The following is a 181,262-nucleotide window of genomic DNA, read 5'->3' as shown; positions in this document are numbered from 1 at the left end:
ACCGCGTCGCTCCACCGTCTCAACGTGTGCGACGAGACCCCGCGCTCCACGCGCCAGGCAGTCTTTCCTCCGTGCACAATCGCGTGGTACTCATAAACAAACTCGCGAATCTCTGCCGCCGTGAACCCTGGGCTGATTGACATTTCTCTGCTTCCTGCTGATCGTGAACTGACTCACAACCAGCTTGACGCAGAGGGGAATGGGTCAAGAACAGCCGGTTTCACGGCTTCTGGACACAAATTTCCGCAGTTCTGAACGACGCCACCGAGGCTCCGCAGGATCCGCGGCCAGCGGGCTCAATCGTCATAGTGGAAGCGTGCCTGCAGGATCACCAAGTCATTACCGATCACCCGGTTGACGAGGCTGTGCTCCTGGTTTATCCGTCGCGACCAGACATCGCTGGCACGATGTTTGAACCGTTCAAGCTGACCGCGACCGTCTGCGGGATTGCGCATCGCGTCATCGATGAGGACGTTGACGCGTTTGAGAAGTCGACGGTCGTTGACTTGCCACCATTGGCAGTCGTCCCACCCGGCTGGGTCAAAGACCAGCCTCACGACCGGTCGAGATCGCGGGCTGCATAGTCGCCGCGCTCGGAGCGTTCCATCGCATCGGACAGACGACGCGCGTTCGCTGGGGTGGAGAACAAATGCAGGGTCGTCTGCCAGGCTTCGTAGTCCTCTTCTGAGATGAGAACTCCGTTTCCGGCCTTGGAAGTGATGGTGACAGCACAGTGATCGTCGTTGACTTGACCCAGAAGAGGGAACAGCGATTTACGGGGGTCGCTTGCTGTAATCGTGGTCATCGTGGCTCCTCGGGATCAAGTAGGCACTTGTACGAGAAGCAGTACCGCAATGACTAGACATTAGACCTTACGTCTGGGCACGCGCCCAGCGATCGGAGACCTCGCGTTCGAACACTTTACTGCCGGGGTCGAGCACCTCACGCGGGGCCCGATAATCCCGGAGCGGGGAAAGTCGTTCGCGAGTGCGGCGGCATCCCTTCAAAGAGCCTGCACCGACGTTCACGCACGATTGCGCTCGCTTCTGATATATGTTTGAGTAGTCAACAAATCATCAACGAAGCTGAATCGGAAGTAGTGAAATGACCCTGAGTGACGTGAGCCTGACCCCCACCCGCGACGACAAGTTCTCCTTCGGCCTCTGGACCGTCGGTTACAACGGCAGCGACCCGTTCGGCGGCCCGACCAGGCCCAAGCTCGATGTCGTCGACGCCGTCACCAACCTGGCCGAGCTCGGCGCCTACGGCCTCACCTTTCACGATGATGACCTGTTCGACTTCGGTTCAACGGATGCCGCCCGCCAGCAGCAGATCGACCGCCTCAAGCAGGCACTCGCCGACACCGGCCTGGTCGTGCCGATGGTCACCACCAACCTGTTCAGCGCCCCCGTCTTCAAGGACGGCGGATTCACCTCGAACGACCGCGCCGTGCGCCGGTTCGCGCTCCGCAAGGTGCTGCGCAACATCGACCTCGCCGCCGAGCTCGGCGCCCAGACCTTCGTCATGTGGGGCGGCCGCGAGGGCGCCGAGTATGACGCGGCCAAGGACATCCGTTCGGCGCTGGAGCGTTACCGCGAGGCCGTGAACCTGCTCGGTGACTATGTCACCGACAAGGGCTACGACATCCGCTTCGCCATTGAGCCAAAGCCCAACGAACCCCGCGGCGATATTCTGCTGCCGACCGTCGGCCACGCGATGGCCTTCATTGAAACGCTTGAGCGGCCCGAAATGGTCGGCGTAAACCCCGAAGTCGGGCACGAGCAGATGGCCGGGCTCAACTTCGCTGCCGGCATCGCGCAGGCGCTGTACCAGGGCAAGCTGTTCCACATCGACCTGAACGGTCAACGCGGCATCAAGTACGACCAGGACCTGGTCTTCGGCCACGGCGACCTGCAGAACGCGTTCGCGCTGGTCGACCTGCTCGAAAACGGTGGCCCGAATGGCGGCCAGACCTACACCGGGCCCCGCCACTTCGACTACAAGCCTTCACGCACAGAAGATGTCGCCGGTGTGTGGACCTCGGCCGCGGCCAACATGCGCACCTACCTGCTGCTCAAGCAGCGCGCCGCCGCCTTCCGCGCCGACCCCGAGGTGCAGGCGGCCCTCGCCGCGTCGAAGGTACCCGACCTGGCGAACAACACCCTGGCCGCCGGCGAAAGCTACAACGACCTCCTCGCCGACCGCGGCTCCTACGAAGACTTCGACACCGACGCGTATTTCGGCGGCAAGGGCTTTGGCTTCGTGCACCTGCAGCAGCTCGCCCTCGAGCATCTGCTCGGCGCCCGCTAGCCCCTGCCCCTGCCCCTGCCCGGCGGGGGCTAATTCAGGGGGTCGGCCGCCATTGCCACTATGTGCCCCGTAAAATCGGGGTCGGGTGCCAACCAGCGTCCCCGGTTTCCTGATTTAGCCACCCACCACCGCGCATAACTCCTGCAAATTATCTGCCGCCCGCACCGACACCCACGTCTTTACGCCAAAGTCACTGGGCGGCCGCACAGATTGCAGGAGTTATGCGCACCTGACCTACGAACGGACATGTCATGACACTGGTTGCCGGAGTCGATTCGTCGACACAGAGTTGCAAGGTCGTCATTCGTGACGCCGACACCGGAGCGCTGGTGCGGTCCGGTCGGGCCAGCCACCCAGAAGGCACCGAGGTCGACCCCGCCGCCTGGTGGGACGCCCTCCAGGAGGCCGTCGCTGACGCCGGCGGCCTCGACGACGTCGCCGCCATCTCGATCGGGGCGCAGCAGCACGGCATGGTCGTGCTCGACGTCGACGGCGAAGTCATTCGGCCGGCGCTGCTCTGGAATGACACCCGCAGCGCCCCGGCCGCCCTCGACCTGCTGCGCGAAGTAGGCGCCGCCGAGTACGCCGCCCGCACCGGAGTCGTTCCGGTCGCGTCCTTCACCGCGACCAAACTCCGCTGGCTGCAGGACGCCGAACCGGCCAACGCGGCCCGGGTCGCCGCCGTAGCCCTGCCGCACGACTGGCTCACCTGGCGTCTGCGCGGCTTCGGCCCGGCCGCGACCTCCGTCGTCGCCGATGGCCCGGCCGCCGAAAATCCCCTCGGCCCCGTGTTGACCGAGCTCACCACCGACCGTTCCGACGCGAGCGGCACAGCGTATTGGTCACCGAGCACCGGCGACTACGACCTTGACCTGTTCGAACTCGCCCTCGGCCACGCCGCCGTGCTCCCCCGCGTGCTCGGCGCCGACGAACAGGCCGGCGTCACCGCGCGACTGGGCGGCAGCAACCACGCCTGGCTCCCAGCCGGCATCGTGGTCGCCGCGGGTGCCGGCGACAATGCGGGTGCCGCCCTCGGCCTCGGCGCGAGCGCCGGCGACGTCATCGTCTCGATCGGCACGAGCGGCACCGTGTTCGCCGTCACCGATCAGCCCACGACGGATGCCTCCGGCTCCGTCGCCGGGTTCGCCTCGGCTTCCGCAGACTTCCTGCCCCTGGTCGCGACCCTCAATGCCGCCCGCGTTCTCGACTCGATCGCAGCGCTGCTCGGCGTCGACTACGACGAGTTGGGGCGCCTCGCCCTAGAAGCCGAGCCGGGAGCACAAGGCCTCGTGCTGCAGCCGTACTTCGCCGGGGAACGCACGCCGAACCTGCCGGAGGCGACGGCATCCGTTTTCGGAATGACTCTCGCGTCGACGACCCGGCCGAACCTGGCACGCGCCGCGATCGAGGGCATGTTGTGCGGACTGGCCGACGGCCTCGACGCCGTGCAGGCACTGGGCGTGAGCGTCGGGCGCATTCTACTGATCGGCGGAGCGGCGCAGAACCCGGCCGTGCGCGCCATCGCCGCCCAGGTGTTCGCGGCTCCGGTCGTGGTACCGGCGCCGGGCGAATACGTCGCTGACGGCGGGGCAGTGCAGGCGGCCTGGGCTCTGACCGGCACCCGTCCGACCTGGGCTGCGGCCATTGCGGCCGAGCCGGCGCCCGATTTTTGCCCGGTCATCCGCGCCCAGTACGCGGCGCACTCCTGACCCCGTTTGCGACCCTAGAGAAGGATTTAATCATGTCCCCCGCACGCACTCTCGCGCCCCAACAAGTCTGCCGAATCGTCGTGCTGGACGTGGCCACTGGCGAGAGCATCCTCGTGCTCGAGACCGACGAACGACTGTATGAGGCTCCGAACTGGACGGCGGCTGGGGAATTGATCCTGAACGGCGACGGACTACTCTGGCGGCTGCTGCCGGTGCCGGGGGCACGACCGGTTCGGTTAGAGATCCAGGGCATTCCCGAGCTCAACAACGATCACGTGCTGGCTCCGGACGGCGAGACGATCTACCTCTCCGCCAACGACCGGCACATCTACTCCGCACCGCTGGCCGGCGGGACCGCCACGCGGATTACTCCGAATACCGGCACGGCGATGCATTTTCTGCACGGTGTCAGTCCCGACGGATCGACCCTCGCCTACATCCGCCTTGAGCCCGAAGATGAGAGCAACTCCGGCGCCGTGCACACGATCGGCGCCGACGGCAGCAATGACACCGCGCTTACCGACGGGTCCGCCCATGCCGATGGCTCCGAGTACTCGCCCGACGGGCAGCGGATCTACTTCAACACCGAACAGTTCAGCGAGGCGCCCGGCCATGCACAAATCGCGCGCATGCATCCCGACGGCAGCAACGTTGAACAGCTCACCGTCGACGAGCGCGTGAACTGGTTTCCGCATCTTTCGCCCGACGGCACCTGCGCCTACTTCCTCAGCTTCCCGAACGGCACCACGGGGCATCCCGCGGATCTGTTGGTGGACATCCGCTTCGTGCGCGGAGACGACTGGACCCGTGCCGTCACGGTTGCCTCCGTGTTCGGCGGCCAGGGCACTGTCAATGTGAACGGCTGGGCACCCGATAGTGCTCGGTTCGCTTACGTGGAATACCCGATCAGCTGATCCCCTTCTGCGGAACCAGAAGATTGTCGATCTGGGTCACCGACAGCACGTGCAGGATCACCATCATCGCAGCGCCGAGCACACCAGCCCGATCCATAGCCCGCGACTGCACGATGCGCAGCTGGGCGGTCGACAGGGGCAGGGAGCGCGAGTATACGATTTCGCGAATTCCGGCCAGCAGATGTTCGCCCGCTTCGGCCATGCCACCGCCGATCACGATGACCGATGGATTCAGCAGGTTCACACAGGTTGCCAGCACCGTTCCGATGTCTCGCCCGGCCTGGCGCACCGCGGCGAGCGCCACAACATTGCCAGCCCGGGCCAGCGCCACAACGTCGCGAACGCTTGTGGCCTCCAGACCCTGCTCGCGCAGGGAGGCAGCGATCGCCGGGCCACCGACGATGGCCTCCAGGCAGCCAGTATTCCCGCAACGGCATATAACGTGGTCCGCATGGGGAACGCGCACGTGGCCCAGGTCTCCCGCGGCGCCAACCGCGCCTCGCTGTAGCTGCCCACCCCCGATGATTCCGGCGCCGATTCCGGTAGCCACCTTGACAAAGAGGAGATTGTCATCGTCCGGCCACTCCGTGGCCTGCTCCCCAAGTGCCATGATATTGACGTCGTTGTCCACGAGCACGGGCACGGTAAAGACGCGTTGCACGTACCCGGGTACGTCGAACCCGTCCCAACCCGGCATGATCGGCGGGTTGCTGGGCAGTCCGGACAGATGTTCAACCGGCCCGGGCAGGCCGATTCCGATGCCGGCGACCTCGCTGATTTCGCGGTCGTTCGCTGTCAGCAGCTTCCGCGCGGTGGCCGTCACCCAGTCCAAAATGGCTTCGGGCCCGGCAGCGACGTCAAGTTCGGCGCGTGCGCTGTCGCGAATGGTGCACCCGAGGTCGACCAGCGCGATCACACCGTGGGAGGCACCGATATCTACGGCGATCACAATGCGGGCGGCGGGGTTGAAAGCGAAGCGCGACGGCGGCCTTCCACCAGATGAGTTCGCTTCCCCGACTGCGCTGATCAGAGCGGATGCCAGCAGCATGTCAACCCGAGCCGCCACGGTCGACCGGGCTAGGCCGGTGACCGCGGCGAGTTCGGCTCGAGTGCGCGGTTCGCCATCGCGCAGCAGCTGAAAGAGGTCACCGGCGCGGGACACTCCGGCGGCGCCGGGAGCGCGCATCGTCAGGGGCAGGGTCATGAGTTAAGTATTACCACCACGTACTTATCTAGGTCACGCACTCACCATATGTTCATCACTTTACTACTTTTGCTTGACTAAAACGCAGAAGTCGCCCTACGTTGTCCGTGTGGGGTGCATCACCCGCACTTTCACTCAATGTTGAGGAGAACTAGTGACGTATTCGATCCAGCTCTACACCGTAAGAAAAGCGCTCGACGCGGATCTGACCGGAACGATCAAACGCATCGCCGACATCGGATTTCAGCTTGTCGAACCCTACAATTTCGTCGCTACGGCGGACGAACTCGGCGCGGCCCTCCGCGAAAATGGCTTGAAAGCACCCTCCGGCCACGCACCGCTGCTCCGCGCTGACCAGGACGAAATCTTCGCTGCGGCGCAGAAGCTCGGCATCGAAACGGTCATTGACCCGCACGTTCCCGAGGAGCGCTGGAAGACCATCGAAGACATCGAGGCAACGGCCGATCTTCTCAATGCAGCGGCGATCAAGGGCACCGAGTATGGCATCACCGTCGGGTACCACAACCACTGGTGGGAAGTGGAGACCTTCCCCGATGGCCGCACGGGCTTGGAGGTACTGGCCGATCACCTCGACCCGGCAGTCGTGCTCGAACTCGACACCTACTGGGCCGCGGTTGGCGGGCAGGACCCCGTGGCACTTCTCGGCCGCCTGGGCAACCGAGTGCGACTCATACACATCAAGGACGGACCGGTCAACTCCGATCCAAGCACGCAGTTGGCCGTTGGCGATGGCGTGCTGCCCATCTGGGACATCGTCGATGCTGCGAAGGGTCTCGAAGTCGGGGTCATCGAGCTCGATGATTTCCACGGTGAGATGCTCGACGCTGTCACTGACAGCTATCGATACCTCGCAGCGGGGCGGGTCGCCGCATGACCAGGACAGGTCCCGTCGGCATCGCCATCATTGGCGCCGGCGTCATCAGCAAGGAATATCTGACCAATCTGGCCACCTTCCCCGACGTAACCGTGCACGTTGTTGCCGACATGTTCGAAGAGGTGGCCGCGGCGCGCGCCGCTGAGTTCGGAATTCCGCGATCGGGCGGTGTGGCCGCAGCGTTGGAACACCCCGACGTTGAAATCGTCATCAACCTGACCATTCCGGCCGCGCACGTAGCCGTGGCAACCCAAGCAGTGCAGGCGGGTAAGCACGTCTGGAGCGAGAAGCCGTTTTCCCTGGACCGCCAGTCTGGTCGCGCCCTGCTGGCCGCCGCCGAGACGGCCGGAGTGCGCCTCGGCTCAGCGCCAGACACCTTTTTGGGCGCCGGGCTGCAGACCGCGCGGCGCATGATTGAGCGGGGCGATATCGGGGTTCCCCTGACAGCGCTCACGCTGATGCAGTCGCCCGGTCCCGAGTCCTGGCATCCAAACCCGGCGTTCCTGTTTCAAGAAGGCGCCGGCCCTCTGTTTGACATCGGCCCGTATTACCTCACCACGCTGATCCAGACGTTCGGTTCCATTAAGAAGGTCGCGGCGTTTGGGTCGAAGTCCCGCGCGACACGGGTCATTGGCTCTGGCCCCAAGGCCGGCGAGGAATTCGCTGTCACCGTGCCCTCGCACGTGAGTGCAATCGCGCAGTTTGAAAGCGGGGAGTCGTCGCAGAGCATTTTCAGCTTCGATTCGCCTTACAAGCGCCACGGCTTCGTTGAGGTCACCGGCACCGAAGCGACCATCGCCTTCCCCGACCCGAACCAGTTCGATGGTGACATTCGCATCTGCGCTCGAGGCGCCGAGGAATGGACCACGGTCGCGTCAGTAGGATCGACCGCCAGCCGCGGGGTTGGCGTGCTCGAGATGGCCCGAGCGATCCGCGAGGGCCGTCCGCACCGGGCACCGGGTCAACTCGCTTACCACGTGCTTGACGCCATGGTCTCGATTTCTGAATCCATGGAGTCGGGGGATTTCGTGTCCCTGGAGAGCGTCGCGACGCCGTCAGAGGCACTCCCCGAGGACTGGGACCCGACGACTTTAACGGTGTCCGGCCCGAACGACTCAACCGCTGTTCCGCGCGTCTCCTACTCAACAACGAGAATCTAGGGGTTTGTCATGAAGTCGAAATTCAAGTTATTTGCCGGCCTGGCGGTCGTTGCCGTCGGCCTGTCCGGTCTGACCGCGTGTTCCAGTGAAGCGGATGCCGCTGGGTCGGGCGACACGATCACCTATTGGGCATCCAACCAGGGGTCGTCCCTGACCGACGATGCCGACAAACTCCAGCCCATGCTGGATCGGTTCACGGCAGAAACGGGCGTCAAGGTCGACCTGGAGGTGATCAGCTGGACGGATTTGTACAACCGCATCCTCACAGCCGTCACCAGCGGTGACGGCCCCGATGTGCTGAACATCGGCAATACTTGGGCCGTCACCCTGCAGGAAACCGGGGCGTTCGAGCCGTTCGAGGGCGCCACCCTTGACGCCGTTGGCGGAGAGGACCGGTTCTTGAAGACGAGTTGGTCTGCCAGCGGGGCCGCCGGTGAGGCACCAACCTCCATTCCCTTGTATGGGCTCGCGTACAACATGTACTACAACCCGAAGCTGTTCGCCGAGGCGGGCATTGACGGACCTCCGGCCACCTGGGACGAATTTGTGACGGACGCCAAGAAACTCACTGTGGACACCGATGGCGACGGATCCATCGACCAATGGGGATTCACCGCGGCAGGTGCATCCGTTTCAGCCAACTCGCACCAAGCGTTCATTCGCGGGCTGCAAAACGGTGGCACTCTCTTCGATACCGAGGGCAATCCGACTTTCGACAGCGACGCGCAGGTTGCCGGTGTCAAGCAGTGGATTGACCTGATGTCCACGGATAAGGTCATGTCACCCAGTGACGCCGAGACCAGCGACGGCTCGGCCAAAGTCGACAATTTCATCAACGGCAACGCCGCGATGATGTTCGACCAGAGTCCGTTGAAGAACTTCTCCGCCAGAGACTTCACCGACTTCGCCACCGCGCCAGTGCCAATGATGTCCACGGATGCCACGGGCATGGAAGCCACCCAAAGCCACGTCGCCGGCATCAACCTAAGCATCTTCAAGAACAGCGACAACAAGGAGAACGCGATCAAGCTCGCCGCCTTCATGACGAGCGACGCGGAGCAGGTCTACCTCAACTCCGCCTTCACCTCGCTGCCGACCGTGACCGCCGCGGGAGCGGATGCTGCGTTCTCAACGGAGGACGTGGTCGCCAAGCAGGAGGCACTGGCCGAGCATGCCGCTCCCATGCCCCTGATCAGCAAGGAGGGCCAGATGGAAACCTTGACCGGGACCGCCATCAAAAATCTCTTCGCCCAAGCTGCGACCGGCACCGTGACCGATGCCGACATCAAAGCCGCCCTGACCGACGCCAATAACCAAATGGCGGCAGCCCAGTAACTCGAGCCAGTTAGCAGAGGGTGGGGGTGACCCCACCCTCTCTCTCAAGGAGGTCTGATGTCACACACCGTCATTACGGGCCGGGCCGCGGCCGAGTTCGTCCCCGAGGTTCCGCCCGTGACTCCACCGAAGCCACTTCGGCGCAAGCGCCGAAACATACTCCCGTACGTTCTGGTCACCCCCGCAGCGCTGCTGGAAATGTTCATCCACATCCTCCCGATGTTGCTGGGTATCTGGGTCGCGTTCATCTCGTTGAACCAGCTCAATCTCACGAACTGGCTGGGCGCCCCGTTCGTCGGTTTTCAGAATTTCGCCAACGGGCTGAATCCCAACAGCACCATTGGAGCGGTGTTCTTTGCGACGGTAGGCCGCACGCTGCTCTACACGATTCTGGTCGTGGGGTTCTCCTGGGTGCTCGGCATGACCGCCGCCGTCTTTCTCAATTCGCAGTTTCGCGGCCGGGCTCTGATCCGCACCTTTTTCCTGGTGCCGTACGCGCTGCCCGCCTACGTGGGCACCATCGCGTGGGCGTTCATGTTCAACCAGCGTGACGGAGCCATCAACCAGATTTTGGTCGACACCCTGCACCTCTTCGAAGAGCGACCGTTCTGGCTGCTCGGTGAGAACTCCTTCGCCGCCATGGTCATCGTCAACATCTGGCAGCTCTGGCCGTTTGCCTTCCTGATGCTGATGGCCTCGCTGCAAAACGTGCCGAACGACGTCTACGAAGCGGCTTCCATCGACGGCGCCAACCTCTGGCAGCAGTTCCTCAAGATCACCCTGCCAATGGTGCGCCCGACCAATGCCGTGCTGCTGCTCGTGATGAGCCTCTGGACGTTCAACCAATTCAACATTCCCTTCGTACTCTTCGGTGCCGCATCGCCACCGGAAGCCACGCTGGTCTCCCCGTTGATCTACCAGAACTCCTTCGGAAGTTGGAACTTCGGTCTGGGTGGCGCCATGAGCGTGCTGCTTCTCATCGCTCTGTTCATTGCGTCGGCCTTCTACATCCGTATGGTTCTCCCGAAGGGCAAGGACAAGGACAATGATTGAGACACGCAGCTTCAAGGTGCTGCGCACCATCGTGCTGTCGCTGCTGTCGATCTGGGTTGCCGTGCCGTTGTACGTGGTGGTTTCGACGTCGTTCAAACCGCTGGAGGATGTCTCGGGAGTCTTCGACTGGATTCCGGAAACGCTGACGGCATCGCCCTACATCGATATCTGGACCACAGTCCCGTTGGCGAAATATTTCGTGAACAGCCTCATCGTCACGTCTGCAGCGACATTCTGTTCCGTTATCGTCGCCGTTCTCGCCGCCTACGCCATTGCCCGCCTGGCATTCAAGGGCCGTCGCGCATTCAGTCTCGTCGTGTTGTCCACCCAGATGTTCCCCGGAATCCTGTTCCTGCTCCCGCTGTATCTGATTTTCACTCAGATCAGAAATCTCACGGGAATTCAGCTTCAGGGCTCATACAGCGGCCTGATTATCACCTATCTGACCTTCACCCTTCCCTTCGCGATTTGGATGCTGAGCGGCTATTTCGCGTCCATTCCGCGGGAACTCGAAGAGGCGGCGATGATCGATGGCACCGGTCGCATGGGCGCGTTGATTCGCGTGGTGCTTCCGGTGGCTAAACCGGGCATCATCGCCGTAGCGGTGTATTCATTTATCTCTGCGTGGGGAGAGGTTCTGTTCGCGTCGGTGCTCACCAATGAGAGCACGAAAACGCTGGCGCTGGGCCTCAAGGCCTATGCGAGCCAAACGGACGTCTTCTGGAACCAACTGATGGCGGCATCCGTTGTGGTGTCCCTGCCCGTTCTCATCGGCTTCATCCTCGTGCAGAAGCACCTGGTGGCCGGACTGGCCGCCGGGTCGGTGAAGTAATGCCCCCCCGACCCCTCGGCGTAGCCATGATCGGCTACGAATTCATGGGCCGTGCGCACTCGAACAGTTGGCGCAACGTTGACGCTTTCTTCGACGTGCCCCATTTTGAACGCCGGGTGATCGTGGGCCGGGACGCCGACCGGGTCGAGGCTGCGGCTTCGCAACTCGGCTGGCCCGAGTGGGCCACCGACTGGCGCGAGGCCATCGCGCGCGACGACGTGGACATCGTCGACATCTGCGCGCCCGGCTGGCTGCACGCCGAAATCGCTATTGCGGCGCTCGCCGCCGGCAAGCACGTGCTGGTTGAGAAGCCGCTCTCGAATACCCTCGCCGAGAGCGCGGCCATGGTCGACGCCGCCCGTGCCGCACGCCTCGCCGGGGTGCAATCGATGATTGGCTTCAACTACCGCCGCGTGCCAGCCCTCGCCCTGGCCAGGCAGCTCATCGCGGATGGTCGCCTCGGTGACGTGCGCCAGGTGCGCGCCAGCTATCTGCAGGACTGGCTGACGGATGCCGAGGCGCCGATGACCTGGCGCCTGCGCAGAGAGACGGCGGGCTCTGGCTCGCTCGGCGACATCGCGTCGCACGTGATCGACCAGGTCATGCACCTGCTCGGCGATACCGTCACCGAGGTATCCGGTCGCCTGCACACCTACACGACGGAGCGGCCAGGGCCCGACGGGCCAGAAGCGGTCACGGTGGACGACGCCGCGTGGGCTACGCTCGGCCTGGCTGGCGGCGCTATCGCGAGCGTGGAGGTGAGCCGGGTTGCCCTCGGCGCGAAGAACTCCCTGCGGCTGGAAATCTATGGCAGCGCCGGCAGCCTGCGATTCGATCTGGAACGGCTCAACGAGCTGGAATTTCTCGATGGAAACGAACCCCTGCAGACGCAAGGGTTTCGCCGCATCGTGGTCACCGAGCCGGAGCATCCGTACCTGTCAGGATGGTGGCCGCAGGGTCATGTCCTCGGCTGGGAGCACAGCCACACCCACCAGATTCGTGATTTTCTGCTGCATATCGCCTCCGGCACCGCGCCGGAGCCCTCCTTCGAGAGCGGCCTGGCCGTGCAACAGGTTCTCGACGCGATCGAGCAGAGCGCGGCATCCAATGGCACCATCATTTCTATCTAAGGAGACACCATGACACGCCCATACACCCTCTTCACCGGCCAGTGGGCCGATCTCCCGTTCGAACAGGTCGCCGAGCTGGCCGGGCAGTGGGGCTATGACGGCCTGGAGATCGCGGTGTCTGGGGACCATCTCGACGCCTGGCGCTGGGACGACGATGCCTATATCGCCAACCGGCTCGAGATTCTCGAGCGCAACAATCTCAAGGTCTGGGCCATCTCCAACCACCTCAAGGGTCAGGCCGTGTGCGACAGCCCGATCGATTTTCGGCACCAGGCCATCGTGGGGCCACGGGTGTGGGGTGACGGCAACCCGGAGGGGGTGCGCAGCCGCGCAGCCGAGGAGATGAAGAACACCGCCAGGCTCGCCGAGCGCCTCGGTGTCAAGACCGTCGTCGGCTTCACCGGCTCGTCAATCTGGCAGTACGTGGCTATGTTTCCTCCGGTGCCGCAGAGCGTCATCGACGCGGGCTACCAGGACTTCGCCGATCGCTGGAACCCCATCCTTGATGTTTTCGACGAGTGCAGCGTGCGGTTCGCGCACGAAGTGCACCCCTCCGAGATCGCCTACGACTACTGGTCAACGGTGCGAACGCTCGAAGCGATCGGCAACCGCCCGGCGTTCGGCCTGAACTGGGATCCCAGCCATTTCATGTGGCAGCAGATCGACCCGGTCGCCTTCATCAGCGACTTCAAGGACCGCATCTACCACGTGGATTGCAAGGATACGAAGATGCGGATGGGTGGCGGGCGCAACGGCATCCTCTCGTCTCATCTGCCGTGGGGAGACCCGCGACGCGGCTGGGATTTCGTCTCGACGGGCCGCGGTGATGTGCCGTGGGAGGACAGCTTTCGTGCGCTGACCGCGATCGGCTACGACGGCCCCCTCTCGGTGGAGTGGGAAGACGCCGGCATGGACCGCCTGCAAGGCGCGCCGGAGGCACTCGCCTTCCTGAAGAGCTTCGGTTTTGCGCAGCCGAGCACCTCGTTCGATGCGGCCTTCACCCAGTAGGTGCCCGCGCGTTACGCTCGGCTCTCACAGTCGCCTCACAGGCTCCCGGAACCAGACCGTTAGGCAGGGCCGATAACGTCGTAGGCAACAGCAGCGACAAACGAATGGTGAACTTCCGCATGAGCACTTCCGGCCAGGCCCGCCCGCCCAAGAAAGACCGACGCGAAGACGCCCGCGAAACCGCCCGCCTCATGCGCGCCGAGCAGGTCAAGCGGGACCAACGCCGTCGACTCTTTCTGCGCGGAGGCATCGGTATCGGCCTGCTCGCCGTGGTCGCCATCGTCGCCGTGGTCATCGTGAACAACGTCACCGCCCCGGCAGCGGCGAGCCCGGCCAACATGGCCAGCGACGGCATCCTGCTCGGTAGCGACGGCACGACGGTTTCCGCCGCCGCGACAGCAGCTCTCGAAGCGGATGCCGACCCGATCGCCACCGACCAGAGCGCGCTTGTCGACACGGCCAACATCGTGATGTACATCGACTACCTGTGCCCGATCTGCGGCAATTTCGAGGCCACCAACGGCGAGCAGATCACCGAGTGGGTCACCGCCGGAAATGCCACGGTCGAGGTTCACCCGATCTCGATTCTCGATCGGTTGTCGTCGGGCACCGAGTACGCCACCCGCGCCGCAAACGCGGCTGCCTGCGTGGCCAACTATGCCCCCGACAACTTTCTCGACTTCAACGCGGCTATGTTCGCCGATCAGCCCGCCGAGAACACGACCGGCCTGACCGATGCCGAGCTGACCAGCCTGATTGAGGGGTCCGGGGTGACTTCCAGCGAGGTCGCCAGCTGCATCGCCGATCAGACCTACTCCGGCTGGGTCGACGCCACGACGCAACGTGCGCTCGAGGGACCGATTCCCAACTCCGACATTGACGCAATCGAGGGAACCCCGACGGTGCTGGTGAATGGCGTGAAGTACTCTGGCTCCAACAGCGATGCCGCCACTTTCGAAGCCTTCGTCACTGAGCAGATGACCGCTGATGCCGAGTCGGGCGAATAGCACGTACGGCCCGATTCATCGACCGGGCCCGGGCCCGGGCCCGGAAAGCGGGCCCACGATCGATCATGGGCCCGGCTCCGCAACCTGGGCCCGACGTTCTCAGCCCAGCGCCAGCCCCGCCAACAGGGCGAGCGCAGCTCCACCACCGGATGCCGGCGTAGCATCCGCGAAAACGGATGCCGCGCCGCCCGTGTTCGGGGCGGTTCTCGATTCGGCGACCCGCTGCATCCACTTTCACTCTGAACTGGACATCGTCGCGATCAGGTTCGCCTGCTGCCGGCGCTACTACCCGTGCTACCAGTGCCACGACGAGGCTGTGCGGGGCGAACCCGTTCCGCATGCGGCCCGGCGGTGGCCACAGTCCGAGTGGTCGGAGCTCGCGATTCTGTGCGGGGCCTGCCACCGCGAGCTCAGCATCACCGAGTATCGCCAGGTCGAGCGCTGCCCGCACTGCGCCGCCGAGTTCAACCCCGGCTGCCGCCTGCACGCCCACCTCTATTTCGAGGAGTCCGACGGGTGACCCGGCCGCGGGCCGATACCTTCAGCCCCCTGAACGCTGGTCACCTCTGGTGAGGTGCCAGCTTTGGCCCATGAACCCCGCCACGCCACGCGAGGTGCCAACTTCCGCCCCGTGAACGCTGATCATCTCTGGTGAGGTGCCATCTTTGGCCCCATGAGTTCCGGCCAAGGGGCCAAAGATGGCACCTCGCGGCGGCGCACACACCCCATTTCGCGGGCTCCCATTTCAGGCCCAATCTTTTCCGGGCCCGGGCCCGGAAAGCGGGACCATGATCGATCATGGGCCCCCGTTCGCAACATGGGCCCGGCCTCGCGGGAACCCGAGCCACAGGCAGAGCCAGAGACAGAGTCAGAGTCAGCCGAGCGCCAGCCCAGCCCACAGACCGAGTGCTGCGCCGCTAACGGATGCCGCGAGCATGCCGATCCCGTTGGCCAGCGCCGCGAGATACCGCCGTTGCTGGGCCAGTCGCACGGTCTCGAAACTCGCCGTACTGAACGTCGTGTAGCCGCCGAGTAGACCGACGCCGATCACGAGGCTCCACTCCGGCGCGAGCAGGTGATTCATGGCGAGGCCGGTGACGAGGCCGAGCAGCAGCGAGCCGCTCACGTTGATGATGGTCGTGCCGAACGGAAACGCCCCGCCGAGGCGGGAGCGCACGAGGCCGTCGAGGTAGAACCGGGCGCCCGCGCCCACGCCGCCGGCGCAGGCGATCCCCAGGAACAGGAGCGGGGTCATCCGTTCGCCCCCGGATGCCGGTGCAGAGCGGCGCCGAGCACGATGCCGAGCCCGGTGGCCACTCCGCCGAGCAGCACGGTACCGAGAGCATAGGTGAGCGCGAGGCCGATCTCACCGCCGATGAGTAGCAGTGCACTCGCGGTCGCGAGCGCGCTGTAGGTCGTGAACCCGCCGAGCAGGCCGGTGCCGAGCAGGAGTCGCAGGCTGCGGCGGCCACCGGCATCATGTCCGCTGCGCACGAGGGCCTCGAGCAGGAGGCCAAGCAACAGGGCACCGAGTAGGTTGATTCCGAGCGTGGTGAGCGGTAGGCGACCGTCAGGAAGCACGAGCGAGAGCGCTTCGCGCAGGGCGGTGCCTGCCGTTCCGCCGAGAAAGACCAGGCCGAGGTAGCGCCAGCGCAGATGCGCGGCGCGCGGCGTGATTCTCTCGATGATTCACCTACCTGTTTGTCGCGGTGGTTCAGTCGCAACCAGAGCAGGAACCATCAGCGAAGGCGGTTTGAGCGGATGCTCCGGCGGGATCCATCGCCGAGGCCAGAATACACTCCTTCGGCAGGACACGGCTGCGGCGCGAGGCGGCTGCGCGGTCGGACAACGGCGACGCCAAACGCTGTGACACAAGCTTGCGGCGCGAGATACCCGCGCGGCTGGACGGCTACCGCTCCGACTCCCACGGCAGCTCGTCGCGGAACGCTACCGGGGCGAGCGGAACGACGACGACCGGCCGGTGCTGCCGGTGGGCGAGGTGTACGGCCACGGAGCCGCCGAAGAATTCCTGCACGCTGGCCCGCACGCCGGATTCGCGGGTACCGACCACGATCATCGCGGCGTCGAGCGTGTCGGCGAGGTGCGCGAGGGCACGGGCCGGATCGCCCGCCACCGCCCGGGTAGACCAGACCAGGTTGCTGCCATCGAGCAGGGTCGTCAGGTGAGCGCGGAGGGCCACGCTGAATCCGTCGTCATCGGTGTCGTCAAGGTCGGGGTCGACCGGCAGGGAGATAACGCCTCCATCGGCGAACTCATCCACGAAATATCGGCCGGCATCGACCGTGGCGCAGACCAGCTCGGCCTGAAACCGGGCAGCAAAGGCAGCGGCCTCCAGCACAACGGCGTCGGGCTGGCCCGGAATCACGCCGACGATCACATAGGTGCTCACGGGTGGCTCCTCTCCCCTGGCGTCAGCTTGACAGCAATTGCGCCGAGCGCATAGGGCCAGAACCGACCGAACAATTCGAAAAACGACACGCGACACAAACGGATGCCCCGGCGCCGGCCATCAGCACGAACGGCGGCCTGACAGGACGGCTCAGGTCCCGGACGCGATCAGGCGGCCGAACTCAAACGACCACGACCACGACACACGGTCAGACTCAGACGAGCGCGGGCGGACGGCTGCGTTCAGACGACTACGGCACGGCCGTGGATGACGGCACCGGTCAGACTTCTGTGGTTCACAGCAGCCGTTCCCGGCACGGCTCGGACGACTGCGGCACGGCCGCGGGCAGTCGGCAACGACTCACGGCCGACCTCAGACGGCGGCCAGCACGCCCGCGACGGAGTCGAGCGAGCCGGGTACCAGGCTGTAGTACGACCAGGTTCCCCGCTTGGCCCGGCTGAGAAAACCCGCGTCGACGAGCACCTTCAGGTGGTGCGAGATGGTTGGCTGGCTCAGCGTGAGCTGGTCGGTCAGGTCGCAGACGCAGGCCTCGGCGTCGGCGTGGGCCGCCACGATCGAGATGATGCGCAGCCGGGCGGGGTCGGCGAGGGCCTTGAGCGAGCGGGCCAGGGAGTCTGCATGGTCCGGGGCGATGGCTGCGCGCGCCAGCGGGGAGGAGCAGGCATCCGCTTGAGAAATGTCGGTCAGGGGCAGGGTCCGGGTAAACGTCATCTGAACAGATCCTCCTTAGATTGACATTGGTCAATGTATTGATCTAGCGTGGACATCGACAACGATCAATGTTACCGCGAATCGCTGTCGTCAAGACTTGGAGATTCGTGAGCATTACGGCACCTGCCCCCACCCGACTTGGCGCGATGGACCGGCTGTTGCCGGTCTGGATCCTCGCCGCCATGGGCCTCGGCCTGCTGCTGGCCGTGTTCGTTCCGGCCGTCGGCGATCTGCTGCACGCGTTCACGATCGGCTCGATCAGCGTGCCGATCGCCATCGGGTTACTGATCATGATGTACCCGGTGCTCGCCAAGGTGCGTTACACGGATGCCCGTTCCGTCGCCTCCGACAAGCGCCTGCTGATCTCTTCTCTGCTGCTGAACTGGCTGGTCGGTCCAGCGCTCATGTTTGCCCTGGCCTGGATCTTTCTGCCCGACCTGCCCGAATACCGCACCGGACTGATCATCGTCGGCCTCGCCCGCTGCATCGCCATGGTGCTGATCTGGAACGACCTCGCCTGCGGCGACCGCGAAGCCGCAGCATTTCTCGTGGCCGTGAACTCGGTGTTCCAGGTCGTCGCGTTCGGTGCCCTCGGCTGGTTTTACCTGCAGGTACTGCCGGCCTGGCTCGGCCTGCCCACCACGAGCGCCGAGTTCTCGATCTGGGCGATCACCGCGAGCGTGCTGGTGTTCCTCGGAATTCCACTGCTGGCCGGGTATTTGTCTCGCCGCATCGGTGAGGCCCGCCGCGGCCGCGACTGGTACGAGGCTCGCTTTCTGCCCCGGGTCGGCCCGTTCGCGCTCTGGGGACTGCTGTTCACGATCGTCATGCTGTTCGCCCTGCAGGGCCAGCAGGTCATCGACCACCCCGGCGACGTGGCCCGCATCGCATTGCCGATGCTGGTCTACTTCGCGATGATGTTCCTCGCGGGTTTCCTCACCGGGCGCCTGCTGCGCATGAGCTACGAACGCACCACGACGCTGGCCTTCACCGCCGCCGGCAACAACTTCGAGCTTGCGATCGCCGTCGCGATCGGAACCTTCGGCGCCCTCAGCGGCCAGGCCCTCGCCGGCATCGTCGGCCCGCTGATCGAAGTACCGGCGCTCGTCGCGCTCGTTTACGTCGCGCTCTGGCTGAAACCGCGACTCTTTCCCGAACGGATGCCGGCGGCCGACTCTGCGCCGGCCGCAGCATCCACTCGTACCCTCGTCTAACTGAAGGAACTTAGAGATGAAACCCTCCGTATTGTTTGTCTGCGTACACAACGCCGGACGCTCGCAGATGGCCGCTGGCTTTCTGACCGCACTGTCGCAGGGCCGCGTCGAGGTGCTCTCGGCCGGCTCGGAGCCGAAGGATCAGATCAACCCGGTCGCGATCGCCGCGATGGCCGAAGAGGGCATCGACATCGCCGGCAACGTGCCGAAGATCCTCACGACCGAGGCCGTCAAGCAGTCCGACGTCGTCATCACAATGGGCTGTGGTGACGCCTGCCCGATCTTTCCGGGCAAGCGTTACGAGGACTGGAAGCTGGACGATCCGGCCGGCCAGGGCATCGAGAGCGTGCGCCCCATTCGCGATGAGATCAAGGCGCGCATCGAGGCGCTGCTCGCCGAGATTCTGCCGGTCGAGGCTTAGGCATGCTTCCCGGCCTGACCTACCCGGAAGAGTCGCTCAAGCGCCTCGCCGGTGAGCTCGCCGAGCAGTTTCACGGCATCTTCGCCGCTGAGACCGTCGAACGCTACGTGCTCGAGTCTTATACCGGGCTGCTGCGCACGTCGAGCGTGAAAGCACATCTGACGACCCGCACGGCACGCTTTGCTCGCGAGCGCCTGAACGCGCTGGGCCAGGCCAAGGGTGCGATCGAGCGACCGGTGCCCGAGGTCTTGTTCGTCTGCGAGCAGAATGCCGGCCGCTCGCAGATGGCCGCGGTGTTCACCAATGCCCTGTCGGGCGGTGCCGTGCACGTGCGTTCGGCCGGATCGATGCCCCTGCCCGAGCTGAACCCGACCATGGTCGCGGTCATGGCCGAACTCGGCCTGTCGCTCGACGAGTCATTTCCGAAGCCGCTCACCGACGACGTGGTGCAGGCGGCGGACGTCGTGATCACCATGGGCTGCGGCGATGCCTGCCCGATCTACCCTGGCAAACGCTACGTCGATTGGGAGCTCGTCGATCCGGCCGGCCAGCCGATCGAGGAGGTGCGGCGCATCCGCGACCAGATCCGGGCGAACGTCACGGAGATGCTGGCCGGTCTCGGAGTGACCCCCGCCGCCTGAGTCGCCTTGGGGACCAGGCCCGGGAACGGGGCCCGGGCCCCGTCCGTGGGCCCAGTTTATAAGCTGGGCCCCGGGTCATAAGGTGGGCCCGGCGAGCGGATGCAGTGCCCCGCCCGCACGCCCTACGCGAGCGTCAGGAACAACTTCTCAAGCTCGGGGACCGTCAGCGAGTTCTCGTTGTCGGGGTTCGCGATGCAGTCGCGCATCGCGGTCGACACGATGACGAAGCCGGCCTTGTCGAGGGCACTCGACACGGCAGCCAGTTGGGTCACGACGTCGCGGCAATTGCCGCCGCCCTCGACCGCGGCGATGACGGCGGTCAGCTGCCCCTGCGCCCGGCGCAACCGGTTCAGGATCTTCTTCTGCTCGGCGGCCCGAACGTCGTCCATCTCAGGCCCCCTGCTCGGTCGCCAGACCGGCCTGCTGCCAGGCGGTGGTACCGCCGGCAATGTTCACGGCGTCGTGGCCGTGCGCGGCCAGATACTCCGCCACCTGCGCGCTGCGTCCGCCGAGGGCGCAGATGACGTGCACCGGAACATCCGCTGGAATCTCGCTGATTCGCCCGACGACCTCGCCCATCGGAATGTGGATCACGCCGGGAACGTGGGCGGCTTCGTACTCCCACGGTTCGCGCACGTCGATGACGACGGGTTCGGTGAGCGCGGACAGCTCGGTGACGGTAATTTCTTTCATGCGAGGGCTCTTTCCAAAATGGGTGAAGTGACGGTTCCGGCCAGCCAGGTGCGGTAGCCGCCGTCGAGGTTGCGCACGTCGAATCCGTGCTGGGTGAGAATGCGCGCGGCGGTGTGGCCGCGCTGACCGACCTGGCAATGCACGATCAGCGGCACCGGCGGAAGGTCAGCGAGTCGGGCTCGCAACTCGTCGAGTGACACGTTGAGCGCGCCCGGAATGCTGCCGGCGGCAAATTCGCCCGCCGACCGCACGTCCACGAGCACAGCGCCGGCCGCCTGCGCCGCCTCCAGCTCGTGCCACTGCAGGTTCACGCTCGTTCCCTGCGCGAGGTTGTCGGCGACATATCCAAGCTGGTTGATCGGGTCTTTTGCCGAGGCATACTGCGGCGCATAGGCGAGTTCCAGACGCGTCAAAGCGGATGCGCTCAGCCCGGCCGCCATCGCGACCGCGAGCACGTCGATGCGCTTATCCACCCCCGCACCGCCCACGATCTGCGCGCCGAGAATTGCATCGGTCGCGGCATCGATGAGCAGCTTGATCGACATCCCCTCCGCGCCCGGGAAGTAACCGGCGTGGTTGACGGGGTGCGTGTGCGCGATGCGGTGGGCACGCCCGGCGGCGATCAGGCGCTTCTCGTTCCAGCCGACGGTGGCTACGGTGAGGCCGAAGATGGCGACGATTCCGGCGCCGACGGCCGGCTCAGCCTGCTCGGGAGTGCCGGCGATGCTGTCGGCGACGGAGCGGCCGTGGCGGTTCGCGAGGCCGGCCATGGTGACGAGCACGCCTGCGCCGTCGACGGCATCCGTTTTCTCGACGCCGTCGCCGACCGCGAAGATGAGTGGATCGCTGGTGGCCTGGGTGCCGTCGACCCAGACGCCGCCGCTCTCGCCGATGCGCAGGCCGGCCTGCTCGGCGAGGGTCACGTCGGGGCGCACGCCGCTCGCGTCGATCACGAGGTGGGCGGGTACGGTCGTTCCGTCGCTGAGAGTGACGCTCTGCCCGGACGCTCCAGTGACGACGGTGCCCAGGCGCACGTCGACGCCGCGTTCGCGCAGTCGGTCAAGCACGGGCGCTGCCATTTCGGGGTCGAGGGGGGTGAAGATCTGGCTGCCGCGCTGCACGAGGGTCACCTGCACCCCGCGGTGCACGAGGTTTTCGATGGCTTCGAGGCCGATGAATCCGCCGCCGATGACCACAGCGGATGCCGTTTCGACGCCCGCGAGCACCGCGGTGATGTGGTCGACGTCATCGACCGTGCGCAGCGTATGGGTGGGAATGGTGCTGTCGGTCGCGCCGGACCGCGCCGAGGCGCCGGCGGCGAGCACGAGGCGGTCATAGCTCTCGATGCTTTCTTCGCCGGTGAGCAGATTGCGCACCGAGACGGTCTGTTCGACGCGGTCGATCTGCACGACCTCGGTGTCGATGCGCACGTCGAGCGCGAAGCGGCCGCCGAGAGATTCGGGGGTCTGCAGCAGCAGGTCACTGCGCTTACGGATGATTCCCCCGACGAAATACGGCAGGCCGCAGTTCGCGAACGAGACGTAGTGTCCGCGCTCGAACACGATGATCTCGGCGCTCTCGTCGAGCCGGCGTAACCTGGTCGCCGCCGACATGCCGCCGGCGACCCCGCCCACGATGATGATTTTCACGTTTTCCTCCATTCAAATTAAACCCTAGAGGGTATCCAGGGCACAAGCCTGCGGGCGCGGCGGCGGCATCCGCTCGCCCGGGCCCACCCTGCGGAAGCGGGCCCATGATCCATCATGGGCCCAGCGACCGGGCCCGGGCCCGGAAACAAAAAGCCCGAAAGCCCGAACCAGGAAACAAAGGAGGTCCGGAAGGAAATACTCAGGTGACCGGGAGCGCGCGGAAGCCGCGCAACCGCAGACTGTTGGTCACCACGAACACCGAGGACAGGGCCATCGCAGCGCCGGCGATCAGCGGATTCAGCAGCCCGGCCATCGCGAGCGGAATCGCCGCGACGTTGTAGGCAAAGGCCCAGAACAGGTTCGCCTTGATCGTCGTGAGGGTGCGCCGAGACAAGCGGATGGCATCCGCTGCGGCGAGCAGATCGCTGCGCATGAGCGTGAGGTCACTCGCCTCGATCGCGACATCGGTGCCCGAGCCCATCGCAATGCCGAGGTCAGCGGTCGCCAGGGCGACGGCGTCATTCACGCCGTCACCGACCATCGCCACCACGTGCCCCTCCGCCTGCAACCGCGCAATCACCCGGGCCTTGTCGGCGGGCAGCACCCCGGCGGTCACGTCGGTAATGCCGACCGAGGCGGCGACATTCTGCGCCGCCGCGAGATTGTCGCCGGTGACCAGCATCGGCGTCAGCCCGAGCGCCCGAAAGCGCTCGACCGCCACAGCGCTCGTCGGCTTCACCGTGTCGGCGACGGTCAGTACGCCGCGCACGTGGCCCTCCCAGGCCACCATGACGGCGGTCTTGCCGAGCCCCTCGGCGGTGCCCAGCACGGCCTGCAGCTCAATCGGCACGCTAAGCCCCCACCGTTCAACCAGCCACGCGGGCCGGCCGACCAGAACCAGGCGGCCGTCTACCTCGGCCTGCACCCCGAGCCCCTGCTCCGACAGAAACGCCGACGACGACAACAAAGGGCCGAGCTTCGACACCGCGCCCGCCGTGATGGCCCGGGCGATCGGATGCTCCGACCCGCTTTCCGCCGCCCCCGCCAGAGCCAGCAACTCATCGACAGAGCCGCACTCGTGTGGCACAACGCTCGACAGCGTCATGCGCCCGGTCGTGATCGTGCCGGTCTTATCGAGAACAATGGTGTCGACCCGGCGGGTGGATTCCAGAACCTGCGGCCCCTTGATCAGAATGCCCAGTTGCGCGCCGCGCCCGGTTCCCACGAGCAGCGCGGTCGGCGTGGCGAGCCCGAGGGCACACGGGCAGGCGATGATGAGCGTCGCGACGGCCGCGGTGAACGCCATCGTCGCGCCGGCGCCGACCAGCAGCCAGCCAGCCAGGGTCGCCAGGGCGAGCCCGATCACGATCGGCACGAACACGGCGGAGACCCGGTCTGCCAGACGCTGTACCTCGGCCTTGCCGGTCTGCGCCTGCTCCACCAGTCGGCCAATATGGGCCAGCTCGGTGTCAGCGCCGACCCGAACGGCCCGCACCACGAGGCGCCCGCCGGAATTCAGGGTTGCCCCCACAACGTTGTCGCCCGGTCCGACCTCGATCGGCACCGATTCGCCGGTGAGCAGGCTCGCGTCAATCGCACTCGAACCGTCCACGATCAGGCCGTCGGTCGCGATCTTCTCCCCCGGCCGCACCACAAACTCGTCGCCGACCACGAGCAGCGCGGTGCTGATCCGGCTCTCCACGCCATCCTTCAGCAGCGTAGTTTCCTTCGCGCCGAGTTCGAGCAGCGCCTGCAGCGCCGCCCCGGAGTTGCGCTTGGCCCGCGCCTCCGCGTAGCGCCCGGCCAGAATGAACACCGTGACAGCGGATGCCACCTCAAGATAAATCTCATCGGCACCACCTCCCGGGGTGGCCGAGAAGGTGAAGCTCATGGTCATGCCGGCCATCCCGGCCATGCCGAAGAACAGGGCATAGAGCGACCAGCCGAGGGCGGCGAGCACGCCGACGCTGACCAGGGTATCCATGGTCGCGGCGCCATGGCGGGCGTTCACCCAGGCGGCGCGGTGGAACGGCCAGGCTCCCCAGATGGCGACCGGGGCGGCGAGGGTCAGGGCCAGCCATTGCCAGTTCGTGAACTGCAACACCGGAATCATCGACAGGGCGGCAACCGGCACGGTCAGCGCGGCCGAGACGAGCAGGCGCTGGCGCAGGGTGGCCAGCTCGGGGTCGCCGGTGTCCGCCGCGGGCGCGGCTGCGGGCCGCACGGCCGTGTAGCCGGTGGCTTCAATCGTCTTGATGGCGTCGTCGACGCTCGTGCCGGCCGGCACAAAAACGCTCGCCTTTTCGGTGGCGTAATTGACCGTGGCGGCGACCCCGGGCATCCGGTTGAGCTTCTTCTCGATGCGGGCAGCGCACGAGGTGCAGGTCATTCCACTGACGAGGAGGTCAACCTGTTGACCATCCGACATCAGGCCGCGGACACCAGCTGGTAGCCCGCCTCCTCAACGGCTGCGGCAACCAGAGCCCGGTCGAGCGGGGCGGCGCTCGTGACGGTCACCTGCGAGGTGCCGCCCTTGACCAGTTCCACGGTGACGTTCTCAGCCCCGGCGATGAGCCCAATCTCTTCGGTCACGCTCGCGACGCAGTGGCCGCAGGTCATTCCGTCAACGCCGTAGGCGGTGGTTGTGCTGTTCATGGTCAGAACCTTTCTGTTTCCCCGCGAAGGGGTCTCATTCGAGCATACCCCTTGGGGGTACCATGGGACCCACTATACCCCTTGGGGGTACCATGGGACCCACTATACCCCGAGGGGGTACACTGGGAGACTAACGACGATGCAGAGGATAACCGTATGAACGAGTCAGAGTCGACCCACGACGGGCCGCACGGCTACATCTCCAACAAGGATGCCTACCTCAAGCGTCTGCGCCGCATCGAAGGTCAGGCCCGCGGGCTGCAGGGAATGGTCGCCGACGACAAGTACTGCATCGATATCCTCACCCAGATCTCCGCCATGACGAGCGCGCTCGAATCGGTCGCACTCGGCTTGCTCGACGATCACCTGAATCACTGCGTGCTGCACGCCGCTGTCGCTGGCGGCGCCGAAGCCGAGGCCAAGCTCCGCGAGGCTTCCGCCGCCATCGCACGTCTGGTGCGTTCCTAAAGGACCGGACCTTTGGCCCTAGTCCCCGGGTGCAGCCCGGCGCGACACTTAACAGGCAGCAATACGTACCGGCCAGCATCCGTGCCGATTGAAGAGGGACCCCCATGAACAGCAACGCCGCCACGGCCGCTCCCGTACGGGTTTTCATTCTCGACGATCACGAGCTGGTTCGGCGCGGACTGCGCGAGCTGCTCGAGGGCGAGGGGTTCGAGGTCGTGGCCGACTGCGGTCTGGCCGCTGAGGCTACGCCGCTCATTCTCGAGCTGCACCCCGACGTGGCCATTCTCGATGCCCGCCTGCCCGACGGCACCGGCATCGAAGTCTGCCGGGACGTGCGCTCGGTCGACGAGGCCCAGCAGTGCCTCATTCTCACCAGTTACGACGACGAGCAGGCGCTGCGCGGTGCGGTTCTGGCCGGCGCGGCCGGCTATCTGCTCAAGGAGATTCGCAGCACCGACCTGCTCGGCAAGATTCGGCGCGCGGCGGCGGGCGAATCCCTCTTCGACCCGGCGATCAAGGCCAGCATCATCGCCGGCCTGGCCGACCCGCAGGATGCCAGGCTCGCCACGCTCACCGCGCAGGAGCGCAAGGTGCTCGACCTCATCGGCGCGGGGCTGACCAATCGCGAAATCGGCCAGACCATGTTTTTGGCGGAGAAGACCGTCAAGAACTACGTGTCGTCGATGCTCGCGAAGCTGGACTTTCAGCGCCGAACCCAGGCTGCCGTGTTCGTTGCGAAACGTGGAGACGAACACCGACTGTAATTTCCGGCACTGGCACAGACCAGCGCAGCCGGGTTCCTTCGCCGAGGGTGCTGCGCACCGAGAATTTACCGTCGAGCAGCGCCGCGCGTTCCTTGAGGTTGTCCAGGCCGCTGCGCCGCGCCGGCTTGCTGAAACCGATGCCGTTGTCGGCGATCACGAGCTTGATCCGCTCGTCCTGGACGTCCACCGAAATGTCAATGCTGGTCGCCTGCGCGTGGCGAGCAGCATTGCTCAGCCCCTCCGAGATCACAGCGAGCAGGCTGCCGCTGAGGTCATCGGCGAGCGGTCCGTCAATCGGCCCGGACAGGCGGATGCGCGGGGCGAACGGCAGGCCCTGCGCGCCCTCTTTGATCACGGCGAGAATGCGACTGCTCAGCGTGCCGGTGTCCTGAGCCATTCCGCGCAGGGAATAGATCGTGTCACGCAGTTCACGAATGGTCTCATCGAGCTCGGTCGTCACCGCGTTGATGCGGTCCAGCGCAACCGGATCGTTCGTGAACCGGCGCAGGCTCTGCATGCTCAGCCCGGCGGCGAACAGCCGCTGAATGACGAGGTCGTGCAGATCGCGCGCGATCCGGTCGCGGTCGCCGAGCACCGCCTGCTCCTCGCGCATCCGGTGCACCGTGGCCAGCTCGAGCGCGAGCGATACCTGGGTGCCGAACACCGCGCTCATCTCCACATCGGTGAGGCTATAGGCAGCGGATGCCGGTGCTCGCGACAGCAGAATCACGCCCTGCCCGTCGCCGGCCGGCCCCAGTGCGGCCACCAGTGTGGGACCCAGGAGCGACCACTGCGCCGCGGAGGCCGGGCACGCTGCATCCTGTCTCAGAATAGGCGGATTGCCGAGGGCTGAGGACGCACCGGTGTCGTGCAGTTCGTCGAGCGTGCCGGGGCGCAGCAGTACCGTGCCGCCGACCAGGCGGGCGGCGACTTCGGCCGAGGCGTCCACGCCGGCAGCGGCCGCACAGTACAGGCTGTCGTCGGTGGGAAACCCGATCACGGCCAGTTCGGCACCGGAAGCGACGAGGACGCGCTGCACCACCAGATCGAGGCCGTTGTTCTCGTCACCGTCGTCCGGGCGCAGCAGGTCGCGGCCCATCGCCGCGACCGCCTCCAACCAGCGGCTGCGGCGGCGGGCCTCGTCGTAGAGACGGGCGTTCTCGATCGTCACGCCGGCGGCCGCGGCGAGCGCGACGGCCAGTTCCTGATCTTCGTCGGTGAAGTCGCCGCCGCCTTCTTTTTCGGTGAGGTAGAGATTGCCGAACACAGTGTCGCGCACCCGAACCGGAACGCCGAGGAACGACTTCATCGGCGGGTGATGGGCCGGAAACCCGAAAGAGTCGGCGTGCTCGTGCAGATCGTGCAGACGGATCGGGCGCGGTTCGCGAATGAGCAGGCCGAGGACGCCGTGGCCGGTCGGCAGCGCCCCGATCCGGTGAACGGTTTCCTCGTCGAAACCGACGGTGACGAAGTGGCTCAATACCGGGCCGGTTCCAATTACGCCGAGGGCACCGTACCGGGCTTGCACCAGCCGGCAGGCGGCGGTCACGACACGTTCGAGAACCGATTCGAGGCTGAGGTCCTCAGCGACCGACACGACGGCGTCGAGCAGGCCGCGCATGCGGTCCTGGGTGAGCGCCAATTCGGCGATAATCTGATCCGACACCGTGTTCCCCCACCCAGTCAGCGATCTGTGCTCTAACCTTGGCACGGTTTGGCGGGAGGTGACCTTACTTGTGGGTTGTTCTCGTCACAATCGTCGGGCAGCTGATGTGCAGTAGCACCTCGTGGCTGACCGATCCCATCAGCAGACGCGTCAGCGACCCGCGGCCACGGCTACCTACGACGAGCAATTGGGCGCGCACGGCGGCGGACACCAACGCCCGGGCGGGCGATTCGTCGGTCTCGAGAACCTGGTGAACCACGAGGTCGGGGTATCGAGCGCTGAGGCCGGCGACGGCCTCGGCAAGCACAATGCGTTCCTCCTCCATGCGCTCGGTCACGGCGTTGGCCGGAATGCTGCGCAGCACGCGACGGTTCGGCAAGTGCACCGCGTACAGGGCGTAGAGCTCCTGGCCAGTGCGGTCGGCCTCTGCGGCGGCGAACGCGACGGCCGCCACGGAATCGGCTGAGCCATCCACGCCGACGTACACGCCCGAGCGCTCAATTTCGGGCAGGGAGGGGATGACTGCGACGGGGCAGGCTGCCAGCGCGGCAATCTGCAGGCTCACGCTGCCGAACAGTTCGCCCTCGACCCGGCCCTTATGCTCGGTTCCGACGACGATGAGGTCGGCCTCTTTCGAGAGTTCGCTGAGCACCCGCGGCGCGCTGCCGGTGCGCAACTCGGTGTGGGTGGTCACCGTGGGAGCCAAGGCGGCGGCGCGAGCGCCGGCTTCGGTGAGCAGCTTCTTCTCGGCGTCGAGAATGGAATCGTAGTAGCCGTAGCCATCGGCCAGCCAGGTTTCGTACACGGTGTGCATGAGGGTCACCGGGCTCTTCACGTTCTCGGCTCGCTGCATGGCCCACGCGAGGGCGCTCTCGCCGGCGGCAGAATCATCAATGCCAACCACAATCATCCGGTTCATTGCTCTACCTCTTCTGATAGCTCAGGTCACAGCGGTGTAGTGCACCGCCTACGCCTCATCCTCCCAGTGCGCGCAGAATAATAGAAGGGCCGGAAGTCCCGATTAGGTGGGTTTTTCCCAACGGGACTTTCGGCACTGTTGGGCGCAGGAGCTCCAGAACTAGCGTGGCTCTGACGGGTCGTTTGCCCGCCCACGAACCAAGGAGATACCCCGTGAAGGCACTTGTCTATGGCGGCCCCGGCCTGAAGAGCTGGACCGACGTTCCGGATCCGACGCTGCACAGCCCGACCGATGCGATCGTGCGCGTGGACACCACCACGATCTGCGGCACCGACCTGCACATTCTCAAGGGCGACGTTCCCGCCGTCACGGTCGGCCGCATCCTCGGCCATGAGGGCGTCGGCACAATCACCGAGGTCGGTTCAGCCGTCAGCAATCTGAAGGTCGGCGACCGGGTCATCATCTCCTGCATCAAGAGCTGCGGCCACTGCAGCAACTGCAGCAACGGGCTCTACTCGCACTGTCTCGGCGATGAGGGTGCCTCCGGCATCGGCTGGGTCTTCGGCCACCTCATCGACGGCACCCAGGCCGAGTTCGTGCGCGTTCCCTACGCCGACAACTCCCTGCACAAGCTGCCGGACGGCGTCAGCGACGACCAGGGCGTTATGCTCAGCGACATTCTGCCGACCGGTTTCGAGATCGGCGTGCAGTACGGCCGGGTCAAGCCCGGCGATGTCGTCGCCGTGATCGGTGCCGGCCCGGTCGGCCTCGCCGCCATCGCGACCGCGGGCCTGTACGGCGCCGCGACCATCATCGCGATCGACCTCGACGAGAACCGCCTCGAGCGGGCCCGCTCCTTTGGCGCGACCGACACGGTCGTCTCCGGTGCCGCCGACTGGAAGGAGCAGGTTCTGGCCCTCACCGACGGCGCCGGCGTCGACGTGGCCATCGAGGCCGTCGGCATTCCGCAGACCTTCACCATGGCCACCGAAATCGTGCGCCCGGGCGGCAACGTCGCCAACGTCGGCGTGCACGGCAAGCCGGTCGACCTGCACCTGGAGAACCTCTGGATTCAGAACATCAACATCAGCATGGGGCTGGTCAACGCCAACACCACGAAGATGCTGCTCAAGCTCGTCGCGAGCAAGAAGCTGCCGGCGGAGAAATTGGCCACGCACCACTTCAACTTCGACCAGTTCCTCGAGGCCTACGACACCTTTGGTCGCGCCGCCGAAACCAAGGCCCTCAAGGTCGTCATCACCCGCTAACAACGTTTCCCCGGGAGGTTTCATGCGCGCCCTGATCGTCTACGAATCGATGTACGGCAACACCCGTCTCATCGCCGAGACGATCGGGCGCGGCCTGGCTCCGGCCGAGGTGATCCTCGTGCCGACGAGTCAGGCCGCCGGGGTGGACCTGACGCAGGTCGACCTGCTCTTGGTCGGCGGCCCGACCCACGTACACGGCCTGAGCCGGCCAAGCACCGACAGGGCGCGATCGATGCCGCCGTCACGCCCCAGCGCATCCTCCATCTTGAAGCGGATGCCGCCGGCAGAGGCGTGCGGGAATGGCTCGGCTCCCTGCCCGATCTGGCTGCGCCCCAATCACGGCGTGTCCCGAAATCTACCGGCGTTGCGTACCGTGCTGAGCGGATGTCGTCGCTGATCTCGTGACTTTCGGCCCTACTTGGGGATGATCGCCGTGGCTAACCTGAAAAGTAGAAGTCGGCGACGGTCACCCGAGAATTCACTCGCGGCCCAGCACCGCAGAAAGGGTTGGACTCATGACTGACACGCTCACTACCGCCAAGATGGTGGTTGCCTGGGACGGAACGGAGCCGGCCAAAGCGGCCCTGAACTGGTCGCTGGCCCGTGCAACCGGCGGGGACCTCACGCTGGTGCAGGTGCTCGATCGCACGGTGTCGTCGGCGGACTATTTCGTGATGGAGTCCACGACAGCACGCGCCCGCGAGGTACTCAGCGATGATGCGGAGCGGGTCAGCGCGAAGTATCCGGCGCTGACGGTGCACTCCGAATTGCTCTCCGGAGACCCGATCGCCGAACTGCGCGCGCTGAGCGGAACGGACACCCTCGTCGTCGTCGGAACCCACCGTCGCCGCGGGTCGACCCTGCGCTACGAATGGTCGATGGGGGCACGCCTGGCCGGTTCGGCCAACGGACCCGTCGCGATCATTCCGGAGGGCGACAGCGCTGTGCCGTTCAACACCGGGCACACCGGCATTGTGGTCGGCGTCGACGGTTCGGCTGCTTCCAACGCCGCCATCGAATTCGCGGCGGCCGAAGCCGAGCGTTCCGGCGAAGACCTCATCGCGATCCATGCCTGGCAGGAACCGCTGGTCTGGCGCGACACGACCGAACCTGACGCCCGGTTTCTGGAGACCCTGGAGACCTCGCACCGGCGCATCCTGGACGAGTCGCTGCGTACCGTCGCCGCCCGCTACCCGATGGTGAACATCCGTCCGTCGCTCGTGCGCGGACCGGCCCAGTCGGTGCTGCTCGACGCAGCCCGCGGGGCTGCGCTGCTGGTCGTCGGCGACCACGGCTTCAAAGGCCTGTCGAAATTGCTGCTCGGCTCCGTGAGTCACTCGATCGTGCTGAACATCCAGTCCCCGATGGTGGTCATCCCGGCCCCGACGGCCTGACCCGCACTGGGCAGCGCCTCGCGGCGCTCGTTCGAGACGCTGGCACCCTTGGGAACGAGTGCCCGCTTACGTCATGAGTGCCGCGAGCTGGCCGCCCGCGGTTAGGGTTTTGGTATGAGCACATTTGCGCTGCCCCCTCGCCGACTGCGCATTTTGGCGACCGGCGTAGCTCTGCTGGGGCTGCTGGCGACCCTGGTCGCCTCTCCGACGCCACCGGTTACCGCAGCCCCGTTGCCGACCGCGGTGACGGAACCCGCTCCGTTCGACCCCGGCCTCATCATCAGCGACTACAACTTCTTCAACCCGGATGCCCTCACCGAGAGCGAGATCCAGGATTTTCTCGAAGACCGCTCCTGCGCCCCGAGTGACGGCGTGCCGTGCCTCTGGGAGTACCGCGAGACGACGACCAGCCAACCGGCCAAGGGCACCGGCCACTGCCTGCCCTATGTTGGCGCCGAGAACGAGACCGCCGCCCGCATCATCGCGAAGATTGCGGCGGCCTGCACGATCAGCCCCGAGGTGCTGCTGGTGCTGCTGCAAAAGGAGCAGTCCCTGCTGACCCGGCCGAGCGAATCGGGCTACCTGCGCGCCACCGGCTACGGCTGCCCGGACACCGCCGACTGCGACGCCCAGTACTTCGGATTCTTCAACCAGGTCTACAACGCGGCCTGGCAGTTTCGGCAGTACACCCAGGAACCCGACCGGGCATTCAAGATCGGCACGGTCGACATGGGTTTCAACCCCAACGCCGAGTGCGGTTCAACCCCAGTCGCCATCGAAAACCAGGCCACGGCTAACCTGTACAACTACACGCCTTACCAGCCCAACCCGGTGGCCGTGCAAAACGCTGGTGACGAGGGCGATGCCTGCTCGACCTACGGCAACCTCAATTTCTGGCTGTTCTTCAGTGACTGGTTTGGTGAATCCACGTTCGAACCGTTCTCACTCATGTTCGACGAGTGCTTGAACTTCGTCGGCGGCCAGAACTGCCGCGTGCCGTCGCTGATCCCCGTCGGCCCGGCCGCCTGACCCGGGCGCCTTACCCGGGCGCCCGAGCGAGCCGCCCGAGGGTTCCGTTCAGCAAGCGCTCGAATCGAGCGGCCAGATGAGCGGCTGAGGCGTTACGCCCGATCGCTCGCCGTGTACACCCACGGAACCTGGCCGATCTCCAGCCGATGCCGGCCCCCTTCCTGCTCGATGTGGGCCTGGTCGTCGTAGGCCACATCGCCCGCCCAGAACAGCACTTGCCCACGCTCGCTCGCTCCGAGTCGGGTCTCGTAGTGCGCCAACCCACGCCCGGTGAAATGCGCCACGATCGCGGCCACCGACTCGAACCCCTGCAGCCCGTGCAGCGTCACCCAGGTCGGTGCCACGAGCGTCATCACAGCGGATGCGTGCCGCGCCAGCGCGATCGCGGGCCGAAGCCAGGCGTAGTCGATGACCTCATCTTCGGCGAGCACAATGATGCCGGCCGGTGCCGCCGTGAGGTAAAACCAGGTGCGCATGCGCTTCGGCGCGATCGGGGGCGGAATCCACAGCGCGGTCGAGACGAGCGCATCCGGCGATACCTCAAGCCCGGTCTCCTCCCGCACCTCGCGCACGGCGGCCCTGCGGGCGGCGAGCTGTTCGACGACCTCGGCTGCCACCGGGGCGATAGGGTCGTCCGAGTCAGCAGAATCACCAGCATCCGCGCCGACGATCATAGCCTCGGCACCCTCGGCGGCGGTCGCTGCGCTGCCACCCGACGCCGCGACATCCGCGGCATCCGCTAGTAATCGGTCTTCCGGATCAACGCCACCACCGGGAAACACCCAGGCACCGGCAAACGACCCGCGATGGCGCGGACGTTCGAGCAGCAACACCTCGGGCCCCTCGGCACCGTCGCGCAGCAACACCACCGTCGCGGCCACCCCGAGAGGCGCAGCCGGGCTCGCACCATCCCCGATCGGAACCGGGCCGGTCTGTGCATCTCGCGTCATCGCGTCGTCCTCATCGATCGGGTTCCCCCCACCCTAACGCCGACCCCCGACATCGGCACCGGCACCGGCACCGACACCGACACTAAGCTGCGAGCTATGCCCGACCACGACGCACAACCGCAGCGCACGAGCCCATTCACCCGCAGCCTGCTCGCTCCGAACGCGGGGCCGATGACCCTCGACGGCACCAATTCGTACCTCATTGCCGCGCCCGGCACGACCGACATCGTCGTGGTTGACCCCGGTCCCCTCGACGATGGCCACCTCGCTGCCCTCGCCGCGGCTGGGCGGGTCACACTCGTGCTCGTGACCCATCGGCACGCCGACCACACGGCCGCGAGCGCACAGTTCGCCGAACTGACCGGAGCCCCGGTGCGGGCGTTCGATCCGGCGTATTGCCTGGGCGGCGACCCCCTCGTCGACGGTGAACTGATCGAGGCTGGCGGCACCAGCATCCACATCGTGCACACCCCCGGGCACACCGACGATTCCGTCTGCCTGCACCTGCCGGACGACGGCCCGACCGGCTCGGTGCTCACCGGCGACACCATCCTCGGCCGAGGAACCTCCATCATCGACGGCACCCTCGCCGACTACCTCGCCTCACTCGAATGTCTGCGCGCGCTCGGCCCGGCCATTGTGCTGCCGGCCCACGGCCCGGTGCTGCCCGACCTCGCCGCCAGCTGCGACACCTACCTCGCCCACCGGCGCGAGCGTCTCGACCAGGTGCGTGCCGCCCTGCGAGAGCTCGGCGACGATGCGAGCACGGCTCAGGTTACCGACGTGGTCTACGCCCAAACGGATGCCGCGGTGCGGTTCGCCGCCGAGGCATCCGTTCGCGCGCAGCTGGCCTACCTGCGCGGCAGCAGCTGACCCGCGAAGCTACTTGCCGGGCTTCTTTTTCTCCAGATGGCTGGCCCTCAGGGCGCGGGCTCTTGCCGCGGCGGTATCCGCTGCAGCGCTGAACCGTGCGTTCCGCGCGCCCGAGCTTGCTGCTCGCGCAACCTTGTTGCTCTGTTTGGGATTTTGGGCCATGGTGCATTCTCCAATCACCGAAGTTCCGGGAGATGACTTCTTGTTCAACCCGAGCTCCCCACCATATCGGCCCGAAGTGCGCGGCGAGTGTGTGGCGCGCACGCGCCGTGCGTGACCGGTCAAGTTTCGGCCCAGTATCCGCTGACGAGGTCAACCCAACGTGCACACGCAAGTCTGGGCCATGGCCGAAAACACAACACAGCCCACCGACTCCTCCGTCGAGGATTTCCGCGACGCGACGACGGCAAGACCCTCAACGCCCAGCTGCGCCCGAAAACACGCTCCGCGCGAGTGGATGCCGCCGCATGCGCCCGCGCCGCGGCATCCACTCGCGCGCAGCTGGCCCAGCCTGCAGTGTGTGCGCAGAGCACACACACTCCCGCCCATCGCCGCCAGCCACCCCTCCTTTGACTTTACGTGGTAAACAGACCGAGCGGTATGGTTCTTGTACTGCTGCAAAGCGGCGTTCACCCCCAGTCGGCCACAGCAATGCGGTACCTTATGGGGAAACGGGCATCGTCGCCATCATGTTAAAAGGGGAAATTCATGCGCCAACGCTCGCTGCTCACGGCCATCGCCGCTACTACACTGCTCTCATTGACGCTCGCTGGGTGCAGCTCTGACCAGGCGGGAGCCAAGCTCGACCCGGCCGAGAGCCCGCTGACCAAGTACATGTCGGTGATGAACGAGGGCTACGACGAAGACTCCATGTTGGCGCAGCAGAACGAGCAGGAAGAACTGACTGCGACCTGCATGGCTGACGAGGGCTTCGACTACGTTCCGGTCGACAACTCGCAGTACAGCGGCATGATGAGCGCCGACGACGGCGAAGAATATGGCACCGAGAAGTGGGTCGCCGAAAACGGTTACGGCATGAGCCAATCGCCGGAGCAGATCGCCGAACAGCAGGAGCAGAGCCAAGAGTTCGTCGACCCGAACCAGGATTACGTCACGAGCCTTTCCGAGGGCGAGCAGGCCGCCTACTATGAGGTGCTCTATGGCGTTACGCCCACCGAGGAAGAGATGGGCGAGGACGGTTCTTACGAGTACAACTGGGAGACGTCGGGCTGCCAGGGTTTCGCCAGTCACGAGATCAACGGCGACCAGCCCTCACAGGACGAACATGCAGCCCTCTATGAAGCGATGAGCGCCATGTACGAAGCAGCCCAGTCCTCCCCCACGCTCGTGAAACTCGATTCCGAGTGGGCAGCGTGCATGGCCGACGCCGGCTATGCAACCTTCACCAAGAAGGCGGACGCGCAGGAGTCGATTTCGACCGCGCAGAGCGAGCTCTACGAAAACCAGACCGGCGCCGGCCCCGATGAGGCGGTGCTCGCCGAGATGCGCGACAAGGAACTCACCGTCGCCATGGCCGACTTCACCTGCGCCGAAGAGATTGACTACACCGAAGCATCGACGAACGTGCAGTTCGACCTCGAAGAGCAGTTCATCATTGATCACAAGTCCGAGCTGGACGCGCTCATCGCAGACACCGAGCAAGGCAAGTAGGTGTCGCGCCGGTTCGGTCGACGAACGAGCGCGCCCGACGAGTTGGCGCCCGCCGCCGAATCGGTCGCGCCGAAACCCCACTCACGCAGCCAGGGCTGGCGCCGCCTGTTCGTCGGCAACCGGGTGATCTGGGTCATGGCCACCGTCGCCATCGTCGCCCTCGTGGCCGGCCTCGGACTCGGCCAGCTGATCGTCTCGCCCGGGCAGGCGGCAGCGGATGCCGATGCTCCCGCCGCCGGACTCATCACCGTTCCCATAGAAAACCGCACGCTCGCCAACGACGTCACCATGCGCGGCGACGCGACCTACGCCGACTCAGTCGAAGTGAGCATCGAAACCGGCGAACTCGCCGGGCCGCCCATCGTCACCGGGCAGGTGCCCGAGGTCGCCGCAATCTTCGACACCGCGTCGATCGCGCTCGAGGTCACCGGCCGCCCGGTGATCGTGTTGCCGGGCGACCTGCCGGTCTACCGCACCCTGCGGGTCGGAGTGTCCGGCCCCGACGTGCTGCAGCTCAAGCAGGGTTTGAGCGTGGCCGGAATCGATGCCGGTGCGCTCGACTCCGATGTGTTCGACGCCCAGACCGCGAGCGCGGTCACCGCGCTCTACGCCAAGGTCGGCTACCCGGCCCCCATCGGCGGCTCCGAGGTCAAGAGCGCGGTGAGCGGCGCCGAAGCCGGAGTCTCGAGCGCGCAGGCATCCGTTGACAGCGCCAATAACGCACTCGCCACCGCTCAGGGCGCGGCATCCAACGTCGACGTGGTTGAGCAGGGCAACCTTGTGCGCAGCGCCGAGCGGGCGCTCGCTTCTGCCCGGGCCGACGGCACCCCCAATGAGATAGCGGATGCCGCCGAGGCCGTCACCCTGGCCGTCGCGCGCCGAGTCCAGGCCCTAGCCCCGCGGGACTCGAGCGCGGAGACGGCCGCCGTTAACGCGGCCAAGGCCGAGCTGACCCGCGCCGGGGAGACCCTGAGCGACGCGCGCGACGGTGCGCTGGCCTACCTGCCCGCCGGCGAAGTGCTCTACCTGCCGGGACTGCCCCGCCGGGTCGACGAGATCAGCGTGAAACGCGGATCGAGCATCACCGGACCAGTCATGCGGGTTTCGGGCGCGACCCTGGTCATCTCCGGATCGGCGACCGCCAGCGACGCCGCCCTGCTTGAAGTCGGGGCCCCGGCCATTCTCGCCATGCCCGACGGCGACCAGGGCGCCACGATCACCTCGATCCTCCCCGCCGAACCGGCCAGCGGCGCAGCAACGAGTGGCGAGGCAGCGAGCGACCGCTTCACCGTTCTGTTCGCCCCCGACGCGCTGACCGACGAGCAGATCCAGGCCGTGCAGGGCAGTAACGTGCGCGTGCGCATCCCGGTCAGTTCGACCGAGGGCGAGGTGCTCGCCGTTCCGCTCGCCGCGCTCACCGCCGGTCCCGGCGGCGAATCCCGGGTCGAATTCGACCCCGGCGACGGCGCGGAAACCGTGCTGGTCGAGGTCACCACCGGCCTCGCCGCCGAAGGATTCGTCGAGATCACCGCCGTCGACGGCTCGCTGGCGGTCGGGGACCTCGTCGTGGTGGGCCGGTGATGACAGCACCGGTCGTCGAACTGGTCAACGTCACGAGGTCGTTTCCCGGACCGCCCGAGGTGCAGGCGCTCAAATCGGTCAACCTCACGGTTGAACGCGGCGACTACCTGTCGATCGTCGGCCCGAGCGGATCCGGCAAGTCCACCATGCTCAACCTACTCGGACTGCTCGACCGGCCGAGCGTCGGCGAATACCACCTCGCCGGCACCTCTACCAGCCTGCTCGACGAAAAGCAGCGCGCGATCGTGCGCGGCGGCACCATCGGCTTCGTCTTTCAGGCCTTCCACCTGCTGCCGCACCGCACCGTGCTCGACAACGTACTGCTGGCCACGCTGTACAGCGGAGTGCCGCGCGCCGAGCGCGAGGACCGCGCCCGCGCCGCCCTCGACCGGGTAGGGCTCAATCATCGGCTGGACTTTCTGCCCGGCACCCTCTCCGGCGGCGAGCGCCAGCGGGTCGCCGTCGCGCGTGCCGTGGTCGCGTCGCCCGAGCTGCTGCTCGCCGACGAACCCACCGGAAATCTTGACGAGACCACCGGCAGCGAGGTCATGGACCTGTTCGAAGAGCTGCACGCCGACGGCCTCACCCTCATCGTGATCACCCACGACCAGGCCGTGAGCGATCGTGCCGACCGCCGCGTGCGCATCACCGACGGTCGTCTGAGCGAGCTGTCATGACGTTCTCCTTTAAGCGGATGCGGCGGCTCGGCACCGCGAACACCGCTGCGGTCGACGAGGCGGTCGCCGCGCCCCGCGGTGACTCTGAATCGCTGAACGACGATGCCGCTGAGCTGACGGCCTCAGCGCCCAGAGCCGTCGCAATGCCAGCCGGTGCAGAATCGGCCGCCACTGAATCCTCCGCCGCAGCATCCGCTCACCCAGCCACCACCGACGAACAGGCCACCGAGCCGGCGAGCCCCACCGGCCCACCCAGCGTCGTGCCGGTCATTCGCCGGGCCGACCGGTTTTCGGTGCAGGACCTGATGGTCGAGGCGAGTTACGGCGTCGGCGCCCGGCCTAGCCGGCTCGTCATGACGACCCTCGGCACCGTGCTCGGCATCGCCTCGCTCGTGGTCACCATTGGTTTCGCGCAGACGGCTGCCGGGCAGATCTCCAACCAGTTCGACGCGGTCTCGGCGACCCAGATCATGATCGCGCCGGCCTCGACCCGCAATTCGAGCGGCGCTGAGCGGGCCACCGGCCGGCTCCCCTGGGATGCCCCGGAGCGGGTCGATCGGCTGGCCGGGGTCGAACGCGCGGGTCTCGTGGCGGATGTTGATGTTGCCGGCCAGGCCGTGACATCCGTTCCGGTCAATGATCCTTCGGCCGCGCAAACACTGAGCCCCGCCGTCATCGCCGCCTCATCTGGACTGCTCGCCGCGGTCCGCGGGCAGGTCGTCACCGGACGCTTCTTCGACGCCGGCCACGACGAGCGCGGCGACCGGGTGGCCGTGCTCGGGGAGCGGGCCGCCGACACGCTCGGCATCAACCGGGTCGACAGCCAGCCGTCGATCTTCATTGGTGAGGTGTCGTACACCGTCATCGGCATCATCGACGGCGTCGAACGTCGCGCCAACCTGCTCGACGCCGTCATCGTGCCGCTGAACACCGCGCGGGTTCAGTTCGGCCTGACCGCCCCGGCCGAACTGCACGTGCAGATTGAGGTCGGTGCCGGCACTCTGGTGTCGCGGCAGGCGCCGATCGCACTCGACCCGAGCGCTCCGGAGAATTTCACGGTGCAGGCGCCCGCCGCGGCGTCATCGCTGCAGGACAACATTCAGGCCGACATCAACATCGTCTTTCTCACCCTCGGCATTCTTGCGCTGCTCGCCGGCGGCCTCGGCATCGCCAACGTCACCCTGCTCTCGGTAATGGAGCGGGTCGGCGAGATCGGCCTGCGCCGGGCGCTCGGCGCGACCCGGCGCGACATTGCCCGGCAGTTCATCGTAGAGTCGGCCGTGATCGGCCTGCTCGGCGGGTTGATCGGCTCGGCCCTCGGGGTCTTCGCGGTCGTCGCCGTCTCATTGCTGCAGGGCTGGACCCCGATTCTCGACCCGTTCGTCGCGATCGGGGCCGCCCTGCTCGGAACGGTCGTCGGCCTCGCAGCCGGCGCCTATCCCGCGATGCGCGCCTCCAACATCGAGCCGATCACCGCCCTTCGCGGCGGCACCTAGGCCGCCACACACAGGTTTTCCGGGTTCGAACGGCTAAACTCGCCGTCTACGGGGTGGGGACTGGATCCATGAAACAACCGGGCGTGTTTCTCAGCCTCGTGACGGCAGTCATTGTAACGACCAGCGTCGTCACGAGTTCGGCCGCCGCCGTCGACGATTACCCGACCTGGGAGCAGGTGGAAGCCGCCAAGAGCAGCGTCGCCGCCACTCTCGCCGAGGTGGCCGCGATCGAACTCGCGCTCGACGAGTTGCAGACCCGCACCGCCACCCTCGGCGACGACGCCGTAGCGCTCGGCGCCGCCCATGAACAAACACAGGCGGATTACGGCGCAGCTGCAGCCCAGCAGACGGTGCTCTCCGTTCAAGCGGATGCCGCATCCGCTCGCTCTGTCGACAGCAGCACCCGACTGGGCGCGTTGGGGGCCCAGCTTTACCGCGCCGCAGGCACCGATTTGAGTCTGGGCGCCTTCTTCGACAGCACGCACTCCGACGACCTGCTGTTTCGGCTCGGCACGATGGAGCGACTCACGGAGCAGGCGGGGCGGCTCACCGCCGAGGCTGATGCCGAACGCAACTCGGCCGAGGCACTCATCGCGCAAGCCGAAGCGATGACCACGGAGCGCGACCGATTGCAGGCCGCAGCACTGGCCGGGCTGACGGCTGCGCGCACGGCCCAGCAGGCAGCCGACGCGGAGGTCGTCGTAAAGCAGTCCGCGAGCGCGGTGCTCTATGCCCAGCTCGCGTCGCTGAAGAACTCATCCGCCGACGTGGAGAGGCAGTATCGAAACGGCGTGGCCGCCCAGCAGCAGTATCTCGAGCAGCAGCGCCAGGCTGAGGCCACCGCGGCGGCTGAGGCGTCCGCGTCATCCGGATCACCCGCGTCGTCGCCCGTACCGCCCGCCGGAGCCGTGGTCGATATAGGCGGCGCGCAGGCGATCGCCGCCACCCAGGTCGCCGCCCGGGGCTGGGACACCGCCGAATTCAACTGCCTGGTTCAGCTCTGGCAACGGGAGTCGGGCTGGCGGGTGAGCGCCTACAACGCGTCCAGCGGCGCCTACGGAATTCCCCAGTCGCTTCCTGGGAGCAAGATGCAGACCGCGGGCAACGACTGGCAGACCAACCCCGCCACCCAGATCACCTGGGGCCTCGGCTACATCGCTTCCCGCTACGGCACCCCCTGTGGCGCCTGGGCACACTCCGAGGAGCACAACTGGTACTGAGCCCGGTGCTGCTACGGCGTCCACCACGGCCGCAACGGCAGATCCCCGGCCGCGCCACCCTCGTGGGGCTTGGTCATTAACACCTGGTGCAACTGGATCCCATTGCGCTCGAAGCCGAGCCTCGAACCCGCCATGTACAGCCCCCACACTTTCGCGGTGGGCAGCCCGACCTCGGCGACGGCCTCGTCCCAGTGCTCGACCAGGTTGGCGCCCCAGTCGCGCAACGTGAACGCGTAGTGCTGGCGCAGGTTTTCCTGGTGCAGCACCTCGAGGCCTGTATCTTGCGCTTCGCTGATGATCCGGCCCGAGCCGGTGAGCTCCCCATCGGGGAAGACATAACGATCGATGAACCCGCGAGTCTCTGGTACGGTCTGATTCTCCGGCCGGGTGATGCAGTGATTGAGCAGCAAGCCGCCGGGGCGCAGCCTGTCCTGCAGAAAGCGGAAGTACGACGCATAGTTGCGCACGCCGATGTGCTCGAGCAGCCCGATAGACGATATCGCATCAAAGCCGGTTTCCGTGACGTCGCGGTAGTCGCCGAAGCGAACCTCCGCCAGATCGCTCAAGCCGTCCTCGGCGACGGCCCGCTGCGCCCACGCGGTCTGCTCGATCGAGAGCGTAACGCCGGTGGCGCGCACACCGCGCCGGGCGGCGTAGCGCACCATGCCGCCCCAACCGCACCCGATGTCGAGTAGCCGGTCGCCCGGCCTCAGCCGCAGCTTCTCAAACACGAGTCGGTATTTGTTCTCCTGCGCCTCGTCCAGGGATGCGTCGCCGCGCGGGTAGCAGGCGCAGGTGTAGGTCATCGACGGCCCAAGCACCCACTCGTAGAACCTGTTCGAGACGTCGTAGTGGTGGTGGATCGCGTCGGCGTCACGAGTCTTGCTGTGTCGTAGCCCTCCCGCAACGCGGCGCCAGCGGGGTTCCGCCTCCTCCGGCGGCGGCTCGATCGGACGCAGCTGCCTGATTCCAATAGAGCGGATGATGTCCACCATCAGCCGCGCCGGTGGCCGGGTGAAAACCAGACTCTCGGAGAGTGCCTTGAGTAGTTCGTACGGGTCCCCAGGGTGCACCCCGCGGAGGTCGAGGTCGCCGGCGATATAGGCGCGGGCCAGTCCGAGGTCGCCACGGCCCGTGGCGAGATAGTGGGTGCCGCGCGGCGTCAACAGATCCAGCCCGAGCGGAGCGTCCGGGGGTCCGGCCGAACTCCCGTCGTAGGCGGTGAACCGCACCGGAAGGCGTCCGCCGGCCAGAATCTCCAGGACCTGCGCGATGGTGAACGTGCCGGCCGAAGCATCCATTTTACGATCTTTGAACGTGGTCATTGTCGTTGCACCGCCTTCGCATAGATGTCCAGGAGACGTGAATCGGGGTCGTAGCGTTTTTTCGCGGCCCGGTAGGCTTGCCCGCCGTAGAGTTCGTCGAAGTCTTCACGGGAGTAAAACGAGTCGGAGTACAGCGACTTGTGCCCGTCAAGCTCGCCGACCTTGCGTTCGATGCGCCGGTTGGTCTCCCCCTCGATCGACCCGACCGGCACCGTCGACCAGAACCCGACGTTGACGTAGCTCTGCCGGGGTCGCATCGGGTAGAGCGGCCAGCGGTCATCGCCCCGCAAGCGCAGCGGGCACAGCCAGATCGGTGCAATCGACACCGTGTCGAGGAACCAGTCCAGAAATTCCGCGCACCGCTCCAGAGGCACCTCAACGTCTTGCACCACTCGCTCGCGGGGCGGCCTGCCGTGCAGTTTCTCGATTGCGTCGCCGATCTGAAACCGCCGTTCGAGCCGCATCAGGGTTCCGTAAAAGCTGCTGCGCCGGTACCGCCCGGGCCAGACCCGGCGAATAAGCGGATGCTGCGCGCCGAACGCCTCGGAGCACCAGAACCAGTCGGTGTCCCAGCGCCAGAGGTAGCCGTGAATCGTGAGGCGGTCCGTTGTCACACCGCGCTCGTGCCGGATGGAGCGGTAGTAAATCTGTTGGCCGGTGTAATCGCTGACGGGGCCGGGCTCGCTGGTCTGCCGGCCCACGCAGAGGTAGCTTTCGTCGGCGCTGAACACGACACCGTCGAGATAATCGACGGCGACACCGTCGAGGCTGCCGGTCAGCAGGATGCCGTTGATCGCCGCGACCAGGTCGACGAGCGCGTGGAACCGCACGTGCGTGAGATTGACGAAGGGCTGGACAGGTTCGAGTTCGATGCGCAGCCGTACCGCATAGCCCAGAGTTCCGTAGGAGTTGGGGAAGGCATGGTACAGCTCGGGGTTCTCGCGGCGCGATGCGGTGAGCAGTTCTCCGGCGCCGGTGAGGATGTCCAGTTCCAGCACGGATTCGTGGGGCAGGCCGTTGCGGAACGACGTCGACTCGATGCCGAGGCCGGTGACCGCGCCGCCGAGGGTGATGGTCTTCAACTGCGGCACGACCAGCGGCGCCAACCCGTAGCGCAGCGTCTCTGTGACGAGGTTTTCGTAGGTGCACATGCCGGCCACGTCGGCCGTTCGCCCCTCCGTATCAACGGCAATGACGCCGGTCAGGCCGGACGGGTCGAGGCCGGCGACCCGGGCTTTGGTCCGGGTCCGGAACAGATTCGAGGTGGACTTCGCCAATCGAATCGGGGCCGCCACTGGGACGGCTCGATAGCTCGCGAGTAGGCGCTGCACGCCGGCGGCGTGAGCGCTCCGGGCGTCGAGCACAACAGCGGGCACGCCCTCACGTTAGTCCCCGGTGAAGCGATCACACCAGTGCTCGTTGCCACCGATACCGCCCGCGTTCTGGCAAGCTCAGGCCAGGACCACGACGATCGGCACGCCGGCCGGCACACCAGATCGGCCAGCAATCTTCTTCGCCAGGCTCGACGAGTTTCGCGCAGCCGACGCGGCGCGAACCAGACCACCGCGACGGAACTTTGGATGGGCCTCTACAAAAAGCACGTGCCTGACCGCGGGCTCACCTGGGAGCAGGCCGTTCCCGAAGCCCTGTGCTTCGGCTGGATCGATTCGGTGGCCCAGCGCATCGATGAGGATTCGCGGCGCCAGCGATGGACACCGCGCAAGCCCGCAAGCACCTGGTCGAGTGTCAACATCGCTTTGATCGAGAAGCTCACCGCAGAGGGACGGATGCACAAGGCCGGCATCGCCGCGTTCGAGCGTCGGCGTGTAGACAGATCGGGGGCGTATTCCCACGAGAATCCCGACCGGGAGCTGCCTCCCGAGGCGGCGGCGCGGCTGGCGGCGAACCCCGCTGCATCCGCTTTCTGGGAGGCAGCCACAGCGACGTACCGCCGCGAGGTCACCCACTGGGCGCTCACCGCAAAGCCGGAGACCACCCGCGAGCGGCGGCTCGCTCAGCTGATCGACGACAGCGCAGCGGGACGGTTGGTTCCCTTCCAGCGCTATGGCGACGTGCCGAAGTGGGCCGAACGCGCTGCCGACGCGGCGCGAGCGGCCGCATCCGGCCAGTAGAACAAGGAATCATGGGCGGGAGACCGCGGCTGGCATCAGCTTTGAAAGTCCTCCGGGTCGACGTGCTCCAGAAAATCCTTGAATTCGTCGAGCGATTGCTCCCCGTCTGGCGTCTCCTCCACGTCGCGGCCAGGTTCAACCATCGCGGCCGGAATGCCCTCGGCCTCCAACACGTCGTCGGCGACGAAGACCGGCGCTCCGGCGCGCAGCGCGAGTGCGACGGAATCCGAGGGCCTGGCATCGAGCACGAGTGAGCCGGCCGCCATGCCGAGAGTGATTTCGGCGTAGAAAGTGCCTTGGTCGATGCGGGTGACGTCCACTCGCTCGACGTGGGCACCAACGCTGTCGAGCAGCGTATTCATTAGATCGTGCGAAAGCGGCCGCGGCGGCGTCTCACCGCTCAGGGCAATCAGCGTGGAATTCGCCTCCTGCTCCCCCACCACAATCGGCAGCACGTTCCCAACGGTCTGCGCCTCTCCGACCGGTTTCAGAAGGATGATGTGCTGGCCATCGCTGTCGATCGCAACCCCGAGAACGCGTACCTGAACCATGGTGGCTCCCGTCGAATCATCGGGCATGACACCGCCATCATATTCCGGTCGCCGGTCACGCGCCCAGACGCGTCGGGATGAGAGTTTCCGGCACGGGAACGAAAGGGCGGGTGCCGAAGCATCCGCCCCGTCGATGATTGAGATCTAAAAGTCCCAGTCGTCGTCTTCGGTGACCACGGCCTTGCCGATCACATACGACGAACCCGAGCCCGAGAAGAAGTCGTGGTTCTCGTCGCCGTTCGGTGAGAGCACCGAGAGAATCGCCGGGTCACGTCGCAGACGTCCTTCGGGAAGATCGCCTCGTAGCCGGGGTTCATCCGCGCTTTGTACCACCACCGTCCGAACACCGCACGGTGCGTGTGATTATTAGAACGACACGCCGCGAAAATTCGACTTGCGCGAATGGACCATGAGCGCTGTAATTGTAGAACGTTGCTTTTACAAGAACTGGTTCCAAGACCCGTCTATACAAGCATGGCCCGAAATTCTCAAGAATTCCGGGCCTAGCCACGCCAATGGCTATCTGCTCAAATTGTTAGACAAGCGTTCTGAAGGCGCACATTCCCTTGCGGTTGATACACGGCGGGAATGTCCTACCTCTCTGGAAGTGAGAGACTTCTCCGTACTGGTCGGCGTAGTTCCCTTGCAAGGGAACGCGCTGACCAGTTTTCCAAGAGCCATCGGGGCCCAGCGGTTTGTGCGTCATTTTTGACTACTTTCTTGCGGCTGTGTAAATGGCTTCACAGGCCAGCCGCACGCACCTGCAAAGTTATATGGGTGTACTCATATCCTGCCTTCTGGTCTGTGCTCGGAATTGTAAAACCGCTGTCGGTGCCGCGGGAGGTTGAACTTGCCGCCGCCCGCGGCACCTGAAGTGGAGCTAGAAGTCCCAGTCGTCGTCTTCGGTGACGACAGCCTTGCCGATCACATAGGACGAACCCGAACCCGAGAAGAAGTCGTGGTTCTCGTCGCCGTTCGGTGAGAGCGCGGAGAGAATCGCCGGGTTCACGTCGCAGACGTCCTTCGGGAAGATCGCCTCGTAGCCGAGGTTCATCAGCGCCTTGTTGGCGTTGTAGTGCAGAAACTTCTTGACGTCTTCGGTCAGGCCGACCTCGTCATAGAGGTCCTGCGTGTACTGCACCTCGTTCTCGTACAGCTCGAACACGAGATTGAAGGTGTAATCCTTGATCTCGTCGCGACGCGCCTGCGTCTCTTTTTCGAGCCCCTTCTGAAACTTGTAGCCGATGTAGTAGCCGTGCACGGCTTCGTCACGAATGATCAAACGGATGAGGTCGGCCGTGTTGGTCAGGCGAGCGCGGCTGGAGAAATACATCGGCAGGTAGAAGCCCGAGTAGAACAGGAACGACTCGAGCAGCACCGAGGCGACCTTGCGCTTGAGCGGGTCGTCACCCTGGTAGTAATCCATGACAATCGAGGCCTTGCGCTGCAGGTTCTCGTTCTCGGTCGACCAGCGAAAAGCTTCGTCGATCTCCTTGGTCGAGGCCAGCGTCGAGAAGATCGAGGAGTAGCTCTTGGCGTGCACCGACTCCATGAAGGCGATGTTCGTGTAGACGGCCTCTTCGTGCGGGGTGATCGCATCGGGGATGAGCGAGACAGCGCCCACTGTGCCCTGGATCGTGTCGAGCAGGGTCAGCCCCGCAAAGACGCGCATTGTGAGCTGCTGCTCCACCGGCGTCAGCTGGTTCCACGACTGGATGTCGTTGCTGAGCGGAACCTTCTCCGGCAGCCAGAAGTTATTGGTCAGGCGGTTCCAGACGTCGACGTCTTTATCGTCTTCGATCTTGTTCCAGTTGATCGCGTCAACGTGCGACACCAGCTTGAGCTTGTCAATCATGGGAGGTCCTCTTCGGATACTGCTTGGTGGGTACTGCCTTGGTCGTTACTCGTTGGCGCCGGTGTGCAAAACCCAGCCCTCCCGCTGGTCGAGCTTGCCGAGACCGCCACGGTATTTCGATGGCGGTCGGGGTAAGCCCGACCAGCGGATTTAATCCATCATTCGATGCGCCAGATTAAAGCGCGCACGAGACGCAACCCTCAATTTCCGTGCCTTCGAGGGCCATCTGGCGCAGACGAATGTAGTAAATCGTCTTGATGCCCTTTTTCCACGCGTAGATCTGGGCGCGGTTGATGTCACGAGTCGTCGCGGTGTCCTTGAAGAACAGGGTCAGCGAGAGACCCTGGTCAACGTGCTGCGTCGCCGCGGCGTAGACGTCGATGACCTTCTCGTAGCCGATCTCATAGGCGTCCTGGTAGAACTCCAGGTTGTCGTTCGTCATGAACGGCGCCGGGTAGTACACGCGGCCCAGCTTGCCTTCCTTGCGAATCTCGATCTTGGCCGCGATCGGGTGAATCGACGCGGTCGAGTTGTTGATGTACGAGATCGACCCGGTCGGCGGCACGGCCTGCAGGTTCTGGTTGTAAATACCGTGCTCGACAACGGATGCCTTCAGCTCGGCCCAGTCCGCCTGCGTCGGAATCGACACTCCGGCCTGGGCGAACAGCTCGGCGCCGCGGTCGGTCGTCGGCTCCCACACCTGGTCGGTGTACTTGTCGAAGAACGCACCGGAGGCATAGGTGCTGTTTTCGAAGCCCTCGAAGGTGCGACCACGCTCGATGGCGAGGGCGTTCGAGGCACGCAGCGCGTGGAACAACACCGTGTAGAAGTAGATGTTGGTGAAGTCGATGCTCTCTTCACTGCCGTAGTAGATGCGCTCACGGGCGAGGTAGCCGTGCAGGTTCATCTGGCCGAGGCCAATGGCGTGCGAACGGTCGTTGCCGTCTTCGATGGAGCGAACCGAGCTGATGTGGCTCTGCTCGGACACCGCGTTCAGGCCACGAATGGCGGCGTTGACGGTGCGCCCGAGGTTGCCGGAGTCCATCGCCAGGGCGATGTTCATCGACCCGAGGTTGCAGGAGATGTCCTTGCCGATCTCGTTGTACGAGAGGTCCTCGTTGTACGTGGTCGGGGTGTTCACCTGCAAAATCTCGGAGCAGAGGTTCGACATGTTGATGCGACCGTCGATTGGGTTGGCCTTGTTCACCGTGTCTTCAAACATGATGTACGGGTAGCCGGACTCGAACTGAATCTCGGCGAGGGTCTGGAAAAACTCGCGCGCCTTCATCTTCGACTTCTTGATGCGGGGGTTGTCGACCATCTCGTGGTACTTCTCGGTCACCGAGATATCGGCGAAGGGCACGCCGTAGACCTTTTCCACGTCGTAGGGCGAGAAGAGGTACATCCACTCGTCATTCTTGGCGAGCTCAAAGGTGATGTCGGGAATGACGACACCGAGCGAGAGCGTCTTGATGCGAATCTTCTCGTCGGCGTTCTCCCGCTTGGTGTCGAGAAAACGCATGATGTCGGGGTGGTGCGCCTGCAGGTAGACGGCTCCGGCTCCCTGCCGGGCACCGAGCTGGTTGGCGTAGCTGAAGGAGTCTTCGAGCAGTTTCATCACGGGGATGATGCCGCTGGACTGGTTCTCGATCTGCTTGATCGGGGCGCCGGCCTCACGAATATTGCTGAGCAGCAGCGCCACGCCGCCGCCGCGCTTGGACAGCTGCAGCGAGGAGTTGATGCCGCGGCTGATCGACTCCATGTTGTCTTCGATTCGCAGCAGGAAGCAGGAGACGAGCTCGCCGCGCTGGGCCTTGCCCGAGTTCAAAAAGGTCGGCGTCGCGGGCTGAAAACGGCCGGCGATGATTTCTTCGACCAGTTCGACGGCAAGGTTCTCATCACCGGATGCGAGACCCAGCGCCGTCATGACGACGCGGTCTTCGAAACGCTCGAGATAACGCTTGCCGTCGAAAGTCTTCAGCGTGTACGAGGTGTAGTACTTGAATGCGCCGAGGAAGCTCTGGAAGCGGAACTTCTTGGAGTAGGCGAGGTCGTTCAGGCTCGTGATGAACTCGAACGAGTACTGGTCGAGCACGGCCTGCTCGTAGTATTCCTTCTCGACCAGGTAGTCGAGGCGCTCGCGCAGCGAGTGGAAGAACACCGTGTTCTGGTTGACGTGCTGCAGAAAGAACTCCCGCGCGGCTTCCTGGTCCTTGTCGAACTGGATCTCCCCGTTCGGCCCGTACAGGTTGAGCATGGCGTTGAGCGAGTGGTAATCCATGCTCGGCGCATCCACTGGTGTGACTTTCACGGCTGTTGTTTCCAAAATTCTTCCAATCCGTCGTGAACGATGCGCACATCATCCGGTGTTCCAAATACTTCAAAGCGATACAGGTGCGGCACCTTGCACTTGGCGGCGATGATGTCGCCGGCCAGGCAGTAGGCCGTGCCGAAATTCATGTTGCCGGCGCCGATGACGCCGCGAATCAAGGACCGGTTGGTCTCGTTGTTCAAAAACTTGATGACCTGCTTGGGGACAGCCCCGCCGGTGTTGCCACCGCCATAGGTGGGCACGCACAGCACGAACGGAGCCTGGGCGACGAGCGGCTCGTCGCGAGCGTGGAGCGGAATGCGCGCGGCCGACCGGCCCAGCTTCTCGACGAACCGCGCAGTGTTGCCCGAGGTGCTGGAGAAGTACACGATGTCAGTCATCCGTGCGTGTCAATCCTGTGCTGGTCGGCGATGCTGGGGCGCGAGGTGAATTACGCGAGGCGAGCGGCGAGCGCGTTGATCTTGTCCGGGCGAAAGCCGCTCCAGTGCTCTTCGTCGGTGATGACGACGGGCGCCTGCAGGTAGCCGAGGGCCTTGACCGCGTCGAGAGCGTTCTCGTCGACCGACAGGTCGCGCACCTCGTACTCGATGCCCTTGTTGTCGAGGGCACGGTAGGTGGCCGTGCACTGCACGCAGGAGGGCTTCGTGTAAACGGTGATTGCCATGGTTATGGCCTCTCTTCTTGGCTGATTCAGTCTAATTCTGCTCGCGACACTTCGCAAGTATGTTCTATAAAAAACTTCAACCCCGAACCGGAATTTGTCGGAAATCGCAGTATAAAGTGAGCAAGTTTTCGCCTGGCAATACTGCCTGGCTAGAGTCTCAATACTACATCTAGTGATCAAAGAAGAACAGAGCCACTACATACGGTAATTACATTTATGTAGTTATCCACCGACATTCCACAAGCCGCACGCCGCCGACCGGCCCCAGACCGCCCGAATTCCGCGGAACCCCGTACAGTTATCCACAGGGCGTTGCCCTGACTATATTTTGCCTGTGGAATGTCCGACGGCGTGTCGCGGCCGGACCCCACACCGAGCGCGCACGGCACACAGAAAGGCCGGAACGCTCACGCGTTCCGGCCTTTCTGTGGGTAATGCCAAAGCGAGAACGGTCAGTGACCGCCCGACCGGCGCTTGTTGTACACGTCAAAAGCCACAGCGAGAAGCAGCACGAGGCCTTTGACTGCCTGCTGCCACTCGATGCCAATGCCGAGAATCGACATACCGTTGTTGAGCACACCAATGATCAGACCGCCAATGATGGCGCCGCCGACCGTACCGATGCCACCCTGCACGGCCGCACCACCGATGAACGCTGCCGAAATGGCCTCGAGTTCGAAGCCATCACCGGCCTTCGGGCCGGCGAGATTAAGCCTGGCGGTGAAGATGAGGCCCGCCAGGGCGGCGAGGATACCCATGTTCACGAACAGGTAGAAGTCGACCTTGCGGTTCTTGATGCCGGAGAGTTCAGCTGCGTGGCGGTTGCCGCCGATCGCGTAGATGTGGCGGCCGAACACCGTCCGGTTCATCACAACACCATAGATGAGCACGAGCACGGCGAGCACGATCAGGGTGACCGGGATGCCCTTATAACTCGCGAGCGCGTAGGCGAAGAAGCCAACTGCCGCGGTGATCAGGATGAGCTTGGTCACGAACCACACCAGGGGCTCGACCTCTTGGCCGTACTTGGACCGTCCCAGGCGCGTGCGCACCTGCTGCACAATCAGAGCAATCACGGCGATCAGTCCGACTCCGAGGGTGAGCGGGTCGAGGTCGAACTCGCCGAACACGTCGGTGAGAAAGCCGTTGCCGAGCGCACGGTACTCGGCCGGGAAGGAGCCGATATTCGTATTGCCGAGCACAACGAGCGCCAGGCCGCGAAAGATGAGCATGCCCGCCAGGGTCACGATGAACGCCGGGATTCCCACATAGGCAATCCAGAAGCCCTGCCACACGCCAACGAGAGCGCCGATGCCGAGCGACATAATGATGGCCAGCCACCACGGCAGGCCCCACTGCACGGCAAAGACACCGGAACATGCGCCGACGAAAGCAGCCACCGATCCCACCGACAGGTCGATGTGGCCCGCAACGATCACCATCACCATTCCAATGGCGAGAACGAGAATGTAGCCGTTCTGCACGATCAAGTTGGAGATATTTTGCGGGCGTAAAAGGATGCCGTCGGTCAGGACCGTAAACAGCACCACCACCAGAACGAGGGCAATGAAAATACCGTTCTTGCCCAGGTCGGCCAAAACGTGACTCAGCCAAGACGTGGCTTTGTTCTCACTCGGGTTGACCAGGCCTCCCGTGGCCGGCGTGGTCTCTTGATCACTCATTGGGGTTCTCCTTTTCCGCTAGCGCCGGCGCTAGCGGGCCTTTTCCATGGTCATGTGCTTAATGAGGGTCTCCGGCGTGGCTGTCTCAATCGGGAATTCCCCGGTGATGGCACCCTCAGCCAGGGTATAAATGCGATCGCAAATGCCGAGCAGTTCCGGCAGCTCCGAAGAGATGACAATAACGCCCTTACCGGCCGCGGCAAGTTTGTTGATGATTGTGTAAATTTCGTATTTGGCCCCCACGTCGATCCCGCGGGTGGGCTCGTCAAGAATCAAAACGTCGGGGTTGGAATAGATCCACTTCGACAGCACCACCTTCTGCTGGTTGCCACCAGAGAGTTTGCCGGTCTTGACGAGCACGTTCGGAGCCTTGATATTCATGCTCGTGCGGTATTCGTTGGCGACCTGATACTCCTCGTTGTCATTCACGAGGCCCTTGCGTACCAGCCGATGCAGCGCCGCCATAGAGACGTTGCGCTTAATGTCTTCGATCAGGTTCAGGCCGTAGGTCTTGCGGTCCTCAGTGGCGTAGGCGATGCCGTTGTCGATGGCTTCGGTCACGGTGCGGGTCTTAATCTCAGTGCCGTGCTTGAATACCTTGCCGGTGATGCGGCTCCCGTAGGAACGCCCAAACAGGCTCATTGCGAATTCCGTGCGGCCAGCCCCCATGAGGCCGGCGATTCCCACAATCTCACCGGCACGTACGCTGAGGTTGACGTGGTCAACGATCATGCGCGTCACGTCTTGCGGGTGAAAAGCGGTCCAGTCCTCAACCCGAAGGATCTCTTCCCCAATGTCGGGAGTGTGATCCGGGTAGCGGTGCTCGAGGTCACGGCCGACCATGTCTTTGATGATGCGTTCTTCGGTGACGTCGACCTTGGCGATGGTTTCAATGGCCCGGCCATCACGGATGATCGTGACCGCGTCGGAGACTTTCTTGATCTCGTTGAGCTTGTGGCTGATGATGATCGACGTGATGCCCTGACCCTTGAGGTGCAGGATGAGATCGAGCAAATGGTCGGAGTCGTCATCGTTGAGGGCCGCCGTTGGCTCATCGAGGATCAGCAATTTCACCCGTTTCGAGAGCGCCTTAGCAATCTCGACGAGCTGTTGCTTGCCGACGCCGATGTCCATGATCCGCGTCGTTGGATTTTCGCGCAGCCCCACCCGGGCAAGAAGCTTGGCAGCCTCAGAGTTGGTCTTGTTCCAGTCAATAAGACCGAAGGCGCCGCGCTGTTCGTTGTTCAGAAAGATGTTCTCGGCAATAGAGAGATACGGACTGAGCGCGAGCTCCTGGTGAATGATCACGATTCCCTTGGCCTCGGAATCGCTGATGCTCTTGAACTCAACGATTTCGTCTTCGAAGACGATGTCGCCGGTGTAGGTGCCGTGCGGGTAGACGCCGCTGAGCACCTTCATCAGGGTTGACTTTCCGGCACCGTTCTCGCCGCAGATGGCGTGGACCTCCCCGCGACTGACGTCGAGTGTCACGTCAGAGAGCGCCTTTACTCCGGGAAACGTCTTGGTGATGCCGCGCATCTCAAGGATGTTCGTAGTCACGTGAGCACCTTCTTTATTCCTCTATTGCATGGTCAGAACCCGGGCGATTTCGGCGACCGGTAAAAATGTGGGGGAGCACAACGGTCGGTGGGGTAAAACTACCCCACCGACCGTTGGGCACGGGCTAAACAGGGGACAGCGAAACCTAGCCGTTGATTTCTGCTTCTGTCCAGTAGCCCGAATCAATCAGCACGGCCGGGATGTTGTCCTTGACCACGATCGTCGAGTCGAGCAGGAACGACGGAACGATCTTCACACCGTTGTCGTAGTCCGCCGAGTTGTTGGTCTCGGGGGTCTCGCCATTCAGCAGGGCGACGGCCATGTTCACGGCGACGGATGCGAGCTCGCGCGTGTCCTTGAAGATGGTGCCGTACTGCTCACCCGAGTTGATCGCCTTGACCGAGTCGATCTCGGCGTCCTGGCCGGAGATGATGGGCCAGCCGTCGCCGACGGAGTAGCCAGAGCCCTCGAGGGCAGAGATGATGCCACGGGAGATGCCGTCGTATGGCGACAGGATGGCGTTGACCACGGTGCCGTCCGAGTACTGCGCGGTGAGGAGGTCCTCCATGCGAGCCTGTGCTTCTTCTCCGGCCCAGCGGAGGGTAGCGACCTGCTCGATGTCGGTCTGGTTGCTCTTGACCACGAGGACGCCGTCGTCGATCAGCGGCTGGAAGGCATCCATTGCACCGTTGAAGAAGAAGAATGCGTTGTTGTCATCGAGCGAACCGGCGAAGAGCTCAAGGTTGAACGGACCGGCAGGCGCGCCCTCAATGGGCGTTCCGTCGAGTTCGGCAAGTCCGAGGCCGTTCAGGACCGACCAGGCCTGCTGCTGTCCGACCTTGAAGTTGTCGAAGGAGGCGTAGTAGTCGACGTTTTCGGTATCGCGAATGAGTCGGTCATATGCGATGACGGGAATGTCCGCGTCAGCGGCGTCCTGCAACACGCTCGTGAGCGTCGTGCCGTCGATCGAGGCCACGATCAGGGCTTCGGCACCCTTGGTGATCATGTTCTCAATCTGCGAGACCTGCATGGGGATATCGTCCTCGGCGTACTGGAGGTCGACGGTGAAGCCCTGTTCCTCGAGCTGGCTCTTGACGGCGTTACCGTCGGCGATCCAACGCTCAGAGCTCTTGGTCGGCATGGCCACGCCGATCAGTCCCTTGTCGCCACCTCCGTCGGTGCCGGTGGATGCGCCGCCGGATGAGCAGGCTGCCATCGATACCGCGAGGGCACCCGCGGCCACGACTGCGAAGAATACGTTCTTTTTCACTGTGTTACCTTTCATTCTGTTTATCGTCATTGATGTGAAATTGCAGGATTGTGGAGCAGTTACAGGCCTTGTGCCAGTCGGTAGTAGGCCTGATTCCAACGCACTTCGCGGGTGAAATCGCGCAGGGTGGTGGTTTTATCGATCACGAGAAGCTCGGTGCGAGCGATCTCGGCGAAATCGTGGAGCACCTCGGTGCCGCCGGCAGACGACGTTGCGGTGGTGCGGTCGGCTGCCATCACTGCAACGCCCCCTGCGGTGCTTGTCCGTAGACGTTCTGGTAGCGGGCGAACAGGGAATCGATAGATTCCTGTGGGATCGGGACGAGTTCACCGCCCACGCGGGCAAGCTGAACCGTGCGGGCAACGTCCTCCACCATGACCGCGGCCTTCACAGCATCGCGAGCGTCCTTGCCGATCGTGAAGGGCCCGTGGTTCGCCATCAAGACGGCACGAGAACGGTGGCCGGTGAGAGTCTCCACGATGCCGCGGCCGATCGAGTCGTCGCCGATAATGGCGAAAGGTCCGACCGGGATCGGGCCGCCGAATTCGTCGGCCATGGCCGTAATAACGCACGGGATGGCTTCATTGCGGGCGGCCCAGGCCGTGGCGTAGGTGGAGTGCGTGTGCACGACACCGCCGACATCGGGCATGTTCCGGTAGACGTAGGCGTGTGCTGCGGTGTCACTCGACGGCGAGCGGTCGGCGCCCGGCGTACCGGGGATGACATTTCCGTCGAGGTCACAGAGAATCATGTTCTCCGGCGCCAGGTCGGCGTAGTCGACCCCGCTGGGCTTGATGACGAACAGGTCGGCGCCCGGCACCCGACCGGAGACATTGCCGCCGGTCCAGACCACGAGCCCGTTGCGAAACAGCTCCGCGTGCAGGCGGGTGATTTCAGCGCGAACGCGGGCGACCGCGACCTCGATCTGAGGGCCGTAGGTGCTCATGCGAACACCAGCGTGACGCGGTCCGTGGCCCGGCGGCCGCCGGCAGCGCGCACCATAACGGCCCCGCTCGGGTTGGCCACGCTCAACGCGCGCGTCCCGCCGTCGACCCAGGTCAGGGACTCGGCGCAGGAGATCGCATCGGTTGTACTCACGGAATCGACTCCTATGTCAGGTCTGAGCGCGGACGATACCGCGAGTGGTTCGGGTGTGGTGACAGGGCAATCGCTTGACTCGATCTGCATGTTCCGACTGAATGTGATCGGTCACATTGCCGTGTGTTTATGTTAGCGGCATTGGGACACACTGTGTCAACAACGACTTTGTCTCGTTTGAATAACGCTCGAAATCGCGCATCCCGCCGATCGAGGCGCTACAAAGGATCGATCGATCCGCAGGCCGACCCTCAGAATGCCGGGCGCGCGGTCGAGCCGCGAACGATGAGCTCCGGCATGATGGCGCCCTGGTTTTCCGCGGTGGTGCCCGCGATGTTGGCCAGCAGCAGCGCGACGCAGCGCCGGCCGAGCTCGGCGAAGTCCTGGCGCACCGTCGTGAGCGGTGGCCAAAAGTGAGCCGCCTCCGGGATGTCGTCGAAGCCCACGATGCTCACGTCGCGGGGCACCTCGAGCCCGGCTTCCCGGATCGCGTGCATGAGGCCAAGGGCCATCTGGTCGTTGGACGAGAAGATTGCAGTGAAGTCCCGCACGTGCAGCAGCTCGCGCCCGGCGTGATAGCCGAATTGCGCAGTCCAGTCGCCGAGGATCGGCGCCGTGGTCGGAACTTCCCTGGCCCCCATCTCCTCCAGGAAGCCGTGCATGCGAGCCTCGGCCTCGATCCAGTCCTGCGGCCCGGCGAGATGATAGATGTCACGGTGTCCGAGGTCGATGAGGTGCCGAGTGGCCAGTCGTGCACCGGCGATCTGGTCCACGGTGAGGGCGTTGGCGCCCACGTTCCCGGAGGACTGCAGCGTCACGAACGGCACATCGATCGACAGTAGCTTGAGGGCATTGAACACCTGCACCTGCGGTGCGATCACCACGATCCCCTCCACGGACTGGGACATCAGGTGGTCGACGGCCGCCGCGATGGACCCGGGCTCCCCACGATTGAGGTTCGCCGTGTTCACAAAGTATCCGGCGTCCCGCGCCGCGTCCTGGATCGCGGCGATGCTGCTCGCCGGGCCGTATTCGGCGCTCGACGCGGACAGCACACCGATCGTGCGGGATCGTCCGCGCGAGAGTGCGCGGGCGGCCCGATTGGGCCGGTATTGCAGTTCTTCGATGACCGCGAGCACCCGGGCTTTGGTGGAATCGCGGATGCTGGCGTGATTGTTGAGCACGCGCGATACGGTCTGATGGGAGACCCCGGCGAGGCGCGCGACGTCGCGGATGCTCGGCGCACGCTCTTTCGTTGAGTCGTCCGACACGGTCACCCCCAAAGTCATGTGCACGGTCACAAATTGGCCCGCGTTTACATTATGCAGGCACAGACCGCGATGTGACAGTCACATTGTGACGGTCACATTGTGACGGTCACATTCGCCCGGCCCGGCTCGTGTCGCAAAGCACGGCACACTGGAGTTATGCCCATTCTCAACAAAGACATGACCCTGTGCATCTCACTCGCGGCCCGCCCGAGCAACCTGGGCACCCGGTTTCACAACTATCTTTACGAAGAATTCGGCCTGAACTACATCTACAAGGCCTTCGCCCCGGTCGATCTGGCGAATGCGATCGCCGGCGTGCGCGGATTAGGCATCCGCGGTTGCGCCGTGTCGATGCCCTACAAAGAAGACGTCATCGCTCTCATCGATGAAATGGATGCCTCGGCGTCGGCCATCGACTCGGTCAATACGATCGTCAACAACGCGGGGCACCTCACGGCGTACAACACCGACTATTCCGCCGTGCAGCGTCTGCTCGCCGAGCACGCCGTGCCGCGGAACTATTCGGTCATTCTGCGCGGCAGCGGCGGCATGGCCAAGGCCGTCGCGGCGGCTCTGCACGATGCCGGGTTCGCCCAGGGCACGATCGTGGCACGCAACGAGGGCACCGGCCGGGCGCTGGCCGCACTCTACGGTTACGACTGGGCGCCCGAGGTCGGCCCGCTCACCGCCGACCTCATCGTCAACGTTACGCCGGTGGGTATGGCCGGAGGCGCGGCATCCGCTGAAACGTCATTTCTGCCCGAAACGATAGCGGGGGCACGCCTGGTCTTCGACGTTGTGGCCTCCCCCGCCGAAACTCCGCTCATTCTGGCGGCGCAAGCGCTCGGCAAGCCGGTCATCACGGGAGCCGAGGTCGTCGCGCTGCAGGCCGAGGAGCAGTTCTTTCTCTACACCGGCATCCGCCCAACTCCCGATCAGGTGCACCGGGCCTCCGCTTTCTCCCGCGAGCCCTGACCCCGCTCCCTGCACCGGACGGGGCCCGGGGTCAGGCCCCGGGCAGCGCACCCTTCAGGTCGGCGATGAGGTCCTCGACGTCTTCGATTCCGACCGAGAGGCGAATGATATTGTCGGGCACCTCGAGCTCGGTCCCGCGCACCGAGGCGTGCGTCATTTCCGAGGGGTAGTTCACGAGCGACTCCACGCCGCCGAGCGATTCGGCCAGCTGGAACAGGTGCATCGACTCGGCGAACTGGCGAGCGGCCGCGGCGCCACCGGCGAACGCGATGGAGATCATGCCGCCGAAGCCGGACATCTGCTTCTTGGCCAGCTCGTGCCCCGGATGGCCGGGCAGCCCCGGGTAGTAGACCTGCTCGATGGCTGGGTGGCCGTCGAGAAATTCGGCGATGGTCTGGGCGTTCTTGCAGTGCCGTTCCATGCGCACCGAGAGCGTCTTGATGCCGCGGACGGTCAACCAGGAGTCAAGCGGGGCCGACACCGGCCCGGCCGCGAACTGCAGAAACTTGGCCTTCTCGTGCAGCTCGTCATCGTTGATGATGAGCGCGCCGCCGAGCACATCAGAGTGGCCGCCAAGATATTTCGTGGTCGAGTGTACGACGACGTCAGCGCCGAAGGCAAGCGGATGCTGCAGGGCCGGCGACGCAAACGTGTTGTCGACGATCGCGATGACACCGTGCCGGTGCGCGATCTCGGACAGTGCCGCGATGTCGCTGATCTTCATCAGCGGGTTGCTCGGCGTCTCCACCCAGAGGATTTTGGTTTCGGGGCGGATGGCCGCCTCAACCGCCGCAAGGTCGCTCATCTCAACGGTCGTGTTGAGCACGCCCCAGGCTCCGTGCACCTGGTTGATGAGCCGGTGGGTTCCTCCGTAGACGTCGTTGCCGAGCACCACGTGGTCGCCCGGCTTGAGGATGGCGCGCAAAATGGTGTCTTCCGCAGCGAGACCGCTCGCGAACGACAGGCCGTGCTTGCCGCCTTCCAACGCGGCGAGCAGGGATTCGAGCACGGTGCGGGTGGGGTTGCCGCCGCGGCTGTACTCGTAACCGCCGCGCAGGTTGCCGATGCTCTCCTGCACGTAGGTGGAAGTCTGGTAGATCGGCGGAATGACGGCGCCGGTCGTCGGGTCGAATTCCTGACCGGCGTGGATGGCGATCGTGTCGAACTTGTTAGCCATGGGTGCTCCCTGTGTAGAAATGATTAGACGCTCAGGTAGCTGAGCAGGTCGTGCCGGGTGATGACGCCGAGTGGTTTGCCGCCGTCGGTCACGAGCAGCGCGTCGTGAGTGGCGAAGGCGGCGCGGGCGGCAGCGACGGGCTCGTTGACGCCGATCAGCGGCAGCGGCACGCCCACGATCGCCCCGATCCGGTCGGTGAGCTGCGCGTCGCCGGAGAAGACCCGGTCCATCAGAGCTCGCTCATCGACCGAGCCAAGCACCTCCCCCATGACGACGGGCGGCTTGGCGCTCAGCACGAGCAGCTGCGACACACCCTGGCTGGTCATGGTTTCGATGGCGTCACGCACGGTGTCGCTCGGGTGCACATAGACCAGGGCCGGCAGTCGCCCGGTCTTCGATTCGAGCAAATTGGCGACCGTGTGACCGGCGGGGGCTGCGCTGAAACCGTAACTGCGCATCCACTTATCGTTGAAGATCTTGCCGAGATAACCGCGACCGCCGTCGGGCAGCAGCACCACGATGGTGTCGTCGGGTCCGAGCTTTTCGGCTGCACGCAGGGCGGCAACGACGGCCATTCCGCTGGAGCCGCCGACCAAAATTCCCTCTTCGAGCGCGAGCCGCCGGGTCATCGCGAAGGAGTCAGCGTCGGAGACGGCGATGACCTCGTGCACGACGGCGGGATCGTAGGCGCCCGGCCAAAAGTCCTCACCAACACCCTCGACCAGGTAGGGCCGGCCGGTGCCGCCGGAGTAGACCGAACCTTCCGGGTCCGCTCCGATGATGCGCACGGCGTCGTTCGACACCTCCCGCAGGTAGCGGCCGGTTCCGGTGATGGTGCCGCCGGTGCCGACTCCGGCGACGAAGTGCGTGACCGTGCCGTCGGTGTCGCGCCAGATCTCGGGGCCGGTGGTCTCGTAGTGACTGAGCGGGCCGTTCAGGTTGAAGTATTGGTTGGGCTTGAAAGCACCCGGAATATCCCTGGCCAGCCGGTCCGAGACGCTGTAATACGATTCGGGGTCCTCCGGTGAAACGGATGTCGGCGTCACCACGATCTCGGCGCCGTATGCCGTGAGGACGTTGCGTTTGTCCTCGCCGACCTTGTCCGGCAATACGAACACGCACTTGTAGCCGCGCTGCTGCGCCACCAGGGCCAGGCCCACCCCGGTGTTGCCGGAGGTGGGTTCAACGATCGTACCGCCGGGTTTCAAGAATCCATCGCGCTCGGCTGCGTCGATGATGCGCACCGCGATGCGGTCCTTCGCCGAGCCGCCCGGGTTGAGATATTCCAGCTTCACCAGCACCGTCGCGGTCAATCCCGCGGTGACCTTGTGGAGTTTGACCAGCGGCGTGTCACCGATGAGGTCGAGAATGGTGTTAGCGATTTTCATGGGAATTCCTTCTGTCGAGCCGAACACCAGTGGGCAGGCGCGGCCTCGGGTTGCACCGGCGCGGCGCGTTCCGGGCGGTGGCCGGGCGCGTTCGTGGAGGGTCGGCTAGCGACAGCAGCAACACAACGAGTGAACGGGCACGCCTCCACTCTAACGGGCGGCGAGACCTGGCGACCAGCCTGAGAAATGTCTGTGAGAGCGAGATCAGAGGGAAGCTGCAGGGGCGACTGATACGTTCGACGGAAGTAGTTCCCACAGAGAGGCCGTCGTGACCCCCCAGCCCGGATCCCCAGTGAACAAAGCGTCGATCAAGGAAGAGCGTGCTGCGAAGCGCGCGAAGAAGCTGGAGGAATATCACCGCCAGCAGAAGCGCAGCAAGCGCAACCGACGGATCGGCATCATCGGTGGCTCGGTCGCCGCGGTCGCTATCATCGCTCTCTTGGTGGCCACTTTTGCGCTCGCCCCGAAAGCGGCGAACTACGCGGGCGGCGGCGCCGGCGATGCGTCGACGATCGACGGCGTGGAGACCTTCACTAACACGGCCGGACACGTCGAAACGGCGGTGACCTACGAGCAGACGCCGCCCGCCGGTGGCGAACACGCTCCAGCCTGGCTCAATTGCGGCGTGTACGACCAGGTGGTTCCGAGCGAGAACGCGGTGCACTCCCTCGAGCACGGCGCAATCTGGGTGACCTACGACCCGGCGATCGCTGACGCCGAGCTCGACCTGCTCAAGACGGTGCTGCCCTCCAGCTACGTCGTGTTGTCGCCCTTCGAGGGAATTCCCGCACCGATCGTGCTGAGCGGTTGGAATGCCCAGCTGCAGATCGACAGCGCAGACGACGCGCGCATCGGTGAATTCTTCACCGAATTCTGGAAGAGCACGAACGTGCCCGAAGACGGCGCCTCCTGCTCGGGCGCAATCGACGCTCCCGGCAAGGTTTCCTAGAGCGCGGGACAGCGTGCAGCCCATAATGCCTGCGCGACCAGCGGATGCCCCACCGTCGCGACCGCGCCGCACCCTGATTCGTGCGATCGCGGCTTCCGTTCTGGTGACGGCGCTCGTAGTCGGAGCCGTGGCCTTCTCAATCGGGAGGTTGAGCACGATCGTCGACGCGACGCCCGAGACGACGAGCGCCGAGGTCGGCTTCGCGCGGGATATGCAGGAGCACCACAACCAGGGGGTCGAACTCGCCCTGATCATCCGCGATCGAACCGATGATGAACCGGTGCGGCTGCTCGCCTACGACATTGCCACGACGCAGGCCAAGCAGAGCGGGCAGATGTCGGGCTGGCTCGCCGTGTGGGGGCTGCCGCAATTCGCCCCGGAGCCGTCGATGACCTGGATGACCCGACCCGGCCTCTCCGGCGAGACCCACGACGGACCGCACACGGCCGGTTCCGACGCCGTGCACGTCGCCGGGGAGCCGATGCCCGGACTCGCGACCGCCGCCGAAATTGCCGCGCTCACCGCGGCCTCCGGGGTCGAAGCTGAACGCCAGTTTCTCGCAATCATGATCGCTCACCACCGGGGTGCGATCGAGATGGCCGAGGCGGTGCTGGACCGCAGCACCAACACGACCGTGCAGTCGTTTGCGACCTCGGTCGTGCTGAGCCAGGAGTCCGAAATCGATCTGATGACCGGGATGCTCGCCGACCGTTCGTAGTCCTCCCCGGTGCGCGCCGGGCCGTCGGTGCGCCTCCGCGCGACGGGCGCCGGGCCCACCCTATGAACCGGGGCCCAGTCTATGAACTGGGCCCACGTTCCGGGCCCGGTCCCCGTGCACGATGGCGTCAGGGGGTGGCGCGATAGGTCAGAATTTCGGTGCCGTTGCCTTCGTCGTCGTCGTCGGGGGCCACCCGCATCGTCACGCAGCCCGAGTCGAGCGAGATCGAGAACGGGTTTCGAGTGACCGTGTGCCCGGCCGTCGAGTACAGGTCGATCGGAAATTCCCGAGCGATCGTGCGCTGTGCGGTGTCGATGAGTGCCAACCCGCCCAGCTCAAAGGCTCCGGATGCCCCGCTCAGCACCGCGATTCCGCTCGCGGCGATGAGACCCTCACCGAGAAAGCGGCAGTCCTGGTAGTCGATGAACCCGCTCGGATTCGGCCAATACGCGACCAACGCCCCAGCAACAGTCCAGGTGTAGAAGAACCGTGAGCCCCAGCTGGCGCCGTGCACGAGGCTATTCACCCGGTCGCAGACCACCCAGCTCACGTGGTCGGCGACCTGAAAGCGCTCCCGAACCTCGCCGGTCGCCGGGTCGATCGTCATGATCATGCTCTGGCCTCCCGGGCGGTACTGCGCCACCGACACCCACACCGAACTGCCGTCGAAGTCGATGCCGCCCGGGTGGTACATCTCGTCGTCGCCCACGATCAGGTCCCGCTGCAAGGCTCCCCGCTCGTCGATGATGAACACGTGACCCACTCCACGGGTTTCGGCCTGAATCTCCACCGAAGACAGAAAGGTGAGTCCCGCGGCGAAGGCCAGCCCCTGCGGGTGGAAGGTGGCAAAGTCGAGCGGTAACCGGTCGACCAGGTGCCAGGGCGTGTTCCGGTCGAGGCCGTCGAGTGCGGGCATCAGCTCGCGCGCACGGCGGCGCGCCACAGGCCATACACTTCCGTCGCGGCCTCGGGGGCGGCCACCAGAATGCCGCCGCGCCGAGGAAACGCGTTTGGAATCCCGTCTTCGTCAAGCACGACGCCACCGGCCTCCTGCACGATCAGGGTGCCGGCCAGATGGTCGACGGCGCTGAACTGGCCGATCACCGAGGCGGCTCCCCGTCCGGCGGCGATTCCCACGACGGTCAGTGTGGCTGAGCCCATCACCCGCATGATGCTGAACCGCTCGCCCAGCGCGGTCAGGAGTTCGATCATGCCCGGCCACGGCAGGTGCCCGGCGAGTTCCGTGTGCACGACCCGTCCGGCCAGCGACAGTGGTCCCTCGCCGGCTCGGGGCAGCGCCAGGGCAGCGCCATTGAGCCGGGCGCCCTGCCCGGCCACCGCTTCGAACAGGTCGCCGCGCCAGGGTTCGGACACGACGGCGACGTAGGGAACGTCATCCACCGCCAGGGCGAGTGAAAACGACGTCCACGGAATCAGGTTGGCGTAGTTTGTCGTGCCGTCGACCGGGTCGAGGTACCAGCACGGCACACCGGCCTGCGCCTCTCCGCCCATCTCTTCGCCGACGAAGTTGTGGCCGGGAAACTTGGCAGCAATCCGCGCGCGAACATGGGCCTCGACGGCAACGTCCACCTCGGTCACGAGGTCGCCGGGGTTCGCCTTGGTCGAAATTGTTCCCTTGTCGGCGGATCGGCTATAGTCCTGCGCCCAGATCGCGAGTTCCCGGGCGATCGCACTGGCCTCGCGCAGCTCGTCCGCCGAGAACGCCGACACCGCAGAGAAAGGCGCCGGCTCAGGCCCGACGGCCTCGCGCACGGTCTCGGCGAGCAGAGCCAACCGATTGGAGGTCACGGAATCCACGCCCAGCGCGAGCACCCACCGCATGATCGCGGCGCTATCGACCGTCCAGCAGGCGACCCCTAAGCCCAGGGCATGAATGTCGTCCACGAGCTTCCGGCTGAGCACGACATACTCCACGTTCACAAAATCCGGCCGGAGCTCTTCGATCAACTCGAGCGGTGGCGCCTCGCGCCGGTCCCACGGCAGCCAGATGCTAGCCGCAGCATCCAGAGAACGGATGCGCCGCATCCCGGCCAAACTTCCACACCACGCGACGTCCAGGCCGCTTTCTCGCACTACGTCAAAAGCCGGCGCGGCCGGCGCTTCCTCGTCCATGTCGATAAGCAGCAGGGCGGGGGAATCTTCGAACAGCTTCAGCGCGTCTCGCAACAACGGGACACGAAGATCGTCGCCGCCCAACAGGGCGACCTGCGCGTAGGTCAGGTCCGAGATGGCGGCGTCGAAGCCCCACAACCGAAGGAGGCTCGCATCGTGCAGCAACACCACCTGGCCGTCACGGGTGACCCGAACGTCGACCTCGACGTAGTCCGCTCCCGCCGCAATCGCCGATCGAATCGCTGCGAGGGTATTCTCCCGAAAATTCTGGGAATCCCCGCGGTGAGCGGTGACGGCGGCGACCCGCTGGGCGGCCGCGCTGGGCGCGCTCATGCCGCCACCCCGGCGGTCGTGACGAGCCGGCCCTGCCGAAAGGTAAGCGCCTTCTGGATGGCGGCGTGACCGCGATCGCCGGGCGCCGGTGGCAGCCCGGAGGCGAAGGCGCGAAGAGTGGCGTCATCGCGCTTCAGGTAGATTTCGTGAAAATGCCCGTGGGGCACGACGCGCTCGACGACGGCCGGGCGTGCATCGAATGATGCGTGCAGGGTGAACACCACGTCTTCCGGGCGAATGCCGATGACGTCGTCACCGGGCACGACGGCGCCGTTCACCAGCGAACCCTCGATCCGGTTCAGGCTGCCGATGAAGGTGGCGACGAATTCGGTTTCCGGCCGGGAATACAGCTCGGCCGGCCGGCTGAACTGCTCAATCTTTCCGGCGTTCATCACGGCGATTCGATCGGACATCGACATCGCCTCCTCCTGGTCGTGCGTCACGATCAGCGTCGTGATGCCCAGGCGCTGCTGAATTTCACGGATGTCCTCACGCACTTTCACCCGCAGCTTCGCGTCCAGGTTGCTGAGCGGTTCGTCCAGCAACAGCAGCTCCGGCTCCTGCACCAGGGCGCGCGCCAGGGCAACGCGCTGCTGCTCACCCCCGGAGATGCGGGCCGGCCGTGCGTTTTTGTGGTGCAGCAGGTTGACCAGCGCGAGGACAGCATCCACTCGCTGCTCGATCTCCTTTTTGCCGAGTCGACGCAGTTTGAGGGGGAAGCCGACGTTCTTCACGACCGTCATGTGCGGCCACAGCGCATAGTTCTGAAACACCATGGCACTGGGCCGTTTCTCGGCACCGAGGGCGGACACCTCGCGGTCGTGCACCTGGATCGAGCCGGCGTCGGGCGCGAGGAATCCGGCGATCATGCGCAGGGTCGTGGTTTTTCCACAGCCGGAGGGGCCAAGCAGGGAGACCAGCTCCCCGTCCTGCACGGTCAGGTCGAGATTGTCGATGATAGTCCGACCGCCGAGCGCCTTGTGGAGGCCGCGCACGCGCAGACCGCGCGAGCCGCCGGCATCCGTTTCACGGTGTGTGGGTGTCGTGGAATGTATTTCTTCGATCAAAGTCATGGTCTTCTCTACACTTCTTGCGATTGCCGGAGCGGAGCTATTTGATTTGGAATCCCTCGGCGAGCGTGCCGCCGACGATGTGCTTGTGCGCCGCCAGCAGCAGGGCGACCGAGGGGATGGCCAGCAGAATGGAGAACACAGCTGCCACCTGATTCGGGTAGTTGAGTACGAGGGTGTACATCTGTGTTGGCATGGTCATAATGTCGGGTGCGCCAATGAGATAGGTGCCCTGCGCCTCGTCAAACGACGCCAGAAACGACATCACCGCGGCCACCAAAATTCCGGGCAGGGCCAGGGGAAAGGTCACGCTGAGGAACACCCGCAGTTTCGAGGCCCCGGCGTCGCGCGCCGCTTCCTCGAGGCTGCGTGGCACCGCGGCGAAGGCGGCAGCGGGAATCCAGGTCATGAACACTACGGTTCCCAACACGTGCACTATCAACACGCCCAGCACGGTACTCATCAGGTTGAACGCGTAAAACAAGGATGCGATGGTGACGTACAGGCCCATTTTCGGAAAGGCGTTGAGGGCGAACAGTCCGATCAGAAAGGTTCGCCGACCCCAGAATTCGTAACGCGCGAAGGCATAGGCGGCCGGCAGACAAATGCAGGCCGAAACCAGCACGGTCAACGCGGCGAGCGCGAGCGAATTCTGCACCGCCCGGCCGAGTGTTTCGTCGCCGAGCACAACGCTCCACCAGCGCAGGGTCCAGCCGTCCGGGCCGAGGTTGGGGAAGGTCCAGGATTCGGCAAATGCTCGAATGCCCAGCCAGGCCAGCGGGCCGAGAATGAAAACGACCATGAGGACGAAAAAGAGCCCGCTGAGCGGACCGCTGAAGTTGAGCCGCGCTGCGTTCTGGCGCGCGCGCTTAGTGATCATCGTCATCAGATTTTTCCCTGATCCTTTGCTGATCGAAAGTTGGCCCAGACATACGCTGCAGCGATACCGGATGCGATCACAAAGACGATGAAGGCCATCACGACGGATTGCTGCGGCTGGTTGAAGGCCGAGAAATAGTTGGACATGCTCACGCCGAGCATGTTGGGCGCATTGGGCCCCGTGAAGTACGGCACCGTGAAGGAGCCGACCACGCCGATCGCGGTGAACGTGACCGCGATCAGGATCGGTACGAAGGCCATGGGAATGAGAATGGATACGACAATGCGCAGAAACCCGGCACCGGCGTCCCGCGCCGCTTCGATCATGGCGTTGGGAATGGCCTGCAGGCCGGAGGTGATCATGAGTACCGCGAACGGCAGCGAGGTCCACACGGATCCGATCACCACGGCGACCATGGTGAAGGCCCACACCGGCGCCTCGACACCGAACTGCGCAAAGACGCTGCGCACGAAGCCGTCACCGGAGTAGAACGTGACGATTGCCCAGGAGGCGATGACCACCGGGATTAACAGCGGGATGATCGCCAGACCGGACAGCAGCCGGGCCATCCGTCCGTCACGGAGTTTGAGGAACAGCCCGATGCCCAGGGCCAGAAAAATGACGATGACCGTGCTGAGCGCTGTCACGCCGACGGTGACCGAGAGGTCGCGCAGGATGCGGGAGTTCGAGAGCACCTCGATATAGGCCGCCGGTGTTCCCCACCAGTTCTCGGCTTCGTGCACGTTCAGGCCGATCGAGGCGATCACGTGGTTCAGGCCACCGGTCAGGCCGATGCTGAACGCAAATGCCAGGACGATCGGGAATCCCACGAACAGCAGAATCAAAATGATCGGGGGAAGGGCAAGGAAGAAGCCCAACGGGCGACGCGCCACAGCCGGGGTGGCTATGGCGCGTCGCTTTGAGCCCCTGGTCGGGGCGAGAGTCACTGTCCCGGAACTTCCTGATCCCACAGGTTGCTCAAGTCACTGCCCATCTGAGAGAAGTACCCCTTGCGCAGGTTGCCGGTGTCGGCGTCCTCGAACTCGTTCTGAACGTCGGCCGAAAGCAGGTCGAGGCTGATTGCCGGGAAGCCGGCGATCTCGTTCACGATCATTTCCTGAGCGTCGGGGGTCAGGACGAAGTTGGCGAGCTTGAGCGCACCCTCCTGGCGGGGGCTGGCAGCCGGAACGCCGAGGTAGGCCGCGCTTCCGGTGAAGGACGGGTCGGCGATCTGCGTGTAGTCCACGGACTCGCCAATCGCGCCGTTCTTCTTGCCGGAGATGAACATGTCGGACCAGACCGGCGCCATCGAGATTTCACCGCTCGCCAGCAGGTCCAGCGTCTGCTGGTTGCCGTTGGGGTAGAAACCATTCTGGTAGATGTACGGGTTCAGGCTGCGGAGCGTTTCGAACCCTTCGGTCCACTCGCTTTCCAATTCCTTCTCGTAGCCGACGGTCATTTTTGCGCGGGCATCCTCAGAGACGTACTTGTCGAGGACCGTCGCGACGAAGGCCGAGCCGGATCCGCCGGACTTCGGGGAGTTGTAGGTGAATTCGCCCGGGTTCGCCTCAATCCATGCCAGCAGCTCGTCGAGGGTCTTCGGCGGTGTCGGGATGGTGGCGGTGTCGTATGCCAGCAGAACGACGGAGCCACGGTAGGCGATCCCGCCGGCACCACCGGCCTCGACGACGTCACCCGGAATGTCATTGAAGGCGGGAATTTCGTCCGCGGTCATCGGCGTCAGCAGTCCGGCCTCGGCGGCCATGGGCACGAATCCGCCGTCAACGAGGTCGAAGCCCGGGTCCTTTTCCTGCTCCGTGGCACTCGTCAGCTTGGCCATCGTCTGGGCATCGTGCTCGCCGTGCAGATCGAGGTTGACCGCGACGGTGTAACCGGGGTTCTCCTCTTCGAAGGCGGGAATGAGGTGGTCTTCCCACAGCGCCTGGATGTTTTCACCGCCACTGATGAGTACCGTGAGGGCCTGATCGGCCGACCCATCGGTGTCCAGCGATGTTGCGGCGCTGCTCTGCACGCATCCGGCTAAGGCCAAGATCGCGACTGATGCTACGGCTGTGGCGGCAAGGAGCCGAGTTGTTTTCATTACTGTCCGTCTGCTATTTGGGCGATGGGTACGCCCCAATATGGAGCACACCGATCTTCCAAAATGCGGGTGACCAGCACATTGCCCGAAGGTAAACAGGAAACGTTGCCCCGTCGACGCGAAGGTGAACGCAGATCCCGTGGTACCGCGCGGGTCGGGCCCACCTTCGGGCTGCGGCTGCGGTGCACTCGCGAGGCCCACCTTATGAACCGGGGCTCAGCTTATAAACTTGGCCCGCGCTCGGTGCCCAGGCACCGTGCAGGGAAGAAGCTAGGGGGCGGGGCTGGACGTGATTTGGCGGGCGTAGAGAGACGCGTAGACGGCGCCTTGGGCCAGCAGGTCGGCGTGGGTGCCGCGCTCGACGATGCGGCCGGCGTCGACGACGAAGATCACGTCGGCGTCGACGATCGTCGACAGCCGGTGGGCGATCGCGATGGTCGTGCGACCGTGACTGGCCGTGTCCAGCGCGGCCTGCACCACGCTCTCCGAAATGGAGTCGAGCGCGCTCGTTGCCTCATCGAGGATGAGAACCGGGGGGTCCTTGAGCAGCACCCGGGCGATCGCGATGCGCTGCTTCTCGCCGCCGGACAGCCGATAGCCGCGCTCCCCCACCATAGTGTTGTACTTCTCCGGGAACGAGTCGATCGTGTCGTGGATGTTGGCGGCGCGCGCCGCCGCGATCAGCTCGGCATCCGTTGCCCCCGGTTTGGCATAGCGCAGATTCTCGGCGATGGTCGCGTGAAACAGGTAGGTTTCCTGGCTGACGATGCCGATGTGGGAGACGAGTGACTCTTGTTGCAGGTCGCGCACGTCGACGCCGGAGAACAGCACCCGGCCGGCCGAGGCCTCGTAGAAGCGCGGAATCAGGTACGACACGGTGGTCTTTCCGGCGCCGGAAGGCCCGACGAACGCCGCAAACTGGCCCGGCTCAATCGTCAGCGACACGTCGTCGAGGGTCGGTCGCGCGTCGCCGCCGGCATCGGGGTAGGCAAACCGCACGCGGTCGAACTCGACCCGGCCCCGATCGGTGCCGGCCGTCGGCACGAGCGCCGCGTCGGGCTTGTCACTGATCGCCGGCTTCAGGTCGAGGTACTCAAAGATGCGCGCAAAGAGTGCTGACGAGGTTTGCAGGTCGAGGGCGACCCGCATGAGTCCGAGCAGCGGAAAAATCAGCCGGGACTGCACGGTCGTGAAGGCCACGATCGTGCCGGGGGTGATCTCGGTCGTTCCGTTGAACACGAGCGCGCCGGCCACGAGGTAGACGATCGCGGGAATCGCCGACAGGAACACGCTCACCGTGGCGAAGAACCACTGGCCGCTCATCTGCTGGCTCACCTGCAGCCGCACCTGGTTGCGGTTCTCCTGCGCATACCGATCGATCTCATTCTGCTGCCGGGTGAAGCTCTTCGACAGCAGAATGCCCGACACGCTCAGCGTCTCCTGCGTGATCGCGGTCATGTCCGAGAGCGACTCCTGGGTCTTTCCGGCGATGCGCGCCCGCACCTGCCCGACCCGGCGCTGGGCGAACACCAGAACCGGCATCAGCACGACCGCCACGATGGTCAACTGCCAGTTGAGCAGCAGCATCGCCACGAACGCCGCGATCACCGTGACCGTGTTGCCCAGGATGCTGGAAATCGTGTTAGTCAGCACCGTCGCGACACCACCGACATCGTTTTGCAGCCGCGACTGAATCACGCCGGTCTTGGTTTTGGTGAAGAAGCTCAGTTCCATCGCCTGCAGGTGTGTGAACAGGCGCACCCGCAGGGCGCCCATCACCTTGTTACCAACGCTCGCGGTGAGCCAGGTTTGCCAGACGCCGAGCAACGCGTTGACCAGAAAGACGCCAAGCATGAGCGCCACGAGCACACCGAGCACCGAGAGATTCGGGGTGCCGCCGGGCGGAAAGAGGCCGTCGTCGAAGGCCCGCTGGGTGAGGAGCGGCGGCACCACCGAGAGGGCTGCGCTGATCAGAACGAGTACGACCGTGACGATGAGGGTGTTGCGGTGCGGCGCGAACAGGTCGGTGATGCGGGCGAGCAGGTGCGGGATGCGCGGCGCGAGCGCGTTCTCGGCGCGCTGCGCCGCGGTATCCGCTCCACTGACTCGCTTGCGGGGGCGCTCCACCCCCGTCTGCTGCCGCGGGCCATGACCAGGGGCACCGTGCATTCCACTCATGCACTTACTCTAAACGCAGCTGTGGACTACTTTTTCGGTCGGCAGCAAAGCAGCGCACACCACGCCGCGAGGCGGATGTCCCGACTCGGCCCAGGAACCTCCGTCAATTCCAGTTCAACCGGGCCACGACAGCTGCGTGATCGGTCGGCCACGCATTCTCAAGGTGGTGGCCTAGAACGCTCGCACCCAGGCCAACTTGGCGGTTTTCACCGATGCGGCGCTTTGGGGGTGCCTCGCTCTCTGCCTCACCGGCTACGGTATATGCCGCTAAGGCGCGCGCACCCCGGCTAAAGATGAAGTCAATCCGGTCCCGAGGTTCCTCATCGGATGGGATGATCGGCGACCAGGTGTGCCCGGGCGCGACACCAACATTCGGATGAACGACTCGAAATGCATCGGCGTACCCCGCGACCTCGAGCATGCGTGAAGTGGGCCACTCGACAGTATTGGCGCGGTGTCCCGGCTTCCAGTCCAGATGCGAGGGCACGTTGAAATCACCCATGATGAGAATGGAATCCTGTGCAGACACAACGCCCTCGCGCTCGAGCCGGCCCTGTTCAGACAAGATTTTCGCGAGCTCGCCTGTGCGTCGGCGTTCGCCCCGGCTGGCGAGGGTATAGCGCGCAGGAATGCGCGCATCATCGGCCGTATAGGGGCCGTAGTCCGAGTGCCACAGGTGCGCTGACCACACCGTGACGGCACCGGTCGGTGTGAAAACGGTGGCACAGGTTGCGAAGGGATCGGTCTCGGTGTAATGAAGCGACAGTGGATACGGACTTATCACCGCGGTGTCATGACCCTGTTGCGCGATATTCCACCCCATCGCCGCCGCCAACCGACGGCCATGATCCCCGAAAGACTCCTGCAGGGCCACGATCGAGTGGGAAGATTCTTGAAGGTACGCGACCTGCTTGGCGTGGCCGTCGTTGGAGTGGCATCCGCCGAACCAGAGATTCCAGGTCATGGCGGTCACACCCTGCTCCGGCGATTCCGGAGTGAACGTAGCGGGCGCCGCTGTCTGAGGAGCTGAGGACTGCGCCACTGGCACGGTTGTTCGCACGGTGAATTCACCGGTCCGCCCATTCCATTCCGGTACTAAACCATCCGTCACCAGCAGAAAACGATAGGTCCCGTCGGGCAGGTGGGCCAGATCTATTGAGAGTGATTCCCTATCGTTGGGCACGGATGCCGATGCCACGGGTAGACCTGCCGGCAGCTCGTTCCACAGACAGTCGCTCTGGGCATAAACCTGCACCCGCGCCGTTTGTTCGGCCGGATATTGGCACTGCACGGTCAAAGTCGACGTCGCCGCGTCGAAGGAGCCCCCGACGAGAGTGTACGGCCCGACCTGCGCGGGCTTCTCCCGTTCCAAGATACGGGCCCAATCGACGAGTTCTTCTTCGAGCAGAGTGGTGTGCCGCACGTGGCAGTCGAGGACCACTTTCGGGTCAGCGTTGACGCCGACAACGAGCAGACCGGCACTCATGGCAGCCAACGCCCCCACCGCCGAGTCTTCAAAGGCGACGGCTGTCTCGGCGGTTACCGATGGATCGAGTTCGTGCAGTTTGCGGAGGGCAGCCACGTACAACTCGGGAGCGGGTTTGCCCGCCGACACCTCATCCCGGGCGACGGAACACGTGATCAAGTCACGCACACCGATACGTTCCAGAATCTGGTCGAGCAGCGCACGCGGACTGTTTGACGCGACCGCGACGGGGAATCGTGACGCGAGTTCACTCACCAGGGCCACAGCTCCCGGCATCGCGGTCGCCTCCTGGGCGATGAGGGATTGAAATTCTTCGGACAGCGACACCTCCAATTTGTTTACCGAGGGGGTCGGAAGCCCGGCATCGGCGAGGATCGTCACGAGCTGCGCGGCCACGTCGTCTATTGCGCCACCACGAAAACCGGCCAGGTCGGTCAGGGTTGTGCCGCGCTCGTTCGCGCACGCAGCCACGGCACGCAACCAGAGGTCCTCGGTGTCCGCGAGTAGTCCGTCGCAGTCAAAAATGATCGCGGATGCTGCGCCCGGCAGCAAGCTCGCGCTCACGTCAATGCTGGTGTTGAGAAATTGGGCTTGCATTTATGCCTCCATCCGAAGCGCCGGGCGCCCCGTAAGTCGAACCTGAACTCTCAGGCCGATCGCTAATTTGGCTACGCTAGCCGAGGGAACGTCGACCTTGATCTCGGAACTTCCGTGACTAATGTCACCCTCGATCTTGGCCGTGATGCGAGTCGTCGCACCGCGGTAAACGTGGGAAATGATGTGGGCAGATCCGCGCTCGGACGCCTCCAGCATGAGTAATTCGGGCCGCACATAGAGCAAATCACGATCGCCATCACGGTGGGGCGTCCAGAGCTCAGGGACGGCCGCGCCGCGGGCGACGGCGAGCTGGTTCGTCGTACCAACGAAGCGAGCAACGAAATCAGTGCTCGGTTGGTCGTAGAGAACCCCCGGCTGGTCAATCTGTTCGATTCCACCGCCCCGCATGACCGCCACCCGATCGGCCATCGCTAGCGCTTCATCCTGGTCATGGGTGACGAAGAGCATCGTGATCCCGAGCCGGAGTTGCAGGTTGCGAATCTCCTCCCGAAGTGAGGCGCGCACCCTGGCATCCAGAGCCGACAGGGGTTCATCCAAGAGCAGCACCCGAGGCTCAACGGCGAGCGCTCGTGCGAGCGCGACGCGCTGTTGCTGTCCGCCGGAAAGTTGGGCCGGAAACCGATCTGCGAAACCGGGCAGCCCGACCAGCTCAAGCAAAGAGGTCAGTTTCGCTACCCGCTTGGCCTTGCCTTCGCGTCGCACGACGAGTCCGAACGATACGTTGTCGGCCACACTGAGGTTGGGAAACAGACTGTACGACTGAAACACCATGCCAATGCCGCGACGGTGGGCCGGGACCTGCAATACATCGCGCCCGTCCACCGTGACAGTACCGCTCGACGCGGTCTCGAACCCGGCAAGAATTCGCAGCGCTGTTGTTTTTCCGCAGCCAGAAGGGCCGAGCAGTGCAACAAATTCCCCGGGTTCGACAGTGAGGTCAAGGCCAGTGAGCACGGTGGTATCACCAAATTGCTTGCTCACCGATGTGTACTCGATACGCGCCCCCGTTGCACTTCGGGGGTGAGCGATTGTTGCTGTAAGCGTCACGATTCGTGTCCTTTCAAGGCCAGGGCGCGCGCGGGAGCTGCCCGTCCGGCGAGTACGGTCATGGCGATCAACAGTGCCCAGGTGAGGGCGTTAATGAGGAGGGACATGGAAATGGACGCGCGAAAATTGGATCCGGCAATTTGGGTGAGCCAAACCGGCAGAGTTCGATAGCCAAGCGTCACCGCCATCGTGAATTCACCCAGGCACAGTGCGATACAAAAGAAGACACAGAAGATGACTGGCCCTTTAATGTTGGGCAGGATGACCCGCCGGAGCACTGTGGCGCTGCTTGCCCCGAGTGAATGTGCGCTCTCGACGAGGGTGCGCAGATCAATGGTGCGCAGACCAGCATCGAGCGATCGAAATACGAATGGCAGGGTTAAGACGATGTAGCTGCCGATCAGAACGATGGGCAGGTCGGGGTTTTGCAGCAGCTGGCTGATCTGAGCCGGCACGGAACCGCGACCGAAACTGGCCATGCTGCGCAGCACGGTGACTAATCCGGCCGCTAGAGCGATTGACGGTACGACGAGGGGGATCGTGCAGACGATCTCAATAATGGGGCGCCACCGGGGCGCCTTCAGGTGGATATACACCATGGTCGGAACCATAATGGCCAGCAGCCCGAAAACGGTCAGAACGGTTATGAGCAGCGTCAGCGAAAGCGCACCGAAAAATCCGGGGTCACGCACCGATTCCAGATACGGCTCAAAGGTGAATCCGATGGTGGGCACGTAGATGCTGAAGGCTAAAGCGCAGAGCATCGGCACCGCAATGTAAAGCGCCACCAAGATGATCAAGGCCCAGCTGAGCCCCGGCGCCACGATACGGATGCCGCGCGCCGCACGCGTCGGCTGCTTCATTTGAACCATCTCAGACTCCGTTTCTGCAGCGGCATGTAGACGAGTAAGACCAGCAGGGCCACGATGATCATGTTGACACCCAGTGCCATAGCCACATTCTCCTGTCCGGCCAAGTTGCCACCGGCCAGTCCACTGTCGATGCGGAGGGTAATGAGGGGTACTCCGCCGCCTCCGATCAGGGCCGCGGCCGAGGCGTGGGTCGCGAACGACGCGCCAAAGAGCAGGACAAATCCGGCCAGAATCGCCGGAGTGGCGATCGGCAAGCCGACCTTCTCCCAGAAGTGCCAGCTGGTTGCCCCGACGGAGGCTGCCGCCTCCTTCCATTCCAAGCGCAGGCCGGCCAGGGTGGGCAAAACAACCATGACCATGGTCGGTATCAGAAAATACTGATACATCAGAATGAGTCCGCCGCTGCTGTAGAGGGTGAAACCCAGGTCCGTCAGTGACAGGAGCCCCGTCATGATGCCGGCGTTCCCGACCGCCGCGATGAAGGAGAACGCGAGCGGAACGCCTCCGGAATTGGCCAGCACGCTCGTGAGCACGGTGACCACGGCGGTGAGTTTCTTGGAGCGCGTAGTGAGAATGGCCTGCGCGAGGGCCAGACCGATAATGCCGCCGGTCAGTGCGGCTATCAGGCTAATCTGCAGGCTGTTCTGCATTGCCTCCCAGGACGCCCCCCGGAAACTGGCCACAAAGTTGGCCAGGCTGGGCACGTAGCTTCCCGGGTCGTTGACGTCGGCGACTCGAAACGCCGACAGCACGATGCCGCAGACCGGCACGCCCAGAAAAAATGCGATGAAGACTAGGAAAGGGATCAGTCCCATGAACGAGGAGTCGCCTCGGCGCTCGGGCCGAGCGGGCGACGAATGAACGAGATCCGTTGCCCGGTCGACCGAATCAGTGCCGGAGGGTGCGTCGCTCCTAGCCACCGTGAGCGTCACGAGGCGACCGCTGCGTCCCACTTCTCAGCCAGCAGCAGGTTGGCGGCGCTGCGCTGGGCTTCGGACGGAAACTCGAAGCCGTTCGTGACGGTCGGGAGCCTATCGGCCGCAGCCGTGTCGACAGCACCGGATTCGACCAGTGCGTCAAAACGCACGGGTCGGGTGTAGCCATTGAGCAGGATGTTCTGCCCCTCGTCGGAGTACATGAACTCGATCCAGAGGCGCGCCGCAGCGGGGTGCGGGGCATCTGCGTTGATCGACGCGGCGTAATAGGACGCCATGGTGCCGTCGGTCGGGATGGCAACCTGAAAATCGACACCAGCCGCGGCAGTGTCATCGGCGACAGCCAAATTCAGGTAGTCCCAGTTGATGATGATGGGGGTTTCACCGGTTTCCAGTGTTCCAGCGTTGGCCTCAACGGGAATGAGGATGCCGCTCGCCGACAGCTCCGCCATGAAGTCGATACCCGGCTGGATATCGTCGAGGCTACCGCCCATCGCCATTGCTGCGGCCCAGACTGCGTTGAAGCCGGATTCGCCCTGGGCAGGGTTTCCGGTGAGGGCGACCTTGCCGGCGTACTGCGGGTCGTCGAGTTCGGCGAAAGAGCTGGGGCACACCGCCACCGCCACCGCGTCACACCCGATAGTGACATAACCGCCGTACTGGTTCGTCCACCGTCCATCGGTGTCCGTCAGCGCCGGGTCAATATCAGCGACCGTGGCAGGACGATATTCAGCCAGGAGCCCCTCCGCACTGGCGCTGTTGGCGAAGGAAACTCCGGTGTCGAGGTAGTCGAGAGACCGGCTCTGGCCAATGCGGTTCTTGATGGCATTGATCTGGTCCTGGCTGGAACCGGCCGAGGTGTCGTTGTCGACTTCGATGCCGTAGGTCGCCGTGAATTCCTCTACCAACACCCCATAGTTGGCCCAGTCCGGATACAGTCCCATGACGTTCAGGGTTCCTTCAGCCTGCGCAGCACTGACAAGGCTGTCCAGCCCCCCACCGGCTTCGACCGATGTCGCGGCGGCCCAGCCGGCGTCCGCGGCAGCGTCAGTGGCGGTGCTAGCACAACCAGACAGGCCAATCGCGCCGACAAGCAGGATTGCGGGCAGGTAACGGCGGTGCGACGTGTTCATTGAAATCCTCTTCAGCCAGAATGATCGTGTACCGGAGGGTCACCGACGGAAACTCCCGAGACAAAAGATCATCGCTCACCCAACTTCTCTAGTGAACTTTGATCTTTGACGTTCGAAGTTCACTAGAGAAGTTGGGCCGGGACGGGTAAATTGAGTGACGAGTAGGTAAACGCTCGGTGAACCCCCAGTGCGGGAGCCCGGTGCGGTCGTCGCACGTTGCGGTGACGCAATACTTTGGACAGTGATCCAGGCTGGGCGCTCAGAGCGCGGCCGTACAGAGTGAGGTTGGGCGTGGCGCGGTATCACGACATTGCAGAAGCCGTTCGAGGCGCAATTACCCGGGGCTTCTATGAGCGCGGAAGTCAGCTGCCCAGCGAACGTGAGCTCTCGGAAAAATTCGACGTTGCTCCCGGTACCATCCGGCAGGCGCTGGGCGAACTCGAAACCGAGGGGGTCCTGGCCTCCCGTCGTGGCAGTCGGCGCACCGTCGTCGGCGAGCCGCGGCTAGCCGCCACGTTCGAAGAATTTCGAAGTTTTGCCCAATGGGCGTCGTCGCGCGGGCGCGTGCCAGCCGGCCACGTCATCTCGGGGGTGTGGCAGGACGCTTCGCCGCTCGACCGCGAGGAACTTCGGCTACCGAGAGCCGCTCGCGTATTCTGCGTTGTGCGGGTACGCCTGCTTGACGGCAGCGCCATCATGGTGGAGCGCACCCGCTACCGGGACTCGGTCGGCGCCGAGGTGGAGCAGATTCCGTCCGACTGCCCGTCGGTGACTGCCTGGCTCGCGGCGACGGCCAACATCACTTTCTCCCGCGCGGAGCATCAGTTTTCCGCCTGCCCAGCAGGGGCGGAAGACGCGCGGCTGCTCGATGTACGCCGCGGGTCCCCGCTGCTCATGCACAAGCGCGTTAGCTTCAGCCGCGACGGCCTACCTCTGGAGTGGTCAGTCGACCGCTACGTCGCCGGCACCATCAGCCTCGTCGTCGACAACTCCCTCAACGCCAACGCCTTGCGCTGGGAATGACGATCGAGGGCCACCCGCCGGGGTCGGCCCGGCAACCATTCACCGGAGATCTGCAGGCCCACCTACCCCTTGGTAGACCCGGCCAGCAGGCCCCGCACGAAGAAGCGTTGCAGGGAGAAGAACACGATCAGCGGCACCAGAATAGACAGGAACGCACCGGCCGTGAGCAGATGCCAGTCCTGGCCGCGGGCGCCGGAGAGTTCGGCGAGCAGCTTGGTCATCGGGGCGACCGCGCCGTCGGCGAAGATTAGCGCCACCAGCAGGTCGTTCCAGACCCACAGAAACTGGAAGATGGCGATCGAGGCGATGGCCGGCATGGTCAGGGGCAACACGATGCGGAAGAAGATCTGCCCGTGGCCAGCGCCATCGACCCGAGCGGCTTCAATGACTTCGGCCGGTATCTCCGAGACGAAGTTGTGCAGCAGATAGATGGCCAGCGGCAGGGCAAACATGGTGTGCGCGATCCAGACCTGCGAATAGCCGCTGCCCGGGTTGAGCGCCGCGACCACCGGGTAGCCGAAGAGCGTGCCGCCGGAGAAGAACTGCAACAACGGAACGAGCGCCATCTGAATCGGCACGATTTGCAGGGCGAAGACTCCGATGAACATCACGTTCTTGCCGCGAAAATCGATCCAGGCAAAGGCGTAGGCCGCAAGGCTGGCAATCATCAACGGGATGAGCGTGGCCGGGAGAGTGATTGCGATCGAGTTAATGAACGACCCGGCCAGATTGATCTGGCTATTGCCGGCGGCCAGAGCCGTGATGTAGTTGTCGAAGGTGACCCCGGTGTTGGTGAAGATGGTCCACCAGCCGGTGGTGCGCACTTCCTGCGCCGGTCGGAATGACGACACCAGCAGGCCCAAGGTAGGGATAGACCAGAGCACCGCGATGATAAGCGCCCCGATGGTCGCTCCGCGGCTGGTCAACCGTTTCTTGGTCTTGCGGGCGATCGTTGCTTCCGCGCTCCGGGCACTGCGGCGCTTAGTGGTGGCGTCTACCGGAATGACCACGCTCATCGGATTTCCCTCTGCTTCTTAATCTGGCGGGCGTTATAGACAACGATCGGAAGCACCAGCAGGAAGAGCACCAGAGCGAAGGCGGCGGAGCGACCCTGCTCGAAGTTCTTGAACTGGGTGTACATTTCGTTGGCCACGACGCTGGTCTCGTTATTGCCGGCCGTCGTGGTGCGCACAATGTCGAAGACCTTGAGCGAAATAATAGAAATTGTCGTCAGAACGACGACGAGGGCGCCGCGGATGCCCGGAACGGTAACGTTCACGAACTGCTGCCAGGCGTTGGTTCCGTCGAGTTCGGCGGCCTCCATCTGCTCGGTCGGTACGCCTTTAATGGCGGCCGAGAGCACGACCATCGCGAATCCGGTCTGCACCCAGATCAGAATCACGATCAAGAACAGGGTGTTGAACGGAGAGAAGGAGAGAAAGTCGACCGGCTGGCCGCCAAACAACACCACGATCTGGTTGAGCAGGCCGATCTGCTCCTGATCGGCCGGGCGGGCCGTGTAGACGAAACGCCAGATGATGGATGCCCCCACCAGCGAAATAGCCATCGGCATAAAGACCAGAATTTTGAAGTATTTTTCACCGCGGCTCTTGTCGATGAATACCGCGTAGGCGAGGCCGGCAATGGTCGAGACGGTCGGGACGATGAGCACCCAGACGATCGTGTTGAGCACGATGCGCACGTTTTCGGGCTGGGTGAAGATCCAGACGAAGTTTTCCAGGCCGACGAACCGGTCACCGCGAGCGCTCATGAAGGCCTGCACGGTGGTTTGAATCGTCGGAATGACCAGGCCGATGGCCAGCAGGAGCATGGCGGGAGCGAGAAAACCAACCAGCTGAAATAGGTACCCAGCGCCCTTGCGCGATCGATAGTCGATATAGAAGAAGCCGAGGCCCAGCACACCGGCACCGATGATGGCCCAGGTGTAGGAGTTGGCCACCAGCAGAATAAGCAGGGGTGCCAGAACGCAGACGGCGAGACGAATGACAGTGTAGATGCGGCCAGAGCGGGGGGCAATCTCTACAAAGAACAAGATGGCACCGACAACGACACCGAAAGCCAGAATGACGATCGGAACTTGTGCCAGCGCTGGTAATTGCGCCAGCCAGGAGAAGAATGCGGACATCTGAAACCTTTCGAGTGCGGCAGTGAACCCTGGTATTCGCTCGACAACCGGTGAAAACGTATACGCAACGTACGCCTGTCACGCACGGTGTGCCGCCCGTTTCTGAAGGCGGGCGGCACACCGTTTCATGCCTGAGTGTTGACTGTTTCAGGCTAGCTCGACGGCCAACCCGCTTCGATGCTGGTGAGCACCTCGCTGGTCGGCGTGCCGTTGATCCAGCTCACCATTCCCTTCCAGAACGTTCCGGCTCCCACGGCACCCGGCATCAGGTCGGAGCCATCGAAACGGAAAGTGGTGTCCGGGTCCTGCAGGATCTTGATCGCTTCCTGCAGGATGGGGCTCGTCGCCTTGCTGGCATCGAGTCCCTTGTTGGCGCTGATCACACCACCCAGGCCCACCCGGCTGTTGGCCCAGTCGGCGCTGGAGAGGTACTCCAGAACTGCCTGCGTGTCGGCATCGTCGGAGAATGCACCGACGATTTCGCCACCACCGGTAACAGCCTGGCCGCCCGCCTCAACGGAAGGGGTGATGAAGGCCCAGACGTCAGCATCGGGACCGACCTCGCCACCGGCATCCGTGATGAAACCATCAAAGAAGGATGCCTGGTGGGTCATCGCACAGGTTCCGTCAGAGACCGGGATGGCAACGTCACCGAAGGGGGTGCTGTTGATCGATGCGACGTCGCCGTAGGTGGCATTGACAAAGGCCGGGTTGAGCAGAATTTCGCCCAGCGAGTCGAAGGCCGACGCGATGGCCGGGTCGGTGAAGGGAATCTCGTTGGCGACCCACTTGTCGTAGGTCTCGGCGCCGGCCTCGCGCAGCACCAGGTCTTCGACCCAGTCGGTTCCCGGCCAGCCGGTGGCGTCGCCAGAGCCGAAGCCCGCGCACCATGGGGCCGCGCCGGTCTTTTCCTGGATGGTCTGGGTAACGGCGAGCAACTCGTCCCACGTCGTGGGCACTTCAACGCCCCACTCCGCAAACTTCGCCGGCGAATACCAGACAAAACCCTTGACGCTCGCCATGAGGGGGGCGCCGTAGAAGACGTCGTCGACCGTGCCGTAGGCCTTCCAGTCGGCCGACCAGTTCTCGTCGGCGTTCGCCTCGACGGCCGCCGGGGCGGGCTTCAGAAAGTCGCGGGAGGCCAGGTCTTTCATGAGGCCGGGCTGCGGGAAAATCGCGATATCGGGGGCATTGCCACCCTGGGCGCGAATGGAGATCTGCGACTCGAACTCCTTCGACGATTCGTACTGAATGTCAATGTTGTTGTCTGCTGCCCAGCCGGCCCAGGACTCTTCGAGCAGCTTGGCCTCGGTGTCGGCGATCGTGCCATAGATGGTGACGACGCCGTCGCCCTCGGCGCCAGCGTCCTTGGTGGTAGCTCCCGGGCCGCCGGAGCAACCGGTTAGGGCCAGACCCGCGATCGCCGCCAGGGCGAGCGGTGCTGTAATTCGACGGTGCAGGGAAGACCGCATCTTGTTTCTCCTCATTGAGTGGTGCTTGGTCGAGTGGTGGTGCTGAGATTCTGCCAGGGCCGGTGGCTCCGGACTAGTGGCACCGGCCCAGAATAAGCTATTTCTGCCACAACTCGGGAACCGGTTCCACACCATAAAGTACGTCACCCGATCAGCGATAGCAACCCTGGGAAGATAACAAAATGGCAAAGATCCAAAACCTGCCGCTGGGAACCCTCCATGTGTGGCGGAACATCAGCAGAGAATCAAGGGTTATCATGGAACCGGTTCCATGATGCGCCAACCCGCGCTATCGTGTCTGAGAACCAGTCGCCAAAGACGGAGACCAGATGAGTTCAATTGCCGATGTCGCGCGCCTCGCCGATGTGGCCAAGGCCACTGCCAGCCGGGCGCTGAGCGGCCGGGGCTACGTCTCGGCCGAGACTCGCCAGAAGGTTGTCGACGCGGCCAGGCAGCTCGGTTACGTTGCGTCACAAAACGCCGCCAGCCTGGTGACCGGCCGAACCAAGAGCGTCGGGGTGATCATTCCTTTTATTAACCGTTGGTTCTTCGCCGAGGTGCTGGAAGGCGTGGAAGAGGCACTGCTCGAGCAGGGCTATGACATGACCCTGTACAACCTGTCCCTCGCCTCTCCCGAACGCGAGCGCGTCTTTGAGTTCTTTCTGGCCCGCAAGCGTTTCGACGGCATTGTCTCGGTGGGCGTTGCCCTGAGCGACGCCGAGGTCAATCATCTACATCGTCTGGGGCGCCCGCTGGTCGGGATCGGCGGCGCTATTCGCGGCGTACCCACCATTTCCATCGATGACGTTGCCGCCGCCAGGCTGGCCACAGAGCACCTGCTCAGCCTCGGGCATCGCGACATCGTGCACGTCGGCGGCAGTCGGATCAATGAGATGGATTTTCACGTGCACAGAAACCGCTACGGCGGTTTCGAGGCGGCCATGACGGCGGCGGGTTTACCGGTGCAAGGGTGCCTTCATACCTCTGAATTCACCGTTCCCGGCGGCTATGAGCGCGGCCTGGCCCTCCTCGGCGACCCCCGGCAGCGACCGACCGCGATCTTCGCGGCGAGCGACGAGATCGCGATTGGACTCATTGTCGCGGCTCGGGAATTGGGCATCCAGGTGCCAGCAGAGCTCAGCGTGATCGGAATCGATGGGCATCCATATTCCACAATGTTTCGTCTCACAACACTGGAACAGCATCCGCGTCGGCAGGGCCAGCTCGCGGTTGCCTCGCTGCTGGCCGAGTTTGAGAACCCCACGCTTGGTGGGCACGATGACGCTTCCACCGTGCTCCAGACGAACCTCGTTATTCGTTCGAGCACGAGCGCGCCACGTCAACCGACCGTCTCGGGTTCCTGACGACACACCTGCGCGAGCGCGGCATCCGCTGTGGGTAACGCTCATCAGGCCCGCTGGGGTACGACAACGGGGCGCCGTCTCCTTTCGGAAACGACGCCCCTTGCGCACTGATCGACCCGAAGGTCCATCGGCTACGCCTCAATCAGAGCCCCTGTGGGGCGATGATTACTTGAGGGTAACGGTTGCGCCGGCCTCTTCGAGGGAAGCCTTGGCCTTCTCGGCAGCATCCTTGGCAACGCCCTCGAGGACGGCCTTCGGCGCGCCATCGACAACGGCCTTGGCCTCGCCGAGGCCCAGGCTGGTGAGCTCGCGCACAACCTTGATGACCTGGATCTTCTTGTCGCCAACGGCGTCAAGGATGACGTCGAACGCGGTCTGCTCTTCGACCTCTTCAGCAGCAGCGGCGGGGCCAGCGGCTCCGGCAGCGGCGACGGGAGCGGCTGCGGTGACCTCGAAGGTCTCCTCGAACGCCTTGACGAACTCGGAAAGCTCGATGAGGGTCAGGCCCTTGAACTGCTCAAGCAGGTCTTCAGTGGAAAGCTTTGCCATGATGTACTCCTATTAGTTTCTTAAAAATTCGTGAACCGTGAACCAGGCAGGTGCCTAGTTCGCGGACTCCTGCTTCTCACGCAGCGCGTCGATGGTGCGAACAGCCTTCGACAGCGGTGCCTGGAAGAGATAAGCGGCTCCGAACAGCGATGCCTTGAAGGCGCCGGCCAGCTTGGCCAGCAGCACCTCGCGGGACTCGAGGTCGGCAAGCTTGCCAACCTCCGCTGCGGTGAGCGGGTTACCGTCAAAGTAACCGCCCTTTACCACCAGGAGAGGGTTTGCCTTGGTAAAGGCACGCAGGGTCTTCGCGACGGCGACGGGGTCTCCGTGCACGAAGGCGATAGCGGACGGACCGACAAGTTCCTCGTCGAACGAGGTGATGCCGGCCTTGTTGGCCGCAATCTTGGTGAGCGTGTTCTTTACCACGGCGTACGTGGCGTCCTCACTGATGGACTTACGCAGGCTCTTGAGCTGCGCAACAGTGAGACCGCGGTACTCGGTGAGCAGAACGGCGGTCGAGCTCTGGAATTTCTCCGTAAGCTCGGCGACCGTTGCTTCCTTGTTCGCCATGGTGCTCCTCATTAATAATCATGTGCCGGGTAGCCCGGGGCGCAGACATGAAAAAAGCTCCAGCGCAGGGCGCCGGAGCTTGGGGAACAATCCAAAAGACTGTAACTGAACTTCGAACACCTGCGCGGGCCGTTCACGTGAATGAACCTTCGTCTGCACTTCTGTCTTTCGACATAGCGCAGTAACCGGCGGTCTGTGGCTGAAGTACACCCTACGGCAGGTTGCGGGCGCGCGCAAATCAGCATCCACTTACCGGCCAGTGTCGCGGCTGCCGACGCGAAATGGTTGACATGCATCCACTACCTACCTATCGTTGATATCTGTCAACCACTTAAGGAGTCGCATGGCACGCGCCAGTCGAACCGCTCGAGAGCCGGCCCCCGACGGTTCGAGGGCACACCGCCAGGTGCTCGAAGCCCTGTCGGGCCTGCTGCTGGGCATGTTCGTGTCAATTCTGGCGAACACCGTCGTGAGCACCTCGCTGCCGCTCATTCTCAGTGACCTCAAGGGCTCGCAGTCGGCCTATACCTGGGTCGTCACGGCGACGCTGCTCGCCACGACGGTGAGCACGCCCATCTGGGGCAAGGTCGCCGACCTGTTCAACCGCAAGCTGCTCATTCAGCTGGCCCTCGCCGTCTTCGTCATCGGCAGCGCCCTCGCCGGTTTCTCGCAGGACTCGGGCACCCTCATCGCGTTCCGGGTGCTGCAGGGCCTCGGCGCCGGCGGCCTGGTCGCCCTCAGCCAGATCATCATGGCCGACATCATCAGCCCCCGCGAGCGCGGCCGCTACGCCGGCCTGTTCGGCGCGGTCATGGCCCTCGGCACCATCGGCGGCCCGCTGCTCGGCGGCGTCGTAACGGATGCCTTCGGCTGGCGCTGGAACTTCTTCATCGCCCTGCCGGTGGCAATCGTCGCCATCGTGCTGCTGCAGCGCACCCTGCACCTGCCGGCACGGCCGAAGCGGGTCGTACGCATGGATTATCTGGGCGCCGCGCTCATCACGAGCGGCATCTCACTGCTGCTGATCTGGGTGACCCTGGCCGGTTCGCAGTTTAAGTGGCTGTCGCTGACCTCGTGGGTCATGGTAATCGGTGCCGTCCTGCTGCTCGTAGCGGCCGTCATCGTCGAAATGCGCGCCACGGAGCCGATCATTCCGCTCAGCCTGTTTCGCAATCACACCTTTACCTTCGCGACGGTCGCGAGCCTCGCGGTCGGCGTCTCCCTGTTCGGCACCTCCGTCTTTCTCAGCCAGTACATGCAGCTCGCCCGCGGCGCGACGCCGACCGAGTCCGGCCTGCTCACCATTCCCATGATGGGCGGCCTACTCATCTCGTCGACGCTGTTCGGAACCGTGATCAGTCGGCGCGGCACCTGGAAATCGATCATGGTCTCCGGCTCCGTGCTCATGCTCGTCGGCACCACCCTGCTCGGCACGCTCGATGTGCACACCAGCCTCGTCTTCGTCGGCGTCTATATGTTTACCCTCGGAGCCGGCCTGGGCATGGTCATGCAGAACCTCGTTCTGGTCGTGCAGAACACCATTGAGGTGCGACACCTCGGCGTCGCCACCAGCTCGGTCACCTTCTTCCGCAGCCTCGGCGGCGCGGTCGGTGTCTCGGTGATGGGGTCGATTCTGGGCAGTGTCGTCGCCACGCAGATCAGCAGCCGCGTCGGCAATCTCAGCCCCGCCAATCAAGCGGATGCGGGTCGACTGCTGGGCGACGGTGTCATCCCGCAGGTCAATCTGCTGCCCGACGTGCTGCGCATCATCGTGGAAACGGCCTACGGCTCCGGCGTCGGCCTGATCTTTCTGGTCAGCGCGCCGCTGGTTCTCGTGACCCTTCTCATGGTGTCGCTGCTGCCCAATCATCCGCTCGGCACGGAGACCGGCATCGATCGGGTGCGCTCGGCCACCGTAGAGTCGACTCCGGCGCCGGAATCGACCCGGCTGCGCGAGACGGAAACCGTGGAGGACATCGTGATCGACGTGAGTGCGGCATCCGCTGGCCTGCTGCCGGTTGGGCGCGCCCACGATACCCAGTCGATTCGTATCGTGCGGCCCGCGAGCGACAAGACCAGGACAACACGCGATGAGTGACACGGTCGCACCGACATTTGTGGATGGTGAGAGCCCCGAACTCGCCCGGGTTGAGGCACAAATGGCCCTGCTCGCCTCGGGAATCCGGGCCAGCACCCGGTCGACCGCGGCCAGCATCGACCCGGCCCTGGAGCCGTTCGGGCTGGCTGTGCTGCGCGTGCTCGCTCGACGGGGTGAAACCCACGCCGGAGTCGTCGCCGAGGTGCTCGCGGTGGATCGGAGCATGATCAGCCGCCAGGCCAGGCTGCTCTGTGGGCTGGACCTCGTCGGAACCCGGGTCGATCCGCTCGACGGTCGCGCGCGGTTTCTGGCGCTCACCCCGCTCGCCGAGGCGAAGCTGGCCAAGGTGCGCCGCGAGCGCACCGCTCTCGTTCACCGACGCCTCAGCACCTGGACGACCGCCGAGCTCGACCAGTTCGCCGTTCTGCTGGAGCGGCTGAACGAAGCCGATTAGGCCGCGACGAGCGGAAGCGCCACCCGAAACTGGGTGCGACCGGGAACGCTCTCGACACTGACCTCGCCGTGGTGCGCAGCGACGACCGCTGCCACGATGGCGAGGCCCAGGCCGGTGCTGCCGGTTCCGCGAAAGCGTGAGCTGTCGCCGCGGGCGAACCGTTCGAACAGGGTGTTTTTGAGGGCATCGGGAATGCCCGGACCGTTATCGGTGACCGTGATGACGGCCTGGTCGCCGATGGCTGTGAGCGCGATGACCACGCTGGTGCCGGCATCCGTGTGGATCCGGGCGTTAGCGAGCAGGTTGGCGATGACCTGACGCAGGCGCGGTTCGTCGCCGGTCGCCTCGATCGGTTCTTCGGGCAGCTCGACGTTCCAGCTGTGATCGGGGCCGGCGGCGTGCGCGTCGCTGACGGCGTCGACGAGCAGCATGGTGAGGTCCACCGGCTCCAGTTCGAGTTCGCGGCCCTCGTCGAGGCGGGCCAGCAACAGCAGGTCCTCGACCAGCCCGGTCATGCGCACCGACTCCGACTCGATGCGACCGAGCGCATGTATGGCGTCGGGCGGCAGCTCCTGGCCGCTGCGGCGGGTGAGTTCGGAATACCCGCGAATGGATGCCAGCGGGGTGCGCAGTTCGTGGCTCGCGTCGGCGACGAACTGGCGCACCTTGCGTTCGCTCGCCTGCCGAGCCTCCAGGGCGAGGTCGACGTGGTCGAGCATGCGGTTGAGGGCGGCGCCGACCCGGCCGACCTCGGTGCGCGGATCGGTGTCGCCGGCCGGAACCCGATCATCGAGCGAGACCTCGCCGCGGTCCAGCGGCAGCTGCGCGACCCGGGTGGCGGTCGCGGTGACCCTCTGCAGTGGACGCAGGGCCAGCCGCACCACCCAGGCGGCGATGATGGCGACGATCATGAGTCCGACGAGCGAAACAAGGCCAACGATCAGGGCCAGTTGGGCGGCCGTGGCCGCAACTCCGGAAAGCGGAAGGCCGACCAGATAGAGCGTGCCGGTGCGGGACGTTTCGGCCTGCACCCGGTACTCGCCGAGTTCGCCGCCGAGGTGCACCGTGACCGGCGTCGATTGGTTGACGTGGTCGGCGAGGATCTGCACCTGCTCCGACGTGAGTGCCTCGATTTGTCCGCTCTCGTCGTCGGTGTAGCCGGTCGTGATGCTGGTTCCGTCGTAGACGAGGGCGAGCAGTCCGGGCGGCTGGGCCGGGCCGCTGAGAATGCTGTCGGCCGTCGGAGTGCCGAAGTAGGGGTTGCCGGGCAGGTCGCCGAGACGGTCGCCGTCGTTGTCGCCGACGCCGCCGAGCGCGGCCCCGGAACGGTCAGCGGCCGAGGCGAGCTGTAGGTCTAGCCGGTCGACCAGGGAGGCGCGCAGAATGACGACGCTCACTATGCCGATCGTGATGCTCACGACCGCGAGCAGCCCGACGACGGTGAGCACGAGGCGGCGCTGCAGGGTCCAGGGCGAGCGGGGGCGGCCGCGGCGACGGGGCATCCGCTCAGTCATGAAGCAGTTTTGAGCATGTAACCGGCGCCACGCACCGTGTGGATCATCGGCTCGCGGCCAGCATCGACCTTCTTGCGCAGGTACGAGATGTAGATTTCGACGACGCTGGATTTGCCGCCGAAGTCGTAGCTCCAGACCCGGTCGAGAATCTGGGCTTTGCTGAGCACCCGGCGCGGATTGCGCATGAGAAAGCGCAGCAGTTCGAACTCGGTCGCGGTCAGTTCGATGGCGCCGCCGTCGCGAAACACCTCGTAGCTGTCCTCATTGAGGGTGAGGTCGCCGACGGTAATGCGCGGGTCGGTCGAGTCGGCCACGGCGAGGGTGGAGCGGCGGATGAGACCGCGCAGCCGGGCGACGACCTCCTCGAGGCTGAACGGTTTGGTAACGTAGTCGTCGCCGCCGGCGGTGAGGCCATTGATGCGGTCGTCGAGGGAATCCTTGGCGGTCAGAAACAGCACCGGTGTCTCGTAGCCGTCGGCGCGCACCCGCTGCAGCACCTGCAGGCCGTCGATGTCGGGCAGCATGATGTCGAGAACGATGGCGTCGGGGCGGAATTCGCGGGCGATGCTGAGTGCCTGGCGGCCTTCGCCGGCGGTGCGCACCTCCCAGCCCTCGTAGCGCAGGGCCATCGAGAGCAGATCGGTGAGCGTCGGTTCGTCGTCGACGACGAGTACGCGAATGGCACTGCCGTCGGCCTTGGTCAGTCGGGGGCCGTGGCCGGTGTGCGTGCTCTCACGTGTGCTCATAGTAGTAAGTATCGCTACTTTTCTATGAGTCGACTATGCGTTACCCTAGCCCTCACTGTGAGCAGCCTTGCCCGGGCGTGCGAATTTGCCGCGTGCTGGGGCAACCCTTGGGTTTCGTCCCGAATTCTGCCGTAAATCCTGAGGCGGGGCGAGCATGATCGATCAGACACGAGGTGCGACACGGGGGGAACCGGCCATGACCTTGACAGCCCTGCTCCGCCGCCGAGCACTACCTTCGAGCCCTGCTCCGCCGCCGAGCACTACCTTCGAGCCCTGCTGCACTCGTCGACCAAGCCCCGGCCGATGCCCACAATCTGACCGACGTCGGCGGAAAGACCTACTTTCTGGTCTACGAACGAGATGCGCTGTTCTGCTTCGACGGTTCGATCCTGGCCACCGTGCCTCAGGCCCCGGCAGGAATCACGCGCATCGTCGCCGTGGGCACCGACCTGTATCTGACGGCCGAGTCCGACCGGCATCCGGGTCTCACGTCGATCCATCGCTATCGCAACGGCCGGTTCACCTTCATCGCCACAACCGAGGCCTCGCAACTGCTCCTGACCAGCTTTCGCGGACGAGCGTACTTTCGCTTACAGTCCGGCCTCTGGTACGTCAACGGCCGTGAACTGGTTCCAGTAGCCGGATCCCCGATCGACATTCTCGCCCTGACGGTGTTTGGTCAGGAACTCTATATCGTTCACCATGACTCAGAGGTGTGCGCCATCTCGAGCTACCGCGGGTCATCGTTTACCCGGCTGGACGGTGTTCCCGCCGACGGGCCGTTCGAGTTCGCCGCCCTTGATGAGGCGCTTTATATTCGCACGCGCCGTCACGTCTACGTCTGGGCGCGGTCAACCTTCAGCCTCGCATCGAACGGGCGATTCACCGGGCTGGTCGCCTACAACGGGGTGCTTTATGCCAAGGCCTACGGCACGAGCAAGCTCGGGGTGCTCGACCGCACCGGCTTCTCTGAGCTCGCGAACACCCCGCCGCTGAGTGGGGAGATCAACATCGTTCGGGGTGGTCTGTACTTTCTCGACCGCGCCGGACGGCTGCACACGCATCGCACGGCTGCCCCGCCGCTTCGCGCGTCGATTGGCTGAGCGCGCTCGCGGTTTATTTCAGGATGTTGAGCAGTTCCAGCGCGGGCACGAGCGCGTGGCTGCCGGGCAGGAACAGCCGCTGGCAGCCGTCGAGTTCGACCTGAATCGACGTGTCGAGCCGGGTGCCTGCGCGGTCCGGCCAGAGCACAGCAAACCGGGTCGGGTCGGTGCTGCACTCGGGCGCCTGCGAAGCGGATGCTGCGGCGGCGAGGAGCGCCGCCGCATCCGCTTCAAGGGTGCTCGCGCTGGCAAAGGTACCGAACTGCAGGTTCATCATTGCGCCGAGGGCGTCGTCGATCCCGGCGACGGAGTTGAGCTCGCTGAGGTCGGGGTCTTGCTGCGGATCGACCGTGTAGACGCAAACGCTCGCGCCGTCGACGCCGGCGAGGGACGGAGCCTCGGCCGGCAGCGCCGGAATCGTGGTCGGTTCAGCACCGTCGCTCATGCCGTTCGGAAAGGTCTGCAGAGCCATACCGCCAAAGAGCAGCGACTGCTCGGGCGTGCCGGCCGTCATCGCGCAGTTGGCATCGAGGGCCGCGCGCGTGACCCGCAGCACGAGCGGAAGCAGGGTCGTGTCGGTCAGATCGAGGTTGTCGAGGGCTGTATGGGCTGCCGGTTTGGTTTTGCCGCAGGCGGTGCGCGGCCAGGCCGCCCGCAGCGCCTCACCATTGGAGTTTTGCAGCCAGAGTGTCGGCACCAGCTCCATGTCGGCGGTGCAGACCTGATTGGGGCCCGCCTGGTCGCTGGGTTCGGCGAGCGCCGACAGCAGAGCGCCAAAGTCGCCCTCGAGCGTCTCGACCTGCACGGCCGACCAGCGGCCCTGCGCGTCGTCGAGGCTGCCGAAGAAGGTGCAGCGATAGGCGGCGACGGGGTCGAAGTCGGCCGGAACCCGTCCCGGATCCGGCGCGGCCGGGTGCTCGGCGGTCAGGTCGGTTTGGGTCGGAATACCCTCCTGCACGGCGATGTCGTGATTGAGGTTGGGCGCCTGACAATCGACCCCGGCAACGAGGTGCGCGACCGGAGTGTCGGTCGCGGCGGGGAAGCCGGGGAGGCCGGCGCATCCGCTGAGCAAAATGGCGAGCGTGATCGCGACTGCGCCTCCAGCTGTGCGTGCGCGGTGCGCCATAGTATTCCCCCGATTGGTTGTCGTGCACTCACGCTAGCGAACTCAGATCACTTCGCGATAACGATTCTCAGAGTTTCGGGGCTGCCGAGCGGGGCGTGTCGGGTGGAACGCGGCGCGGCGAGCGGCCGCAGCGTGCGCGGCAGCAAACGAGCGGCACCCCGTGGCGGTGGCGCGCCGACCGGGCGCGCGGGCACACAATAGAGGGGTGCCGAATTCAACGCTGTCCCTCTTCGATCTGGACCAGCCTGCAACGCACCTTGCAGCATCCGCTCTGCTGCCGGCACCGCACACTCTGCGCATCGTCGCCGACTCGACCGACCGGGTGGCCTGGCTGCGGGCGCGCAACCAGGGAATCACCGCAACGGATGTCGCGAAACTGTCGACTCCGAAATCCATTCTGAACGCGGCCCACGACAAAATGCACGGCACGAGCTTCACCGGCAACAGCTACACCGACCACGGGCGGGCCCGGGAACCGGTCATCGCCGCCTGGGTGCTGGAAAACTACGGCATTGAGCCGAGCACGAACCTGTTCCGGTCACTCGGGCACCCGCGGCATCTGGCTACACCCGACGGGGTCGGTGTGGCGACCAATGGCGATCTGCACCTGGCCGAGATCAAGACCACGAGCAAGCCGTGGCGCAGCATTCCGCGCAGTTATATGCGGCAGGTGTGGTGGCAGCAATATGTGCTCGGCGCCGACCGCACGCTGCTGGTCTGGGAAGAGCACCGGGGCTTCGTTCCGGTGGCCCCGGTGCCCGAATGTCGCTGGATCGAACGCGACGAAGACCAGATCGCCATACTGGTCGGCCTCGCCAACGCCCTGATCGACAACCTCGACGAGCAGACCCGCCGCTAGCGGTCCGCTTGGCGGGGCCTGCACGGTGAGGGGTCCTCACCGCGCACCCCTCAGGCGCACCCCTCATCGCGCATCAGCGAGCGAGCAAGTCCCTATGTTTGGTCCGGGCCCGGGCCCGGAACGTGGTGGGGCGGGCGCGATGCAGCAGAATGGGGAGCATGGCTACTGAATACGAACTGCCGGAGACCATGCGCGCCCTCATCATCGACGAGACCGGCGCCCCCGAGGTGTTGCACCTGGCCGATCGGCCGCTGCCCCGCCAGATTTCCGACGAGGTGCTCATCAAGGTCGTCGCCGCCGGCCTCAACCCGATCGACGCCAAGACCCGTGCGGGCAAGGGCGTCGCGGCCGCGATCCAGAGCTACCCGACCATTCTCGGCAACGACTTCAGTGGAATCGTCGTGCGCGCCGCGTTCGAGGCCTCGCCGCTGCAGCCCGGTGACGCGGTCTACGGCATGGGCCGGGTGCCGCGCACCGGCGGCAGCTTCGCCGAGTATGTCTCGGTCTCGAGCATGAGCGTTGCGCACAAACCGGCCAGGCTCAGCCACGCCGAAGCGGCCGCCGTTCCGATCGCGGCGTTGACCGCCTGGGGCATGGTCAAGTTGGCCGGGGCAGCTCCCGGGCAGCGGATGCTGGTGCACGCCGGCAGCGGCGGCGTCGGTCACTTCGCGGTGCAGTTTGCCCGGGTGCTGGGAGCGCACGTGACCGCGACGGCGTCGACCCGCAACCTCGACTTTCTGCGCGAGCTCGGCGCCGACGAGGTTATCGACTACAGCACGACCCGCTTCGAGGATGTTGCCCACGATCTTGACTCGGTCATCGACCTCATCGGCAACGTGCACGACAACACCGGCACCCGCTCGATCGCGGCCCTGCGCCCCGGCGGCCTGCTCGTGAACGCACCGACCGGCAGCTGGCCGACCATGGCAGCGGATGCCGCCGCCGCCGGCCGCCGCGCGACCGGTTTCAAGGTGTCCCCCGACGCTCGCACGCTCGACGAGATCTCGGCCCTACTCTCCAGCGGAACCGTGCGCGTGCACGTCGACTCCGTGTTCGAACTCGCCGACGGCGCCGCCGCGCACCGACTGCTCGAAGAGGGTCACACCCGCGGCAAGATCGTGCTCCGCGTCTCGTAACCCGAGGGCCGGGTCGTCGGCATCCGCTCCCCGTTTGTGGGTTTTTCGCCGGTCGAGCAGGCCGCCGACGACCATGAAGCAGGCATAGCCGGACAGGGCCACGGTCACCACGGGGATGATCCAGGTCCGGTTGGCCCCGGTGATCACGTTGTTGACGTAGCCGACGAAGGGTACCGCGTACCGGAGCCGACCTTGAATCTGCTCGGCCAGCACGGGGTCGTCGTCGGGCGCACTGTTCTTGTCGCCCTGCACGATGAAGGAACGCGGTCCTTCTGAGTTCGAAACGATCGAGAGGATGCGGTGCGTCACGACCTTGGCGTCGCCGGACACCATTTGATACGTAACGACGTCTCCAATGTGCAGCGCGTTGGCGTCGATCGGGCGCACGATCACGACAGTGCCGGGCGAAAGTCCCGGCTCCATCGAGCTGGTCAGCACGGTCAGCGAGGTCGCACCGGTCGCCTTGGGAATGACCACGAGCACTAGTCCGAGCCCGATGACGAGCAGCAGCACGGCAGCGCTAAGCGCGATCCCCAGAAAATGCCAGAGGCTGGGAGCGGGCGTATCGGTCGGCGCGATCGGTGCGTCAGCCGGCCGGGTCACGGTTCACGCCGGTCACGGCACCGCCGGGTGACCAGCAGCACGCCCCGGCCGAGCAGCAGGCCGCCGCCGATACTAGCCGGAACGGGCAGGTCGGCGCCGGTGCGAGACAGAGCATCCGCCCGTTGGGGCACTGACGGTTCGGCGATGGCCGGATTGAGCACGCCATCGTCGTCGCAGGCCGATGCCGCGAAGGGTCCAGCCTCGGCATCGCGCAGCGCAACGAGAACGCCGAGGTCCGCGCGCGCGTTTTGAGCGGTCAGTCCGTTCACGTTCATCATCTCGATCGTGAGCTCGACCCGCAGGGAGTCACCGGCCGCGAGCGGCTGCTCGGGCGCGAGTACCGCGCAGCCCGCGTCGGCCAGCTGCGGAACGGTCGTCACCGTCTGCGCCGCGGCGTCTTCGACGGTCAGAATGAGGTATTCCCGAAGGTCAGAGACCGTTCGATCAGCGGATGCTTGGCCCGGCTCCCGCAGGCTCACCCGCAGGCTCACGGTCCAGTCGCTCGGGTTCTGAATCCACAGGCCCGATTGCATCGAACCATCCGGAATCAACAGGCCGTACGATCCGAACAGTCCGACGTGCAGGCTGCTGGCTGCTGGCTGCTGGCTGCTGGCTGCTGGCAAAATGTTCGCCATCGCTGCTGACCAAGACGTCGGGAGCGGACTCGGCGCCCGGCACCGCCAGGGCCGGGGCGGCGGTCCCACTCACGGTCAGCAGGAACACGGCGCCCACGGCCGCTGCGATCCGGGCACAGATCAGGAACCCGGTCATGAAGTCACCTCGTCGAGGGTGAACTGCTGGTTTTCCTGGATGGGTACCGTGGTGTCGCACGTCTTCAAGGTGAGGGTGTTGCCTGACTCAAGGCACTTCGTGTCGTCCTTCACGCTGCGAATCTGAAAGGTGGCACTGCCAACGCTGATCGGGGCGAGCGTGAAGCGTTGCTTGGCTTTGTCTGCTGAGCCACTCTGCGTGCTGAGCGACAGGGGAGACGGGCCTTCCGCAGTCCACACCAGGTTCTCGTCAGCGGCGACGATTTCATACTCGGAACCGTTTCTGTCCGCAACGAAGCTGAACCGTGAGGTTGAGGCGGTCGAGCACTCCTTCGTCGCCAGCACTCGTCCCTTTTGTTGCGGAGCGGCCGCATCGACACAGGTCCCGGCGGCGGTGACGACGTGGTACCACACGCCAGGGGCCCGCGAGGCGAAGAGAGAGCGACACCGTGCCGTCGTTGCGCACGTCGACCGTGCCGACGTTGCTTGCTCCGGGATACAGCGGGGTATTCGACATCTCGAGGTCTGACGTGATGCTGAGCTCGGCGGATCCGGCCTGAATCGTGGCTGCCGGGCCGGCCGAAGCGCTCGAGTTCAACAGGGCATAGGTTCCGCCCACGGCGGCAGTGGCCAGCAAGGTCGCACCCAGAATCGCCGCACTCGCGAACAGAAACGTTCTCAAGAGATCACCGGCTTTCGCAAATCAAAAGCGGATGCTGCCTGCTGGTCGTTTCCGGGTGCCCACCGTTGGTGGGCACCCGGGCACCGATCGGTTAGATCTGGGTGAGTTTGACCGCCATGTCTTTAAGGGTGACCGAACCGAGCATCATGGTGTTCTCAGCGCCCAGCGCGCCGTTCGGGAAGGTGATCGTGGCCTCGACGGTGACGTCTTCCTCGACGATTCCCGCTCCGGGTGTGATGGTGTAATCCGTCGGGCCGGTGGTCACTGAACGCTCAGTCTGAGAGAAGTTGTCCTTGATGCCGCCATCGGGCGTCACTGTCAAAACTGCGGTCCCGATGAGGTGGACGGCCAGTGCGTCGTCGGCTTTGTAACCCGGCGTGGTGGCGTTGATGGAGCCCGCATCGAGCGTCAGCTCGGCGACGAGGTTGTCCCCCTCGGCCAGGACGTGCATTTTCTTGGTATAGACCAGCACATCGCCGGGCGAGGCCGCGAATGTTTCGAGGTTCAGGACTACATCGTTCTGGTCCGTCCAAACACCGGCAACTTCAACGCCGTCGATGGCGCTGGGAGAAACAACCAGGTTGCCGGCTTCGATCGTGCCGCCGGCCACCACTGCCGAGGAGTTCCACAGCGCAAAAGTCGTGCCGCCGCCGAGCAGGAGGGTGAGACCGGCGGCGCCGGCAATCGCGCCTTTTGGTAAACTTGTTCATGGTGAGGCCCTTAGGGTACTGGTCTGAAAACTTCGGGTGGTCGCAGGCCAGCAAGCGGCAGGCGTGGAGCAACGGCAAGAAGCCCGCTACGTCATCGCCGCGGGGTAAGCGCGACGGTGCTGCGGCCGGTCGTCCACAACCCTGGGTATTGGGCCATGAATTTTCTACAGTCCAGTGGTGTTTTCTGCGGCTGTAGCTCCATCCGCGATTCACACACTAGATGGGACAGACAAATTTGTCTCTCCTGCTCCAACCCCCAGAATGGGGAATTGAGTTTTTGCGCAAATGGCGACGATTTGGTCTGTTCGCACAAAGATTTACGCCGTTTAGCTCTATTTTCCTTAGACATACCGACGTTTCGACGTCTGGCTCCGTTGGTCGAACCTCGGCCGACGCTGGCGCGATGAACCGTTCTCCCTCCGAATTGGTCTCATCCGCGGCAGGGTACACACTGGAGTTCTCACGAGGAGAGCCCATGACTTCACTTCCCCTTGCCCCGGCAGAATCCAACGAGCACGCCGGCCCCTCGGTCGTCTGGTTTCGCGACGACCTGCGCGTCGGCGACCACCCGGCGCTGCACGCAGCCCTCGCCCGACACCGGCCGATCGTGGCCGTGTATGTGTTCGACGACGAGTCCCCCGGAGTGCGCCCGCTCGGCGGCGCCGCCCGTTGGTGGCTCCACCAGAGTCTCAGATCGCTCGGTGCAACGCTCGAGGCGCTCGGCGGCCGGCTAATTCTGCGCCGCGGCCCGGCCGCACCGATCATCACCGAAATCGCCCGTGAAACGGATGCCGCTGCCGTCTTCTGGAATCGCCGCTACGGCTCCGCAGAACGCATGATCGATACCGCGATCAAGGCCGAGCTGCGCGCCGACGGCGTCGATGCCCACAGCTTCGCGGGTTCACTCCTGTTCGAACCGTGGACCATCCAAACCGGTCAGAGCGGCTCCTACTCGGTGTTCACGCCGTTCTGGCGTGCCTGCCAGGCCGGTCCGCCGCCGCGCGCGCCCTACCCCTCCCCCGACACCGTCTCCGGGTGGTCGGGCAGCCTCGCCACCGACAGCCTCGACGATTGGGGCCTCGAGCCGAGCGCGCCCGACTGGGCCGACGGGCTGCGCGCGGCGTGGCAGCCGGGCGAGACATCCGCTCAGCAAATGCTTGGGCGCTTTCTGGCCGAATCACTCCCCCGCTATGGGGCCGAACGTGACGAACCGGCCCAGAACGCGACGTCGCGTCTGTCGCCGTACCTGCGGTGGGGGGAGATCAGCCCGCACCAGGTCTGGGCGGCCACCCAGGAGGCGCAACGCTCACTCTCCGGGCCGGCGCTCGCGAGTGCGACCCGGTTTCTCACCGAGGTCGGCTGGCGGGAGTTCGCCTACCACGTGCTGTTTCACGCCCCCGAGCTCGCGACCAAGAACCTGCGGCCCGCCTTCGACGCCTTCCCGTGGCCCGAGCTCGACCACGAAGCCGTGACCGCGTGGCAACAAGGCCGCACCGGCTTCGCCCTGGTCGATGCCGGCATGCGCGAGCTCTGGCGAACCGGAAGTATGCACAACCGGGTACGCATGGTCACCGCTTCATTCCTGATCAAGAATATGTTGGTCGACTGGCGGGTGGGCGAGCGCTGGTTCTGGGACACCCTGGTCGACGCCGATGCCGCCAGCAACCCCTTCGGCTGGCAATGGGTAGCGGGCTCCGGGGCGGATGCTGCACCCTACTTTCGCATCTTCAATCCCAATCTGCAGGCGGCCAAGTTCGACCCGCACCAGCAGTACATCCGTGCAAACGTGCCCGAATACGGCACGGATGCCTACCCAGCACCCCTGGTAGACCTCGGCGAAACCCGCCGTGCCGCCCTCGCCGCCTACGACAAGGTGAAGGCCCAGTCGGCAAGCTAGGCGACCCGAACGGCCGCGATGCCCCTGGATTCCTGGGACGGTTTCTTTTCGGGCTTCTGTTGGGGTTTCTGTTCGGATGACCCGACGTACCACATACTCAGAACGCACGTAATGAGGGAGCCGAGGACGAGCGGGTTCTGCAGGTAGACCACGAGATAGCCGAGGCGGGGAACGAAGGCGATCACTCCGCCGATGACATCGGCGGCCGGCACAGTGAAGGGGTCGATCGTGTCGTTCGCATCGCCCTTGGTGGTCACGGTGCCATCGTCGTTGATGGCCACGAGTCGGTGGGTGGTGCGTTCGTCGGCGCGTCGAAAGGCGATGACCTGGCCGACTTCGTACTGGTCGGCCTCAACAAGCACGACGCTGGCCGGCAAAATGGCGGGCGACATTGATCCGGTGCGTACGACGTAGGCCCGGTAGGGCAGGGCGCCCGTGGCCACGAGAGCCACCGGAGTGAGCACGGCGGCGAGCACGAGCAGCAGAATCACGGTGCCCTTGAATCGCTTCACGGTACGCCTTTCGAGCTCGAAATGGGGTGAGGACCGGCCCGGACGTCGCCACCCGACGGCGACATCCGAGCCGTTTCATCAAGCCTTAGTGGCCGGGTTCCTGCCCAACTTGTGTTGCGACGATCTGGTACGGCAGCCCCGCATCTGTGGGCGTGACAGGGGCTCCGTTTTGCTGCTTGACCGGGTACGGGAGCCAATCGCCGCCGCCGACCTCAGACTGGCCTACAGCTTTGGCGGCGATCATCGCGCTGAAGGAAACTTTTCCCATTGACCCGGGCGCAAGGTTTTCCTGAAGCTTGTACGCTCGCTCGAGGGGCCAGCAGCCCGACGGGTCAAATCCAGCACATCCGGCAACACCATCGCCATTGTCGTTCAGGTTCGCTGAATCAAAGAGCGCTGTGCCGTTAGCTGAAAGATGGAATTCCATGAAGGTGCCTTCGTCATTCAACGCGTGTAGCGCCTCGGCGTTATTGAAGACGACCCAGACATCCTGGGGACTCAGGCCGTTGTTCACGTAACGTTCCGAGACAGTCTGCATCTCACCGGGGAGCATATTGGTGAAGTGCAAGTCGAGGCTGTCGACGCCTGCGATCTTAATCGAGCCCTTCGTTCCATCAATGCTGCCCTGCTCGGTGTCGGTGAAGTACGCACCGGTCGGTCCCAATGCCGCGAGTGCCATGGTCAACGCAACAGCGACGCCCCCGGCCCCAATGATTGCTTTCTTGCGGTTTAACATAAGGTTCACGTCAGTCTCATCTCAAATTGTCAGTTTTGGAGTGGATAATATTTCGTTTTTACTATCCCCATCCAGAACCTTAGGACTGAGCAATGCTCATGTATGCCCCCCATTGGGTGCCGTTCTCCCCCCAATCTGGGGGCCGGAACGCCTACCGTCGATGGCAGCGCAAACCGAAAACGAAAAAGCGGGCAAATGGATGCTTCACCCCTGTGATGATGCCGGGGTGAAGCATCCATTTGCCCGCTTTCGCGAACGCCGAATGAGTTAGAAGAAGCGGGCGTACGCTCCAACCGTCAAGAAGGTCGGGAACTCGGGCTCGAGCGCCGAGGTGCGCAGCACGGTGAGGGCGTCGTCGAAGCGGTCGGTGGGGGTGCGCTCGAGGCCGTCCACGATCTCGTCGAGCACCTCTTCGACCCAGTCGGAGTCGATTCGGCGACCCTCGGCGGTGACCGAGTTCTCGTGGATCCACTGCCAGAGCTGCGAGCGGGAGATCTCCGCGGTAGCGGCGTCTTCCATCAGGTTGTCGATTGCCGCAGCACCAACGCCGCGCAGCCAGGACTCGATGTAGCGGAGCGCTATGAGGACGTTGCCGCGCACGCCGGCCTCGGTGATCTGGCCGCCGACCGAGGCGACGTCGAGTAGCTGGGCCGCCGTCACGCTCACCTCGGGGCGGGTGCGCTCGAGCTGGTTCGGCCGGTCGCCGAGCACCTTGTCGAACTCGGCCTGCGCGGTCGGGATGAGGTCGGGGTGTGCCACCCAGGAACCGTCGAAGCCATCGGTGGCCTCACGCTTCTTGTCGGCGGCAACCTGGGCGAGCGCCTGCTCGGTGACCGCCGGGTCGCGACGGTTAGGAATGAAGGCACTCATGCCGCCGATGGCGAAAGCGCCGCGGCGGTGGCAGGTGGCCACGAGCAGCTCCGTGTAGGCCCGCATGAACGGCACCGTCATGGTGATCTGCTTGCGGTCGGGAAAGACGAAGCGACTGCCACGGGCACGAAACGTCTTGATGATGCTGAAGATGTAGTCCCAACGGCCGGCGTTCAGCCCGGCGCAGTGGTCGCGCAGCTCGTAGAGAATCTCGTCCATCTCGAAGCCGGCCTGAATCGTCTCGATCAGCACGGTGGCGCGCACGGTGCCGTACTGGATTCCGAGACGCTCTTCGGCATAGGTGAAGATGTCATTCCACAGGCGGGCTTCCTTGTGGCTCTCCAGCTTGGCGAGGTAGAAGTACGGGCCGGTGCCGTTCTCGATGAGCTTCTTGGCGTTGTGGAAGAAGTACAGGCCGAAGTCGATCAGGCTGCCCGATGACTTCATGCGACGGTTGGCGGCATCAACGAAGGTCACGTGCTTCTCGACCAGGTGCCAGCCACGCGGACGCATCACGATGGTCGGCGTGGTCTTGTTCGTGATCTCGTACTTTTTGCCCTCGGGGCTCGTGTAGCTCAGCTGGCCGCGTACCTGGTCGAACAGGGTCAGCTGGCCCTCGATGACGTTGGTCCAGGTCGGGCTGGTGGCGTCTTCCTGGTCGGCGAGCCACACCTTGGCGCTCGAGTTGAGCGCGTTGATGGCCATCTTGCGGTCGGTCGGACCAGTGATCTCCACGCGGCGGTCTTCCAGACCGGGTCCGGCTCCCGCAACGCTCCAGGTTGAATCCGAACGGATGCTCTCGGTAACGCTTAGAAATTTGGGGTCGCGACCATTCGCGGCATCCACTCGAGTCTGCAGCCGGGCAGCGAGCAGGTCGTGCCGAGTGCCAGCAAAACGCTCGTGCAGCTCGGCGAGAAATTCGAGGGCGTCCGGCGTGAGGATCTCGTCGTAGCGGTCTGCGAGCGGGCCGGTCACCTCGAGGTGCGGGCGAATGGTGGCGAAGCTGCCGGTCGTGGTCTTCACCTTGTCGGTCTTGATCGGCGCGGAGGTGACCGTCTGATCAATAGTCGGGTTTGGGGTGTTCATGGTCTGGCTCCTTGCGAAAGTAGGTGAAACCGACAGGGGGCGAACCCGAATTGCTGTGCGCCCGATCTCAGGCTGAATGGTGGTGGAACGGTTTTGCTTCGGTCGAACCGATGAGCGCGAGGGTGGATGCGTTCAGTGTTCAAATCGTCGTTACTGGCCTGTGTTCATACTCTGCCGGGTCTGCACGGTACAAAACCAAAATATACCGGCAGAAGAAACCTTGTTCTTCTGATTGTGGAAACTTTTGAATCGTGTGACACTGTGTGAATGGTTCCCGCTGAAGCCCTCGCCGCCCTGTCATCCCTCGCCGTCGATGAACCCGAGCTCGACGCTCTCACCCTCGGGCGGCGCATCCGCGAGCTGCGCACCGCCCGCCGCATGACGCTCGACACCCTCGCCGCCGCCATCGACCGCGCGCCGTCGCAGGTGTCGATGATGGAGAACGGCAAGCGCGAACCGCGCCTGTCCATGCTGCGCACGATCGCCCTCGCCCTCGGTACGACCGTCGATGAATTGATGCGAACGGATGCCCCCTCCGAGCGAGCCGCACTGGAAATCTCGGTCGAACGCGCCCAGCGCGGCCCGGTGTTTCAGGCGTTGGGCCTCCCCCACATCCGTGTGAGTAAGGGGCAGAGCGACGAAACGCTGCACACCATTCTGAGCCTGCACAACGAGATCGACCGGCTCAACCGGGAACGAGCCGCGACCCCGGAGGAAGCCCGGCGGGCTAACTCGGCCCTGCGCCAGATCATGCGGCAGCAGGACAATTATTTTCCCGAGCTCGAGGCCCAGGCCCTCGAAATTCTCACCGCGGTGGGGCATTCCGGCGGCCCGGTATCGCAGCAGCTCGTCGCCGACATGGCCACCCATCTGGGCTTCTCGCTGCACTACGTGAACGATCTGCCGCACTCCACCCGGTCGGTCACGGACAAACGCAACGGGCGGATTTACCTGCCGACCAACCGCTCGGCCTCGCGGGATTCCCGCTCCCCGATCGTGCAGGCCTTCGCCAGCGAACTATGCGCACACGAGGAACCGAAAAATTATGCAGAATTTCTGCGTCAGCGGGTGGAGACGAACTATCTCACCGCCGCCATTCTGCTGCCGGAGCGTGATGCCGTACGCATGCTGACCGAAGCGAAGACCCTGCGGCGCATCTCGATGGAAGACCTGCGCGACGCCTTCGCCGTCTCCTACGAAATGGCCGCACATCGCTTCACCAACCTCGCCACCGCCAGGCTCGAAATTCCGGTGCACTTCATGAAGGTGCACGAGTCGGGCACCATCATCAAGGCCTACGAGAACGACAATGTGCGCTTTCCCAGCGATGCGCTCGGCGCGGTCGAGGGCACCACGGTTTGCCGCAGCTGGACGGCTCGCACCGTATTCGACGTTGCCGATCGTTTCAGCGCCTGGTACCAGTACACCGACATGCCAGCCGGAAGCTTCTGGTGTACCTCACGCGTCGAGAAGGCCAAGGAGGGCGAATACTCGGTGAGTGTGGGCGTTCCCTTCGCCCACGTGAAGTGGTTTCGCGGGCGTGAAACGTCAAACCGCGCCGTGTCGCTCTGCCCGGACGAGTCGTGCTGCCGCCGGGCTCCGGGCGACCTGGCCGACCGCTGGGCCGGGAAATCCTGGCCGGCCGCACGCACGCCGACCAGTCTGCTCGCCGCGCTGCCCACCGGAACATTTCCCGGCGTCGACCAGACCGAGGTCTATCAGTTTCTCGAAGCCCACTCGCCGCACTGAGCGCCACGATGACCCGGCGGCGGGGGGATTCACTGGGTCTAACTGGAAGACTACTGGGGTGTGAGCATCCGCTCAAAAAAGAAAAACAAACCGGTACGTTGTTGGCACCAGTATTAGCTAGCATTGGGTACACGTGAGGGTGCTGTCGAGTCTGGCACACGCTCACAGCCCCATGCGCCAGAGAGTTTCGGTTGTGAGCGTAAGTTCCACGTTTCAGTCCCTGCTCTCGCCCTACTGAAATGCGAGCTGACCATGTGTGATGCTCGCGCCTTTCTTCGTCGGATCAATCTCGCCCTGCGGGCAGGAATTTTGTCGGCCGAGTCGGCGCTCACGCCGCCGGACGAGTCGCTCGATCGCGCCGCGCCGACTGCACCGACCGCGGAGACCACGGCTCCGCTGCCGTCGCACTGGTTTCGCTCGGCGGCCGTGCTGGACGTGCGCGGACTGCGCGTTGCTGCGGGTTCCCGCCCCGACGCACCGCTGCTGGTCAATGGCATCTCACTTTCTATAACCCGCGGCGAAGTGATCGGGCTGGTCGGTGACGCCAATTCCGGCGCCCTCGAGGTCGCCCAGTGCATCGCCGGTCTGCTGCCGGCACCGGCGGTCATCCGTTCCGGGTCGATTCTGTTCAACGGCGGGGAACTGGTAGGGCTGCCCCCGCGACCGCGCGATCGGCCGCGGGACGCAAGGATCGCCTACCTGCCGCGCGATCCACTCGGCAGTCTCGACCACGGAGTGACCGTCGGAACGCAGCTGACCGCACCGCTGCGTTACCTCGGCCTGGCCAAGACGGCCGCCTATGAGCGTTCGCTGGCCCTGCTGGATCAGGCCGGGGTCGAGCGCCCAGAGGACACGTTCATGTCCTACCCGCACCAGCTGTCGCGCGTGGTCGCCCAGCGCGTGCACATCGCCGCTTCACTGGCGGGCAAGCCCGACCTCGTCGTGGCCGATAACCCCACAGACACCCTGGACGCGTCAGACAGCTCAGACATTTTGGACCTGCTGCGGATGTTGCAGCGCGACAACGGGCTGACGATGATCATGGTGACGAGCTCGATCAGCGTGGCGGCGCTAACCTGCCAGCGGGTCGCCGTTGTTCGATCCGGCGCAATCGTGGAATATGCCTCGGTCGCCGAACTCTTCGGCTCGCCGAAGCATCCGCATACCCGCGAACTGCTCTATGCGGAGCAGAATCAGCGGCCAGGGAGCCCCGCACTGTAGCTCCTGCGGCTGCGTCGTCTTTAATCATCCGCTGCTATATCTTTGACAAACCAGAGTTTGCATCGGCGCCGGTATTTGGTGCCTGACCAGTGAAGGATAAGCCTATGACCAGCTACGCAGTCATCAACCCGGCCACCGGGGCGACAGTCAAGACCTACGATACAATCTCGGATGCCGAGCTCACCACCGCGATCACCGCCGCAGACGACGCCCACACCTGGTCGCGCTCCGTCAGCGTCGATGAGCGCGCAGCGCTCATCCGCCGCGTGGCCGAACTGCACCGCGAGCGCCGCCAGGAGCTTGCCGAGATCATCGTGCGCGAAATGGGTAAGCCCATGGAGCAGGCCCTCGGCGAGGTCGACTTCAGCGCCGATATCTACACCTATTACGCCGACAACGCGACGGACCTGCTTAAGGACGAAGCCATCACCCTGCTCGCCGGCGAAGGTTCGGCGCTCATGCGTCGCAGCTCGCTCGGCGTGCTGCTCGGAATCATGCCGTGGAACTTTCCCTACTACCAGGTTGCCCGTTTCGCCGGACCAAACCTGATCATCGGCAACACCATCCTGCTCAAGCACGCCGAGCAGTGCCCAGAATCGGCCGCCGCGATCGCGCAGATCATGCTCGACGCCGGTTTCCCCGAGGGTGCTTACACCAACCTCTACGCTTCCCATGATCAGATCGCCACGGTCATCGCCGACAAGCGCCTGCAGGGTGTCTCGCTCACCGGTTCGGAACGCGCCGGAGCGGCGATTGCTGAGCTGGCCGGACGCAACTTGAAGAAGGTCGTGCTCGAGCTCGGCGGCTCAGACCCGTTTATCCTGCTGTCCACCGACGACCTGGATGAGACCGTCGGTGCCGCCGTGGCTGCTCGCATCGACAACAATGGCCAGGCCTGCAATGCTGCCAAGCGCTTCATCGTCATCGAGGAGCTGTACCAGCCCTTCCTCGAAAAGTTCACGGCGGCAATCAATGCCGTCGAGCTGGGCGACCCAACCAAAGACGGCACCGGACTCGGGCCGCTTTCCTCGAAAAAGGCCACCGAGACTCTGACCGAGCAGGTTGCGCGCGCGGTGGCTCAGGGTGCCACCCTCGTCACGGGCGGAACCGCTGAGGGCAACTTCTTCGCCGCAACCGTGCTCACCGACGTGTTGCCCGGGTCCGATGCCTTCCACGAAGAATTCTTCGGCCCGGTCGCACAGATCTTCAGCGTCCCCGACGAGGCCGCAGCACTAGCATTGGCCAACAACACTCCGTTCGGCCTGGGTTCCTACGTCTTCACGACCGACCCAGAGCAGGCACTGCGCGTGGCCGACGGCATTGAGGCCGGCATGGTCTTCATCAATTTGGTCGGTGCCGACGGTGCCGAGCTGCCCTTCGGTGGCGTCAAACGTTCCGGCTCGGGGCGCGAACTGGGCCGTTTCGGTGCCGACGAATTCGTCAACAAAAAGATGATCCGCATCGGCTGACCCGTCCGCTGCGGCAGCCTCTCAGCGGATGCGCGCCCCCTACGGCTGCGCGCTACGGCAGTTACCGTAGCGCGTACCCGACTGGGCGCGGCCGCGACAAGCGATGGCGGCGGGTTGCTCGCGGGGTGTCGAGTGTTGAGCTGAGGAGCAAGTGCTCCCTGCCAGCGCGACCCACGGAGAACCAACCCGGCCATCAGCATCCGTTTAAATGAAGCAGGGCCCGTCCGAAGACAGGCCCTGCTCAGTGAAGCGGATGCTTAGATGCTGTTGACATCGAGCTGGATGCCAGGACCGAAGGTGGTCGAGACGACGCCCTTCGTGATGTAACGGCCCTTGGACGAGCTCGGCTTGAGGCGAACAATCTCTTCGAGCGCTGCGGAGATGTTCTCGTTGAGCTGCTCGGCGGAGAAGGATGCCTTGCCAACGACGAAGTGCACGTTGGAGTGCTTGTCGACGCGGAATTCGATCTTTCCACCCTTGATGTCGGACACGGCCTTGGCGACGTCGGGCGTCACGGTTCCGGTCTTCGGGTTCGGCATGAGGCCACGCGGGCCGAGAACCTTTCCGAGACGACCGACCTTACCCATGAGCTCGGGGGTCGAGACGGCGGAGTCGAACGAGGTGTAACCAGCGGCTACCTTCTCGATGAGCTCGTCGCCACCGACCTCGTCGGCGCCGGCTGCGATAGCGGCTTCGGCGGCGGGGCCGGTTGCGAAGACGATGACTCGGGCGGTGCGGCCGGTGCCGTGCGGGAGGATGACGGTTCCACGAACCATCTGGTCGGCCTTGCGCGGGTCGACTCCGAGGCGGAGGGCGACCTCAACCGTGGAGTTGAACTTCGCGGAGCCGGTCTCCTTGGCGAGGGTGACGGCTTCGACGGGCGTGTAGAAGTTGTCTTCGCCGATTTTCGCGGCGGAGGCGCGATACGCCTTTGACTTGGTTGCCATGTGAAATCTCCTGTATGTACTTCAGAGTGTGGTGCGAGCCTGGCAGGCTCTTCCACTAATTGCTTAGGGTGCTCAGGCGCCGTGTGGCGCAGAAGCGAGGGGGTGTTCGCGCAGTTGTTGGTGCTAGGCGCTGACCGTGATGCCCATGGAACGGGCGGTTCCGGCGATGATCTTCGCGGCGGCGTCGATGTCGTTGGCGTTGAGGTCAACCATCTTCGCTTCAGCGATCTCGCGAACCTGAGCCTGCGTGAGGTTGGCAACCTTGACGGTGTGCGGGGTTCCGCTGCCCTTGGCGACGCCGGCAGCCTTCTTGATGAGCTCCGCTGCGGGCGGGGTCTTCAGAATGAAGGTGAACGAACGGTCGTCGTAGACGGTGATCTCAACGGGGATGACGTTGCCGCGCTGTGCTTCGGTCGCTGCGTTGTAGGCCTTGCAGAACTCCATGATGTTAACGCCGTGCTGACCCAGTGCCGGCCCGATGGGCGGTGCGGGGTTGGCTGCGCCGGCCTTGATCTGAAGCTTGATCAGACCGGTAACCTTCTTCTTCGGTGCCATTGTGTTGTCCTTCTTATTGATGTGCGAGCTGCCCCGAAGGGCTGCTCTCCCGGTGGCCCGGATGGGCCCCGGTGGTTTGGGAACCAGCGTGGATGACCCGCGCGGGTCATCCGTTCTGCCGGTAAGAGGTGCTGGTTAGAGCTTGGTGACCTGGTCGAAGCTGAGCTCGACCGGCGTCTCACGCTCGAACAGGGAAACGAGCACGATGAGCTTGCCGCTCTCCGGCTTGATCTCGCTGATCGAACCGGGCAGGCCCGCGAACGAGCCTTCCTTGATCGTGATGGTCTCGCCGATTTCGTAGTCGACCTCGGCAGCGATGACGCGCTGCGCCGACTTTCCGGGGGCGCCCCCAGCCTTGGTCGGGGCTTCGACGATTTCGACGAGTCCCTTGAGCATGCCGAAGGCCTCTTCGAAGCGCAGCGGCGTGGGGTTGTGGGCGTTGCCGACGAAGCCGGTCACACCGGGGGTGTGGCGAACAACCGACCAGCTGTCTTCGTCGAGGTCCATGCGCACGAGCACGTAGCCCGGGATGCGCACGCGGGTGACCATCTTGCGCTGGCCATTCTTGATCTCGACGACATCTTCCATGGGAACTTCGCACTGGTAGATGAAATCTTCCATCGCCATCGACTGCTTGCGGTTCTCAATGTTCGACTTCACGCGACGCTCGAAACCGGCGTAGGAGTGAATGACGTACCACTTACCCGGCAGAAAGCGCAGCTCCTTGCGGAAAGCTTCGTAGGGGTCGATCTCGGCGTCGTCTTCTGCATCTTCGGCGTTGACGAGCTTGCCTTCGTCTTCAACGGCTTCGACGGAGGCGTCGGCCTCTTCGGCGGAATCAATGTCGAGGGCGTCGTCGACAATGGCGTCAACTTCGGGATCGGCAGACTCTGCCAGGGCATCGAGAGCGGCGTCGAGGTTGACCTCAACGTCGTCGTTCTCGTCGATGACGTGCAGGGCAATCTGCTCTGCGGCCTCTACGGAGTCTTCGTCGGCCGCGAGGGTGTTGCCCTCTTGCGCCTCGTCGTCCTCGGAGGACTGCTCAGCGGCAGTGGCCCAGTCGACATCGTCGTGCTTCGTCTCAGTCACTAAATCTCAATCCTTATTTGTTCTACGTGTTCAAGTGTGTATGGGCACAGTGTGCGGGCACGGGTGCCAGTAATGCTTGGCGGTCCGATCAAAGCGGATGCCGGTGGCGCGAGTTATCCCGGCGTTCCGAAGACGTAGAGAACGGCGAGGCCGAACACCCAGTCCAGGAGCGACACGATGCCCATCATGATGACAACGAAGACGAGCACGACGCCGGTGTAACTCAGCAGCTCTTTACGAGTCGGAGTGACCACCTTGCGCAGTTCTGCGAAGACCTGCTTGATAAACAGGGACAGCCGAGCGAAAGGTCCGCGACTTGACTCGCGTGCCATTCGTGCGTTCGCGACGACTTCCTCACCGGGTTCGTCGACAACTTTTCGGGCCACCTGTTTACACCTCTCATGGTCGGCGGACTAACCACCGATGTGCAGGGCGGACAGGACTCGAACCTGCAACCTGCGGTTTTGGAGACCGCTGCTCTACCAATTGAGCCACCACCCTATGGAAGTAAATTCACCCTGCAGTTCTACGTTCTCCGGCGATTTACCACTTAGAAAAAGGCGCAGAAAAGCATGGCAGAATTCAACTACCTTGAACCAGTCTAGGTCACGGACCGGCCACTGTAAAGCTGAGACGAGTTCGCGCCGAAGTGCGATCCTTGTTCCAGTGTTAGCTTGGCACACTCTCGCGGTCGGCGGGATTGCGACCGGCGACGGGTCAGTGACCGTCCAGCCGGCCGATCAGCTTGTGCATCGCGGTCATGGCTCCCCCGAGCACGGCCGGGATGCCGCCACCGGGGTGTACCGAGGCGCCCACCCGCCAGAGCCACGGGTGCGCCCGGCTGGTATACCCGGGTCGGTGGAACGGGCCGCTCTGCCAGAGTGGATTGGTCGCGCCATACAGCGCACCCCCCGCGGAGCCCCAGCCGGCGAAGTAGCGCGGGTCGAGCACGACGTGGTCTCGAAACAGCTCGGTGATGGGCCGGTCCAGTCCCACTGCGGAGCTGACCCGGGCCATCTCGTTGGCGACCCAGGGAGTGTCGAGATCGTAGTGTCGGCCGTCGGCAGGCGCGGTGAGGAGCACGGCTACCGTCGGCCGATCGTTGGGATAGATCTCGTTCGGTCGGTAATAGTTCAGGAACGCCATGGTCTGCTCCGGAGCGACGCCGGCGTCCAGGCTGCGGTGCAGCGCGGCCGGGTCGTCGGGCAGCACCACAGAATGGGTGGCCGTCCCTGCGGGCAGGGGCGCTGCGAGTGACGCGTATACGGCCACTCCGGAGCAGGACAGCGACCGCGGTCGCGCTTTCGGCCGTCCAAGGAGCTCGTCGAGCACGCCCCGGTCAAGCCCGCTCACGATCACGTCTGCCGGGTAGGTCGCCGAAGTAGTCGACACGAGTCCGTTGCGCACAGACGTGACGGGCTCGCCCGTGTGCACCTGTGCGCCCGCGTGGAGTGCCAGCCGATGCAGCGCCAGCGGAAGCTCATTGACTCCGCCTTCGGGAACCCAGACGCCATCGGTGGCCATGATGGCCGGCATGCTCGCATACAGCGCGAGGGTCTGCCGGGGCGAAACGCCCGCGTTGAGGGTGTGGATGGCGATGACCTCACGCAGTCCGTCGGGCATCCAGGTCAAGCCATCGAGAAAGCCCCGTGTGGTCAGCCGTCTGCCGTAGAGGCGGAATACCCGGCGCACGGCCGGGAGCGACGCCGGGCTGGCTGGGTCGGCGGTGAGCATGCTCGTGACTTCGGGTCCCAACCCACCGTGCTCGCGTTCGAACCGGGTCCAGGCCGCATGCCACGGATGCCCCGGCGGCACCGGCAGGGTGACGCTGTCACCGGCATAGAAATACCGACCGACTTCGGGCAGTTTCTTCAGGGTCAGCGCGGCGACCGCCGCAGCCTCGGCGGGAGCGGACCGCCGGGCGCCGATGGCGTCGTAACGGGCAAGCAATTCCTCCCACACCGGGGGGAAGGTGACCAGAGCCGGCCCGGTATCCACGCGCTGCCCGTCGATCTCGAGGCGTCGGCTCTTTCCTCCGATCCAGTCGGATCCCTCCAGCACGGTCACCGAGTGCCCGGCGCGGGCCAGCAGGGCGGCGGCGGTCAACCCGCCAATGCCGGCACCGAGCACGACGATGCGCCGGGGAGTCGATGGCATGCGGGATCGCTTCATGGGTACATTCCTAACAGAATGGCCGCCACGACCTGGGTTCCGGCGACGGAACCCGCAACGTAGGGGAAGATGATCGAGTACCGATAAAGTCTGTGGGCCGTGGCGGGTGTTGGGTCACGCCCCAACGACCACACCAGCCAGCCAGCGATGAGGGCGTTCACCAGCGCTACCGGCCAGTTGATGAGGGCGAAACCGACGGTGGACAGTGCCCACCAGATGGCGCTCCACACCGTGGCGCCGCGCGCGCCGAGATGCACCGCAGTGGTGTGAATACGCGCAGCGCGGTCCTCGTCGATGTCCTGCACCGCGTCGTAGGTGTGTTTGGCGACGCTCCAGGCCATCAGCCCGATCGCCGCCGACCAGATCGGCTGCTCACCGACGGCGAGCGGCACGAACACCAGCGGAAAGGCATATGCGGCGTTACTCAGCGAATCCAAGTAGCGCCGAGCTTTGAAGCGCAGCGGGGGCATCGAGTAGAAGACGAAGATGACCGAGTACGCCGCGATCCAGGCCAGCGCTGCAGGCGGCAGCGTGACCATAAAAAAGACCAGGAAGGGCACGTTGGTCAGGAGGACGCCGAGCACGATCGGGCGGGTCTCCGAGCCGAGGATTCGAGCACCCTCGTGTCCACCCTTGCGGGCGTTCTGGGCATCCGTTTCTTGGTCGAAGATGTCGTTCACGCCGTAGATCAGCAGGTTGAACGGCAGGGTCACCCAGAGCAGAAGGGGCAGCACGTCCCAGCGCCATAAATCGCCGAGGAGCCACATTCCGATGACGGTCGTGCCGATGGTGTTCACCCACAGCACCGGTCGGGAGATTTGGACCAGGCGCATAAGCATTTTCTCACTCTAGCTAGCGCGGCGAGAGATCTCGCTTCGAGGCCACACGCCGCCCCGCCGAAAAGACCGTCGAGCAGCACCGCTGCCACGTCAGGACCGCAAAAGGAGCAGATCGGCCGACCCAAGAGTGCTCCCACTGACCGTCTCCCGGGATGGGATAGCTAAACTCAACTTGTGGCTCACGAACTCAAGCGAATTTCTACCCGCATCGGCTCGATCGCGGAGTCGGCGACCCTCAAGGTCGACGGCAAAGCCAAGGCGTTACAGGCGGCCGGACGGCCGGTGATCAGCTTCGCGGCGGGGGAACCCGACTTTCTGACGCCCGAGCACATCGTCGAGGCCGCTTTGGTCGCCGTGCGTGACCCGAAGAACTACCGCTACACCCCGGCAGCCGGTCTTCCCGATCTGCGCGAGGCCATTGCCGCGAAAACCCTGCGCGACAGCGGACTCGCGGTATCGCCGAGCCAGGTCGTGGTGACCAACGGTGGCAAGCAGGCCGTCTATCAGGCCTTCGCCACCCTGCTCGATCCGGGCGACGAGGTCATTGTGCCGACCCCGTACTGGACCACCTACCCCGAGGCCATCCGTCTGGCCGGTGGCGTGCAGATCGACGTATTCGCCGGCAGCGACCAGGGCTACCTGGTGACCGTCGAACAGCTCGAGGCCGCGCGCACCCCGCGCAGCAAGGTGCTGTTGTTCGTCTCACCGTCGAACCCCACCGGAGCGGTCTACTCCCCGGAGCAAACCCGAGCCATCGGTCAGTGGGCCGAGGACAACGGGCTCTGGGTCATCTCCGACGAGATCTACCAAAACCTCACCTATGACGGCGTGCGTGCTGTCTCGATCGTCGAGGCTGTTCCGGCCTTGGCCGACCGCACCATTCTGGTCAACGGGGTCGCCAAAACCTACGCCATGACCGGCTGGCGCCTGGGCTGGATGGTTGGCCCCGCTGACGCCATCAAGGCCGCGGCGAACCTGCAGTCGCATCTCTCCTCGAACGTGTCGAACATCTCGCAGCGCGCCGGCATCGCTGCGCTGAACGGCCCCCAGGAGGCTGCTGAGGCTATGCGCGTTGCCTTCGATCGCCGCCGCAAGCTCATCGTCGCCGAGCTGAACAAGATCCCCGGTGTGGTTACCCCCACCCCGCAGGGCGCCTTCTACGTCTACCCCGACGTCACCGGCCTGCTCGGCCGCTCGTGGGGCGGAGCCACACCGACGTCCTCGCTCGAACTGGCCGACCTCATCCTCGATCAGGCCGAGGTGGCGGTCGTTCCCGGTGAGGCCTTCGGACCGAGCGGGTTCCTGCGCATGTCCTACGCGCTCGGCGACGATGCCCTCCTCGAGGGAATCCAGCGCCTGCAGCGGCTGTTCGCCTAGTACGGCATCCGTCGACTGATGGATGAGGGAGACAACCATCGGAGGAGGTACGGGGGCGCGGAAGTGAGATCATGAATCCATGACAGCCACATCCCCGGTCGTGCAGGTGCGCGACCTGCAGAAATCGTATGGCAGTGTCGAGGCCGTGCGCGGCGTGAGCTTCTCGATCGAGGCCGGGGAGACCTTCGCCCTGCTCGGCCCGAATGGCGCCGGCAAGAGCACGACGATTGAGATTCTCGAGGGCTACCGTGACCGTTCCGGCGGTGAGGTGAGCGTGCTGGGCATTGATCCGCACCGCGGCGGCCTGGATTGGAAGGCCCGCATCGGCATTGTGCTGCAGACCAGCAACGAGAGCGGCAATGCGACCGTGACCGAGCAACTGCGCCACTTCGCCGGGTTCTATCCCCATCCCCGCGACGTCGACGAGGTCATCGACGCGGCGGGTCTGCGCGAGAAGGCGAAAACCCGTATCAGCAAGCTTTCCGGCGGGCAGCGCCGCCGAGTGGATGTCGCCCTCGGCATTATCGGACGCCCCGAGCTGCTGTTTCTCGACGAACCGACCACAGGCTTCGACCCCGAGGCCCGGCATCAGTTTTGGAACCTGATTCGCGGACTCAAGGCGGAAGGCACCACCATCCTGCTGACGACCCACTATCTCGACGAGGCCGCGCAACTCGGCGACCGTGCCGGAATCATCGTCGGTGGCCGGCTCATCGATATCGGCCCGCTCGACACAATCGGCGGAGCGGATGCCCGCGTTCCGGTCGTGCGTTGGCGTGACGGCAACGGATTGGTGCGCGAGGAGCGCACGAGCCGCCCGGCGCAGGTCGTGGCGGACCTGGTCGCCAGCGGCAAGGGCGCCGAACTCGAAGGTCTTGAGGTGATCCGACCAAGCCTCGAAGACGTGTACCTGTCCCTCGTGCGCGGTCACGAAGCGACGGCCGCCGGGAACGAAGCTGCCACATCCGCCCCTGAGGCTCGGCCCGATCCAAGCCGGCTCACCGACAAGGACGTGCGAGCATGAGCGCCACGATGATGAGCACCCGCCCGCAGCACACAGCTCCGAGCACGCTCGCGCTCGGCCTGTCCCGCATCGGCTATGAAACACGCCTGTACTTTCGCTCCCCCGACACCCTGTTGTTCACGTTCTTTTTCCCCTTCATCATGCTTGGTATTTTCACCGCCGCGTTCAGCTCCTCCGGAAATATCGGTGCCAATCCCGACGGTACCGGCGGCGTCAGCGTGGGCGCCTACTACCTGCCCGGAATGCTCGCCGCCGGCATGCTTCTCTCCGGTGTGCAGAACCTCGCCGTCGATATCGCCGGCGAGAAAAGCGACGGCACCCTCAAACGCCTGGGCGGCACCCCGCTGTCCCCGCTGAGCTATTTCCTCGGCAAGATCGGACAGGTGTTCGTCACCGCAATTCTTCAGGCCGGCCTCCTGCTTCTCGTGGCGCGGCTGGTGCTCGATATCGCGCTGCCGAGCGAACCGGAGAAGTGGGCGACCTACGCCTGGGTGTTTGTGTTCGGCGTGATCACGAGCGCGTTTCTAGGCATCGCGCTGTCGGCGGTGCCTCGGTCGGGGCGCAGCGCCACGGCCGTTGTGGCTCCCGTGGTGCTCGTGCTGCAGTTCATCTCGGGCGTCTACCTGCAGTTCACGACGCTGCCCGAGTGGATGCAGAACCTGGCGAGCATTTTTCCGCTCAAGTGGATGGCGCAGGGCATGCGTTCTGTCTTCCTTCCGGAAAGCTTCGCTGCTGCCGAGCAGAGCGGCACCTGGGATTTGCCCTGGGTGGCCGGCGCCCTCGGCGTCTGGCTGGTGCTGGGGCTCGTGCTGAGCCGGGTGACGTTTCGTTGGATTCGACGCGACGCGTGAGCCTGGCCTGAGGCCCGGGCGCTAAAGCAGTTTGCGCGCGAGCGCCCAGGCCGTCAGTTCATGGCGGCTGGACAGTTGCAATTTGCGCAGCACGGCGGACACGTGGGTTTCCACGGTCTTGGCGGCGATGAACAGGGTGCTCGCGACTTCTTTGTAGCTGTAGCCGCGGGCGATGAGGCGCATCACCTCGGTCTCGCGGGCGGAGAGCCGGTCGAGTTCCTCCGTGGTTTCGGCGGTCTCGCCGGCGACGGCGCCGAAGGCGTCGAGCACGAACCCGGCCAGGCGGGGCGAGAACACGGCGTCCCCCTCGGCGACGCGGCGGGCGGCCTCGGAAACCTCGGCCCCGGAGGCGCTCTTGGTGATGTAGCCGCGGGCACCGGCCCGAATGACGCTCACCACGTCGTCGGCGGCATCCGACACGCTGAGCGCCAGAAACAGGGTGTGCGGGGCGTGCGGCGCCGCCTCGCGAATGACTTCGGCGCCGCCCCCGCCGCGGCCGCCGGGCAGGTGCACGTCGAGCAGCACGACTCGCGGCTGAAGTTTGATCACGCTCGCGATCGCGGCGTCGACCGTCGCCGCCTCACCAAGCACGACGATGTTCGCGTCGAGCTCGGCGCGCAGCCCCGAACGGAAGATGGAGTGATCGTCGACGATGAGTACGGGCAGGCCAGCGGATGCCGCGGCCGGCGTTGTGGCCGCAGGGTCGCTTTGGCTCGGGTCATGGTTGGTCATCGCACGCTCGTTTCGGTGTGCTGCTCATCATTCGCCTGCGTGGCGGCCGCAGCGGGCAGGGTCAGCAGAATCTCGGTTCCGGTGCCGCCGGGGCCCGGGCGCACGGCGGCGTTGCCGCCCGCCCGACGCATGCGCCCGAGAATGGATTCGCGCACGCCGAGCCGATCTTTGGAAATCTGGTCAAGCCGAAAGCCTGGCCCGCGGTCGGTCACGCTGAGTTCAACACCCCGGGCGCCGGTCTCGAGATACACCGACACCGCTCCGCCGGCATGCCGGGCCGCATTGAGCATGGCCTCACGGGCGGCGGCGGCGAGTGCTTCTCGGGCGTCGGCAGACGGCGAGTCGGAGCTGCCGGCCGATCCCACGCCCATACCCGCTCCGACCGTCACCACCTCGAAATGCACTGCGAAGTCCTCTTCGATCTCGCCCGCAATGCGGCGCAGCGCGGTGGCAAGGTCGGTCGCCGGTTCGCCGCTGCCGCCGCGAGTTCCGGTGAACAGCCACTCGCGCAGTTCGCGTTCCTGCGCCCGAGCGAGCCGCGCGACGTCACTGTGCGGGCCAGCCTTCTGCTGAATGAGCGCGAGAGTCTGCAGCACGGAGTCGTGCAGGTGCGCGGCGATGTCGGCCCGCTCGGCCTCGCGCGCCCGCGCGGCGCGTTCGTCGGCGAGGTCGCTCCACAGGCGCAGCAGCCACGGAGCGGTCACCACTGCCACTCCCAGCAAAACGGATGCCGCCGCCAAAATAACCGTCCACGCGTTCGGGTTGGTGCCGGTCACGAAAAACAGCAGAATGCCGACGGCGACCAGCACGAGCGCCCCGAGAATGCGCACGAGCAACGCCGAGGATTGCTGCGCCGCACCACTGCGAATGTCAGCGAACTGGCGCCAGGCCAGCGCGGTTCCGGCGAGTACGACAATCGCGGGAACCACCACGGCGAGCGGAATGTCGGCGCCGAGGCGGCTCGCTACGAGGGCACCACCGGCGGCCAGCAGGGCGAGCCCGAGCAGGATTTCGGTGACGGGCGCGGCGCGCGCAGAGTCGGCATCCGTTTTAGCGGCGAACGCAACGGGACTGGCGAACCGGGAGCCGCCGGGTGACACAGCATAGGGTGGCACAACACCGGGTGACACAACACCGGGTGACACAATACCGGGAACCGCGGCGGAGCTGGCCAGGGGCGCCAGGCCGCCGGGTGACGCCGACGAGACGCGACTTGCGCGGGCCAGGCTCGACTTGGGCAGCGGGTCGGCGGCCACCCCGCCCGACGGAACCGTGCCCCAGAGCCACGCATAGAGCAGCACGCCGAAACCGCCGCAGAGGCTCAGCAGCACGGTCAGCAAACGAACGGTGGCCACCGGAACGCCGGTGTGCTCGGCGAACCCCGCGCACACGCCGCCCACGAGGCGCAGCCGGGGCCGAGTCATCCGTTCTGTTCTCACGTGTTTATCCAAGCACGCCCCACCGACACGACGGAACCCGCGCAGAATCAATCAGGGTTCAATCAGGGTCATCCCCCATGGCCGCGGTTTGGGCGCGCTGCCAGACTCGAATCATGACCGACGCACCGAGGGCCCAAACACCTCACCCCGACCAAATCACCCGATTCTTCGACTGGATTCGCGGAAGCGGACTCAACCGTGACGGCGACCGCTGGATCGCCGGCGTCTGCGGTGGCATCGCCGCCCGCACCGGGCTTGACCCGCTGATTGTGCGCGGCATCGCCGTCGTGATCGCCATCCTCGGCGGCCCCGTCGTTTTCGCCTACGCCGTGGGCTGGGCGCTCATGCCGCGCGGCACCGGCCGCATCTACGCCGAAGAGGCCCTCCGCGGCCGGTTCCAACCCGCCATGATCGCCATCGGAGCGCTGCTCCTGGTCACGGTCGTGCCGCTGTTCCGCGGCTTGTGGTGGAACGGCCCGACCGGATTCTGGGCCGTCCCCGACTGGCTCAACGGCATCTTCTCCTTCGGCTGGGGCCTGGCCGTTCTGGCCGGCATCGTCTGGCTGATCGTGTATCTGGTGCGCCGCGCCAGGAAACCCGGCAGCACTGGCCCCGGGTTCGGCCCGTTCGCTCCCCCGGCCGGCCCGTTCGGCCCGGGCAGTGTCTACGATCCGAAACCGCCGTCCGGCACCGGCTACAGCCCGCAAACGGACGCCCCGGCCCCGCCGCCGACAGCGACCAGCACGTCCACCGAAACCGACCAGAGCAGCGCCCCGAGCACCGCAACGGCAACCGCCCCGACGCTCGCCTTCGCGGCCACGCCGACTTCGACCCAGAACCCGTTCGTCACCGGCGCAGCCCCGGTCGGTGCAACCTATCCGCCGGCCAACCCGTACGCATCGGACTCGGCCCGAAACATCCGCTCGCAGCAGAATCGGGACTGGCAGGAACAGAACCGCGCCCGCCAGGCTGCACACCGTGCCCGGGTGCGTGCCCGCCGTCCCGGCGCCGGCTACAGCGCCATCGTGCTGGGCCTGGCCCTGGCCACGGGCGCGGTTGCCGCCGGTGTGTACTCGACCGGCGTCTGGTCGCAGGATGCAATTTTGCTCGGCGTTGCCTTCACCCTCGGAGTGCTCGCGCTCGGCATCGTGACCGCCGGAATCCGCGGTCGCACCGACGGCGCCATGGGCGGGTTCGCCTTTCTGGCCGCGGCCACCCTGGTCGTGCTCGGCGTGTTTCCGCAGGGCACCCAATTCACCGCCGTGGGCGACACCGTCTGGCAGGTCAGCGCCAACGCTGCCGCCGTGAACCCGGCGACGAGCTACGCCATGATCGCCGGGCAAACCACGCTCGACCTCAGTGATTTCGACAACCCAGGGCTGGACGACGACAGCATCATCGACGTCTGGCTCGTGGCCGGCGTCACCAATATTCAACTCCCGACGGATGCCCCAGTGCGCGTCGAAACGCACGCACTGGTCGGCGGCGTGGAGTACTCGGGTCGGGCGGTGAACGCGGAGAACGGCGAACGCACCGGAGTATTCGCCTCCGATCAGCGCACCTTCAACGCGAGCAGCCGCAGCGACGGCCCGCTGCTGCGCATCTGGACCATCGCCGGCGTCGTTACGCTCGATTCCTCCAACAACTAGGACCTCACAATGACCACTCCACTTTCTCCCGCGAACTCCGGATCCGACCACTCTGACGCACCGACCGAGGTCTTCGCCGCAAATTCGCCGGTAGGCGACGCGCCCGCCACCGAAGCAAACTCGACCGCGCCGATCGCCGCCGCGGCCGGCCCCGCACCGGAGTCCGACCCGACGCCGAGCTTCTTCAGCCCGGACCAGGCCGCGCCGGCTGGCGAGGAGACACCATCCGCTCCCCGCTTGCGTCCACGCTTCGGCACGATCCTCTGGGGCATTCTGCTGCTGGCGTTCGCCACCTACATGGTCGTGTTCACCCTGCTTCCGGTGCCGCCGGATCCCACGCTGTGGCTCCTCGGCGGCGTGATCGCGGTCGGGCTGGGCCTCGTCGTGGCCGGCATCGCGGCCGCCGCGCGTCGCGCCGACTGACCGGCCGCGTAAGGCGCCCTCACGTCACCGAGCCGTGAGTTCACGTCACCCAGCCGTGACTTTGAGCCCGTTTTTCGTGAAGAATGGGCTCAAACTCACTGCTCGGTGGAAGAAGGGGCCGCCGCCCCGGGTCGGCTCGAAGCTAGAGCGTCAAGCCGACCAGAACAGGTTCGGGCTGCAGATTCACGCCGAATTCGGCCTGCACCCGGCCGAGCACGTAGCGGGCCAGTTGGGCCACCTCTTCGGCGGTCGCGCCGCCCGTGTTCGTCAAGGCGAGGGTGTGTTTGCTCGACACGGCCGCCTTCGACCCGGGCAGCCGGAACCCGCGGGAGACGCCGGACTGCTCGATCAGCCAGGCGGCGCTGAGCTTGACCAGGCGCACCGGTTCCTCGCCGGGAATCGGCCCGACACCCAGATATTCCTCAATGGGAATAACTCGATCCGGCAGCTCCGTCGTCATCGGCCACTGGGGCGCCGATGCTGGCAGGGAACGCGCAAACGCCTCGGTCACTATCGGGTTGGTGAAAAAGGATCCGGCGCTATACGTGTCGGGGTCGCTCGGGTTGAGCACCATACCCTTGCCGGCCCGCAGGGCCAGCACCGTGTCGCGCACGGTCTGCAGCGGCACGCGATCGCCGAGCTGCACCCCGAGCGCACCGGCGAGTTGGGCATATTTCAGCGGCTGACCGAGCGTACTGCCCAAAACGGATGCCTCGGCGGCGGTATCGTGCAACTCCAGGTCGATCGCCAGGACGACTCCGCGCAAGCCCTGTTTGAGCACCGAGGTGCGGTAGCCGAGGCCGAGCTCGGCCCGTTCGAGGCGTTCGACCTCGCCGGTTTCATAGGAGAGAAAGTCAATCGCGACGAGGCTGTCCGAGATTTCCTGCCCGTAGGCACCGATGTTCTGCACCGGCGCGGCACCACACGATCCGGGAATGCCGGAGAGCGCCTCAATACCGGCCCAGCCGTGCTGGACGGCATAGGCGACCAGCTCGTCCCAGGGCTCGCCGGCCTGCACGCGCAGCCGCACGCGGTCTGCGGGACCGGCGCCAGCGGCATCCGCTTCGCTGGAATCATCGAGCACCTGGATGCCGCGGGTCACCACGTGAATGACGATGCCGTCGAAGCCGTCGTCGGCGACGACGGTGTTGGATCCGCCACCGAGCAGCAGCCAGTTTTCGTCCATGCCCCAAACAACGAGGGTTTCGTTGATGAGGTCCTGCTTTGTGACCGGTGCCACCCGTGCTGCGGGCGGGCCGCCGACACGAAAGGTGGTGAGCGTGCTCAGGGCAACGGGTTCAATCATGCGTTCAGGCCAGGTTGACGCGCGCCTGCGCCTTGCCGAGAACGGTCGCGCCGTTGAAGGTCACGGTCAGGTCGATACGGGCCACACTCGCCTCGACATCGAGCGCGCCGACCTTGGCGACCACCATCACGACGGCGCCGACGGTGGCGTCGACGAAGACCGGGCGGGTGAATCGCACCTGATAATCGACGACGCGGGCCGGGTCGCCAGCCCAGTCGACGACGGGCTGCACGGCCAGACCCATGGTGAGCATGCCGTGGGCGAGCACGCCCGACAGACCCACCGACTGCGCCACATCGTCGCGGTAATGAATGGGGTTGAAATCGCCGGATGCCCCGGCGTAGTGCACGAGCGAATCGCGCGTCAGCGAGAAACTCGCCTCGGCGACGACGCTGCCGACCTCGAGGTCGGCCACTGACCTGATAGATGAGGCGGGGATCATTCGTCTCCCCTGACGACGAGGGTGGAGGTGGCGGTCACGACGTGGCCACCGGTCGCGTCAACGATCGTGGACTCTGCGGTCACCATGGCGTGGCCGCCCAGCGACTTGATGCTCGTGACCGCGAGGGTCGCCGTGAGCTCATCGCCGGCCACGATCGGTCGGGTGTAGCTGAAGCGCTGATCGCCGTGCACGACCCGGGTGAAGTCGATGCCGCCATCCGGTTCGGCCAAAAGCTGGGCCAGGGTGGCCTCCTGCAGGACCACAGCGAACGTGGGCGGGGCGACGACGTCGGCGTGGCCGGCCGCGCGGGCCGCTTCGGGATCGTGGTTGATCGGGTTGGTCGCGAACACGGCGCGGGAGAATTCGCGCACCTTTTCGCGGCCGACAAGATACGGTGCGACCGGCGGAAAGACCCGCCCCTGCAACTCTGGGTTCACTGACACCCGTCGAGTCTACTAAGTACACTCCCGCGGCCGGTCACGAGCACGCCTCGCCAGGGCGCACACTTATAACCGTGAAATGTGTATCCGTGCGCCTCGGTGATCCCGAGGTTGCCCCCCTTCTGCTTGACCTGCACCGTGAATATGAAACCCGATACGGCACGGGCGATTCCGTGCACGACGTCGACGGCACCGAGTTTGATCCACCCTTCGGCGCCTTCCTTGTGCTGGTCGACGGCGACACGACCGTCGCCGGCGGCGGCCTGCACCGGTTCAACGCCACGACCGCCGAGGTCAAGCGCATGTGGACCAACCCCGACTACCGCCGCCAGGGCCACGCGAAAACAATTCTGCGCGAACTCGCGACCCTGGCCCGAAGCCTCGGCTATGAGCGGATGCGCCTGGAAACCGGCTACGCCCAGCCCGAAGCGCTCGCCCTCTACCGCGGCCTGGGCTTCACCGAGATCGGCAACTACGGCATCTACGAGCACGCTTCCGGCTTCGAGCTCGACCTTTGCCCCGAACCGGCGTCGTAGTGCCCAACGTCGCGGGCCGACAGAAGTCCGCCCGCGGAATCCTGTGCTTGTCGACGAGGACCGCCCACCACCGACGCCGGTTCCGCACGATTCGCCGGTAGATCGCCGTCAGGGAGCGGTTTCGATGGCTCAGGGCGCGCCGGGGAGGTAGCGTTAGAGGGCTATGCAAAACAAATTGACTCCGCACCCCGACCTTCCGATCGACAGCCCGACCGAGGAACGCATTCGCGCCGCCGTCGCGCACTACGGCGAGAGCGTCGTCATCGACAATTCCGTGGCCCTGCTGCGCGCCAAGAACGCCGGAAAAGACTTTCTGCTCTACGCCGGCGGGCGCCACGCCCTCGGTATCCTCGAAGGCGCTCCGGCCCTGTACTGGCCCGAGCTGTGGGGCGCCCGCGCTCTGCTGCACGTCTGGGGCGAGCAGGCGGCGCCGTACATCGTCGTCGGACTCAACAACCAGGCCTGGCGGGTGCGCGAAATGTGCGCCAAGGTCGTGCTGCTGCGCGGCCTGCAGGTCGTGCCCAAGCTCGTGCGTCTCACGACCGACGAGCACCCCCGCGTGCGCGCCGCCGCCCTGCACGCCCTCGCCGACCAGGGCACCACCGCCAACATTGCCACGATCGAGGTGCGCCTGCGCGACCCCGACAAGGAGGTGCGCCGCGCGGCCCAGCAAGCCCGCGACGCGATTCGCACCCGGCTGAAGTTCACCGATCCGGTTCCTGAGACGAACACCGAAACGAGCGCGCCTGAAACAAGCACCAAGGCGTAAGCGCGGCGCGGCGCCCGACGAGCAGTCCGTCGCAGCATCCGCTCTGCCGGAGGTCACGGGCGTCGCAGCAGCGCACCCTCCTGCCGGCAGGTCGCCGCAGCGGTGAGCATGGCGTCGGTCAGCAGCGCCTGCCAGCCGGCGGCATCCTGTGGCACACCGCCGTGAACGATGGTGCAAACGGATGCCGCGAGCGTCGCGTCCCCGGCACCCATCGTGTCGACGATCGGGCCGTCAAGCTCAGCGATCGGCACACTGACCAGCTCATGTTGGCCGACGGCCACCGACGCGCCGAGGCGCCCGGCCGTCGCGAGCACGGTACCCGCCCCGGCGTCAACCAGGCGGGCCCGCAGCTCCTCGAGGCTGCTGTCGTAGAGCAGATCGGCATCTTCGTCGCCCACCTTCACGAGCAGGCTGCGAGCAGCGAGTGCCTCGAAGTTGCGCACAAACCGCGGCCCGTCGCGCAGCATGCCGGCGCGGGGATTGGGGTCGATCACGAGGCGCTGCTCCGGGTCGCTCACACAGGCCGCGAACGTCTCGGTCTGATCGGTATCGTCGAACGGAAAACAGCTCACGACGACCAGCTCGGCGGCGGCGAGCGCGGCCCGCTCGGCAGCCCCGAACTCGATGCGGCGCGCTTTCGCGGCGTCGTTGAAGAAGTAACGCGGTTCGCCGTCGGTGCGGTCCGAAACCGCCCGGGACGATCCGAGCGGGCCCGGTGTTGCGATCAGTTGCACCCCATGCTGTTCCAAAACCGCCCGGATCACGGCGCCATCGGCATCCTCACCGACCATCGCGATCAGAGTCGTAGGCACGCCGAGCACGGCCAACCCGACCGCCACATTGAGAGCGGCGCCCCCGGCAAACTCGCGGCTCGCCTCCGAATCACGCAGCACGTCGATCAGCGCGTCGCCAACGACGACGACACGGGTGGGAGCGTTCAGTGCAGGCACGAGGTCCAATCTTGTCGCACGCCGCAGACGGCGAGCGCACAGGGAGGTGGTCGCACCGATTGTCAGGGGCAATCCACCGTGATTTTGCGTGCCTTGACTCTATAGTAAAAGTTCTGCCCTGATTGATTGAGTGGCGGCCGAGGCAGGTCCGGGCCGCTCACACCGCTAACCCCCTGGAAAGTTACACCCATGATTCTCACAACGGATGCCGCGACGACAGTGACCGAAGCGAGCGCGGCATGAGCGGTGCCGTGATCGCCCTCTACGCCGAGTTCACAGCCCTGCCCGGTCATGAGACGGAAGTCGCTCATTTGCTGCGCGAGCTCACCGCGCACGTGCGCCGGGAAGCCGGTTGCGTCCGCTTCGACCCGCACCAGCTGGAAACCAATCCGGCGGCGTTCTTCGTCTATGAGGAATACCGCGACCTCGCGGCGTTCGACGCCCACCGTGCCGCCGCCTATGGCGCCGAGTTCAACCGCGCGCTCGGACCGATCATCGAGGGCGACGGCTCGACCCTGACCTTTCTCGCCCCACTGGTCTGAATCCCGGCCCGGGCGTCACACAAAAACAGCCGGCAGAAGGAGTCAGTCTCCTTCTGCCGGCTGGTGTCGGTGCTGCTGGCTAGGCGCCCTTGCGCCCGGACATCGACCGCATCAGGAACATGATCACCGCGATGATCGCGAGCACGATACCGACCCAGAGCAGAAACTGCAGAGACTGCACCAGGCCACCGGTAATGAGCAGCACGACCGCAACAATGGCCACAATGATGAGCAGCGGGTTCATAGTCCGACCTTTCATTCATGCGCGGGGAAGTCCCGGTTAACGGAATATTACCCCCGAACACGGGCCCGAACGGATGCCGCGCGCGACATCCGTTCGGGCCCGTCGTTACGCGCCGAGGTACGCGTCGATGATGCGGGGGTCGTTCAGCAGGTCAGCACCCTGCCCCTCGACCGTGGTGACTCCGCTTCCGATGACATAGGCGCGGTCGGTGACCCGCAAGGCGGCTTTCGCGTTCTGCTCGACCAGGAGCACGGTCGTGCCCTGGGCGCGAATCTCCTTGATGACGTCCATCACCTGGTTGACGATCAGCGGCGCGAGACCCATTGAGGGCTCGTCCAGCATGAGCATCTTCGGGCCGGCAATGAGCCCGCGACCGATGGCGAGCATCTGCTGCTCGCCGCCGGAGAGCGTGCCACCCTGCTGCGTTCTGCGTTCGAACAGCAGCGGGAGCAGCTCGAACACGTGCTCAATCCGCGCGGCGACGAGACTCCGGTCCTTGACCAGGTAGCCACCCAGCTGCAGGTTCTCCATCACCGAGAGTGTGCTGAAGATGCGCCGCCCTTCGGGCACGTGGATGAGCCCGGCCGACACGACATCCCAGGGAGTGGCCCGGCTGATGTCGCTGCCGTTGAAGGTCAGGTGCCCCGAGCTGGCTTTCACCAGAGCCGACGCGGTCGAGAGCGTCGTCGTTTTGCCGGCGCCGTTGTTGCCTAGCAGGGCCACGATCTCGCCCTCGTCAACGTGCAGACTCAGCCCGCGCAACGCCTGTACCTTGCCGTAATAGACCTCGACGTTGTCGAATTCAAGCATTGCCATCGATCTGCACCTCCTCGTCCTTGCCGAGGTAGGCCTCGATCACGGCGGGGTTCGCTTTGACCTCGGTCGGGGTTCCCTCGGCGATCTCGCGCCCAAAGTTCATCACCACGATGCGTTCCGACAGTTCCATGACCAGTCCCATGTCGTGCTCGATCAGCACGATCGAGGTGCCGAGATCGCGGATGCGGCGGCACAGTTCGAGCAGATTCTGCTTCTCCGTGTAGTTGAGCCCGGCGGCCGGCTCGTCGAGCAGCAGCAGCTTGAATTTTCGGGCCAGGGCCCGGGAAATCTCGACCTGTTTCTGTTGCCCATAGGAGAGGTTGCCGATCGGCACCCCGCGCGGGCCCTCGAAGTTCACGAAGTCGAGCCAGTAGTGCGCTTCTTCCGTGTAGGCGGCCTCGCTGCGTTTGAACCGGGGGGTGTGGAAAATAGCATCCGCCCAGCTCTGGCATCTGTTCAGGTGCATGCCGGCGCGCACATTGTCGAGTACGGTCAGGTCGTTGAACAGGCGCAGGTTCTGGAACGTGCGCGCGACACCGACCGCGGCGATGTCGGCCGGTCGTTTTCCGGTGATGTCGGTGCCGTCCATCAGGGCCGAACCGCCGGTCGGCTTGTAGAAGCCGGTGATGCAGTTGAACGCGCTGGTCTTGCCGGCCCCGTTCGGACCGATCACCGCGATGATCTCCTTCTCGTGCACGTCGAAGGTGAGGCCGTCGACGGCCTTGACGCCGCCGAAGGCGATCTGTAGGTCGTTGACCCCGAGTACGACGCTCATCGGCTTTCCCCTCTCGCGACCGCGGCGTCGACCGCGGTTTGTGGCGGCTCGTTCCTGTTCCCGCGTTCCTCTTCATGGCCGGGAGCCGGCCACAGGCCCTTGGGCCGAAACACCATCGCGACCACGAGCAGCAGACCAAAGGCCAGATAGCGGTATTCCGAGAGGTCGCGCAGCAGTTCGGGCAGCAGGGTGATGACGAGGGCGCCGACAACGACCCCGCGCATGTTGCCCATGCCGCCCAGCACGACGGCCATCAGCACGAGGGCCGACTGCAGAAAGACGAAGCTCTTCGGGGAGATCGCCGAGAGGTGCGAGGCGAACAGCACGCCCGCGAAGCCGCCCCAGATGGCCCCGAAAATGTACGCCATGAGCTTCACCTTGTAGGTGTGAATGCCCATCGCCTCGGCGGCATCCTCGTCTTCGCGCACGAACCGCCAGGCCCGTCCGAGCCGGGACTTGCCCAGCCGGGCCGAGGCCAGCACGAAGAACGCCACAATCAGGATGGTCACGTAGTAGAACACGGCGGGACTGTGCAGGCTAAAATCACCGAAGGCCAGCAGTTTGGGAATGCCGAAGATACCGGATGGCCCGCCCGTGATGGTGAGATTATTGGCCGTGATGCGGGTGATTTCGCCAAAGCCGAGCGTGACAATGGCCAGGTAGTCGCTGCGCAGACGCAGTGTCGGCGCTCCGATGATGAGTCCGGCCAGAATGGTCATGACCAACACCGCTGGGATGGTGAAGATCAGGGGCAGTTCGAAGGCCTTGGCAAAGATGCCGGCCGTGTAGGCGCCGACGGCCATGAACGCGATATAGCCGAGGTCGAGCAGGCCGCAGTAGCCGACGACGATATTGAGGCCAGCGGCGAGCATCACGAAGATCGCCGCCGTCGTCATCACATTGAGCGAGTACGGCGATGCGGTGAGCAGCGGGGCGAGCAGGGCAGCGGCCAGGGCGATCCAGCCCAGGTACTTGCTCTCGAACAGTCCGGACACCCAGGCGGCGACGGGGCCGGTGCGGCGGGGTGCCTGGCTCTTAAATGTTGTTCCACTCATGCTAGACACGCTCCGTAACCCGTTCGCCGAGAATTCCGGTCGGACGCAAAGTGAGGAAGAGGATCAGCACCACGAAGGCGAATACGTCACGCCACTCGCCGCCGAACACCGAGGCACCGAAGGCTTCGATCAGGCCCAATACCAGGCCGCCGAGCATGGCCCCCTGAATATTGCCGATGCCGCCAATCACGGCCGCGGTGAACGCCTTGAGGCCGATCAGAAACCCCATCATGAAGTCGATTTTTCCGTAGTAGGCGCCGGCCATGACTCCGGCGGCCCCGGCCAGGGCCGACCCGATAAAGAACGTACGGGTGATGACCGAGTTGACGTTGATTCCCATCAACAGAGAACCCTTCATATCGAGCGAGATCGAGCGCATGGCGCGACCGGTCGATGTTTTCTGAATATAGGTATTGAGCGCGATCATCAAGATCGCGGCGATGGCCATGAGCAGCACCTGGGGCAGCGAGATGCGAGCGCCGAGCACGTCGAACACGTCGCCTTCGAGGCGCACCGGGTAGCTGCGCGGGTTCGGCCCGGCGATGGCGCTCACGCCGTACTGCAGGGTGAACGAAACGCCGACGGCCGTGATCAGCACGGCTAATCGTGGGGCATTGCGCAGGGGGCGGTAGGCGAACCGTTCGATCAGAACGCCGGCACCGCCGGTGAGCAGCATGCTCAGCAGCAGCACGACGAGCAGGGCGCCGATGCTCAGCGCCCCGGGAAGACCTCCGACGGAGGCCAGCATGACGAAGCCGATGAAGGCACCGAGCATATAGATGTCACCGTGGGCGAAGTTGAGAAGTTTAATGATGCCGTAGACCATGCTGTAGCCCAGCGCGATCAAGGCGTAGAACGAGCCGACAAACAACCCGTCCCAGATAATTTGCATCATGTTGGTCCGTTTTCTGTAAGCAGTGGAGCGGATGTCGCGGCGTGGGCCGCGGCATCCGCTTCAGGGGTCAGGATCTTGCGTTCAAGACCAGAGTCCGGACCCAATGATCAGAACTACAGGATCAGGACAGGTCATCCTCGAGGGCGAAGGCGCCATCCTGAATGGACAGGATGATGAATCCACCGTTCGACAGGGTGTGATCGGCCGTGAAGGTGAGCGGGCCGGAGAACATCTCAAACCCGTCGATGGCCTCGAGCGCCGCGATGATCGCGTCGCCGTCGGTCGAGCCAGCCTCGTCGATGGCGTGCGCCGCAACGCGAACCGCGTCATAGGACTGCAGCGAGAACGGTCCGGGAGCGCTGCCGAAAGCCTCTTCGTAGCTGGCGATCCAATCGCCGCCACCCTCGAGGGTGTCGGGGGTCTGGGTCATTGTGGCGAGTACGCCTTCGGCACCGGCCCCGACGATTTCCGAGATGGAGCCGTCGACGCTGCCGTCGGCCACCATTATGTCGCCTTCGAAGCCGGAATTGCGCAGCTGGTTGATAATGAGACCGCCCTCCTGGTAGTAGCCGGTCCAGTAGACGAGCTCCGGGTCGGCATTCATGATGTCGCGCACGGCGGCGGAATAGTCGCTCTCACCGGGAGTGACCGAGGTGCCCAGGGCGAGCGTTACTGTGCCGTCTTCCTCGATCAGGCGGGCGGTCTCCGCGGTGATGTCCGCCGAGTAGCTGTCGTTATCGTCGACGAGGGCGACGGAGGCGACGCCGGTCTTCAACATGTACTCGAGAGCGGCAGTGGACTGCTGATTGCCCGTGCCGTTGACCAGGAAAACGTTTTTGAGGCCCTGGTTGACGAGGTCCTGCGAGTTGGCCGCCGGAATGATCATGGGCACGTTGGCCTCTTCGAAGATCGGTAGCTGCGGCAGTGTTGCGCCGGAGCAGTAGCCGCCGACCGAAATGACGGCGCCGGCCGAGACGGCCTTGTTGGCGCTCGCCACGCCCTGCTGGGCGTCGCAGGCTTCGTCTTCGACGAGTAGCTCGAGCTGGCGGCCGTCCAGAACGCCGCCGGCCTCGTTGATTTCGTCCACGGCGAGCTGCGCCGCATTGGCCATGTATTCGCCGGTTGGGGCGCTGCTGCCCGAGATGGGAACGACCATGGCCAGCTTGACCGTGCCGGTCTCTTCGCTGCCGGCTTCGTCGGCGGCGAGCAATCCGCCGCTGCAACCCGATGTCGCAAGAAGCATCGCTGTGGCGACGCCGAGGAGCAATGTGCTCTTCTTTGAGATTCTTATGTGTGCCTCTCCTGTGAGAGCGCCGAGCAAGTGTTCTACACGCCTTGATCGCAAGACGGCTTGGAACAAGCACCCAAACACCCCAGTGCTGTATGACATATTACACACGCGGATCGTTGCACCGGCGTCCACACTCCGGGCTCAGTGCGGCCCGGCGGGATCCGAGCTCCACCCGGCCACGGTGCCGAGGTGGCTGACGGTGAGCTCACGCAGCGCCTCGGATTCTCCGCTGGCCAGCAGATCGAGCATGACGTGGTGCTCGCGCGCCGTGCCCCACAACTCGTCGCTCTGCATCATCGCGGCGATGCTCACCATTCGAGTTTGCGCGCGCAGTTCGCCGACCATTTCGACCAGCCGGGCGCTGCCGTGCAAGGCCAGCAACCCGAGATGAAACTGCCGATCAGCGGCGAGAAATCCGGCCAGGTCCTTCTGCCGCGCATACTCAGAGATCTGTTCAGCCACGCCGCGCCAGCGCGTGAGCGTCTCAGCATCGAGTGTTCCGGCGAGGGCGCCCATCGTGGGAGCCTCGAGCAGCTGGCGCAACTCGATGACGTCGCGCAGGTCTTTATCGCTCATCTGCGTCATCCGAAAACCCTTGTTGCGCACCGAGGTCACGAATCCTCGTTGTTCCAGATCCAGCATTGCCTCCCGAGCTGGGGTGGCCGACACCTCGAAGCGGATGGCCAGGGTCGGCACGGTCACCAGGGTTCCGGGAGCGAGTTCACCGGTGTTGATCGCGGCCGCGAGCGACTGCGCGATACGGTCCCGCAACGTCGAACCCTGCTCCACTTTTTGAATCGATAACACCTCGGTGGCTCCTCACTTGCCGACGCGGCCGCTGCGAGCCTCGTGCCGCCCAGTATCCACCGCCGGGCGGCAAATGAGTAATGCACTACCGTGCCGGAGGGTGTTCGTGAGCGAATGCCGCGGCTCGCGGCATCCGCTCACGGTGAGTCAGAGCACGCTTTTGAGCAGCGGGCGCCGTTCCGATGCACCCGATCATCGGGCGTGGGGCGAACACGTGCCGGTCGGTCACGTGCACACCAGCGCTGTCGATAGGAATGCGGCTGGTGAACATCCGCTCGCCCATGACATGCTGCAGGGCGCCGGAACCGGGAAGACTGACCGACCGCCCCCAGTTAGAAACACCCCGGACTTCCGCAGAAGTCCGGGGCGATTTTAGTGAATACCGTGTAGCGGGAGCGGGAATTGAACCCGCGACACCACGATTATGAGCCGTGTGCTCTAACCAACTGAGCTACCCCGCCGCGACTTGTCGGCTGTTCGCTTCCAAGCCTGAGCCCCCTGTGGGAATCGGACCCACTACCTCTTCCTTACCAAGGAAGTGCTCTACCAATGAGCTAAGGGGGCAGAGCAACCAAAAAACAGTAGCAATGCCGCGTTTTTGGCAACCTAGAAACTTTATCACCCCAGCAAGGCGATCGAGACCACTTAGCCCACACCGAGCATCCACTACCGATGCCGTAGCATTTAAATATGACTGGCACCAAACTGACTTCCGGCACCGAATGGTGGCGCACGGCCGTTATCTATCAGATCTACCCGCGGTCCTTCGCCGACGCAAACGGTGACGGCATGGGTGACCTCGCCGGCATCAGCTCGCGACTGCCCCAACTCAAAGAGCTTGGCATCGACGCCATCTGGCTCTCTCCCTTCTATACGTCGCCGCAACGCGACGCCGGCTACGACGTCTCCGACTACTGCGACGTCGACCCGCTGTTCGGCACCCTGGACGACTTCGAGGTGCTGCAGCGCACCGCCCACGACCTGGGCATTCGCGTCATCGTCGACATCGTTCCGAACCACTCCTCGAGCGACCACGGCTGGTTTCAGGCAGCCCTCGCCGCCGGCCCGGGCAGCGCAGAGCGCGCCCGTTACACCTTTCGCGATGGCAAGGGCGAGAACGGCGACCTGCCGCCGAACAACTGGGAGTCCGTCTTCGGCGGCCTCGCCTGGACCCGCACGACCGACCCCGACGGCACCCCCGGCCAGTGGTACCTGCACCTGTTCGACACCAGCCAGCCCGACTTCGACTGGGACAGCGAATGGGTGCGCGAACAGTTTCGCGCGGTGCTGCGCTTCTGGCTCGACCGCGGCGTCGATGGTTTTCGAGTGGATGTCGCGCACGGCATGATCAAGGCTCCCGGCCTCCCCGATTACACGCCACCCGCCGAGGGCGGCAGCATGGGCGGCGCCCCGGCCACCCTCGAGCCCGGCATCAGCGCCGAATCGCCCGTGACCGCGCCCTACTGGGCGCAGGACGGCGTGCACGAGATCTACCGCGACTGGCACAAGGTGCTCGCCGCCTACCCCGGCGACCGCGTCCTCGCGGCCGAAGCCTGGGTCGACCCGCTCAGCCAGATGGCCAAGTGGGTGCGCCCGGACGAGATGCACCAGGCCTTCAACTTCGCCTACCTTGAGACGCCCTGGAACGCAGCAAAGCTCAGGAGCGTCATCGACGAGTCGATCGAAGCCTTCGGCAACGTGGGAGCCCCGAGCACCTGGGTGCTCTCGAACCACGACGTGGTGCGGCACGCTTCCCGGCTCGCCCTCACCGGCGAGAACCTGCAGGGGCACGGCATTGGGCCCAAGACCGTTGGACTGCCGGACACTGCGGTCGGGCTGCAACGCGCGCGGGCAGCATCCGCTTTGATGCTGTCGCTGCCGGGCTCGAGCTACCTCTACCAGGGCGAGGAACTCGGGCTGCCCGAGGCCGTCGACCTGCCCGACCACGCCCGCGAAGACCCCACCTGGTTTCGCACCAACGGTGAGCGGTACGGGCGAGACGGATGCCGCGTGCCGATTCCGTGGGAAGGTGCGAGCGCGTCGTTCGGCTTCAGCACCGGCGCGAAGAGCTGGCTGCCACAACCGGCTGAGTGGGCCGGACTGGCCCGCGACCAACAAAACGGTGTAGCCGGATCCACCCTCGAGCTGTACAAGCACGCGCTGAACCTGCGCCGCGAGCACTCCCTCGCCTCCGGCACGGTGGAATGGATCGACGGCTTCGGGCCGGACGTCGTGGCCTACCGCAACGGCGACGTGACGATCGTGGCGAACACGGGCGCGGCATCCCTTCAACTGCCCGCCGGCGACGTGCTGCTCGCGAGCGAAGACCTCGTCGGCCGCACCCTGCCCGGTGACGCGACCGCCTGGTTGCGCGCCGTAACAGCATGACCGACGCGCTCGACCAACCAGACGATGCTGCAAACACCGCGCTGGGGACCATCGCCGCCATGCGCGAGCTCAAGCTCGAACTGACCCGATTCATGATGTCCTACAAGTTCGCGACCGACGAAATGCTGACCAAGATCAACATTTTGAAGGAAGAATTCAGCTCGATTCACGACTACAGCCCGATCGAGCATGTCAGCTCGCGGCTCAAGTCGCCGGAGGGCATTCTCAAGAAGGCCATCCGCAAGGGGCATCCGCTCGAGCTCGATGGTATTCGTGACAATATCCAGGACATCGCGGGAATTCGCATCACCTGCAGCTTCATCTCCGACACTTATCGCATTCGCGACCTGCTCGCCGGGCAACGGGATGTCACGGTGCTGCAGGAGAAGGACTACATCCGGGAGCCGAAGGCGAACGGCTACCAGAGCCTGCACCTGATCGTGGCGATTCCAGTGTTCATGTCGGACCGGGTGCAGCCGGTCACGGTCGAGATTCAAATTCGCACGATTGCGATGGACTTCTGGGCCAGCCTCGAGCACAAGATCTTCTACAAGTACAACGGCGCCGTGCCCGACACGCTCGTCGAGGACCTGCGGCAGGCAGCGGATGCCGCCAATCGCCTCGACGTGAAGATGGAGCTGCTGCACGACCAGGTCGTGGCGCGGGGGCCCGCTGCCGATGACGCCGACCTGTTCAGCTTCGACGGCCTGCCGCCGTTTCCGCTGCCAAAGGGCCTGCTCGAGTCCTTCATGCGCGGGCGCACGGAACCGGAATAGCCCCGGGCACCCCGGCGTGGGCAGGTTTCCGCCCACACAGGCGCATAACTAACACGAAAATAGGGTGGGTTCTTCGCGCGCCGACGGGTGAAACGGGTGAACGTGGGCTAATTCGTGTTGGCATAAAGCCACTCGAGGGGGTCGATCTTGGTGCCGTCCTTGCCGCCGATTCGGATGTCCAGGTGGAGGTGCGGGCCGGTCGACATGCCTGTGCTGCCGGTCTTGCCGATGACCTGGCCGACCTTGACCAGGTCGCCCTCCTTGAACAGCATCGATCCGTGGATCATATGCGCGTAGACGGTCGTGACGAGCTCGCCGTTGATCATGTGGTCGATCATCATATGCACGCCGAGGCTGGCTTCGCCGTCTTCGGCGTAGCTGACCACTCCGTCGGCGATAGCCTGAATCGGCGCACCGATACCCGGGTTGAAGTCCTGGCCGCCGTGGTTAGCGGAGCATCCGGCGCAATTTCGCGGGCCGAAGCGGTCGCCGATGTGCACACCGACGGCAAACGGCCACTGAATGGTTCCGTTCGGGTTGTTGGTAAAGGTATCTTCCAAACGGATGCCGCTGGCCGCGGCCACCTCGGCGATCGAGCTTGACTCATACCCGTCACGTTCGACGGTGAGAGTGTCGCCGTCGGCCAGGTCCATGCTCTGAATGTCTTCGGCCGGCAGAACGCGCTGGGCTTGCAGAGCTGAGGCCTGCACGTCCTGCGCCGAGAGCAGCGCCTCAGCCGGAAGGGACGTGGCGACGGCCATCAGGGCGACGAAGGACATCGCGAGGATCGACGCACCCTTAGCGGCGCGTTTGCGCATGCTGCTGCCGAGCGGGCGCGACGGGGCCGCGCGACGCGGCAGCGTGCCGGCCGGAACGAAATCGCGGGCTGGAGCGAAGGACTCCCCCGCCGTCTGCTCGGTGCGCTGGCGGCGGCGAGGCCGAGCGCCGGCCGCGGGAATTACGGTCGGAATCGACTGGGTGTCACCGAGAACCAGCAACTTTTCGTAGTCGGTGGGCTCGGCATCGGCGACCGCGACGGCCGCGACGATGCGGTCGGTCTCGGTCACAACGGGCGGTTCGAGGTCGGGTTCGGTCAGGTTCGCAGCGACGATCAAATCGGCGGCAGGGCTGAGCCGCACGACCTCTGCGACGTTTTCGTCGACCGGCGCTGCGGTGGCGAATGCCACGCGCTCGCGCTCGCGCTCGCGCAACTGACGCCGGGTCAGGGCCGCAGGTTCCACGGGGGGAAAGACAGCGTCGTCACTCTCGCCGGACACGGAAGTATCCAGGGATGGAGTGTGACGTGACAAAGTGCAGCTTTCAGCGAGGCGGACGGGAACTGGTGCTCGTACTGGACAACGCCGAACAACGACTGGCCAATATAACGAATTGATTAAGGATAGCGCGCAAACCTGAGAGTAGCAGAGGAACGCAACGGATCACACCCCGATTTGGGTAAGTGGGTAAAGAGTCAAGCTTCCTGCGCGGGAGCCGGAAAACGGTCGAATAGCTCGGCCAGCACGGGTTCGAACTGACCGTAGAGGCTGGGAGCTGCGGCGATGAGCAGGTCGCGACCCTCGGCATCCGCTTGCAGGGCGCCGACCCGGGCACCAGCCTCGCGGGCGATCAGGGCGCCGGCGGCGTGATCCCACGGGTTGAGTCCGCGTTCGAAATAGAGGTCGAGCCGCCCGCAGGCGACCGAACACAGGTCGAGTGCGGCCGACCCGATGCGACGGATGTCCCGCACCTGGCCGATGAGACCGCCAACGACGTTCGCCTGCCACACCCGCCGCGCCGCCTCGTAGCCGAAGCCCGTGCCGGCCAGGGCGAGCGAGAGCGGAACGTCCGGGTTCACGTGCAGGCGCTGGTCGCCGAGCCAGGCTCCCGACCCTTCGGAAGCGGTGAACACCTCGCCGAGGGCCGGGTTGACGACCGCGCCGGCGAGGGTGTTCCAACTGGCCGGATCGGGATCGCCCTGCACCACGGCGATGCTGACGGCGTAGAACGGGATGCCGTAGAGGTAGTTGACGGTGCCGTCGATGGGGTCGACCACCCAGGTGAGCCCGCTCGTTCCGCCGGTCGCGTCGGATTCTTCGCCGTAAAACCCGTCGTTCGGCCGGGCGTCGGAGAGCAATTCACGAATGTGCCGCTCGACCTCACGGTCGGCCGCGGTGACGATGTCCTCCGGCGAGGACTTCGACGCGGCGATCTCGACCCCCTCGGCGCGGCGCCGGTGGGCGAGCGCGCCCGCGGTGAGGGCGATGGTGCGTGCGAGGTCCAGCAGCTCGGTCGGGGCAGGATGCGTCATGCCCCCACGCTACAGGTAGCGGTGTTAACGAGAACAGGCAGGCCCTGAGGCCTGCCTGTTCTGCTGGTGGCGAGTGCGAGGTTCGAACTCACGAAGGCTACGCCGTCTGATTTACAGTCAGATCCCTTTGGCCGCTTGGGTAACTCGCCAGACGCTCCCGACCAGGTGTAATCACTTGACCGGAGACGCGGGGTTAACAATACAAGACGAAATGCCTCACCGAGAAATCAGCACGTTTGACAAGGCGGGCGTCTACCCGGCGGGCGGCCCAACCCTACCGGCCGGCGGGGTGCGCAGCTCGGTCGACGTGTAGCCGCCGAGGCCCGCGAGTCCGCTCTCGGTCTCGGTCTCGGAGCTGGCGATGGCGGCATTCAGATCGGCCAGAATCACCGTGTCACCGATGTCGATTCCCGACCTGATCTCGGTCAGTTCGGAACCGACCGCACCCACCATCACCTCGGTACTCATCGAAACGCCATTCTCGAGCAGATCGACCGTGTAAATCGCATCGGCCAGGTGCACGGCCGAAGTCGGCACGGTAAACACCTCGTCGAGGCTCGCCACCGCAACGGCGACCGCGGCCGAGCCGCCGTTCAACAAGGCGGGGTCGGTGCTCTCCAGCGCAATCTGCACCGTATAGGACGGCGTTGACGACGATGACACGTTCAGGATTCCGATCGAGCTGACCATTCCGGACAACTCGTCGTCAACGCTCGCGACATCGACGGCTGCGCTTTGGCCGACGACGACCCCGGCGATGTCGGGGAGCGAGACGGTCGTGCTCACCACGAAACCGTCCTCACCGATGATGGTGATCACGGCACTGGACGATGACGCCGTGACGGTGTCACCGACCGCCAGGGCGACGGCCGCGACGGTACCGGCGATCGGGCTGGTCAGCGTCGCCAGCGTCAGATTGCGCTCAGCGATCGCCAGCTCCGCGACGGCCGCGTCGATCTCGGCCTGGTCGGTCACAATGGTTTCGGCCGAGGCGACCGTTGTGGCCGCAGCGCCACCCGCGGTGGTGCTCGGCAGTTCGGCAGCGGATGTCGCAGCCGCGCTGGTCGCCGACGCGGCGCTTGATCCGGTGCTCGCGCTGGTGCTCGGAACCGTGGCGGCGGTACTCCCCGTCGAACCGGACTTCGCCGTGCCGGCTACCGCTTTCTGTAGCGCGCTGACGGACTGGTTGAGGTCATCGACGAGCGTGAGCACGCCAACCTGAGCCTCGTTGGTCGCGGTCTGGCCGGCGAGCACGGCGGTGATGGCGCTCTGGCAGTCGGCGAGGGCGAGCTTCGCGGCCGCAAGCTTCTCGGCTGCGGTCAGGGGGGTCGCGGCGGTCTTGTCGGTGGTCGTATCTGCAGTCGTATCTGCAGTCGTATCTGCAGTTGTGTCCGTCGTTATATCTACCGTTGTGTCCGTCGTTATATCTACCGTTGTGTCAGCAGTCGTATCCGCGGTCGCGTCCGCGGTCTCATCCGCCGCAGCCTCGTCGAACGCGGCCTCCAGGAAGGGCAAGCAAACGTCGGTCGTCGACGCGATGGCGGCGTCGGTCGCGGCGAGCGCGGTCACGGCCGCGTCGTACTGGGCGAGCAGGGCGGCTTGCGCGGCGCCGACCGCCGTGACGGCTTCCGCCATAGCGGTCGAGACCGCGCCGGTCGAAGCAGAGGTCGAAGCAGAGGAGGCCCCCGAGGCAGCGCCCGCACCCGACGCAGCAGACGTCGTCGAGGTGGCCGCAGCATCCGTTGTCACGGTGCTCGTCGCGCTCGCCGTCGCCGTCGCCGTCTGCGAGTCGAGGTCACTCTCGAGAGTGATCTCGGCGCTCGCGACCTGGGCCTCTGCCTCGTCGATCGCGTCGTTCAGGCTCGCAACGTCGAGGGTGGCGAGGGTCTGTCCGGCGGTCACCGTATCACGCAGGCTCACGGCCACGCTGCTCACCGTGCCGGCGACCGAAAACGATGCGTCGCTGCGGCTGGCTGAGGCCAGGGTCCCGACCAGGTCGAGCGATTCGCTGACCGAACCGAGCGCGGCTGCGACCGTGCGGTAGTCGCCGCCCTCGGCACGGGTCAGGGCGTAGGCGACGCCGCCGCCGGAGGCGACGAGCACAGCCGTGACCGTCCCCACAGCGAGTAACCGCCGGTGCTTCTGCCGGGCTGCACGCAGCCTCTTCGCGGATGGCTGGTGCTGTACAGCGGATGGCTGGTTCTCCCCAGTGGATGCCGCCGCGCTCGTGTTGGTCGCGGTGCGCTTACTCATTTGCGTCGCCACCCATTCGGCCACCGGGGCCGGCCATGGCGCTCACGCAGCCGTCGTCGCCGGCCACCGAGAGTGCGACAGCACTAGCCGCAAAGCTTCCGGTGTCGTCGGCCTCGCCCTGGGCGCTCGCGCACAGTCCGACCGCAAGCGCCGACGCATCAGACGCGGATGTCTTGGTGTAGCTGGTCGAGTCGTCGACCGTCACCGTCTCGCTCGCCACCACACCGTCAACGTCGGTCAAATCGACCGTGATGGCGGTTGCGGTGACCGCGGTGACGAGGCCGGTCGTGCGGGGACCGAAGCCGCCGGCATCCGCTGGCAGATCGGTCGGCATACCAGTCGGGGCGGTCCCGTCGGCACCCATCGGCATATCCTCGGGCAGATCGGTTGGCATATCGCTTGGCATATCGGTCGGTGGCGTGCTACCGGGCATGCCACCGCCACCCAGTCCGCCCAGGCCCGACGCGCATGCGCCGTCGACCGCGTCGGTGACGGCGACGGCGACGGCGACGGCGACGCTCGTCGCGACGGTTGCGGCATCCGTGCCGTCGGCCGCTGCCGCACTCGACACATTCACGCACTCGCCCACGCTGACGTCGGCCAGTGTCGCGGCGAGCGTCGAGGTGAAGGTCGTGGCGTCGGAATAGGTCACCGCGGTCTGGGAATCACTGTCCTGCAGCTGAAAGGTATGCCCGGTCAGAGCCCCGATCTCGCCGGTAAGGCCGGGCGCGACCCTGGCTTGCTGTTCCGTTGACGTGTCCGTCGTGCTGGCCGCGGCCGCCGTGCTGTCGGTGCCGGCGCAGCCCGAGAGCAGCAGCACGCCGCCGAGGGCGAGTGCCCCGCCAGCGAATGCCGCCCGGCGCTTGAGTTTCATCATGTCAGTGGTCTCATTTCGTTCGAAAGCATGGAAGTTATTCACTGCGCAGGGCGTCAATGGGAGCGAGGCGGGCGGCCAGGGTTGCCGGGTAGACGCCGAAGCTCAGGCCGATCACGATGGCGACGCCGATGGAGAGCCCGACCGCGGCTGGCGAGACGACGATCGAGCTGCCGATCACGCCCGGCAACAGCAGGGCCGCGGTGACCCCGAGTATCGCGCCGAGCAGTCCGCCGCTGAGGCCGAGAATGGCCGCCTCGATCAGAAACTGCCGGCGGATGGCGCCTGGCGGCGCCCCGAGGGCCTTGCGCAGGCCGATCTCGCGGGTGCGCTCCGAGACCGAGACAAGCATAATGTTCATGACGCCGATGCCGCCGACCAGCAACGACAGCGCCGCGACGCCGGTGAGCAGAATCGTGAGAGTCTCGTAAACGACCGTTGCGGTGCTCACCAGGGCGTACTGGCTGCTGATGGTGAAGTCGGCGGCCGTGCTGTCGGTGATCGAGTGCAGGTTCAGCAGCAGGGTTTCGGCCTCCTGGTAGGCGGCCGAGAGTTGCCTGTCACTCGCCGCCTGCAGGTAGATGGTCGACACGGCCGCGCTTTCGGTGCCGCCGACGAGTACGCTCGCAGCGGTCGAGAACGGCACGATGGCCACGTCATCGAGGTTGGACGAGGAGTCCGATCCGGCCGCATCGAGCACGCCGATCACCTGGAACGTTTTGTCGCTGATCACCACGGACTGGCCGACCACCCGCTGCGTACCGAACAGTTCGTCGGCGGTCTCAGGGCCGAGTACCACGACCGCGGCCGAGGTTTCCTCGTCGTCAGCACTGATGAAAGCGCCCATGCTGAGCGTGCGGGCGCGCACGTCCAGCCACGACGTGGTCGTGCCGGTAACGGATGTCGTCCAGTTCGTGTCATTCGCTTCGAGCGACAGCGACAGGGTCTTTTCGGCGGCGACCGCGGAAATATCGGGAGCGTTAACGCTCGACGTAAGCGCCTGCGCATCCGCTATGGTCAGCGTCGAAGTCGAGCCGAAGCCGCCGCGCAGGCCGGCGGTGTCGGTGCTGCTGCCGGGGGCGATGATCAGCAGGTTGCTGCCGAGCGAACTGATCTGCGCGCTGACGTCTTTCTGGGTGCCGAGGCCGAGGCCGACGGTGAGGATGACGGCGGCGATTCCGATCAGAATTCCGAGCACCGTAAGGATCGACCGCAGTGCGTGCGAGTAGACAGCGCTCCAGCTGGTGCGGAAGGATTCGAGCCAGCTCATGCGGCAACCTCCTCGGTCAGTTCGTCCTGGAGAATTTCGCCGTCGCGCACCCAGATAATGCGGGCGGTCCGGCGGGCGACCTCGAGCTCGTGCGTGATGAGCACGATGGTGCGGCCGCGGGCGTGCAGTTCGTCGAACAGGGCGAGCACGTCCTGGGTCGACACCGAGTCGAGGTTTCCGGTCGGTTCGTCGGCCAGAATCATGGTCGGCTCACCGACCAGGGCGCGAGCCACGGCCACGCGCTGCTGCTGTCCGCCGGAGAGCTCGCCCGGCCGGTTCTCGAACCGGTCACCGAGACCGACCCGGTTGAGCGCCTGCTCGGCGCGGGCTTTGCGCTCGTGCCGCGGCACTCCCCCATAGGTCAGCGGCAATTCCACGTTGCGCCAGGCCGTCAGCGACGACAGCAGATTAAAGCCCTGAAACACGAACCCGATCTGGCGGTTGCGAATCTCGGCGAGTTCGACCTCGTCGAGATCGTTCACGTCGGTGCCGCCGAGGCGGTATTCGCCGCGGCTGAGGGTGTCGAGGCAGCCGAGAATGTTCATGATCGTGGACTTTCCCGACCCCGATGGCCCCATGATGGCGACGTATTCGCCCTCATGAATCGCGAGGTCGATGCCCTTGAGGGCTTCGAATTCGATGCTGCCGGAGCGGTAGGTCTTGCCGGCGTTACGCAATTCGATGACCGGGGCATCCGCTTTCGACGGCTCACCCATTGTCGGGACCTCCGGGCATCTGACCGGCCGGAAAGTCGCCGGTGGGCATGTCGCCGGTCGGCATCATGCCGGTGCGGTCGGTGCCGGTGTTGCCGCTGCCGGGGGTGAAGTATGCCATGACGACCTCGTCGCCCTCGGCGAGTCCCTCGGTGATCTCGGTGAGGTTGCCGATCGTGGCCCCGACGGTGACCGGCGTCGAGACCTCGTTACCGTCGGCGTCCAGTACGGTCACAACGGATTCCCCCGCCACGCTGGTCACAGCGGCGCTGGCCACCGTCAGCACGTCGGTGCGGCGTTCGTACACGATGTCCGCGGTCACCGCGACGCCGTCATAGAGGCCCTCAGTGGATCCGGTGACCACGACGACGACCGGGTAGGCGGCCACACCGGTGCTCGTTGAGGGCAGCAGGCCGACCTCGGAGACGGTGCCGAAAAACTCAGTGCCGTCATCGAGCGCCAATTCGACCTGGTTATCGGCCGCGATGAGGGCGGCATCCGTTTCACCGACGGTGAAGTCGACGGTCCAGGAGTCAGTGCCGACGATGGTGAAGGCGGCGCTGCTGGCGGTGGTCGTCGCGCCGGCTCCGGTTTCCGCCGTTCCGGCCGCTGCGCCGCCGCTCGCTGCGCCGTCGGTCGTGCTGCCGCCCGAGACGGCCTGGCCGACGGCGACGTTGACCACGGTGATGAGTCCGGCGACCGGCGCGGTGAGTGTGACGGCAGCTTGCGCGGCCAGGGCCTCATCGACACCGTTCTGTGCCGTGGTCGCGCTGGCCTCGTTGGCGGCGATCTGGGCCAGGTCGGCCGTGCTTGTGTCACTCGCGTCCTCGCTGTCGGCCAGTTTCGCTGCAGCGGAGGCGAGGGTGGCGCGGGCCGCGAGCAGCTCGGCGTCGACGGTGAGGGTGTCGACGGTAGCGAGCACGTCGCCCGCCGCGACCACCGTTCCGACGGCCACGTTCACCCCGGTGACGTTTCCGGATGCCGCGAAGGACACCTCCTCCTGCACGGTCGGGGTGAGGGTGCCGCTCGCCGTGACGCTCTGTTGCATGGTCTCGAGACTCGCGGCAACGGTCTGGGTGGCCGGGGTGGCCTCGGCACTGGTCGGCTGGGCGGCAATGAACCACCAGGCCCCACCGCCGACCAGGGCGAGCACGATGACGCCGCCGCTGAGCACCCACCACCGGGCTTTCATTTGGCGGATGCGTGTGCGCAGCTTCATTGTTCTCCTCAGATATTCACCTTCGGCACGTTGTTCCCTGTGCCGCTACAACGAACCTAAGGACGCTGTCTATGCCCGAGGCATCCGTGGCCTATCAAACGCCTATCAGTAACGCGAGAGCGCGTTTGGAGTGCTTAATCGCGCACGTCGTGCGCTCTCGCGGGTCAGATACCATGGGGGAATGGCAGATTCAACGTTCGACATCGTCAGCAAGGTCGACCCGATGGAGGTCGACAACGCCCTCAACCAGGCGCACAAGGAAGTCGCGCAGCGCTACGACTTCAAGAACGTGGGGGCCTCGATCGCGATGAGCGGCGAGAAGGTGCTCATGAAGGCGAACACCGAGGAGCGAGTCAAGGCGATCCTCGAGGTGTTCGAGTCCAAGCTGATCAAGCGCGGCATCTCCCTGCGCAGCCTCGATGCCGGCGCGCCGTTCGCCTCCGGCAAGGAGTACCGCATCGAGACGTCGATGAAGGCCGGGATCGACCAGGAGAACGCGAAGAAGATCAGCAAGATCATTCGCGATGAGGGGCCCAAGGGCGTCAAGAGCCAGATTCAGGGCGACGAACTGCGGGTCAGCTCGAAGAGCCGCGACGACCTGCAGGCGGTCATGGCCCTACTCAAGGGCAAGGACCTCGACGTGGCCCTGCAGTTCACGAACTTCCGCTAGCCGCACCTCCCGCACCTCCCGCACCTCCCGCACCTCCCGCACCATTTTGGTCGCCGGGCCCACCTTATGGAAGCGGGCCCATGATAGAACATGGGCCCCGTTTCCGGGCCCGGGCCCGGTCAGAAGAGAGGGGCGGCGCGGGCTCCTCCGCGCGGGAGACCGCGACCATTTCGTCGCGGTCGACGACCTTAATGCGGGTGCGGCCAGCCGCCTCACCGAGCGCGAGCTCGTGCTGGTCCAGGTTGTGCCAGCCGTCAAGTCCGGTGTAGCGCACGCCGCGATCGGAGAGCAGCGCCACGATGCTCTCCTCCGACGGCGACTCGGGCCGCCACCAGTTCCCGAGGTCATTGATCAGGTGCTTGATGGTTTCCATCGCGTCGCTCTTGGTATGGCCGATCAGGCCGACCGGCCCGCGCTTGATCCAGCCGGTCGCGTAGACGCCGTACATCTGCTGGTTGAACAGCCCGCCGGTCCCGGCCGAGGGGTCGCGCCGCAGTACCTGACCCTCGCGGTTGGGAATCACACCGCGCTTCTTGTCGAACGGCACGTCGGCCAGCTCCGACCCGAAGTAGCCGACCGCCCGGTACACGGCCTGAACCGGGATCTCGCGAATCTCACCGGTGCCGACGACGCCGCCGGCGGCATCCGTTATGGTGCGTTCCCAGCGAAACGCAGCCACCCGGCCGGTGCCGTCATCGACGACCTCGACCGGCTTGGCGAAGAAGTGCAGGTGCAGGCGGCGGCTGGCCGTGCCGGTCTCGCGGGTGCGCCACGCGTTCAGCGTCTTGTCGATCACGAAAACCTGCTTGTTGCTCGCGACGGCATCCTTGGCGGCTTCGTCGTAGTCGAAGTCCTCGTCGTAGACGATCATGTCGACGTCCTTCAGCTCGCCGATCTCGCGCAGCTCGAGCGGCGTGAATTTAACGGATGTCGGCCCGCGGCGCCCAAACACGTGCACGTCGGTCACCGGTGACGCCGCGAGCCCGTCGTACACGTTTCCGGGAATCTCGGTCGGAAGCAAGTCCTCGGCGTGCTTGATCAGCATGCGGGACACGTCGAGGGCCACGTTGCCGTTGCCGATCACGGCGATCTCGCGCGCCTCGAGCGGCCAGGTGCGCGGCACGTCGGGGTGACCGTCGAACCAGCTGACGAAGTCGGCGGCGCCGTAGGAACCGTCCAGCGAGGCGCCCGGAATGTTGAGGTCGGCGTCCTGCACGGCCCCGGTCGCGAAGATGACCGCGTTGTAGTGTTTCTTGAGGTCGTCGAGGGTGATATCGACACCGAACCGCACGTTGCCGAACACGCGAATATCGCCGCTGTCGAGCACCCCGCGCAGGGCGGTGATGATGCCCTTGATGCGCGGGTGGTCGGGCGCGACGCCGTAGCGCACCAGCCCATACGGCGCGGGAAGGTGGTCGAACAGGTCGATCGAGACCTCAAAGTTGCGCTCAGCCTTGAGCAGAATGTCGGCGGCGTAGATGCCGGCCGGGCCTGCGCCGACGATGGCCAGTCTCAATTTGGTCACGAAAGTTTCCTTACTGCGCGAGCAGTCGGGGCAAGCCCCAACACGCTCTAGCTGGAGCGCTCGACGATGGTCTCGGCGAATCGGGTGAGAGCTTTCTTAACCGAGCCCTTCGGCAGCGGGGCGAGGGCAGCGACCGCGTCGCGGGCCCAGCCGTGCGCCTCGGCGAGGGTTTCGGCGGTGACGGCGTGCTCGCGCAGCGCGGTGATGGCCGCATCGGCAGCCTCACCCTGTTCAGCGCCGGCCGACATGACGTCGCGTTCGAGTCGCTGCAGCAGATCAGCGGATGCCCCATCGCTCACGGCGCGTTCCCGCAACCGAAGCAGCGGCAACGTCACCACTCCCGCCCGGAGGTCCGTTCCCGGCACCTTGCCGGTCTCCTGCGGCTGCGGCGACAGGTCGAGCACATCGTCGATGAGCTGAAAGGCCACGCCGATCTTCTCGCCGAAGTCGACGACGGGCTGCTCGAACTCGGCCGGAGCGTTGGAGAACACCACCCCGCCCTGCGCGGCTGCCGCGATGAGCGAGCCGGTTTTGCCGGCGAGCACCTGAATGTAATGCTCGACCGGGTCGTCGCCGGCGCGCGGGCCGACCGTCTCCTGAAACTGGCCCATCACGAGGCGCTCGAAGGTGGTCGCCTGCAGCTTGATGGCGCGCTCACCGAGCCGGGCCATCAGCTGACTGGCACGGGCAAACAACAGGTCCCCGGTGAGGATAGCGATGGAGTTGCCCCACACCGTTTGGGCGCTCGGTACGCCGCGACGCTTGTCGGCATCGTCCATCACGTCGTCGTGGTAGAGCGAGGCGAGGTGGGTCAGTTCGATGGCCGTCGAAGCGGTGACCACGTCGGGCACAATGCCCTCGCCCAGGTGCGCGGTGAGCAGCGCGAGCATGGGACGCACCCGTTTGCCGCCCGCGTTGAGCAGGTAGCGGCTGGTGACCGTGGCGATTTCGTTGGCGTAGACCAGTTCGGCGAGCAGGGCGTCTTCGACCTGTTCAATGCCGGAATCGATGTTCGCGGCCAGGCCACGATCGGCGGAAGTCGAGAAGATACGATCGCCGAGGCCCGCCTGGCTAGTCACCGACGCGCTGCGTCGGATCACGGGGGCTCTGGATTTCACGTAAGTCAGCCTATCGAGTTGATCAGGATTTGGTTCCACGGTGCAGCGCCACGATGCCGAGCGTGAGATTGCGGTAGGCGACGCTGGAGTAGCCGGCCGAGCGCAGCCATCCGCTTAATACCGGCTGGGTCGGCCAGGCCGCGATGGACTCCCCCAGGTAGTCGTAGGCCTCGGCGTTCGACGAGGCGAGCCGCACGACCCGCGGCATCACGTGGTTGAGGTAGGCGAAATAGCTCTGGCGCACGAGCGTGAGCGGCGGGGTCGAGAACTCGCAGATGACGACGCGGCCGCCGGGCTTGGTCACCCGGTAGAACTCGGCGAGCGCCTTCTTCGGTTCGACCACGTTTCGCAGCCCGAAGGAGATGGTGACGGCGTCGAATTCGTTGTCTTTGAAGGGAAGCGCCGTGGCGTCGGCCTGCACGAATTCGATGTTCGGGTTGTGCGCGTGACGGGTCTTGCCGACCTCGATCATGCCGGCCGAGAAGTCGGCGGCGACGACGTGGGCGCCACTGTGGGCGAGGGCTGCGCTGGAGGTTCCGGTGCCGGCGGCGATGTCCAGAATGCGCTCCCCGGCCTGCGGGTTGACGGCCTTGGTGGTGGCGAGGCGCCAGAGCGACGCGTTCCCGACCGACAGCAACGCATTTGTGCGGTCATAGTGGGCGGCCACCTCGTCGAACATGGCAGCCACCTGCGCGGGCCGTTTGTTCAGGTCTGCTCTATTCACCCCATCATTCTAGGTCGCTCGGGCGGGGCGAAACTGCATGGTTGCCGGGGTACGCGTTCGTATCGGAGCAGCGGCGCGGGCGTAGGCTACAGAAGTGAATGTGCAGGCCTTGACGGTCGAAACCTCCCCGATAGCCGATATCCGCCAACTGATCCTGCTGCTCGATGGCCGCACGCCCCTGCTCTGGATGCGTCGCAACCAGGGTTTGGCCGGCATCGGCTGCGCGCTGCGGCTCGAATTCTCCGGCCCGACCCGCATGATGGATGCTGCGGCGGCGTGGAAACAAGTCGTCGCGCTGGCCACCGTGACCGACCCGCTGGCCCGCACCGGCACCGGGCTGCTGGCCTTCGGTGCGTTCGCCTTCGACGAGTCCTCCGCGCAGACCAGCGTGCTGATCGTGCCCGAGATCATCGTCGGCCGCGAAGACGGCCAGTGCTGGGTGACGCGCATTCACTTGACCGGCCAGACCGCCGGCGCGAACCCGCTCGCGCTGCATCCGCTCGGCGACGAGTATCGCATCGCGCTGCTCCCGGGAGCGTTACCCCCCGCAGACTTTCGCACCGCGGTCAGCTCCGGCATCGAACGCATTCGCACCCAACAGGTCAACAAGGTCGTGCTCGCCCGCGACCTGGTCGGGCGGGTGCCGGCCGAGTCCGACCTGCGCCGCGCCATCAGCAAGCTCGCGCTCGGCTACCCGGACTGCTGGACCTACGCCGTCGACGGCCTCATCGGGTCGAGCCCGGAAACCCTCATTCGCGCCGACCACGGCTCGGTCAATGCCCGGGTGCTGGCCGGCACGATCTCGCGGGGAGCGGATGCCGAAGACGACCGCGAGGCGGCCCTGACCCTGGCGACCTCGTCGAAGGACGGCGACGAGCACGAGTTCGCCGTGCAGAGCGTGCTCAAGTCGCTGCGCCCGCACACCTCGGTGCTCGCGACCAGTGATATTCCGTTCACGGTGAAGCTGCCGAACCTGTGGCATCTCGCGACCGACCTCGAGGGCACGCTGAGCGACGGGTCGACCTCGCTCGACCTGATCGCTGCGTTGCATCCGACGGCCGCGGTCGCCGGAACGCCGACCCTCGAAGCCCTGAGCCTCATTCGCGAGCTCGAACCGTTCGACCGCGGCCGCTACGCCGGGCCGGTCGGCTGGGTCGGCGCCGACGGCGACGGTGAATGGGCGATCGCCCTGCGCTGCGCCCAGGTCGCCCCCGAGGGCGGCATTACCGCCTACGCCGGCTGCGGCATCGTGCTGGACTCCGACCCCGACCGCGAGCTGGCCGAGACGAAGATGAAGTTTCGCCCGATCGTCGAGGCCTTCGGCTAGCTCGCGGCAGCCGAGCCCCGCGCGACACAGGCTCAGCGAACGAGCGGAACCTCGAGGATGGCCGGACCGGTCGGGGCACCGGTGAGGGCGCGCTCCAGGTCGGCCCGCGTGGCTGCGACCTGGTACTCCCAGCCATAGGCAGCAGCGAGGGCTTGAAAGTCGACGCTGCGCGGCGTGTAGAGCACCCGTTCCATCGCCTCGACCGGGGCCGTTGCCGCGACCTCGAGACCGTCGAAGATACTGCCGCCGCCGTCGACTCCGACAATGACCTGCAGCCGCGGCCGCGGTTCGCCGGGAGCGAGCAACAGCGAGCCAACGTCGTGTAGAAACGTCAGGTCGCCCATTAGCACCCGTGTCACTCCGACCGAGCGCGGTTCCGGTTCGGCCTGGCTGGCCAGCGCCACTCCGAGCGCCGTCGCAATGGTGCCGTCGATTCCGGCCAGCCCGCGGTTCGCCAGCACGGTGATCTTCTTGCCGGGAACGCGCTTGTCCGCCTCCCGAATGAGCCGGGAGGCGCCGAGTACGAGCCGGTCGTGCGGCCACGACGCCCGCCACACCGCGTCGACGAGCAGCGCACGGGTCAGCGGTGCCCGCAGCACGGCCAGCTCGGCACGGGTGATGCCGCGTTTGTCGATCGGGGCCCGGCCCTCATCGGCCGCCGCCTCGGCGAGGGCCCGGCTGGTCATCACCCAGCGCCCCAGCCACGCCCGACCGGCCGGGGTACGCGCGGCCGCAGCGCACGAAGCATCCGGTCCAATCGAGCGGGTGAAGGCGCGCGCGGAGTGGCCGGGATTGTACCAGTCGAGTCCGGTCGGGGCGACCACAATTGTCTCCACACCGGGGCGTTCAATGAGGGCGGGAATTTCTCGGCTGAGCGTGGGGTGGCCGAACACGATCACGCGCTCGACCTCGCCGCCCAGATCCACGGCGCCAAGCAGCTCGCGATAGTGCACAATCAGGTTCGGGCCGAACCGAGCCCCGCTGGACACTTCGGCCAGCAGCGGCCAGCCCCCGGCGTGGGCGAGTTCTTCGGCCTCCGGACCGGCGCCATCGCCGGCAACGACGACCGTGCGTGGTCCGGGGGCGAGCAGCATGGTTGGGCCGTCGGTCGAGGCGGCAGGTGCAACGGGGGCAGCCGGAGTTACCCTCGGCAATCCAGCAGGAAGCGCGGCCGACAACGGCTCCCGAAACGCCAGATTCAGTTGCACCGGGCCGGGTGCGGCGGTGCCTTCGCCGGTGGCGGCATCCGTCGCCTGGCGGGCCAACGCTTGGGCAATGCCGGTCTCGTCGGGTTCGCCGACCGGCGCCGGAACGTCAAGGCACAGTCGGGTGGCGACGCCGAAGATGCCGGGCTGCACGGTGGTTTGGTTTGAACGGATGCCGCGCAGCTCGGCCGGACGATCGGCCGTGAGCAGGATCATCGGCACCCCGGCGTGGTGCGCTTCGAGCACGGCCGGGTGCAAATTGGCCACGGCCGTGCCCGACGTCACGACGACAAGGGCGGGCCGACCGGTCTCGAGCGCAAGGCCGAGCGCGAGAAAGCCGGCGCTGCGTTCATCGGTGCGCACATGCAAGCGGATACCGCCGGCCCGTTCCAGCTCGGCCGCGGCCAGCGCGAGCGCCTGCGAACGCGCACCGGGACAGAGCACGAGGTCGTGCAGCCCGAGACGTATAAATTCGTTTAGAAGGGAGAAACTAAAATCGGTCGCCGGGCTACCGTTGAACGGCTCAGGCATCCCGACGGCCAGGCTGCTCGCCTTCGCCCGGTTCCTTCTTCTTCTTCTTCGGGTCTACGCCGGTACCATTGCCCGGTGTCGGATCGTTCTTGTCGAGATCGGCGAGGTCCTGCTCCATCCGACGGATGCGCTCCTGCTGGTCTTTCTCGTTGAATGGCCGGTTTTCGCCGGTTGCTGTGGCAACGCCGCCGCCGTTCAGGCCGCGCAGAAAATCGAGGTCGTCATCGGGAGCGACCGATCGGTACGACCGGGTGGCGGGAGTGGAGCGTCCGTGGCCGACCAGCAGCCAGAGCAGCGGGCCGATCAGCGGTACCAGGACGATGACGAAAATCCACACCCAGCGCGGCAAACCACGAATGCGTTTGCGGTCGAAGACGGCGCAATCTACGAGGGTGTAGACCGTGAGAATGACCAGGGCCAGTCCTAGTCCGATCAAGAGCTTGGGCATGTCTTGATTGTATGGCGCTTGGCCGTGAGAGACATGTGCGGATGCTCAGGCGCGGCGTTCTAAACTTGGCTCATGAAATTCGTGGCCCCCTGGCTGTACTACTCCGTGATGCGCGTGCTGATGTTTGCCGTACCGCTGGCGATCCTGCTCTCCCTCGGTTTCTGGCCCTGGGCTGCGGCCGTCATCGCTGCCATGCTCGGCCTGTGCCTGTCCTACCTGTTTCTCGGCAAGTCCCGCGAGAGCGTGGCACGTGACCTGTACCAGGCGCGGCACCCCGGCAAGGAGCCGGTAAACCCGGATTCTGAGGTCGAGGACCAGGCGCTGAATGCCGAAGAAACCACCAACTCAGAACGCGAAAGCAAGTCCCAGTAGCAGCCCGTAGGCCAGCGCCGCGAGGCTGGTCAGCTTCAGCGCAAGGATGAGTTCCCTGGCCGACGTCGCGGTGACCGTAATGAGGCAGGCCGGCAGCGCCAGCAGCAGCACGAAGAACGTGAAGATCCCGAGCGGATAAACCAGGCTGAACAGTCCGGCGATCACGAACGGCAGCAGCAGGAAGACGCAGAAGACGACCCGGGAAGCCGTGCGGCCGATGCGCACCGCGAGGGTGCGCTTGCCGGCGGCATGGTCGGGCACGATGTCCCGCAGGTTGTTGACCATGAGCACGGCACAGGCGATCAGTCCCATCGCCACACCACCGAGCACGCTCTCGGTCGTGAAGTCGCCGACCTGCACGTAGGTGGTGCCGGCGGTGGCGACGAGCCCGAAGAAGACGAACACGAACAGTTCGCCGAGGCCGAGGTAGCCGTAGGGCTTCCTGCCACCGGTGTAGAACCAGGCCGCCAACAGGGCGACGACGCCGACGAGCAGCAGCCACCAGTACTGGGTCAGAATGACGAGGGTCAGGCCGGCCACGGCGGCGAGGCCGAAGAAGACCAGGGCGACGCGCAGCACGGTACGGGGGTTGGCAACGCCGCCGCCGGTCAGCCGGGCCGGGCCGACCCGAAAAGCGTCGGTACCGCGAATGCCGTCGGAATAGTCGTTGGCGTAGTTGACGCCGATCTGCAGCAGCAGGGCCACCGCGAGGGCGAGCAGCGCGCGCACCGGGTGGTAAACGCCGGGGCCGGCCGCGACGATGGCGGCTCCGGTTCCGAGCAGCACAGGAGCGATGGCGAGCGGCAGGGTGCGCAGGCGCGCACCGGCGATCCAGTCGGCGGCCGTGGCCTGCTTGACCGCGGCGGGCCCCTTGCGCGGCACGTTTTTGAAGGCTGGATGGCCTGACTTGCCGTTGGTCTTGCCACCGGAAGCGGCACCCGCCAGCGTCGCCGCAGGGTTCAGTCTTTGTTGTTTGGGCCTGACCGGCCGAGCTCCTTGTGCCACGCCACCATGCTACTTGTTGGCCCAGGGCTGGTCGACCGTACCGGCGGCAGCGAGCCGCGCCAGCGCCACCCGGTCGGGCTTACCCGAGGCCAGCAGCGGAATCTGCTCCACTCGCACGACGCGCGCGGGCCTGGCGGCACGCCCCAGCCGTGCCACAACGGATGCCCCCACGACAGCCAGATCCGCCGCCCCGCCTTCCGGCCCGGCCACCACCAGAACCGGCACCTGGCCCCATTGGGCATCATCGCCACCGAGCACAACCGCCGTCTCGAAGCCGACACAGGACCGCACGATCCGTTCGACGGCGTCGAGGGACACCTTCTCGCCGCCGGAGATGATCACGTTGTCGGCCCGGCCGAGCACCGTGACGCGGTCGCTCAGGGGATCGACCTCGCCGAGGTCGCCGGTGCGATACCAGCGCACCCCCTGCTCCACGATGAACCGATCAGCGGTGCGCGCTGCATCGTCGAGGTACCCCTCGGCGAGCACCGAGCCCGACAGCTCGAGCTGCCCGTCGACGAGACGCACGAGGGTGTCCCCGATCGGAACCCCGTCGTAGACGCACCCACCGGCCGTCTCCGACGATCCATAGGTGCGCACGACCCGCACCTCCAGTTCGGCCGCTCGCGCGATGAGCTCGGGTCGGATGGCCTGCCCGCCGACCAAAATCGCGGTGAAGCGCCGCAGCACAGCCAGCAGGGCCGGGTCATCTGCTGCGTCGAGCAGCCGGGCCAACTGCACCGGAACCAGCGCGGTGTAGCGCAGCGGCTCGGTCATGGTCTCGGCCAGACGAAGAAAATTCTGCGGATCGAAGTGGCCAGGCGGTAGCACGATCGGGGTGGTCTCGGCGGCGATCGAGCGCACCAGCACCTGCACCCCGGCGATGTAGTGCACCGGAAGGGCCAGCAGCCACTGCCCCGGTCCACCGAGGGCGACCGCCGACGCCGCGGCACCGGCCAGCAGCGCATTGGTGGCGAGCATGGCCCGTTTCGGCGCCCCCGTCGACCCGGAGGTCTCGATCACCACGGCGACCCGCTTCGGCACGTCGCCGAGGACCGGAATTCCAGTAGCCCGATCGGTCGACAGCGGCAGCACGGCCGGCCCGCTGCCGGCGAGCGCGTTTCGCAGCACGGCCAAAAAGTCGAGCGGATGCCCCGGCGCGACCGCGAGCAGCGGCCTCACGTCAGTACTGCCACGGGTACGGCGACCAGTCCGGTTCACGCTTCTCCAGGAAGGAGTCCCGGCCCTCGACGGCTTCATCGGTGCCATAAGCGAGGCGCGTGGCCTCGCCGGCGAACACCTGCTGGCCGACCAGCCCGTCGTCGACGGCGTTGAAGGCGAACTTGAGCATGCGAATCGCGGTGGGCGACTTGGTCAGAATCTCCCGAGCCCAGTCCAGTGCCACGGTTTCCAGTTCGGCGTGCGGCACGACGGCGTTGATCGCGCCCATCTCCAGCGCACGCTGGGCCGAGTATTCGCGAGCCAGAAAGAACACCTCGCGGGCGGCTTTCTGGCCGACCTGGCGGGCGAAGTAGGCGCTGCCGTAACCGGCGTCGAAGGAGCCGACATCGGCATCCGTCTGCTTGAATTTGCCGTGTTCGGCGCTGGCGATACTCAGGTCGCAGACCACGTGTAGGGAGTGCCCGCCGCCAGCCGCCCAGCCGGGTATGACCGCGATGACGACCTTGGGCATGAAACGGATGAGACGCTGCACTTCCAGAATATGCAGGCGTCCGGCGCGTCCGCGGTCGATGCCCGCTGCCGTCTCGCCCTCGGAGTACTTGTAGCCGTCCCGGCCGCGGATGCGCTGATCGCCACCGGAGCAGAAGGCCCAGCCGCCGTCCTTGGCACTCGGGCCATTGCCGGTGAGCAGAACGACGCCGATTTTCGAGTTCAGCCGAGCGTCTTCCAGAGCGCTGAACAACTCGTCGACCGTGCGGGGGCGAAAGGCGTTGCGCACCTCGGGCCGGTCAAAGGCGATGCGGGCGATTCGGCCGCTCAGATCCTGGTGATAGGTCAGATCGGTGAGGTCTTCAAAGCCGGCAACGGCCTTCCATTGGCTCGCATCGAAGATTTCGGATACCTGTTCGCTCATGCTGCCAGCCTACGGGGGCAGCCGCGCAGCTTGCGGCTTCGCCAACTCGTAATATCCACGGTTGTAAAGACGAATTAACCTCAGGTAACCTGTACCAAACAATATGTCAAGCCCTTGATCGTCACCCCCCTTCGGGGGTGTACTAATGACTTGGAATACACGGGGAGGTGGCCATGAATATCACAGACAGCAGCAGCCAGTGCGGGGGCAAGCGCTCATGACGACAACTGTTGAGAGAAACACCAACACCGCTCCACTGCCGCGCCCGGCAGCGAATGCCGCGCCGCGCCGCGCCGCGTCATCGGCAAGCTACAGCGCCGCATCAACGGATGCCTTCGGCGATTACCTGCGCCGCATCGGCAAGGGGACCCTGCTCAACGCCGAGCAGGAGGTTGATCTGGCGCGCCGCATCGAGGTGGGTCTGTTCGCTGAGGCTCGACTGCTGCAGGGCGGCGATGCCATCCCGCGCGATTCGGTGGTGCAGCGGGACCTGGCCTGGCTCGGGCAAGACGGGCGCCGCGCCAAGAACCAGTTCATCGAGGCCAACCTGCGCTTGGTCGTCAGTATCGCCAAACACTATTCCGGTCGCGGGGTGCCCATCATGGACCTCGTTCAGGACGGCAATATGGGCCTGGTGCGTGCGGTCGAAAAGTACGACTTCATGACCGGCTACAAGTTCTCCACCTACGCCACCTGGTGGATCCGCCAGGCCATCCACCGCGGCATGGCCGACAAATCGCGCATGATCCGCATCCCGGTGCACACGGCCGAGAAGCTGAATAAGATCAAGCGGATCCGTCGTGATCTCACGAGCGTGCTCGACCGCGACCCGACAGCACGCGAGATCGGTGAGGCCGCGCAGCTTCCAGTGCGCGATGTGCTGCGGCTGCTGCAATACGACAACGAACCGATCTCCCTGCACACCCCGGTCGGCGATGGCGCCGGCGACATGGCTGAACTCATCATCGACGACGACCTGCCCCAGCCCGACGAGCACGCCACCCTGACCCTGCGTGCCGCGGACATCCGCTTCTTTCTGGAAACACTGCCGCCCCGAGAACGCTCCATTCTGCGGGCCCGGTTCGGCCTCGACGGCAACGAGCCCCGCACCCTCGACCAGATCGCCCACATCGAGGGCGTCACCCGGGAACGCGTGCGGCAGATCGAGAAACGCGCCCTGGCTCTTCTGCACGTGCCCCGGCTGGAGCATTATCTGAGCGACTAGCGGGGTCAGGATCAACCGGATGCACGCGAGCGGGAGCGAGACATGGGAAAGCTGACCTACGACTCGACCCTCACCGCGGACTTCGACGATCGAGTTCTGGCGCATATCCAGGTGGTCGTCGGAGCCAAGTTTCGGCGCGGCGAATCGTTCTATTTCACCTGGCGCGATGACCCGCAGTCGGGCAACGGGCGGAGCACCATCTGGCTGCACCCCGGCATCCCAATCGCATACAAGTATTTCGGCAGCCGCTCCCCCACCCTGAACCGCGAGTGGATCGAGGCGCTCATGGCCACGGCCAACTCCTCCGGCGGCCTGCAAATCGTTCCAGAACCCCGCTCCCCGTTCGCGCCATTGAGTTCGAAGGACGAACCATGAACCGCATCGACATCGTCTATGGCGGCAAGCCCTATTCCCTCGGCGGCCGTTCGGTCGAGTCGATCCAGGTGGAGATCGACGGCGCCATCGCTGCCGGGCTGCCGTACTGGTTGCGGGTAAACAGCGGGGAGGGCCGGTTCGAAGACGCCTATCTGCTCATCGCCCCCGGAATCGCGGTCGCCCTGGTCAATGTCAAGCCGAACGGCATCGACCACGATCATGAGGGCGATGACCTCTATCAGGATTCGCTCTGACCAACCACCCAGCCGGAGGCTGCCAGACTGGAGCCATGATGACCTCACTGGATGCCACGGTCCCCCCCTTGGAAGAGCTTCTCGGTTCCGCGCACGTCGTCTCCCTGAAACTGTTCGACCGGTTTCGAGGCCTGGACAGCCGGGAAGCGATGCTGCTCGAGGGGCCGCAGGGCTGGACGGAGTTTTCTCCCTTCGTCGAATACGACGACGCTGAGGCAGTCAACTGGCTGCGGGCCGCGATTGATTTCGGCTGGCAGGACTCGCCGCACCCGCTGCGCACGAGCATTCCGGTCAACGCCACCGTGCCCGCCGTCTCCGCCGACAAGGTCGCCGAAGTGCTCGCCCGTTTTCCCGGCTGCCGCACCGCCAAGGTGAAGGTGGCCAGCCCCGATCAGACTCTGGCCGACGATGTCGCCCGGGTCGCCGAGGTGCGCCGCGTGCTCGGCCCGGAGGGACGCATCCGGATCGATGCGAACGGGCTGTGGAACGTGGATGAGGCTGAGCATGCCATTCACGCCCTGAGCGCCTTTGATCTCGAATACGTCGAGCAGCCCTGCCTGACCGTGCCGGAACTGGCCGAGATTCGCCAGCGCACGACCTACCTGAGCGTGCCGATCGCCGCCGACGAGAGCGTGCGCAAGAGCAGCGACCCACTCGCCGTGGCGAGGGCCGGCGCCGCCGACATCCTGGTGATCAAGGCGCAGCCACTCGGCGGCATTCGCGCCGCCCTGTCGATCATCGGCCAGACCGGCCTTCCGGTCGTCGTCTCTAGCGCCCTCGACACCTCGGTCGGGCTGTCCATGGGTGCCCACCTGGCCGCATCCGTTCCCGGCCTGTACTTCGACTGCGGACTGGGCACGGCCTCGCTGCTGGCCGAGGACGTCACGACCCACCCGCTGCTCCCGGTCGACGGCGCGATTCCGGTGCGCCGAGTCGCCCCCGACCCTGCTCTGCTTACGCAGCACGCGGCTAGTCCGGAGCGCCGTGACTGGTGGCTGGCGCGCCTCGCGCGCACCCACGCGCTCCTCGCCGCCGCCGGATAGCGCGCAACTTAATCGCGAAAGCGGGTGAAAGGTTGATTCAGACCGGCTGAAGCAACCGTTTACCCGCTTTCGAGTGACTCCGGGCTACAGGCCAGAGTAGGCGTGCAGGCCCTTGAAGAACACGTTGACGATGCCGAAGTTGAACATGACGGCGCTGAAGCCGATGATCGACAGCCAGGCCGAGCGTGATCCGCGCCAGCCGCGGGTCGCACGGGCGTGGATGTAGCCGGCGTAGATGACCCAGATGATGAAAGTCCAGACCTCTTTGGTGTCCCAGCCCCAATACCGGCCCCAGGCCTGTTCGGCCCAGATCGAGCCGGCCATCAGGGTGAAGGTCCACAAAATGAAGCCGACGATATTGATGCGGTAGGACAGATTCTCCAGTGTCACTGACGACGGCAGTGTGGCCAGAAAACGCAGGCGCAGAGCGGATGCGATCGCCCCGCGCGGCGCGGCAGCTCCCTCGAGCACGTGGTTCTCCCGCCGCGACTGCAACAGCTGAACGGTCGACAGGGCGAAGCCGAGGGCGAACATTCCGGTGCCGAGGGACGCCACGAAAACGTGGATCACCAGCCAGGCCGACTGCAGCGCCGGCGGCAGCGGGGCGACCTCGACGTAGAACTGCAGGGCGGCAATTCCGAGCAGCACGAGCACGAGGCCGGTGACGAAGGTTCCGAGAAAACGCAGGTCCGAGCGCACCAGCACGAGCAGAAACACCGTCATGATGAGCAGGGTTCCGGTCATGGCGAATTCGTACATGTTCGCCCACGGCACCCGGTCGGCGGCGAAACCGCGCATAACGGTTGCCGCGAGGTGCAGTGCCCAGGCGAGCACGGTGAGCGAGACGCCCACCCGTAGGCTCGACGAGCGGCCGTAGGGCATGGCCGCGTCATTGTCCATCCGCGCGCTGATTCGGGACAGCACCGGCCGTTTCAGGGCCGGTCGCTCAAGGGTGCGGGTACCGCCAGCGGATGCTGCGGCGCCGGCCGAAGCAGCGGCATCCGTTTCCACCAGGTCGGCCGCCTCGATCACGCCGACCGCGCTCGAGCGGCGGGCGAGGTCGATCGCGAAGGCGATGAAAGCGAGGGCGTAGACGGCCATCGCCGAATACAGCGCGTAGAGCGAGTACGAGTTGAGCAGTGCGGGGTCAGTCAGATTCACGATCTAAGCCTAAGTCGTTTCGGGGGTGGCGACGACGGGTTGGTGGGACTTGAGCAGTTTCAGATGTCGGTCGGCCAGGGCCGTGACGGCGCTGCCGAGGGCTGGGTCGTCACCACGGGCGAGGCCGGCATATTCGAGGTGAACCGTTCCATCGGCACGCGTGGTCGCCTTCACCCAGACTCGGCGACGCGGCACGAGCAGTCCGGTGAACAGGCCGAACAGCACGAGTGCGGAGAAGGAGATCAGCCAAATCTGGGTCGGATCGTGGTGAATGTCGAAGCTGGCAAAGCGCGGAACCGATTGCTTGAGATCGCCGGCAGCCGAGGCGGCCGGGTCGTTGTCGATGAAGCTGACCGTGCCGAGGTCATTCGGCAGCTCGGTGGACTCGCCCGGCTTGAGTTCGATCGAGTCGACACCGGTGGTGCCGCCGTTCTGCTGGGTCAGATCGTCGGTGACGAGGGCATAAACGGATGTCGGCACGCCGTCATCGAGACCGAGGTCGCCGGTGTACACGTTCAGGGTGAGCAGCGGATACTCGAGGTCGGGGTAGCTGGAGAAGTTCGCCCCGGACTCGGCCTTGTCCTGGGTGGGATAGAAGAAGCCGATCATGCCGAGCTGTTCGGCCAGACCGTCTGGCACCTTGACGATGCCGAGCGAGGTGAGGTTGGCGTCCTGCGGCAGAAACGGCACCGAATCGGAGAACACCACGGTGCCGTCGGGGGCCGTGACCTGAATGGTCGGTGCGTAGCCGTTGCCGAGCAGGTAGATGCTCGTGCCATTCGTGCGCAGCGGCCCATTGACCTTAACCACGCTGGGCTCCGCTTCTGCGCCCTTGGGAGTAACGGTCACGTCGGCGGTGAAGTCGACCGGCTGGCCGTAGGCCTGCAGGTTGAGCTGCTCGTAGGCCACCGCGAAGTCGTCGAGGCTCAGGGTGTAGGGGTCGAGGGTTCCGTCGTCGAAGAAACGTCCAGGGTTGAAGGAGTCGTACGCGAGCAGCGTGTTCACGAAGGTCTGGCCTTCGACCAGCACGCGCTGGCCGCTGAAGCCGTAGCCACCGCCGAATCCGACGGTGACCAGAACGCCCACCAGGGCGCCGTGAAAGATCAGGTTCCCGGTCTCGCGCAGGTAGCCGCGTTCGGCCGAGACCGATGACTCCCCCTCAGCCTCGAACCGGGCGACGCGGTAGCCGCTGGATTTCAGGAGGGTGCGGGCGTGGGTGATGGCGGCGGAGGCATCCGTTTCAGCCGGCGCGTCATGCTCGATGAAACCCGACAGGCGGGAGAGCCGGGCCGGAGTGGTCGGCGGCTTCGCGCGCAGGGCCAGAAAATGGTGTTTGGTGCGCGGAATGACGCAGCCGATGAGCGAGATGAACAGCAGCAGGTAGATCGCCGAGAACCAGGCCGAGGTGTACACGTCGAAGGCTTGCAGCTGGTCGAGGACCGGTGCCAGGTCGGGGTTGTCGGCAAAGTACTGGGTGACGCCGTTCGGGTCTGAGCTGCGCTGCGGCACTAGCGATCCGGGAATGGCGGCGATGGCGAGCATCAGCAGCAGAAACAGGGCGGTGCGCATACTCGTGAGCTGACGCCAGAACCAGCGCAGCCAGCCGGTCAGGCCGAGCTTGGGCTGCACGACCCCCGGTGTCTGCGGGCGGGAATCGTAGTGGTCAGATGGCCGGGACAAAGCTGCCAATCACCCCTTGCAGGTCGAGGAGCCAGGCATTCCAGATGCCGGTCACCATGAGGACTCCGATAACGACGAGCAAAACGCCGCCGAACAGGTTGATGGCACGTATATGCCGTTTCAGGAAGGCGACCGATCCGGTGGCCCAGTTGAGGCCGAGGGCGATCAACAGGAACGGAATACCGAGGCCGAGGGAATAGAACAGCGCGAGCAGACCGCCCTGCCAGGGTGAGCCGGTGCCAAGGCTGAGGGAGTTGATGGCGGTGAGGGTCGGGCCGGTGCACGGCGTCCAGCCGACCGCGAACACCGCGCCGAGAAGGGGCGCTCCGGCCAGGCCCATCTTGGGGCGCCAACTGGTTTTGATGGTGCGCTGCATCGCGCCGAACTGGCCGACGAAGACCAGGCCGAGCAGAATGACCACGACGCCGGCGATCCGGGTGATCAGGTCGCGGTAGGAGTTGAGCCAGAATCCGGCCGCGCCGAAAACGACGCCGGTGAGCACGAACACCACGGTGAAGCCGAGCACGAACAGGCCGACCCCGGCCAGCAGCCGGTTGCGGCCGCGTCGATCCCGCTTGGAGGTTCCGGTGCGCCCGTCGGTGAAGCCGCCGATGTAGGCGAGGTAGCCGGGTACGAGCGGCAAAATGCACGGGGAGGCGAACGACACCAGCCCGGCCAGGAGCGCGATGGGAATAGCGAAGAGCAACTGCCCGCTGAAGACGATCTCTCCGAAGGGATTGTTCACTCGCCGGTGCCGCTGTCAATGATCGGGCCAGTCTCCGCGATCGTGTCGCGAATCAGGGTTTCCAGAATGGAGGGCGAGGTGACCTGGCCGAGAATGCGGGCGGCAACCCGGCCTTCGGCGTCGAGTACGAGTGTGGTGGGCACCGCGTTCGGCGGGATGCTGCCGCTGAAGGCGAGCTGCATAGCGCCGGTGTCGACGTCGAGCACCGAGGGGTAGGTCACGCTGTAGGTCTCGTTGAACGCGATCGCGTTGGGCGCCTGGTCACGCACGTTGACGCCGAGAAAACTCGCGCCCTCATTTTCGAATTGCGCGTTGATGCTTTGCAGATCGGATGCCTCGGCCCGGCACGGCGCGCAGCTCGCGTACCAGAAATTGACGACCAGAACCTCGCCAAGCTTGTCGGCGCTGGTGACCGTTTCACCGGTCTCGGTCACGCCGGAGAACTCGATGGCCTCGCCGCGGCCTTCGAGGGGGATCTCGGTGACGCTGCCGTCGCCGGCGATGAAGCCCTTGCTCGAGCCCTCGCGGTACTGCTCGGCGAGCGGGTCAGAGGAGCAGCCAGCGAGCAACAATGCGGCTGCGGCGAGACCGGCCAACAGCGGGGTGACCCGGCGACTGTTCACGCAGCTCATACGGCACCCACGTCGTTGCTCGGATCGAGAAGTTCTGCGGCCGGGCTGGCATAACCGGTTTCAGCGAAGTGGTCGCCGCGCCAGGACAGCGTCGTGATGCTCGACAGATCGCACCGCCGGTTGCGCGGGTCGTGGGCGAGTCGTTTATGGGCGAGGGAGCGGTGCACCATCCAGATCGGCAGCTGGTGGCTGACCAACACGACATCGCCCTCGTCGACCGAGTTCCAGGCGTCATCGATCGCCGCGAGCATCCGCTTCGAGACAGCCCGAAACGGTTCGCCCCAGCTCGGCCGGAGCGGGTTGACCAGAGCCGGCCAGTTGCGGGGGTCGCGCAGCGCGCCGTCTGGACCGCGCATCCGCTTGCCTTCGAATGCGTTGGTCGGTTCGATAATGCGTTCCTCGCTGTCGACCGACAGCCCAAAGGCGGCGGCGATCGGTGCGGCCGATTCCTGCGCACGCTGCAGCGGCGAGGCGATCACGCGCACGACCGGGCGGCCGCGCTCGACCAGTTCGGCGGCGGCGGTGGCGGCCATGAGCACACCCTGCTCGGACAACCGGTAGTTCGGCAGCCGTCCATAGAGCACGCGTTCGGGGTTAAAGACCTCACCGTGACGCACGAGATGCACTTGACTGGCTACCACCCGACTAGTCTACGGAGGCCCCAGCCTTGAAACCGCCGTGAGAGCGCTCAGGCGTCAACGATGCTGATGCTCCGGGCGAGGTCATCCACGATCGGCAGCAACTTCAATACTTGTACACCGGGCTCCCCTCGGCGGGGACCCTGGGCGGCTCCGGCTAAGCTCGAACAGTGACTTCGCGCGTATTAATCAAGAACCTGTCCGCTCTCGACGACGGCCCCGTATCGGTGTCCGGTTGGGTCGATACCGTTCGAGACCAGAAAAAAGTGCAATTCGTCGTACTGCGCGACGAATCCGGCGCCGTGCAGCTGGTCAATCCCCGCACCACGGATGCCGATGGCCAGGTCGTCGCCGACGAGCCGGCGACCAGTATCTCGGGTCTCGCCCAGGGCACCTTCGTGACGGTGACCGGTGCGCTCAAGCACGACGAGCGGGTCAAGCTCGGCGGCATCGAAATCAAGCTGGCCACCCTCACCGTCGTGTCGGCCGCCATCCCCGAGACGCCGATCGCGGCCGACTCCAGCCTCGACAAGCGCATGGACTGGCGCTTCCTCGACCTGCGCAACCCGAAGCAGAATCTTATCTTCCGCATTCAGACCACGTTCGAGCACGCACTGCGCACGTACTGGATCGAGCACGGCTTCATCGAGTTGCACACCCCCAAGCTCATGGCGAGTGCGAGCGAGAGCCGCGCCGAGTTGTTCGAGGTCGGCTATTTCGACACCAAGGCGTACCTCGCGCAGAGCCCGCAGTTCTTCAAGCAGATGGCCCAGTCGGCCGGTTTTGGCAAGATCTTCGAGGTCGGGCCGGCGTTCCGTGCCGACCCGTCGTTCACAAGCCGGCACGCCACCGAGTTCACGAGCGTCGACAGTGAGATCAGCTGGATCACCAGCCACGACGACGTCATGACGCTGCACGAAGACCTGATGGTCGCCGGGTTCACGGCCGTGCAGAAAAAGCACGGCGACGAGGTCAAAGCCCTGTTCGACGTTGAAGTAACCGTTCCGAACACGCCGTTCCCGCGCATCCCGCTGGCCGAGGCCAAGGAGATCGTGAAGAGCCGCGGCTACGAGGTTCCCCGCGACGACGACGACATGGACCCGGAGGGCGAGCGCCAGATCGCCGCCTACGTGGCCGAGAAGTACGGACACGAATTCGTGTTCCTCACCGACTACGCCTCGAGCATTCGCCCGTTTTATCACATGCGTCACGAGGGCGACGCGTCGATTACCAAGAGCTACGACCTCATCTTCAACGGCACCGAGATCTCGACCGGAGCCCAGCGCGAGCACCGCATCGAGGTACTCGAAGCGCAGGCGATCGAGAAGGGCCTCGACCCGAAGGAGATTGAGGGCTACCTGGACTTCTTCCGCTACGGCGTGCCCTCGCACGGAGGGTTCGGCATGGGCCTCGCGCGCGTACTGATGCTCATGCTGCACCAGGCGTCGATTCGCGAGGTCACCTACCTGTTCCGCGGCCCGACCCGCCTCGAGCCGTAAGGATCGACTAGACCTCGAGGTCGACCGCCACGCGGTCGGCGACGACGGTACGGATGAACGCGCCAGCCTTCTTGTGCTCCGGGTGATTCTGGTAGCGGTCGAGGGCCTCGAGGTCGTCGAAGTCGGCGATCAGCGCGACGTCCCAGTTTTCGTTACCGGCAACATCCGGCCCCACGGTCAACGCGCGAATCTCGGGCACAACCCCGACGAGGGCGTTCAGGCCGGCAGCGATCTGGGCCGCGTCGTCGGCCTTCTTGCGCGGGGTGAGAGCGCTGAGTTTCCAGCAGACGATGTGACGAATGGTCATGAGACCTCCAGTAGGGCGGTGCGCAGGCGCACCGGATCGATGCGCCAGTAATTGTGCACCTGGCCGTTAATGAGGAGCACCGGGATGTCCTCCAGGTAGAGGTCGTGCAACTCGGCGTCATCGAGGATGGAACGTTCCTCGAGCGTGATAGTGAGGGCCGATGCGTCATCGGCGAGCTTGGCCACAACGCTGCCGACCACGTCGCGTGCGTCGTCGCAGAGGTGACAACCGGGCTTGCCGATCAGGGTGAGGTGTGCGGTGGGCATGGGTCTAGCCTACGAGGCCGCGGTTACTCGACTAGACCATGCTCTGCTAGATGGAACTGCCGGTTAGGAACGTCCAGGTTTTCGTTGCAAGGGGATTGCCGGCCGCATCCCGCACCGCACTGGTACCGCCCGTAATCGTCACCCGGTACAGCGTGTTGGACGCGAGCGTCACGGAGGGATTGATCGTGAGAACTTTCGTCGTCGAATTGAAGTTCCTCACTGCCGCAATCACCGTGCCGGTGGAGGAATTCGTCAGTTTCACCGTTGACGAACTCACGCCGATGATCGCTTCGCTGAAGGACGCCGTCGCGTTGGCGGTACGGCGAACGGATGTCGCCCCCGATGCCGGGCTGACGCTGGTAATAGCGGGTACCGGCCCCGACGTGAATGACCAGGAGGTGGGCACTAACGGGTTGCCGACGGCGTCCAGCAGGCCAGACACGTTGACCGAGAAGAGTCTGTCGGCGCCGAGGGTGACGGTGGGGTTGAGCGTCGCCGTGCGGGTTGTCGCGTCATACGTGACGGCCGCTGGCACGAGCGTCGTTCCCGTCTTCATCGTGATCGTGGTCGTCGAAGCCTTCGTCACCGGCTCGCTGAAGGTGACCGTGACGTTGGCGGTCCGGCTGATTGCGCGGGCATCCGTTCTGGGGACCGCCGCGATGATCGTGGGTGCCGGACCCGACTGAAACGACCAGCTCGTGCCGGCGATCACGTTGCCGGCAGTGTCACGCACACCGGTCACGGTCACGGTATAGAGCGTGTCCGCTGCGAGGGTCGACGACGGGTAGAGCGTGGCGACGTTTGTCCCCGAGGTGTAGGTCACGGCCGCAGCTACCGTTGCCGTTTTGGAGCGCAGTGAGAACGAGCTCGCCGTCACATCGATGACCGGTTCGCTAAACGTCGCCGAGATGTTCGCCGTCTGGCTGATCGACCGTGCATTGACGACCGGCACCCGGCTAGTCACGGTCGGCGGGGTGACGTCGCTGTCCCCCGGCGAGACGTAGAGCAGATAGTTGCTCGTTGACCGAGCGTCGAAGACCGCCCCCTGCGTTGCCGGTGCGGAAAGGAAGTCGTCGATTTGCGCGGGAGTTGACGACGAGTTGACCTGCAAATACCGCGCTACGGCACCAGCAACATGGGCGCTGCCATGGATGTGCCGCTCATCAGCGTACTGTCACTATCCGACCCGATGAAGCTGGAGCGAACCCCGCTACCGGGGGCAAACAGGTCAACGCACTCCCCGAAATTGGAGTAGCTCGCCCGGTAGTCGCCCTCGTCGGTTGCGCCGACGGTGATCGCCGCGGGCGTCTCGGCCGGAGAGGCGGTACCGCACGAGTCCTGCGCGCTGTTGCCCGCAGCGACGACGACCGGCACGCCGGCTGCCGAGGCGTTTTCCACTGCCTCGTCCAGCAGAGCATTGGACTCGCCGCCGCCGCTAGTGTTAATGACCGAGGGGCCTGACCGGTAGGTAACGACCCAGTCAACGGCAGCGATCAGGTCCGAGACGTAGCCGCTCCCTCCGCAGCCGAAGACGCGGAGAGCGACCATGCTCACGGACTTCGCAATACCGTGGGTCGAACCGCCAATCGTGCCGCTGACATGCGTGCCGTGGCCATTGCAGTCGCTGGCGTCGCTGTCATCATCGACGAAGTCATAGCCGCTCGTCGCCCGACCACCGAACTCGGTGTGGGTAAGCCGGATTCCCGAGTCGATCACATAGACCGTCACGCCACCCCTGACGTTCCGTAGTCGTAGGTGCCAGAAAGAGCCGAAGAACGCTGGTCGATGCGGTCTAGCCCCCATGGGGCATTCGGCTGCAACGTGTCGATATGAGTTGCGGTATCCAGCTCGACCCGCTCGACCAGGGGGCTGCTGGGCAAGTGCGCGATTTGGGCCGCGGTGAGCTTGGCCGAGAAACCAGCGAATGCCGCGCGGTAGCGGTTGTCAATCCTGACGCCCGCCCGGCTCTGAGCCTCGGCGAGGGCGACGCCGGCAGCGGATGACGCCGCCTGCACGATCACTGATTGGCGGGGATCAGCGGGATCAGCAGCCATGGCAGCGCCTTGCGCTCGCCGCGAGCGTGGCGGCCGCGCTGGCCGCTTGTGCCGTGAAAGTGCTGGTGGGCAGTACAATCCCAGCAAGCACCAGCAGGAGCAGGAGCAGGAGCAGGAGCAGGAGCAGGAGCAGGAGCAGGAGCAGGATGATTATGGCAGCAGCACATCGACGTAAGAGCGCCGAGGGAGCGTGGTTCACGGGTGTAGCCTCTCGGACGCTAACGCCCACGTATGCCATCAATAGTGATGCCGCGCACCATGGCACCGCCACCCCCATTCGGGGTAATGGCACATCGACGCTATGCTACCGGTGCAACGCGCAGGAACATCACTCCGCCCAGCCGTCTCTCAGGCAAGCAAAAAGCGCCAGTCCCGAAGGGCTAGCGCTTTGCTCACAGAACGACGAGGAGTCGTTCTACTTCTTATTACGACGCTGGTGGCGAGTCTTGCGAAGCAGCTTGCGGTGCTTCTTCTTCGCCATACGCTTGCGTCGCTTCTTAATTACAGAACCCACACGGACCTCACAAGTATTGGTTTAGTCGCGGGGCCCGCGACTGACACGAAAACACCATTCTATCGGACAAAACGCTCTCCAACTACTCAACCGTCGGATCGGGCCGGTAGCGGGAACGCGAAACGCCCGATTTCAACCGTTTCTGCGCCACTTCTTCGCGGTCGCATCCTTGACCACCTGGGACATCTGCGAGGCGTCGGCGAAAGCCTTGCCGATGGCCGAGGCGAAGGCTCGCTGCTCGTCTTTCAACCCGTCACCCTCCAGATCGGCGGTCTTGACGGCCTGATCGAAGTCGACGCTGAGGAACGGGATCAGCCAATCCTCGATCTCCTCGAGCGGCGAATATTCCAATCGGTAGAAGCGGTGTTGCCCATCTTCGCGCACGGTGACCAGACCGGCTTCACGCAGCACCTTGAGGTGCTTGGAGACCGTCGGCTGGCTCAGCCCGAGATGACCGACGATGTCGGACACGCTCAGTTCGCTGCGCCCCGCACTCCCGGGCTCGCCGGCGGGATCAGCCCGCTCCAAGAGGATGCGCAAAATGTCGCGTCGCGCCGAGTCTGCCACCACTGTGAAGATGTCTGCCATACCCTCAGGGTAGTCATTCGTACTGGGTAAAAACCACCGCTGGGTAGTACCATGTCAAACTGGCACAGGTCGCAGGTCAATCGGGGGTTCCAGGTGTTGTCGAGAACCGGGACAGGGCCGTCCCTCCCCCGCCCACTGAGCATTCTGGCGCATCTGCGCGACGGCGTGGACTCCCTCGCGCACAAGTCACCATCGCGGTTTGCCATTCTCATTTTCACGGCACTCATCATGGTGTTCACCCTGTTGTTCTCGCTGCCGGTCGCTTCGGCGGACCGCATCATGACGCCGCTGCACGACGCCCTGTTCACAGCGGTGTCGGTCATCTGCGTGACCGGCCTGACCACGGTCGACATGGCCACCCACTGGTCGCCGTTCGGCAATATTCTCGTCTTCGTCGGCGTCAACATCGGCGGCATCGGCGTGCTGACCCTGGCCTCGCTCATGGGTCTGGTCATCTCGCGTCGTCTGGGTCTGCGCGCCAAGCTCATGGCCGCGAGCGATTCCAACCCGTCGCGCATCCACGCTGGCCCGGTCAACGAGGGTCAGACCGTGCGGCTCGGCGAGGTCGGCAGCCTGTTGCTGACCGTGGCGATCAGCGCCCTGGTCATCGAAGTCGGCGTTGCCGCCCTGCTCTTTCCCCGCATGCTGGCCGACGGCGTCGCGATCGGTGAGGCCGTGTGGCACAGCTTCTACTACGCCGCGATGGCCTTCACCAATACCGGCTTCAACCCCAACATCGGCGGACTCGACCAGTTCGCCGGTGACTATTGGTTTCTCGGTGCGCTGATGATCGGCGTATTTTTGGGCAGCCTCGGCTTTCCGGTGATTTACGCCTTCGCCCGTGGCTGGCGCTCCCCCCGCCGCTGGTCGGTGCACGTGAAGCTGACCCTCGTGACCACGACCGCGCTCATGATCCTCGGCATGGTGTTCTACATCATTCTGGAATTCGACAATCCGAAGACGTTCGGCGCGCTCAATGCCGGTGACACCATTTTTCAGTCCCTATTCATGTCGGTAATGACCCGCTCGGGCGGCTTCGCGACGATCGACATCAGCGATCTGCACGGGTCAAGCCTGTTGCTGAGCGACATGCTCATGTTCATCGGCGGCGGGTCGGCGTCGACCGCTGGCGGTATCAAAGTGACGACCCTGGCCATCCTCTTTCTTGCGGCCTTTGCCGAGGCCAGGGGCAAGCAGGAGATGGAAGCCTTCGGCCGCCGGATTCCAAGCGACATTCTGCGCCTGTCGGTCAGCGTGGTGCTGTGGGGCGCGACCACCGTCGCCGTGGCGAGCATCCTGATTCTGCACATCTCCAAAGAGCCGTTCGACCTCGTGCTGTTTGACGTGATCAGCGCCTTTGCGACCTGCGGTCTGTCCACCGGCCTCACCGCCGACCTGCCGCCTGAGGGCGTGTACGTGATGGCTGCCACGATGTTCATGGGCCGGGTTGGTACAGTGACTCTCGCGGCAGCACTGGCCGCAAGCCAGAGCAGGCAACTGTTCAAACGCCCGGAAGAGAGGCCCATCGTTGGTTGATCGCATCAAACACGACGCCCCCGTACTCATCGTCGGGCTCGGGCGTTTCGGTGCTGCCACAGCCGGCCAGCTCGACCGTCTCGGCCGCGAAGTGCTCGTGGTCGACACGAGTGAGGCGCTGGTGCAGAAGTGGTCGGAGCGAGTCACCCACGCTGTGCAAGCGGATGCCCGCTCCCTCGAGGCCCTGCAGCAAATCGGTGCCCAGGACTTCTCCATCGCCGTCTGCGCAACCGGTTCCTCGGTCGAAGCGAGCGTGCTCATCGTGGCGAACCTGGTTGACCTGAAGATCCAGCAGATCTGGGCCAAGGCCATTTCCAAGTCGCACGGCAAAATTCTCGAACGCATTGGCGCCAACCACGTGATCTACCCCGAGGCCGAGGCCGGGGAACGCGTCGCCCACCTCGTGTCGGGTCGCATGCTCGACTTCATCGAGTTCGACGATGATTTCGCCCTCGTGAAGATGTACCCGCCTAAGCAGATCCGCGGCCTCAACCTAGTGGACTCCGGCGTGCGTCGCAAGTACAACGTCACGGTGGTCGGCGTGAAGAGTCCGGGAAAGCCGTTCACCTATGCCACCGCTGAGACGGTGGTCTCCAACCACGACCTCATCATCGTGTCGGGCGCCGAAGCCGACATCGAGCGGTTCGCGGCCCTCGGATCTTAGCCGATCAGCATCCGTTCTGGTGGAATGCACCCGGATTCGGTGAATAATCCTCCAATTCGTGGACGGCGACCGGCTATTCTCCTACTACGGACATAACTCGTCGCAGCTCGGCGAGGCTGCCTGTGGCGTCATGTCCGAGGACGGAAAGGCTCATCCATGTCACGAAACGTTCCCGCGCTCCCCGATACCGTTGCGCCCGAGGCCGGATTCACGGTGCCTGACACCACCGCTGACATCATCGCCGAAGTGCAAACCGATACGACGGGCGAGGTCACCATCAACGGCGCAACGCGCACGGTGACCGGCAACGATGAAGCCGGCGTGCGCGAGGAGATCATCGGTCTCGTCGTCGAGACCGCCCGCACCCGCGGGCAGTCTGTGCTACTGCAGGTCAGCGACGAGCAGGGCGACTGGCCGCTGACGGTGCACCCGAACGGACGCGTCGAGTCCGCCGGACCGGTCGTCGTCGGGCGGCATCCCAAGCCGGCGCACACCGTGCCGCTCCCCGTGCAGAACAGTTCGCCGCGACCTGCCGTGCCGATCGAAGCGGATGCGCCCACCCCGTTTGCTGCGCTGCTGCAGCCGCCCGCCGCAGACGCCGCCGATGAACCCGACGATGAACCCGTCAGCCTGTTCGATTCCCTGCTCGCTCCTTTGGCTGTTGCCGCGGAGCCGCGGGCATCCGTCAGCGGAGCAGAGCGGACACCGTCGCTGCCAGTCGCGTCAGCGCCGGTCATATCGGTGCCGGTCACATCGGTTCCGGTCACATCACGTCCAGCCACCTCGCCATTTGTTACCTCGCCCGCTGCCGCGGCCGCCGCGACATCGACCACCGTCCCGCCCAACCTCGCCGATTTTCTGAGCTCGCGGCCGCCGGCACCGACCGGTCCGGCCGAGCACGGCTGGCAGGGCGCCATCCGCCGCCTCACCGGCGGGCTGGTCTCGCTCGCGCCGAGTCCCTCCGAGCAGATGCAGCGCAGCGCCATCACCGCCGTGCAGCGCAGCCTGAACGGCCCCCGCACGATCGTGGTCCTCAACCCCAAGGGCGGGGCGCACAAAACAACCGCAACGCTGCTCATTGCGGCAACGTTCGGCATCTATCGCGGCGGCTATACCCTCGCCTGGGACAACAACGAGACCATGGGAACCCTGGGGGTACGCGCTCAGGCCGCTCGGCACACCAATACGGCCGTCGATCTGCTGCGCGACCTGGATCGCTTCGGTGATGCTCGCTCCCGGGTGGGCGACCTCGACAACTATGTACGGTCGCAGGGCGACGCCCAGTTCGATGCACTCGCCTCCGACCTCGATCCGGCGGGAGCGGCGAGCATCGACGATGTCGCATTCCGCAAACTGCATACAACGCTCAGCCGCTTCTACCGGGTGCTCGTCATCGACACCGGCAACAACATGCGGGCCAGTAACTGGGAGGCGGCCGTGGAGACCGCCGACCAGCTCGTGATCGTCTCGACCATCCGCGAGGACACCGGTTACGGTGCAGCCTCGCTGCTCGACGGCCTGCGCCAGAAGGGGAACGCCGACAAGGTCGCCCAGGCGGTGACCATACTCGCTTCACCGTCGAAGACCGCGGATGAGCAGTTGTCCGCGCGCCTGCACGACCACTTTCGCCAGCTCACCCGCACCGTCGTCGACGTTCCCTACGACGCTTCGCTGGTCGGCGGCGGACCGCTCAACGTCGACGCGCTGGCGCCCCGCACCCGCTCAGCCTGGCTGCAGGCGACGGCCGCCATCGCCGAGGGGCTGTAGGCGCTAGGAGGCGGCGAGTTCCTTCGCACGCGCCAGGGCGGCATCCGTTGCGGTGTCGAAGAGTTCCTTGAGGCCACCCTTTTCAAGCTCCCAGACGGCGCGCTCGGTGGTGCCGGCCGGACTCGTGACCAGGCGGCGCAGTTCGCTCGGCGACTTGTCCGAAACGGCGAGCAGCGAGCTCGCACCGAGGAATGTTCCGTTGACCATGATGGCCGCTTCTTCGGGCGTGAATCCCTTGGCGATGGCCGTTTCGGTGAGCTGCTCGATCAGGTAGAACACGTACGCGGGGCCGGAGCCGCTGATGGTGCTGAGGGCGTCGAGCTTGCTCTCGGGAACGACCAGAACGTCGCCGACGGTCGCGAACAGGGCACGCGTGAGTTCGAGGTCAGCGTCGCTCGATCGGGTGCCGGCACTGATGCCGGTGACGGCCATGCCGACGACGGCGGGCGTGTTCGGCATGGTGCGGATGACGTGCACGGTGCTCGGCAGGAGCGATTCGAAGGTGTCGATGGTAACGCCGGCCGCGACGCTCAGCACGAGCGTGCCGGGAGCGAGCGACGTGCCGATTTCCGCCAGCAGATCGGCGACCATGTACGGCTTGACGGCGATGATGACGATCTGGGCGCCGTCGATGGCTTTGAGGTTCGCGTCAGCGTCGATTTCGGTCGCGTAGGCGGTGACACCGTCGGTGTCGGCCAGCTCGGCGGCCTTGACCGCGGTGCGGTTGGTGACGCGAATGCTGCCCTCAACGGTGACGCCGGGCTTCAGCAGGCCGGCCAGAATGGCGCGAGCCATGGAGCCGGCGCCGAGGAAGGCGATCGTGGGCAGAGTCACATTCGGGGAAGAAGTCATCCGACCAGTCTACTTTTCCTGCCATCGAGGTGCCCAAAACGCCCCACCTGAGCGCAGCCTCCGCCAGCTGGCGCCGGTTCTAAGATGATCCCATGAGCGCATCGGGCGGAAACAAGGCAATCGTGGCGGCCTTCGCGGCCAATCTGGGCATTGCCATCACCAAGTTCGTGGCCTGGGCCTTTTCCGGCTCCTCCTCGATGCTGGCGGAGGCGGTGCACTCGGTAGCGGATGCCGGCAACCAGTTACTCCTGCTGCTCGGTGGTCGTAAGGCGAAAAAGCGGGCCGACCTGGAGCATCCGTTCGGCTATGGGCGCGAACGATACGTCTACGCCTTCGTGGTGTCGATCATCCTGTTCTCGATCGGCGGTGTGTTCTCGCTCTATGAGGGTTTCGACAAGCTGCAGCACCCGCATCCGCTCGAAAATGCCTGGCTACCGATTCTGGTGCTCACTATCGCTATGGTCCTCGAGGGCTATTCGCTGCGCACCGCGATTCGGGAATCGAACCATGTGCGCGGGAAGCAGAGCTGGGTGCAGTTCGTGCGGCACGCGAAGGCGCCCGAGCTGCCCGTCGTACTGCTCGAAGATGTCGCAGCGCTCACCGGCCTGGCCTTCGCCTTCGTGGGTGTCGGCCTGACCATCATCACCGACGAGCCGATCTGGGATGCGATCGGCACGCTCGCCATTGGCGCGCTGCTCGTGCTGGTCGCGATCATTCTCGGCATTGAGACCAAGAGCCTGCTGGTCGGCGAAGGCGCCAGCAGGAGAGACCTCGATGCCATCGAGGCGGCCATTCTCGATGGCCCGGAGACCAGGCGCATCATTCACCTCAAGACCCTCTATCTCGGCCCGGACGAGATTCTGGTCGGCGCCAAACTCGCCTTTGACGGCGACCACCGCTTTACCGACGTCGCCGCGGATATCAACGCCGTGGAGACCCGCATTCGAGCCGCCGTGCCGTTGGCCCGCACCATCTATCTCGAGCCGGACATTCACTTCGACCCGAACTTGGCCGACCCGCCGACCGACAGCTTCGTGATCAAGGGACTCGAGTAGGACTCAGCGCCGGCTTCTGCGCGCCGGATTCTCGAAGAATTCCCGCAGAATGGTGCCGCACTCGACCTCGTTGACGCCAGCGAAGACCTCGACCCGGTGGTTGAGCCGGCGGTCGCGCAGCACGTCGTAGACCGACCCGGCCGCTCCCGCTTTTTCATCCCAGGCGCCGAAGACGACCGTGGGCAGCCGGGCGGCGAGGATGGCGCCGGAGCACATGACGCAGGGTTCGAGCGTGACGATCAGGGTGCATTCGGTCAGGTGCCAGTCCCCGGTGTGCGCGGCGGCCTGGCGAATGGCGACGACCTCGGCGTGCAGGGTGGGGTCCTGGTGCAGTTCGCGCTCGTTGCGGCCCCGGCCGATCACCTGGCCCGCGCTGTCGACGATGATGGCGCCGACCGGCACGTCGTCGGAAGCCAGGGCGGCGCGCGCCTCGGTCAGGGCCAGCAGCATCCACTCATCGTGTTGGTCTCGTGCACCCATGTCTCACCTCAACCCGTCTAGTAGAATCGAGCCTATGCGAGTCCACGTTGCCGACCACCCGCTCATCACACACAAGCTCACCGTGCTCCGCGACAAGGACACGCCGTCGCCGCTGTTCCGATCGCTGGTCGAAGAGCTCATGACGCTGCTCGCCTATGAAGGTACGCGCGGCGTACGGGTGGAAGCCGTGACCGTGCAGACCCCCGTATCGGCCGCGCAGGGCGTGCGGATCAGCGACCCGAAGCCGCTCGTCGTGCCGATTCTGCGCGCCGGCCTGGGAATGCTGGAAGGTATGGTCAAGCTGCTGCCGACCGCCGAGGTCGGTTTTCTCGGAATGGCCCGCAACGAAGAGACGCTGCAGCCGGCGACCTACGCCGAACGCCTGCCCGACGACCTGTCGGATCGGCAGTGTTTCGTACTGGACCCGATGCTCGCCACCGGCGGCTCGCTCATCGCCGCGATCAACTTTCTATTCGACCGCGGCGCGGTCGATGTGACGGCGATCTGCATCCTGGCGGCCCCCGAAGGCCTCGCCGCCGTCGAGGCGGCACTAGCCGGCCGCGAAGTGACGATCGTGCTGGGCGCCGTCGACGAGAAGCTGAACGAGCTGGGCTACATCGTGCCCGGCCTCGGTGATGCGGGCGACCGCCTGTACGGCCTCGTCTGATCTCATGCAGGTCCTGCGACCGACGACACGCTAGCCCCGGGTCACATCAATAATCTTTGATCGATTCGCGTTTCATCATGCAATATTTCACAAAGACGTGATTTTGCACGGAATCGCCTAAACAGGCAGCACGCTGCGAACGTGTTGCACGTCATTCGGCGACTTGCCGCGACGCCAAATTGACACGCGGCGTCACATTCCGCTTTACTCACAGTTATGACAACCAGCGCACGCCCCCTGACCTCCCTCGAGGCCCCCGGGACTGCCGCCATGATGATGGTCGGCACCCCCGCCATCCGCTGTTGCCGAATGTGCCGCTAACCGCGACTTTCCCCCCCTCGCGTTCACTGCCTGACAGTTCAGGCTGACGCCCCGAATGCTTTTCGATGCATTCGCCTTCCGGCCCCACGGGCCACACCTCGAGTCTCAGTCACGGAATAGGCGCTTGGCGCATCCGTCGGGCTCCCGTCGATCGAACAGTCAAGGACCTCTCCCATGTCTCTCGCACACATCCACGCCACTCGCCCCACGTTCAACCGCCCCGACCTGACCCTGGCCCCGCCGGTGGCCACCCCCCGCATTCGCGCCGTGCCCAGCGGCACCGAGGCTCGCGGCTTCGTGCTCTACGTCGGCATCGATGAAGCCAAGGCGGCCGCGGCCGGCACAAGCCTGAACCGCATCGTCGAGGCGCTCAAGGCCCTCGCCGCCGACATCGCCCCCTCGGCCGAGACCTACGCCGCCGTCGCTTTGGCGCCCCAGGGCGCCGGCGGTCGCGACGTTGACGTCGTGCGCCTGGCCCTGCAGGATCCGGCCGCACTCGCCGCCCACCGCGCCGAGCCCGAAGAACTCGACCGAGCCCGCAGCGGTGTCGTCGTCGACATCTCCCGCAAGCGCGTCATTCTCGATAACGAGACGGCAGCACTGACCTACAAGGAGTTCGAGCTGCTGCAGTACCTCGTGCTGCGTGAGGGCCGCACCATTGACCGGGCCGAAATCATTTCGTCGCTGTGGAACTCCGCCGACGAGGAAGACACCCCGAACGAGCGCACCATCGACGTGCACGTTCGCCGTCTGCGCTCCAAGCTCGGCCGCTACGAAGACATCGTGCGCACGGTGCGCGGTGTCGGCTACCGCTTCGACCGCCACGCGGACGTCGCAATCCGCCAGTCGACCACGCCGAGCCCCGACCTGTTCTGAACGGCCGCTCACGTGCTGCCGGTTAAAAGGACTGAGGGCCAGTCGCAGAGGCTACGACTGACCCTCTTCCCTTGCACCAAGAGTGTCCTGCAATCACATTTCACGTCGTCCGCCACAGCAAACGGTTGACGCACCTAAAACATATAACGAATAGGTAACGGGCGCCACCTTTGGGCCAGAAAATCACCTGCGAGTTTCATGCACGGCATCCGTTTTTTCTCAGAAAGCGGATACTGCCGGCCCAGCCACCGACCCTGGCCCGGCCTGCCCCGCCGAGTCTCTATCCTTGATAGAACGAGGTTAGGAGCCGCAGGTGGTGGATCGAACGATCGCGGTGGGCGCGTGGGAATCGCTGTTTCGCGCCCAGGTGGCCATCATGCGCAGCCTGGCCGCGAATTTTCCGTCCAAGGAGATTTCGCTCAACGAGTACGACGTGATGTTCAACCTTTCTCGGCAGCCGGAGCGGCGCATCCGCTTACGTGATCTCAATCAGCACGTGCTGTTGACTCAGCCGAGCGTGAGTCGCCTCGTTGATCGGCTCGTGTCGCGCGGATATCTACACAAGCTCAGCGACCCGAGCGACGGGCGCGGCGCGATCATCGAGCTCACCGAGGCGGGCCTGGCCCTGTTTCGACGGGTCGCTGTTCTGCACATGGGCGCGATCACCGAGCGCATTGGCGAGTCCCTGACTCAGGCCGAACTGCTGCAGCTCGCCGCGCTGTGCGACAAGCTGCGCGTCGACTGCCCTGGCGAGCGTGACGAGGACCCAACACTCGACGTTTGACCCACGCCGGCCATCGAAAAGTCGGGCGATGGAACGAGGGCCCTACCCCTCGTCCCACCGAGGCAGTCCCTCGCAGGAATGCCTTCCTCACCGTGCGCCCGAACATTGCCCGGTGAGAAAATCGGGTGCAACCACGTACCGATCCCTGGGAACAAAACGAACGCAGATCAGTTGAGCAATGCTCGCTTTGGTCGATGCTATCCCAGCTTGGGGACGGAAACCCTAATCTTGCGCAAGCACTCAGCATCTCGTTTATCATGAAGCCATGGCTTCCCTCTCCGGTTCATCCGTTCTTATCGTCGGCGCTACCGGTGGCTTGGGCCGCGAAATTGCCCAGCTTCTAAGCGAAGAGGGCGCTCTGCTCACCCTGCACGGGCGCAACGCTGAGCGTCTCGCCGAACTCGGCATCTTTGGAGCGACGGTCACTGGCGACCTGAGTGATCCGAGCACGGCCGCACAGCTCGTGTCCGCCGCCCTAGCCGCACACGGCCGCCTCGACGGAATCATCAACGCCGCCGGAGTCGTAGCGTTCGGCCCCATAGCGGATGTCGCTGACGAAACAATAGATACCCTGATGGCGGTGAACGCGACGGCATCGATGCGCCTGCTCCGGGCAGCCCGTCCCGCTCTGACCGAATCATCCGGCGGGCATCGTGATCCGTTCTTTGTCACGCTCAGCGGCATTGTGAGCGAGCGCCCAACCGCGAACATGGCGGCATACTCGGCCTCGAAGGCAGCCCTCGCGGCCTTCGCGCAAGCGGCGGGCCGGGAGATGCGACGGGACGGCATCCGCTTTCTTGATGCACGACCCGGCCATACCGAAACGGGACTGGCCACCCGACCGATCCAGGGGTCAGCACCGCCACTACCTACCGGCTATCAGCCAGCGGATGTCGCCCGACGCGTCGTCGACGCGATCATCTCCGGCGAGCGCGACCTGCCGAGCACCGCCTTCGCCGGATAGGCCCTACCAGTCCGTGCGCGTGCGCTCCTGAGCCACAACCTCGTCGCGGTCCACAAGACGCCTCAGGCCGGCGAGCGGCTGGGCCATTCGGTGATTACCGCGGATGCGCGGCTCGACGCGATCCAGGAATGCCCAATATCCGGCCGTGAACGGGCAGGCCTCCGGACCCACCCGAATTTTCGGATTGAACCGACAGCCCCCGCAGAAATCGGTCATCTTCGAGATGTAGGCGCCACCGGCGGCGTATGGCTTCGTCGCGACAATGCCGCCGTCGGCGTGCTGTGACATGCCGACAACGTTGGCCGGCATGACCCACGGTGTTCCGTCGACGAAGGCATTGATAAACCAATCCGACAGTGCTGAAGGTTCGTAGCCTCGCTGCAATGACCAGTTGCCCAGAATCATGAGGCGCTGAATATGATGCGCATACCCGGTGCGGGAAACCTCATCGAGCACGTGGCTCAAGCACCGCGCTTCGACGGCGGCACCATTCAACTCCAGAAACGCCGGCGGAAGCGGCTCGTGGGCTCCAAGAAAATTGCTCTCCGCGACGTAGTTCTCGCCGAGGTGCCAGTACAGGTGCCAGACCCAGTCCCGCCAGCCCATGATTTGGCGCACCACGGCCTCGGCGCTGGGCAACGGAACCTGACCGGAGTGGTACGCCGAGACGACCGCGTCGATGACTTCCTGCGGATGCAGGAGGCCGAGGTTGAGTGGAACGCTCAACCTCGAGTGGGCCATCGTGCTGTCCCCGATCAGCGAGGCATCCTCGAAGGGCCCGAAGTCCGACAGTCGCGTTTCGATGAAATCATCCAGCGCCGCGAGCGCTTCCGCGCGGGTGGCCGCAAATCGGCGCGGGCCATCCGCTCCGATCAGGTGCACACGGCCCTCAGCGACGAGGCAGTCAAGGTCTCGGCGCACCTCCGCGTCGATGTCGTCTTCGACCGGGGCCCACGGGTCGGGCAGACCGAGACTGGCCGCACGTTTCGGGGGCGGCTGTCGATTATCCTGATCGAAGTTGAAGCGCCCGCCCTCCGGCTCAGGGCCACGCATAAGTGTGCCGGTGGTCGTGCGCACGTGGCGGTAGAACTGCTCCATCACAAGCCGGGATGCGGGCCGGCCGTCGGCCCAACTGGCGAAGTCCTGCTCGCTCGTCACGAAGCCTCGACTCGGCAGAACGGATGCGCCCAATTCTGCGACCAGCGCGCGTGCGCCCCACGAGGTGGGGTTGATCACCTCGAGATCACGGCCCTTGAGCACGTCCCGGTAGTGCTCGGCTCGCAGAAACTCTGCGCGATCACCCAACTCCCGCGCGCGGTGGCGAAGTGCGCTCAGGATGAGATGGGCTTTAGCCCGGTGATACGTGCGTCGCCCCAGAACGGCAGTCGCCTCGACCAGCACAATGGGCCCACCGTCGTCGTAGTGCGGACCGAGCTGATCAGCGAAAAGAAAGCGAGGCAGGGTCATAGCGCGATCTTACCGAAAACGGGCTTTGAGCTACCGGTCCAGCCGGTCGGGTACGGCGCAGACGGCGTCCGGCGACCCTGAAAAGAAAAGTCCCACTCGACGCACGGTCGAACGGGACTGATGCTGCGCGCCTGAAGCGATACGAATATCCACGCAGAGGCGGACGACTGCCTCAGCCGTTAGTAGGCATCGTGACCGCAGAAGGGCACTTGTAGGGACCTTGCGGGTGCATTTGGTCTTTGAACACGGTGTGGCCCTTTTCGCATGAAGCGTCGAGTTGCCAGTTACCTGTGCGAGTTTTGGAAGCAACTGTTCTAAACATTTCTGTCTAGCAAGGAAATGACCGGCTAAAGAAACTGACTCATAAAGGTTGACATCTTCCGCCGCCGCGCAACCAGAAGCGGTGGCACAATTGCTCGAGCACACCAGTGACGCCCTCACCAAACGGACCTATATTGCCCGGCCGGAGTCCGTGAAATGGGGCGTGACGCGCTGGCTCCGTTGTTCAAAGCGGGACAAAGCGGAACCTTGCCCAACGAGAAAACCCCATCTAACAGGCTAAAAGCCTGATGAGACGGGGTTTATCTGTGCGCCCGAAGGGATTCGAACCCCCAACCTTCTGATCCGTAGTCAGATGCTCTATCCGTTGAGCTACGAGCGCATGTCAATCCCACGAACTTTAACGACCGGAGACAACTTGAAAACTATACCAGCTATCGGGAGCTCTCCGCGCCGCCGCCCGGCTGCGGCGCGCCATCGACGGCAAAATCAACCCCTGTTGTCGGTCCCGGTCGAGTGATTTACTAACCGGGTGAACGAAACCAGCCGCGCCGATGCGGCAGCCTTTGACTACTCCGACCTGCGCGCCGTCTTCATCAATTGCACCCTGAAACGCAGTCCCGAGGTGAGCAACACCCAGGGCATCGTCGATCTCAGCGCTCGAATCATGCGGGAGCAGGGCGTGCAGGTCGACCTGATTCGCGCCATCGACCATGACATTGCCACCGGAGTTTACCCGGACATGACCGAACACGGCTGGCCAACGGATGCCTGGCCGTCGCTGTTCCCGACGGTGCAGGCCGCCGACATTCTCGTGCTGGCCGGGCCGATCTGGCTCGGCGACAACGGCTCGGTGACCAAACGCATCGTGGAGCGGCTCTACGCCCACTCGGGCGAATTCAACGAGAAAGGCCAGTACATCTTCTATGGCAAGGTCGGCGGCGCCATCATCACCGGCAACGAAGACGGTGTGAAACACTGCACGTCGAACCTGCTCTACAGCCTGCAGCACATTGGCTATTCGATTCCGCCCGCCGCCGATTCCGGCTGGATCGGCGAAATCGGTCCAGGCCCGAGTTACCTCGACGAGGGGTCTGGCGGTCCGCAGAACGACTTCACCAACCGCAACACAACGTTCATGAGCTGGAACCTCATGCACCTCGCCTCGATCCTAAAGCAGAACGGCGGCATCCCGGCGTACGGCAACCTGCGCCAGGACTGGGACCGCGGCGAACGCTTCGGGTTTGAGCCGAACCCGGAATATCGGTAGCCGTCAATTCGAAAACTCGATAGTTCCGGAAACCGGGTAGGTAAAATGAGGTCATGGTTGCCGCCCGCTCTCACCGGGGCCGCGGCAGCTATTTCGCGATTGCCGGCTTCGCGGTGGTCTGCCTGGGCGTCGGCTGGTACTGGTCGCTGCCGCTGTGGGTGGCCGGTCTGTATCTGGCGGCGAGCCTGATCTGTTTCGTGCTCTACCTCGTGGACAAACGCCGGTGCGGCACCGCACGCCGGCGGGTATCGGACCGAACGCTTCTGCTCTGGGGGTTGGTCGGCGGTTGGCCGGGCGCAATCTTGGCGCAGCAAACTGTGCGACACAAGACGCAGAAGACGCGTTTTCGCCGCGCGTTCTGGCTCACGGTCGTCGTCAACGTTGGGCTGCTCGTGGCATTGAGCTCACCGGCATTCGACGAAGTGCTCGGCCAGCTGTTCAGTATTCGTTGAATTCTTCCCCGGTTTCGGCCTCGTACTTGGCCTTCAAAATGGCCAGATTGATCAGCACAAACGCTTCCAGGCGCTCGTTACGATGCTCGGCGTAGTCGGGTTCACGTTGATCGACGGCCAGTTCGATGAGCTTCGACGAGACGGCCGAACTGACCTCTTCACTCGCCGACCGTTGCGCACTCGCAACGATGCGTCCCACCTGGTCGTCATCATCGGCCACGGCGTCGAGGGCCAGAGCCAGCCGCTCGTGCACCCGCAAGCGCAGGGCGAACTGCTTGAGGTCGTGTCGTTGGTCGTCGGTCAGGCTCAGCCGCCATTTCATTGACGCGAGGTCCTTGCTCATCCGGCTGACCCGCCGTGCGTACTCCTCGTTTTGCCGGGCCAGGTGGCGCAGCTCACTGCGGGCATCGGCGGCGTACCGCGCGGCGTCGTAGTCGTCGTGCTCGCGGAGCGCGCCAACGATGATGTCGTTCTTCACGGCCATGCGCACGGCCGACACCGCGATCAGCAGGCCCTCATCGACGGTGCGTTCGAGGTCGGGCAGCTCAGCGTTCACGTCGGGTTCTCTGACGTTCGCGTGAGCGTCAGCACGACGCCGGGACCGGTTCCAAATGATTGCGCCACCACTTCCTCGTGCAGGTCACTTCCATTTTATCGAAGGAACTGGTCCGTGCCGTGCACGGATTGTGTGAGTCCTGCCGTCCATCTGGTCGATGCCCTCGGTGCTGACGTGAGCCGCACCCCGATGGGTGGGGCCGTCATTCCCCTGGACGAAGGGGCGATGCGGGCGGTGGAGCACGAGGAGTGCGGTGAACGCATGGGAATCCGGTTAGGCATGAGTGTCGCCCTCAGCCTTGCAACGCTCCTCCTGGCCGGGTGCGCCAGCCCAACACCGCCGGACGGGGTTGAGGACGCGTGCAACATTCACGCGTCGTGGGTCTCGTCTGATCGGCCGCAGGCGGACGAGCAACGACTCGCGCGCTTATTGCGGAACGCCGTTCCGGCAGGTGCCGACGAAGCGGGCGAATTCGCCGGCGATCAGCTCCTCACAACATGCACGGAAGCAGGGTCGAAGGCGCCCGAAGGTTAGGGCGAGCCTCCCCCTGTATCGAACTTATCGCGGAGCCGGCCTTCCCGGGCTGGGTCGTTCCAGACGGTGTTGAGCAGGTCGATTCGCGAGAATCTCGAGCTCACGTCCAGCGGGTGAGCGCGGCACGCGCAAGCTGCCGTGCGGCATCCGTTTCGAGTCCGTGCGAGTCCGACCCGCTCGGCGGAAGCAGGCTGCCCGTTCCCGCCCAGCCGAGCACCCGTCGGGTGTCTGACGCGTCGCTCAGCGCGGAGTCGTTGCCGTAGCGCCCTCGCCCGCCAAAAGTCCAGCCCACCATTGAGGTGAGCAGATCGAGCGACTTGCGGAGGCGATCCCAAGAGCCGGCTTCACCGGCGGCCACGAGCATCAGGAGGAGCAATGCGCTGTCCCGGCCGTCATCACTGCGCTCGAGCGGAAGGCGGGCCGCGAGGTATTGCCACAGCTCCACCGGAGCATCGCGCAGCTGCGCACCCCGCTTGGTCAGCAGCAGGTCGCCCCGGAATTTGCGCACCAAGCCGAGCTGCGCAGCCGTCTCCCGCAGAAACAGCAGCGGGTAGGTTTGCGACTCCCGGTTCGCCTCGCCCCGCCAGATCTTCTCCGTGTCGAGCTCTTCCATCAGCGCCCGAACGCGCGCGGGAGGGAGATACCCGGCACTGGTCAAACGGATTCCGCCGCCCACGTTCCCCAGGAATGTCCGGATCACCGCGGTGGCCGTCGCGGCCTCGGCCTCATCGATCGGCGTCGGCTCCACCACGTCTGCGGACGCGAGGTAGCCAGCGAGGTGACGCTGCGCGTCCGGACTCACTCCCGCGAAGAGGATGACCAGCTTGGAAGGCGTGCCGCCCGAGGAATTGTGGCGGCGCAGCCAGCCGAGTGCGGCGTCCGACCCCGCCAGCCGTTCCAGACCCCGGTTGATTTCGGCGAGATCGATCTCGTCGACGAACCGGTGCAAGCCCATCTCGAAGGCGATCTCCCGTTGCTCCGGGTAGTCAGGTGGAGTCGTTCCCGCAGCCACGGCAAGAAGGTGTTCCCAGCCGTAAATCCCGCCCACGTCTTCGACCGGCCCCCGGCGGCGACCGTCGACACAGCGCACGGCGGCATCCGTCACCGCCTGCTGCTGCGGCAGTACGTCTTCAAGTTTGATGGTGTGGTCCCAGTCGTCACCGAAATCATAGGTGTAGCGGAGCCAGTCATTCTTCTTCGCCAAGAGCTGATCGAGACGCAGCTCGCTTTCCAGCACGCCCTCGTCACCCTCCTCAACGTCGTAAGGGGTGAGGATCCCCTGCGTCTCGTGACTGTAGCGGTCTGTGGCGAGCGCGAATCGGTGCAAGTGGCTGTTGGTCCAGCCGAACGCGGTCTGCAGCACGTCGTGCAGAACGTCGAGGGTCAGGTTCGACGGCAACGTGAGTCGCCGCCAGATCGGCGGGTGTGAATCGGCGAGGTCGACGCGGAGGCGGAACAGAACCGGAGTGTCAGGTGGTGTCAGCAGTGGGAGCGGCTTGAGCGGTGCATCCACGAACGCAAGGGCTGAGTCGTCGGGCGAACCCGAGCCGGCCGTCGAGGCGTCAAACCGCGCCTTGAAGTCAGCGAAGTCGGTCACGTTCTCGGAACTCGCGTCATGGTTGGGCGGTGTCGTCATACCGACAGGATATTTGAACTTGCTCAGGACCCTAGAACGGTTGGGGGTTGGTGTCGTCGGTGTTCCCGCTGGTGTTCCAGTCGCCACTCCACGGATCGCTGATCGGTTCGGCTGGCGGCAGCGGTGCGGGCGGGTCGGGCGGTGGTGGGGCTGGTGGTTCGGGTGGGGCTGCTGCCTGTGGTGCTGCTT

The 181,262-nt window shown here is 65.1% G+C and carries 180 protein-coding genes, 5 tRNA genes, 3 pseudogenes and 1 riboswitch; of the genes and pseudogenes, 71 read left to right on the top strand and 117 right to left on the bottom strand.

The window, feature by feature from the left end:
- Nucleotides 1–296: 296 nt before the first annotated feature.
- Together E3T31_RS00925 and E3T31_RS00920 are read right to left on the bottom strand one after the other, a co-directional pair.
- Complete coding sequence (locus E3T31_RS00925; RefSeq protein ID WP_134467056.1) at nt 297–557, bottom strand: Txe/YoeB family addiction module toxin; 261 nt, start codon at nt 555–557, stop codon at nt 297–299.
- Nucleotides 554–805 (bottom strand): type II toxin-antitoxin system Phd/YefM family antitoxin, encoded by a 252-nt coding sequence (locus tag E3T31_RS00920; RefSeq protein WP_134467055.1) that lies wholly within the window; start codon nt 803–805, stop codon nt 554–556. The genes E3T31_RS00925 and E3T31_RS00920 overlap by 4 nt, the downstream gene beginning before the upstream one ends.
- Nucleotides 806–1,104: 299 nt before the next feature.
- On the opposite strand from E3T31_RS00920, the gene xylA reads away from it, so the two are divergent.
- The 3 genes from xylA to E3T31_RS00905 all read left to right on the top strand — a co-directional run bounded on the left by xylA (nt 1,105) and on the right by E3T31_RS00905 (nt 4,933).
- Entirely contained in the window at nt 1,105–2,310 is a 1,206-nt protein-coding gene (gene xylA, locus E3T31_RS00915; RefSeq protein WP_134467054.1) for a xylose isomerase, read from the top strand.
- A gap of 251 nt (nt 2,311–2,561) precedes the next feature.
- The gene (locus E3T31_RS00910; RefSeq protein ID WP_134467053.1) at nt 2,562–4,019 is read left to right on the top strand and encodes a xylulokinase; all 1,458 of its coding nucleotides are present in this window, start codon (nt 2,562–2,564) and stop codon (nt 4,017–4,019) included.
- A gap of 32 nt (nt 4,020–4,051) precedes the next feature.
- On the top strand, nt 4,052–4,933 hold the full coding sequence (locus E3T31_RS00905; RefSeq protein ID WP_134467052.1) for a PD40 domain-containing protein: 882 nt from the start codon (nt 4,052–4,054) through the stop codon (nt 4,931–4,933).
- Here E3T31_RS00905 and E3T31_RS00900 read toward each other — a convergent pair.
- Nucleotides 4,926–6,137 carry an ROK family protein gene (locus tag E3T31_RS00900; RefSeq protein ID WP_134467051.1) on the bottom strand — a complete coding sequence of 404 codons (1,212 nt, stop codon included), beginning with the start codon at nt 6,135–6,137 and terminating at the stop codon, nt 4,926–4,928. The two genes, E3T31_RS00905 and E3T31_RS00900, sit on opposite strands and share 8 nt — an antisense overlap.
- A gap of 154 nt (nt 6,138–6,291) precedes the next feature.
- Here E3T31_RS00900 and E3T31_RS00895 point away from each other — a divergent pair, with 154 nt between their 5' ends.
- From E3T31_RS00895 to E3T31_RS00860, 8 genes are all read left to right on the top strand, one after another.
- Nucleotides 6,292–7,032 (top strand): sugar phosphate isomerase/epimerase, encoded by a 741-nt coding sequence (locus E3T31_RS00895; RefSeq protein WP_134467050.1) that lies wholly within the window; start codon nt 6,292–6,294, stop codon nt 7,030–7,032.
- Nucleotides 7,029–8,192 carry a Gfo/Idh/MocA family protein gene (locus tag E3T31_RS00890; RefSeq protein ID WP_134467049.1) on the top strand — a complete coding sequence of 388 codons (1,164 nt, stop codon included), beginning with the start codon at nt 7,029–7,031 and terminating at the stop codon, nt 8,190–8,192. Before E3T31_RS00895 ends, E3T31_RS00890 begins: the two co-directional genes overlap by 4 nt.
- A 9-nt stretch (nt 8,193–8,201) precedes the next feature.
- Nucleotides 8,202–9,527: a sugar ABC transporter substrate-binding protein gene (locus E3T31_RS00885; RefSeq protein WP_134467048.1), complete on the top strand. Its 1,326-nt coding sequence runs from the start codon at nt 8,202–8,204 to the stop codon at nt 9,525–9,527.
- Between the two features lie 57 nt (nt 9,528–9,584).
- Nucleotides 9,585–10,580 (top strand): carbohydrate ABC transporter permease, encoded by a 996-nt coding sequence (locus E3T31_RS00880; protein WP_134467047.1) that lies wholly within the window; start codon nt 9,585–9,587, stop codon nt 10,578–10,580.
- Nucleotides 10,573–11,412, top strand: a complete 840-nt coding sequence (locus tag E3T31_RS00875; protein ID WP_134467046.1) for a carbohydrate ABC transporter permease — start codon at nt 10,573–10,575, stop codon at nt 11,410–11,412. The genes E3T31_RS00880 and E3T31_RS00875 overlap by 8 nt, the downstream gene beginning before the upstream one ends.
- Entirely contained in the window at nt 11,412–12,542 is a 1,131-nt protein-coding gene (locus tag E3T31_RS00870; RefSeq protein ID WP_134467045.1) for a Gfo/Idh/MocA family protein, read from the top strand. The genes E3T31_RS00875 and E3T31_RS00870 overlap by 1 nt, the downstream gene beginning before the upstream one ends.
- Before the next feature lie 9 nt (nt 12,543–12,551).
- Entirely contained in the window at nt 12,552–13,550 is a 999-nt protein-coding gene (locus tag E3T31_RS00865) for a sugar phosphate isomerase/epimerase (protein ID WP_134467044.1), read from the top strand.
- Nucleotides 13,551–13,669: 119 nt separating this feature from the next.
- Nucleotides 13,670–14,557, top strand: coding sequence for a thioredoxin domain-containing protein (locus E3T31_RS00860; protein ID WP_166788344.1), 888 nt, complete (start codon nt 13,670–13,672; stop codon nt 14,555–14,557).
- Nucleotides 14,558–14,656: 99 nt separating this feature from the next.
- Here E3T31_RS00860 and E3T31_RS18470 read toward each other — a convergent pair whose 3' ends face one another.
- On the bottom strand, nt 14,657–14,785 hold the full coding sequence (locus tag E3T31_RS18470; RefSeq protein WP_255453981.1) for a hypothetical protein: 129 nt from the start codon (nt 14,783–14,785) through the stop codon (nt 14,657–14,659).
- On the opposite strand from E3T31_RS18470, the gene E3T31_RS18090 reads away from it, so the two are divergent.
- Nucleotides 14,748–15,077, top strand: coding sequence for a CHY zinc finger protein (locus E3T31_RS18090; RefSeq protein WP_241977450.1), 330 nt, complete (start codon nt 14,748–14,750; stop codon nt 15,075–15,077). The genes E3T31_RS18470 and E3T31_RS18090 overlap by 38 nt on opposite strands.
- Nucleotides 15,078–15,431: 354 nt before the next feature.
- Here the strand turns inward: E3T31_RS18090 and crcB are convergent, their stop codons facing one another.
- From crcB to E3T31_RS00835, 4 genes are all read right to left on the bottom strand, one after another.
- Nucleotides 15,432–15,812, bottom strand: a complete 381-nt coding sequence (gene crcB, locus E3T31_RS00850) for a fluoride efflux transporter CrcB (RefSeq protein ID WP_134467041.1) — start codon at nt 15,810–15,812, stop codon at nt 15,432–15,434.
- Nucleotides 15,809–16,192, bottom strand: coding sequence for a CrcB family protein (locus tag E3T31_RS00845; protein ID WP_255453980.1), 384 nt, complete (start codon nt 16,190–16,192; stop codon nt 15,809–15,811). Before E3T31_RS00845 ends, crcB begins: the two co-directional genes overlap by 4 nt.
- 88 nt (nt 16,193–16,280) lie before the next feature.
- Nucleotides 16,281–16,350: riboswitch (Fluoride riboswitch) on the bottom strand.
- 116 nt (nt 16,351–16,466) lie between these two features.
- Nucleotides 16,467–16,967, bottom strand: coding sequence for a universal stress protein (locus tag E3T31_RS00840; RefSeq protein ID WP_134467039.1), 501 nt, complete (start codon nt 16,965–16,967; stop codon nt 16,467–16,469).
- A gap of 372 nt (nt 16,968–17,339) precedes the next feature.
- Nucleotides 17,340–17,699, bottom strand: coding sequence for a helix-turn-helix transcriptional regulator (locus E3T31_RS00835; RefSeq protein WP_092448311.1), 360 nt, complete (start codon nt 17,697–17,699; stop codon nt 17,340–17,342).
- Nucleotides 17,700–17,845: 146 nt separating this feature from the next.
- Between E3T31_RS00835 and arsB the strand changes: the two genes are divergently transcribed.
- The 3 genes from arsB to E3T31_RS00820 are packed head-to-tail and all read left to right on the top strand — an operon-like array spanning nt 17,846 to nt 19,975.
- The gene (arsB, locus tag E3T31_RS00830; protein WP_198416956.1) at nt 17,846–18,913 is read left to right on the top strand and encodes an ACR3 family arsenite efflux transporter; all 1,068 of its coding nucleotides are present in this window, start codon (nt 17,846–17,848) and stop codon (nt 18,911–18,913) included.
- 16 nt (nt 18,914–18,929) lie between these two features.
- Entirely contained in the window at nt 18,930–19,334 is a 405-nt protein-coding gene (locus E3T31_RS00825) for an arsenate reductase ArsC (RefSeq protein WP_104131561.1), read from the top strand.
- A gap of 2 nt (nt 19,335–19,336) precedes the next feature.
- The gene (locus E3T31_RS00820) at nt 19,337–19,975 is read left to right on the top strand and encodes an arsenate reductase ArsC (protein ID WP_134467037.1); all 639 of its coding nucleotides are present in this window, start codon (nt 19,337–19,339) and stop codon (nt 19,973–19,975) included.
- Nucleotides 19,976–20,097: 122 nt separating this feature from the next.
- Here E3T31_RS00820 and E3T31_RS00815 read toward each other — a convergent pair whose 3' ends face one another.
- The 5 genes from E3T31_RS00815 to E3T31_RS00795 all read right to left on the bottom strand — a co-directional run bounded on the left by E3T31_RS00815 (nt 20,098) and on the right by E3T31_RS00795 (nt 24,972).
- Entirely contained in the window at nt 20,098–20,364 is a 267-nt protein-coding gene (locus tag E3T31_RS00815; RefSeq protein WP_105033762.1) for a metal-sensitive transcriptional regulator, read from the bottom strand.
- Nucleotide 20,365: 1 nt separating this feature from the next.
- Nucleotides 20,366–20,668: a rhodanese-like domain-containing protein gene (locus E3T31_RS00810; protein ID WP_134467036.1), complete on the bottom strand. Its 303-nt coding sequence runs from the start codon at nt 20,666–20,668 to the stop codon at nt 20,366–20,368.
- Nucleotides 20,665–22,317 (bottom strand): FAD-dependent oxidoreductase, encoded by a 1,653-nt coding sequence (locus E3T31_RS00805; RefSeq protein WP_134467076.1) that lies wholly within the window; start codon nt 22,315–22,317, stop codon nt 20,665–20,667. Before E3T31_RS00805 ends, E3T31_RS00810 begins: the two co-directional genes overlap by 4 nt.
- Before the next feature lie 199 nt (nt 22,318–22,516).
- Nucleotides 22,517–24,706: a cation-translocating P-type ATPase gene (locus E3T31_RS00800; RefSeq protein WP_241977448.1), complete on the bottom strand. Its 2,190-nt coding sequence runs from the start codon at nt 24,704–24,706 to the stop codon at nt 22,517–22,519.
- Between the two features lie 38 nt (nt 24,707–24,744).
- Nucleotides 24,745–24,972 (bottom strand): heavy-metal-associated domain-containing protein, encoded by a 228-nt coding sequence (locus E3T31_RS00795; protein WP_134467034.1) that lies wholly within the window; start codon nt 24,970–24,972, stop codon nt 24,745–24,747.
- 156 nt (nt 24,973–25,128) lie between these two features.
- Here E3T31_RS00795 and E3T31_RS00790 point away from each other — a divergent pair, with 156 nt between their 5' ends.
- Entirely contained in the window at nt 25,129–25,440 is a 312-nt protein-coding gene (locus tag E3T31_RS00790) for a metal-sensitive transcriptional regulator (RefSeq protein WP_134467033.1), read from the top strand.
- Between the two features lie 104 nt (nt 25,441–25,544).
- Nucleotides 25,545–26,204: a response regulator transcription factor gene (locus E3T31_RS00785; protein WP_134467032.1), complete on the top strand. Its 660-nt coding sequence runs from the start codon at nt 25,545–25,547 to the stop codon at nt 26,202–26,204.
- Here the strand turns inward: E3T31_RS00785 and E3T31_RS00780 are convergent.
- Complete coding sequence (locus E3T31_RS00780; RefSeq protein WP_241977447.1) at nt 26,104–27,870, bottom strand: GAF domain-containing sensor histidine kinase; 1,767 nt, start codon at nt 27,868–27,870, stop codon at nt 26,104–26,106. The genes E3T31_RS00785 and E3T31_RS00780 overlap by 101 nt on opposite strands.
- 64 nt (nt 27,871–27,934) lie before the next feature.
- The gene (locus E3T31_RS00775) at nt 27,935–28,789 is read right to left on the bottom strand and encodes a universal stress protein (RefSeq protein WP_134467031.1); all 855 of its coding nucleotides are present in this window, start codon (nt 28,787–28,789) and stop codon (nt 27,935–27,937) included.
- A 212-nt stretch (nt 28,790–29,001) separates the two neighbouring features.
- On the opposite strand from E3T31_RS00775, the gene E3T31_RS00770 reads away from it, so the two are divergent.
- The 4 genes from E3T31_RS00770 (at nt 29,002) to E3T31_RS00755 (ending at nt 32,480) form a co-directional block, all read left to right on the top strand.
- Nucleotides 29,002–30,057 (top strand): zinc-dependent alcohol dehydrogenase family protein, encoded by a 1,056-nt coding sequence (locus E3T31_RS00770; RefSeq protein WP_134467030.1) that lies wholly within the window; start codon nt 29,002–29,004, stop codon nt 30,055–30,057.
- Nucleotides 30,058–30,079: 22 nt separating this feature from the next.
- Nucleotides 30,080–30,454: a flavodoxin domain-containing protein gene (locus tag E3T31_RS00765; protein WP_134467029.1), complete on the top strand. Its 375-nt coding sequence runs from the start codon at nt 30,080–30,082 to the stop codon at nt 30,452–30,454.
- A 118-nt stretch (nt 30,455–30,572) separates the two neighbouring features.
- Nucleotides 30,573–31,451, top strand: coding sequence for a universal stress protein (locus E3T31_RS00760; protein WP_134467028.1), 879 nt, complete (start codon nt 30,573–30,575; stop codon nt 31,449–31,451).
- Between the two features lie 114 nt (nt 31,452–31,565).
- Nucleotides 31,566–32,480, top strand: a complete 915-nt coding sequence (locus tag E3T31_RS00755) for a hypothetical protein (RefSeq protein ID WP_134467027.1) — start codon at nt 31,566–31,568, stop codon at nt 32,478–32,480.
- Between the two features lie 92 nt (nt 32,481–32,572).
- On the opposite strand, the gene E3T31_RS17570 is transcribed toward E3T31_RS00755, so the two are convergent.
- Nucleotides 32,573–33,430 carry an NUDIX hydrolase gene (locus E3T31_RS17570; protein ID WP_166788343.1) on the bottom strand — a complete coding sequence of 286 codons (858 nt, stop codon included), beginning with the start codon at nt 33,428–33,430 and terminating at the stop codon, nt 32,573–32,575.
- A 96-nt stretch (nt 33,431–33,526) separates the two neighbouring features.
- Here E3T31_RS17570 and E3T31_RS00745 point away from each other — a divergent pair, with 96 nt between their 5' ends.
- The 6 genes from E3T31_RS00745 to E3T31_RS17945 all read left to right on the top strand — a co-directional run bounded on the left by E3T31_RS00745 (nt 33,527) and on the right by E3T31_RS17945 (nt 40,948).
- A complete protein-coding gene (locus tag E3T31_RS00745) occupies nt 33,527–34,303 on the top strand; it encodes an MBL fold metallo-hydrolase (RefSeq protein ID WP_134467026.1) in 777 nt (258 codons plus the stop codon).
- Nucleotides 34,304–35,011: 708 nt separating this feature from the next.
- Nucleotides 35,012–35,974, top strand: a complete 963-nt coding sequence (locus tag E3T31_RS00740) for a hypothetical protein (protein ID WP_134467025.1) — start codon at nt 35,012–35,014, stop codon at nt 35,972–35,974.
- Nucleotides 35,975–37,555 (top strand): hypothetical protein, encoded by a 1,581-nt coding sequence (locus E3T31_RS17950; protein ID WP_241977446.1) that lies wholly within the window; start codon nt 35,975–35,977, stop codon nt 37,553–37,555.
- Nucleotides 37,555–38,232, top strand: coding sequence for an ABC transporter ATP-binding protein (locus E3T31_RS00735; RefSeq protein WP_174844824.1), 678 nt, complete (start codon nt 37,555–37,557; stop codon nt 38,230–38,232). The genes E3T31_RS17950 and E3T31_RS00735 overlap by 1 nt, the downstream gene beginning before the upstream one ends.
- Nucleotides 38,233–38,537: 305 nt before the next feature.
- Nucleotides 38,538–39,728, top strand: coding sequence for an ABC transporter permease (locus tag E3T31_RS00730; RefSeq protein ID WP_241977455.1), 1,191 nt, complete (start codon nt 38,538–38,540; stop codon nt 39,726–39,728).
- 68 nt (nt 39,729–39,796) lie between these two features.
- Nucleotides 39,797–40,948 carry a hypothetical protein gene (locus E3T31_RS17945; RefSeq protein WP_174844823.1) on the top strand — a complete coding sequence of 384 codons (1,152 nt, stop codon included), beginning with the start codon at nt 39,797–39,799 and terminating at the stop codon, nt 40,946–40,948.
- 11 nt (nt 40,949–40,959) lie between these two features.
- Here E3T31_RS17945 and E3T31_RS00720 read toward each other — a convergent pair whose 3' ends face one another.
- Nucleotides 40,960–42,249 (bottom strand): class I SAM-dependent methyltransferase, encoded by a 1,290-nt coding sequence (locus tag E3T31_RS00720; RefSeq protein WP_241977445.1) that lies wholly within the window; start codon nt 42,247–42,249, stop codon nt 40,960–40,962.
- A 20-nt stretch (nt 42,250–42,269) separates the two neighbouring features.
- On the bottom strand, nt 42,270–43,649 hold the full coding sequence (locus E3T31_RS00715) for an FAD-binding oxidoreductase (protein WP_134467022.1): 1,380 nt from the start codon (nt 43,647–43,649) through the stop codon (nt 42,270–42,272).
- A 204-nt stretch (nt 43,650–43,853) separates the two neighbouring features.
- On the opposite strand from E3T31_RS00715, the gene E3T31_RS00710 reads away from it, so the two are divergent.
- The gene (locus E3T31_RS00710) at nt 43,854–44,405 is read left to right on the top strand and encodes a YdeI family protein (RefSeq protein WP_134467021.1); all 552 of its coding nucleotides are present in this window, start codon (nt 43,854–43,856) and stop codon (nt 44,403–44,405) included.
- A gap of 35 nt (nt 44,406–44,440) precedes the next feature.
- On the opposite strand, the gene E3T31_RS00705 is transcribed toward E3T31_RS00710, so the two are convergent.
- From E3T31_RS00705 to E3T31_RS00650, 13 genes and pseudogenes are all read right to left on the bottom strand, one after another.
- Nucleotides 44,441–44,983 (bottom strand): bifunctional nuclease family protein, encoded by a 543-nt coding sequence (locus tag E3T31_RS00705; protein WP_241977444.1) that lies wholly within the window; start codon nt 44,981–44,983, stop codon nt 44,441–44,443.
- Nucleotides 44,984–45,100: 117 nt separating this feature from the next.
- A pseudogene (locus E3T31_RS00700) lies at nt 45,101–45,282 on the bottom strand (ribonucleotide-diphosphate reductase subunit beta); the annotation flags it as partial.
- 554 nt (nt 45,283–45,836) lie between these two features.
- Nucleotides 45,837–46,811 (bottom strand): class 1b ribonucleoside-diphosphate reductase subunit beta, encoded by a 975-nt coding sequence (nrdF, locus tag E3T31_RS00695; protein ID WP_104132179.1) that lies wholly within the window; start codon nt 46,809–46,811, stop codon nt 45,837–45,839.
- 175 nt (nt 46,812–46,986) lie between these two features.
- Nucleotides 46,987–49,092 carry a class 1b ribonucleoside-diphosphate reductase subunit alpha gene (nrdE, locus tag E3T31_RS00690; protein ID WP_134467072.1) on the bottom strand — a complete coding sequence of 702 codons (2,106 nt, stop codon included), beginning with the start codon at nt 49,090–49,092 and terminating at the stop codon, nt 46,987–46,989.
- A 26-nt stretch (nt 49,093–49,118) separates the two neighbouring features.
- Nucleotides 49,119–49,523: a class Ib ribonucleoside-diphosphate reductase assembly flavoprotein NrdI gene (nrdI, locus tag E3T31_RS00685; protein WP_134467020.1), complete on the bottom strand. Its 405-nt coding sequence runs from the start codon at nt 49,521–49,523 to the stop codon at nt 49,119–49,121.
- A gap of 50 nt (nt 49,524–49,573) precedes the next feature.
- Entirely contained in the window at nt 49,574–49,807 is a 234-nt protein-coding gene (nrdH, locus tag E3T31_RS00680; RefSeq protein WP_092448338.1) for a glutaredoxin-like protein NrdH, read from the bottom strand.
- 452 nt (nt 49,808–50,259) lie between these two features.
- Nucleotides 50,260–51,489 (bottom strand): multiple monosaccharide ABC transporter permease, encoded by a 1,230-nt coding sequence (gene mmsB, locus E3T31_RS00675; protein WP_134444077.1) that lies wholly within the window; start codon nt 51,487–51,489, stop codon nt 50,260–50,262.
- A gap of 30 nt (nt 51,490–51,519) precedes the next feature.
- Entirely contained in the window at nt 51,520–53,049 is a 1,530-nt protein-coding gene (mmsA, locus tag E3T31_RS00670; RefSeq protein ID WP_104137700.1) for a multiple monosaccharide ABC transporter ATP-binding protein, read from the bottom strand.
- A 145-nt stretch (nt 53,050–53,194) separates the two neighbouring features.
- Complete coding sequence (chvE, locus tag E3T31_RS00665) at nt 53,195–54,265, bottom strand: multiple monosaccharide ABC transporter substrate-binding protein (RefSeq protein WP_370304158.1); 1,071 nt, start codon at nt 54,263–54,265, stop codon at nt 53,195–53,197.
- Between the two features lie 113 nt (nt 54,266–54,378).
- A pseudogene (locus E3T31_RS00660) lies at nt 54,379–54,606 on the bottom strand (L-arabinose isomerase); the annotation flags it as partial.
- Nucleotides 54,555–55,265 carry an L-ribulose-5-phosphate 4-epimerase gene (locus E3T31_RS00655; protein WP_134467018.1) on the bottom strand — a complete coding sequence of 237 codons (711 nt, stop codon included), beginning with the start codon at nt 55,263–55,265 and terminating at the stop codon, nt 54,555–54,557. The pseudogene E3T31_RS00660 and the gene E3T31_RS00655, both read right to left, overlap by 52 nt.
- Entirely contained in the window at nt 55,262–55,417 is a 156-nt protein-coding gene (locus E3T31_RS17565; RefSeq protein WP_166788342.1) for a hypothetical protein, read from the bottom strand. The genes E3T31_RS00655 and E3T31_RS17565 overlap by 4 nt, the downstream gene beginning before the upstream one ends.
- A 251-nt stretch (nt 55,418–55,668) precedes the next feature.
- Entirely contained in the window at nt 55,669–56,688 is a 1,020-nt protein-coding gene (locus E3T31_RS00650; protein ID WP_134467017.1) for a LacI family DNA-binding transcriptional regulator, read from the bottom strand.
- Between the two features lie 156 nt (nt 56,689–56,844).
- Here E3T31_RS00650 and E3T31_RS00645 point away from each other — a divergent pair, with 156 nt between their 5' ends.
- Nucleotides 56,845–57,663, top strand: a complete 819-nt coding sequence (locus E3T31_RS00645) for a shikimate 5-dehydrogenase (RefSeq protein WP_134467016.1) — start codon at nt 56,845–56,847, stop codon at nt 57,661–57,663.
- Between the two features lie 31 nt (nt 57,664–57,694).
- Here E3T31_RS00645 and E3T31_RS00640 read toward each other — a convergent pair whose 3' ends face one another.
- Nucleotides 57,695–58,840 (bottom strand): cystathionine gamma-synthase, encoded by a 1,146-nt coding sequence (locus tag E3T31_RS00640; RefSeq protein ID WP_134467015.1) that lies wholly within the window; start codon nt 58,838–58,840, stop codon nt 57,695–57,697.
- A 23-nt stretch (nt 58,841–58,863) separates the two neighbouring features.
- Complete coding sequence (locus E3T31_RS00635; RefSeq protein ID WP_134467014.1) at nt 58,864–60,228, bottom strand: cystathionine beta-synthase; 1,365 nt, start codon at nt 60,226–60,228, stop codon at nt 58,864–58,866.
- Nucleotides 60,229–60,496: 268 nt separating this feature from the next.
- Here E3T31_RS00635 and E3T31_RS00630 point away from each other — a divergent pair, with 268 nt between their 5' ends.
- Nucleotides 60,497–61,177, top strand: a complete 681-nt coding sequence (locus E3T31_RS00630; RefSeq protein ID WP_134467013.1) for a DUF3105 domain-containing protein — start codon at nt 60,497–60,499, stop codon at nt 61,175–61,177.
- Between the two features lie 25 nt (nt 61,178–61,202).
- Complete coding sequence (locus E3T31_RS00625) at nt 61,203–61,895, top strand: DUF305 domain-containing protein (protein ID WP_134467012.1); 693 nt, start codon at nt 61,203–61,205, stop codon at nt 61,893–61,895.
- A 127-nt stretch (nt 61,896–62,022) separates the two neighbouring features.
- Here the strand turns inward: E3T31_RS00625 and E3T31_RS00620 are convergent, their stop codons facing one another.
- The 12 genes from E3T31_RS00620 to E3T31_RS00565 form a co-directional block, all read right to left on the bottom strand.
- Nucleotides 62,023–62,811 (bottom strand): DUF6454 family protein, encoded by a 789-nt coding sequence (locus tag E3T31_RS00620; protein WP_134467011.1) that lies wholly within the window; start codon nt 62,809–62,811, stop codon nt 62,023–62,025.
- Nucleotides 62,811–64,361: an inositol monophosphatase family protein gene (locus tag E3T31_RS17560; protein ID WP_166788341.1), complete on the bottom strand. Its 1,551-nt coding sequence runs from the start codon at nt 64,359–64,361 to the stop codon at nt 62,811–62,813. Before E3T31_RS17560 ends, E3T31_RS00620 begins: the two co-directional genes overlap by 1 nt.
- Nucleotides 64,358–65,434: an ABC transporter ATP-binding protein gene (locus tag E3T31_RS00610; RefSeq protein WP_134467010.1), complete on the bottom strand. Its 1,077-nt coding sequence runs from the start codon at nt 65,432–65,434 to the stop codon at nt 64,358–64,360. Before E3T31_RS00610 ends, E3T31_RS17560 begins: the two co-directional genes overlap by 4 nt.
- Before the next feature lie 37 nt (nt 65,435–65,471).
- Nucleotides 65,472–66,317 carry an ABC transporter permease gene (locus tag E3T31_RS00605; RefSeq protein ID WP_241977442.1) on the bottom strand — a complete coding sequence of 282 codons (846 nt, stop codon included), beginning with the start codon at nt 66,315–66,317 and terminating at the stop codon, nt 65,472–65,474.
- Nucleotides 66,317–67,258, bottom strand: coding sequence for an ABC transporter permease (locus E3T31_RS00600; RefSeq protein WP_134467009.1), 942 nt, complete (start codon nt 67,256–67,258; stop codon nt 66,317–66,319). Before E3T31_RS00600 ends, E3T31_RS00605 begins: the two co-directional genes overlap by 1 nt.
- A complete protein-coding gene (locus E3T31_RS00595; RefSeq protein WP_134467008.1) occupies nt 67,255–68,412 on the bottom strand; it encodes an extracellular solute-binding protein in 1,158 nt (385 codons plus the stop codon). Before E3T31_RS00595 ends, E3T31_RS00600 begins: the two co-directional genes overlap by 4 nt.
- A gap of 270 nt (nt 68,413–68,682) precedes the next feature.
- Nucleotides 68,683–70,581 (bottom strand): ABC transporter ATP-binding protein, encoded by a 1,899-nt coding sequence (locus E3T31_RS00590; RefSeq protein ID WP_134467070.1) that lies wholly within the window; start codon nt 70,579–70,581, stop codon nt 68,683–68,685.
- A gap of 112 nt (nt 70,582–70,693) precedes the next feature.
- Nucleotides 70,694–72,673 carry an HAD family hydrolase gene (locus E3T31_RS00585; protein ID WP_134467007.1) on the bottom strand — a complete coding sequence of 660 codons (1,980 nt, stop codon included), beginning with the start codon at nt 72,671–72,673 and terminating at the stop codon, nt 70,694–70,696.
- On the bottom strand, nt 72,674–73,741 hold the full coding sequence (locus tag E3T31_RS00580; protein ID WP_134467006.1) for an ABC transporter ATP-binding protein: 1,068 nt from the start codon (nt 73,739–73,741) through the stop codon (nt 72,674–72,676).
- Nucleotides 73,738–74,604, bottom strand: coding sequence for an ABC transporter permease (locus tag E3T31_RS00575; RefSeq protein WP_166788340.1), 867 nt, complete (start codon nt 74,602–74,604; stop codon nt 73,738–73,740). The genes E3T31_RS00580 and E3T31_RS00575 overlap by 4 nt, the downstream gene beginning before the upstream one ends.
- Nucleotides 74,601–75,428, bottom strand: a complete 828-nt coding sequence (locus E3T31_RS00570) for an ABC transporter permease subunit (RefSeq protein WP_166788339.1) — start codon at nt 75,426–75,428, stop codon at nt 74,601–74,603. The genes E3T31_RS00575 and E3T31_RS00570 overlap by 4 nt, the downstream gene beginning before the upstream one ends.
- Nucleotides 75,429–75,541: 113 nt before the next feature.
- The gene (locus E3T31_RS00565) at nt 75,542–76,681 is read right to left on the bottom strand and encodes an extracellular solute-binding protein (protein WP_134467003.1); all 1,140 of its coding nucleotides are present in this window, start codon (nt 76,679–76,681) and stop codon (nt 75,542–75,544) included.
- 291 nt (nt 76,682–76,972) lie between these two features.
- On the opposite strand from E3T31_RS00565, the gene E3T31_RS00560 reads away from it, so the two are divergent.
- On the top strand, nt 76,973–77,704 hold the full coding sequence (locus tag E3T31_RS00560) for a GntR family transcriptional regulator (protein WP_166788338.1): 732 nt from the start codon (nt 76,973–76,975) through the stop codon (nt 77,702–77,704).
- 62 nt (nt 77,705–77,766) lie between these two features.
- On the opposite strand, the gene E3T31_RS00555 is transcribed toward E3T31_RS00560, so the two are convergent.
- The 3 genes from E3T31_RS00555 to E3T31_RS00545 all read right to left on the bottom strand — a co-directional run bounded on the left by E3T31_RS00555 (nt 77,767) and on the right by E3T31_RS00545 (nt 81,322).
- Complete coding sequence (locus E3T31_RS00555; protein ID WP_134467001.1) at nt 77,767–78,720, bottom strand: carbohydrate ABC transporter permease; 954 nt, start codon at nt 78,718–78,720, stop codon at nt 77,767–77,769.
- Entirely contained in the window at nt 78,717–79,850 is a 1,134-nt protein-coding gene (locus E3T31_RS00550) for a carbohydrate ABC transporter permease (protein WP_134467000.1), read from the bottom strand. The genes E3T31_RS00555 and E3T31_RS00550 overlap by 4 nt, the downstream gene beginning before the upstream one ends.
- A gap of 152 nt (nt 79,851–80,002) precedes the next feature.
- The gene (locus tag E3T31_RS00545) at nt 80,003–81,322 is read right to left on the bottom strand and encodes an ABC transporter substrate-binding protein (protein ID WP_134466999.1); all 1,320 of its coding nucleotides are present in this window, start codon (nt 81,320–81,322) and stop codon (nt 80,003–80,005) included.
- Nucleotides 81,323–81,651: 329 nt separating this feature from the next.
- Between E3T31_RS00545 and E3T31_RS00540 the strand changes: the two genes are divergently transcribed.
- Nucleotides 81,652–82,686 (top strand): LacI family DNA-binding transcriptional regulator, encoded by a 1,035-nt coding sequence (locus E3T31_RS00540; RefSeq protein WP_134466998.1) that lies wholly within the window; start codon nt 81,652–81,654, stop codon nt 82,684–82,686.
- A gap of 165 nt (nt 82,687–82,851) precedes the next feature.
- On the opposite strand, the gene rplL is transcribed toward E3T31_RS00540, so the two are convergent.
- Entirely contained in the window at nt 82,852–83,235 is a 384-nt protein-coding gene (rplL, locus tag E3T31_RS00535; RefSeq protein WP_092340409.1) for a 50S ribosomal protein L7/L12, read from the bottom strand.
- Nucleotides 83,236–83,289: 54 nt separating this feature from the next.
- Nucleotides 83,290–83,805 (bottom strand): 50S ribosomal protein L10, encoded by a 516-nt coding sequence (gene rplJ, locus E3T31_RS00530; protein ID WP_104177188.1) that lies wholly within the window; start codon nt 83,803–83,805, stop codon nt 83,290–83,292.
- A gap of 343 nt (nt 83,806–84,148) precedes the next feature.
- Between rplJ and E3T31_RS00525 the strand changes: the two genes are divergently transcribed.
- The gene (locus tag E3T31_RS00525) at nt 84,149–85,903 is read left to right on the top strand and encodes an MDR family MFS transporter (protein WP_134466997.1); all 1,755 of its coding nucleotides are present in this window, start codon (nt 84,149–84,151) and stop codon (nt 85,901–85,903) included.
- Complete coding sequence (locus E3T31_RS00520) at nt 85,896–86,357, top strand: MarR family winged helix-turn-helix transcriptional regulator (RefSeq protein ID WP_104132162.1); 462 nt, start codon at nt 85,896–85,898, stop codon at nt 86,355–86,357. Before E3T31_RS00525 ends, E3T31_RS00520 begins: the two co-directional genes overlap by 8 nt.
- On the opposite strand, the gene E3T31_RS00515 is transcribed toward E3T31_RS00520, so the two are convergent.
- A complete protein-coding gene (locus tag E3T31_RS00515) occupies nt 86,354–87,871 on the bottom strand; it encodes a HAMP domain-containing sensor histidine kinase (protein ID WP_198416953.1) in 1,518 nt (505 codons plus the stop codon). The two genes, E3T31_RS00520 and E3T31_RS00515, sit on opposite strands and share 4 nt — an antisense overlap.
- On the bottom strand, nt 87,868–88,617 hold the full coding sequence (locus E3T31_RS00510) for a response regulator transcription factor (protein ID WP_134466996.1): 750 nt from the start codon (nt 88,615–88,617) through the stop codon (nt 87,868–87,870). Before E3T31_RS00510 ends, E3T31_RS00515 begins: the two co-directional genes overlap by 4 nt.
- 398 nt (nt 88,618–89,015) lie before the next feature.
- Here E3T31_RS00510 and E3T31_RS00505 point away from each other — a divergent pair, with 398 nt between their 5' ends.
- Complete coding sequence (locus tag E3T31_RS00505) at nt 89,016–89,720, top strand: hypothetical protein (protein WP_134466995.1); 705 nt, start codon at nt 89,016–89,018, stop codon at nt 89,718–89,720.
- A 13-nt stretch (nt 89,721–89,733) separates the two neighbouring features.
- Here E3T31_RS00505 and E3T31_RS00500 read toward each other — a convergent pair whose 3' ends face one another.
- Nucleotides 89,734–90,846: a hypothetical protein gene (locus tag E3T31_RS00500; RefSeq protein ID WP_134466994.1), complete on the bottom strand. Its 1,113-nt coding sequence runs from the start codon at nt 90,844–90,846 to the stop codon at nt 89,734–89,736.
- A gap of 271 nt (nt 90,847–91,117) precedes the next feature.
- Between E3T31_RS00500 and E3T31_RS00495 the strand changes: the two genes are divergently transcribed.
- Nucleotides 91,118–91,705 carry a YqaJ viral recombinase family protein gene (locus E3T31_RS00495; protein WP_370304156.1) on the top strand — a complete coding sequence of 196 codons (588 nt, stop codon included), beginning with the start codon at nt 91,118–91,120 and terminating at the stop codon, nt 91,703–91,705.
- 158 nt (nt 91,706–91,863) lie between these two features.
- Nucleotides 91,864–92,841, top strand: a complete 978-nt coding sequence (locus E3T31_RS00490; RefSeq protein WP_241977441.1) for an NADP-dependent oxidoreductase — start codon at nt 91,864–91,866, stop codon at nt 92,839–92,841.
- Nucleotides 92,842–92,967: 126 nt separating this feature from the next.
- Here the strand turns inward: E3T31_RS00490 and E3T31_RS18085 are convergent.
- The 5 genes and pseudogenes from E3T31_RS18085 to E3T31_RS00465 form a co-directional block, all read right to left on the bottom strand.
- Nucleotides 92,968–93,354: pseudogene (locus E3T31_RS18085) on the bottom strand (signal peptidase I); the annotation flags it as partial.
- 86 nt (nt 93,355–93,440) lie between these two features.
- A complete protein-coding gene (locus E3T31_RS00480) occupies nt 93,441–94,079 on the bottom strand; it encodes a hypothetical protein (RefSeq protein ID WP_134466991.1) in 639 nt (212 codons plus the stop codon).
- 132 nt (nt 94,080–94,211) lie between these two features.
- Nucleotides 94,212–94,454, bottom strand: a complete 243-nt coding sequence (locus E3T31_RS00475) for a hypothetical protein (protein ID WP_134466990.1) — start codon at nt 94,452–94,454, stop codon at nt 94,212–94,214.
- Nucleotides 94,455–94,479: 25 nt separating this feature from the next.
- Entirely contained in the window at nt 94,480–94,896 is a 417-nt protein-coding gene (locus E3T31_RS00470; protein ID WP_134466989.1) for a hypothetical protein, read from the bottom strand.
- A gap of 91 nt (nt 94,897–94,987) precedes the next feature.
- Nucleotides 94,988–95,581, bottom strand: a complete 594-nt coding sequence (locus E3T31_RS00465) for an alternate-type signal peptide domain-containing protein (RefSeq protein WP_134466988.1) — start codon at nt 95,579–95,581, stop codon at nt 94,988–94,990.
- Nucleotides 95,582–96,081: 500 nt separating this feature from the next.
- Here E3T31_RS00465 and E3T31_RS00460 point away from each other — a divergent pair, with 500 nt between their 5' ends.
- Entirely contained in the window at nt 96,082–97,503 is a 1,422-nt protein-coding gene (locus E3T31_RS00460; RefSeq protein WP_134466987.1) for a deoxyribodipyrimidine photo-lyase, read from the top strand.
- Here E3T31_RS00460 and E3T31_RS00455 read toward each other — a convergent pair.
- The 3 genes from E3T31_RS00455 to aceB all read right to left on the bottom strand — a co-directional run bounded on the left by E3T31_RS00455 (nt 97,500) and on the right by aceB (nt 100,707).
- Nucleotides 97,500–98,015 carry a signal peptidase I gene (locus E3T31_RS00455; protein WP_134466986.1) on the bottom strand — a complete coding sequence of 172 codons (516 nt, stop codon included), beginning with the start codon at nt 98,013–98,015 and terminating at the stop codon, nt 97,500–97,502. The two genes, E3T31_RS00460 and E3T31_RS00455, sit on opposite strands and share 4 nt — an antisense overlap.
- Before the next feature lie 85 nt (nt 98,016–98,100).
- Entirely contained in the window at nt 98,101–98,760 is a 660-nt protein-coding gene (locus tag E3T31_RS00450; protein ID WP_134466985.1) for a hypothetical protein, read from the bottom strand.
- 258 nt (nt 98,761–99,018) lie between these two features.
- The gene (aceB, locus tag E3T31_RS00445) at nt 99,019–100,707 is read right to left on the bottom strand and encodes a malate synthase A (RefSeq protein ID WP_134466984.1); all 1,689 of its coding nucleotides are present in this window, start codon (nt 100,705–100,707) and stop codon (nt 99,019–99,021) included.
- 267 nt (nt 100,708–100,974) lie between these two features.
- On the opposite strand from aceB, the gene E3T31_RS00440 reads away from it, so the two are divergent.
- From E3T31_RS00440 to E3T31_RS00430, 3 genes are all read left to right on the top strand, one after another.
- Nucleotides 100,975–102,456 carry a helix-turn-helix transcriptional regulator gene (locus E3T31_RS00440; RefSeq protein WP_134466983.1) on the top strand — a complete coding sequence of 494 codons (1,482 nt, stop codon included), beginning with the start codon at nt 100,975–100,977 and terminating at the stop codon, nt 102,454–102,456.
- A 252-nt stretch (nt 102,457–102,708) separates the two neighbouring features.
- Nucleotides 102,709–103,677, top strand: a complete 969-nt coding sequence (locus tag E3T31_RS00435) for an ATP-binding cassette domain-containing protein (RefSeq protein WP_134466982.1) — start codon at nt 102,709–102,711, stop codon at nt 103,675–103,677.
- A gap of 104 nt (nt 103,678–103,781) precedes the next feature.
- Nucleotides 103,782–105,146, top strand: a complete 1,365-nt coding sequence (locus E3T31_RS00430) for an NAD-dependent succinate-semialdehyde dehydrogenase (RefSeq protein WP_134466981.1) — start codon at nt 103,782–103,784, stop codon at nt 105,144–105,146.
- A 257-nt stretch (nt 105,147–105,403) separates the two neighbouring features.
- On the opposite strand, the gene rplA is transcribed toward E3T31_RS00430, so the two are convergent.
- The 7 genes from rplA to E3T31_RS00395 all read right to left on the bottom strand — a co-directional run bounded on the left by rplA (nt 105,404) and on the right by E3T31_RS00395 (nt 110,748).
- Nucleotides 105,404–106,093, bottom strand: coding sequence for a 50S ribosomal protein L1 (gene rplA / locus E3T31_RS00425; protein WP_092448383.1), 690 nt, complete (start codon nt 106,091–106,093; stop codon nt 105,404–105,406).
- Nucleotides 106,094–106,216: 123 nt separating this feature from the next.
- Nucleotides 106,217–106,648, bottom strand: a complete 432-nt coding sequence (rplK, locus tag E3T31_RS00420) for a 50S ribosomal protein L11 (RefSeq protein WP_092106326.1) — start codon at nt 106,646–106,648, stop codon at nt 106,217–106,219.
- Between the two features lie 135 nt (nt 106,649–106,783).
- Complete coding sequence (nusG, locus tag E3T31_RS00415) at nt 106,784–107,737, bottom strand: transcription termination/antitermination protein NusG (protein WP_134466980.1); 954 nt, start codon at nt 107,735–107,737, stop codon at nt 106,784–106,786.
- Nucleotides 107,738–107,850: 113 nt separating this feature from the next.
- Nucleotides 107,851–108,123: a preprotein translocase subunit SecE gene (gene secE, locus E3T31_RS00410; protein WP_134466979.1), complete on the bottom strand. Its 273-nt coding sequence runs from the start codon at nt 108,121–108,123 to the stop codon at nt 107,851–107,853.
- Between the two features lie 42 nt (nt 108,124–108,165).
- Nucleotides 108,166–108,238 (bottom strand) — tRNA-Trp (locus E3T31_RS00405).
- Nucleotides 108,239–108,454: 216 nt separating this feature from the next.
- Complete coding sequence (locus E3T31_RS00400; RefSeq protein WP_241977440.1) at nt 108,455–109,909, bottom strand: NAD(P)/FAD-dependent oxidoreductase; 1,455 nt, start codon at nt 109,907–109,909, stop codon at nt 108,455–108,457.
- On the bottom strand, nt 109,906–110,748 hold the full coding sequence (locus E3T31_RS00395; protein WP_134466978.1) for a UbiA family prenyltransferase: 843 nt from the start codon (nt 110,746–110,748) through the stop codon (nt 109,906–109,908). The genes E3T31_RS00400 and E3T31_RS00395 overlap by 4 nt, the downstream gene beginning before the upstream one ends.
- 174 nt (nt 110,749–110,922) lie before the next feature.
- Here E3T31_RS00395 and E3T31_RS00390 point away from each other — a divergent pair, with 174 nt between their 5' ends.
- The 3 genes from E3T31_RS00390 to E3T31_RS00380 all read left to right on the top strand — a co-directional run bounded on the left by E3T31_RS00390 (nt 110,923) and on the right by E3T31_RS00380 (nt 114,000).
- Nucleotides 110,923–112,125, top strand: coding sequence for a pyridoxal phosphate-dependent aminotransferase (locus E3T31_RS00390; protein ID WP_134466977.1), 1,203 nt, complete (start codon nt 110,923–110,925; stop codon nt 112,123–112,125).
- Nucleotides 112,126–112,204: 79 nt separating this feature from the next.
- Complete coding sequence (locus E3T31_RS00385) at nt 112,205–113,149, top strand: ABC transporter ATP-binding protein (protein WP_134466976.1); 945 nt, start codon at nt 112,205–112,207, stop codon at nt 113,147–113,149.
- Complete coding sequence (locus E3T31_RS00380; protein WP_134466975.1) at nt 113,146–114,000, top strand: ABC transporter permease; 855 nt, start codon at nt 113,146–113,148, stop codon at nt 113,998–114,000. The genes E3T31_RS00385 and E3T31_RS00380 overlap by 4 nt, the downstream gene beginning before the upstream one ends.
- A gap of 21 nt (nt 114,001–114,021) precedes the next feature.
- On the opposite strand, the gene E3T31_RS00375 is transcribed toward E3T31_RS00380, so the two are convergent.
- Together E3T31_RS00375 and E3T31_RS00370 are read right to left on the bottom strand one after the other, a co-directional pair.
- Complete coding sequence (locus E3T31_RS00375; RefSeq protein WP_134466974.1) at nt 114,022–114,732, bottom strand: response regulator transcription factor; 711 nt, start codon at nt 114,730–114,732, stop codon at nt 114,022–114,024.
- Nucleotides 114,729–116,156, bottom strand: coding sequence for an ATP-binding protein (locus E3T31_RS00370; RefSeq protein ID WP_241977439.1), 1,428 nt, complete (start codon nt 116,154–116,156; stop codon nt 114,729–114,731). Before E3T31_RS00370 ends, E3T31_RS00375 begins: the two co-directional genes overlap by 4 nt.
- A gap of 128 nt (nt 116,157–116,284) precedes the next feature.
- Between E3T31_RS00370 and E3T31_RS00365 the strand changes: the two genes are divergently transcribed.
- Nucleotides 116,285–117,820 carry a PspC domain-containing protein gene (locus E3T31_RS00365; RefSeq protein ID WP_166788337.1) on the top strand — a complete coding sequence of 512 codons (1,536 nt, stop codon included), beginning with the start codon at nt 116,285–116,287 and terminating at the stop codon, nt 117,818–117,820.
- A gap of 9 nt (nt 117,821–117,829) precedes the next feature.
- On the top strand, nt 117,830–118,243 hold the full coding sequence (locus E3T31_RS00360) for a hypothetical protein (RefSeq protein WP_134466971.1): 414 nt from the start codon (nt 117,830–117,832) through the stop codon (nt 118,241–118,243).
- 142 nt (nt 118,244–118,385) lie between these two features.
- Here E3T31_RS00360 and E3T31_RS00355 read toward each other — a convergent pair whose 3' ends face one another.
- Genes E3T31_RS00355 through E3T31_RS00345 form a run of 3 tightly spaced genes read right to left on the bottom strand, consistent with a single transcriptional unit; the run spans nt 118,386 to nt 120,434 of the window.
- The gene (locus E3T31_RS00355; protein ID WP_134466970.1) at nt 118,386–119,549 is read right to left on the bottom strand and encodes a UDP-N-acetylmuramate dehydrogenase; all 1,164 of its coding nucleotides are present in this window, start codon (nt 119,547–119,549) and stop codon (nt 118,386–118,388) included.
- A gap of 4 nt (nt 119,550–119,553) precedes the next feature.
- Nucleotides 119,554–119,991 (bottom strand): MaoC family dehydratase, encoded by a 438-nt coding sequence (locus tag E3T31_RS00350; RefSeq protein WP_134444158.1) that lies wholly within the window; start codon nt 119,989–119,991, stop codon nt 119,554–119,556.
- Complete coding sequence (locus E3T31_RS00345) at nt 119,988–120,434, bottom strand: MaoC family dehydratase N-terminal domain-containing protein (RefSeq protein WP_134466969.1); 447 nt, start codon at nt 120,432–120,434, stop codon at nt 119,988–119,990. The genes E3T31_RS00350 and E3T31_RS00345 overlap by 4 nt, the downstream gene beginning before the upstream one ends.
- A gap of 86 nt (nt 120,435–120,520) precedes the next feature.
- Between E3T31_RS00345 and E3T31_RS00340 the strand changes: the two genes are divergently transcribed.
- Nucleotides 120,521–120,967 carry a GNAT family N-acetyltransferase gene (locus E3T31_RS00340; RefSeq protein WP_166788336.1) on the top strand — a complete coding sequence of 149 codons (447 nt, stop codon included), beginning with the start codon at nt 120,521–120,523 and terminating at the stop codon, nt 120,965–120,967.
- Nucleotides 120,968–121,130: 163 nt separating this feature from the next.
- A complete protein-coding gene (locus E3T31_RS00335; protein ID WP_134466967.1) occupies nt 121,131–121,736 on the top strand; it encodes a HEAT repeat domain-containing protein in 606 nt (201 codons plus the stop codon).
- Between the two features lie 53 nt (nt 121,737–121,789).
- On the opposite strand, the gene E3T31_RS00330 is transcribed toward E3T31_RS00335, so the two are convergent.
- The gene (locus tag E3T31_RS00330) at nt 121,790–122,686 is read right to left on the bottom strand and encodes a PfkB family carbohydrate kinase (protein WP_241977438.1); all 897 of its coding nucleotides are present in this window, start codon (nt 122,684–122,686) and stop codon (nt 121,790–121,792) included.
- 239 nt (nt 122,687–122,925) lie between these two features.
- On the opposite strand from E3T31_RS00330, the gene E3T31_RS00325 reads away from it, so the two are divergent.
- A complete protein-coding gene (locus tag E3T31_RS00325) occupies nt 122,926–123,228 on the top strand; it encodes a putative quinol monooxygenase (protein ID WP_134466966.1) in 303 nt (100 codons plus the stop codon).
- A 79-nt stretch (nt 123,229–123,307) separates the two neighbouring features.
- Here the strand turns inward: E3T31_RS00325 and E3T31_RS17555 are convergent, their stop codons facing one another.
- The 9 genes from E3T31_RS17555 to E3T31_RS00285 all read right to left on the bottom strand — a co-directional run bounded on the left by E3T31_RS17555 (nt 123,308) and on the right by E3T31_RS00285 (nt 129,675).
- Nucleotides 123,308–123,472 carry a DUF2207 domain-containing protein gene (locus tag E3T31_RS17555; protein WP_166788335.1) on the bottom strand — a complete coding sequence of 55 codons (165 nt, stop codon included), beginning with the start codon at nt 123,470–123,472 and terminating at the stop codon, nt 123,308–123,310.
- A 105-nt stretch (nt 123,473–123,577) separates the two neighbouring features.
- Nucleotides 123,578–124,288, bottom strand: a complete 711-nt coding sequence (locus E3T31_RS00320) for an ABC transporter ATP-binding protein (RefSeq protein ID WP_134466965.1) — start codon at nt 124,286–124,288, stop codon at nt 123,578–123,580.
- Complete coding sequence (locus E3T31_RS00315; RefSeq protein ID WP_134466964.1) at nt 124,275–125,063, bottom strand: ABC transporter ATP-binding protein; 789 nt, start codon at nt 125,061–125,063, stop codon at nt 124,275–124,277. The genes E3T31_RS00320 and E3T31_RS00315 overlap by 14 nt, the downstream gene beginning before the upstream one ends.
- The gene (locus E3T31_RS00310) at nt 125,060–126,118 is read right to left on the bottom strand and encodes a branched-chain amino acid ABC transporter permease (protein ID WP_134466963.1); all 1,059 of its coding nucleotides are present in this window, start codon (nt 126,116–126,118) and stop codon (nt 125,060–125,062) included. The genes E3T31_RS00315 and E3T31_RS00310 overlap by 4 nt, the downstream gene beginning before the upstream one ends.
- A 1-nt stretch (nt 126,119) precedes the next feature.
- Nucleotides 126,120–127,013, bottom strand: coding sequence for a branched-chain amino acid ABC transporter permease (locus E3T31_RS00305; RefSeq protein WP_134466962.1), 894 nt, complete (start codon nt 127,011–127,013; stop codon nt 126,120–126,122).
- A 121-nt stretch (nt 127,014–127,134) separates the two neighbouring features.
- Entirely contained in the window at nt 127,135–128,280 is a 1,146-nt protein-coding gene (locus tag E3T31_RS00300; RefSeq protein WP_241977437.1) for a branched-chain amino acid ABC transporter substrate-binding protein, read from the bottom strand.
- Between the two features lie 165 nt (nt 128,281–128,445).
- The gene (locus tag E3T31_RS00295) at nt 128,446–129,111 is read right to left on the bottom strand and encodes a GntR family transcriptional regulator (RefSeq protein ID WP_134466961.1); all 666 of its coding nucleotides are present in this window, start codon (nt 129,109–129,111) and stop codon (nt 128,446–128,448) included.
- Nucleotides 129,112–129,498: 387 nt separating this feature from the next.
- Nucleotides 129,499–129,572: transfer RNA gene (locus E3T31_RS00290), tRNA-Met, on the bottom strand.
- A gap of 31 nt (nt 129,573–129,603) precedes the next feature.
- Nucleotides 129,604–129,675: transfer RNA gene (locus tag E3T31_RS00285), tRNA-Thr, on the bottom strand.
- Nucleotides 129,676–129,801: 126 nt separating this feature from the next.
- Between E3T31_RS00285 and E3T31_RS00280 the strand changes: the two genes are divergently transcribed.
- Both E3T31_RS00280 and E3T31_RS00275 read left to right on the top strand, forming a co-directional pair.
- On the top strand, nt 129,802–131,499 hold the full coding sequence (locus E3T31_RS00280) for a glycoside hydrolase family 13 protein (RefSeq protein ID WP_134466960.1): 1,698 nt from the start codon (nt 129,802–129,804) through the stop codon (nt 131,497–131,499).
- On the top strand, nt 131,496–132,275 hold the full coding sequence (locus tag E3T31_RS00275; protein WP_198416952.1) for a GTP pyrophosphokinase family protein: 780 nt from the start codon (nt 131,496–131,498) through the stop codon (nt 132,273–132,275). The genes E3T31_RS00280 and E3T31_RS00275 overlap by 4 nt, the downstream gene beginning before the upstream one ends.
- Before the next feature lie 107 nt (nt 132,276–132,382).
- Here E3T31_RS00275 and E3T31_RS18550 read toward each other — a convergent pair whose 3' ends face one another.
- The 8 genes from E3T31_RS18550 to E3T31_RS00235 all read right to left on the bottom strand — a co-directional run bounded on the left by E3T31_RS18550 (nt 132,383) and on the right by E3T31_RS00235 (nt 140,912).
- On the bottom strand, nt 132,383–133,552 hold the full coding sequence (locus E3T31_RS18550) for a M23 family metallopeptidase (protein WP_134466959.1): 1,170 nt from the start codon (nt 133,550–133,552) through the stop codon (nt 132,383–132,385).
- Nucleotides 133,553–133,746: 194 nt separating this feature from the next.
- Nucleotides 133,747–134,583, bottom strand: a complete 837-nt coding sequence (locus E3T31_RS00265; protein ID WP_134466958.1) for an inositol monophosphatase family protein — start codon at nt 134,581–134,583, stop codon at nt 133,747–133,749.
- 64 nt (nt 134,584–134,647) lie between these two features.
- Nucleotides 134,648–134,732, bottom strand: a tRNA-Tyr gene (locus E3T31_RS00260).
- 103 nt (nt 134,733–134,835) lie between these two features.
- A complete protein-coding gene (locus E3T31_RS00255) occupies nt 134,836–136,836 on the bottom strand; it encodes an HlyD family efflux transporter periplasmic adaptor subunit (protein ID WP_134466957.1) in 2,001 nt (666 codons plus the stop codon).
- Nucleotides 136,829–137,713 carry a DUF5666 domain-containing protein gene (locus tag E3T31_RS00250; protein WP_134466956.1) on the bottom strand — a complete coding sequence of 295 codons (885 nt, stop codon included), beginning with the start codon at nt 137,711–137,713 and terminating at the stop codon, nt 136,829–136,831. Before E3T31_RS00250 ends, E3T31_RS00255 begins: the two co-directional genes overlap by 8 nt.
- A gap of 34 nt (nt 137,714–137,747) precedes the next feature.
- Entirely contained in the window at nt 137,748–138,980 is a 1,233-nt protein-coding gene (locus E3T31_RS00245) for an ABC transporter permease (protein ID WP_134466955.1), read from the bottom strand.
- Nucleotides 138,977–139,696 (bottom strand): ABC transporter ATP-binding protein, encoded by a 720-nt coding sequence (locus tag E3T31_RS00240; protein WP_134466954.1) that lies wholly within the window; start codon nt 139,694–139,696, stop codon nt 138,977–138,979. The genes E3T31_RS00245 and E3T31_RS00240 overlap by 4 nt, the downstream gene beginning before the upstream one ends.
- Nucleotides 139,689–140,912, bottom strand: a complete 1,224-nt coding sequence (locus E3T31_RS00235; protein ID WP_134466953.1) for an efflux RND transporter periplasmic adaptor subunit — start codon at nt 140,910–140,912, stop codon at nt 139,689–139,691. Before E3T31_RS00235 ends, E3T31_RS00240 begins: the two co-directional genes overlap by 8 nt.
- Before the next feature lie 181 nt (nt 140,913–141,093).
- On the opposite strand from E3T31_RS00235, the gene E3T31_RS00230 reads away from it, so the two are divergent.
- Complete coding sequence (locus E3T31_RS00230) at nt 141,094–141,582, top strand: YajQ family cyclic di-GMP-binding protein (RefSeq protein ID WP_134466952.1); 489 nt, start codon at nt 141,094–141,096, stop codon at nt 141,580–141,582.
- A 64-nt stretch (nt 141,583–141,646) separates the two neighbouring features.
- On the opposite strand, the gene E3T31_RS00225 is transcribed toward E3T31_RS00230, so the two are convergent.
- Genes E3T31_RS00225 through ubiE form a run of 3 tightly spaced genes read right to left on the bottom strand, consistent with a single transcriptional unit; the run spans nt 141,647 to nt 144,949 of the window.
- On the bottom strand, nt 141,647–143,107 hold the full coding sequence (locus E3T31_RS00225; RefSeq protein ID WP_134466951.1) for an FAD-dependent oxidoreductase: 1,461 nt from the start codon (nt 143,105–143,107) through the stop codon (nt 141,647–141,649).
- Nucleotides 143,108–143,154: 47 nt separating this feature from the next.
- On the bottom strand, nt 143,155–144,225 hold the full coding sequence (locus E3T31_RS00220; RefSeq protein ID WP_233194921.1) for a polyprenyl synthetase family protein: 1,071 nt from the start codon (nt 144,223–144,225) through the stop codon (nt 143,155–143,157).
- 22 nt (nt 144,226–144,247) lie between these two features.
- Nucleotides 144,248–144,949 (bottom strand): bifunctional demethylmenaquinone methyltransferase/2-methoxy-6-polyprenyl-1,4-benzoquinol methylase UbiE, encoded by a 702-nt coding sequence (gene ubiE / locus E3T31_RS00215; RefSeq protein ID WP_104131648.1) that lies wholly within the window; start codon nt 144,947–144,949, stop codon nt 144,248–144,250.
- Between the two features lie 94 nt (nt 144,950–145,043).
- Between ubiE and E3T31_RS00210 the strand changes: the two genes are divergently transcribed.
- Nucleotides 145,044–146,276 (top strand): isochorismate synthase MenF, encoded by a 1,233-nt coding sequence (locus tag E3T31_RS00210; protein ID WP_241977436.1) that lies wholly within the window; start codon nt 145,044–145,046, stop codon nt 146,274–146,276.
- Between the two features lie 32 nt (nt 146,277–146,308).
- Here the strand turns inward: E3T31_RS00210 and menD are convergent, their stop codons facing one another.
- Nucleotides 146,309–148,012, bottom strand: coding sequence for a 2-succinyl-5-enolpyruvyl-6-hydroxy-3-cyclohexene-1-carboxylic-acid synthase (gene menD, locus E3T31_RS00205; protein ID WP_134466950.1), 1,704 nt, complete (start codon nt 148,010–148,012; stop codon nt 146,309–146,311).
- Nucleotides 148,005–148,460: a PLD nuclease N-terminal domain-containing protein gene (locus tag E3T31_RS00200; RefSeq protein ID WP_134466949.1), complete on the bottom strand. Its 456-nt coding sequence runs from the start codon at nt 148,458–148,460 to the stop codon at nt 148,005–148,007. The genes menD and E3T31_RS00200 overlap by 8 nt, the downstream gene beginning before the upstream one ends.
- A 72-nt stretch (nt 148,461–148,532) precedes the next feature.
- Between E3T31_RS00200 and E3T31_RS00195 the strand changes: the two genes are divergently transcribed.
- Nucleotides 148,533–148,832, top strand: a complete 300-nt coding sequence (locus E3T31_RS00195; RefSeq protein ID WP_092448422.1) for a DUF4229 domain-containing protein — start codon at nt 148,533–148,535, stop codon at nt 148,830–148,832.
- On the opposite strand, the gene E3T31_RS00190 is transcribed toward E3T31_RS00195, so the two are convergent.
- The 3 genes from E3T31_RS00190 to E3T31_RS00180 all read right to left on the bottom strand — a co-directional run bounded on the left by E3T31_RS00190 (nt 148,806) and on the right by E3T31_RS00180 (nt 151,932).
- Nucleotides 148,806–149,714 (bottom strand): 1,4-dihydroxy-2-naphthoate polyprenyltransferase, encoded by a 909-nt coding sequence (locus E3T31_RS00190; protein WP_241977451.1) that lies wholly within the window; start codon nt 149,712–149,714, stop codon nt 148,806–148,808. The genes E3T31_RS00195 and E3T31_RS00190 overlap by 27 nt on opposite strands.
- A gap of 132 nt (nt 149,715–149,846) precedes the next feature.
- Nucleotides 149,847–151,019: an AMP-binding protein gene (locus E3T31_RS00185; RefSeq protein WP_241977435.1), complete on the bottom strand. Its 1,173-nt coding sequence runs from the start codon at nt 151,017–151,019 to the stop codon at nt 149,847–149,849.
- A gap of 1 nt (nt 151,020) precedes the next feature.
- Nucleotides 151,021–151,932 carry a 1,4-dihydroxy-2-naphthoyl-CoA synthase gene (locus E3T31_RS00180; RefSeq protein ID WP_134444208.1) on the bottom strand — a complete coding sequence of 304 codons (912 nt, stop codon included), beginning with the start codon at nt 151,930–151,932 and terminating at the stop codon, nt 151,021–151,023.
- A gap of 217 nt (nt 151,933–152,149) precedes the next feature.
- Here E3T31_RS00180 and E3T31_RS00175 point away from each other — a divergent pair, with 217 nt between their 5' ends.
- From E3T31_RS00175 to E3T31_RS00160, 4 genes are read left to right on the top strand one after another with little or no spacing between them, the layout of a single operon-like run.
- Entirely contained in the window at nt 152,150–153,157 is a 1,008-nt protein-coding gene (locus E3T31_RS00175) for an RNA polymerase sigma factor RpoD/SigA (RefSeq protein ID WP_134466948.1), read from the top strand.
- Between the two features lie 42 nt (nt 153,158–153,199).
- Nucleotides 153,200–153,532 carry an ATP-dependent DNA ligase gene (locus tag E3T31_RS00170; protein WP_134466947.1) on the top strand — a complete coding sequence of 111 codons (333 nt, stop codon included), beginning with the start codon at nt 153,200–153,202 and terminating at the stop codon, nt 153,530–153,532.
- Nucleotides 153,529–153,786, top strand: a complete 258-nt coding sequence (locus E3T31_RS00165; protein WP_092448426.1) for a hypothetical protein — start codon at nt 153,529–153,531, stop codon at nt 153,784–153,786. Before E3T31_RS00170 ends, E3T31_RS00165 begins: the two co-directional genes overlap by 4 nt.
- A gap of 35 nt (nt 153,787–153,821) precedes the next feature.
- A complete protein-coding gene (locus tag E3T31_RS00160; protein ID WP_241977434.1) occupies nt 153,822–154,829 on the top strand; it encodes an o-succinylbenzoate synthase in 1,008 nt (335 codons plus the stop codon).
- A gap of 84 nt (nt 154,830–154,913) precedes the next feature.
- On the opposite strand, the gene ccsB is transcribed toward E3T31_RS00160, so the two are convergent.
- The 5 genes from ccsB to E3T31_RS00135 all read right to left on the bottom strand — a co-directional run bounded on the left by ccsB (nt 154,914) and on the right by E3T31_RS00135 (nt 159,688).
- Nucleotides 154,914–155,930, bottom strand: coding sequence for a c-type cytochrome biogenesis protein CcsB (ccsB, locus tag E3T31_RS00155; protein ID WP_134467060.1), 1,017 nt, complete (start codon nt 155,928–155,930; stop codon nt 154,914–154,916).
- 69 nt (nt 155,931–155,999) lie between these two features.
- Complete coding sequence (locus E3T31_RS00150; protein ID WP_134466946.1) at nt 156,000–157,670, bottom strand: cytochrome c biogenesis protein ResB; 1,671 nt, start codon at nt 157,668–157,670, stop codon at nt 156,000–156,002.
- A complete protein-coding gene (locus E3T31_RS00145; protein WP_092448428.1) occupies nt 157,654–158,415 on the bottom strand; it encodes a cytochrome c biogenesis CcdA family protein in 762 nt (253 codons plus the stop codon). The genes E3T31_RS00150 and E3T31_RS00145 overlap by 17 nt, the downstream gene beginning before the upstream one ends.
- The gene (locus tag E3T31_RS00140; RefSeq protein WP_134466945.1) at nt 158,412–159,047 is read right to left on the bottom strand and encodes a TlpA disulfide reductase family protein; all 636 of its coding nucleotides are present in this window, start codon (nt 159,045–159,047) and stop codon (nt 158,412–158,414) included. Before E3T31_RS00140 ends, E3T31_RS00145 begins: the two co-directional genes overlap by 4 nt.
- Nucleotides 159,044–159,688, bottom strand: coding sequence for a histidine phosphatase family protein (locus tag E3T31_RS00135; RefSeq protein WP_134466944.1), 645 nt, complete (start codon nt 159,686–159,688; stop codon nt 159,044–159,046). The genes E3T31_RS00140 and E3T31_RS00135 overlap by 4 nt, the downstream gene beginning before the upstream one ends.
- Nucleotides 159,689–159,855: 167 nt before the next feature.
- On the opposite strand from E3T31_RS00135, the gene aspS reads away from it, so the two are divergent.
- Nucleotides 159,856–161,184, top strand: a complete 1,329-nt coding sequence (gene aspS, locus E3T31_RS00130) for an aspartate--tRNA(Asn) ligase (RefSeq protein WP_134466943.1) — start codon at nt 159,856–159,858, stop codon at nt 161,182–161,184.
- 7 nt (nt 161,185–161,191) lie between these two features.
- Here aspS and E3T31_RS00125 read toward each other — a convergent pair whose 3' ends face one another.
- The 7 genes from E3T31_RS00125 to E3T31_RS00090 form a co-directional block, all read right to left on the bottom strand.
- Nucleotides 161,192–161,491, bottom strand: a complete 300-nt coding sequence (locus E3T31_RS00125) for a Dabb family protein (RefSeq protein WP_134466942.1) — start codon at nt 161,489–161,491, stop codon at nt 161,192–161,194.
- Nucleotides 161,488–161,757, bottom strand: coding sequence for a glutaredoxin family protein (locus E3T31_RS00120; protein ID WP_092448433.1), 270 nt, complete (start codon nt 161,755–161,757; stop codon nt 161,488–161,490). Before E3T31_RS00120 ends, E3T31_RS00125 begins: the two co-directional genes overlap by 4 nt.
- 46 nt (nt 161,758–161,803) lie before the next feature.
- A complete protein-coding gene (locus E3T31_RS00115; RefSeq protein WP_134466941.1) occupies nt 161,804–162,868 on the bottom strand; it encodes an Ig-like domain-containing protein in 1,065 nt (354 codons plus the stop codon).
- Between the two features lie 8 nt (nt 162,869–162,876).
- Nucleotides 162,877–163,485: a S8 family peptidase gene (locus tag E3T31_RS00110; RefSeq protein WP_166788333.1), complete on the bottom strand. Its 609-nt coding sequence runs from the start codon at nt 163,483–163,485 to the stop codon at nt 162,877–162,879.
- Nucleotides 163,482–163,811 carry a protease inhibitor I9 family protein gene (locus E3T31_RS00105; RefSeq protein ID WP_134466939.1) on the bottom strand — a complete coding sequence of 110 codons (330 nt, stop codon included), beginning with the start codon at nt 163,809–163,811 and terminating at the stop codon, nt 163,482–163,484. Before E3T31_RS00105 ends, E3T31_RS00110 begins: the two co-directional genes overlap by 4 nt.
- Before the next feature lie 415 nt (nt 163,812–164,226).
- Nucleotides 164,227–164,325 (bottom strand): 30S ribosomal protein bS22, encoded by a 99-nt coding sequence (locus tag E3T31_RS00095; protein WP_003792170.1) that lies wholly within the window; start codon nt 164,323–164,325, stop codon nt 164,227–164,229.
- A gap of 132 nt (nt 164,326–164,457) precedes the next feature.
- The gene (locus E3T31_RS00090) at nt 164,458–164,913 is read right to left on the bottom strand and encodes a helix-turn-helix transcriptional regulator (RefSeq protein ID WP_134466938.1); all 456 of its coding nucleotides are present in this window, start codon (nt 164,911–164,913) and stop codon (nt 164,458–164,460) included.
- Between the two features lie 51 nt (nt 164,914–164,964).
- Between E3T31_RS00090 and E3T31_RS00085 the strand changes: the two genes are divergently transcribed.
- The 3 genes from E3T31_RS00085 (at nt 164,965) to E3T31_RS00075 (ending at nt 168,880) form a co-directional block, all read left to right on the top strand.
- A complete protein-coding gene (locus tag E3T31_RS00085; RefSeq protein ID WP_134466937.1) occupies nt 164,965–166,449 on the top strand; it encodes a TrkH family potassium uptake protein in 1,485 nt (494 codons plus the stop codon).
- Nucleotides 166,442–167,113, top strand: a complete 672-nt coding sequence (locus tag E3T31_RS00080; RefSeq protein WP_104134831.1) for a TrkA family potassium uptake protein — start codon at nt 166,442–166,444, stop codon at nt 167,111–167,113. Before E3T31_RS00085 ends, E3T31_RS00080 begins: the two co-directional genes overlap by 8 nt.
- Before the next feature lie 156 nt (nt 167,114–167,269).
- Entirely contained in the window at nt 167,270–168,880 is a 1,611-nt protein-coding gene (locus E3T31_RS00075) for a chromosome partitioning protein (RefSeq protein WP_241977433.1), read from the top strand.
- Between the two features lie 3 nt (nt 168,881–168,883).
- On the opposite strand, the gene proC is transcribed toward E3T31_RS00075, so the two are convergent.
- Nucleotides 168,884–169,732: a pyrroline-5-carboxylate reductase gene (gene proC, locus E3T31_RS00070; protein WP_134466936.1), complete on the bottom strand. Its 849-nt coding sequence runs from the start codon at nt 169,730–169,732 to the stop codon at nt 168,884–168,886.
- 92 nt (nt 169,733–169,824) lie between these two features.
- On the opposite strand from proC, the gene E3T31_RS00065 reads away from it, so the two are divergent.
- The gene (locus E3T31_RS00065; RefSeq protein ID WP_134466935.1) at nt 169,825–170,787 is read left to right on the top strand and encodes a cation diffusion facilitator family transporter; all 963 of its coding nucleotides are present in this window, start codon (nt 169,825–169,827) and stop codon (nt 170,785–170,787) included.
- A gap of 3 nt (nt 170,788–170,790) precedes the next feature.
- On the opposite strand, the gene tadA is transcribed toward E3T31_RS00065, so the two are convergent.
- Nucleotides 170,791–171,267 carry a tRNA adenosine(34) deaminase TadA gene (gene tadA / locus E3T31_RS00060; protein ID WP_206750299.1) on the bottom strand — a complete coding sequence of 159 codons (477 nt, stop codon included), beginning with the start codon at nt 171,265–171,267 and terminating at the stop codon, nt 170,791–170,793.
- Nucleotides 171,268–171,301: 34 nt separating this feature from the next.
- Here tadA and upp point away from each other — a divergent pair, with 34 nt between their 5' ends.
- The 4 genes from upp (at nt 171,302) to E3T31_RS00040 (ending at nt 174,879) form a co-directional block, all read left to right on the top strand.
- Nucleotides 171,302–171,934 carry a uracil phosphoribosyltransferase gene (upp, locus tag E3T31_RS00055; RefSeq protein ID WP_134466934.1) on the top strand — a complete coding sequence of 211 codons (633 nt, stop codon included), beginning with the start codon at nt 171,302–171,304 and terminating at the stop codon, nt 171,932–171,934.
- Nucleotides 171,935–172,429: 495 nt separating this feature from the next.
- Entirely contained in the window at nt 172,430–173,131 is a 702-nt protein-coding gene (locus E3T31_RS00050) for a winged helix-turn-helix domain-containing protein (protein ID WP_134466933.1), read from the top strand.
- A gap of 376 nt (nt 173,132–173,507) precedes the next feature.
- Nucleotides 173,508–173,915 (top strand): MarR family winged helix-turn-helix transcriptional regulator, encoded by a 408-nt coding sequence (locus E3T31_RS00045; RefSeq protein WP_134467057.1) that lies wholly within the window; start codon nt 173,508–173,510, stop codon nt 173,913–173,915.
- A gap of 265 nt (nt 173,916–174,180) precedes the next feature.
- Nucleotides 174,181–174,879, top strand: coding sequence for an SDR family oxidoreductase (locus tag E3T31_RS00040; protein ID WP_134466932.1), 699 nt, complete (start codon nt 174,181–174,183; stop codon nt 174,877–174,879).
- A 3-nt stretch (nt 174,880–174,882) separates the two neighbouring features.
- On the opposite strand, the gene E3T31_RS00035 is transcribed toward E3T31_RS00040, so the two are convergent.
- Together E3T31_RS00035 and E3T31_RS00030 are read right to left on the bottom strand one after the other, a co-directional pair.
- The gene (locus tag E3T31_RS00035; RefSeq protein WP_134466931.1) at nt 174,883–176,346 is read right to left on the bottom strand and encodes a cryptochrome/photolyase family protein; all 1,464 of its coding nucleotides are present in this window, start codon (nt 176,344–176,346) and stop codon (nt 174,883–174,885) included.
- A 588-nt stretch (nt 176,347–176,934) separates the two neighbouring features.
- Nucleotides 176,935–177,007 (bottom strand) — tRNA-Arg (locus E3T31_RS00030).
- A gap of 150 nt (nt 177,008–177,157) precedes the next feature.
- Here E3T31_RS00030 and E3T31_RS00025 point away from each other — a divergent pair.
- Together E3T31_RS00025 and E3T31_RS00020 are read left to right on the top strand one after the other, a co-directional pair.
- A complete protein-coding gene (locus E3T31_RS00025) occupies nt 177,158–177,895 on the top strand; it encodes a flavodoxin family protein (protein WP_134466930.1) in 738 nt (245 codons plus the stop codon).
- 53 nt (nt 177,896–177,948) lie between these two features.
- Nucleotides 177,949–178,347, top strand: a complete 399-nt coding sequence (locus tag E3T31_RS00020; protein ID WP_134466929.1) for a DUF1294 domain-containing protein — start codon at nt 177,949–177,951, stop codon at nt 178,345–178,347.
- Here the strand turns inward: E3T31_RS00020 and E3T31_RS00015 are convergent.
- Nucleotides 178,334–178,903: a hypothetical protein gene (locus tag E3T31_RS00015; RefSeq protein WP_134466928.1), complete on the bottom strand. Its 570-nt coding sequence runs from the start codon at nt 178,901–178,903 to the stop codon at nt 178,334–178,336. The two genes, E3T31_RS00020 and E3T31_RS00015, sit on opposite strands and share 14 nt — an antisense overlap.
- 132 nt (nt 178,904–179,035) lie before the next feature.
- Between E3T31_RS00015 and E3T31_RS00010 the strand changes: the two genes are divergently transcribed.
- Nucleotides 179,036–179,437, top strand: coding sequence for a hypothetical protein (locus tag E3T31_RS00010; RefSeq protein WP_134466927.1), 402 nt, complete (start codon nt 179,036–179,038; stop codon nt 179,435–179,437).
- A gap of 100 nt (nt 179,438–179,537) precedes the next feature.
- On the opposite strand, the gene E3T31_RS00005 is transcribed toward E3T31_RS00010, so the two are convergent.
- Nucleotides 179,538–181,073 carry a plasmid pRiA4b ORF-3 family protein gene (locus E3T31_RS00005; protein WP_134466926.1) on the bottom strand — a complete coding sequence of 512 codons (1,536 nt, stop codon included), beginning with the start codon at nt 181,071–181,073 and terminating at the stop codon, nt 179,538–179,540.
- Nucleotides 181,074–181,262: the final 189 nt, after the last annotated feature.

Source organism: Cryobacterium sp. TMS1-13-1, from assembly GCF_004403125.1.
Lineage (GTDB): Bacteria > Actinomycetota > Actinomycetes > Actinomycetales > Microbacteriaceae > Cryobacterium > Cryobacterium levicorallinum.
The sequence above is the reverse complement of the archived record's forward strand: the minus strand, read 5'-3'. Positions and strand labels throughout refer to the sequence as shown.

Coding starts and splice junctions, on each gene's coding strand:
- E3T31_RS00865 (WP_134467044.1), top strand. CDS start 12,552: ATGACACGCCCATACACCCTCTTCACCGGCCAGTGGGCCGATCTCCCG.
- E3T31_RS18470 (WP_255453981.1), bottom strand. CDS start 14,785: ATGCAGCGGGTCGCCGAATCGAGAACCGCCCCGAACACGGGCGGCGCG.
- E3T31_RS00460 (WP_134466987.1), top strand. CDS start 96,082: ATGACTTCACTTCCCCTTGCCCCGGCAGAATCCAACGAGCACGCCGGC.
- tadA (WP_206750299.1), bottom strand. CDS start 171,267: ATGGGTGCACGAGACCAACACGATGAGTGGATGCTGCTGGCCCTGACC.
- E3T31_RS00195 (WP_092448422.1), top strand. CDS start 148,533: ATGAAATTCGTGGCCCCCTGGCTGTACTACTCCGTGATGCGCGTGCTG.
- E3T31_RS00710 (WP_134467021.1), top strand. CDS start 43,854: ATGGGCCTCTACAAAAAGCACGTGCCTGACCGCGGGCTCACCTGGGAG.
- E3T31_RS00920 (WP_134467055.1), bottom strand. CDS start 805: ATGACCACGATTACAGCAAGCGACCCCCGTAAATCGCTGTTCCCTCTT.
- E3T31_RS00885 (WP_134467048.1), top strand. CDS start 8,202: ATGAAGTCGAAATTCAAGTTATTTGCCGGCCTGGCGGTCGTTGCCGTC.
- ccsB (WP_134467060.1), bottom strand. CDS start 155,930: ATGGCCGTCTACGCCCTCGCTTTCATCGCCTTCGCGATCGACCTCGCC.
- E3T31_RS00120 (WP_092448433.1), bottom strand. CDS start 161,757: ATGCCCACCGCACACCTCACCCTGATCGGCAAGCCCGGTTGTCACCTC.
- E3T31_RS00440 (WP_134466983.1), top strand. CDS start 100,975: ATGGTTCCCGCTGAAGCCCTCGCCGCCCTGTCATCCCTCGCCGTCGAT.
- E3T31_RS00500 (WP_134466994.1), bottom strand. CDS start 90,846: ATGGCGCACCGCGCACGCACAGCTGGAGGCGCAGTCGCGATCACGCTC.
- E3T31_RS00745 (WP_134467026.1), top strand. CDS start 33,527: ATGCCCGACCACGACGCACAACCGCAGCGCACGAGCCCATTCACCCGC.
- E3T31_RS00230 (WP_134466952.1), top strand. CDS start 141,094: ATGGCAGATTCAACGTTCGACATCGTCAGCAAGGTCGACCCGATGGAG.
- E3T31_RS00375 (WP_134466974.1), bottom strand. CDS start 114,732: ATGACCAACCATGACCCGAGCCAAAGCGACCCTGCGGCCACAACGCCG.
- E3T31_RS00510 (WP_134466996.1), bottom strand. CDS start 88,617: ATGAGCACACGTGAGAGCACGCACACCGGCCACGGCCCCCGACTGACC.
- rplK (WP_092106326.1), bottom strand. CDS start 106,648: ATGGCACCGAAGAAGAAGGTTACCGGTCTGATCAAGCTTCAGATCAAG.
- aceB (WP_134466984.1), bottom strand. CDS start 100,707: ATGAACACCCCAAACCCGACTATTGATCAGACGGTCACCTCCGCGCCG.
- E3T31_RS00810 (WP_134467036.1), bottom strand. CDS start 20,668: ATGAAAGAAATTACCGTCACCGAGCTGTCCGCGCTCACCGAACCCGTC.
- E3T31_RS00380 (WP_134466975.1), top strand. CDS start 113,146: ATGAGCGCCACGATGATGAGCACCCGCCCGCAGCACACAGCTCCGAGC.
- E3T31_RS00860 (WP_166788344.1), top strand. CDS start 13,670: ATGAGCACTTCCGGCCAGGCCCGCCCGCCCAAGAAAGACCGACGCGAA.
- E3T31_RS00325 (WP_134466966.1), top strand. CDS start 122,926: ATGAGCGGTGCCGTGATCGCCCTCTACGCCGAGTTCACAGCCCTGCCC.
- E3T31_RS00585 (WP_134467007.1), bottom strand. CDS start 72,673: ATGCAAGCCCAATTTCTCAACACCAGCATTGACGTGAGCGCGAGCTTG.
- E3T31_RS00315 (WP_134466964.1), bottom strand. CDS start 125,063: ATGAGCGTCGTACTCGGGGTCAACGACCTACAGATCGCCTTCGGCGGC.
- E3T31_RS00005 (WP_134466926.1), bottom strand. CDS start 181,073: ATGACGACACCGCCCAACCATGACGCGAGTTCCGAGAACGTGACCGAC.
- E3T31_RS00640 (WP_134467015.1), bottom strand. CDS start 58,840: ATGGCTAACAAGTTCGACACGATCGCCATCCACGCCGGTCAGGAATTC.
- E3T31_RS00540 (WP_134466998.1), top strand. CDS start 81,652: ATGAGTTCAATTGCCGATGTCGCGCGCCTCGCCGATGTGGCCAAGGCC.
- E3T31_RS00310 (WP_134466963.1), bottom strand. CDS start 126,118: ATGAGTGGAACAACATTTAAGAGCCAGGCACCCCGCCGCACCGGCCCC.
- arsB (WP_198416956.1), top strand. CDS start 17,846: ATGGACCGGCTGTTGCCGGTCTGGATCCTCGCCGCCATGGGCCTCGGC.
- E3T31_RS00620 (WP_134467011.1), bottom strand. CDS start 62,811: ATGCCCGCACTCGACGGCCTCGACCGGAACACGCCCTGGCACCTGGTC.
- E3T31_RS00050 (WP_134466933.1), top strand. CDS start 172,430: ATGTCTCTCGCACACATCCACGCCACTCGCCCCACGTTCAACCGCCCC.
- E3T31_RS00140 (WP_134466945.1), bottom strand. CDS start 159,047: ATGAGCTGCGTGAACAGTCGCCGGGTCACCCCGCTGTTGGCCGGTCTC.
- E3T31_RS17570 (WP_166788343.1), bottom strand. CDS start 33,430: ATGACGCGAGATGCACAGACCGGCCCGGTTCCGATCGGGGATGGTGCG.
- E3T31_RS00645 (WP_134467016.1), top strand. CDS start 56,845: ATGCCCATTCTCAACAAAGACATGACCCTGTGCATCTCACTCGCGGCC.
- E3T31_RS00575 (WP_166788340.1), bottom strand. CDS start 74,604: ATGAAGCAGCCGACGCGTGCGGCGCGCGGCATCCGTATCGTGGCGCCG.
- E3T31_RS00090 (WP_134466938.1), bottom strand. CDS start 164,913: ATGGCAGACATCTTCACAGTGGTGGCAGACTCGGCGCGACGCGACATT.
- E3T31_RS00255 (WP_134466957.1), bottom strand. CDS start 136,836: ATGAGTAAGCGCACCGCGACCAACACGAGCGCGGCGGCATCCACTGGG.
- E3T31_RS00625 (WP_134467012.1), top strand. CDS start 61,203: ATGCCTGCGCGACCAGCGGATGCCCCACCGTCGCGACCGCGCCGCACC.
- E3T31_RS00835 (WP_092448311.1), bottom strand. CDS start 17,699: ATGACGTTTACCCGGACCCTGCCCCTGACCGACATTTCTCAAGCGGAT.
- E3T31_RS00355 (WP_134466970.1), bottom strand. CDS start 119,549: ATGATTGAACCCGTTGCCCTGAGCACGCTCACCACCTTTCGTGTCGGC.
- E3T31_RS00775 (WP_134467031.1), bottom strand. CDS start 28,789: ATGAACCGGATGATTGTGGTTGGCATTGATGATTCTGCCGCCGGCGAG.
- E3T31_RS00040 (WP_134466932.1), top strand. CDS start 174,181: ATGGCTTCCCTCTCCGGTTCATCCGTTCTTATCGTCGGCGCTACCGGT.
- E3T31_RS00320 (WP_134466965.1), bottom strand. CDS start 124,288: ATGGCAATGCTTGAATTCGACAACGTCGAGGTCTATTACGGCAAGGTA.
- E3T31_RS00595 (WP_134467008.1), bottom strand. CDS start 68,412: ATGAAAACAACTCGGCTCCTTGCCGCCACAGCCGTAGCATCAGTCGCG.
- E3T31_RS17560 (WP_166788341.1), bottom strand. CDS start 64,361: ATGAGCGCGCCCAGCGCGGCCGCCCAGCGGGTCGCCGCCGTCACCGCT.
- E3T31_RS00705 (WP_241977444.1), bottom strand. CDS start 44,983: ATGCCCGATGATTCGACGGGAGCCACCATGGTTCAGGTACGCGTTCTC.
- E3T31_RS00370 (WP_241977439.1), bottom strand. CDS start 116,156: ATGACTCGGCCCCGGCTGCGCCTCGTGGGCGGCGTGTGCGCGGGGTTC.
- E3T31_RS00910 (WP_134467053.1), top strand. CDS start 2,562: ATGACACTGGTTGCCGGAGTCGATTCGTCGACACAGAGTTGCAAGGTC.
- E3T31_RS00250 (WP_134466956.1), bottom strand. CDS start 137,713: ATGATGAAACTCAAGCGCCGGGCGGCATTCGCTGGCGGGGCACTCGCC.
- nrdH (WP_092448338.1), bottom strand. CDS start 49,807: ATGGCAATCACCGTTTACACGAAGCCCTCCTGCGTGCAGTGCACGGCC.
- E3T31_RS00235 (WP_134466953.1), bottom strand. CDS start 140,912: ATGAAGCTGCGCACACGCATCCGCCAAATGAAAGCCCGGTGGTGGGTG.
- E3T31_RS00785 (WP_134467032.1), top strand. CDS start 25,545: ATGAACAGCAACGCCGCCACGGCCGCTCCCGTACGGGTTTTCATTCTC.
- E3T31_RS00790 (WP_134467033.1), top strand. CDS start 25,129: ATGAACGAGTCAGAGTCGACCCACGACGGGCCGCACGGCTACATCTCC.
- E3T31_RS00740 (WP_134467025.1), top strand. CDS start 35,012: ATGCGCCAACGCTCGCTGCTCACGGCCATCGCCGCTACTACACTGCTC.
- E3T31_RS00105 (WP_134466939.1), bottom strand. CDS start 163,811: ATGGCTGCTGATCCCGCTGATCCCCGCCAATCAGTGATCGTGCAGGCG.
- E3T31_RS00800 (WP_241977448.1), bottom strand. CDS start 24,706: ATGACCTGCACCTCGTGCGCTGCCCGCATCGAGAAGAAGCTCAACCGG.
- E3T31_RS00755 (WP_134467027.1), top strand. CDS start 31,566: ATGAGCACATTTGCGCTGCCCCCTCGCCGACTGCGCATTTTGGCGACC.
- E3T31_RS00075 (WP_241977433.1), top strand. CDS start 167,270: ATGTCACGAAACGTTCCCGCGCTCCCCGATACCGTTGCGCCCGAGGCC.
- E3T31_RS00730 (WP_241977455.1), top strand. CDS start 38,538: ATGGTCGAGGCGAGTTACGGCGTCGGCGCCCGGCCTAGCCGGCTCGTC.
- E3T31_RS00880 (WP_134467047.1), top strand. CDS start 9,585: ATGTCACACACCGTCATTACGGGCCGGGCCGCGGCCGAGTTCGTCCCC.
- E3T31_RS00165 (WP_092448426.1), top strand. CDS start 153,529: ATGAACCGCATCGACATCGTCTATGGCGGCAAGCCCTATTCCCTCGGC.
- proC (WP_134466936.1), bottom strand. CDS start 169,732: ATGACTTCTTCCCCGAATGTGACTCTGCCCACGATCGCCTTCCTCGGC.
- E3T31_RS00820 (WP_134467037.1), top strand. CDS start 19,337: ATGCTTCCCGGCCTGACCTACCCGGAAGAGTCGCTCAAGCGCCTCGCC.
- E3T31_RS00590 (WP_134467070.1), bottom strand. CDS start 70,581: ATGCACGGTGCCCCTGGTCATGGCCCGCGGCAGCAGACGGGGGTGGAG.
- E3T31_RS00020 (WP_134466929.1), top strand. CDS start 177,949: ATGGTTGCCGCCCGCTCTCACCGGGGCCGCGGCAGCTATTTCGCGATT.
- E3T31_RS00610 (WP_134467010.1), bottom strand. CDS start 65,434: ATGACTTTGATCGAAGAAATACATTCCACGACACCCACACACCGTGAA.
- E3T31_RS00570 (WP_166788339.1), bottom strand. CDS start 75,428: ATGGGACTGATCCCTTTCCTAGTCTTCATCGCATTTTTTCTGGGCGTG.
- E3T31_RS00795 (WP_134467034.1), bottom strand. CDS start 24,972: ATGAACAGCACAACCACCGCCTACGGCGTTGACGGAATGACCTGCGGC.
- E3T31_RS00875 (WP_134467046.1), top strand. CDS start 10,573: ATGATTGAGACACGCAGCTTCAAGGTGCTGCGCACCATCGTGCTGTCG.
- E3T31_RS00365 (WP_166788337.1), top strand. CDS start 116,285: ATGACCGACGCACCGAGGGCCCAAACACCTCACCCCGACCAAATCACC.
- E3T31_RS00160 (WP_241977434.1), top strand. CDS start 153,822: ATGATGACCTCACTGGATGCCACGGTCCCCCCCTTGGAAGAGCTTCTC.
- E3T31_RS00825 (WP_104131561.1), top strand. CDS start 18,930: ATGAAACCCTCCGTATTGTTTGTCTGCGTACACAACGCCGGACGCTCG.
- menD (WP_134466950.1), bottom strand. CDS start 148,012: ATGCCTGAGCCGTTCAACGGTAGCCCGGCGACCGATTTTAGTTTCTCC.
- E3T31_RS00175 (WP_134466948.1), top strand. CDS start 152,150: ATGACGACAACTGTTGAGAGAAACACCAACACCGCTCCACTGCCGCGC.
- E3T31_RS00565 (WP_134467003.1), bottom strand. CDS start 76,681: ATGAACACGTCGCACCGCCGTTACCTGCCCGCAATCCTGCTTGTCGGC.
- rplA (WP_092448383.1), bottom strand. CDS start 106,093: ATGGCAACCAAGTCAAAGGCGTATCGCGCCTCCGCCGCGAAAATCGGC.
- E3T31_RS00490 (WP_241977441.1), top strand. CDS start 91,864: ATGGCTACTGAATACGAACTGCCGGAGACCATGCGCGCCCTCATCATC.
- rplL (WP_092340409.1), bottom strand. CDS start 83,235: ATGGCAAAGCTTTCCACTGAAGACCTGCTTGAGCAGTTCAAGGGCCTG.
- E3T31_RS00515 (WP_198416953.1), bottom strand. CDS start 87,871: ATGACTGAGCGGATGCCCCGTCGCCGCGGCCGCCCCCGCTCGCCCTGG.
- nrdE (WP_134467072.1), bottom strand. CDS start 49,092: ATGGATTACCACTCGCTCAACGCCATGCTCAACCTGTACGGGCCGAAC.
- E3T31_RS17555 (WP_166788335.1), bottom strand. CDS start 123,472: ATGAACCCGCTGCTCATCATTGTGGCCATTGTTGCGGTCGTGCTGCTC.
- E3T31_RS00245 (WP_134466955.1), bottom strand. CDS start 138,980: ATGAGCTGGCTCGAATCCTTCCGCACCAGCTGGAGCGCTGTCTACTCG.
- E3T31_RS00200 (WP_134466949.1), bottom strand. CDS start 148,460: ATGCCCAAGCTCTTGATCGGACTAGGACTGGCCCTGGTCATTCTCACG.
- E3T31_RS00395 (WP_134466978.1), bottom strand. CDS start 110,748: ATGCTTATGCGCCTGGTCCAAATCTCCCGACCGGTGCTGTGGGTGAAC.
- E3T31_RS00360 (WP_134466971.1), top strand. CDS start 117,830: ATGACCACTCCACTTTCTCCCGCGAACTCCGGATCCGACCACTCTGAC.
- E3T31_RS00900 (WP_134467051.1), bottom strand. CDS start 6,137: ATGACCCTGCCCCTGACGATGCGCGCTCCCGGCGCCGCCGGAGTGTCC.
- E3T31_RS00085 (WP_134466937.1), top strand. CDS start 164,965: ATGTCAAACTGGCACAGGTCGCAGGTCAATCGGGGGTTCCAGGTGTTG.
- crcB (WP_134467041.1), bottom strand. CDS start 15,812: ATGACCCCGCTCCTGTTCCTGGGGATCGCCTGCGCCGGCGGCGTGGGC.
- E3T31_RS00545 (WP_134466999.1), bottom strand. CDS start 81,322: ATGCGGTCTTCCCTGCACCGTCGAATTACAGCACCGCTCGCCCTGGCG.
- E3T31_RS00170 (WP_134466947.1), top strand. CDS start 153,200: ATGGGAAAGCTGACCTACGACTCGACCCTCACCGCGGACTTCGACGAT.
- E3T31_RS00765 (WP_134467029.1), top strand. CDS start 30,080: ATGCGCGCCCTGATCGTCTACGAATCGATGTACGGCAACACCCGTCTC.
- E3T31_RS00555 (WP_134467001.1), bottom strand. CDS start 78,720: ATGAGCGTGGTCATTCCGGTAGACGCCACCACTAAGCGCCGCAGTGCC.
- E3T31_RS00635 (WP_134467014.1), bottom strand. CDS start 60,228: ATGAAAATCGCTAACACCATTCTCGACCTCATCGGTGACACGCCGCTG.
- E3T31_RS00905 (WP_134467052.1), top strand. CDS start 4,052: ATGTCCCCCGCACGCACTCTCGCGCCCCAACAAGTCTGCCGAATCGTC.
- E3T31_RS00430 (WP_134466981.1), top strand. CDS start 103,782: ATGACCAGCTACGCAGTCATCAACCCGGCCACCGGGGCGACAGTCAAG.
- E3T31_RS00480 (WP_134466991.1), bottom strand. CDS start 94,079: ATGGCGAACATTTTGCCAGCAGCCAGCAGCCAGCAGCCAGCAGCCAGC.
- E3T31_RS17945 (WP_174844823.1), top strand. CDS start 39,797: ATGAAACAACCGGGCGTGTTTCTCAGCCTCGTGACGGCAGTCATTGTA.
- E3T31_RS00035 (WP_134466931.1), bottom strand. CDS start 176,346: ATGACCCTGCCTCGCTTTCTTTTCGCTGATCAGCTCGGTCCGCACTAC.
- nrdF (WP_104132179.1), bottom strand. CDS start 46,811: ATGATTGACAAGCTCAAGCTGGTGTCGCACGTTGACGCGATCAACTGG.
- E3T31_RS00550 (WP_134467000.1), bottom strand. CDS start 79,850: ATGTCCGCATTCTTCTCCTGGCTGGCGCAATTACCAGCGCTGGCACAA.
- E3T31_RS00275 (WP_198416952.1), top strand. CDS start 131,496: ATGACCGACGCGCTCGACCAACCAGACGATGCTGCAAACACCGCGCTG.
- nrdI (WP_134467020.1), bottom strand. CDS start 49,523: ATGACTGACATCGTGTACTTCTCCAGCACCTCGGGCAACACTGCGCGG.
- E3T31_RS00735 (WP_174844824.1), top strand. CDS start 37,555: ATGACAGCACCGGTCGTCGAACTGGTCAACGTCACGAGGTCGTTTCCC.
- E3T31_RS00435 (WP_134466982.1), top strand. CDS start 102,709: ATGTGTGATGCTCGCGCCTTTCTTCGTCGGATCAATCTCGCCCTGCGG.
- rplJ (WP_104177188.1), bottom strand. CDS start 83,805: ATGGCGAACAAGGAAGCAACGGTCGCCGAGCTTACGGAGAAATTCCAG.
- mmsB (WP_134444077.1), bottom strand. CDS start 51,489: ATGAGTGATCAAGAGACCACGCCGGCCACGGGAGGCCTGGTCAACCCG.
- E3T31_RS00045 (WP_134467057.1), top strand. CDS start 173,508: ATGCGCAGCCTGGCCGCGAATTTTCCGTCCAAGGAGATTTCGCTCAAC.
- E3T31_RS00385 (WP_134466976.1), top strand. CDS start 112,205: ATGACAGCCACATCCCCGGTCGTGCAGGTGCGCGACCTGCAGAAATCG.
- E3T31_RS00065 (WP_134466935.1), top strand. CDS start 169,825: ATGAGCGCATCGGGCGGAAACAAGGCAATCGTGGCGGCCTTCGCGGCC.
- E3T31_RS00605 (WP_241977442.1), bottom strand. CDS start 66,317: ATGACGATGATCACTAAGCGCGCGCGCCAGAACGCAGCGCGGCTCAAC.
- E3T31_RS00400 (WP_241977440.1), bottom strand. CDS start 109,909: ATGAAGCGATCCCGCATGCCATCGACTCCCCGGCGCATCGTCGTGCTC.
- E3T31_RS00125 (WP_134466942.1), bottom strand. CDS start 161,491: ATGACCATTCGTCACATCGTCTGCTGGAAACTCAGCGCTCTCACCCCG.
- E3T31_RS00350 (WP_134444158.1), bottom strand. CDS start 119,991: ATGATCCCCGCCTCATCTATCAGGTCAGTGGCCGACCTCGAGGTCGGC.
- E3T31_RS00525 (WP_134466997.1), top strand. CDS start 84,149: ATGGCACGCGCCAGTCGAACCGCTCGAGAGCCGGCCCCCGACGGTTCG.
- E3T31_RS00870 (WP_134467045.1), top strand. CDS start 11,412: ATGCCCCCCCGACCCCTCGGCGTAGCCATGATCGGCTACGAATTCATG.
- E3T31_RS00240 (WP_134466954.1), bottom strand. CDS start 139,696: ATGGGTGAGCCGTCGAAAGCGGATGCCCCGGTCATCGAATTGCGTAAC.
- E3T31_RS00265 (WP_134466958.1), bottom strand. CDS start 134,583: ATGACGCATCCTGCCCCGACCGAGCTGCTGGACCTCGCACGCACCATC.
- E3T31_RS00890 (WP_134467049.1), top strand. CDS start 7,029: ATGACCAGGACAGGTCCCGTCGGCATCGCCATCATTGGCGCCGGCGTC.
- E3T31_RS00280 (WP_134466960.1), top strand. CDS start 129,802: ATGACTGGCACCAAACTGACTTCCGGCACCGAATGGTGGCGCACGGCC.
- xylA (WP_134467054.1), top strand. CDS start 1,105: ATGACCCTGAGTGACGTGAGCCTGACCCCCACCCGCGACGACAAGTTC.
- chvE (WP_370304158.1), bottom strand. CDS start 54,265: ATGGCAGCCTGCTCATCCGGCGGCGCATCCACCGGCACCGACGGAGGT.
- E3T31_RS00305 (WP_134466962.1), bottom strand. CDS start 127,013: ATGATGCAAATTATCTGGGACGGGTTGTTTGTCGGCTCGTTCTACGCC.
- E3T31_RS00180 (WP_134444208.1), bottom strand. CDS start 151,932: ATGAGCGAACAGGTATCCGAAATCTTCGATGCGAGCCAATGGAAGGCC.
- E3T31_RS00760 (WP_134467028.1), top strand. CDS start 30,573: ATGACTGACACGCTCACTACCGCCAAGATGGTGGTTGCCTGGGACGGA.
- E3T31_RS00655 (WP_134467018.1), bottom strand. CDS start 55,265: ATGAGCACCTACGGCCCTCAGATCGAGGTCGCGGTCGCCCGCGTTCGC.
- E3T31_RS00815 (WP_105033762.1), bottom strand. CDS start 20,364: ATGGACGACGTTCGGGCCGCCGAGCAGAAGAAGATCCTGAACCGGTTG.
- E3T31_RS00335 (WP_134466967.1), top strand. CDS start 121,131: ATGCAAAACAAATTGACTCCGCACCCCGACCTTCCGATCGACAGCCCG.
- E3T31_RS00520 (WP_104132162.1), top strand. CDS start 85,896: ATGAGTGACACGGTCGCACCGACATTTGTGGATGGTGAGAGCCCCGAA.
- E3T31_RS00720 (WP_241977445.1), bottom strand. CDS start 42,249: ATGGATGCTTCGGCCGGCACGTTCACCATCGCGCAGGTCCTGGAGATT.
- upp (WP_134466934.1), top strand. CDS start 171,302: ATGCGAGTCCACGTTGCCGACCACCCGCTCATCACACACAAGCTCACC.